At 49.9% G+C, this 230,686-nt stretch carries 197 protein-coding genes and 1 other annotated feature (1 of these 198 cut by a window edge); of the genes, 71 read left to right on the top strand and 126 right to left on the bottom strand.

Annotated features, from left to right (window positions below):
• The 9 genes from M3223_RS16355 to M3223_RS16315 form a co-directional block, all read left to right on the top strand.
• Positions 1–235: the 3' end of an Fpg/Nei family DNA glycosylase gene (locus tag M3223_RS16355; RefSeq protein WP_251563422.1), read on the top strand. It extends 584 nt beyond the left edge of the window; only the last 235 of its 819 coding nucleotides appear in the window; the start codon falls outside the window, past its left edge; it ends in the stop codon at positions 233–235.
• 2 nt (positions 236–237) lie between these two features.
• Positions 238–1,083: a deoxyribonuclease IV gene (locus M3223_RS16350; protein ID WP_251563420.1), complete on the top strand. Its 846-nt coding sequence runs from the start codon at positions 238–240 to the stop codon at positions 1,081–1,083.
• A complete protein-coding gene (locus M3223_RS16345) occupies positions 1,080–1,472 on the top strand; it encodes a cyclic-phosphate processing receiver domain-containing protein (protein ID WP_251563418.1) in 393 nt (130 codons plus the stop codon). The genes M3223_RS16350 and M3223_RS16345 overlap by 4 nt, the downstream gene beginning before the upstream one ends.
• Positions 1,473–1,505: 33 nt before the next feature.
• Entirely contained in the window at positions 1,506–2,288 is a 783-nt protein-coding gene (locus tag M3223_RS16340) for an ABC transporter ATP-binding protein (protein ID WP_251563619.1), read from the top strand.
• Positions 2,285–3,304 (top strand): SAM-dependent methyltransferase, encoded by a 1,020-nt coding sequence (locus M3223_RS16335; RefSeq protein WP_251563416.1) that lies wholly within the window; start codon positions 2,285–2,287, stop codon positions 3,302–3,304. The genes M3223_RS16340 and M3223_RS16335 overlap by 4 nt, the downstream gene beginning before the upstream one ends.
• A gap of 115 nt (positions 3,305–3,419) precedes the next feature.
• Positions 3,420–5,267 carry a serine/threonine-protein kinase gene (locus M3223_RS16330; RefSeq protein ID WP_251563414.1) on the top strand — a complete coding sequence of 616 codons (1,848 nt, stop codon included), beginning with the start codon at positions 3,420–3,422 and terminating at the stop codon, positions 5,265–5,267.
• A 123-nt stretch (positions 5,268–5,390) separates the two neighbouring features.
• On the top strand, positions 5,391–6,947 hold the full coding sequence (locus M3223_RS16325) for an ABC-F family ATP-binding cassette domain-containing protein (RefSeq protein WP_251563412.1): 1,557 nt from the start codon (positions 5,391–5,393) through the stop codon (positions 6,945–6,947).
• Positions 6,948–6,992: 45 nt separating this feature from the next.
• The gene (locus M3223_RS16320) at positions 6,993–7,691 is read left to right on the top strand and encodes a response regulator transcription factor (protein ID WP_251563410.1); all 699 of its coding nucleotides are present in this window, start codon (positions 6,993–6,995) and stop codon (positions 7,689–7,691) included.
• The gene (locus M3223_RS16315; protein ID WP_251563407.1) at positions 7,688–9,061 is read left to right on the top strand and encodes a HAMP domain-containing sensor histidine kinase; all 1,374 of its coding nucleotides are present in this window, start codon (positions 7,688–7,690) and stop codon (positions 9,059–9,061) included. Before M3223_RS16320 ends, M3223_RS16315 begins: the two co-directional genes overlap by 4 nt.
• A gap of 133 nt (positions 9,062–9,194) precedes the next feature.
• On the opposite strand, the gene M3223_RS16310 is transcribed toward M3223_RS16315, so the two are convergent.
• A complete protein-coding gene (locus M3223_RS16310) occupies positions 9,195–9,677 on the bottom strand; it encodes a C40 family peptidase (RefSeq protein WP_251563405.1) in 483 nt (160 codons plus the stop codon).
• 201 nt (positions 9,678–9,878) lie between these two features.
• Between M3223_RS16310 and M3223_RS16305 the strand changes: the two genes are divergently transcribed.
• From M3223_RS16305 to M3223_RS16290, 4 genes are read left to right on the top strand one after another with little or no spacing between them, the layout of a single operon-like run.
• Complete coding sequence (locus tag M3223_RS16305) at positions 9,879–10,739, top strand: carbon-nitrogen hydrolase family protein (protein ID WP_251563402.1); 861 nt, start codon at positions 9,879–9,881, stop codon at positions 10,737–10,739.
• A gap of 19 nt (positions 10,740–10,758) precedes the next feature.
• Complete coding sequence (locus tag M3223_RS16300) at positions 10,759–11,424, top strand: GNAT family N-acetyltransferase (protein ID WP_251563400.1); 666 nt, start codon at positions 10,759–10,761, stop codon at positions 11,422–11,424.
• Between the two features lie 27 nt (positions 11,425–11,451).
• Positions 11,452–12,120 carry a GNAT family N-acetyltransferase gene (locus tag M3223_RS16295; protein ID WP_251563398.1) on the top strand — a complete coding sequence of 223 codons (669 nt, stop codon included), beginning with the start codon at positions 11,452–11,454 and terminating at the stop codon, positions 12,118–12,120.
• 12 nt (positions 12,121–12,132) lie between these two features.
• A complete protein-coding gene (locus tag M3223_RS16290; RefSeq protein WP_251563396.1) occupies positions 12,133–12,987 on the top strand; it encodes an MBL fold metallo-hydrolase in 855 nt (284 codons plus the stop codon).
• Positions 12,988–13,080: 93 nt separating this feature from the next.
• Here the strand turns inward: M3223_RS16290 and M3223_RS16285 are convergent, their stop codons facing one another.
• Positions 13,081–14,880, bottom strand: coding sequence for an ABC transporter ATP-binding protein (locus M3223_RS16285; RefSeq protein ID WP_251563617.1), 1,800 nt, complete (start codon positions 14,878–14,880; stop codon positions 13,081–13,083).
• 64 nt (positions 14,881–14,944) lie between these two features.
• The gene (locus tag M3223_RS16280; protein WP_251563394.1) at positions 14,945–16,696 is read right to left on the bottom strand and encodes an ABC transporter ATP-binding protein; all 1,752 of its coding nucleotides are present in this window, start codon (positions 16,694–16,696) and stop codon (positions 14,945–14,947) included.
• 594 nt (positions 16,697–17,290) lie between these two features.
• Between M3223_RS16280 and M3223_RS16275 the strand changes: the two genes are divergently transcribed.
• Positions 17,291–19,309 (top strand): endonuclease MutS2, encoded by a 2,019-nt coding sequence (locus M3223_RS16275; RefSeq protein WP_251563393.1) that lies wholly within the window; start codon positions 17,291–17,293, stop codon positions 19,307–19,309.
• Positions 19,310–19,312: 3 nt separating this feature from the next.
• Here M3223_RS16275 and M3223_RS16270 read toward each other — a convergent pair whose 3' ends face one another.
• Entirely contained in the window at positions 19,313–19,966 is a 654-nt protein-coding gene (locus tag M3223_RS16270) for a thiamine diphosphokinase (RefSeq protein WP_251563391.1), read from the bottom strand.
• Positions 19,967–20,102: 136 nt separating this feature from the next.
• Here M3223_RS16270 and M3223_RS16265 point away from each other — a divergent pair, with 136 nt between their 5' ends.
• Both M3223_RS16265 and M3223_RS16260 read left to right on the top strand, forming a co-directional pair.
• Positions 20,103–20,753: a trimeric intracellular cation channel family protein gene (locus M3223_RS16265; protein ID WP_435368024.1), complete on the top strand. Its 651-nt coding sequence runs from the start codon at positions 20,103–20,105 to the stop codon at positions 20,751–20,753.
• Positions 20,753–21,238 (top strand): low molecular weight protein-tyrosine-phosphatase, encoded by a 486-nt coding sequence (locus M3223_RS16260; RefSeq protein ID WP_251563387.1) that lies wholly within the window; start codon positions 20,753–20,755, stop codon positions 21,236–21,238. Before M3223_RS16265 ends, M3223_RS16260 begins: the two co-directional genes overlap by 1 nt.
• Positions 21,239–21,307: 69 nt before the next feature.
• Here M3223_RS16260 and M3223_RS16255 read toward each other — a convergent pair whose 3' ends face one another.
• Complete coding sequence (locus tag M3223_RS16255) at positions 21,308–22,039, bottom strand: alpha/beta hydrolase (protein WP_251563384.1); 732 nt, start codon at positions 22,037–22,039, stop codon at positions 21,308–21,310.
• Positions 22,040–22,340: 301 nt separating this feature from the next.
• Here M3223_RS16255 and pdhA point away from each other — a divergent pair, with 301 nt between their 5' ends.
• The 9 genes from pdhA to M3223_RS16210 all read left to right on the top strand — a co-directional run bounded on the left by pdhA (position 22,341) and on the right by M3223_RS16210 (position 34,485).
• Complete coding sequence (pdhA, locus tag M3223_RS16250; protein WP_251563382.1) at positions 22,341–23,417, top strand: pyruvate dehydrogenase (acetyl-transferring) E1 component subunit alpha; 1,077 nt, start codon at positions 22,341–22,343, stop codon at positions 23,415–23,417.
• A gap of 70 nt (positions 23,418–23,487) precedes the next feature.
• Positions 23,488–24,465, top strand: coding sequence for an alpha-ketoacid dehydrogenase subunit beta (locus tag M3223_RS16245; RefSeq protein ID WP_251563379.1), 978 nt, complete (start codon positions 23,488–23,490; stop codon positions 24,463–24,465).
• A gap of 137 nt (positions 24,466–24,602) precedes the next feature.
• Complete coding sequence (locus tag M3223_RS16240) at positions 24,603–25,940, top strand: dihydrolipoamide acetyltransferase family protein (protein ID WP_251563377.1); 1,338 nt, start codon at positions 24,603–24,605, stop codon at positions 25,938–25,940.
• A 4-nt stretch (positions 25,941–25,944) separates the two neighbouring features.
• A complete protein-coding gene (gene lpdA / locus M3223_RS16235; protein ID WP_251563375.1) occupies positions 25,945–27,360 on the top strand; it encodes a dihydrolipoyl dehydrogenase in 1,416 nt (471 codons plus the stop codon).
• Between the two features lie 149 nt (positions 27,361–27,509).
• Positions 27,510–28,304 (top strand): thymidylate synthase, encoded by a 795-nt coding sequence (thyA, locus tag M3223_RS16230; protein ID WP_251563373.1) that lies wholly within the window; start codon positions 27,510–27,512, stop codon positions 28,302–28,304.
• Positions 28,305–28,312: 8 nt separating this feature from the next.
• Positions 28,313–28,798 carry a dihydrofolate reductase gene (locus M3223_RS16225; protein ID WP_251563371.1) on the top strand — a complete coding sequence of 162 codons (486 nt, stop codon included), beginning with the start codon at positions 28,313–28,315 and terminating at the stop codon, positions 28,796–28,798.
• 285 nt (positions 28,799–29,083) lie between these two features.
• The gene (locus M3223_RS16220; protein WP_251563369.1) at positions 29,084–30,571 is read left to right on the top strand and encodes a glutamate synthase subunit beta; all 1,488 of its coding nucleotides are present in this window, start codon (positions 29,084–29,086) and stop codon (positions 30,569–30,571) included.
• Positions 30,572–30,741: 170 nt separating this feature from the next.
• Positions 30,742–31,944 (top strand): hypothetical protein, encoded by a 1,203-nt coding sequence (locus tag M3223_RS16215; protein WP_251563367.1) that lies wholly within the window; start codon positions 30,742–30,744, stop codon positions 31,942–31,944.
• 81 nt (positions 31,945–32,025) lie between these two features.
• Positions 32,026–34,485 carry a type IA DNA topoisomerase gene (locus M3223_RS16210; protein ID WP_251563365.1) on the top strand — a complete coding sequence of 820 codons (2,460 nt, stop codon included), beginning with the start codon at positions 32,026–32,028 and terminating at the stop codon, positions 34,483–34,485.
• On the opposite strand, the gene M3223_RS16205 is transcribed toward M3223_RS16210, so the two are convergent.
• Positions 34,452–36,272, bottom strand: a complete 1,821-nt coding sequence (locus M3223_RS16205; RefSeq protein ID WP_251563363.1) for an ABC transporter substrate-binding protein — start codon at positions 36,270–36,272, stop codon at positions 34,452–34,454. The genes M3223_RS16210 and M3223_RS16205 overlap by 34 nt on opposite strands.
• A gap of 194 nt (positions 36,273–36,466) precedes the next feature.
• On the opposite strand from M3223_RS16205, the gene M3223_RS16200 reads away from it, so the two are divergent.
• Positions 36,467–36,643, top strand: a complete 177-nt coding sequence (locus tag M3223_RS16200; protein WP_251563361.1) for a hypothetical protein — start codon at positions 36,467–36,469, stop codon at positions 36,641–36,643.
• 92 nt (positions 36,644–36,735) lie between these two features.
• Here the strand turns inward: M3223_RS16200 and M3223_RS16195 are convergent, their stop codons facing one another.
• Both M3223_RS16195 and M3223_RS16190 read right to left on the bottom strand, forming a co-directional pair.
• On the bottom strand, positions 36,736–37,488 hold the full coding sequence (locus M3223_RS16195; RefSeq protein WP_251563359.1) for an HAD family hydrolase: 753 nt from the start codon (positions 37,486–37,488) through the stop codon (positions 36,736–36,738).
• Between the two features lie 97 nt (positions 37,489–37,585).
• The gene (locus tag M3223_RS16190; RefSeq protein ID WP_251563357.1) at positions 37,586–37,804 is read right to left on the bottom strand and encodes a hypothetical protein; all 219 of its coding nucleotides are present in this window, start codon (positions 37,802–37,804) and stop codon (positions 37,586–37,588) included.
• 181 nt (positions 37,805–37,985) lie between these two features.
• Here M3223_RS16190 and M3223_RS16185 point away from each other — a divergent pair, with 181 nt between their 5' ends.
• The 6 genes from M3223_RS16185 to M3223_RS16160 all read left to right on the top strand — a co-directional run bounded on the left by M3223_RS16185 (position 37,986) and on the right by M3223_RS16160 (position 43,260).
• Positions 37,986–38,708, top strand: a complete 723-nt coding sequence (locus M3223_RS16185; RefSeq protein ID WP_251563355.1) for a phosphonate ABC transporter ATP-binding protein — start codon at positions 37,986–37,988, stop codon at positions 38,706–38,708.
• A 76-nt stretch (positions 38,709–38,784) separates the two neighbouring features.
• The gene (locus tag M3223_RS16180; RefSeq protein WP_251563352.1) at positions 38,785–39,396 is read left to right on the top strand and encodes a DUF3298 and DUF4163 domain-containing protein; all 612 of its coding nucleotides are present in this window, start codon (positions 38,785–38,787) and stop codon (positions 39,394–39,396) included.
• 57 nt (positions 39,397–39,453) lie between these two features.
• Positions 39,454–41,070, top strand: coding sequence for an amino acid permease (locus M3223_RS16175; RefSeq protein WP_251563350.1), 1,617 nt, complete (start codon positions 39,454–39,456; stop codon positions 41,068–41,070).
• Between the two features lie 189 nt (positions 41,071–41,259).
• A complete protein-coding gene (locus M3223_RS16170; protein ID WP_251563349.1) occupies positions 41,260–41,916 on the top strand; it encodes an MOSC domain-containing protein in 657 nt (218 codons plus the stop codon).
• 413 nt (positions 41,917–42,329) lie between these two features.
• Positions 42,330–42,968, top strand: coding sequence for a GOLPH3/VPS74 family protein (locus tag M3223_RS16165; protein WP_251563347.1), 639 nt, complete (start codon positions 42,330–42,332; stop codon positions 42,966–42,968).
• Between the two features lie 34 nt (positions 42,969–43,002).
• Positions 43,003–43,260: a MerR family transcriptional regulator gene (locus M3223_RS16160; RefSeq protein ID WP_251563345.1), complete on the top strand. Its 258-nt coding sequence runs from the start codon at positions 43,003–43,005 to the stop codon at positions 43,258–43,260.
• A gap of 102 nt (positions 43,261–43,362) precedes the next feature.
• Here M3223_RS16160 and M3223_RS16155 read toward each other — a convergent pair whose 3' ends face one another.
• Positions 43,363–44,358, bottom strand: coding sequence for a YpdA family putative bacillithiol disulfide reductase (locus M3223_RS16155; protein WP_251563343.1), 996 nt, complete (start codon positions 44,356–44,358; stop codon positions 43,363–43,365).
• A 154-nt stretch (positions 44,359–44,512) separates the two neighbouring features.
• Here M3223_RS16155 and M3223_RS16150 point away from each other — a divergent pair, with 154 nt between their 5' ends.
• A complete protein-coding gene (locus tag M3223_RS16150) occupies positions 44,513–45,034 on the top strand; it encodes an ADP-heptose synthase (protein ID WP_251563341.1) in 522 nt (173 codons plus the stop codon).
• A 21-nt stretch (positions 45,035–45,055) separates the two neighbouring features.
• On the opposite strand, the gene xerS is transcribed toward M3223_RS16150, so the two are convergent.
• A complete protein-coding gene (xerS, locus tag M3223_RS16145) occupies positions 45,056–46,141 on the bottom strand; it encodes a tyrosine recombinase XerS (RefSeq protein ID WP_251563339.1) in 1,086 nt (361 codons plus the stop codon).
• A 229-nt stretch (positions 46,142–46,370) separates the two neighbouring features.
• Positions 46,371–47,507 carry a metallophosphoesterase gene (locus M3223_RS16140; protein WP_251563319.1) on the bottom strand — a complete coding sequence of 379 codons (1,137 nt, stop codon included), beginning with the start codon at positions 47,505–47,507 and terminating at the stop codon, positions 46,371–46,373.
• Positions 47,508–47,706: 199 nt separating this feature from the next.
• Between M3223_RS16140 and M3223_RS16135 the strand changes: the two genes are divergently transcribed.
• Positions 47,707–48,219, top strand: a complete 513-nt coding sequence (locus M3223_RS16135; RefSeq protein ID WP_251563317.1) for a hypothetical protein — start codon at positions 47,707–47,709, stop codon at positions 48,217–48,219.
• Between the two features lie 76 nt (positions 48,220–48,295).
• Here the strand turns inward: M3223_RS16135 and M3223_RS16130 are convergent, their stop codons facing one another.
• Positions 48,296–50,596 carry a heavy metal translocating P-type ATPase gene (locus M3223_RS16130; RefSeq protein WP_251563316.1) on the bottom strand — a complete coding sequence of 767 codons (2,301 nt, stop codon included), beginning with the start codon at positions 50,594–50,596 and terminating at the stop codon, positions 48,296–48,298.
• 276 nt (positions 50,597–50,872) lie between these two features.
• On the opposite strand from M3223_RS16130, the gene M3223_RS16125 reads away from it, so the two are divergent.
• From M3223_RS16125 to M3223_RS16085, 9 genes are all read left to right on the top strand, one after another.
• Positions 50,873–51,193, top strand: a complete 321-nt coding sequence (locus M3223_RS16125; RefSeq protein ID WP_251563614.1) for an ArsR/SmtB family transcription factor — start codon at positions 50,873–50,875, stop codon at positions 51,191–51,193.
• 109 nt (positions 51,194–51,302) lie between these two features.
• Positions 51,303–52,238, top strand: a complete 936-nt coding sequence (locus M3223_RS16120; protein ID WP_251563314.1) for a tyrosine-type recombinase/integrase — start codon at positions 51,303–51,305, stop codon at positions 52,236–52,238.
• Between the two features lie 229 nt (positions 52,239–52,467).
• Positions 52,468–52,773, top strand: coding sequence for an ArsR/SmtB family transcription factor (locus tag M3223_RS16115; RefSeq protein ID WP_251563312.1), 306 nt, complete (start codon positions 52,468–52,470; stop codon positions 52,771–52,773).
• Positions 52,774–52,839: 66 nt separating this feature from the next.
• Positions 52,840–53,826, top strand: a complete 987-nt coding sequence (locus M3223_RS16110; RefSeq protein ID WP_251563311.1) for a zinc-dependent alcohol dehydrogenase family protein — start codon at positions 52,840–52,842, stop codon at positions 53,824–53,826.
• Entirely contained in the window at positions 53,823–54,173 is a 351-nt protein-coding gene (locus M3223_RS16105; protein WP_251563309.1) for an antibiotic biosynthesis monooxygenase family protein, read from the top strand. Before M3223_RS16110 ends, M3223_RS16105 begins: the two co-directional genes overlap by 4 nt.
• 332 nt (positions 54,174–54,505) lie before the next feature.
• Complete coding sequence (locus M3223_RS16100; RefSeq protein ID WP_435368023.1) at positions 54,506–56,155, top strand: spore germination protein; 1,650 nt, start codon at positions 54,506–54,508, stop codon at positions 56,153–56,155.
• Positions 56,152–57,357: a Ger(x)C family spore germination protein gene (locus M3223_RS16095; protein ID WP_251563306.1), complete on the top strand. Its 1,206-nt coding sequence runs from the start codon at positions 56,152–56,154 to the stop codon at positions 57,355–57,357. The genes M3223_RS16100 and M3223_RS16095 overlap by 4 nt, the downstream gene beginning before the upstream one ends.
• Before the next feature lie 12 nt (positions 57,358–57,369).
• The gene (locus M3223_RS16090; protein ID WP_251563304.1) at positions 57,370–57,603 is read left to right on the top strand and encodes a hypothetical protein; all 234 of its coding nucleotides are present in this window, start codon (positions 57,370–57,372) and stop codon (positions 57,601–57,603) included.
• Between the two features lie 53 nt (positions 57,604–57,656).
• On the top strand, positions 57,657–58,760 hold the full coding sequence (locus M3223_RS16085) for a GerAB/ArcD/ProY family transporter (protein WP_251563302.1): 1,104 nt from the start codon (positions 57,657–57,659) through the stop codon (positions 58,758–58,760).
• A gap of 118 nt (positions 58,761–58,878) precedes the next feature.
• Here M3223_RS16085 and M3223_RS16080 read toward each other — a convergent pair whose 3' ends face one another.
• Entirely contained in the window at positions 58,879–59,610 is a 732-nt protein-coding gene (locus M3223_RS16080; RefSeq protein WP_251563300.1) for a suppressor of fused domain protein, read from the bottom strand.
• 174 nt (positions 59,611–59,784) lie between these two features.
• On the opposite strand from M3223_RS16080, the gene M3223_RS16075 reads away from it, so the two are divergent.
• The 8 genes from M3223_RS16075 to M3223_RS16040 all read left to right on the top strand — a co-directional run bounded on the left by M3223_RS16075 (position 59,785) and on the right by M3223_RS16040 (position 68,941).
• Complete coding sequence (locus tag M3223_RS16075) at positions 59,785–60,372, top strand: TetR/AcrR family transcriptional regulator (protein ID WP_251563298.1); 588 nt, start codon at positions 59,785–59,787, stop codon at positions 60,370–60,372.
• Positions 60,373–60,453: 81 nt separating this feature from the next.
• On the top strand, positions 60,454–61,623 hold the full coding sequence (locus M3223_RS16070; protein ID WP_251563612.1) for an MFS transporter: 1,170 nt from the start codon (positions 60,454–60,456) through the stop codon (positions 61,621–61,623).
• Positions 61,624–61,812: 189 nt separating this feature from the next.
• Positions 61,813–62,286, top strand: coding sequence for a MarR family winged helix-turn-helix transcriptional regulator (locus M3223_RS16065; RefSeq protein WP_251563297.1), 474 nt, complete (start codon positions 61,813–61,815; stop codon positions 62,284–62,286).
• Entirely contained in the window at positions 62,279–63,157 is an 879-nt protein-coding gene (locus M3223_RS16060) for a haloalkane dehalogenase (protein WP_251563294.1), read from the top strand. Before M3223_RS16065 ends, M3223_RS16060 begins: the two co-directional genes overlap by 8 nt.
• 214 nt (positions 63,158–63,371) lie before the next feature.
• Positions 63,372–63,980 carry a chloramphenicol phosphotransferase CPT family protein gene (locus M3223_RS16055; RefSeq protein WP_251563292.1) on the top strand — a complete coding sequence of 203 codons (609 nt, stop codon included), beginning with the start codon at positions 63,372–63,374 and terminating at the stop codon, positions 63,978–63,980.
• 15 nt (positions 63,981–63,995) lie between these two features.
• Positions 63,996–64,712, top strand: a complete 717-nt coding sequence (locus tag M3223_RS16050) for a class I SAM-dependent methyltransferase (protein ID WP_251563290.1) — start codon at positions 63,996–63,998, stop codon at positions 64,710–64,712.
• 291 nt (positions 64,713–65,003) lie between these two features.
• A complete protein-coding gene (locus M3223_RS16045; protein WP_251563288.1) occupies positions 65,004–67,139 on the top strand; it encodes a family 16 glycosylhydrolase in 2,136 nt (711 codons plus the stop codon).
• A 458-nt stretch (positions 67,140–67,597) separates the two neighbouring features.
• Entirely contained in the window at positions 67,598–68,941 is a 1,344-nt protein-coding gene (locus M3223_RS16040; protein ID WP_251563286.1) for an FAD-binding oxidoreductase, read from the top strand.
• 755 nt (positions 68,942–69,696) lie between these two features.
• Here the strand turns inward: M3223_RS16040 and M3223_RS16035 are convergent.
• The 8 genes from M3223_RS16035 to M3223_RS16000 form a co-directional block, all read right to left on the bottom strand.
• Positions 69,697–70,065 carry a DUF6547 family protein gene (locus M3223_RS16035; protein ID WP_251563284.1) on the bottom strand — a complete coding sequence of 123 codons (369 nt, stop codon included), beginning with the start codon at positions 70,063–70,065 and terminating at the stop codon, positions 69,697–69,699.
• A 181-nt stretch (positions 70,066–70,246) separates the two neighbouring features.
• Complete coding sequence (locus M3223_RS16030; RefSeq protein ID WP_251563281.1) at positions 70,247–71,017, bottom strand: nucleotidyltransferase domain-containing protein; 771 nt, start codon at positions 71,015–71,017, stop codon at positions 70,247–70,249.
• 716 nt (positions 71,018–71,733) lie between these two features.
• Positions 71,734–73,605 (bottom strand): beta/gamma crystallin-related protein, encoded by a 1,872-nt coding sequence (locus M3223_RS16025; protein WP_251563279.1) that lies wholly within the window; start codon positions 73,603–73,605, stop codon positions 71,734–71,736.
• 159 nt (positions 73,606–73,764) lie between these two features.
• Positions 73,765–74,166, bottom strand: a complete 402-nt coding sequence (locus M3223_RS16020) for a hypothetical protein (RefSeq protein ID WP_251563277.1) — start codon at positions 74,164–74,166, stop codon at positions 73,765–73,767.
• Positions 74,167–74,375: 209 nt separating this feature from the next.
• The gene (locus M3223_RS16015; protein WP_251563275.1) at positions 74,376–76,082 is read right to left on the bottom strand and encodes an extracellular solute-binding protein; all 1,707 of its coding nucleotides are present in this window, start codon (positions 76,080–76,082) and stop codon (positions 74,376–74,378) included.
• A gap of 669 nt (positions 76,083–76,751) precedes the next feature.
• Entirely contained in the window at positions 76,752–78,359 is a 1,608-nt protein-coding gene (locus M3223_RS16010) for a hypothetical protein (RefSeq protein ID WP_251563273.1), read from the bottom strand.
• 698 nt (positions 78,360–79,057) lie between these two features.
• On the bottom strand, positions 79,058–79,741 hold the full coding sequence (locus M3223_RS16005) for a suppressor of fused domain protein (RefSeq protein WP_251563271.1): 684 nt from the start codon (positions 79,739–79,741) through the stop codon (positions 79,058–79,060).
• 163 nt (positions 79,742–79,904) lie between these two features.
• A complete protein-coding gene (locus tag M3223_RS16000; protein ID WP_251563268.1) occupies positions 79,905–80,594 on the bottom strand; it encodes a DsbA family protein in 690 nt (229 codons plus the stop codon).
• Between the two features lie 260 nt (positions 80,595–80,854).
• On the opposite strand from M3223_RS16000, the gene M3223_RS15995 reads away from it, so the two are divergent.
• Complete coding sequence (locus M3223_RS15995; protein ID WP_251563266.1) at positions 80,855–81,685, top strand: LysM peptidoglycan-binding domain-containing protein; 831 nt, start codon at positions 80,855–80,857, stop codon at positions 81,683–81,685.
• Between the two features lie 198 nt (positions 81,686–81,883).
• Here M3223_RS15995 and M3223_RS15990 read toward each other — a convergent pair whose 3' ends face one another.
• The 9 genes from M3223_RS15990 to asnB form a co-directional block, all read right to left on the bottom strand.
• The gene (locus M3223_RS15990; RefSeq protein ID WP_251563264.1) at positions 81,884–82,525 is read right to left on the bottom strand and encodes an HAD family hydrolase; all 642 of its coding nucleotides are present in this window, start codon (positions 82,523–82,525) and stop codon (positions 81,884–81,886) included.
• 234 nt (positions 82,526–82,759) lie between these two features.
• A complete protein-coding gene (locus M3223_RS15985) occupies positions 82,760–83,212 on the bottom strand; it encodes a VOC family protein (protein ID WP_251563262.1) in 453 nt (150 codons plus the stop codon).
• 58 nt (positions 83,213–83,270) lie between these two features.
• Positions 83,271–83,984: a DUF998 domain-containing protein gene (locus M3223_RS15980; protein WP_251563260.1), complete on the bottom strand. Its 714-nt coding sequence runs from the start codon at positions 83,982–83,984 to the stop codon at positions 83,271–83,273.
• 4 nt (positions 83,985–83,988) lie between these two features.
• A complete protein-coding gene (locus M3223_RS15975; protein WP_251563258.1) occupies positions 83,989–85,305 on the bottom strand; it encodes an alpha/beta fold hydrolase in 1,317 nt (438 codons plus the stop codon).
• Between the two features lie 43 nt (positions 85,306–85,348).
• Positions 85,349–85,669 carry an ArsR/SmtB family transcription factor gene (locus M3223_RS15970; RefSeq protein WP_435368022.1) on the bottom strand — a complete coding sequence of 107 codons (321 nt, stop codon included), beginning with the start codon at positions 85,667–85,669 and terminating at the stop codon, positions 85,349–85,351.
• 150 nt (positions 85,670–85,819) lie between these two features.
• Entirely contained in the window at positions 85,820–86,146 is a 327-nt protein-coding gene (locus M3223_RS15965; protein WP_251563254.1) for a DUF1048 domain-containing protein, read from the bottom strand.
• 12 nt (positions 86,147–86,158) lie between these two features.
• Positions 86,159–86,506, bottom strand: coding sequence for a DUF1048 domain-containing protein (locus M3223_RS15960; protein WP_251563253.1), 348 nt, complete (start codon positions 86,504–86,506; stop codon positions 86,159–86,161).
• Complete coding sequence (locus M3223_RS15955) at positions 86,506–86,811, bottom strand: PadR family transcriptional regulator (RefSeq protein ID WP_285891322.1); 306 nt, start codon at positions 86,809–86,811, stop codon at positions 86,506–86,508. The genes M3223_RS15960 and M3223_RS15955 overlap by 1 nt, the downstream gene beginning before the upstream one ends.
• A 156-nt stretch (positions 86,812–86,967) precedes the next feature.
• Positions 86,968–88,824, bottom strand: coding sequence for an asparagine synthase (glutamine-hydrolyzing) (asnB, locus tag M3223_RS15950; RefSeq protein WP_251563252.1), 1,857 nt, complete (start codon positions 88,822–88,824; stop codon positions 86,968–86,970).
• Positions 88,825–89,141: 317 nt separating this feature from the next.
• Between asnB and bla the strand changes: the two genes are divergently transcribed.
• Entirely contained in the window at positions 89,142–90,038 is an 897-nt protein-coding gene (bla, locus tag M3223_RS15945) for a class A beta-lactamase (RefSeq protein WP_251563251.1), read from the top strand.
• Between the two features lie 85 nt (positions 90,039–90,123).
• Here bla and M3223_RS15940 read toward each other — a convergent pair whose 3' ends face one another.
• The 17 genes from M3223_RS15940 to M3223_RS15860 all read right to left on the bottom strand — a co-directional run bounded on the left by M3223_RS15940 (position 90,124) and on the right by M3223_RS15860 (position 106,902).
• Positions 90,124–90,744, bottom strand: coding sequence for a hypothetical protein (locus tag M3223_RS15940; RefSeq protein ID WP_251563250.1), 621 nt, complete (start codon positions 90,742–90,744; stop codon positions 90,124–90,126).
• Positions 90,745–90,925: 181 nt separating this feature from the next.
• Positions 90,926–91,615 carry an aspartate/glutamate racemase family protein gene (locus M3223_RS15935; protein WP_251563608.1) on the bottom strand — a complete coding sequence of 230 codons (690 nt, stop codon included), beginning with the start codon at positions 91,613–91,615 and terminating at the stop codon, positions 90,926–90,928.
• A gap of 109 nt (positions 91,616–91,724) precedes the next feature.
• Positions 91,725–91,925 (bottom strand): hypothetical protein, encoded by a 201-nt coding sequence (locus tag M3223_RS15930; protein WP_251563634.1) that lies wholly within the window; start codon positions 91,923–91,925, stop codon positions 91,725–91,727.
• A gap of 23 nt (positions 91,926–91,948) precedes the next feature.
• Positions 91,949–93,199, bottom strand: a complete 1,251-nt coding sequence (locus M3223_RS15925; protein ID WP_251563249.1) for a DUF4132 domain-containing protein — start codon at positions 93,197–93,199, stop codon at positions 91,949–91,951.
• A gap of 226 nt (positions 93,200–93,425) precedes the next feature.
• On the bottom strand, positions 93,426–95,831 hold the full coding sequence (locus M3223_RS15920) for a hypothetical protein (protein WP_251563248.1): 2,406 nt from the start codon (positions 95,829–95,831) through the stop codon (positions 93,426–93,428).
• Positions 95,832–96,192: 361 nt separating this feature from the next.
• Complete coding sequence (locus M3223_RS15915) at positions 96,193–96,834, bottom strand: oxidoreductase (RefSeq protein WP_353057707.1); 642 nt, start codon at positions 96,832–96,834, stop codon at positions 96,193–96,195.
• 20 nt (positions 96,835–96,854) lie between these two features.
• Positions 96,855–97,508, bottom strand: coding sequence for a TetR family transcriptional regulator (locus tag M3223_RS15910; protein WP_251563246.1), 654 nt, complete (start codon positions 97,506–97,508; stop codon positions 96,855–96,857).
• Between the two features lie 76 nt (positions 97,509–97,584).
• On the bottom strand, positions 97,585–98,403 hold the full coding sequence (locus M3223_RS15905; protein WP_251563242.1) for an oxidoreductase: 819 nt from the start codon (positions 98,401–98,403) through the stop codon (positions 97,585–97,587).
• Positions 98,404–98,540: 137 nt separating this feature from the next.
• Positions 98,541–99,308, bottom strand: coding sequence for an ABC transporter permease (locus M3223_RS15900; protein ID WP_251563240.1), 768 nt, complete (start codon positions 99,306–99,308; stop codon positions 98,541–98,543).
• On the bottom strand, positions 99,309–100,070 hold the full coding sequence (locus M3223_RS15895) for an ABC transporter ATP-binding protein (RefSeq protein ID WP_251563238.1): 762 nt from the start codon (positions 100,068–100,070) through the stop codon (positions 99,309–99,311).
• Between the two features lie 12 nt (positions 100,071–100,082).
• On the bottom strand, positions 100,083–100,946 hold the full coding sequence (locus M3223_RS15890) for a pentapeptide repeat-containing protein (protein ID WP_251563235.1): 864 nt from the start codon (positions 100,944–100,946) through the stop codon (positions 100,083–100,085).
• A gap of 14 nt (positions 100,947–100,960) precedes the next feature.
• Positions 100,961–101,290 (bottom strand): PadR family transcriptional regulator, encoded by a 330-nt coding sequence (locus M3223_RS15885; RefSeq protein ID WP_251563233.1) that lies wholly within the window; start codon positions 101,288–101,290, stop codon positions 100,961–100,963.
• Positions 101,291–101,458: 168 nt separating this feature from the next.
• Positions 101,459–102,106, bottom strand: a complete 648-nt coding sequence (locus M3223_RS15880) for a response regulator (RefSeq protein ID WP_251563231.1) — start codon at positions 102,104–102,106, stop codon at positions 101,459–101,461.
• 3 nt (positions 102,107–102,109) lie between these two features.
• A complete protein-coding gene (locus M3223_RS24555) occupies positions 102,110–103,360 on the bottom strand; it encodes a sensor histidine kinase (protein WP_251563229.1) in 1,251 nt (416 codons plus the stop codon).
• A 273-nt stretch (positions 103,361–103,633) separates the two neighbouring features.
• Positions 103,634–105,850: an MMPL family transporter gene (locus tag M3223_RS15870; RefSeq protein ID WP_251563227.1), complete on the bottom strand. Its 2,217-nt coding sequence runs from the start codon at positions 105,848–105,850 to the stop codon at positions 103,634–103,636.
• A 196-nt stretch (positions 105,851–106,046) separates the two neighbouring features.
• Positions 106,047–106,412: a discoidin domain-containing protein gene (locus M3223_RS24550; protein ID WP_353057710.1), complete on the bottom strand. Its 366-nt coding sequence runs from the start codon at positions 106,410–106,412 to the stop codon at positions 106,047–106,049.
• Between the two features lie 58 nt (positions 106,413–106,470).
• A complete protein-coding gene (locus M3223_RS15860) occupies positions 106,471–106,902 on the bottom strand; it encodes an AraC family ligand binding domain-containing protein (protein ID WP_251563222.1) in 432 nt (143 codons plus the stop codon).
• Positions 106,903–107,258: 356 nt separating this feature from the next.
• Here M3223_RS15860 and M3223_RS15855 point away from each other — a divergent pair, with 356 nt between their 5' ends.
• The 5 genes from M3223_RS15855 to M3223_RS15835 all read left to right on the top strand — a co-directional run bounded on the left by M3223_RS15855 (position 107,259) and on the right by M3223_RS15835 (position 110,881).
• On the top strand, positions 107,259–108,665 hold the full coding sequence (locus M3223_RS15855) for a DHA2 family efflux MFS transporter permease subunit (protein ID WP_251563220.1): 1,407 nt from the start codon (positions 107,259–107,261) through the stop codon (positions 108,663–108,665).
• Positions 108,666–108,809: 144 nt separating this feature from the next.
• Positions 108,810–109,259, top strand: coding sequence for a LytTR family DNA-binding domain-containing protein (locus M3223_RS15850; protein ID WP_251563218.1), 450 nt, complete (start codon positions 108,810–108,812; stop codon positions 109,257–109,259).
• Positions 109,260–109,405: 146 nt separating this feature from the next.
• Positions 109,406–109,930 carry a hypothetical protein gene (locus M3223_RS15845; RefSeq protein ID WP_251563216.1) on the top strand — a complete coding sequence of 175 codons (525 nt, stop codon included), beginning with the start codon at positions 109,406–109,408 and terminating at the stop codon, positions 109,928–109,930.
• Between the two features lie 2 nt (positions 109,931–109,932).
• Positions 109,933–110,337, top strand: a complete 405-nt coding sequence (locus M3223_RS15840) for a DUF3021 domain-containing protein (RefSeq protein ID WP_251563214.1) — start codon at positions 109,933–109,935, stop codon at positions 110,335–110,337.
• Between the two features lie 85 nt (positions 110,338–110,422).
• Positions 110,423–110,881, top strand: coding sequence for a hypothetical protein (locus M3223_RS15835; protein WP_251563212.1), 459 nt, complete (start codon positions 110,423–110,425; stop codon positions 110,879–110,881).
• A 35-nt stretch (positions 110,882–110,916) separates the two neighbouring features.
• On the opposite strand, the gene M3223_RS15830 is transcribed toward M3223_RS15835, so the two are convergent.
• The 3 genes from M3223_RS15830 to M3223_RS15820 all read right to left on the bottom strand — a co-directional run bounded on the left by M3223_RS15830 (position 110,917) and on the right by M3223_RS15820 (position 114,550).
• The gene (locus tag M3223_RS15830; protein ID WP_251563210.1) at positions 110,917–111,414 is read right to left on the bottom strand and encodes an NUDIX domain-containing protein; all 498 of its coding nucleotides are present in this window, start codon (positions 111,412–111,414) and stop codon (positions 110,917–110,919) included.
• 156 nt (positions 111,415–111,570) lie between these two features.
• Positions 111,571–113,484, bottom strand: a complete 1,914-nt coding sequence (locus tag M3223_RS15825) for a right-handed parallel beta-helix repeat-containing protein (RefSeq protein ID WP_251563208.1) — start codon at positions 113,482–113,484, stop codon at positions 111,571–111,573.
• Positions 113,485–113,500: 16 nt separating this feature from the next.
• Complete coding sequence (locus M3223_RS15820) at positions 113,501–114,550, bottom strand: peptidylprolyl isomerase (protein ID WP_251563206.1); 1,050 nt, start codon at positions 114,548–114,550, stop codon at positions 113,501–113,503.
• A 218-nt stretch (positions 114,551–114,768) separates the two neighbouring features.
• Here M3223_RS15820 and M3223_RS15815 point away from each other — a divergent pair, with 218 nt between their 5' ends.
• Positions 114,769–115,581, top strand: coding sequence for an AraC family transcriptional regulator (locus tag M3223_RS15815; RefSeq protein WP_251563204.1), 813 nt, complete (start codon positions 114,769–114,771; stop codon positions 115,579–115,581).
• 61 nt (positions 115,582–115,642) lie between these two features.
• Here the strand turns inward: M3223_RS15815 and M3223_RS15810 are convergent, their stop codons facing one another.
• The 4 genes from M3223_RS15810 to M3223_RS15795 form a co-directional block, all read right to left on the bottom strand.
• Positions 115,643–119,125 (bottom strand): immunoglobulin-like domain-containing protein, encoded by a 3,483-nt coding sequence (locus M3223_RS15810; RefSeq protein WP_251563202.1) that lies wholly within the window; start codon positions 119,123–119,125, stop codon positions 115,643–115,645.
• Between the two features lie 313 nt (positions 119,126–119,438).
• Positions 119,439–122,399: a LamG-like jellyroll fold domain-containing protein gene (locus M3223_RS15805; RefSeq protein WP_251563200.1), complete on the bottom strand. Its 2,961-nt coding sequence runs from the start codon at positions 122,397–122,399 to the stop codon at positions 119,439–119,441.
• A 204-nt stretch (positions 122,400–122,603) separates the two neighbouring features.
• On the bottom strand, positions 122,604–125,564 hold the full coding sequence (locus M3223_RS15800) for a LamG-like jellyroll fold domain-containing protein (RefSeq protein WP_251563198.1): 2,961 nt from the start codon (positions 125,562–125,564) through the stop codon (positions 122,604–122,606).
• Positions 125,565–126,042: 478 nt separating this feature from the next.
• Complete coding sequence (locus M3223_RS15795; RefSeq protein ID WP_251563196.1) at positions 126,043–127,050, bottom strand: hypothetical protein; 1,008 nt, start codon at positions 127,048–127,050, stop codon at positions 126,043–126,045.
• Between the two features lie 393 nt (positions 127,051–127,443).
• On the opposite strand from M3223_RS15795, the gene M3223_RS15790 reads away from it, so the two are divergent.
• From M3223_RS15790 to M3223_RS15780, 3 genes are all read left to right on the top strand, one after another.
• A complete protein-coding gene (locus tag M3223_RS15790) occupies positions 127,444–129,114 on the top strand; it encodes an RICIN domain-containing protein (protein WP_251563193.1) in 1,671 nt (556 codons plus the stop codon).
• A gap of 228 nt (positions 129,115–129,342) precedes the next feature.
• Positions 129,343–129,711 (top strand): PadR family transcriptional regulator, encoded by a 369-nt coding sequence (locus M3223_RS15785; protein ID WP_251563191.1) that lies wholly within the window; start codon positions 129,343–129,345, stop codon positions 129,709–129,711.
• Positions 129,677–130,237: a DUF1700 domain-containing protein gene (locus M3223_RS15780; protein ID WP_251563189.1), complete on the top strand. Its 561-nt coding sequence runs from the start codon at positions 129,677–129,679 to the stop codon at positions 130,235–130,237. Before M3223_RS15785 ends, M3223_RS15780 begins: the two co-directional genes overlap by 35 nt.
• 65 nt (positions 130,238–130,302) lie before the next feature.
• Here M3223_RS15780 and helD read toward each other — a convergent pair whose 3' ends face one another.
• The 15 genes from helD to M3223_RS15705 form a co-directional block, all read right to left on the bottom strand.
• Entirely contained in the window at positions 130,303–132,714 is a 2,412-nt protein-coding gene (gene helD, locus M3223_RS15775) for an RNA polymerase recycling motor HelD (protein WP_251563187.1), read from the bottom strand.
• Positions 132,715–132,949: 235 nt separating this feature from the next.
• Complete coding sequence (locus M3223_RS15770) at positions 132,950–134,509, bottom strand: sigma-70 family RNA polymerase sigma factor (RefSeq protein ID WP_251563604.1); 1,560 nt, start codon at positions 134,507–134,509, stop codon at positions 132,950–132,952.
• 69 nt (positions 134,510–134,578) lie between these two features.
• The gene (locus M3223_RS15765) at positions 134,579–135,196 is read right to left on the bottom strand and encodes a histidine phosphatase family protein (protein WP_285891309.1); all 618 of its coding nucleotides are present in this window, start codon (positions 135,194–135,196) and stop codon (positions 134,579–134,581) included.
• A gap of 25 nt (positions 135,197–135,221) precedes the next feature.
• Positions 135,222–135,872 carry a DUF6273 domain-containing protein gene (locus tag M3223_RS15760; RefSeq protein ID WP_251563182.1) on the bottom strand — a complete coding sequence of 217 codons (651 nt, stop codon included), beginning with the start codon at positions 135,870–135,872 and terminating at the stop codon, positions 135,222–135,224.
• Positions 135,873–136,042: 170 nt separating this feature from the next.
• Positions 136,043–137,020 carry a phosphotransferase gene (locus M3223_RS15755; protein ID WP_251563180.1) on the bottom strand — a complete coding sequence of 326 codons (978 nt, stop codon included), beginning with the start codon at positions 137,018–137,020 and terminating at the stop codon, positions 136,043–136,045.
• Positions 137,021–137,106: 86 nt separating this feature from the next.
• Positions 137,107–138,183 carry a Gfo/Idh/MocA family protein gene (locus M3223_RS15750; RefSeq protein ID WP_251563178.1) on the bottom strand — a complete coding sequence of 359 codons (1,077 nt, stop codon included), beginning with the start codon at positions 138,181–138,183 and terminating at the stop codon, positions 137,107–137,109.
• A 42-nt stretch (positions 138,184–138,225) separates the two neighbouring features.
• Positions 138,226–138,597, bottom strand: a complete 372-nt coding sequence (locus M3223_RS15745) for an iron chaperone (RefSeq protein ID WP_251563175.1) — start codon at positions 138,595–138,597, stop codon at positions 138,226–138,228.
• A 147-nt stretch (positions 138,598–138,744) separates the two neighbouring features.
• Positions 138,745–141,000 carry an ATP-binding cassette domain-containing protein gene (locus tag M3223_RS15740; protein ID WP_251563174.1) on the bottom strand — a complete coding sequence of 752 codons (2,256 nt, stop codon included), beginning with the start codon at positions 140,998–141,000 and terminating at the stop codon, positions 138,745–138,747.
• Between the two features lie 140 nt (positions 141,001–141,140).
• Positions 141,141–141,539: an SRPBCC family protein gene (locus tag M3223_RS15735; protein WP_251563172.1), complete on the bottom strand. Its 399-nt coding sequence runs from the start codon at positions 141,537–141,539 to the stop codon at positions 141,141–141,143.
• Positions 141,536–141,865, bottom strand: coding sequence for an ArsR/SmtB family transcription factor (locus M3223_RS15730; protein WP_251563170.1), 330 nt, complete (start codon positions 141,863–141,865; stop codon positions 141,536–141,538). The genes M3223_RS15735 and M3223_RS15730 overlap by 4 nt, the downstream gene beginning before the upstream one ends.
• A gap of 173 nt (positions 141,866–142,038) precedes the next feature.
• A complete protein-coding gene (locus M3223_RS15725; protein WP_251563168.1) occupies positions 142,039–143,172 on the bottom strand; it encodes an acyltransferase in 1,134 nt (377 codons plus the stop codon).
• 147 nt (positions 143,173–143,319) lie between these two features.
• The gene (locus tag M3223_RS15720; RefSeq protein WP_251563166.1) at positions 143,320–143,748 is read right to left on the bottom strand and encodes an NUDIX domain-containing protein; all 429 of its coding nucleotides are present in this window, start codon (positions 143,746–143,748) and stop codon (positions 143,320–143,322) included.
• 145 nt (positions 143,749–143,893) lie between these two features.
• Positions 143,894–149,581, bottom strand: coding sequence for a HAMP domain-containing protein (locus M3223_RS15715; protein ID WP_251563163.1), 5,688 nt, complete (start codon positions 149,579–149,581; stop codon positions 143,894–143,896).
• Between the two features lie 47 nt (positions 149,582–149,628).
• Positions 149,629–150,810: an ATP-binding protein gene (locus tag M3223_RS15710; protein ID WP_251563161.1), complete on the bottom strand. Its 1,182-nt coding sequence runs from the start codon at positions 150,808–150,810 to the stop codon at positions 149,629–149,631.
• A gap of 212 nt (positions 150,811–151,022) precedes the next feature.
• Positions 151,023–151,250, bottom strand: coding sequence for a hypothetical protein (locus tag M3223_RS15705; RefSeq protein WP_251563159.1), 228 nt, complete (start codon positions 151,248–151,250; stop codon positions 151,023–151,025).
• A gap of 206 nt (positions 151,251–151,456) precedes the next feature.
• Here M3223_RS15705 and M3223_RS15700 point away from each other — a divergent pair, with 206 nt between their 5' ends.
• A complete protein-coding gene (locus M3223_RS15700; RefSeq protein WP_251563157.1) occupies positions 151,457–152,290 on the top strand; it encodes a fibronectin type III domain-containing protein in 834 nt (277 codons plus the stop codon).
• An 88-nt stretch (positions 152,291–152,378) separates the two neighbouring features.
• Here M3223_RS15700 and M3223_RS15695 read toward each other — a convergent pair whose 3' ends face one another.
• Together M3223_RS15695 and M3223_RS15690 are read right to left on the bottom strand one after the other, a co-directional pair.
• A complete protein-coding gene (locus tag M3223_RS15695; RefSeq protein WP_251563155.1) occupies positions 152,379–152,750 on the bottom strand; it encodes a VOC family protein in 372 nt (123 codons plus the stop codon).
• Between the two features lie 169 nt (positions 152,751–152,919).
• The gene (locus M3223_RS15690; protein ID WP_251563153.1) at positions 152,920–154,329 is read right to left on the bottom strand and encodes a HEAT repeat domain-containing protein; all 1,410 of its coding nucleotides are present in this window, start codon (positions 154,327–154,329) and stop codon (positions 152,920–152,922) included.
• Positions 154,330–154,442: 113 nt separating this feature from the next.
• Here M3223_RS15690 and M3223_RS15685 point away from each other — a divergent pair, with 113 nt between their 5' ends.
• The gene (locus M3223_RS15685) at positions 154,443–155,273 is read left to right on the top strand and encodes an AraC family transcriptional regulator (RefSeq protein ID WP_251563151.1); all 831 of its coding nucleotides are present in this window, start codon (positions 154,443–154,445) and stop codon (positions 155,271–155,273) included.
• Between the two features lie 90 nt (positions 155,274–155,363).
• Here M3223_RS15685 and M3223_RS15680 read toward each other — a convergent pair whose 3' ends face one another.
• Together M3223_RS15680 and M3223_RS15675 are read right to left on the bottom strand one after the other, a co-directional pair.
• Positions 155,364–156,008 carry a TVP38/TMEM64 family protein gene (locus tag M3223_RS15680; RefSeq protein ID WP_251563149.1) on the bottom strand — a complete coding sequence of 215 codons (645 nt, stop codon included), beginning with the start codon at positions 156,006–156,008 and terminating at the stop codon, positions 155,364–155,366.
• 13 nt (positions 156,009–156,021) lie between these two features.
• Positions 156,022–156,444, bottom strand: a complete 423-nt coding sequence (locus M3223_RS15675) for an Rrf2 family transcriptional regulator (protein WP_251563147.1) — start codon at positions 156,442–156,444, stop codon at positions 156,022–156,024.
• A 279-nt stretch (positions 156,445–156,723) separates the two neighbouring features.
• On the opposite strand from M3223_RS15675, the gene M3223_RS15670 reads away from it, so the two are divergent.
• On the top strand, positions 156,724–157,188 hold the full coding sequence (locus M3223_RS15670; protein ID WP_251563145.1) for a hypothetical protein: 465 nt from the start codon (positions 156,724–156,726) through the stop codon (positions 157,186–157,188).
• Between the two features lie 63 nt (positions 157,189–157,251).
• Here M3223_RS15670 and M3223_RS15665 read toward each other — a convergent pair whose 3' ends face one another.
• The 8 genes from M3223_RS15665 to M3223_RS15630 form a co-directional block, all read right to left on the bottom strand.
• Positions 157,252–160,404 carry a glycosyl hydrolase gene (locus M3223_RS15665; protein WP_251563143.1) on the bottom strand — a complete coding sequence of 1,051 codons (3,153 nt, stop codon included), beginning with the start codon at positions 160,402–160,404 and terminating at the stop codon, positions 157,252–157,254.
• 42 nt (positions 160,405–160,446) lie between these two features.
• A complete protein-coding gene (locus M3223_RS15660; RefSeq protein ID WP_251563141.1) occupies positions 160,447–162,039 on the bottom strand; it encodes a response regulator in 1,593 nt (530 codons plus the stop codon).
• On the bottom strand, positions 162,036–163,799 hold the full coding sequence (locus M3223_RS24545; RefSeq protein WP_251563139.1) for a cache domain-containing sensor histidine kinase: 1,764 nt from the start codon (positions 163,797–163,799) through the stop codon (positions 162,036–162,038). Before M3223_RS24545 ends, M3223_RS15660 begins: the two co-directional genes overlap by 4 nt.
• A gap of 69 nt (positions 163,800–163,868) precedes the next feature.
• Positions 163,869–165,467: a hypothetical protein gene (locus M3223_RS15650; RefSeq protein WP_251563137.1), complete on the bottom strand. Its 1,599-nt coding sequence runs from the start codon at positions 165,465–165,467 to the stop codon at positions 163,869–163,871.
• Between the two features lie 86 nt (positions 165,468–165,553).
• Positions 165,554–166,426 carry a carbohydrate ABC transporter permease gene (locus tag M3223_RS15645; protein ID WP_251563135.1) on the bottom strand — a complete coding sequence of 291 codons (873 nt, stop codon included), beginning with the start codon at positions 166,424–166,426 and terminating at the stop codon, positions 165,554–165,556.
• 18 nt (positions 166,427–166,444) lie between these two features.
• Positions 166,445–167,347, bottom strand: a complete 903-nt coding sequence (locus tag M3223_RS15640; protein WP_251563132.1) for an ABC transporter permease — start codon at positions 167,345–167,347, stop codon at positions 166,445–166,447.
• Between the two features lie 185 nt (positions 167,348–167,532).
• On the bottom strand, positions 167,533–168,174 hold the full coding sequence (locus M3223_RS15635; RefSeq protein ID WP_251563130.1) for a hypothetical protein: 642 nt from the start codon (positions 168,172–168,174) through the stop codon (positions 167,533–167,535).
• A gap of 139 nt (positions 168,175–168,313) precedes the next feature.
• On the bottom strand, positions 168,314–169,798 hold the full coding sequence (locus M3223_RS15630) for an Lsa family ABC-F type ribosomal protection protein (RefSeq protein WP_251563128.1): 1,485 nt from the start codon (positions 169,796–169,798) through the stop codon (positions 168,314–168,316).
• Between the two features lie 397 nt (positions 169,799–170,195).
• Between M3223_RS15630 and M3223_RS15625 the strand changes: the two genes are divergently transcribed.
• The gene (locus M3223_RS15625; RefSeq protein WP_251563125.1) at positions 170,196–170,717 is read left to right on the top strand and encodes a hypothetical protein; all 522 of its coding nucleotides are present in this window, start codon (positions 170,196–170,198) and stop codon (positions 170,715–170,717) included.
• Positions 170,718–170,729: 12 nt separating this feature from the next.
• On the opposite strand, the gene M3223_RS15620 is transcribed toward M3223_RS15625, so the two are convergent.
• Positions 170,730–171,566: a helix-turn-helix transcriptional regulator gene (locus M3223_RS15620; protein WP_251563123.1), complete on the bottom strand. Its 837-nt coding sequence runs from the start codon at positions 171,564–171,566 to the stop codon at positions 170,730–170,732.
• A gap of 121 nt (positions 171,567–171,687) precedes the next feature.
• Between M3223_RS15620 and M3223_RS15615 the strand changes: the two genes are divergently transcribed.
• The 4 genes from M3223_RS15615 to M3223_RS15600 all read left to right on the top strand — a co-directional run bounded on the left by M3223_RS15615 (position 171,688) and on the right by M3223_RS15600 (position 176,075).
• On the top strand, positions 171,688–172,710 hold the full coding sequence (locus M3223_RS15615; protein ID WP_251563121.1) for a Gfo/Idh/MocA family protein: 1,023 nt from the start codon (positions 171,688–171,690) through the stop codon (positions 172,708–172,710).
• A gap of 24 nt (positions 172,711–172,734) precedes the next feature.
• A complete protein-coding gene (locus tag M3223_RS15610) occupies positions 172,735–173,679 on the top strand; it encodes an aldo/keto reductase (protein WP_251563119.1) in 945 nt (314 codons plus the stop codon).
• A 191-nt stretch (positions 173,680–173,870) separates the two neighbouring features.
• Positions 173,871–175,640, top strand: a complete 1,770-nt coding sequence (locus tag M3223_RS15605; RefSeq protein WP_251563117.1) for a glycosyltransferase — start codon at positions 173,871–173,873, stop codon at positions 175,638–175,640.
• A 78-nt stretch (positions 175,641–175,718) separates the two neighbouring features.
• The gene (locus M3223_RS15600; protein WP_251563602.1) at positions 175,719–176,075 is read left to right on the top strand and encodes a nucleotide excision repair endonuclease; all 357 of its coding nucleotides are present in this window, start codon (positions 175,719–175,721) and stop codon (positions 176,073–176,075) included.
• A gap of 65 nt (positions 176,076–176,140) precedes the next feature.
• Here M3223_RS15600 and M3223_RS15595 read toward each other — a convergent pair whose 3' ends face one another.
• The 21 genes from M3223_RS15595 to M3223_RS15495 all read right to left on the bottom strand — a co-directional run bounded on the left by M3223_RS15595 (position 176,141) and on the right by M3223_RS15495 (position 202,776).
• Complete coding sequence (locus M3223_RS15595) at positions 176,141–177,535, bottom strand: sulfatase-like hydrolase/transferase (RefSeq protein ID WP_251563115.1); 1,395 nt, start codon at positions 177,533–177,535, stop codon at positions 176,141–176,143.
• The gene (locus M3223_RS15590; protein WP_251563113.1) at positions 177,532–178,944 is read right to left on the bottom strand and encodes a sulfatase family protein; all 1,413 of its coding nucleotides are present in this window, start codon (positions 178,942–178,944) and stop codon (positions 177,532–177,534) included. Before M3223_RS15590 ends, M3223_RS15595 begins: the two co-directional genes overlap by 4 nt.
• Positions 178,941–179,480: an adenylyl-sulfate kinase gene (gene cysC, locus M3223_RS15585; protein WP_251563111.1), complete on the bottom strand. Its 540-nt coding sequence runs from the start codon at positions 179,478–179,480 to the stop codon at positions 178,941–178,943. The genes M3223_RS15590 and cysC overlap by 4 nt, the downstream gene beginning before the upstream one ends.
• A gap of 19 nt (positions 179,481–179,499) precedes the next feature.
• Positions 179,500–180,510: a Gfo/Idh/MocA family protein gene (locus M3223_RS15580; protein WP_251563109.1), complete on the bottom strand. Its 1,011-nt coding sequence runs from the start codon at positions 180,508–180,510 to the stop codon at positions 179,500–179,502.
• 3 nt (positions 180,511–180,513) lie between these two features.
• Positions 180,514–181,935, bottom strand: a complete 1,422-nt coding sequence (locus M3223_RS15575; RefSeq protein WP_251563106.1) for a sulfatase family protein — start codon at positions 181,933–181,935, stop codon at positions 180,514–180,516.
• A gap of 18 nt (positions 181,936–181,953) precedes the next feature.
• A complete protein-coding gene (locus M3223_RS15570; RefSeq protein WP_251563105.1) occupies positions 181,954–182,790 on the bottom strand; it encodes a sugar phosphate isomerase/epimerase family protein in 837 nt (278 codons plus the stop codon).
• 313 nt (positions 182,791–183,103) lie between these two features.
• Complete coding sequence (locus tag M3223_RS15565) at positions 183,104–184,477, bottom strand: extracellular solute-binding protein (RefSeq protein WP_251563103.1); 1,374 nt, start codon at positions 184,475–184,477, stop codon at positions 183,104–183,106.
• A gap of 226 nt (positions 184,478–184,703) precedes the next feature.
• Positions 184,704–186,110, bottom strand: a complete 1,407-nt coding sequence (locus M3223_RS15560) for an extracellular solute-binding protein (RefSeq protein ID WP_251563100.1) — start codon at positions 186,108–186,110, stop codon at positions 184,704–184,706.
• A 105-nt stretch (positions 186,111–186,215) separates the two neighbouring features.
• A complete protein-coding gene (locus M3223_RS15555) occupies positions 186,216–187,127 on the bottom strand; it encodes a carbohydrate ABC transporter permease (RefSeq protein ID WP_251563098.1) in 912 nt (303 codons plus the stop codon).
• Positions 187,128–187,134: 7 nt separating this feature from the next.
• Complete coding sequence (locus M3223_RS15550) at positions 187,135–188,013, bottom strand: carbohydrate ABC transporter permease (protein WP_251563096.1); 879 nt, start codon at positions 188,011–188,013, stop codon at positions 187,135–187,137.
• Between the two features lie 4 nt (positions 188,014–188,017).
• On the bottom strand, positions 188,018–190,324 hold the full coding sequence (locus M3223_RS15545) for a DUF5696 domain-containing protein (RefSeq protein WP_251563094.1): 2,307 nt from the start codon (positions 190,322–190,324) through the stop codon (positions 188,018–188,020).
• The gene (locus tag M3223_RS15540; RefSeq protein WP_251563092.1) at positions 190,317–190,943 is read right to left on the bottom strand and encodes a YIP1 family protein; all 627 of its coding nucleotides are present in this window, start codon (positions 190,941–190,943) and stop codon (positions 190,317–190,319) included. Before M3223_RS15540 ends, M3223_RS15545 begins: the two co-directional genes overlap by 8 nt.
• On the bottom strand, positions 190,885–192,384 hold the full coding sequence (locus M3223_RS15535) for a hypothetical protein (RefSeq protein WP_251563090.1): 1,500 nt from the start codon (positions 192,382–192,384) through the stop codon (positions 190,885–190,887). The genes M3223_RS15540 and M3223_RS15535 overlap by 59 nt, the downstream gene beginning before the upstream one ends.
• 43 nt (positions 192,385–192,427) lie before the next feature.
• Positions 192,428–193,315: a carbohydrate ABC transporter permease gene (locus M3223_RS15530; RefSeq protein WP_251563088.1), complete on the bottom strand. Its 888-nt coding sequence runs from the start codon at positions 193,313–193,315 to the stop codon at positions 192,428–192,430.
• A 4-nt stretch (positions 193,316–193,319) separates the two neighbouring features.
• Entirely contained in the window at positions 193,320–194,204 is an 885-nt protein-coding gene (locus M3223_RS15525) for a carbohydrate ABC transporter permease (RefSeq protein WP_251563600.1), read from the bottom strand.
• 80 nt (positions 194,205–194,284) lie between these two features.
• Complete coding sequence (locus tag M3223_RS15520; RefSeq protein ID WP_251563086.1) at positions 194,285–197,236, bottom strand: extracellular solute-binding protein; 2,952 nt, start codon at positions 197,234–197,236, stop codon at positions 194,285–194,287.
• Positions 197,237–197,266: 30 nt separating this feature from the next.
• Entirely contained in the window at positions 197,267–198,385 is a 1,119-nt protein-coding gene (locus M3223_RS15515) for an ABC transporter ATP-binding protein (protein WP_251563598.1), read from the bottom strand.
• Between the two features lie 77 nt (positions 198,386–198,462).
• Positions 198,463–199,389 (bottom strand): AraC family transcriptional regulator, encoded by a 927-nt coding sequence (locus tag M3223_RS15510; protein WP_251563084.1) that lies wholly within the window; start codon positions 199,387–199,389, stop codon positions 198,463–198,465.
• Positions 199,390–199,527: 138 nt separating this feature from the next.
• Complete coding sequence (locus M3223_RS15505; RefSeq protein WP_251563082.1) at positions 199,528–200,634, bottom strand: Gfo/Idh/MocA family protein; 1,107 nt, start codon at positions 200,632–200,634, stop codon at positions 199,528–199,530.
• A gap of 631 nt (positions 200,635–201,265) precedes the next feature.
• Positions 201,266–201,733, bottom strand: a complete 468-nt coding sequence (locus M3223_RS15500; protein ID WP_251563080.1) for an SRPBCC family protein — start codon at positions 201,731–201,733, stop codon at positions 201,266–201,268.
• A gap of 98 nt (positions 201,734–201,831) precedes the next feature.
• On the bottom strand, positions 201,832–202,776 hold the full coding sequence (locus M3223_RS15495) for an AraC family transcriptional regulator (RefSeq protein ID WP_251563078.1): 945 nt from the start codon (positions 202,774–202,776) through the stop codon (positions 201,832–201,834).
• A gap of 111 nt (positions 202,777–202,887) precedes the next feature.
• Between M3223_RS15495 and M3223_RS15490 the strand changes: the two genes are divergently transcribed.
• A complete protein-coding gene (locus tag M3223_RS15490; RefSeq protein ID WP_251563076.1) occupies positions 202,888–205,824 on the top strand; it encodes a family 78 glycoside hydrolase catalytic domain in 2,937 nt (978 codons plus the stop codon).
• A gap of 709 nt (positions 205,825–206,533) precedes the next feature.
• Here M3223_RS15490 and M3223_RS15485 read toward each other — a convergent pair.
• From M3223_RS15485 to M3223_RS15375, 23 genes are all read right to left on the bottom strand, one after another.
• Positions 206,534–208,210: a glutamine--tRNA ligase/YqeY domain fusion protein gene (locus tag M3223_RS15485; RefSeq protein WP_251563074.1), complete on the bottom strand. Its 1,677-nt coding sequence runs from the start codon at positions 208,208–208,210 to the stop codon at positions 206,534–206,536.
• Between the two features lie 70 nt (positions 208,211–208,280).
• Positions 208,281–208,548 (bottom strand) — a binding site (T-box leader).
• A 188-nt stretch (positions 208,549–208,736) separates the two neighbouring features.
• A complete protein-coding gene (locus M3223_RS15480; protein WP_251563072.1) occupies positions 208,737–209,252 on the bottom strand; it encodes a GNAT family N-acetyltransferase in 516 nt (171 codons plus the stop codon).
• Positions 209,253–209,966: 714 nt separating this feature from the next.
• Positions 209,967–211,016 (bottom strand): YeiH family protein, encoded by a 1,050-nt coding sequence (locus M3223_RS15475; RefSeq protein WP_435368021.1) that lies wholly within the window; start codon positions 211,014–211,016, stop codon positions 209,967–209,969.
• 99 nt (positions 211,017–211,115) lie between these two features.
• Complete coding sequence (locus M3223_RS15470; protein WP_251563070.1) at positions 211,116–212,075, bottom strand: hydroxyacid dehydrogenase; 960 nt, start codon at positions 212,073–212,075, stop codon at positions 211,116–211,118.
• The gene (locus M3223_RS15465) at positions 212,050–213,141 is read right to left on the bottom strand and encodes an Ldh family oxidoreductase (protein ID WP_251563068.1); all 1,092 of its coding nucleotides are present in this window, start codon (positions 213,139–213,141) and stop codon (positions 212,050–212,052) included. Before M3223_RS15465 ends, M3223_RS15470 begins: the two co-directional genes overlap by 26 nt.
• Before the next feature lie 18 nt (positions 213,142–213,159).
• Complete coding sequence (locus M3223_RS15460) at positions 213,160–214,314, bottom strand: UxaA family hydrolase (protein WP_251563066.1); 1,155 nt, start codon at positions 214,312–214,314, stop codon at positions 213,160–213,162.
• A gap of 4 nt (positions 214,315–214,318) precedes the next feature.
• The gene (locus tag M3223_RS15455) at positions 214,319–214,597 is read right to left on the bottom strand and encodes a UxaA family hydrolase (RefSeq protein ID WP_251563065.1); all 279 of its coding nucleotides are present in this window, start codon (positions 214,595–214,597) and stop codon (positions 214,319–214,321) included.
• 199 nt (positions 214,598–214,796) lie between these two features.
• A complete protein-coding gene (locus tag M3223_RS15450; RefSeq protein ID WP_251563062.1) occupies positions 214,797–215,558 on the bottom strand; it encodes a sulfite exporter TauE/SafE family protein in 762 nt (253 codons plus the stop codon).
• 9 nt (positions 215,559–215,567) lie between these two features.
• Positions 215,568–217,031: an NAD-dependent succinate-semialdehyde dehydrogenase gene (locus M3223_RS15445; RefSeq protein WP_251563060.1), complete on the bottom strand. Its 1,464-nt coding sequence runs from the start codon at positions 217,029–217,031 to the stop codon at positions 215,568–215,570.
• An 18-nt stretch (positions 217,032–217,049) separates the two neighbouring features.
• Complete coding sequence (locus M3223_RS15440; protein WP_251563058.1) at positions 217,050–218,015, bottom strand: MBL fold metallo-hydrolase; 966 nt, start codon at positions 218,013–218,015, stop codon at positions 217,050–217,052.
• On the bottom strand, positions 218,012–218,821 hold the full coding sequence (locus M3223_RS15435) for an SDR family NAD(P)-dependent oxidoreductase (protein WP_251563056.1): 810 nt from the start codon (positions 218,819–218,821) through the stop codon (positions 218,012–218,014). The genes M3223_RS15440 and M3223_RS15435 overlap by 4 nt, the downstream gene beginning before the upstream one ends.
• Complete coding sequence (locus tag M3223_RS15430; RefSeq protein ID WP_251563054.1) at positions 218,799–219,938, bottom strand: aldose 1-epimerase; 1,140 nt, start codon at positions 219,936–219,938, stop codon at positions 218,799–218,801. The genes M3223_RS15435 and M3223_RS15430 overlap by 23 nt, the downstream gene beginning before the upstream one ends.
• 102 nt (positions 219,939–220,040) lie before the next feature.
• Positions 220,041–221,162 carry a mandelate racemase/muconate lactonizing enzyme family protein gene (locus tag M3223_RS15425; RefSeq protein ID WP_251563053.1) on the bottom strand — a complete coding sequence of 374 codons (1,122 nt, stop codon included), beginning with the start codon at positions 221,160–221,162 and terminating at the stop codon, positions 220,041–220,043.
• Between the two features lie 19 nt (positions 221,163–221,181).
• Positions 221,182–222,306 carry a hypothetical protein gene (locus M3223_RS15420; protein ID WP_251563051.1) on the bottom strand — a complete coding sequence of 375 codons (1,125 nt, stop codon included), beginning with the start codon at positions 222,304–222,306 and terminating at the stop codon, positions 221,182–221,184.
• 12 nt (positions 222,307–222,318) lie between these two features.
• Entirely contained in the window at positions 222,319–223,314 is a 996-nt protein-coding gene (locus tag M3223_RS15415; RefSeq protein ID WP_251563049.1) for a Gfo/Idh/MocA family protein, read from the bottom strand.
• Positions 223,315–223,331: 17 nt separating this feature from the next.
• A complete protein-coding gene (locus M3223_RS15410) occupies positions 223,332–224,171 on the bottom strand; it encodes a carbohydrate ABC transporter permease (protein ID WP_251563047.1) in 840 nt (279 codons plus the stop codon).
• Positions 224,172–224,190: 19 nt separating this feature from the next.
• Positions 224,191–225,066 carry a carbohydrate ABC transporter permease gene (locus M3223_RS15405; protein WP_251563045.1) on the bottom strand — a complete coding sequence of 292 codons (876 nt, stop codon included), beginning with the start codon at positions 225,064–225,066 and terminating at the stop codon, positions 224,191–224,193.
• Positions 225,067–225,128: 62 nt separating this feature from the next.
• Complete coding sequence (locus M3223_RS15400) at positions 225,129–226,385, bottom strand: ABC transporter substrate-binding protein (RefSeq protein WP_251563044.1); 1,257 nt, start codon at positions 226,383–226,385, stop codon at positions 225,129–225,131.
• A 35-nt stretch (positions 226,386–226,420) separates the two neighbouring features.
• On the bottom strand, positions 226,421–227,275 hold the full coding sequence (locus tag M3223_RS15395; RefSeq protein ID WP_251563042.1) for a sugar phosphate isomerase/epimerase family protein: 855 nt from the start codon (positions 227,273–227,275) through the stop codon (positions 226,421–226,423).
• 18 nt (positions 227,276–227,293) lie between these two features.
• Entirely contained in the window at positions 227,294–228,226 is a 933-nt protein-coding gene (locus M3223_RS15390; protein WP_251563040.1) for a dihydrodipicolinate synthase family protein, read from the bottom strand.
• A gap of 133 nt (positions 228,227–228,359) precedes the next feature.
• A complete protein-coding gene (locus M3223_RS15385) occupies positions 228,360–229,121 on the bottom strand; it encodes an IclR family transcriptional regulator (protein WP_251563038.1) in 762 nt (253 codons plus the stop codon).
• 177 nt (positions 229,122–229,298) lie between these two features.
• Positions 229,299–229,802: a DUF3600 domain-containing protein gene (locus tag M3223_RS15380; RefSeq protein ID WP_251563036.1), complete on the bottom strand. Its 504-nt coding sequence runs from the start codon at positions 229,800–229,802 to the stop codon at positions 229,299–229,301.
• Positions 229,792–230,355: a sigma-70 family RNA polymerase sigma factor gene (locus M3223_RS15375; protein WP_251563034.1), complete on the bottom strand. Its 564-nt coding sequence runs from the start codon at positions 230,353–230,355 to the stop codon at positions 229,792–229,794. Before M3223_RS15375 ends, M3223_RS15380 begins: the two co-directional genes overlap by 11 nt.
• Positions 230,356–230,686: the final 331 nt, after the last annotated feature.

Here is a 230,686-nt window from a genome sequence, read left to right as displayed (position 1 = left end):
TGTTTCACGTCTCTATGATGCCATGCATAACGTGCTGCTGGAGGCCAAAGCAAGCGGCGGATATATGGAGTACCCGTTCCGGATCGGCGATACGGTGACCGGGGGTTACAACGACGAGTGTAAAGTGTACGACCGCCCTGGAGAGGCATGCAGCCGTTGCGGCGGAACAATCGTGCAGGAGGAGCAGTCGTCGCGCAAGGTATTTTTCTGCCCGGATTGCCAGAAGGATCAATAAAGATGGCGAAAAACAATCGGCGTGGATGCCATATTAGCACTCGCGGCGGATATAGAGCTGCGGCAGAGCGGGCTTACGCGCTCGGCTGCGGCTCGTTTCAATATTTTCCGAAAAATCCGCGCGGACTGGGACTCAAGCATTTTGACCGGATCGATGCCGCTCGTTGTCTTGAGTTTTGCCGTGAACATAATATCGCCTCTATTGCTCATTCCGCCTATCCTAGCAATCTGGCATCGCCTGACGAGGGAGTGCGCATGCGGACGGCAAGCTCGCTGCTGAACGATTTGGACATCGCCGAAAGCTGCGGTTCGCTTGGCGTAGTGGTGCATTTTGGCGCCTACAAGGAACGTGATCCGCTGACGGGCTACAAGCTGATGATCGCTACGCTGGATTACATAACCGAGCGCTGGCAGGGGAGCTGCCGTCTGCTCATTGAAAATATGGCGGGTAATCACGGTTTTATGGGCATGACGCTGGAGGAGCTAGTTCAGATCCGATCTCTGTGCCGGGAACCCGACAAAATCGGGTTTTGTATTGACAGCTGCCATTTATTCGCCAGCGGCGTGTGGGATGGCGGCCTGGAGCCGTCCTGGGCGCAATCTCCGGCTGGACTTGCAGCGCGCGAGCATGTGAAGGCGCTGCATATTAACGGGTCGGTCTATGCGAGCGGATCTCGCCGGGACCGGCACGCGCTGCTTGGCGAAGGAGAGCTGGAGCTGAGCGGCATTGGCTGGCTGCTGCGGCATTTTCCAGACATACCGGCTGTGCTGGAAACGGCGCCAGGCGCGGACGGGACGCATCTTGGGCAGCTGCTGCAGATGAAGGCCGAGGAGGAGGGGCGCGGATGATTCATTTGTATTTGGACGATTACAGAACTTGTCCGGAAGGATTTACGCTGGCGCGTACAGCCGAGGAGTGCATTTTGCTGCTGCAGACCAGCCAGGTTGGCATGCTGTCGCTGGATTACGATTTGGGCTGGAACCAGCCGACGGGTTATGAAGTCGCTGCATGGATTGCGGACAACGGGAAGTTTCCGCAAGAAATTTATTTGCACACTTCCAGTTCAGAAGGGAAACAGCAGATGTATAAACGTTTGTCCGACGCGCTGCCGGAAGGAGTCAAGCTGTCCGGCAGTCCGCTGACTGACGAGGCTTTGCTGGCCGCTGCAGCAGCCGGGAAGCCCGGATTTGGCGGCGGCGGAGCCGATATCGAAGCTGCAGCGGCGGATGAAAGCTAAATGAATGTACAACGGGGGGAAACGGCGATGTCGATCATAGAGCTTGACTCTCTCTGTCTGCAGAGGGATCAGCGCACGATTTTGAGCGGGGTCAGCCTGGGCATCAAGGAAGGCGAGCAGTGGGTTATTCTCGGCCGCAACGGTTCCGGCAAAACGACGCTGCTGGAAATGCTGACCGGTTATATGTTCCCTACATCAGGCACCGTTAATGTGCTGGGGAACCGGTTTGGGGAATGCGACGTACGCGAGGTCAGAAAGCGCATCGGTTATATTAGCCAGTCACTCGTGGAAAAGCTTGCGCTTGCAGACCCTGTCTGGGAAGTCGTAGCGACGGGTGAATATGCGTTTTTACGATTTTATCAGGAAATAGATCCTGCGGTGAAGGCAAAGGCGCTTCAGCTGTTGGAGCAGGTCGGGCTTGGCGTTACGGCGGAGCAGCCGTTTGGCACTCTGTCGCAGGGCGAGCGCAAAAAGGTGCTGCTGGCAAGGGCGCTGATGAGCTCCCCGGAGGTGCTGATTCTGGACGAGCCTTGCTCGGGGCTGGACTTGCATGAACGCGAAAAGCTGCTGACGCAGATTGAAGCGTTGTCCGCCCGGCAGATTACGGTTATATATGTGACGCATCACATGGAAGAAATTATGCCGATGTTCACTCATGTAGCCTTGCTGCATGAAGGACGGCTGCTTCACGCAGGGCCGAAGGAGCAGGTATTGCAGGGCAGCGTGCTGTCGGAGGCGTACGAGCTGCCGCTTGAGGTGGAATGGACCTACGGCAGGCCCTGGATTAAAGTAAGAGCGGAAGGTGCGGTCAAGTGACGGAGTGGATTGGAACCGCGAATAAAAATTACGCCTCCTACGCGATGGAGGAGCTGAGACGTATGTTTGAAGGAATGTCTCTCTCCCTGCTGTCGCCCGGAGAAACGTTCCGGATGAATATACCGCTGGAGCGGGAGGAGGTGCTGCAGGCGATTCGGAATGACAAGCCGATTTTTCTGCGGTATTTACAGCCTGTGGATGCCTCGCGCGAGCTGTCGCTCGACGCAGATGATCTGGACTGGCTCGGCGATTGGCTGAGGCTGAGCAAAAGCAAACTGGACGGGCTCCGGGTAGGCGTCCATATCCGCAAAGCGGATGGCAGCCCGTTTCCTTACTCGGCTGCGGATACCCGAGCCGTATTGGATGCGGTGCTGGCTGAGGCCGGTGCAGAACCTGCGCACAAACAGCCTGACCGGCTCGTCGCGGTGTACGCTTCCAAAGATACCTTGTATGCGGGCATCGGCACGCCGGAGGAAATGCTGAGTGATTGGCCGGGCGGCGCTGTCCGGTTCCAGCGGGAGGACGGCCAGATTTCCCGGGCCAAATTCAAGCTGCTGGAGGCGGAGCGTGAATTCGGACTCGATTATTCAACGTTTAGCCATGCGCTGGACATCGGAGCTGCGCCGGGCGGCTGGACATCGCTGCTGCTTGAGCGCGGCTTGAAGGTGACCGCGGTTGACCCTGCGGAGCTGCATCCGTCGTTGAAGGCTTACCGGACGCTGACTGTGCTGCGCAAAAATGCGTCAGAGGTCAAGTTTGAGCCGGAAAGCTTCGATCTGCTCGTCTGCGATATGAGCTGGAGCCCGATGCAGATGAGCCGGCTTGTGCTGGACGATATAACCCCGGCGTTAAAAAGCGGCGGCACGGCGATTGTGACCGTTAAGCTGATGCACCGTAAACCGCTGCAGACGATCCGTGAAGTGAAGACGCGTTTCAGCGAACATTTTATCGTTGAAGGCGCGAGGCAGCTTTTCCACAACCGGGAGGAAATTACGCTGTACTTGAAGAAGAAATAAGCCTTAATATAAGCCAATAACGTAACGGGAAAGCATCCCGCTGCAGACAGTCTCTTTCATGTGAAGGAGTCTGCCTCTCAGCGGGATTTTTTTCGTTTAGAAGGAGATATCAGTCATGAAGCTGAGGTTTGGCAGACGTGTCGGGGCAAACAAAGGGGTTGGACATGGCGGACAATTAGGACAAAACGATCCGGATAATCCACCATTTAGACAACAAGACCGGTATAACGGACATAATAGGCATGTCGCGGAATTCGGACTAACGGAGAGACTGGGGCAAGGCAATCCTAACGGGCATGCAGGAGGCTACGGAAAAGATGAACATCATCCTTTTCATGAACGTGTGCAAACCGCGTCAGAGACGGGACAAATCTCTCATCAACTAATGAGGCCAAGCAGCCCAGAGCTGCGGCAGGCTCTGGAGCATGGAGAAATTGTCGGCGGCCGTTACCGGATTGTTCGGTTAATCGGCTCCGGAGGTATGGGGGAGGTTTACGCCGCTGAGGATTTGCGCTTGGATGGACGGCTGCGCGCTCTGAAGCTGAAGCCGGCGGGAAGTGCTGGCGAACGTCTTGGTGCGGACGAGGCACGTTTGCAGATGAAGCTAGTTCATCCGCATTTGCCGCAGCTCCATGATTATTTTCCGGCACAGGGAGATGTCGGCGAAATGCTTGTGATGGACTATGTGGAAGGGCAAACGCTGGAGGAGCTGCTCTTTGCCCGGTCTAATCCATTCACAACGGCAGAAACGGCAGCGGTCGCGCTGCAGCTCTGCTCGGCGCTTTCCTATCTTCATGAACAGCAGCCGCCGATTATCCACCGCGATTTAAAGGCATCCAATGTGATGATTGATCGTTACGGCGTTGTAAAGCTGATCGATTTTGGCATTGCGCGCCGTTTCGCTCCAGCACGGCAGGAGGACACAACGAGGCTCGGAACGCCCGGTTACGCCGCCCCGGAGCAGCTTTCAGGCGAGCAAAGCGACGCGCGGACCGACATGTACGGACTTGGCTGTCTGTTATACCTGCTTCTGACGAGGCGGCTTCCTGCCCAGCGCCTGGAGCGCCGCGGCTCCCAGCCCTTCTGGCTGGAGAGGCTGCTGCAGCCGGAGCGGAGCCGCAGATTTTCAACGATGCGGGAAGCTGCTGCAGTTATCAGTGGCTGGGCGGAGGAGAGCGGCTTGAAGCTGCCAGCAGCAAGCGGACTTCTGGGGGCAGCAGGAGCTGCAGGAGAAGGGAATGCCCCTGAGCAGGTTTCTATCCTATCTCTATCGCCGGGCAGCGGGGGGACCTTATTGACGCTTTGGCTGACTCGTTGTTTGGCTGCAAAAGGCATGGCCGTTCAAGCGGTTGAAATGCATTCGGGCCAGCCTCATTGGCATTCGCTGTTAGGGATGGGCGGCAAAACGGCTCTATCCGCAGTACATCCAGGTTACAGCTTGCTGCGAGAGGACCGCATAGATTGGCTGATTCGCGTTCCCGCCGCAGAAGCAGTCCCGGCGGACGGACCGGACCATGAGTCGCGGCTGGAGCTTATGCTGCGCAGAGACGATAACGCGGTACGTCTTCTCGACTGGTCCAGCAGCTGGGAACGGCCGGAAGCCATGAGGCGGATTCGCGGTTCAGGACTAGTCCTTATAGTGGCTGACCCGGATCCTTCGCGCTGGTGCGCCAAACGGCTGGATTTTATTCACGGTCTGGCAAAGGAGCGGGAGTCCGCAAACGGCCTGCTGCTGGCGGCAAATAAGGATATTTCGTTTGGCGGCAGACGGGAATGGCTTGGCATGCTGCCTCGTTATCCCGATGCGTTCATACCTTGTCTTTCCCCGGAGGAATGGTACTCGCTGCTGTGGGCCGGGTTGTCTTTGGAGGGGAAAGGGCGTGCTGCGGCAAAGCTTAGGAGTGGTATGAAACCATTGGCCCATGCCGTTTATCAGCGTTTTCAATCACGTTTGCCCGTCTAATTGACTAAAATGTCCATGCCGGGGGGAGCCAACTGACGGTCGGTTATGGTACAATAACCTATTAGGGGCGGCGAATTGCCTCTTGTCTTTTGCACTCAACAGGAATGGAGATATCAACGACTAATGAGCTTATTAACCGTAGAGAATTTATCGCATACATTTGGAGACCGCATTCTGTTTAAGGATGTTTCTTTCCGGCTGCTTGCCGGAGAACGCGTCGGACTCGTAGGAGCCAACGGCACTGGTAAATCGACGCTGATGAATATTTTGACAGGCAAACAGCTGAAGGATGAGGGCCGCGTTGAATGGACGCCTAAAATCCGCTACGGCTATCTGGATCAGCACACAAAGCTGCAGCCGGGCAAAACGATCCGCGATGTGCTGCGCGACGCCTTTGCGCCTTTGCTTGCTCTTGAAAACGAGCTGAACGAGGTTACGGCGGCGATGGGCGAGCCGGATGCTGATCTGGATGCTTTGCTGGAGCGCATGGGTGAAATCCAGGAGGAGCTGGAGATTGGCGATTATTATCTGCTCGACGTTAAGGTGGAGGAGATGGCCAACGGCCTCGGTCTGAATGCGATCGGCCTGGACCGGGACGTGTCCGCGCTAAGCGGCGGCCAGCGTACGAAGGTGCTTTTGGCGAAGCTGCTGCTGGAGAAGCCTACGGTCCTACTTTTGGATGAGCCTACGAACTATTTAGATGAAGAGCATATTACATGGCTTGCGAGCTACCTGCGCAACTATCCCAATGCTTTTATCCTTATTTCCCATGATACCGGGTTTATGAACTCCGTCGTTGGAGTCATCTACCATCTTGAGTTTGCGCGCATGACGCGTTACACCGGTAACTACGAGAAATTCCTGGAAATGGCGGAGCTGAATAAAGCCCAGCATTTGGGAGCATACGAAAAGCAGCAGGATTTCATCAAAAAGCAGGAGGACTTTATCCAGCGCAACAAAGCGCGGGCTTCGACCTCCGGCCGCGCAAAAAGCCGCGAGAAGCAGCTGGACCGGATCGACCGGATCGACAAGCCGGAAGAGGCCGCCAAACCGACGTTTGGCTTTAAGGAAGGCCGCACGAGCGGGAAGACGATCTTTGAGGCCACGGGCCTTTCGATCGGCTACACGAAGCCGCTCCTGCCCAAGATGGATATGCTTATTGAACGCGGCGACAAAATTGCCATCGTCGGCTGCAACGGCGTCGGCAAATCGACGCTGCTCAAGACGATTCTGGGCCGCATCGAACCTCTAGATGGTGAAGTATACCGCGGCGATTATTTGCTGCCGGCTTACTTCGAGCAGGAGGCAAAAGCGCCAACGATGACTCCGCTTGAGGATGTGTGGAATGAATTTTCCGGCATGAATCAGCATGAGGTTCGCGCTGCGCTGGCGCGCTGCGGTTTAAAAAACGAGCACATTACCCGTGCGCTGAACCAGCTCAGCGGCGGCGAGCAGGCTAAAGTCCGTCTCTGCAAGCTGATGCTGCGCGAGAGCAACTGGATTCTGTTTGACGAGCCGACAAACCACTTGGACGTTGTAGCCAAGGCGGAGCTGAAGCGCGCTCTGCAGGCATACAGAGGCACGGTTGTGCTCGTATCCCATGAACCCGACTTTTACGAAGACTGGGTAACCAAAACCTGGGACGTGGAATCCTGGTCGATGAAACAGGTCAACGCCTGATCGCCGGCCCACACCATTCTACCGGAAAGCAGGTGACATCTTAGAATGAATGAACGCGTGCTGGTGATTGAAGACGAAGAGAGCATTGCCCGCATTCTGCAGCTGGAGCTTGAGCATGAAGGTTATGTGGTTGGACACGCTGCGGATGGACGCAGCGGCTTTATGCAGGCTTCCTCCGGCGAATGGGATCTGGTGCTGCTTGACGTTATGCTGCCGGAGCTGAACGGCATTGAAGTGCTGCGACGGCTGCGGCAGGCAGGCAACCCTATTCCTGTAATTCTCATTACGGCGCGGGATACGGTTCCGGATAAGGTAAGCGGCTTTGAGCACGGAGCTAACGATTATGTGACAAAGCCGTTTGCCATGGAGGAGCTGCTGGCGCGGGTTCGCAATTTACTGCGAATTTTCCAGCAGAATCCGAAGGAGACCGAGGGGTCCGATCTGCTCAAAATCGGCGATTTAACCGTAGAGCTGCGCACACGCAAAGTATTCCGCAAGGAGCTTGCCATCGATCTGACGCCGCGGGAGTTCGAGCTGCTCGTATATCTCGCCCAGAACAAAAACGAGGAGAAATCCCGCGAGGAAATTCTTTCCGAAGTATGGGGCTACGACTTTATGGGCGAAACCAACCTGGTCGACGTCTACATCCGGTATTTGCGCCAAAAGCTTGATAAAGGCTTCCGCCACAAGCTGATTCATACCGTGCGAGGCGTCGGATATATGATGAAGGAGCCTGAGGCATGACTCTCCGCAAGAGATTCACGCTTTTTACGATCTTCTGGCTCATTTTCATTTTGATCCTGTTTAATATTTTTGTTTATTTGTTCATGACCAAAATTACGACCCGCAGCGAGCAGCAGGTACTGACGAACAAGGTCAACCTGATCCTGGAAAACAGCAAGATTATGGACAAGGATCATCTGTCCGACGAGGGCCTGCTGCGGGAGTTTTACAATGTGAACGAGCTGATTCGCATTATTACGCCGAACGGCAAAACCATTAACCTGGAAGGCTCGGATACTGATCTGCTGGCTCTTCCAGTGGAGTTCAGGGCGTATCACGACCAGGGAGAGAGTTTTGTCGGCAGCACAAGAGTGCTGTATATCCGGGTACCGCTTTATGAGGATTCCGAAGTGATCGGCATGCTCGAAATTATGCGCAAGCTCAATTTGCAGGACAGTTATATGAAGGTGCTCGTAGCGGCGTTATCCGTAACGAGTATAGGCGCCATTCTGTTTGCAATCTTTGGCACCTACTGGTTCACCTCGCGGCTTACGGCGCCGATCCAGCATATGGTCCAAACGATGCGCGAAATTGACCGCAGCGGCAAGCTGCGCAGCATTGAGATGGGGGACAAGGAAGAATCCGCCGAGCTGCTGCAGCTTATTCGGGCTTTTAATCAGATGATTGAGCGGCTCGACCGGACTTTCGCCCGGCAAAAGCAGTTTGTCGCCGACGCATCCCATGAGCTGAAAACGCCGCTAACGGTAATCTCAAGTTATGCGGGCATGCTGAAGCGATGGGGCAGAGACGACGAGAACATTCGCAATGAGGCGATCGAGGCGATTGCCAAGGAAGCGGAGCGGCTGCAAAACCTGACCAAGTCGATGCTTATGCTCGCCGAGGCGGAGCAGGAGGACTGGCTCAACCTGCAAACCTTCGACGTCGTGCAAATGGTAGACGAACTCGCCGGCATGCTGCAGACGACGTTCCAGCGCCAGATTCGCGTCCATACTTCCACGACCGGGTTGAAAATGTCGGGAGACAAGGATAAAATTCGCCAGCTGCTCGTTATTTTGCTGGATAATGCGATCAAGTACAGCAAGGAGCCGATTGACGTTACGGTCAGCTCGGTCAAACAAATGGTGCGCATTCATGTGACGGACAAAGGCATCGGCATTCCCGATAATGAAATTCCGCATCTGTTTGAGCGTTTCTACCGCGTAGACGGCGCGAGACGACGCTCAACCGGCGGAGTTGGCCTTGGTCTTTCGATTGCCAAGCGCATCGTGGAGATGCACGAAGGACAGATCGACGTATTCAGCAAGGCGGATAAAGGAACGACGATTACGCTGCAGTTTCCGCAAATGCTCAAAAACACCTCCGGCAAATAAAGGGCGGGGGTGTTTTTCTGCGCGGCAATTCTATTATGCGGCTGGTGCAAAAAAACGCGTCCAACACTTGTAGGACAAGCGTTAGACGCGTTTTTTAATAAGCTTTAACCTAAAGGGATGAGTTCTCGGTCCATTACAGAACGCGGCGTGCCGTGACGTAATGGTTTTTCCAGTACGAGGTGGAAAGGCTGGATACGGTAACGCCAGTTTTGCCGTATGTATGCAGAATTTTATTATTCCCGGCATAGATAGCAACATGTCCGATGCCTTTGCCGCTGCTGCCAGTGAAAAAGACGAGATCGCCTTTGCTCAAGCTGCTGCGTTGGACTTTTTTGCCTTTGTTATACTGTTCCTTCGAAGTACGCGGAAGCGTTACTCCGTTCTTCTTAAAGACATATTGAGTAAAAGATGAGCAGTCAAAGTAGGATGTGCTGCCGCTCGGCGCTCCGAGACGGTATGGTACTCCTAAATATTTTTTGCCGAATGCAAGCAGCTTTTCGGATTTGGGAGTGGCGGCGGAAGCGGATTGTATAGAACCGATGCTGAAGCTGGCCATGCCGATTACAGCGCAAAGGCCGAAACGGGCAATCGTCTTTTTCCAGTTGCTTGTGCGCATATCTTGTGGTGTCCCTCCATCATGGTGTACGTTGTACTAAGGCTCGTTTTGAACTAGAGTAACTATAACACAATAAAATTGACCTAAAATTTACCAGTAAGAAGCAAAACGCTGATTTAACGCGAATCTACAAGGAATATGAGAACAATGTGAAAATCCTCTCATAATGTGAAGAATTTTGGTTCGAGGAGGCTGTACAAGGTGAAATATCGAGTTTCAGCAGTTCAATATGAGTTGGCGGATATTAATTCTTTTGCCGAATTCGCGGCTCAAACGACCCATTATGTGCGGAATGCCGCCGAATATGGCGTGCAGGCGCTCCTGTTCCCTGAGTTTCTGACGACCCAGCTGCTGTCAATCGGCGACGTGCAAGGCAAGCCTCTAACGATTGATCAGCTGCCTGATTTTACGGAGCAATATGAGCAGCATTTCAAGTCGCTTGCAGCCGATTACGGCATTCATATTATCGGGGGCACACATGTTGTCCGCTCGAAAGACGGCAAGCTGCGCAATACGGCTTATTTGTTCGACCCGGACGGACGTGTCCGCACGCAGGCCAAAATTCATCTGACGCCGACTGAGGTGGAGGAATGGAACATGTCGCCGGGTGACGGTTTGGAGGTGTTCGACACTCCATTTGGAACAATTGCGATGCTTACCTGTTACGATATTGAATTTCCGGAAATTGTCCGTATGGCACGCGCCAAAGGAGCAGACGTCATTTACTGCCCTTCCTGCACCGATGACCGGCACGGATTTTACCGAGTCCGTTATTGCGCGCATGCCCGCGCGGTGGAAAATCAGGTTTATATCGTGACAACCGGCACGACGGGATCGCTGCGCAGAGTGGATTTTATGCGAGCCAACTATGGTCAGGCTGCAGTCATTACGCCAAATGATATTCCGTTCCCGCCGCGCGGCATTATGTGCGAAGGCACGGAAAACCATGATATGCTTATCGTGGCCGATCTCGATTTGCAGCTGCTGCATGATGTGCGGCAAAGCGGCTCGGTCACGACCTGGAGAGACCGCCGCACTGATCTGTATCCCGATTGGTCCTGAGCTGGCGGAAGGGGCGGACATGGAAAAGAACTTATACGTACAGCATGCGGGCAAACCGGTACAGGCTCGAATTCGGCGGTATACGCTTGAAGACGCGGAAGCGCTCATTGAGGTGCAGCGGCTCAGCTTTCCGCCGCCTTATCCCGAAGAGCTGTTGTGGAGCCGGGAGCAGCTGGCCCAGCATGTTTCTCGATTCCCAGAAGGCGCTCTATGCGCGGTAATCGGAGGCAAAATCATTGGCTCCATGACGGGAATGCGCGTTCATTCGTCGGGAGAACACGAACATTTAAGCTGGGCCGAGGCGACCGATGACGGATTTATCCGCAACCACGTCTCTGACGGCGATACGCTTTATGTCGTCGACATTTGTATTGTGCCGGAGTACCGTCAAACGGGATTGGGAAAATGGCTTATGCAAACGATGTACGAAACGGTTGTGCATCTAGGTATAAGTCGTCTGTTAGGCGGAGGCAGGCTGCCGGGATATCACCGGCACGCAGCAGCTATGAGCGCCGAGGCTTATGTCGCCGCTGTATTAACGGGAGAGCTGCGCGATCCGGTGTTAACGTTTCTGCTGCGCTGCGGCCGGACGCCGGCCGGAATTGCATCGAATTATTTGGATGATGAAGAATCCTGCGGATATGCTGCGATGATGGAATGGCGCAATCCCTTTATCCGCAGCTGAGTTTTTACATAGAAGGAGAGATGAATGATGAACTACTATCGCATTACTTCGATTGAGGACGAGAATTTCCCGAAGCTGCACCGGCTGCTGCAGGAAGTATTTCCGCCGGAGGAAGTGCTCGCTTACGAGCTTTGGCGCGAGCCGCTGCAGGACCCGACGATTCATGTATGCGTCGCTCTGCAAGGAGATGAGGCGGTCGGCGCTACGGAGTACCGTTATTATCCAAAGCTGCGCGTAGCGATGACGGACTTTACCATTATCGGACGCCACGGGCTCGGCGTGGGCCGTTTTCTGCTGCGGTCCCGCGAAAAGGAGCTAACCCGACTTGCGCAGGAATCCGGAACGGAGCCGATTGGCATGTTCGCGGAAATTTACGATCCGTACCGGACGGAGCATACGTTTGGCGGCGTGAATCCGATGAATCCGATCGTAAGGCGCGAGGTGCTCTCCCATATCGGATACAAAAAGCTGGATTTGAGTTACGTGCATCCGTCGTGGGATTTGGAGGGCGGCGCGGTGAGCGGACTCGATCTTGGTTTCCTGCCGAAACAGGAAGAGATGAGCGAAATCTCCGGCGCGTTGGCTGCGGAATTTCTGGAGACCTATTACTCCGCAATCGAGAAAAAGCCGCAGGAATGGTACAGCATGGTTGAGAAGCTGAAGCAGCGGAAAACCGTTGCCCTGCTGGAGCTGTAGGGTCGGCACGGCATGGACTCCAACGTTAATACCAATGCGAATCTGAATCCGCTGTGGATCCGCTTTCTCGGCACTGGAGATGCAATGGGCGTTCCGCGCGTCTACTGCGACTGCGCCGTTTGCGAGGAGGCGCGCAGCGGAGGCGTGAACCGCCGATTACGCTGTTCGCTGCTGCTTGACGGATTGGACGGGGACGGAAGCGGCGAGGATGTCACGCTGATTGATTGCGGCCCGGACTGGGGACGGCAGATGGAAACAGCGGGACTGCGAGGCGTACAGCGTATCCTGATTACCCACGCTCATTTTGACCATATTGGCGGCTTAATTGAATGGGCGGACGCCTGCCGCTGGACCAAACAAAAGGGCGAGGCTATCGCACCGCGAGAAGTAATAGCGGAAATTTTGGCGCGTTTCCCTTGGCTGGACCGCTGGATCGACTTCCTTCCGGCCGATGAGCCGCTGCAGATCGGCAGCTGGACCGTCAGCAGCTGGCGTGTCCATCATGGACATAACGGCTACGCCTACGCGTACCGGTTCCAGCAAAAGGATTTTGCATGGGCGTACTGCAGCGACTCCATCGGATTGGACGACAACCAGAAGGAACCGCTGCGTAACTGCAGACTTATTGTGCTGGGAACGAGCTTTTTTGAAGAGCCGTATCCGTATCATACTCGCTCCGTCTACGACGTCAAAGAAGCGCTGCAGCTTCGCGAGGAGCTGCAGCCTGGAGAGATGTTGCTAACTCATCTGTCGCATGACATCGACTTGACCCGGGATTACGAGCTGCCTGACGGCATCGGGTTTGCCCTATCCGGCACAGAACGGAGTTTGGGCGGAGCAGCCACAGATGCAGAAAAGAATAATTAAAAAGGAAACACCTCTTCGCACTATTCATCGGGCAACCAAGGAATAGGCAAAGAGGTGTTTTTGCTGAAGCTGACCGATTGGACTGCGTCAGCGTCATCCGGCGGAATGCTCATCCGCCTGCCCTTGGGAGTGGGCGTACAGACGGGCGTAATAACCTCCGCGCCGCATCAGCTCGCCGTGCGTGCCGGATTCAGCAATCCGCCCGCTGCGCAGCACGAGTATGGTATCGGCGTCCATAACCGTCGAGATCCGGTGCGCAATAACAATTGTCGTCCGTCCTTCGGAGACGGCATCCAGCGCATGCTGGACCATTTTCTCCGTGCTGGAATCCAGATTAGCGGTCGCTTCATCGAGGATGAGGATGGAAGGACGGAAAACGACGATTCTGGCAAAGCTGATCAGCTGGCGCTCGCCTGCGGACAGCCCGCTGCCTTTTTCGCTCAGCATCGTTGCATATCCGTACGGAAGCCGCTGAATCATCGTGTCTGCGCCAACAAATGAGCAGGCTTGAAGCACTTGCTCCTCGCTGATAGAAGGATCAAACAGCCGCACATTGTCGATGATGGAGCCGGAAAAGAGATAGGGCTCCTGCTGCACAAGCCCTACGGCTCGGTTCAGCTGTTTCAACGGAATTTCCCGAACATCGACTCCATCAATGCTCACTGTGCCCTGCTGGGCTTCATAGAAGCGGCAGAGCAAGCTGATCAGCGAGCTTTTGCCCGCACCGGTCGTTCCGACGATTCCGATGCGCCTGCCTGGCTCGATATGCAAATTGATGCCGTGCAGAACAGGTTCATCCGGCGAATAACCAAACCTAACATTGTCAAACCGTACGGCTCCGGCTGCAAGCCTCGGATCGCCGCTGCTGCCGATGGATTGGCTGTCTGTTTCGTTGAGCTCAGACTTTGTCTGGAACAGCTTCCAAATGCGCTCCATCGATACGGAGGCAGCCTGAAGCGTGTTCCACTGCTGGGTGATGGAGTTGATCGGCTGGAAAAATTGCCGGATATAAGTGATGAATGCGTATAAAACGCCAAATTCCAGCCCGTCGCCGTACACAGCCCGCCCGCCAAGCCACGTTACAAACGCCACGGACAAGTTGCCGAGCAGGTCAAACGAGCGGTTAAACAGCACGTTGGTGCGGATTTCCCTTAGATTGGCCTCGTAATAGGAGCTGTTGCGGTCCTCGAACAGCTTTTCCTGCTCGCGCTCTTGCCGGAACGCCTGCACGATATTCATGCCGCTCAAATTCTCGGCCGTAAAGGCAATCAGCCGCGAAAGACGAGTGCGCGACAGCTGATAGGTTTGCCGCATATAACTGCGGAACAGAGCAGCGATGAGTGCGATTGCCGGCAGCAGCAGCAGGCTGTAACCCGCCAGCACGGGGTCAAGCTGGAACATGAGGAAGAGAATGAAGGCGAGCGTCATGCCATCCCGTACAAGGCTCAGACAGACTTGGGTGAAAAATTGGCTGACCGTTTCCGTATCGCCGGAAATATGCGTCACCAGTCCGCCGCTGGACATGCGGTCATAAAAGGATGGAGAGAGCCGCGACAGATGGCGGAACAGGTCCTCGCGCAGTTTTTTGACAATGCCTTGTCCGGCCCGCTGAATCAGCTGATTCTGAAAATAGGAGAATAGCAGCGCCAGCAGCGATAAGAGCAAATAAAGCCCGCCGAGCAGCAGCAGCGGCCGGAATTCAGCGCCGCCTTTCATTAAATGGTCGTCGATTGCGATTTTGACGATAAAAGGTTGAAGCAGATCGGCAGAAATGGCAATTACGGTGCAGCCCAGAACGCCGGCAAATTGGCGCTTGTACGGCTTGGCGTAGTGGAGCAATCCGCGCATGGCGGCTGCTTGCTGCGATTTTTGCGTTTCCTCAGCAGTTTGCATCCGGCGGCTAGGCCGCCATCCAACGATACCGCCAAGCTTCCATCGGTGTTTATCTGTGCGTTCCTCAGGCTCCAGTCCGGCCATGACCGATCCCTCCTTGCTGCAGCTTTGCCAGCTCGGCGTAAAGCCCCGTTTCAAGAAGCAGCGACTCATGCGTCCCGCGCTGCACAATTTTTCCTTCATCCAATACGATAATTTCATCGGCATGCTTTAAAGCGCTGATGCGATGGGCAATAATGAGCGTCGTTTTGCCTCTTCTAAGCTGGCGGATGCTGGATACAATCGCCGTTTCCGTCACCGCGTCAACTGCGCTGACGCTATCGTCGAGAATAAGCAGCGGCGCCTGTTTGATCAGACCGCGAGCAAGGCTTGTGCGCTGGCGCTGGCCGCCGGAAAGCGTGACGCCGCGTTCGCCCAGCTTCGTTCCGAAGCCGTCTTTGAAAGCTAAAATATGCTCGTAAATGCCTGCATTCCGCGAGGCTTCGTCAATTTCCTGCTGCTCGGCATCCCTCCGGGCGAAGGCGATATTATCCCGCAGCGTTGTGCTGAACAGAAAACCGTCCTGCGGCACATAAGCGATGGCGTCGCGCAGCGAATGGAGGTCGATCCGGCGGATGTCGGTGTCTCCAAATTTGATGGAGCCTCCCGGAGCTTCCATCATTCGCAGCAGCAGCTTGGCAAGCGTCGTTTTCCCGCTCCCGGTTTTTCCGATGATCGCTGTTGTGCGCCCTTCGCGAAGCGTTAGGTCTATGTCGCAAAGAGCAGGCGCCGTCGCGCCGGGATAGCTGTACGTCAACCGTTGGATGCGGATATCGGCCCCGGCGGGAAAGGGCAGCGGATCGTTGTCGTTCACAATGTCAGGGCGTGTGGCTAAAAGCTCCTGAAGCCTTTCCAGGCTTGCCCGCGAGCGCTGCATCGTATTAATGACGTTGCCAATTTGCTGCAGCGGATTGATCATTAGCCGGATGTAGAGCGTTAGGGATACAAACATGCCCACCGTGATGCTGCCGTTAAGCGCCTGATAGCCTCCGGCAGTTAATGTCAGAACGAGAGATGCGGAGCCGAGAAACGGGAGCAGCGCCTGAAAAAGAGAGCTCATGCGGACAAGCGAAAGCTGGCTGTTATATACGTTGTTCACATGGGCGCCGAAACGGGCTTCCATCATCGGCTCGACGGAAAATTTTTGCGTGACGCGCATGCCTCCGATTTGCTCCTCCGCCGATTCCGTCATTCCGGCAAGATCGTTCTGCACATTTCGGGAACGGCTGCGGATGCGGGGACCGAAGTAAACGACGATAAAAGGGATGAGCAGCAGCGGTGAAATACAGATTCCGATCAGCGCAGCCGGAATTCCAGTTACGAGCATCATCACGAGCGCGCTTCCCAGCAAAATAACGGCGTTTGCTGTCTGGTTAAAACAGACCGCAATCGCCTCGCGCACGGATTTGACATCGCTGAGCACATAGCTGAGCATATGGCCGACTCCATGTTTGGCGTAATACGCCTCGCTCAGCCTTGTGAAGTGACGAAAAAGCTTTTTGCGCGTCAGCCTCTCGAATTCCCTGCCAAGCCTCATGATCAGGTATTGACCTGATCCTGCTAAAGAGGTATACAATACGGCGATACCCGCAAGCAGCAGGGCCGACTGGGTGATGAATCCGGGGCTAAGCGACTGAGACTGCAGCCGGTCCGTAAATTCCCCGAGAACACGCGGATAGAGGGACTGAATCATGTTGCCCACGGCGATAGCAAGCAAAGCGGCGGCGTAAAACCAGGCTTTGGATGCCAGATAAGGCAGCAGCAAGCCTTTTTTCATTCCCGGCATTCCTCCTCGTTTGATTCCTTGTCATTCCATTATATCGCTGATTCCCAAAAGCTTCATCACTAAAAGAAGCAGGGTGCAGGATTGACATTCACCAACGTCCAACGTAGGATAAAAGGAAGCTCGCAGTTTTGCTTTTTGTCTGCTCGTACCTAACCGATAAGGGGAGTTTATTGTATGAGAACCGGGGTTCAGATCTCTTAATTTCATAGGATGACGCTTCATGCGCTTGAACAGTGATGCCGAACGGGATTAATTTAATCCTGTATCGGATTGCTCTGCCTTATAACGCCCCTTTTAAGAGGGTTTGTTTTGGCAGGCCTGTTTTAAGCTGCACCCGCCAAGGGACTCGAAGCGCATCCGTGATTAAGTTCTGAACCCAAGGATCCAACCCCCTGATGAATAGACAGCTACGGAACGCTAACCTCCAGTATGCGGGGGTTCCGAGCTACATTTAAACAGGAATGGAACGCCTATGCGTTCCGTTCCTGTTTTTTTTTCATCTGGAAAAGGTTCGAGAAGAAGCATAACTGACACGGGCTTATTTTGCTTGCCCCTGCGGGCAAAACTCCAGAGGAGGATAAACCAATGAATCAAGCATCGATGATGCGTTTGGAATATACGTTTATACACGAGCAATTATGCGAATTTACGGTTTCAGAGGCGGGGCGAAAGCTGGCTGAGCAGCATTTGCCATCCGTGCATTTGCGCCAGATTGAGACGTGGCAGCTGGAAACGGCCGAGGCGGATGCGCTGCTGCGCGCCGGTTCGAGCGTGCCTTTATCTTCGATGGAAGGGATCGGGGCATTTCTCGCGCTGTTAGGAAAAGGCCGGATTTACGATGAGAGAGAACTGGGCGCATTATCCGCCTGGTTAGCTGCTATCGGTCAGATGAAACGTTATATGGCGGCCAAAAGGGAGTCGGCGCCGCTGCTCGCCGGTTACGCCGCCTCCATGCGAGACTGTCCGGAGCTGAAGGAGGAGATCGACCGCTGCATTCGCGGAGGCTGGCTGCTCGACAACGCCTCGGCAGAGTTATCCCGAATCCGCCGATCCGCCCAAGTGGCGGAGGACCGGGTGCGCCGCAAGCTGGATGCCGCCCTTGTCAAATACCGCAGCTCATTGCAGGAATCAATTGTGAGCCGCAGAGGGGAGCGTTACGTTATTCCGGTACGCCGGGATCAGCGCAAATTAGTGCCGGGGACGGTGTGGGACGAATCATCCAGCGGCCAGACGCTGTTTATTGAACCGGCTGACGTGGCGGATCTGCAGGCGGAGCTGAGCATGTGGAAACAGGAGGAGGAGCGGGAGCGTACCCGCATCTTATCGGTATTGTCGGCGCTGGCGGAGGAACACGGCGCGCAGCTCGCCGTCAACCTGGAGGCGATGGCGCTGTTCGATTTCATCCTTGCCCGAGGCAAGCTCGCCCGCTCTTACGACGGAATCAGGCCTAAGCTGATTGCCGATCCGCTTATCGCGCTGCGAGGCGGAAGGCATCCGCAGCTTGGTGCCAAGGCAGTGCCGATCCATGCCGAGCTTGGCGCCGCTTGGGATCAGCTTTACATTACCGGTCCCAATACGGGCGGCAAAACGTTAGCGCTCAAAACGCTCGGCCTATTTGCGCTTATGACACAGGCGGGTCTGTTTTTGCCGGCGGAGGAAGGGACGGTGTTTGGCATGTTTGAGGATGTGCTGGCGGATGTCGGCGACGGTCAAAGCATTCAGCAGTCGCTCAGCACCTTTTCCTCCCATCTCACCATATTGAAGGAAGTGCTTGCATCGGCAAACCGCAGGACGCTCGTACTGTTGGATGAGCTTGCGGCGGGCACAGATCCCGGCGAGGGCATTGCGCTCTCTATTGCTGTCCTGGAAGAGCTAGGCGCAAGAGGCGCTAAGCTAGCGGTGACGACCCATTTTAACGAAATTAAAGCATATGCTTCCCGCACGCCACGCTGTATGAATGCACGGATGGCGTTTGACGCCGAGACGCTGCAGCCGTTATATCGGCTGGAGCCCGGCGAAGCGGGGGACAGCTATGCGCTGTCGATTGCCAAACGGTACGGTTTGCCGGAATCGGTGCTGCGTCGTGCTGCGGAGCTGAAAGGACTGAGCCCAAACACGATCCCAATAAACATGGCGCTGAAGCCCCGGCAAGACAGCGGAGAAGCACTTGGAACGGGAGGAACGGATGGGCAGGGAGCGGGACGTCCGGCTCTGATTGATGAACATTCGTCAACCCTTCCCGATAGAACCGCTAATTCGAAGGCTAATCAACCGAAAAAGCAGCAATCCGGCGGAGCTGCCAAGTTTGCGGTAGGCGATTGTGTCTGGATTCATCCGTTAAAACGAACTGGCATCGTATACCGGGAGGCAGACAGCAGAGGGGAAGTCATCGTTCAGGTTAAAAAGGAGAAAAAAGCGTTTAACCGCAAAAGGCTGTCCCTCTATATAAGCAGAGACAGCCTGTATCCTGGCGAAGATTACGATATGGACATCGTTTTTGAAAGCAAGCAGGACCGCAAGGCACGGCATCTCATGTCCCGCAAGCATGTAGAGGGGCTGGCGATTCAGAAGCCCGGCGAGGACGGCGGCGCAGAGCGAAGCTGAATTTCAGCCCGCGGTTTCCATGACGAGCAGCCAGCCATCGCGCAGCGTTACTGTTCCGGCATCCGCAGCCAGCGCGTTGCTTATGCCGAGCGACTGTCCGATGCGCAGCGTAGCGTCCTGAAGAGGATATTGAAAACCAGTCAAATCAATCCCGCTCGCCTCTTCGCTCAGCGGCAGCAGCGAGACATGGGGCAGCTCGCTGCGGACAATTTCCAGCGACTGCCCTCCGCGCAGCAGCCGGATGCGGTTGGTGGCGTCCTCTATGGCAGCGGAGCAACCTTGGTCTGCGGCCGTGCGCAGCAGATGAACGTTAGCTAGCGTATGGTCAAAGCGGCTGCCGAGCGCGCCAAGCAGCAGGATAGAGTCCGGCTCCAGCTTCAGCGCTTTTATAAGCGCCAGCTCCGTATCGGTGTAATTTTTATCAATAGGGTCAAAAGAGGCCATTTCATGGCTGTTCGCAGCAATTTCGACCAGCTCTGCCTTGCGGACGGAATCAAAATCGCCAAGTGATAAGTTCGGCTTAATTCCATGGCGGATAAGGAACAGCGCTCCCGCGTCGGCGCCAATCACATAATCATTTACACGAAGTCTGTCCAGCGTCCACGAGCCCAAATTCCCGCCGGTTACAATGACGACCCGCTGTTTGTTTGGAACCATCGGTTTCCTTCCTTCCGCTATTAATCTGCGGCTCATTATATCGCGCTGGGTTAAATGGTTGCAATTGCTGTTGCGGGATAGTCCGCTCGCGGCTATTATAGGTAGGATGATTTGTGTACTTTAGCAGCGGGGGCGTATTCATTTGTACACCGAAATATTTGCGATTTTCAGCATTATCGGCACGGTTGCTTTTGCGGCGAGCGGAGCGATTGTTGCTATGGAGGAAGAGTACGACATTCTCGGAGTGTTTGTGCTGGGGCTCGTCACCGCGTTTGGCGGCGGCGTTATCCGCAACTTGCTGATTGGCATTCCCGTCACGACGTTATGGAACCAGGGCCTGCTGATTAAAATCGCCTTGGCTTCCATGACGATCGTATTTTTGCTTCCGGTGAGCTGGATTCAGCATTGGCGCAGGGCGGAGGCGCTGTTTGACGCAATCGGCTTGTCCGCCTTCGCCATTCAAGGGGCGCTTTATGCGACGGAAATGAACCATCCGCTTAGCGCCGTGCTTGTGGCGGCTACGCTGACCGGTATCGGCGGCGGCATCATCCGCGATTTGTTAGCAGGCCGCAAACCGCTTGTGCTGCGTGACGAAATTTATGCCGTTTGGGCCATTCTCGGCGGACTGGCCATCGGTATTGGCTGGTTCCAAGGTACGGCGGGACTGCTGATCTTGTTTGTGCTCATTATTGTGATGCGGATGCTGTCGGTCATGTTTAAGTGGAGTTTGCCGCGCAGATCGCTCCGCGCCGCTTCCGGCGACAGGCGAGAAGGAGGGATGTTCTGATGCCGCGCAAAACAAAAGTGGTGTTTGTTTGCTTGGGCAACATATGCCGCTCTCCGATGGCCGAAGCCGTTTTGCGGCATATGGCTGCCGAGAGTGGGTTAAGCGAGCTGCTTGAGGTGGACAGCGCCGGCACAGGCGACTGGCATCTTGGAGCGCGGCCGCATGAAGGAACGCGCCGGGAGCTGGACAGCGCAGGCATTTCCCATCAAGGCATCACGTCGCGCCTTGTTACCCGGGATGATTTGGAGCTGGCGGATTACGTCATTGTCATGGACAGCAACAACGAACGCGACGTCCGCCAATTGATTCAGTCCGGCGGCTATAAGCCGCAAGGAACGCTGCTGCGGTTTATGGAGCTGCTGCCGGAACAGCAGCTGGACGGGGTTCCCGATCCTTACTATACGGGCGATTTCAGCCAGACGCGCGAGCTGGTAACGGAAGGCTGCAGCCGGTTGCTGGACCGGATCGTTAATGAAGTGAAGTGATCGCTGTTATATAAAAAAAGCGTTATATGCTCTGAGCATATAACGCTTTTTTCTGTGATCCCGCTTCTTTTACTCAAGAAAATGGTTAAGCCCGTCCGGAATTTCCCGCTGCCAGGAGCCCCACTGGTGCTTGCCGTCTTTTTCAATGTATTGAATGTCGGCGCCGCGGTCGCTGAGAATGGCGTACATATCACGGTTCAGCTTCACGAAGTCGTACACGCCAGTGTCGGTTTCGAATTCTGTTTCCTGCAAGCCAACATACTGATACAGCTGCAGCCAGGACAGATCGGCCTGTTTGCTCGCTATTCCTTGAGAAGCGCCGTAAAACGCGCCTGAGAGGGAAAGGACCCGGTTCCACAGCTCGGGGTATCTCAAAGCAAGATGCAAAGATACAGTTCCGCCAAGCGAATCGCCTATGAGCAGCCGTTCCCGGCGCTCTCTGCGGACAGGGTAGCGTTCCTCGACATAAGGAAGCATTTCCTCTGCAAAAAAGCGCAAATACGCCTCGTGGCGCTCACCGTCCGGAGCGTACTCCGAGGTGCGCTTCTTTTTGTCCACGTCGATGCCGACGAGAACGAACGGCTCCAGCTCGCCATCAATTATGAGGCGGTTGGCCAGCGTAGCGGCTCTGCCGAAGTTAAACAGATCCTCGCCGTCCTGGCCGTACACGACCGGATAGCTTAACACTTCGTTATAGCCGGGGGGCAAATAAATCCGAAGCTCCCTGGAGCCTTCTTCAAGATAACGGCTCGGCACCGTTTCTTTTACGATGGTGCGTTTCAAATACTTGTCGTCCGACATGGATGTATTCCTCCTTGACTGCATGGGAAAGCGCGCCTGAGGGTAAACAATAGAGAGGCGTGCCGTTTACGGAAGGCCGGCTGCTGCGCGGGCCAACTCCATGAAAACGTTATTGTACCATTCTGTATTACTCAATTATTTGAGCTGTTACATATACACTTGCAGCCCAAAAATCGTGAAAGTAATGAAAAAGCAGCGTTTTTTCGTTTTTTGTTTTGACCATGTAAAGACAACAGGTTTATAATAATTCTATAACAGAAGCATGCAAGTTTCAAATAACAAATCGAGGTGAACCTCTCTGATGAGCAAGCTGCTGAACAAGCATTCTTACGAAGTGCATAGCGAGGACGTAACGCCGCTTACGATCCTCTCCCCCGAAGGCGAAGTGGTCAATCCTGACCTGATGCCGAACCTCAGCGACGACCAGCTGAAAGAACTGATGTACCGTATGGTATTCACGCGCACCTGGGACGAGCGTGCCGTGAACCTCGGCCGCCAAGGCCGCCTTGGCTTCTACGCGCCGGTATCCGGTCAGGAAGCTTCCATGATCGGCAGCGAATTCGCGCTGAACAAAGACGACTTCATCTGCCCGGGCTACCGTGATATGCCGCAGCTCGTATGGCATGGACTGCCAATGTACCAGGCGTTCCTGTACTCACGCGGCCATCAGCACGGCGGCCAAATTCCTGAAGATGTGCATGTACTTATGCCGCAGATCATTATCGGCGCGCAAATTTTGCATGCTACCGGCGTAGCAATGGCATTCAAAAAACGCGGCGAAAAGCGCGTTGCCATTACGTACACAGGTGACGGAGGCTCCTCCGAGGGCGATTTCTACGAGGGCATGAACTTTGCCGGCGTTTACAAACTGCCGGTTATTTATACGGTTCAAAACAACGGTTACGCCATCACAACTCCATACTCCAAACAAACGGCTTCCCAATCCGTTGCGCATAAAGCGCTGGCTGCGGGCATCAAAGGCCTGCAAGTTGACGGCATGGACGTTCTTGCCGTTTACAAAGCGGTATCCGAAGCTGCTGAGCGCGGCCGCAACGGCGAAGGCGCAACGCTGCTGGAGCTGCTTACGTACCGTTTCCGTCCGCACTCCATGGCCGACGATACGACGAAGTACCGCACGAAGGACGAAGAGAGCGAATGGACGCAGAAGGATCCGATTATCCGCTTCGGCAAGTTCCTGGACAAAAAAGGCCTGTGGACTGAAGAGGATACGGCTCGCGTGAAAGAAGAAGCAAAAGCGGCTGTTAACGAAGCGATCAAAAAAGCGGAAGCTACGGAAAAAATGACTGTAGGCGGATTGATTGATTCCATGTTCGAAAACACGCCTCAGCATCTGGAAGAGCAAAAAGCCGATTTTTAATATAATTTAGCTAGCGCTGGATGAGTCCGGAACGGCGGGGAGCCGTTCCCTAAGGAGGAACCTGTTAATCATGGCTCAAATGAACATGTTGGAAGCAATCCGCGACGCTCTTCGCACCGAGCTGAAGCGGGATGAGAATGTAATGCTGTTTGGCGAGGACGTAGGCCACACTGGCGGCGTTTTCCGCGTAACGGAAGGTTTGCAAAAGGAATTCGGCGAAGAGCGCGTATTCGATACGCCGCTGGCTGAGTCCGCTATCGCCGGCATGGCTGTAGGCCTGGGCGTTCAAGGCTTCCGTCCGGTAGCCGAAATTCAGTTCGTCGGCTTCATCTATGAAGCGATGGACCAAATGTTTATCCAAGCGGCGCGCATGCGTTACCGTTCCGGCGGCCGTTACAACTCGCCAATTGTATTCCGTACGCCTTTTGGCGGCGGCGTTAAAGCGGCGGAGCTGCACACGGATTCCCTGGAAGGCCTTGCTCTGCAAACGCCAGGCATCAAAGTTGTTATCCCTTCCAACCCTTACGATGCAAAAGGCCTGATGATCGCCGCAATTCGCGACAACGATCCGGTATTCTTCATGGAGCATCTTAACCTGTACCGTGCTTTCCGCGCCGAAGTGCCGGAAGAAGAGTACACGATTCCGCTCGGCAAAGCCAACGTTGTCCGCGAAGGCTCCGACGTAACGATCGTAACGTACGGCATGATGGTCCACACCTCCGTCAAAGCGGCTGAGGAGCTGGAAAAAGAGGGAATTAAAGCAGAGGTTATCGACATCCGTACGCTGATGCCGCTTGATATCGACACCATCGTTGAATCCATCAAAAAAACGAACCGCGCTATCGTCGTTCAGGAAGCTCAAAAAACTTCCGGCGCAGCGGCCGAAATTATTGCCCAAATCAACGAAAAAGCGATTCTGCATCTGGAAGCTCCGGTTCTTCGCGTAGCGGGTCCGGACACCGTGTATCCTTTCGCTCAAGTCGAAGATCAATGGCTGCCTTCGCCGGCTCGCGTAATTGCGAACGTTAAAAAGGTTCTGGAATTTTAATTGTTTGAGCGGAGCGAATGCGGCTCCGCCTTCATTTCATACACCTGAAGCCGTCTTTGGCGGAACGGGTCGGGGCTTAGCGGCCCCGGCTTGTCCCTATGGCGGATCAGCTCTAGACGCAAAAGGAGGTTCACCCTGTGGCAAAGTTTGAATACCGGTTCCCTGAACTGGGTGAAGGCCTGCACGAAGGCGAAATTATTAAGATGCACATCAACGTCGGCGACAAAGTAACCGACGACGATATTATTATGGAAGTTCAGAACGACAAAGCCGTCGTTGAAGTTCCTTGCCCGGTTAACGGTACCGTTCTCGAAGTTCGCGCTAAGGACGGCCAAGTTTGCCATGTAGGCGACGTTGTAGCTATTATCGACGCCGAGGGCGACCTGCCGGAAGGCGCAGCACCAAGCGAAGACAGTGCCAAGGAAGTTGCGAAGGACGAAGCGAACAACGTAGCTCCGGGCGCCGTTAAAGGCGATGCCGAAATTACGGCTAAAGATTCCGCTTCGGCTCCAGCCGCGGCTCAGCCTGCTGCAAGCTCCAAAGGTCTTGTGCTGGCAACGCCTAGCGTTCGTAAGTTCTCCCGCGAAAAAGGCGTCGACATTTCTGAGATTCAAGGTTCCGGCAAAAACGGCCGCATCACCCGCGAGGATGTGGAGAAATTCGCGGCTGGCGGCGCATCCGCTCCGGCTGCTGCAGCTGGCGACAATGCCGCTGTTGCTGCAAAAGGCGCTGGCGAGGCCAAAGCGGCTCCTGTCGCTTCGCAAGGCGGGGACCGTCCGGAAGAGCGTCTGCCATTCAAGGGCATCCGCAAACTCATTGCTAACGCAATGTCCAAATCCGTTTACACGGCTCCTCACGTAACGCTGATGGATGAAGTAGACGTAACGGCGCTTGTTGAGCTGCGCAAAAAAGCGAAGCCGGTCGCCGAGAAAAAAGGCGTCAAGCTGACTTACCTGCCGTTTATCGTCAAAGCTCTTGTAGCTGCTGTACGCGAGTTCCCAATCATGAACAGCACGCTGGATGAGGAAGCGCAAGAAATCGTGCTTCGCAAGTACTACAACATTGGCATTGCTACGGATACCGACAACGGCCTGATCGTTCCGGTTATCGAGCACGCCGACCGCAAAAACGTATGGACGATCGCTGACTCCATCCGCGATCTCGCGCTTCGCGGCCGTGACGGCAAGCTGACCGGCGCTGAGCTCAAAGGCAGCACGATCACAATTACGAACATCGGTTCCGCAGGCGGCATGTTCTTTACGCCGGTTATCAACTTCCCTGAAGTGGCAATCCTTGGCGTAGGACGTATTTCCGACAAGCCGGTTGTTAAAAACGGCGAAATTGTTGCAGCTTCCGTAATGGCCCTGTCCCTTAGCTTCGACCACCGTCTCATTGACGGCGCGACGGCTCAGAATTTCCTGAACTACATTAAGCAGCTTTTGGCAGACCCACAGCTGCTCATCATGGAGGTATAAACTCATGGTAGTAGGAGACGCATCTCTCGATATTGATACACTAGTCATTGGAGCAGGCCCTGGCGGTTACGTGGCGGCGATTCGCGCCGCCCAGCTCGGCCAAAGCGTACTTTGCGTAGAGAAGGAGCATGTAGGCGGCGTTTGTCTTAACGTCGGCTGTATTCCTTCCAAAGCGCTGATCTCGGCTTCCCACCAATACGACAACGTTAGCCATGCCGAAGCAATCGGCATTACGGCTGGCGACGTTAAGGTCGACTGGAACAAAATCCAGGAGTTCAAGGGCGGAGTTGTTAAAAAGCTTACCGGCGGCGTAGCCAGCCTGCTGAAAGCGAACAAAGTTCAATACTTTGCCGGCGAAGTAATGTTCATCAACGAAAATGAAGCACGCGTTTTCAACGATCAAGAAGCTCCGCGCTACCGCTTCAAAAACTGCATCATCGCTACGGGCTCCCGTCCGATCGAGCTGAAAGCATTCCCGTTTGGCGGACGCATCGTCTCCTCCACGGGCGCGCTGTCCTTGCCTGAGATTCCGAAAAGCCTCGCTGTTATCGGCGGCGGCTACATCGGCGTCGAGCTGAGCCAAATGTACAGCAAGTTCGGCACTAAAGTTACGATCATTGAAGGTCTTGATTCCATCCTGGCCGGCTTTGATAAAGATATGTCCTCGCTGGTAGCGAAGAAGCTGAAAGCAAAAGGCGCTGAAATCATTACAGGCGCACAAGCTCAAAGCGCGGAGCAAACCGACAAGGACGTTACGCTCACGTACACGGTTAACGGCAAAGAAGAGAAGGTTACGGCAGATTACCTGCTCGTTACGGTTGGCCGCCGTCCAAACACGGACGGAGAGCTTGGCCTTGACCTGATCAACATCAAGATGACGGACCGTGGCCTGATTGAAGTCAACGACGAAGGCCGCACGAGCATCCCGCATATTTTTGCCATCGGCGATATCGTTGCCGGTCCCGCGCTCGCTCACAAAGCGATGTACGAAGGCCGCGTTGCAGCTGAAGTTATTGCTGGACAACCGAGCAAAGTGGATTACAAATGTATGCCTGCCGTTTGTTTCTCCGATCCGGAGTGCGCAAGCGTCGGCCTGACCGAAAAAGAAGCGAAGGACAAAGGCTACAACGTTAAAGTCGGCAAATTCCCGTTTGCCGCTAACGGCCGCGCCTTGTCCCTCAACGCTGCGGAAGGCTTCGTTAAGCTTGTTGCGGACAAAGATACGGGTCTCGTACTTGGCGCGCATATCGCCGGTATCGAAGCTTCCAACATGATCTCCGAGCTTGGTCTTGCGATCGAGATGGGAGCTACGCTGGAAGATATCGCTCTGACGATTCATGCGCATCCGACGCTTGGCGAAATTACGCTGGACGCTGCGGAAGTAGCGCTCGGCCATCCGATTCATACGTTCGTGAAATAAGCTGTTTCATGAGAAGCCGGCACATCACTGTGCCGGCTTTTTTGTGGTTGCTGGAAGTGATTTATAACATCTTTCGACATCCAGATAGGAGACAAACAGGCGGTCGGGATGGTAAAATACTTTTTATAGTCAGGTGCAGGGGGTTCGGAATGAAGAATTATTTAGAGCTTTTACAGGATATTCTTGACAACGGGACGGAGCGTTCCGATCGTACCGGCACAGGAACCATGGCGGTGTTCGGTCGGCAGCTTCGCTTTGATCTTGCCAAAGGCTTTCCGCTTGTCACAACAAAGCGAGTTCATCTCAAATCAATCATTCATGAACTGCTCTGGTTTATTAGCGGAAACACGAACATTAAATACCTGCAAGATAATAACGTGCGGATTTGGAATGAATGGGCTGATGAAAACGGAGACCTGGGACCGGTGTACGGATCGCAGTGGAGGGCATGGGAGGACAAAAACGGCAACGTGCACGATCAGATTGCCGCTGTCATCAACTCCATCCGCAACAATCCGGATTCGCGGCGCCATATGGTAAGCGCATGGAATGTCGGAGAAGTCGACAACATGAAGCTGCCGCCCTGCCATTTTGTTTTTCAATTCCAAGTAGCCAAGGGACGTTTAAACTGCATGTTTACGATGCGTTCCTCGGATACGTTTTTGGGATTGCCGTTTAATATTGCCCAGTATGCGATGCTCACGCATATGATTGCTCAGCAATGCGATTTGGAGCCCGGGGAGCTGATCTACTCCGGCGGAGATGTGCATATTTATTCAAACCATCTGGAACAAGTAAAGCTTCAGCTTACTCGCGAGCCGCTTCCTCTGCCAAGACTGGTGCTTAATCGCAAACCTGAATCGATTTTTGATTACAAGTATGAGGACTTTGAGCTTGTCGGCTACGAGCATCATGCGACGATTAAAGCCGAGGTTTCCGTATGAGGGTGACGATGATTGCTTGTATGGATCGCGACCGTTTGATTGGGAGAGGCAATGATTTGCCTTGGAAGCTGCCGGAGGATATGCGCTTTTTTAGGCAGCAAACGATGGGCACTGCAGTTTTAATGGGACGCAAAACGTTTGACTCCTTCGGAAGCCGTCCGCTTAAAGGACGCCGCAATCTGATGTTATCCCGGGGCGGCAATCGGCCGGATGGGGTAGAGCTGTTTCACCGTGTTGAGGATGCGCTTCAGGCAGCGTCAGGCGAGCCTGAGCTGATGGTAATCGGGGGAGAGCAGATTTACCGATTGCTGCTACCGTACGCCGATCGGCTGCTCCTGACCGAAATCGACCGCTCCTATGGGGGCGGAGACGCTTATTTTCCGGAATTTCCGGCTGAGGAATGGGAGCAGGTGCAATCCGTGCCAGGTCAAGAGCCAGGGCCGCTGGGAGAGTCTTTTTCGTTTGTCACGTACGAGCGTGTGAGCGAATCGTAATTCCAATGCCTCAGTTATGCGACAAAGTGCAAATGATTGTACGTTAACTCCATTAAGGCCTTTCGGAAAGAATGCTACGATGTTGTACAAAGTATTCGCCGGCATGCAAGTTTATGTAACCGCATGGTTCCGAAATAGGCGGAACAGCGTTCAGCAAGCGTCATGAAAAAAGCAGCGGAGGCGGAGGCCGAATCGTCGGCGCAGCGCCTGCTTTTTCACCGGCCTGTTGACCGCTTATACGAAGACAGATAATACGGGACCTTATGGATGGAGGAATGGGGAAAGATGTCGACACCAACTGGTTTTATGGATTATAAACGCGAGCTCCCAGCAGACCGCAGTCCGCTGGAAAGAATTAAAGATTGGGATGAATTCCACAAACATCTTCCCGATGATCAGCTCCGTACACAAGGCTCGCGCTGCATGGATTGCGGTACGCCTTACTGCCACACGGGAATGGAATTGGCGGGTTCGGCCTCCGGCTGTCCGGTCAATAACCTGATTCCGGAATGGAACAATCTGATCTATCGCGGACTTTGGCGTGAAGCTCTGGAGCGTTTGCATAAAACGAACAATTTCCCAGAATTCACAGGGCGCGTTTGTCCGGCCCCTTGCGAGGGCTCCTGTACGGTCGGCTTGATCGGTGACTCCGTCACAATCAAAACGATTGAACAAGCGATTATTGACCGTGGTTTTGACGAGGGCTGGGTTGTGCCTCAACCTCCCAAAGTCCGCACGGGCAAAAAGGTTGCAGTAGTCGGCTCAGGCCCTGCCGGCATGGCTTGTGCCGCTCAGCTGAACAAAGCCGGCCACACCGTAACGGTATATGAGCGTGCGGACCGTATCGGCGGCCTGCTCACTTATGGCATTCCAACCATGAAGCTGGACAAAGGCGTTGTACAGCGCCGTGTTGACCTGATGGAAGCGGAAGGCGTCGACTTCGTGCCAAATACCGAAATCGGCAAAGATATCTCGGCTGAAGAGTTATTGGAAGGGTTTGACGCCATCGTGCTTTGCGGCGGCGCTACCAAAGCTCGCGGCGTTGATATTGAAGGCTCCGATCTGAACGGTGTGCATATGGCGATGGATTACCTCAACGGCACCATCAAGAGCTACCTGGACTCCAACCTGGAGGACGGCAACTATATTTCCGCCAAAGACAAGGATGTTATCGTAATCGGCGGCGGCGACACCGGAACGGACTGCGTCGCAACGGCCCTGCGCCACGGCTGCAAATCCGTTACTCAGTTCGGTACGCATGCTAAAGCGCCGCTGCAGCGCGATTCCATTAACAACCCATGGCCGCAGTTCCCGAACGTTTACACGCTCGACTACGCTCATGAAGAGGCTAAAGCGGTTTACGGCGAAGATCCTCGCGCTTTCTCCGTCCTGACGAAAAAATTCGTTGGCGACGAGAACGGCAAGCTTAAAGAGCTTCATACCGTTCAAATTGAGCGTACGGTTGACGAAACCGGCCGCAAAATCTACAAAGAGCTGCCAGGCACCGAAAAAGTATGGCCGGCAGATCTCGTCTTCATCGCTGTAGGCTTTGAAGGTCCGGAAAATACGCTTGTTGACGCGTTCAAAGTGGACCAAGACCGCCGTACGAACGTCAAAGCCCGTTATGGCGAATACCGTACAAGCGTAGATAAGGTGTTTGCAGCCGGCGATATGCGCCGCGGCCAAAGCCTTGTTGTTTGGGCCATCAATGAGGGTCGCGAAGCGGCTCGTGAAGTGGATAAATTTTTGACTGGGAGCAGCATGCTTCCTTAACTTCTTAAGAGGCGCCTGCCATCCAGGCGCCTTTTCTGTTTGATGAGATTTCATTCATAAATGGATTGAATTAGCAGTGGTTCCAGCAACTGTGCGCTCTGAACCTATCTTAGTTATGGTACAATAGGCCTATTGCCAAAACCAACTAAGATCATAAGGAGCGGATGCCCGTGAACACTGCCGAAGGCGCCTCAATTCTCACGCCTGCGGATATTCACCATATCAGAACCTTTATTGACGATAAATACCCTGATAAACCGCAAAGTGAGAAAAGAGAAATAGTTGCCGATGCCATTCGGCGTATTATAGACCAACAGCTGCCCGACTTTGCCGAAGCGGTAAAAAAGGAGCTGACCAGCCGACTCGTTCGCAGAAAGCTTCGCGGCCAAAGCGGCGGGGTTGTTCGCAGCGGAGATATTTTTGAACTGTGCATGGAGCTGGATGTTCGGGACCAGCGTATCGCTAGACCGCTTCGCAGCTGGGTGGAGCGCAGGCTTGACATTTCGGTTGGCATGAGCGAGTTCGAACGTGTACTCAGACTCGTTAAACCGGTTCGGAAGGAGAAGCCGCTCCTAGATGCAGTTGCGCGTGAGCTGAACGCTCCTGCAGCGGTTGAAGCGGAACCGATTGTTACGTCCGGAGATTCCGGCACATTGCCTGTACTGCGTAATTTGCCGAGCGTACAAGTGCTTATGGCAGCTGTAGTGATTATTATGCTGCTTGGCGGATTGCTCGTATCCACATGGTCGTTGTTCCATTTTAACAACGGTTTCGGCGCTATGCCGGTCGTATCAGCTTCTTCCTTAAAGTCTCAACCTTCCTCGGGTACACATGTAGAGAAGAAGGTAGCGGTGCAATCGGAGGCGTCCTATGCAAAGACGAAACCTGCAGCCGCGCCAAAAGCTCAATCTGCGCCAACTTCAAAATCGACCTACAAAAATGAACTTCCCCAATCGCTGCAGTATACCGATATACAATACGGTAAGCTGCAATCATTTCTGGAAAGCCGTTCTTCCATGCTGGCCGAGCCAAAATATATGGATGCAATTATTAAGGCGGCTAAACAATACAATATCGATCCGCTGCTGCTTTTTGCGATAACGGGCCAAGAGCAAAGCTTCGTGAAGAAGGATCATTCGCGGGCAGAAGAGATAGCCAATAATCCGTTTAACGTGTATCATAGCTGGCAGGACTTCAACACAACAATAGAGGAATCCTCCATGATCGCCGCCAAAACAGTGGTCAACCTCAGCAAAAACCGTCCCGATAACGCAGATCCGATTGATTGGATCAACCGCAAATACGCCGAAGACCCGAATTGGTCGAATGGAGTCACGGATATTCTGGACATGCTGGAGGACATTGCTGCCTGAGCTATAGCCAGGCAGTTTTCCTCATTTTGGCAGAGGGATTGGAGCAGCTTCCTCCAAGCATAAGAGAGGAGCCGGTTTGAGTTGAAGACGCTTATTATTGCCGAAAAACCGGATATGGGACGGACAATTGCAGCCGTCATGGAGCCGAAGGCTTCCAACCGTCGCACTCATTTAGAAGGCGAGCGGTTTATTATTACGTGGGCAATCGGTCATCTGGTTGGACTTGCTGAGCCGGATGATTATGACCCAAAGTACAAAAAATGGCAGGATGCCGATCTGCCGATTATTCCCGATTCCTTTAAGCTGTCTCCTAATCCCCGGACTAAGGACCAGCTCAAAGTTATATCCGAGTTGGCCCGCCATTGCGGCCGGATCGTTAACGCATGTGACGCGGGGCGAGAGGGGCAGCTTATTTTTCATCTCATTCGCCGGCATTTAAAGCTGAAGCAGCCGGTTGACCGACTGTGGATATCGGATTTGACGCCCGAAACGATTCGCAGAGGGTTTCAGCAGCTGGCGAGCGATGAGAAGTATGCGCCGTTGACGCGGGCTGCACAGGCCAGAAGCGAGGCAGACTGGCTCATCGGGATGAATGCCTCCCGGGCATTCACGATCCGTCATCGCACGTTATTGTCCGTCGGACGTGTTCAGACACCGGTTTTGGCGCTGCTTTATGACCGATTCAAGGAAATCGAAGCGTTCAAATCCGAAACCTATTATCGGATTGAAGCTCAGTTCGAGCAGAAACCGGTGAAGTACAAAGGAGTTTGGCAGGGAGACCGTCTGACGGATGGAGCAAAGGCCCAAGCCATTGCCGAAAAGGTTAAAGGCAAACCAGGGCGCATCTCCAGTTACGAAACGGCTGAGGCCAAGGAATATCCGTTCCGGCTTCACGATTTGACGCTGTTGCAGCGCGAGGCAAACGGTCGTTACGGCTTTCCCGCCAAAAAAACGCTCGATCTGGCCCAAGCTTTATATGAGAAACACAAGGTCATTACATATCCGCGTACAAATTCAAATTACGTGACGGAGGAAACGATTCCGGTTATGACAAAAACGCTCGATATGCTGCGCGGAACGGAATATGCGGAGCTTGCCGCCGGAGCAGACCGGTTTAAAGTGCATAAAGGAAATAAAGCGGTTTGCAATCCGTCCAAGGTGGAAGACCACCACGCCATTTTGCCGACACCTAAAAAGCCTGGAACGTTAAACACAGATGAGAAGAAGGTATATGACCTTATTGTGCGCCGGTTTTTGTCCCATTACTACGGCCCGGCCGTTTATCGCAATCATACTGTATTAACCATCGTAGAAGAGGAGACGTTCCGCACCCGGATTAAACAGCTTCTTGATCCAGGCTGGAAGGTGACTCAAGGGCAGTCCGATGCGGAGGAAGGCAAAAAAAGCCGCAGCAAAACAAAAAAAGACGAGGATGAAGAGGAAGAGCAGCTGCTCACCGATGTTGATTTCAGCGTCGATTCCAACACTCCAGTCGTTTGCAAATCGGCTAAAGCGGAGGAGAAAGCAACACAGCCGCCAAAGCCGTACACGGAAGGCACGCTGCTGAAAGCGATGGAGAGCGCCGGAAAGTCGATGGAGGACGAAGAGCTGCGGGAAACGATGAAGGACAGCGGACTCGGCACACCGGCCACTCGTGCGGCTACAATCGAAAGGCTGAAGCAGGTTGGTTACATTCATACGGCTGGCAAAAAGCTGGAGATAGAACCTAAAGGCATTGCGGCGATTGAGCTCATTCGCGGAGCGGGAGTTGAGCTGCTTGCTTCGCCAATGATGACCGGCCAGTGGGAACGCAGGCTTGTTCAGATCGCACGTGATGAGGCTTCGGATGAGGCGTTTATGGATAAGGTGAAGCAGTTTGCCAGGCATATTGTCGAAAAGGTCCGCCTGCAGCCTCCCGCGCCGGCCGGGACGTTCCAGGAGCCGGAACGTTCCGGAGGACGGGGCGGGACGCGCAAAGGCAAGCAGCGGCAGGCGGGCGCAACGGCAAATAAAAGCGCAGGGAAAACGTATGCAGCAAGCCGAAACGGAAGCGGAGGCAGCCGAACGGTCAAAACCTCAGCTTCAGCAAAACCAGTTCGAACCGAGCAGGGCTACAGTTCAGCAGCAGATCACGCCGGTTACGGCGAATCGGTCCGCACCAGCTCAGCGGCAGCTAATCAGGCTTTCCCAGCAGCCCGCGGAGCTGCCCTGGACACAAGAGCATCAGTTCAAGCTACTTCCCGCCCAGCTGCCTCATCCGGAGGCTTGAAGCCGCTCGGAGCATGTCCATCGCCGGGCTGCAGCGGAGCGGTAATTGAGGGCAAACGTGGCTTCGGCTGCTCCCGTTTCAAGGAAGGCTGTCGATTTGTCATCTGGAAAGAGCAGCATGGCAAAAAGCTCAGCCTGCCGATGCTGCAATCGCTGCTTGGGAAAGGGCAAACCAGCTTGCTGACCTTCACGGCGGCTAACGGCCAGTCTGTCAAGGGAAGGCTTCTGCTGCAGCAGCCTTATAATGGAGTGCTCAAATTAGTGACGGATTGAGCCTCCGACACGAGCCAAATATCTTTGAAATCCATCCATCCGAGCTTATTGATGTCAATGCCGCGCACGGAAGGGTGCACATATGTGCTCATCGTCCGGTGCATAAGCGGCGTAATCTGATGTTCGTCCAGCAGGCGCTGCTCGATTTGCCGAAGCAGTGAACGCCGCTCTTCTGCGGTTTCGGCAGAAAAAAGCAGATCAATGATTTTTTTGACCCATGAGCCGAGCGAGGGATCAATATGCTGCCTGACATAACTGGAGTCCTGCAGGTAGTTTTCAAGCTCGCATACTTCATCCTCGGCAAATACAAGATGGAGTAAGATGCAATCGGCTTGCATGACAAGCTCCGACGGTAAAATAGCGTTCTGGTTCTCGATATGAATGTTTACCGGTACGCCGATTTCCGCGCAGCGCTTTTGGATCCACTTGGCTTCCCGCAATTGAACCATATTGGTCAGCAGCTCGAGCGGAGTTCCGTCGTACCGGCATTCCTCCAGCAGCCGCTTCGCCGTTTCAGGCTCATAACGGTCAAGCGCCGGATGAAAATGCGGCTTCGGAAAATAGCTGTAAGCCGGATAACAGTGTTCCCCGCTTTCATGGCAAAGGCCAGCACGGTCAAGCGAAAGGTGAATCGCTTGCCGGAACGCCACGGAGGATTGCGGTCCAGATTTACGGCGATTCCAGGACAGGAGGCTGCAGCCGTGATTGACGGACTGAATCTGCTCCCAGCTATACTCGGGACGGGCGGTTCTGCGAGCGTCGCTGGCTGTAATTTGGCCCCATTTATGGCGCGTTTCTGCGGGGATGTCCTCCGGCATAATCGCAATCTGCACCTCATCCAAATAAGCCCGTCCCTGGTAATAGGATTCATGCACAGCAAGCTCTAAACGGTCCGCGGTCCACCGGTTAAGCCGAAACGGACCGGTTCCGCAAGGCAGCTTCCAAAATCGCTCCTCGTCCTCCTGCAGCAAATCAGCGGGCAGGATGGAGGCGACGGCGGAGCATAACAGTCTCGGAAGCAGCCGGTTCGGCTGACGGAGCGAGATGCGCACCGTTCTGCTGTCTAGCGGCGCTACTGCAACCATTGTATCCAGCAGAAACCGGTTCGGCTTGCCGTCCGCCAGTCTCTGAAATGTAAAACAGACATCGTCCGATGTCAGCTCTCTTCCATGATGGAATTTGACGCCTTTACGGAGATGGAAGGTCCAGATTCGCGCATCCTCGCTGCTCTCCCAATGATGTGCTAACGCAGGCACAACCTTGCCGGTAGCAGCGTCAAAGCCAAGCAGCCGATCGAACAGCTGATGAATCAGATGGGAATCAAAGGAAAAAAACAGTTTTGCCGGGTCCAGCGAAACTGGCGGCCGGTAAACGGGCAGCCGAAATATATCCCGCTGCTCTCGCATTCCGTTATCGAGCCGGTCGGAACCAAAATGGCCGTTTAAAAAATCGACAAACCGGTCGCGCGCCGACGTGCGGTCTCCGTGATGTTTCATCAGCTCAAATGCTTGCTGATAATCGCCTTCTGAAGCCATCAGCTTGGCAGTGTCCAGCAGGAACTGTTCACGGCTTGTGCAAAACTCGATGCGGGAACGAATGCCTCGACCACGGCCTGCATGCCATTTGAGCCAGCCTTCGTCCTCCAGCTTGTGTATAATCAGTTTAACGTTCCGTTCGGTGCAATGGAAAAGAGCAGCAAGTTCTTCAAGAGTCGCCGCTACTTCCGTATCCGGATCGAGAATTCCATAATGATTCAAGAGGAGCAGATATCGTTCTGCACTCAGCATATCGCTTCTTTTCTCCTTTTTGGCCGGCTTAATCACAAGGACAACCTTTAACTAGTAAAAGGAAGCGTTTTCCAGCTAGTAAAAGAGGAAACTGTCTTGAGATATTGTACACTTTTTGTTCCAGTTATGTCATGAGATACTTCTTGCAGGGGCAGGAACACGATACCAGCCTGATCCTGTGAGGAGAGAGTGAAATGTACGACTCGCTGTTTAGACATGAAATGGAGATCAGAGATTTTCATCAGTATCATAAGTGCTCCGTGAACAAGGTCAGTGTAAAAGCAAATGCTGCCGATTATTTGGGCCGCGCCAGCCGCCGAATTTGGATTCCGCTGCACACCGTCATAATGTTCGCGGGACGTCACAAATGATCCGCCGGCCGCAAGAGAAACCACAAGTTAACAAAAGGGCATGAGAGAACCGGAAGTCCGGAGCTCTCATGCCCTTTTGTTCGTTGATGCCATTAAAGATGTGGGGAAAGGAAGCGGTCAATTCCATCGGGAACGTCTCGTAAATGCTGCAGCTGAAGAAATGCTCCACGCGGTTCGACATCAATATGAACAATATTGTACTGCCACTCCGTTACCGCTTGCACATGGATGGCATGAATTCCAGCCGTCAAAGCGGGAACAACGTCGGTACGGATTGAATTGCCAATCATCCATGTACGTGAACGGTCAAACCCGCCATCTGTTAAAATTTGCTCCAATGCCTCGACGTTTTTATGTTGACGGATATAGATCCGGTCGCCGAAAAAGCGCTGCAGCTGCAAACGATCCACCTTGCGCTTCTGAATTCCGGGTTCGCCTCCGGTGTACAGATGGAGCTCGTGTCCCGCATCCCGAAGCTTAAGTAATGTGGACTCCATATCTGGATACGGCTCGGCTTCCTGCTCATAGACGCTTTGTCCAAGGCTCCAAAGCAGGTCAATTTCGTTGGAATCCTCGCTGCGTCCGGTAAGACGGCTGAAGTCGACATACGTATCAAGAAAGGATTGCGGAAAGTGATCGCTTTTGAATCCGCTGGCCATTACGCCGGCAATATCAATCTCCGCTTGTTTCTGGCGGATTGCTGCCTCGGTCAGATCGGGATAAGAGTTAAACCAAACCAGCATAGCGTCAACAAACTGATCAATGACCAGGTTAAAGTATTTATTGCAGTGTATAAGAGTATCATCCAGATCAAACAGGATGGTTTGCGGCATCGATGTGGTCATTAAGTGTAGATCCTTCCTTCTGGTTAAACGGGATGAGAAGCTTCCCTTCAATCTACCCCAAAGAAGGAGGCCCAGTCAATTCGGCCAAAAGGGCCGATCAGGCATAACGCTGGGTCTTGGCAACCAGATCCCGCTTAATAAAGGCGATGCGCTGGCGCACGTAGAAATCGCGGCTTTCGCCTTTGAGGTCGGAGGGCGTTAGCGCGGATTGGGATTCGTTGTCGATAATCGTCAGCCGGCCGTCATCGTAAAATTTAAACGTTAAATCGCGATAGGGGCGGTGGCGCTCAATAAATCGAAAGTTATCACAGTTCATTCCAATCACACTCCTGACATTAAGTAATTATCGGAACGTTTGTTCTGTTTTTATTATAGCAAACATTTGTTCGTGTGGAAAGAGCTTTTTGTTTCCCTTACACTGATAAAATAGGAATGACAACGATTGCCGAAGCGGGGATCCTAACGCCGTTCGGCCAGAAGGAGCGCAGCTGCCAGCCATGATACATATCGCACATCTGAAGAAACAGATTCCGGGGGGACCGGTAGTCCTTGACGATATCAGCTTTCGCGCTGACGACGGAGAATTCATTGCTATTAAAGGCTCCAGCGGCAGCGGCAAATCGATGCTGCTCAAATGTCTCGCTCTCCAAGAGAGCTGGACGTCGGGAACGTATAAAGTGGACGGTAAAGAAGTGCAGACCAACTGGATGGGACGAATGCGCGTCCGTAAGGAAATCACTTTGCTGGAGGAAAAACCTTCGCTGTATCCGCGGCGAACCGCACTTAAAAATGTGCTGATCGGCAGCACGTCACAGGCATCTCCGCTTCGGCGCGCCACGGGTATGGTTCGCAATGACGATTATATGGGAGCGATGGATTCGCTCGAGAAGCTCGGACTGCTGGATAAGGCACACAGCAAGGCGGAGCAGTTAAGCGGGGGAGAAAGGCAGCGTGTGGCGTTTGCCCGGGCGCTTGTGCACGGAGCCCGCGTTTTGCTGGCGGACGAGCCGGTGTCGGGTCTTGATCCACATGCTGCGGATAAAGTGCTTGGCGATCTCAAACAGCTGTGCAAGCAGCAAGGTCTCATCGTTATCGCCGTGCTTCATCAAGGGGACTGGGCGGAGCGATATGCTGACCGGATTATTGGTCTGAACGGCGGTAAGCTAGTGCTGCAAGTGAACGGGCGCCGGCTAACTGAACGCGAAAAGATGATGCTTTAACGGATAACGGCATGATTTTTCATTCCGTCCGCATACAATCGGGTAGACCGATTTTATGATGGGCAGGTGAAAAGTCATGCCGTTTGTTCAACCGGCCGGAATTCATACGAGCCGAGTCACGCGTCCCAAAACCGAGCTGTTTTACCCTGTCGTTACTCTTCCGGGCGAAGAGGAGGCGGCGGCATCGATGAATGCGTCAATTCGATCGTCGGTGCGGATGCTGGTGGAAGATCAGGGCTCATTGGACGACCCGCGCTCTGAAATGGATGGCTTTTATGAGATTAAAAACAACCAGAAAGGCGTACTCAGCCTCTCGCTGTTCAACTACGCGTACACCGGCGGCGCCCATGGTCTGACCCTGCAGCGCTCCCTGACCTTTCTTAATACGGAAGGCAAGCCGGTTCCGTTATCGGGATTGTTTAAGCGCAATGCGGATTACAAAACGCGTTTGTCGGAGCTTGTCGCTCAGCAGATCAAGCAGCGCGGCATCGAGACGCTTCAGCCATTTACCGGGATCCGCCCCGATCAGGATTATTACATCGCGGATTTGACGCTTGTCATATGGTTCAGCATTTATGAAATTACGCCCTATGTTTACGGCTTCCCGTATTTCCCGATTTCCGTCTACGATCTTGGCGATATGATTAAGCAGGACGGCCCCCTAGGAGTGATGGAAGTGAATCAATAAGCTCGCTTCCTTATGGATCGTTTCTCGGTTCCATCATCGCAAAAGGGGGCGGAGCAGATGTGGATATGGGTCGGATTTGCGTGGTTCTGTTTGACGGCTCTGCTTTGGCTCGGGGCATTCGCTGCGACGGAAAACAGGCGAATTCGCAGCGGTTATCAGTCGCTGATCCGTTATGCGCCGTATATCCAGTTCATGCAGGATAAAACGGAGCTGAACCGCTTTGGCATTGCCCAGCAGCTGAAGCGGCGATTTGGACCGGTAATCTCTTTTGGAATTCCTTTTAACGCAATGGCGCTGCTTGGCGGCGGAGCGCTGTTTTTTTCTGCAGCAGGCTTTTCGATCAGCGGTCCGTTAATCGTATGGGTATGGCCTTTGCTAGGGCTTTGCGCGCTTGCCGTGCATGCTTGCCAGGCGGAGCTGATGTCGGCAGTGCCGACTGCCAAAGGCGCCGCCGCAGCGGCAGCTCATCTGACAGGCAAAGGGGACGGGAGGCTTGCGGCGCTGTTACAGCTTGGAGGCCAATGGGCGTTTGTCGCTTTTCTGAATATAGAAGCGGCGAGATGGCTGGGCCATCTATGGGCATATTGGCAAGGCGGCTCTGCAGCGGCTGCATCCGCCGTAGCATTCATGGTCTTTTTGTCGATTCAGACGATACTCAGCTGGATGAGCAACAGCTTGTACGGGAATTATCAAGCGTCTGCCGCAGTCATTCAGCTCTTAGCTGGCGGGATTCTGCTGCTGCTGCTTACGTTATCCATGTGGCCGGACCTGACGTATTCAGCTTTAACCAGACAGACGTCAGCGCTTTCGACACCAGTCCCAGACGGCGGCGGATGGCTGCTTGGGGTACTGCTTTTATGGCGGATGTTTGTGGCTGGCGGTTCTGCAGAAGCGGCCGCGGAGGAAACGGTCGAGCCTCGCATAAGGCTTCCATGGGGACAGTTCCAAGCGGCAGCCTACATCTATACGGCTGGCTACGTGCTGTTATCGCTCGTCGCGATGTTCGGTATTTCCCGGTTATTTAGCGGAGCTGCCGGGCCTCTGCCGGGGGCTATAAGCACGTTATGGAGCCATCAGCCATTGCTGGCGGGATTGTTGAACCTGCTTGTTGTGTTCAGCCTGTTTTTTGCGGCGCTGTCTATCCTATTCGCTTCCACACGGCTGAGCGGAGCATTGGCTCGGGAAAGCAGCAGCCGGGTGCTGGCAACACTTGGCGTGGTGAACAGCAGATGGCGCAGCTTCACGGGTACGGCCGTTTTAGCGGGGAGCATGAGCGCGCTGTTCGCAGTCATCGCCCTTCTTTTGCCGGACAATTGGGGTGGAGCCGCTTTATTTCTGCTAGTGCTAGGCATTATTCTGCACCACGGAGCCATTATGTTTCCGCTGGCGTCGCTGCTCAAACGGCGGAAGGACGCAGAGCAAGAGCTGATTTTGCCATTATGGTCGCTTGGTCGCGTTACAAAAGCGACACGCTGGCTGGCGGTCGTGGCTTTATTAGCAATGACTTGCATCGCTGCTGTGGGCAGTCCTGCTGCAGCTGTCGCTGCTGTTTGTATAGGAGCGGTTACTTGCATATTTGTTAAACGAAGCAGCATTTCGGCTGCAGAAAAGCCGTCCAAACCGCCTGCAAGCCGTCATGAGCTGCTTCAGCTGGAGCGCTCACATCCCCAATAAACAAGAGGAATAACGGGAAATGTTGATTGGTATTTCCCGGGGAAGCGCACAAAGCAACAAGATGGAAAATTTTTCGACATTTTGTGGCGAAACGACGCATTCTTTGTCGAGATTCGCTCAAAAGATAAAGCGGGTTGCCGATGGCAATCCGCTTCTTTTATAATGGTTCCGTTGAAGGGGGTATGACGGATGACGCACGTAAGGTGGAGCATTTCTTCGGTTAACATCGGCTTGCCGGCGCCGGTCGCATATGGCGATAAGACGGTACAAACCGGCATTTTCAAAACTCCCCGTGCAGGGAAGGTACATATTAGCCGGACAGGACCGGCTGGAGACGGACAAGCCGATCTTGTCCATCATGGCGGCGAGGATAAAGCGGTCTGTGTCTATTTGCAGGATCATTACGGCTATTGGGAAAACAGACTTGGAGCTCCGTTGCCGCCAGGAGCCTTTGGAGAAAATCTGACATTAGAAGGACTGACGGAGGAGGATATCGTCATTGGCGATACATTTGCCTGCGGGAGCGCGATATTTCAGCTGAGCCAGCCGAGGCAGCCTTGTTTTAAATTGGGCATTCGTCACGGGGAGCCAAAGCTACCAGCATGGGTTCAGGAAAGCGGCCGAACCGGGTTTTATTTGAGAGTCATCCAGCCGGGGGAGGTAGAGGCTGGCTTAAACTTTGAGCTAATGGACAGGCCGGCTCACGGCTTGACGGTGGGAGAAGCGAACCGAATCTACTATACGCGTAAAAAAGACCCGGTTGAGATCAGCAGGCTGTTAGCCGTTCCGGAGCTGGCTTCCAGCTGGAGAAACACGCTGGAAACACGGTTAAGCTCACTAACATAATGGTTTGTTCCAAAATACCGCAAGATTACTTGTGGTATTTTTAATGACCCAAAAACTTTGTAAGCATAATTATGTAAACCATTAATGATATCAATTATATTTCGGTAAAAGGTCAATAGAAAAAGAGAAGTCAGATCGAAAAACAACAGGAGCGGGCTTCGGCTTTTACTATGTCCAGCCAGATACATGGATACTAGACGTAGTTTTATAGGTTTATTAGCCAATTCAGCAGGATAGCTCAATCCGTTTAAGGAGGGCTTACAGCCAGCGTCAACGATCCGAGGTGCCCGTTGACTTATTAAGATTGATAAATTATTATAAGTAGTAAGTAGTAAGTAGTAAGTAGTAAGTAGTAAGTAGTAAGTAGTAAGTAGTAAGTAGTAAGTAAAATCCCCCGGAAGGATGTTTATCCTATGCTGAAAAATTTATCTATTCCTCAAGAGTTTGTCTTACTCGCATTAGATCGCGAAACGAATAAAATTAAGTCAAGTTTTCGGACGAACGTTGCCTTGTATACGGTAATGGCTTGTTTTTTTGACCTTTCTATAAGTGGCAACGTTTCATTTGAAGATAATGATACGGTAAAAGTTTCAAATACAGCATCCACAGGTGAAAAATATCTGGACCGATTACTCGAAATTATCGCTGCAGAAAAACCAAAAAAGCTAAAAGAATGGGTATCTTACTTTTATTACAAACAAAAGGAAATTTATAAAATGGTTGTAGAAAGCCTTGTAGATAAAGGGGTTTTAGAGATTGAAAATACGGAAGTGTTATTTGTAGTCCCTGTAAAAAAATATTCTGATGTTGCAAATGCAAGGAGCCGCATCGTGGAAAAGATTCGGGCTGAGTTACTTGAGCAGGGGAAAGTTGAAGAACATACAGTAGCTTTAGTGTTATTTTTAAACATCAAAAACATGTTAAATGATTATTTTTCCGATTACGAACAAAAAACATTAAAACAGAGGCTGGAAATACTGCGTAAAGAGGATATAAACAAGAAAATCAAGACGGTTCATACAGCTATTCAAAATATTGAAGCTGGAATGTAGCTTTCATGATTGCAGCACCATAAGGAGAAAATAAATGGGAAGAAAAAGAAGCTTGGATAAAATTTTACTGTCAGAGCATGTGAGTATCAGCGAATTGGTTGAACTTTCGGGAATCCGATACAGCACCATTAAATATTACACGGAAGAGGATATGATTCCTTTTGAGCAAGATGATATAAGACTGACAAGAAGATACCCGCGCGAATTAGCGCTAAAGCGTCTTGAGGAAATTCGTGTCATGAAAGAAGAACGCGGATTGTCTATAAAAGAAATAAAAGAAAAGTTAAGCTAGCAGCTCCGGGCAAGCAATGGCTCGAGCGTGGTTTTGACTGACACAATCAAACAGCGGCAGTTTCGGACTTTGTAGTTCAGTCCAAAGCTGCCGCTGTATATGTTACTGCTGCTGCAGCCAATGTTCCGCTATGCGGACGCCGTGAAAACGCCCCGTCTCGATAAAAATTTCATTGGCTTCATGGCGCGAAGCAACGACGCCGGCCAAATAAATGCCCGGGATATTGGTTTCCATCGTTTCGCTGTTGAAAAAGGGATACCCTTCCTGCTCGATCGCAACACCTAATGACATCAAAAACTCGCGGTCGGGGTGAAAGCCCGTCAAAGCGAGAACAAAATCATTTTCCAGTTCATGTTGTTCGCCTTCAGGGCCTTGAATGGTGATGCTGGCCTGATCAATGGCGACCGTCCTGGAGTTGAACAGCATGCGGATCCGCTCTTTGCGGACAAGGCTTTCAAACACGGGTCTGACCCAAGGTTTAATATGCGGAGAGTAGTCCGGTTTGCGGTAAATGACGGTCACCTCGGCGCCAACCCGTTCCAGCTCAAGCGCAGCATCGATGGCGGAATTGCTGCCGCCGATTATGGCGACCTTCATGCCAGTATACGGATGGGCTTCGCGAAAGAAGTGGCTCACTTTTGGCAAATCCTCGCCAGGAATTCCGATGCGGTTCGGATGATCGAAATACCCGGTTGCCACAACGAGGGCCCGGCAGCTATACTGGCGCTGTTCGCCGTGGCTCGTGCAGGATTCAATTTGAAATCCGTTCTCAGCCTTAACAACGGCGTTTACCTTCTCATAAGCGTTAATCCGGACGCCGCTGCGCAGCGCCACGGTCCGATAATAGTTGAGCGCCTCCAGGCGGCTAGGTTTTTCCTGCGCGGTCGTGAACGGTACGCCGCCAATTTCCAGCAGCTCGGGAGAACTGAAAAAGCTCAAATAGGTTGGATATTGCGAAATAGAATGAACGAGATTTTCTTTTTCTATAATTAATGCGTCTACGCCTTGGCTGCGTAGTTCAATAGCTGCGGCAAGGCCGCAAGGTCCGGCTCCGATAATGATGATTTGCTCCTGCTGCAACGTTCGGTCAACCTCCATAAATAGGACAAAACTCGCCCTCTAGTACTGTTATTGTACCTTTGCCTTAATTTGCAAGCAACTGAAGCTAAGCCCTATGGCACAGAAGCTAATTCATGTATAATGGATTCACGATTAAGGTTAAGGTTATGCTGCTTGAAGAGGGGGATCTGGAATGCAGCGGAGATTTGTTATTGAAGCGGTAATGGTGGCGACTTACGGACAGCTGCTCGTTCCGAGCCTGCCGGTTGATTTCGTCCTGCCGTACTCCACGGTTCTGGAGCTATACGAGATGAAGGACAGTCCGGAACCAGTGATGGACGATCCGACGGAAGACGCTTTTGTGCGCGGCAAGATCGGCGAGCTGATCCAGTTTTTCGAGGACCCGTTGAATCGTAAAAAAATCGAAAGAGCGCTCCAGGTGCCGTGGCGGGAAAGCTCACCGCTCATCCTGAACGACCGCATCCAGTTCACGGTTGTGAATGCGATGGACAATGCGCAATACGGGGAATTTTTTGATCCCGTCGAAACAGAGCTGCTGCTGACCGCATCCAAGCTTGAAATCCCGATACTTTCGGACCAATATGAGTTCCAAGACCGGCTCATCGAAGCCGAGGTGCCGGTCCAGGTTTTTGATATTGAGGATTATGAATTCGCGGTTGAGGAAGGCGCAATGCCGCAGCTTTGGGATCATTAAGAGACAAGTCGGGAAGCGATTTCAGTCGTCCTGCCGGATGCGGTCGATTGCTTCCTGCATCGTTTTATCTGTCAGATGCGCGTAGATCTGCGTTGTATCGGGCGAGGCATGGCCCAGCTGCTCCTGGGTTTTGTACAGATCGTTGCGCAGATAGTAGTCGGTAGCAAAAGAATGCCGCAGCTTGTGCACAGATAAATACGGCTTGCCGAATCGTTTGGCATACTTGAGGACCATCTGCTGGATGGCCCTTTTTGTCATGCGCGAGCCTTCCGATTTGCCGTTGGCGACGGCCAAAAACAGCGCCTTTTCCTTACGCGGCGCAGCATATCGGCTATCCCGCAAATTAATGTATTCCTGCAGATCCGCAGCGGCCTCCTGGCGAAAATAAACCGGGGTTTTGAACGTATCCTCGTTGCTTCCTTTGCGATAGGCGTATACCATCTTTTTTTTCATATCAAGATCATCCAGGTTCAAATTGACCACTTCTGAAACGCGCAGGCCGGAATGCAAAATCAGACTGACAATGCAGGAGTCGCGGACCGCGTTTTTCTCAAACGAAGAGAGTGCCTGTTTGTTTAGCGATGCGTCGAGACCGTAATCATGCTTTACATATCTCAAAAACTCGCCGATTTCTTCCTCCTGAAGCAGTTTTCCTTCTAGTTTAGCCGCTGTATCCTTAGGTTTATGGGTCCGTTTAATGGCTACTTTAGCCATCACATTGCGTTTAAGCAGAGGATAGAACTCATCATCCTCAGCAATTTGGCTGAGGTAGTGGAACAGGGAGCGCAGCGAGCTCAGCTTGCGCGATACCGTCGTCCGGCTATTGGCCTGAACCGGCTTAGAAGCGAGAAACATGCGATAAGCGTCGATGCTGTCCATATGAAGCTTTTCGAGCTCCTCCAGCGTAACCTTGGAAATTCCAGGTCCGGCAGCAAGACCCTCAGCAAGCATCCAGTTAAAAAAGGTTTCGTAATCCCGCACATATTCCAGCAGGGAAGAGGGGGAGAGGTCGGGCAGCTTATAGTTGATGAATTTTTCTACATACCAGGGCATGGAAGGAACGCGGCGGTCCAGCTCCATGCGGTCTTTTACCTTCAAAAGGTTCATGAGCATCGCTCCTCCAAGGTTTTCCTATAATTGTAGCAACGTATCCGGCTGCCTACAACGGGAACACAAAACTTACACTTATGGCCGAGCATTCTTCTTTGTAAGCATAATTATGTAAACCATACTTGAAATTTATTTAAACCGGGTTATAACAGGAAGGAAAGTCCCCCTACAAAAACGAAAGACGGTAGAGAACTAAAACCGTTCCCTATCGTCTCTGAAAAGCAGGTTATTTGGCAAAAGAAATGGTGATATGCAGCACCTCACTGCGGCTGAACAGCCGGATAGGAGGGCCCCAGCTGCCAAATCCAGAAGATACGAGCACATGCAGGGCGGATTTCCTCATGTAGCCCCAATCGAGCTCAAATAGCCGGCGCGTAACGAGGTGGTTAGGAGCGAACTGGCCGCGGTGCGTATGGCCGCAGAGGAGCACATCGGCCCCCGCTTCTGCTGCCTGAGCAAATCCGTAAGGCTGATGATCCATCAAAATAATAGGTGCAGACGGATCGGCTTGACGCAGCAGCTCGGCGGTAGGGAGGCGTCCGCCGTACGACATCGCTTCCGCAGTGCGGTCTTTACGCCCGGCAATATAAATGCCGCCAGTCTCCACGACCTCATCCTGCAGAACGGGAATGCCCGCTTCCGCCATTTTTGCCGTGTACTCGGAGATGTGGCCGCCGTAATATTCATGATTTCCGAGAATGGCATAGGTGCCAAGCGGCGCTTTCAGCTGCGATATGACCTGGGACATATTTAACCGGATAAAAGGTTTGATGCTATCGTCAATCACATCGCCTGGAAGCAGAATAAGATCAGGCTTCAGCTCTTGGCTGAGGCGCACCAGCTTCGACAGATGACGTTTGCCGACAATATCGCCCAAATGAATATCCGACGCTACGAGCAGCGTCACCTGATCGCGGCCGGGAACCTTTTTATCCACATCAATATTAAATGTTCTTACAACCGGGCTCCAAGCATTGCGGCTTCCCCAAATCATCAGCAGCACCAGCAGCACAATTACAGACCAGCCCGCTGCCTGGGTATATGCTTCGCGGGAAGTTCCTGCTGCCGAAGCCACCAGCCAGCCGAGATTGGCCAAAGGAAGCAGGAGAATCAAATATTCCAGAACCGCTAAATAATAAGAAGCAATCTGCTTAAACAACCGGACCGGCAGACCGCCCCATAGGCGGATAAGCGCCATCGCAATCATGTAGGAGAGGGACAGGAAGCTTACAACGAGCCACATCCACAGATTGCCGCCAGTGCCGATACTGCTTAAGAATAGCGAGAGATTCCAGCCAATATAATACGTAAGGGCTGCGAATACGATAAGAAAGATCGAAAATCCGATAGTTCTGCGAAGCATGGCTGCATTCTCCTTTTCTGTTGTCACACTTACCTTAATAGAGTACAACTTGTTGTAACTTTGTTGCAACTTCTTGCCGGGTTGCTCCGTTTATAATGGTATAAGAAGCTGATTCATCCCCGGCTTCCCCGGTTAATAGGCTTCATGGCTGGATAACTGGGCAGTATTTCCTAGGATTAGAAAGGGAGACGAGCTAATTATGAAAAAAAGCCTACTCAGTGTCATTGCTACCGCATCGATTTTGTTTTACTTCATCTCAACTGCAAATGCCGTTGGCGAGGACTATCAGCCCTTCGAAAAAACAGTAAACTCCCAGACGGATTATATTAGCGGGTTAACTCATAAAGACGGCAAGTGGTACATAAGCGCCGATCAGATTGAATGGTACGAGGGCGATGAAGCAAATGCCCAATTTGTGAAGCATGAGCCCGATGCCGGCCTGGATGAAGCGCCGGACGGCTACTATATCGTGAACAACGATCCGACCGTGAAGCAGTATGAGGTTTCTCCGGATGCGCTGGTTCTGATGCAGATTTACGATAAAACCGGCGACCTGTCCAAGCTTGATACCGAATGGAACGAGCCGATGTCGGTGGATCAATTCGCCAAGCTTTTCCCGCAAAATGAAGTTCTCGATCTGAGCGACTACCCTTACCATCTGACGGTGAAGGATGGAGTCGTCACCAAGATTGTACAGCAGTTCATTCCTTAATAGATAATAGGAAAAAGGCCTCAACTACCGCATTACAGCGGCTGTTGAGGCCTTTTTATGATTTATGTGAAATTCGCTATTTTAGAGCTTTTTGCCTGGATGGGATTAACAGGATTAAACTGACCAATGACACAAGAATGGTTGCGCCCATATCCGAAAGGATGGCGATCCAAAGCGTCAGCCAGCCCGGAATCGTCAGCAGCAGAGCGATGATTTTAAGCCCCAGCGAAACCGAAATGTTAAACGTAATAATACGGTTCGTCAGCTTGGCAGTACGAATCGCAGACGGCAGCTTGCCAAGATGATCCTGCATAAGCACAAGATCGGCTGTTTCTATTGCGCTGTCCGTACCTTTGCCCATAGCGATTCCGAGATCGGCTGTAGCAAGCGCAGGCGCATCGTTGATGCCGTCGCCAATCATAGCTACTTTTCCTTGCTGCTTCAGCTTGTTGACACGTCCGACTTTATCTTCAGGCATGAGGCTCGCTTCAAATTCTCTTACTCCGCTTGCATCAGCCATCCGTTTGGCAGCTGTGGCGTGGTCGCCGGTCAGCATGACCGTACGATCGATGCCGCTGCGGTACAGCTCACGGACAACGCTTGGCGTCTCCGGTCTGAGCTCATCGGATAGTCCGAATATGCCGAGTACACGGCTTTCATCTGCCAGCAGCACGAGAGTAAGTCCCTGTTCCCGGAATTCGTTAATTTTGGCTTTAGCCTCGTCGCCATTGCTCAGTTCGAGCTGATCAAGCAGCTGCGGGCTGCCCAGCACGTAGGAAATTCCGTCAATTGTCGTAGACAGCCCGCGTCCTGGCGCAGTTTTTGTTTCGGCAGGCTCATAGGTTACGCCCTGTTCCTTCATATAATTCATTACCGCTGCGGCCAGCGGGTGGGAGGAACTGCTTTCCATAGCTGCAGCCAGCGGCAGGAAACGATCGTCCCAGCTGTGCACAGCGGCTACATGCGGTTTTCCTTTGGTTAACGTTCCCGTTTTGTCAAAAGCAATAATGCGGATTTTGCCAAGCTGCTCCAGGAATGCTCCGCCCTTTACCAAAATGCCCTCACGGGCAAGTCGTGTAATGCCCGCCAGAATCGCAACAGGGGAAGAGAGGATGAGCGCGCAAGGACAACCGACGATTAGCACAGCCAGACCTTCATACAGCCAGTGGCGCCATTCTCCGCCGAAGAAAAGCGGAGGGACAAGCATGACCAGTGCAGCAATAATCATAATCGCAGGCGTGTAATAACGCGAAAAACGGTTAATGAACAGCTCCGTAGGCGTTTTTGAATCCTGAGCCTCCTGGACGAGCTGCAGAATTTTAGCCAGGGACGATTGCTGGAACGCCTTTTCAATGCGAATCGTCAGGTTGCCTTCCTGGTTCAAGCTGCCGCCGAATACCGCATCGCCAGGTTTTTTGTCCACGGGAATGGATTCGCCGGTTATAGCGGCTTCATTCACGGAGCTGCTGCCGGTCAAAATGATGCCGTCGGAAGGAATCTGAGCGCCGGCGCTGACAAGAACGGTATGGCCTTCCTTCAGCTGGTCAACCGGGATGGATCGCGTCCCGCCGTTTTCCATTAAAACGGCTTCTTTAGGTGCTGCGTTGAGCAGGCGCTCCATGGACTGCCTGGCCCGGTTCATGCCGAGTCCCTCCAGCAGCTCATTCACGCCGAACAGAATGGCGACAAGCGCCGCTTCTTTCCACTCCTCAATGGCTACGGCTCCAATCAGAGCAACGGTCATCAGCGTATCGATGGTGAATCGAAGCTGAAGCAGGTTGCGCAGCCCTTTCCAGAACGTTCTCCAGCCGCTAAGTCCGATTGCTGCAACATAGAGAATGACGATTGCCGTGTAGGATACGCTGTTTTCTAACACCAATGCCGCGGCGAAAAGAGCGACACTGACGCCGAGCTCAATGTAGATTCCTTTGCCTGAAGCATGGGAATGGTCATGTCCGTGATGATCGTCGTCGCTGTGAGCGTGGTCCCCGTGGTCATGAGCATGCGAATGCCCATGTGTATGGTCATGTGAATGACTATGTCCGTGGGCATGATCGTGATGATGACCATGGGAATGCTCATGACTATGGTCGTGGCCGTCCGCAGAGCAGCAGCCTTCGGATGCGCAGGAGTCAGCTTGCGGCGTAACGGCAAGAGCAGCGGCTGAACCACCTCCGTTCAAATTCGCTTGGATAACAGCGCCGTCGGATTTCAGTATTTTACGGACACGATCCATCTCAATTCGCTCGTCTACCACAAGCCTCGCCGAGGAATAGTGGAGGGTTGCGGTGTCGCCGTGAGGCAGCTTGCGAATCTGGCGCTCCAGATCCATGGCGCAGTTGCCGCAGCTCAGTCCTTTAACCCGATACTCCTTCATCTTCAATCATCCTTTCCAATCAGGCTTTACGCATGAATACTTGTTCATATAATATGATTTAGAGCATGACCAGTCAACTCCAAAGGCCCATTCTGGCGAAAATGTCATGATGACCGTAAAACTTCCGTTTAATGCACTGACTTGTTATAATGAATACAACCTTGTGGAACCGGAGGAATGACCATGAAACCGGATGCTTCAACAGCTCCTGAGCCGTATTCTTCCGATAATCGTGAAACAGACCTGGAAGAGCACGCCGAACACGCTGCACCGGAAATGCAGCAGGATTTATCGGCAATAAAAGCGGCCATGCTCGACGACGAGTCGGCGCTGCAGCTTGCCGATTGGCTCAAGGCGTTCAGCGATCCTACTCGCGTCAAGCTGGTTGGGGCGCTGCTGCACAGCGAATTATGCGTTCATGACTTGACCGTGTTATTAGAAATGAACCAATCCGCCGTATCGCATCAGCTGCGGTATTTGCGTAATATGCGCATCGTCAAACGCCGCAAGCAGGGCAAGACGGTCTATTATTCCCTAGATGACGATCATGTTGAACAGATTTTTCGGCAAACCTTGCAGCATATCCGGCATTCTTGATTCGATAAAGAATGCCGTTTTTTCCGCCTCAAAAGTTGCGTGAAATACATATTTTACGCAACTTCATTTTATAGCGATTAATTTTCATAAGGAAAAGGAGTTGGAAGGCTTGTCTGCGACCTATCACGAGCTTCAGGAGACGTATGGAGAAGAGCTGGAGCTGTTTGGCATATGGATGAAAAACCAAGGCATGACAGGTTCGACCGAAAAAGCCTATTTGGCGGATGCTCGGCAATTTCTAGCTATGCTGTATCCTGCCGACTTAGACAAAACGGGGAAGCTGGATATTATGCGTTACTTGTCGCGAAGCCGTGAGGCTGGTGCGGGGGACGAAGCGCGTAACCGCAAATTGTCGTCGCTGAGAGCCTTTTATAAATCGCTCAATGAGATGGACAGGCTGAACGGAAATCCGGCCGCTCTTACGCCCAAATCCAGACAGCAAAAAAACAGGATACCGGTTTACCTGGAGGAGGATCAGCTGCTTCAGCTTTTTCAGCATGTGGACGGCAAACACCGCGAGCGCAATCTCTCCATTCTACTGCTAATGGCATATGCGGGGCTGCGGGTCGGAGAAATTCACCGCTTGAATATTCATGACCTTAAGCAAGATGGAACGCTGTCAGTGCTCGGCAAAGGCCGCAAATGGCGTTATCTCCCGCTTCCAAGCAGCTTGGCGGGCTTGCTCCGCTGCATGATGGAGGAAAGTCCGCTAGCCATGCGACAGGGTAAAGAACAGCCGATGTTTATTAGCCAGTTGGGCCGTAGGCTTTCGATCCGAATGATACAAACGATCGCAGATGCAACGCTGAGACGACTGCAAGGCGAGCTGCCGGAGCTGTCGATGAAAAAGCTGTCCAGTCATAAGCTGCGCCACAGCTTTGCGACGATGCAGATCCGCAGCGGAACGGATATCCGCACGCTGCAGGAGCTGCTGGGGCATACCAGCATTGAAACAACGCAGATTTATACGCATATCGACAATCATCAGATGAAAACAGCGATGGAACAGATGACAGGAAAGCTGCCCAAGTATCTCGTTCCTTGATCAAGCGGATCATGCCGACGGGCAAAAGGTTGTTGCTCAGTCGATGCTTACCGCTAGATTAATGAAATAAGCGGAAATATAGAAGCAGCTCCCTCGATTAAACAGGGTTTGCTTCTATTTTTTTAAATGGAACATATACGTAATCGGCAATTAGCTCTCGCATTGACATATTGGTAATTTTCGATATTGACATATCGGATAATTCCGATATAATCAGGTTGTGGAGGTTATGGAATTGATTGAACTATTCAAAGCCCTCTCCAACCGTAAAGGCCTTGAAATCCTGCATGGTTTGAAGCATCCCGAGAAACACTTTCCTCCGCAGGATGAAGGTGATGTTCATACGGTGGGAGTTTGCTTCAGCAGTATTCAAGAAGGCGTCGGACTGTCGCAGTCAACGGTGTCGGATTATCTTGCAACTCTGCAGCGAGCGAGCTTGGTCGAAGTCAGACGCATTGGTCAGTGGACCTACTACAAGCGGAATGAAGCGACCATTCGTGCTCTTGCCGAGATTTTAGGAAAGGGAGGATCGTAATTTTTTTTACCCTAAAGTATCGAAAATTCCCGATATTTATTTTTAACGAAAAGAGGAGGATTTACAATGAAAGCAATCATACTTAAATCATTTGGCGGCCCGGAATCGTTCGAACTTAGCGAAGTGCCAAAGCCTGTGCCGCAAGCGGGACAAGTCCTGGTCCGGGTACATGCAACTTCCATTAATCCGCTGGATTACCAGGTTCGACGTGGCGATTATCCCGATTTGGTGCCGCTGCCGGCCATTACCGGACACGACGTTTCCGGTGTTGTTGAAGCAGTCGGTCCCGGTGTGACGAACTTCGCTCCCGGAGACGAAGTCTGGTACACCCCGCAAATCTTTGACGGGCCAGGAAGTTATGCCGAATACCATGTTGCTTCTGAAAACATTATCGGGAAGAAACCTTCCTCGCTGAGCCATCTTGAGGCGGCAAGCCTGAGCCTGGTTGGCGGGACGGCGTGGGAAGCGCTGATCGTGCGTGCGGGGTTAAGAGTGGGGGAAAGCATTCTCGTGCATGGCGGCGCGGGAGGAGTTGGTCATGTGGCGATTCAGCTCGCAAAAGCCATGGGAGCTAAGGTGTTTACGACCGTGCGCGAAGCAAACTTTGAGTTCGCTCGTAGTTTGGGTGCCGATGTGGTCATCGACTACAGAAAAGAGGATTATGTCGACGCCATCATGCGGGAAACGGGCGGCCTCGGAGTTGATGTCGTGTTCGATACGATCGGCGGCAATACATTGTCACGCAGCCCCGATGTGCTCGCACAACTTGGCCGCGTGGTCACGATCGTGGATATTGCACAGCCACAAAACCTCATTGAGGCTTGGGGTAAAAACGCGAGTTATTACTACGTTTTCACTAGACAAAACCGCGGCAAGCTGGATGAGTTGAGCGCATTGGTAGAGCGCGGTCAGCTGCGGCCGCATGTTGGCGCCGTTTATTCGCTTTCCGACATTTCGCTCGCCCATACCCGCCTGGAGACTCCGGGCAACGGTGTTCGAGGGAAAATCGCGATTGAAGTCGTGCCGTCGGCTCATATTAAAGGTACGCCATGATTTATGAGATCGCTCTACTCCCTGTTCACAATGAACACATTGAAGCCTTCAGACGTGCATTTGCCAAGGTTGCTCCTTTGCTCATGCGCGCCAAGGGTTACGGCGGTCACTTCCTCGCGCAAGGGATTGAAACACCTCAGCAATTCAATCTAATCGTACGATGGGAATCACTGGAGGATCACACGCCAGGCTTCGAAGAGAGCGAAGACCATCAAATGTTCATGATGGGTTTGCAGGAATATTTTTCAGAAGAACCGAGCGTTTATCATATTAAAGGGTCAGCTTTTGCTACTGGCGAACACGATGATCTAAACAGCGCCGTTGGCATGGGAATGGTAACACCTTAAGAAATTTAATTGACAGAAAAAATGCCGGTATCCTGTAGCTAAGGATTACCGGCATTTCTCATTTGATTAAAGCTGACTCCAAACTGTTGTATAACAGTTTTCAAAAAAAACCAAACAGTATTGAATACGTTTTATTGGTATATATAATCAAAAATGATTAGAACACGGTATAACAGGGTGAGCGCGAGAGGTCGGAAGAAGGGTATGAATAGTGATGAGCGCTCGCTCTCTTAGTTGGATCTTTTAGTCCCTAGCGGTGTAAACATACAGGAATGCATACTTGTTTCCATAACAATAAATACTAAACCTGATATCCTTCCAGTCATCACGAAATGAAATGCGGTGATAAGGTGAACCTTAAAAACAGGATCCGTAAGCGGTCTGTCAATACCCGAACGAACGGGAATGGCCGGGACGAGGCCGAATTGCTTCCGGAAAAGGACCACGAGTCATTAAGCGATAGTCTGGAGGAAAATCTGGATCGCATCCGGGCATCGCTAGGAAACAGCTGGGATTTAGCCATCCGCAGCATTTTCTTGGGCTCTTCCGGCGATATTCGCGTTGCCGTCCTGCATATGAACGGACTGTCCGATAACAAGCTGATCAGCCGTTTTATGGAATCGTTTATGCTCAATGGAAAGGAAGTCAGCCTCGCAGGTCCCGGGAACGAAGATGGACCCGCGCATACACTCAGATCGCTAAAAGATCATTTGATCACACTCGGCACCGTAGAGGAAAAGCATGACTACAAAGCTATCCTTAACTGTCTGTTATCAGGGGATTCAATCATTCTCGCGGACCGATGCGATTCGGTGCTAGTCGCAGCAACGAAGGGCTGGGACGAACGAGGCGTACAAGAGGCTTCCGTCCAAACCGTCGTACGAGGGCCGAGGGAGTCGTTTTCCGAAAACCTAGGGACGAACATCGCCTTGCTTCGCCGTAAAATCAAATCACCTTCTCTCTGGGTGGAAACGACTACGATCGGTCGCATTACTGAAACAAACGTTTCCATTGCATACGTGAAGTGGACGGTCAACGAGGAAGTTGTGGATGAAGTGCGCCGCAGACTGGCAGACATCGACATAGACGGCATTCTGGAGAGCGGCAATATTGAAGAATGGATTCAAGACAAAACGTTTACCCCGTTTCCGACCATGCTTAATACCGAGCGGCCGGATGTCGTTGCAGCAAATTTGCTGGAAGGCCGAGTCGCCATTTTTGTCGACGGTACTCCAGTCGTGCTGCTGGTACCGGTCGTTTTCATGCAATTTTTTCAATCGCCCGAGGACTATTACAACAGATCCGATTTCGGTTTACTTCGGATGCTTCGTTTCGTCGCGTTATTCACTACGTTGCTGGCCCCAGCTGTGTTTATTTCCATCACGACCTTCCACCAGGAAATGCTGCCGCCAACGTTAATGATATCTATCGCGTCACAGCGCGAACGGGTTCCGTTCCCAGCGGCCGTTGAAGCGTTTTTGATGGAATTTACGTTCGAGCTTCTTCGCGAAGCGGGCATTCGGATGCCTAGAGCGGTCGGTCCCGCCATTTCGATTGTCGGAGCGCTCGTTTTGGGGGAAGCGGCCGTTCAGGCAGGCATCGTCTCCTCTGCGATGGTCATTATCGTATCGATAACGGCGATTACAAGCTTTGTATTTCCTTCATTTTCCATGACCATTCCAATTCGGTTCTTGCGATTCGTGCTTATGGGGCTTGCGGCTTTTTGCGGCTTGTTCGGCGTTTTTATCGGATTAATCGCCATTAATCTTCATCTGTGCGGCTTGTATTCGTTCGGCGTCCCCTATATGTCGCCGATTGCACCTACTATTCTCGGCGATCAAAAGGATTTGTTCATACGCTTGCCGCAGTGGATGATGAGAAAACGGCCGTCCTTCATCGGGAGTCCGAACAAAACCCGGATAAGCCAAGGAGAAGCGAGTTCGAAATTTCCGAGTTGGCAAGGAGATGACGGAAATCGATGAAAAAGCGCCGAATGCTTGGATTCGTTTTACTCGTTATCGTCGTTGCCGTATTGACGACAGGCTGCTGGAGCCGGGGCGAGCTGAACAATTTGGCGATCGTGACGGGGATTGGCATCGATAAAATGGGTGACGAGTATTTGATTTCCACGCAAATGCTCAACCCGGGACAAGCCGGCGAACCGGGGGGAGTCAGCGGTGGGTCGGGCTTGAGTGTGACGACCGAGTATATGCAAGCGCCGACGGTACTCGAAGGTATCCGCCGTTTGACGACGGTGACGCCGCGTAGGCTTTATTTCGCTCACATCAACGTGCTTGTATTCGGCGAATCCGTTGCCAGGGAAGGCTTGCGCGACGTGCTCGATCTGTTTATGAGAGATCAAGAGATTCGTCCCGATTTACATCTCGTCTTGACGAAAGGTGTTACGGCAAAGGATGTTATGAGCGTGATGACGCCCATCGAGCAAATCCCGGCGGCTAAGCTGCTAAAAAGCCTGAATATCTCGGAGAAAAGCTGGGCATCCACGATCGGCATCAAGCTGGACGAGTATATCATTGATTTGATGAATGAAGGTAAAGAGCCGATTCTGACGGGATTGAAGTTTCAGGGCAACATCCGGCAGATGAAAAAGGATTTAAAAAGCGTCATGCCTCCGGGCAAATTAAAATATGCCGGCATCGGCGTATTCAAAGAGGACAAGCTGTTAGGCTGGCTGAACGAAGAGGAAAGTCGAGGCTTCAGCTACATAACGGATCACGTCGACAATACCGTGGCGCATATCCCTTGTGGAAGAGGCGGAAATGCGGTCATCGAAATATTGAGAAGCAAAACGAAGCTGAGTGGGAAATTGGTTGACGGCGAGCCGGTTATCAAAATCGAAATCAAATCGGAAGCCAACGTCGGGGAGATGGCATGCAAAGCGGATTTGTCGAAGCCAAAAACAATCTACGATTTTGAAAAAAGTATGGAACGCGTGAATGAGGACATGATGCGGAAGGTCATCCAAAAAGCACAGAAGGTATACGAATCCGATATATTCGGTTTCGGCGAAGTCTTGTTCAGGAAAGATCCGAAAAACTGGAAAGCGATCAAAGAACACTGGGATGAATATTTTCCGCGAGCGAAAGTCGAAATCCATATTGACGTCAAGCTTCGCCGTACGGGCAAGATCGGGAATTCCTTTATCGGTACTCTCAAAAAATAAGAGGTGAGCTCCATGTGGAGCATTTGGCTGATCGTCCTTTCGGCAGGGGGCATCGTGGCAGTGGAGTTTCCTCTGCTTAAGCGGAGAAAGTATAAACGGGAAATTTTGGCCTTCGCAGCGTTGCTCCTTTTCGGTGTCGGCCTCGGTATCGCCAAAGCGCTCGAGCTGGACATTCCCAACCCTATTGATTGGATATCCGTGATTTACAAGCCGCTCAGCGAGCTGTTATATGGCAAATCGGCTTGAGTTTCCGGCAATTCCGTTCGAAGTAAAGCGAGAATACGGGAAGGTGGGAAGGTATGTTGAATAACGGAAAAATCGGCGCCTACCCGTTCATGGTGCTGGTGACAATGTTCATCGTGGGAGACGCGCTATTATATGTGCCTGCCTGGCTCGCATCGGCCGCCAAGCAGGACGCTTGGATTGCCGCGTTGCTCTGCATGGCGGAGGGGGCGCTGCTCGCAATCCTGTACAATGCGGTAGCGAAAAGGTTTTATCCGGCGACAATCGTGGAAATGAGCGGAATCGCTTTCGGCAAATGGGCAGGGGCAGCGGTTGCCCTGTTCTTCATTATTTTTATCGTCATTGACATATCATTCTTGCTCATGGAGACCGGGGATTTCGTTACGACGCAAATGATGCCCGATATGCCGGTAGAGGTCATACTTATCCTATTTAGCGGCATCGCCGTGAGCGCGGCGCGCCGCGGCGTGCAAACGATGAGCCGCTCCGCCGAATCGCTCTTTCCCTGGTTCGTGGCACTGTATGTGATCTTCGTTCTTTTCATTTCGCCGCAAATCAAGCTGTCTCGCATAGAGCCGGTTTTCCATGCCGGATTCATACCGGTGCTGCATGGGAGCTTTAAGTATTTGGGCAACATGGAGGAGGTCGTCATCCTGCTCATGCTTTTTCCATTTGTCAAATTGCCCGAACGGGGAACAAAAGCCCTTTTTCTCGGCGTGTTGCTGGGAAACTTCATCTTGAGCGCTTTTACCGCTATAACCATTCTGGTCATGGGCAGCACCTTGACAACGATGTTCTCATATCCCAGCTACGCGCTTGCCCAAAAAATTTCGATCGGGGATTTTTTCCAACGGATCGAAGCGATCATGGCTTTCATGTGGTTTATTACGGTGTTTATTAAAATCGCCGTATGCTATTTTGCCGCTTCCTTTGGCATCGCGCAGCTGCTGAAGCTCCCCGACTATCGGATTGTAACGCTGCCGCTCGGGATGATCACAATTGTGCTCGGCCTTCAATTGGTGCCGAACCGGCCCTATTTCAACCAGTTTGCTTCATTGTTTTGGACGCCTTATACGCTTACGTTTGGGCAGCTTCTTCCTTTGCTGCTCTTGGGAGTGGCGCTGCTGCGGAAATCGGTTGGCAAAGAAGAACGGGTCTAGCCGAATCTAATCTTGGTTTTCTCCGTTTAGAAATGTAATACATAAAAGTGAAGTGCCATTCAAAACAAAAAGGCATCACCAGGGCTTGTATTAACCCCCCGGGATGCCTTATCTATAGTTAGAATAAGCCGAACCACTTTTTGCAAATGTTTTTCCGGTTCGGCTGAACGAGCTCGGTCACACCTGCATGTTTAATTTTGCCATAGAGTTCCTCGGCGCCATGCTTCAGGCTGTAGTCCATCTCTTCCTTGTAAAGCGGAATCAAGCCGAAGAAGTGAACGGTTTGTTCTTCCGAAATAGACAAGCTGAAGAATTCCTGAAGCTGCTCCACAGTTGACGGAATCGAAACCATCATGCCGTTTTGCTTGGTTGTCGCGGCGTAAGGTTGAGCGGGATTGCCGCTTGGAATCGTATGGGAGGCATAGAGCCAAGTGTTATATTCATGCGGAAGGCGAGCGAGTGTCTTCAGGGCGCGAATAGGCCAGTAATGCTCTTCTTGAAGAAAACTCTCTTGCGAAAGGGGCCACTCCGGAGGAAGGCATAACATCAGCTCCGCATAGCGGAACTCTTCAGCCCCGCTTGGAACCGTCATCGGCAAAAGCCCCATTCCGCAGGTTATCAGCGTATGGTAATTCCGCTCCGGCGTAGGTGCAATAAAAAGAATATCGAGATGGACATGTTCGGACACGATCTCGTGAAACACGTTTGCAACAGAACCAAGCGTGGACTCGACGTGACGTGTTACCAGATCAAGATAAGCAGCGTTCTCAGTTACCGGAACGAAATCCTGCTCGTTAGCTTCATGGTGCAAAATGGAAACACCGGATGGAGATAAAGTTGTTTTACTCATGGATAGACCCCTCAATCAGTAGTAGATTATTGTATGTATCGGAAGTTATAGGGAAAAAATAAAGGCTGAATTAATAGGTTGGGCAATGAACAACGGCAAAAGTGTTTCTTGACCATTCGTTCCAAAATGAATATACTGTTGAAATCAGAGAATATCGAAAGGAGGCAAGGGAGCGTGGCAAGACCAAAGGAGTTCGACCCTTCCAAGGCGTTGGACCAAGCATTGGAGCTATTTTTGGTAAAAGGGTATGAGGCGGCTTCTGTTCAGGAATTATGTTCAACGATGGGCATTAACCGCGGAAGCTTGTACGAAACATTCGGGGACAAGGAAGCCTTGTTTGTCGCTTGTTTGGAGCGTTACCGTGAGAAGCAGGAACGAGAGCTGTTTATCACACTGGAGCGGAATGACGCAGATCCGCAACAGCAGCTGGAAGCTTTTTTGGAAGCATCAGCCGAATCGACCCAGCAAAATCAACAGCGTGGACGGGGCTGCTTCATGGCCAATTCAACGCTCGGTTCCGCTGCGACGCTCAAGCCTGTGCTGGAGCGCGTGGAGGCTTACCAAGCTTTTCAGGAGGATGCCTTATACCGCTTTCTGGAGAATGCCGCAAATCGTGGGCTGCTTCGAGAGGGCGTTCAGCCACGGGAGGCGGCACGGTTCTTGGTAGCGATAAAACAGGGAATTCATGTTGCCGCCCGTACCGCAGTCGGAAGAGAGGCGCTGCCGGATGTGCGCCGGATGGCGATTAAAGCCGTGTTTTAACGGCTTTTTCATGCTCATTTTGGAACGATCATTCCATTATGTACAGATTCTAAATTTTAGGAGGAGACTTCCTTGAAAAAAATGCTTTCCATCATCCTTATTATGTCTCTCGTAGCAACAGCGGTATCACCACTTTTCCCGCTCTACGGTAATCAATACGGGTTGAACAGTTTGGAACTCAGCCTCCTGTTTACCTCCTACGCCGTCGTTTTGCTTCCCGTGCTGCTCGTCACTAGTGCACGCGGCGCTTTCTGGGGCTTGAAAAAAGTTACTCGTATCGCCATCTGGCTGGCAATCGTCGCATCGGTTTTATTTTTGGCCAATGCTTCAGTATGGATGCTGTATGGGGCCCGTATGCTGGAGGGTGCGGCATATGGCCTCTTCACGGGCGTGGCTGTGCCATATCTGCTGCGAATAACGCCGGAAAGCCGCTCTGCCAAGGCCATCCTTCTATCTGGAATTACGGTATCATTCGGTTTTGGCCTGGGGCCGGCTATATCCGGAATGCTTGCGGAGTATATATCCGTTATCCCCGCGCGGCTGCCCTATCTCATCTTTATCGTGATGCTGTTGATCTGTGCAGCCTTAATTGAGATGCTGCCGCATGAGAAGCGGAATGGAGATGAAGTCCCGGGCAAGATCTCTATCGGCGTTCCGCCCGGCATTAGCCGGCATTTCTGGATGATGGCTGCACTGCCGATTTTTACGTTGTTCACTATAAACGGCATTGTGTTTGCGTTAATCCCGACCTTTGTCGTGAGCGTGCTGGAGAACACCAATCTTTCCATCAGCGGATTGCTTTCCTTGTTATTGCTTGGCGGGGGCGCACTGCTGCAGCTGCTGCCGGTCCCGTCTCATCCTGTAGTCAGGTTAAGGGCCGGACTTGCTTTCCTGGCTGTAGGGGCGTGGACCGTTGTGCTCTCCGGGCAGGAAAGCAGTTTGCTTCTACTGTGGATCGGTGTGGCTCTGCAGGCGCTGGGCACCGGATGGGGGCTGCAGGTCAGCCTCCGGTTTGCCGGCGAGCTGCCTGAAGCCAAGGATCGTCCTCGAGTCATTACAACCTATTATTTTGTCGCATATTTGGGCTTTATTGTGCCAATCGGCGGCCTTGGGGTGCTTAGCAACATGTTTGGCATGAACAAGGCTATGTTCGTCATGGATACAGCGGGTATGCTGCTAATTCTGTGCACCATCGCATACTCGCTCCGGTTCAAGCGCGAGTATTATGCTTTGAAGGACATTGCTGTTTAAATAAGCTTTAAAAACAAGCCGCCTTTCCAAAGGGCGGCTTGTTTATTTCAACAAACGTATTCCGCATAACAGCAGAAGCAACGTTTAGATTGCTGGAACAATTCCCCGAAAAAAATAGTTGCAATAGCATCCTATAGGGTTTAAGATGAAATTAGTTGCAATAACATCCTAATTAGGGGGCGGGTTACATTGAACGGGCAAAAGACACAGCAAAGCAATGGACCAGCGGAATCGCACGGTCAATACATCTCAGCGATTTACCGGCATATGCAGATGTTAATCTCGGCCGAGCTGGCGCCGTTTCGAATCGGTAGCGGGCAGTATATTTTTCTGATGGCAATTTCGTTTCAGCAGCCCATTACGCAGAAAATGTTAAGCGAGAAGCTGCTCATTGACAAAACGACTACCGCCAAAGCCATTACCAAGCTGGAAACAGAAGGTTATGTGCGGAGAGAACCCGATCCCGCCGACAACCGATTTCATCTGCTTTATTTGACCGACGATGGGCGAGAGGTTGTGCCTAAGGTTCAGGAAGCGCTGGCCCGCGTGAAGAATAAAACCCGGAGAGGTATGAGCGATGAGCAGTACGATTCGTTTATAAGTATGCTGAAAATCGTGCTTCACAATTTGACAACAATCGAAGGGGAGATGAACCATGATTAACGAGGCGTTTCCTTTTGAGAAAAAACGGGCAAATATATTCGGCTTAGAGATGGCGTACGTAGACGAAGGCAGCGGAGACCCGATTGTCTTTTTGCACGGAAATCCGGCATCCTCCTATCTCTGGCGCAACATTATTCCCTACGCTCAACAGTTTGGCCGCATCATCGTGCCCGACCTTATTGGAATGGGCGACTCGGCTAAGCTTCCAGAACAAGGTCCGGATGCCTATAGCTTCTTCCAGCACCGCCATTACCTTGATGAGCTGCTCAACCAGCTTGGTGTTGCGGAGCGTGTGACCTTTGTTCTTCACGATTGGGGCACGGTACTTGGCTTTGACTGGAGTAAACGCCATCCCGATGCGGTTAAAGGCATTGCTTATATGGAGGGAATTGTTAAACCGGCCGCTTGGGAGCAAATGCCGGAGAAAGGACGTGAAATCTTCCAGAAATTACGTTCGTCTGAGGGCGAGCGAATGGTGCTGGAGGAAAACTCATTCATCGAGTATAACCTGCCGGTTAATATTTTGCGCAAGCTGACGGATGAAGAAATGGCGCAGTACCGCAAACCGTTTCTGGAGCCCGGTGAAGACCGTCGTGTCATGCTCAGCTGGGCACGCCAGCTTCCTTACGGCGGAGAGCCTGCAGATGTAGCGAAGATCGTTAACGGAAACGGAGCATGGCTGGCTCAAAACGACGTTCCTAAGCTTTTTGTTCGCTGCGAACCCGGCTTAATGATTCCATCGCACATTGATTTTTGCCGCACATGGCCGTCGCAGACCGAGGTGTCGGTGCCAGGCCGCCACTATCCGCAGGAGGATTCGCCAGTTGAAGTAGGCACTGCGCTTGCCGAATGGCTTTCGCAATTAAAATAACCTACCAAATGAATCTATAAAAACGCAGGCAGCCGGCCAGAAAACCGGTTGCCTTTTCCATATTCAGGAGCAGAGTAATTCCAGTATGTGGTATAATAGTTAGTAGGATTCAGAGGTCTCAACAATTAGTTCAACAGTATATAACTAATGTTATGTTTACATAAAATGTTCTCTAAAAACGATACATTATTTGATTTTTGAAAGGGATGATTAAATGAAGAAAGGGTTAGTCATTTTTCTAAACGGAACTTCAAGTTCCGGAAAGACTTCCATATCGACTGAACTTTTAAATCAGAACGAATTTTCATTTCATCATTTATCCATTGATGATTTCTTTTTAAGATTGTTTAATCACTACATCGATTTTATTAATACTACATGTTCAAATGCTGCATCAGCGAGTGGAGAAGATGTACAAGTTCCGAACGATATCATTATTAATCCATTGGCTGCTTTATTTTATTCAACCATTAAATTTATGTCGGCAAAAGGAATGAATATAGTTGTAGACACTGTAAATGACACTGACGAGCGGCTTAATTCATTTCTAAGTTTATTAATGGATCATCCTGTACTAGTTGTAGGAGTAACTTGCTCAAAAGAGGAGCTTATCAAGAGAGAACGGGCAAGGGGAGATAGAGAGATTGGATTAGCAATCTCACAGTATGATAAGGTTTATAGTCTAAATGAGTATGACATTGAACTTAATACTGAAACCTTGAGGCCAGCTGAATGCGCCAATTTGATATTAAATTTTGTTAGATCAAATCAAGAATACTCTGCCTTTAAGAAGCTACATAAAAGAAGTGTTGGTGTTTCCTAACAAGGAGGTAATGATTTGGCAGAAACTATCTATAGCCATGAGGAACTGCTTCTAATGTTGGATTCCTTGTTAAAGGAACAGTCTACATTCAACTGGGACTCTTTCTATTCCGACAGAGAGAAAGAGGTACCGTTTTTCATAGACGCTCCGGACGAAAGCCTTGTTCAATACTTCAATGACGGGCTGCTCCCGCATGGCGGAACCGTTTTGGATCTCGGCTGCGGTCCGGGTAGAAACGCCATTTATTTTGCCAAGCAGGGATATGCAGTGGACGCAGTTGATCTATCTAAAGAAGCTTTACAATGGGCAGAAGAACGAGCGAAGGAACAGAGCGTAACGGTTCAGTTCATTCTTGAAAATATATTTAAATTGGAGATTCAGCAGTCCAAATACGATATTGTTTATGATTCTGGATGTTTTCATTATATCGCCCCTCACCGCAGGATGGATTATATCGAGCTGCTGAAACGGGCGTTAAAACCGGGCGGGTATTTTGGAATCACCTGTTTTGCCGAAAATGGACATTTAGGCGGCTCCGATATGACGGATTGGGAAGTATATCGTCAACGGAGCTTGCGTGGCGGACTTGGTTATACTCACGAAAAGTTAACTGCAATATTTAAGGATTTTCAAGTCGTTGAAAGCCGCAGAATGCTGGATGTGGAGCAGTCAAGCAGTCGATTTGGCACATCGGGGTTATGGACGGCGCTGTTTCAAAAGAAGGAACGTTAAGGTTGTAAACGGTATGCCGCGTGACTTAACAGTCATGGCGGCATTTTTAAATTTCAAAGCGATAAGCCTGAACATACATATCAACGGTTATTTTTCCAAATAAATTCAAAATACTTCCCGAAAAAATTGAACTTTATAATCGCTGTGCAGCTGTATACTTAAAACAACCTCGTTGAAAGCGTTTTCTTTTAAGGGTGAAAAACGAGGAGCCTAAAAGCTTAAGCAAATTAGGAGGGGATAAAGTACATAGCTATTGGTATCCGTAAAATAAAAATATTAGGAGGAGTTAAAATGAAATTTTCTACAAAATGGACTAGTTCAATTCGTATGGCTTTGCCGATCTGTCTGTTGGGAGCCGCAATCGCTCCAGTTCTTACACCTGCGCCAGCTTTTGCCGATGCTCCGGCTGGTCAAGGCTACACCTTATACTACTCGGATGAATTTGACGATAGCGCTGTTAATGAGAATGACTGGATGTATCGTGATGCTGGTCCGTATAGTAAGGGCTATAACAAGAAAGAAAATGTGCGGGAAGCGGACGGGGCGCTGAACATTGATTTTAAGAAGGAACTAATTAATGACAAGTGGTACTACACGTCCGGCGGCGTCGTTACAAAAAAGGTGTTTGGCTACGGCTATTATGAGACACGAGCGAAAATTTTCAATGGTACGACAGGTTTGCATGGAGCCTTTTGGAGTATGGGACTGAGCAATCATTTATCCCAAAATAACATTACCGGATTAGCGGCAGAAATAGCTGCAGGTAATTTGCCTTATTACAACCAAATAACGGAAATCGACGGCTTTGAAAATCCGAATTCAGGAAATCACATATCCACGGGAACCGTTACGCATGTGCCAGGTTATGCAGGACCGCGCAAAGGTGTGGATGTGCCGAATATTAATCAATGGCATGTGTACGGTTATGAATGGACGCCAGCTGCTATCAAATTTTATGTAGACGGTGTTCTGCAACACGTGATTGATCTGACCGTGACACCGCAGCCGTTTTCTCCAGCTAATTTCTGGCTGACGTCCTTGGTTGGTTATGATGTTGCGGATGACAGCAAACTCCCAGGGACTACGCAATTCGACTATTTCCGTTACTATAATAAGAACTATTCTGGAGCTAACCATATTGGAAATGCAGAAATGGAGTATACTGCTAATGAATCGTGGCGGGGCTATGACGATCAAGTTACGCCTAGTTGGATCGAGACAGGAAATAAAACAGCTAGCTTTATGACGACAACGGATGCTCGTAATGGCTTGCGCGCCTTGAAACATGCGAGCTCGAGCAATTATCAAGTGACGACTAAACAGCATTTGAATGGGCTCGCCGATGCAGATTATCATCTAAGCGCATGGGTAAAGAGCTCCGGTGGGCAGACGCAGGCCAGAATGAGCGTGTCCAACTACGGCGGGACGGAGATGGCTGTAGATATTCCCGCATCGCCGACTTGGACTAAGGTTACGTTGAGCAGCATCCCAGTTACCAGTGGTCAGGCAACGATCGCTTTCACTTCAGATGCAGACTCTACGGAATGGATGCTTGTTGACGATGTGAACTTCATCGATACTACGCCTCCGCCAATTGAAAACGGAAACGATTACGAATACCAAGCGGAAGCGCTGCCAGCTTCTGTATCTGCAGGAGATCAATATTCGAGCTATACGGATTCAGCTACGGGGAAAGTTTTTAGCGGCTTCCTTGGTAACAGTGTCGGTGATTACATTCAGTATAATGTGAATGTGCCTCAAGCTGGAACATATAACGTGTATGTACGTGATCGCGTTGCGGCCAATAAAGGAACCTATCAACTAGCCGTCAATGGCGCAAATGTGGGCCTAGCCGTCGATCAGTACGCGGCAGCAACTGGTTATGCTGAAAGCAGTATTGGTTCAGTAACGATAGGCGCTGCAGGCAATCAAACGTTCCGTTTTACGATTACGGGGAAAGCTGCCGCATCCAGCGGTTATACGCTAGGGTTTGATTCAATCAAACTGGTCAGAGCCGATAAAAAATATGAAGCTGAAACATTGCCAGCTAGCGTTTCCGCTGGGGACTGGGAATCGGATTTTACAGACTCAGCTGGAATAACAAGCAACAGCTTGTTAGCAAATGCAATTGGCGATTACATTCAATATTCGGTGGATGTAGCTCAACCCGGAACATACACCGTTTATGCCAGCAACCGCTTGGCTTCCAATAAAGGCATTTATCAGCTGTCTGTGAACGGGACGAATGTGGGTTCCGCGGTAGACCAGTATGCATCGACATCCGGTTATTCCAATAGTAACCTGGGCACCGTGACAATAGGGGCAGCAGGCAGTCAGACATTCCGTTTTACCATTACAGGGAAAAATGCTGCAGCGAGCAGTTATGGTCTCGGGTTCGATTCTTTTACTCTAGTCAAAATGAATTGAATTGACGGGGAAATTTAGTCGAGGAGCTTGCTTATGCAGCTCCTCTTTTTATCTATAGTAAAAGGCCTTTCCAGGACTAGCATCAAAGCGTTGGACAGGATGTCTTAATCTTTTCACGAATCTCCATGTAAATGATTATTTTGAAGGGATGATTAGATTGAAGAAAGGGTTAATCATTTTTCTAAACGGAACTTCAAGTTCCGGAAAGACTTCCATAATCAAATGAACTATTAAATCAAAATGTGCTGAATCAGCGAATGCAGAAGAAGTGGAAGTTCCGAACCATATCATTGTATGCCGCGCGACGTAACAGTCATAGCGGTTTTTTTAATTCCCGGAACTGGATGAAAAGCCATCAGCCCATGCCCATACAATTGGATGATCTTTTTCATACGTTATGGTGCATGCCTTGCTACCATGGATTTAAGGCTTGTCATCCGTTCAAGGGAGTTGGATTTGTGAAATCAAAAACCAGGCTTACGGGTCGAGTGATTTTTAAGGGTGACCCCGGTTATGATACAGCACGCAAAAATTGGGACCCGCATACCGACAGATTCCCCAAAGTATTTGTATTTGCCCAACGAACGCAGGATGTTGCAAACGCAATAAAATGGGCTCGAGAGAATAATGTCCCTATTCGGCCGAGAAGCGGAAGGCATGCCTTGGAGACTAATCTTTCGCAGGTGAACGGCGGCATCGTCATTGATGTGAGCGATATGAAAAAGATCAGGCTGAATAAAAAATGCGGAACTGTCGTTGTGGAAACGGGCAATAGGGTAGGGAGAATCGTACATTCACTTGCTCGGCAAGGATATATCGCACCCTTTGGAGACAGTCCCTCGGTTGGAATTGGCGGAATTACGCCTGGAGGAGGAATTGGGCCGCTGCAGCGGACGGTCGGCCTCATTTGCGACAATCTGATCGCGCTTGAAATGGTTGACGCAAAGGGAAGGGTAATTCGTGCCAACAAAAAGAAAAACGCCGATCTTCTATGGGCTACTCAAGGCGGAGGCGGCGGTAACTTTGGCGTCTACACCAAATACAAACTAAACGTATTACGGGCTCCAGACCAAGCAACCGTATTTCGAGTTACTTGGCCGTGGGAGCAGTTTGAAAGAATCGTGAAAGTCTGGCAAAGATGGGCTCCGTCCATCGATACCAGACTTGGCAGTGAATTATCCGTCGGCCCAAAAAAAGGCGGCAATGTTGTCATGTTAGGCATGTTCCTTGGTTCCAAAACAGAAGCGCTCCGCCTGCTTCAGCCGATAATCAGCGTTGGAACTACGACGAGCAAGGTCATCAAGCAGCTTCCTTACACGGAAGCCGTAACCTTTATGTTAGCTCCGGATCCGATTCTTCCTCAAAAATTCAGTAACCAGTTCTCCAGCGGCTTTGGCAGAAAACCGTTCCCGGATCAGGCATTTAAAACGATGCGAGAGTTTTTAGAAAAAGCGGAAGCTAACTCGCCGGCGGGATTCTTTTTCCTTAACTGGGGCGGGGCCATAAGCCGAGTCCGACCTAAGGATACGGCATTTTACTGGCGTAAAGCAAAGTTTTATGTGGAGTGGAACAGCTCTTGGGTGAATCCGTCCGATGCTGCGACTAATATTGCTTTAACCCGTGAAACACGGCAGAAGCTGCTGCCTTATATCGTAGGTTCGTATATCAACGTACCTGATCAAGGGATTAAAAATTCCGGACCGGTGTATTACGGAAAAAACTACGCCAGGCTGCGGAAAATAAAAACCAAATACGACCCGAAAAATGTGTTTAACAACCCGCAAAGCATTCCGCCGTTGTAAGTCAACGAATGACACCGCGAGGTGTCATTTGTTTTTTAACCTTTCAACCGGTTAAAAGATAGCATCCAAATCGAAGTTTACTTTCCAAATAAATTTGAAATTAATGGAAGCAACCAAGGAGGCACGGTAGATCAATACCAAAGCACAGTCGGTTTCACGGAGACGAATTTAGGCAATGTCACGCATACAGAAGAAGATCAGAATTCAAGAGCTCTCCTTTGTTTCCCATATACATGTTCACAAAACTCGTATTTTATACACATGTTATTCAATACTTCTGGTATCATACAAGCAATCAAATTTATATGTAGTGTCATTGTTCGTCGCAATAACATAGTCGGCAGAACATCTTCTGCCGACCTCAACCAATTGAGTTACTCTTTCCTTTACTATCACATTGTTTTTGCTATTCAATATCTCATCGCTCTTTTAAATGCTTAACGCAGCGCTATCTAACAGATTTAATTTTAATTGTAAAATTTCATTAAAATGCTTTTCTTTATTATTCTCAACAAATGATATTAGTTTTTGAAATCCATATCATTGTTTATTTCATACATTTTGTTGTTTTGTTCGAATAAATTCGGCAGCTTTAATTTGTAATACACTATTAACCGGTTGGCATCCCTCAGCATATATTTCATATCCCACATCAAATACAATTGAATTTGGATCACCAAGTTCTATTTCGCTAAAGACTTTTAGTAATTAGCTGAGTTCAACTATGTTTCCCGTTAGCTCAACAAGAGACCGGTTTATTGACTATTCTGATCCGGCCATGAATCTCCTTCTCTTCGGCATACCCAATCATAATGCATACCGGAGTCATAGGGTTCGGCTGCCATCTTGATGCCATTCTTAGCGATTTCCAACCCTTCAAGATTGATCTGATCCGTGAGATAGACAAGGACATCATGAATCCCGCTATCTCGAGCTGATTGGGCAATTAGTGCTACTACTTCTTTTTGTTCTTTCGTCAATTCACTCAGTACTTTATTAATTTTCTCATTCTCTACCGTTTTAGGCCACCCATTTCCCGTTATCCAACGAGGATACACACTTGGGCGAAGTTCTACTAGATCATCAATAAATTCCTTGTACAGTTCTAATTTTTCTTTACCCACCTGTTGACCCCCAATTTTTCCTCAGCCTAAGAACCGAAGCGCGACGTTGTTAAAGCGGCTGCCTCTGCATGCATTGCAAGAACTGCTAAGCACCCCAAATTCATTTTTCGGCCAATGCTCATTCTGAATGCAATATACTGTTTCGTCCTAATCAATAGATCAACCAATTCGGCTTTGTTAGCTAGTTAGCCGAAGAATTTCTGGAAGCAGCCATTGCATTCAAGGCATTCTCAAAATAGCTATATACTTCATCTGCGATTCCCAGAAACTCTTCAACAACTACATTACTATCCAAGTAACAAGCGTACAGATAATCAACTAAAGCGGAGTCAATCTCACAATAATTTAATATGGCATTCTTCATCTTAAGAAAGTCATCTTCCCATACACCTGTATCTTCTAAAACCAAAGAGTATAATGCACGAATTAATCGCTTAGAGTAACCTTTAATATATCTAGTTTTTAATGTGTTATCACTAGCATTAGAAAGTAAACGATGTATACGATCTACTTCCTCCTTGGTCTCTGTATTTAAGTCTAAAATGAACTCTGGGGAAATAATTATCGGTGGTACTTTTTCACCAACGTCATGACCATATATGCAAACACAAATGATCTTGACCCAAAAACCCCACTCATTTGGTTTACTTAATACATCGTCAATCGAGCAGATTATCGTATCAATCTTAGTTATTACTGGATATTCTTTCAAAAGCCTGTCTTTAATATTTGACAATCTTTCGTAAACAATATCTTTGGGATTTACACATACAATAGTAAAGTCTGCATCTGACTTAAAAGGTTTAGCAGTTCCTTTTGGAATCGAGCCGCACATATAAATGCTATGAATCTTACCTTTAAATTCGGTAAGTATATTATCTATATACTTATCAACAAAATCCTTATATTCACTTTGTATTACAATTCTATTTATAACTTTTTCTAATATCATATAGACTCCCCTAAACTAACTTTTCGACTAGCGTCATTTTTGCGAACTTCGTAAATTCCGTCATGACTTAAGCTATTCGTGAAAGCATTCAACTATCCTGCCCGTTCAACGCCTGCTGCTATTTAGCTTACTTTTGGATCGACTTAACATAATCATTGAAATTTCTCGAACTCATTTCTGAAGAAATTCTGATTTTGCTGAGCAACATATTGTTTCTAGCTGTATCAGATGTTCCACCAGTTCGGTTTTTGTGAACTGCATATAACTCTGTCTAACGAGCTCTAGGTCACGGTTAATCCTGATCAGCTTGATTCCCTTGGGAGTAAGACGAATACCTTTCCTTTCGGGTCAATTTCTTTCGTTCTGTCAAAGACTGTTTGATATGAAACAGAAGCCCCTTCTTTGACTAGTAGATCAATGGCCTTAATCCCCAGTTCAAGTGAATGTTGCTTCTTTTCTTCATACAATGAATTCAGCAACTCGTTCATTTGTTTTTTGAGAAAGGATCATTTCTCATAGACAAATTGATTACAGATGATAAAGAATTCTACATTCGTGATGAATTGTGTCTCAATACGGCAATGTATGTATAGTTGTGCTTTTTATAAAGTTTAACAAGTTAAAAAAGACCTGGCGGCACTCAGCCTCCAGGTCTCTACTGCTTATTATTCGCCTCCAACTTATCTTTATCTGTCAATAAACATGGTTAATCTTCTTTAAGCCGGTAAAACTTTTACCGAGCTGATCTTATCATCCCATCCTCCCAAACTACTTGAATTGGCCGTATAGGTCGTAGTGTTTCCTTGATAGTTGTTATGCTCATATACAGCAGCTTTGTATGGTCCGACAACCCTTAAGGAAGAAATTTGATCTTGACCAAGGATCGTTGTTCCCATATCGGATAAGTCAGAGTTCAATTGAATAAACAGTCCTTCGTAATTAGGGTGCTGGTAGAGAAATACTCCGTTGGGGTTTGAGATTGGCGTAACCTTAATGGAGCTGATTTTATCGCCCCAGCCGCCGATATCCGCAGAGCCGTTGACGTTGTATTGATACGAATTCCCTTGATAGTTGGGATGCTCGAATACTTGAACCGAATAGTTGCCGACGATCTGAATCGATGAAATTCTGTCATCTCCAACATATGTCAGTGCCATGTTGGGCTCATCCGCGGTCAAGCGAGTCCTTTTGCCGACATAGTTGGTATGTTCATACAAGAATACGCCGTTATCTGTGCCGGTTTTATCCACGCGGAGCGAGGTTACCACGTTGTCTACCCCAAGAGTGCTCAGATCGGCGACGCTTGAAGTTAACACCGTTTTTGTGCCGGAATAATTCGGATCGTTGAACAACTCGACTTTGTAAGGGCCGACGATTTTAACGGAGCTGGCCGTGTCGTCGCCGACGCGGAATCCTGTAATAATTTCGGCATCTCCGAAGAAACGGTTGTAGTTGCCCTGGAAGTTCGGGTGTTCGTACACATACACGCCGTAGTCCGTATTGCTGGAATCTTTCTCTTTCATATTAAGCCTTTTGATAACGTTTACAATATCATTATAATTGAAAAAGTCGAGCATGACGACGTTGACGCCTTTGCTCTGCCAGTCGCTTTGCAGGCCGTTCAGCGCGAGTAAGTTGGCGGCTCCGGCAACGCTTGACACGGAGGTTCCCACGGATGGTGTAACGACATTTTGCAGCACATGCAGTTGATTCGGATAAGAAGCAGCCGCATTCATTTCTGTATCAAGCTTCGGTTTTAAGCTGCCGGCACTGCTCTCGTTCATCCAGGCCGAACGCATCGCCGTGCTGCGGTCCCATACCCAAGACTCGTTCATGAACTGGCTTGGAACCGGGCCGGAAGACTTTGAAGTTGCGCCGGACCAGTAGTTATGTGTGCCGTAATAAACAATGACTCGTTTGTTCTCATTCCAAAGCGTGCTGAGCGTCGTATTGACGCCATAGGACTTTGGAACAAGCTTGTCGCCGAGATAATACTCGATGCGGTTCTTCAGATGCGTGTAGCTTGTGTTGGACATAGCATGGAAATGCTGAAAATCCAGCACGACGATTTCTTTTGGATTCGCGTCCAGGAAGTTTTTAGTGGACTGCAGCACGCTTTCCATGTACTCGCCATACAGCCCGTGCATCGTTCTCAGCGTCGTTTCTTGATTTTGGAAGCTGGTCCCGGAAAAATACTGATTCGGACCAACCCTTAGGTCTAAATAACGGATACCCGCATTGAGCTGCTCGGCTACGTTGTAATCCTGGGTTCTGGACTGGCTTTTAACCGGACCTGTAGGAATGACGTATTGGTAGATTTGAGACGTGTTAATCAGATCGGGGGCCAGCGACTCGTCGAAACCAGCATCATCAAAGACGCCGGTTCCGGAGTCGTGGGTTCCTGGAAGAATAACATTGCGGAGCGTCGTGCTTGCAAAATTAGGATTTACGGCATTTACTTGTTCCATCCAGTTTCTGTTCGTGGAACCGATAAAATCCGCACTTGCCGGAGAAGGAGGGACAATCGCTAGGCTTGATACTGTCATCAACATCGTTAAACCTAACATCCAACCTTTTTTCTTACGCATTCATACACGGCTCCTTTGGGTGATTCCGTTTTTTTATGGATGAGTCCGGATGAAACGTCTGGCCGGCAGAACGCATTAACATCGCTTGGTCATCTTACGGAAAACAGGGCTTGAGCGTATGGTACAGCTTGCGTGAAATTGATTATCCCTCGTTATGTGTTAGGCCTCGATAAATAAAGGCTGTGAAAACGCCGCATATCCTCCTTCCAAATAAGCTGCAACCCGCACATACCCTTCATCGCCCTTGCACTCGTACTTGACCTGCGTCAGCCTGCCAGACGTCTCATACAAGACGTGGCCATCTTTGCCAAAAAAGCTTATATATTTATACATGTTATCCAGCAGCGTGTTGGAACGCAGGTTGACCGTAATGGTGCCTTCGTTCGTCTCGATGGAGTCAAACCCGTATCCGCTGGATACATAGAAGCTTCCGTTTTTAATGGCATCCAAAATGGATTCGCATGTATTCTCTGTTGCCAGAATCATGTTCCAAGCGCTGTATAGACCCGGAAGCACGTAAATCCAGATATTATCCAGTTGATGCAGCGATTTGTACAACATGTCCGTCGGAATACTACCGCGGCTAAACAACGTGCTTTAAAAGATAAAACATTATAAAGAATTTGCCCGCCCGGAATCGTTTTGCTTTTCAGGGTGTATGCAGCCATTGCTGTCTAGCTTATAAAATTCATTCTCCATACTTACTCCTCCTTAATAATAAAACAGGCGGCGGAGCGTTTGCCGCCGCCTGTTAGTCTCTAGAAGCTGTCTTAACGAGATGGCTTAAACTTGATTTTGGTCAATTCGTTGCTGTTCTTTTCTTCAAGCAGCTTGAGATAGCCGTCCAGGTTGGCCGCTTGCAATTGTTTCAGCGCGCCGTCCAGAATTTGTTGCGCTTCCTCTTTGCTGTCGCTGTAATAAGCTTTAACGAGGCTGTCCTTGTAGTTACCGAATGCCGCATTAAGATCTGTACCCGTTGCAAATTCGCCCAGGAAAGATTTTGGCGTATAAGCGTCAACGACATTTGCATTTGCGATTTTTTCATCCAATTTGTAGAACTCCGCTGCTTTAAGGCCAAGCTCAGATGCCCCGCTCACTGTATCGCCGTAGCTCTCTTCGCCAAAGTCTGCCATGTAGTCAGTGTCGGTTTGACCAAGAATCTCGCCCCAGTAATTTCCTGCTCCTGCAAAGCCAAGCTTTTTCGCCTCTGCAGCGTTAGATTCCTTCAAATCGAGCACTTCTTGTTTCGGAACCGGATTTCCTTTGTCATCTAGCGTGTAGTCGCGGCCTTCCAGACCGTATCTCCACAGCAGCTTGCCCTCACGGCTTGCCATAAAGTCGGCAAACTTGACGATATCCTCCGGATTTTTCGTCGTGGAAGGAATCGCCCACGCATTGTATCCGCCCTTGAAGTCGATTTGCATTTGGTACGGATCGCCGTCTACGTTGTTGAAAGGACCGAGCGGCAGGTAATGCAGGTCCTGATTAAATGGCAGATAGCTGTGCATATCGCCGACGATGCCCCATGAACCGTTCAGGGCGCCTTCTTCGGCACGGCTTTGATCGATCGTGAAGAACTCTGGATGCATAAGCTTTTCTTTCAGCAGCTTCTGCATGTATTCAACCTTTTGCATAGCTACAGGCGTTTGGCTTTCGTGCAGGATTTTACCGTCTTTTCCTTGGTAAATCCATTGATCCGTGTCGCCCCATTGCAGATCGTTGAAAATTTGGCCGAGCTCTTTACCGCCCCAGTAGCCAGGTCCAATCGGCGTAATCGGGTTGCCGTTGTTGTCTTTGAAATTGCCGGCTTGAATTTTCTTTGCTAGGTCGTACAGCTGCTCATGCGTTTTAATTGAGGACGGATCGATTTTGAGAGCTTCCGCGATATCCTTGCGGATATACGGACCGCTGATCAGCTTGCCAGGTTTTCCGCCTTCACGGTTAACGTTCATATGAATAAAGTAGGTGGAGCCGTTAAATTCCGGACGGAACATAACGCCGTAGTTTGTATCATTAGGCAGGTAACCTTTCTCAAGGTATTTGCTGTACACTTTTGTCTCTTTAATGAGCGGCGTCAGATCGGTGAACATTCCCTCACGAGCCGCTTTCAACACGACCGGCATTTCCTGGCGGCCGCTGTTGTTCAGGTAAAAGGAGATAAAGTCCGGCAGGTCTCCCGAGGCTAATCCGGCAGTCAAACCTTCGATAGCCTTGTTCGCTTTCATAATTTCTACTTCGTACTCGATACCCGTACGTTTTTTAATTTCGGCCAGAATCTCAGGGTTGATGTCTGAGGTTTGATCGTCGGTTCCCATAAAGATCAGGCCTTTAATTTTGCGGTCCGCAATCCATGTAGCCGGTTTGTCGGAAGGCGAATCTGACGCCGCCGGCTCATTGTTGCCTGCATTGGAGCAGCCAGCTAACAGTGTGGCCACCATTAACGGTACAGCCACTAGTCTTCCCCACTTTTTACTCATGCTGTAAACCCCTTTTCCCAAAATTGATCTATGAATAACGCAGAGTGCGTTTTCATCAAGATTCAAAACTTGCAATTTTCTGGAATCGCTTTCACATCATAGGCATTATCCTGCTGAATAACCCCTAACAGCATGTAGATCTGATCAGATGATGATTAACGTATTTCGGATAAGCTTTTTGGCTTCGCAGGAATTGAATAACGCTTCAAAATACTTCAGACCGACCCAAGGGCTTCCAAGAATACCGGCGTTGAATTTGTAATCTACACTGAAGCGGCCCTTAAACCATGTTTCTGATACCGATACCATATAGCAGTAAATTTTGCGCTTTCCCATTGAAATAGCCATGGAGAACGCTTGCTGGTAGCATAACATAGTCTAAGTCAGAAAGAACAAATTAACATACTTTTAACAACTGAATTAACTTTTCCGGTCTGCGCATTGGTAAATCAAGCCCTTTTCGTGCGGTCAGTCCGGAAGGCTATCCACGCTGATTAGTAATCAAAAATTCGTAACAGTTAGGTATAGAGATGAAAGATTTGTTTAAAATAGCGACTGAAACGGAGTGCTGAATTGTAAAATAAATCGACTATAGAAAAAAAGCTTACTAACAGCAGAGCCTCTGCTGTTAGTAAGCTTTTATATGCATTCCAGTTTCGTTGTAACGTTCTATTGGACTCCCACGACTTGAACATTGTCGAACGTAGCTGCTTGGCTGTACGCACGGAAACCGATTTTTCCTGTTGTTAACGATGAATCGCTAACCGTAAGTTCTTCGACCCCATTCACTGAACCTACAAGCGAACCGCCTTTCATAGAAAGCTTTAGGTTATATACAGTATTTAAATTAACCGTATACGGCTTTGAGGCTACCGTTGAAAATGTGCCATTCACCTTTTTGAGCAATTGAACTTGATTTGTGCTTAGGCGCAACAAATAATAGTTGTTATTATCTTTATATCTGCCAATAATGCCTGTCGCGGCCCCGCTTGCGGTTGACTTTAAATTCACATCCGCACGGACGTCATAATCCGTCCAGTTAGCATTGCCAGTCGTTGTAACTGCTTCAGTCGCGGTGTTCGTGGACTGTTTATATGCAAAAGTTGCATCTGTAACGATTGACCAGGCGCCGGTTATACCTGTCCATCCCTGTGCATTTCCATCTTCGAAATTATCCGAAAATAATGACTGTGTAGTTACGACAGGACTCCAAGTACCAGCCGCAGCGTCAATCGTCCAGCTTGAATAGCCGTTGAGCGTTGGTGTTCCATTGCTATCGAACGTTACCGGGAACCACATATTCTTTCCTACACCCTGACTGCCATTGGCCATATTACTCCAACGGTCACCTAAGTAAACATAAATCGTACCGTTTGTACCGTGAATCGGGAAAATTTGATCATGTTGGCTATCAAAAGAATTCGTTGTAGTTGGGCTTGTAGGCATTTTAATCATATCACCGCCTGATTTAGACCAGCCTGAGGACAAGCTCGTCGACAGTGAGTAACGTGTTGGAGTGGATTGATAATAGTAGGCTTCAGAGGCAGACAATAAGTAATTACTTCCCACTTTAATCAATGAAGAAGCTTCTCTCACATTGCCAAATCCCCACGTCATCATAGTGGATTCAATGCTGAGATAGTTTGCAGCTAATTTACCGATTTTTAACGAGTCGTTTTGTCCGGTGACGTCACTGGTGAAGGTAATGTACGTACTTCCGTCATCATCTTTAAAAATGCCGCCTAAGTCACCCATTTTGTACCCGCCGGGTTTTTCGTCATATTTATTATAAGTGAACGGGCCATCAATCGATGAGCTCGTCAAGTAAACCAGCCTGTTTCTAGTCCCTGTTTCCAAGGTATTCCATTCCATCAACATCACATATTTAGAAGTTGAACTATTATAAGCGACTACGAGTCTTCCAATCCAATCTGAAAAAGCAAAGTCCGCCGGAAATCCGCTAAAATCAACTACGTTGCCCTGATTTGTCCATGACTTAAAATCGGTGGAGGTGTACAATTTAATTTCTTTGATTCCCTCTGCTTTTCGGGATATATCAAAGCCATACCAGTAGAAGGTATTACCCTCCTGCATCATCCATCCGCCTTGCGCATTGATTTTATTGCCGTCCGTATCAAACCAGTCGGTATTGTTCACGATCGTTGCCGGAGCCGCTTTCGCTGAATTCGCAAAACAAAATAGTAATAAGATAAATAATACAGTTGCCATTGCAGTAAAAAGTTTACTTGAAACGAAGTTCCCTGGTACTTTTAACATAACATTCACCCTTTCTGCTTATAAAAAATTCGACGACTGACCAGATGTAAGAAGCCATACTTTTCGCTGCCCACATTCCTCCCTTCAAAAAAGCGCTTACATTTTAAGTTAAGAAATTTTTAGTCGGTTCCCATTCCTCTGTTCACCCTTGCATTTCCATTAGTATAACAAGTCCTATAATTCTACATAATTCAGCAAAACAACAAAAATTAATACAAAATCTACGATAATCTGCACCAGTCGCCAATACCGATGCAAGCGTTGCTGGAATGATTGCTAGCCAGATAGGACTCTCTTGACGACAAGGAACAAAAAATATACGACTCCTATTATTGCTGAGATAAAAAAATGAGATAATAATTAACTTAATAAAAAGGAGCAGCTGCCGTTATGACAAACTGCTCCTGGATCGTTTAACTAAATATTGGGTTTTATTCGCTGCCGGGCGGGGTTACTGCAACTTTTCCGTATTAAATATGCGCACTACTGCTACTCTCCTCACATCACAAGACCGCCGTTTCAAAGCCCACGATTTCCGCGGACTTCATTCGGCCTATGTTTCAATGATGGCTTTACCACTTACACTTAAAACCCGACTTAATACAAATTCACTCTCATAAAATTTGCAGCAGCCGAATTGATTGTCGGCTGTGCTCGCATTGTGCTAGCGTTCTCAGTTAGTGTAATAAAGAACTCCGTTATGAAACAATGCTCTTACGATTGAAATCAATTAAATCAGGGTTTGTAGTCTCAAGCAAATCTTCAAAGCGCTCCCACCCATTTTGGTTCACGAAATGGATCTCTGAAGGTGTAACGGGTATTAACCAGGCCAGTACAATCTGCTTTCCGTTCTCCTCCGTATACGTTGCAAAATCGTCTGGAAAATATACTGGTGGAGCAACATACAAACCCTCCATTTCCGAATCGACAAGCATCGTTCCGTAGGGTCCAATTACATCACCACGTAACCATGCATGACGACTTGATATTGCCATAGATGCGACTCTTTGGAGTATTCCAGGGATGTTTCTATCGCTATAATTAGATGGGGCTACAAACACCAACTCTTGTCGGATGTTTTTACCACTTTGCCGAGAGTGTAATACTTCATTGCTTAAGCCTAACGTCGTATACGTTACTGCCCCTTCAAAAGGAAGACCTTCGCCGTATTTGACAATCTGAAAAGTGAGTCTATCCCCATTCTCGTCATGTGTAAAACCATACTGAATTTCTCCAAGATGTTGCTCCAAGAACTCGCCAAACCCCATACAATCATCTCCTGTTATATGGTCGTATTTGCGTTTTACTGCCCGTTTGTTCAGCAATGAGTTTCTTGTCTTCCCCAATATCTTTAGTTGCGTCAGTTTCTGATAAAATTTCAAAGCCTAGTCATCGTCTTAAAGACATTTTCGGAGTAAAACACGTTTTGTTGATATAAGAGGTATGTATATAAAAAGCTATCATAAAAATCCCTACTGTTTTATTTCAAATTGCCGCTCTTTTTAAACGAAGCGGCAATTTGGATAAACTTCATATCATTAGGTTTTATTCGTTCGCTTGTTCTTCTATAATTTTCACAATCGTGTCGTAATCAAAGGGATTATTAACTACAACATTATTTATCATAATCGTCGGAGTTTGCTGTACGTTAAAATCCAGAACAAGCTGCTCATCAATATTAACTTCATTAATATTGGACTGATTCGCTAAATCTTGCTTCAGTTGTATGATATTAATGGCTGGTGTGATGGTACCTGCAATCTCTTCAATCTTGTCAGGCGTAATCCAAAGCCCATCATGGTTGTCCGTCGGTTGCTCAGCGAATAACGCTTTGTGAAACGGCCAGAAGGCTTCTGGATTTTGTTTCCACACCGCTTCCCCCGCAAGTGCACCCAGCTTGGATTCATCGCCGTGAAATAATACATTGATGTATGCAAACTTCACTTTTCCAGAGTCGATATATGCTTCCTTAAGCTTGGGATAAATTTGCTCTCCCCACGCTTTGCATGAAGGGCACTTGTAATCGCCAAATTCTACGATAGAAACCTTGGCATCCTGCATCCCTTCAACCGGTTGATTTGCAAGATCCGGTCCTTGTTTAAAGGCGCCTGATTCTCCGCCACTCTTGGAGGCTTGAATAAAGAAATACAGTAATATAAATAAAACAATAATAATGGACGTAAAGATAACTAGTTTTTTGTTGTTCTTTGCTTTACTGCGGTACCTAGATGACACAATCTAATCCTCCCTTTTAGCTGATTTTTGGTTTCCACTTTTTATCCAAAAAGATGTCATTATTTATCATACCAGTAGTTACTCATATGAAAAAGATTTTACATGGATGATTTGTGACTATTTTTCTTCTTATCATGTTGTCAAAAATCATCAATTCTTCTAGTCCAAAGGACCTGATTTAACCCAATCTTCTTCTACGCCGCCTTCAATCTGGGGTAAACTGATTCTATCTAATCGCAATTGTTCCTGAGGAGGTCTCTATGTCTGACATGCCTGAAACCGGCTTCCGTTCCCGATCGGAGCGGAAAAAGAAGAAAAATACGACCTTAATAAACGGAGTACTGGCCGCTGCAGGGCTGGCCGTTATGTTATTCGCTCTCTTTTTTGTCATGTATCCCTTTGATAAGTACAAACAGGAGCTCGCCTCCGGGCTGCCTTCAGCATCTCCCTCGCCTACCCCGACGGAGTCGCAGGAAGCATCGGCCTCGCCGCTTCCATCCTCGTCTCCAAGCCCGGAGCCGACGCCTTCCTCTGAGCCGGACGAAGGTTACGAAGAGCCTACTCCGTCTCCGGCAGCCACGCCAAGCGAGAAGCCGACACCGCAACCGACGGAGAAGCCGGAGCCGACAAAGACTCCAGGGAAGCCATCTGCAAAACCTACGGCGAAACCGAATGCTTCTGGATCCGCAAGTACGTATATCGTTAAGGAAGGCGATACGCTGACGTCCATCTCAATCAATAAATACGGCTCCAAAGACTATGTCTCGCTGATCGCAGAGGAAAACGGCATCGTTTTTGTAAACGACATGAAACCAGGGGACAAGCTGAAGCTGCCTCCAAGCTCCTCAAAGCCGCCCTCCAAAGGCGATACAAGCTCCTCGACGAATGGAACGAAGGAGATTGACTATTCCAAGGTTAAGCTTCCGGCGACCTATTTCGTCCTTCCCGGGGACACGTTCTACCGTATCTCGGTCCGCTTCTATGGCACGGGAAAACATGCGGACCGCATCGCTGAGATAAATAGTCTTGATGCAGATGCCGGTTTAAAAGCCGGAGAATCAATTACCATCCCGGCAAAGCCTGCCAAATAGGTAAGCTTCTCATCATATCCATGTCAAAAAGGAACCCGTCGCCCCAAGCGACCCGGTTCCTTTTTTGCGGTCATGCCAACAATACCTATGCAGTTCTAGAAATGATTAGCTAAAAATGAACCCATATACCCGCCTGGATCGTTCCTCCCCAAAGGGGAAAGCGGCGCCACGTCCCAGCATCCAAGCTCCACGGGTATCTCAGGTTAAATTCAGGATAATGTTCTTTAGTTCAATCAGATTTTGGATTCGATAGCGGGCCAGTGAAAAGTCATGTGTTTTTGTGAACTCGTTATGGATAATAGCGCAGTCAATGCCAGCCGCCACGGCTGAGCTCAGCCCTCTGTTTGAATCCTCTACAATAAGGACTTCTTCTTTCGCAGCTCCGAAGCGCTGTAGGCCGGTCAAATATGATTCCGGGTGCGGCTTGGAGCGCTCGTAGTCTTCACGAACAAGGACAAATTCCATGAATGGTCTGATCTGCCGTTTTTCATGAATAAGTTCAAAATCCGCACGTTTTGCAGTCGTCACGATCGCCATTCGGACGTACCTTGACAGCTCAGCTAGAGTTTCAACAACGCCTTCAATCTCTATAGCTTGTGTTTTTAAATATTCCTGGTAATACATGTTGCGGACCTCACGCTGCTTGCTGATGGTCTGTTCATCAATACCTGCCGCTCTGGCTTGGGACCAAGTGCCGAATGATTGGGTCATATCCCGCAGGTATTGATTTTTATCTAAAGTAAATCCAATGTCAGCCAGAGCGCGTTCCCCCGCTTTGAAGTACCAGAATTCAGTATCAACCAGAACACCGTCATGATCAAAGAGTATGTATTTTTTCATTGTTCCGCTCTCCTTTGCCAGATTAGGCAATTATGCGTGCCATCATAAGTAGACGGATAAACAGGTAAACAATAATTATTTGGTCTATTGCAACAAGACAGTCAACTCGCTTCGTCTTCGGGGACCTGCCTGATATGCAGTATGACCTAACGTCAAAGTCGAGCGATGGGGAATTCGGAAAATGAAAAAGTATCCGAACTTAAAGTCCGAATACTTTTCCCTGATGCACCGTTCTTACTTATGGCCCAGTTGTTCCGCCAAACCGATTAGAAGTCCGTCCTTTGCACGAATGTAGCAGAGCCGATAAGAGTTCTCGTATTGGACCACTTCGCCAACGAGCTGAGCACCATGCTTAGTGAGCCTGGATACCAATTCGTCAATGTTTTCAACGGTGAACATGACGCGCAGGTAACCGAGAGCATTTACAGGAGCAGTCCGGTGATCGGAAACGATTGGCGGAGTGAGAAACCTCGAAAGCTCAAGCCGGCTGTGGCCATCCGGAGTAATCATCATTGCAATCTCTACACGCTGCGAACCCAGCCCGGTGACGCGACCCGCCCATTCACCTTCGACAGTAGCCCGCCCTTCGAGCTTCAAGCCAATCTCCTCGAAAAAAGAAATGGAGTCTTCAAGGGATTCGACAACGATGCCAACATTGTCCATTCTTAATAAGTTGCTTTTTTCCATCGCATTATCTCCTTAGCGGTTCAATTAACCAGCTGATGCAGCATGTTTATTAAATTCATCAAGATTGGGAACTATCCTGCAAGCTAGATCCCAATTTTGCCGCATGAATCCCGACAATGATTAACCACGCAATGTCGGTCAGGATTAACAATCGTCCGAACAATCCAGCCATAACTCCAGGCCCGAATTGTCCATCCTGAGGAATTTGAAGCACGAACATAACCATGGCAACAATTGCAATAACCGAGCTTGTGAGCAGTACTCTCTTCACAGGTCTCCAAGCATCAAGTCTACGCAGCGAAAGACTAATCAATAGTGCGGCTACAGGGGTGTAATCCAGCATTGCTCCAATAGAGTGCATTCTGCCGCTAAACGTTGCTTCCTCCAGACCAACGGTAATGGGATCGGTCACAAAAACAGCTGCGATGATAACGCCGATTGCACTGATCCCAAGAATGACAAGTCCAATGTATCCCGTAATCGTACGAATATGCGGTAAAATCGTAATTGCCACGCTGATTTGAGTCACTGCCAACAATCCAAAAGCAGCGTGCATCATCCAACCAAAGCTTCCTAGAGCATATTCGCTGATAAAACGCCAGGTTGGATCAAATTCAGGCTGCAGCAGATGAAGGATACATAGAAGGAGCACGAACAATGCTCCTGAAAAAATCGACGCAATAGCAAATCTGGCGGCATTCACCGTCATTGGTTTCGCCATAACCGCATGTTCAGCCAATGTCGATCCCTCCTGCGTATGAAGAATGGTCACGCTCTTATTCTCCTCGTCTTTCGAAATCCACAACGGCTTTGGCCACGACATCAGGAGACATTATAATGGCGGAATGGTCTTGACCGGCCAGTGAATGCGTGGCGGCGTTTGGCAAAAGAGAGGCAAGAGCGTTTGCCGCATCATGGAAAAATGGTGCGCTGTTTTCTCCTGTCATAATCAAGGTTGGATGGGGGATGTTCCATCTTCCGGCCGGCAGCGGGTTCCCCGATTGCGTCGTTCCCATAATCGTTCCATCGTAGGCGAGCGTATGCGCCAGGGCTTCCATTTTGCTCCAGGAAGGATCGGCCTTCATGTAACCGATGTATTCTCCAGGTATACCCAGAGCCTCGGATGCGAAATATTCAACTGCTTCCGAGCTCTTTCCAGCTTCGATTAGAGAATTCAGCTGTTCAACATAGTCACTTGGCACCGGTTTACGGCTATCATTAATAATGAACGGCGGTTCGTACAAATAGAGCTTTACGACCAAGTCCCCTAATAGGGTTGCCGCCTCAAGCGCCAATACGGCTCCGGACGAGCTTCCAAACAGAACCGCTTTTCCACCAGCGGCTGCGATCAAAGCCTCTATATCTTCCGCTTCTCGCGCGGCTTTATAAGGCGCGGTATCCGTGCTTTGGCCTCGTCCGCGACGATCATAATTGTATACCGTAAAACTTGCTGACAAATGTTCCGCTAATGCTGAAGCATCCCCATGATCAGCCGCTGCCGATGAAACCAAAACGAGAGCTGGCCCGGACCCTTGTGTAGTATAAGCAATCTGTGTACCGTCTTTTGAGATTACGTTTTTCATCGTGTCATTGCCTCCCATTAATGTTTGTAAGTATTTTTCCAGCCGGTCAAAAGCATCGGTAAAACCTTCAATCATGCCCATTGCTTCCGCGTTGTCCAATTGCTCATTGGTGGTGAAGCGCGTCACGATGCTGATCCGAGTTCCTCCGCTGGTTTCCTCGAACAGCACGGTCGTGTACATTTCGCTGTCTGAAACGATATTCCATTCGCTGTCAGCAAAAGTGTCCGTGTACACCAGTTTGCTCGGTGCCGCAACTTCTTCATATATGGCTCTGCAATAGGCCTCTTCGCCGCTGTTGTCATCTGCTTTAAGACTATACCGCCACACTCCGCCTGACCGTACATCCATTTCATAAACGGTTGTCGTCCAGTTGTTTGGACCCCACCATTTTGCAATATGTCCGGGCTCCGTCCAGCCTTCCCATGCAAGCCGGGCAGGCAGTCCAACAATACGTTCAACAGTAAGTTCTCTTCGCTCGCGGTTTTTACGAATGGTTGTGTTTTGTTTCATCTTCTGTCATCCTTTCAGGTGGTTTTCAGGAGAGTCCTGCCTTTCATGAGTCCTCCTTCTTCTTGTAATCCAGCATATACTCCTCAAAATTGTCGAGCCGTTCTTCCCATAAAATGCTGAAGGAATCAAACCACTCATCCAGCTCCTGGAACGGTCCTGCTTCGAGGCTGTAGATCCGCAGCTGTGCCTTACTGCGTGAGCGCACCATGCCTGCCTCGCTTAAGATGCGCAAGTGACGGGATACATGCGGCTGGCTAATGCCTAGCGCTTGGACAATTTCTCCTACCGATTTGGGCCCCATTTTAAGCAACTCAACAATACTGAATCGATTGGGTTCGGCAAGAGTTAGTAGCGTTACCTGCATAGTAGATGATCTCATGGATTAAATATATACCTAAACGTATATACATGTCAATGTATATACAATATGAGTCAACTTCATTTTCAGATCACATAAAACGCTGTTAAACAAAAAATCAGACCCCGTAAGGTCTGATTTTTCCGTGAGCACCTGTCACGTGGTCTTTTTCCCTTTTTGCTCCATAGATTCTTGAATGATGTCCGCGAAAGTTTTTGAATCTTTAATTAGATCGTCGCAGAAAGCCGCTACGTCATTACCCGTCACTTCAAGCACGCCTTTCCCCATGCCCGCCCCTTCTGCAAAAAGATCTACAATTCCCGAGAGTAAACCTGTGCCGTCGTTTAGCTCAACAGGTCCGACCTTAAACAGATATTTTTGAATCTCTCTATAAACGATCTGATAATCATGCGGGAGTGCTTTGACACGCGCCACATGCGCTCGCCATTCTTTTTTGCCTTCAATCATATCGCGTATACTCATGGTATCCTCCCCTTATTTACCTAATTTTTTTGCTACATTACGATTAAGCTGCGCGCGCCACTTATCGCGGAAAGACTTTGCTCCTTCTTCGCCGGCCAGCGCTGAACAAAAGCCTTTTAGATCGTCACCTAAAACCTCGTTGACCGTCTGACCGTCCTCCGCCGTTTCCTCGAGCAGGCCAAGCACACCGTCAAGAATGGGAATGAGGTTGCGTCCGCTGAAATCGGAGTATGCCCAAAGATACTCATTGATTTTCCCCCACGCCGCCTGATAATCAGCGGGCAGCATTTTGGTGCGCGCTTCAAAAGCTTTCATTTCTTTTGTCATGTCGCTGCCGGTAATTTTTTCCCAAAAGTTCATCATGCTCTCCCCTTTAACTCATTGATTTTTGACGATACGAACTCCCACTTTTCCCAGAACCTCCGCAGCTCCTCACGCCCCGCATCGTTGATGGCAAAAAACTTCCGCGGCGGTCCCATGTCGGAAGGTTTCTTGGTAATCTCCACCAGCTTGTTTTTTTCAAGGCGAATTAGAATGGTATATACCGTTCCTTCTACAACATCCGTAAACCCGAGAGCATTCAGCTGCCGTGTAATCTCGTACCCATAGGTTTCGTTACGGCTTATAATTTCAAGGACACAGCCCTCAAGCGCTCCTTTGAGCATTTCCGTTAAATTTTCCAGCTTACTCACTCCTTACTATTCTGTATCACTGGTATCAAGTCTTACTTACTACTGCTATAAAGTATCACGGAGTAGCGTGGCTGTCAATCTAATCTCAAAACAAAAACCCACCATTCGTTGAATGATGGGTTTTTGCTGCTACATTGATTTGGATTTTGCAATATACATTTGATACCACAGGATAAAAACAAGCAGCGTCCATAATTTGCGGCTGGCGTCATACTTGCCCTCCCGATGATCTTCCAGCATGCGCAGCGCATGATCACGGTCAATCCATGGCACATTGGTTGAAGAGCTAATCAGCTCCTTCGCCCACGGGTACCATTCTTTTCGCAGCCATACCCGGATCGGAACCGGGAAACCAAGCTTTCTGCGGGTTTGCACATCTGGAGAGACAAAGTCCTTCATCGCTTCACGAAGAACCAGCTTTGTTGAATGTTTCGATATCTTGTACTTTGTCGGTATTTTTGAGGCGAACTCAAACACCTTTGTATCCAGAAAAGGAACCCGCAGCTCCAACGAATGAGCCATGGACATTTTGTCCGCTTTCATTAAAATATTGCCTCGAAGCCATGTGTGGATATCGATGTACTGCATTTTGGTTACATCGTCGTAACCGACTGCTTGTTCATAGAGCGGAAGAGTGATGTCTTGGGCAGGGAGATACTCGTGATACACATCTTTGGGCAGCACAAACGTCTTTTCTTGATCCAAGAATATCTTCGCGTTTCCAAAATAACGCTCCTGCAGCGTCTTGCTGCCGCGTGCAAGAAATCCCTTGCCCTTCATCCCTTCAGGCATCAGCTCGGATAATTGACCGGCCAGTTTCCGCAATCCATTCGGCATCGATGTCATACACTGCAGCGACATGGGCTCACGGTAAATATTATAGCCTCCGAAAAACTCATCGGCTCCTTCTCCGGAAAATACAACTTTAACCGATTGACTCGCCAATCGGGATACAAAGTAAACGCCGGCCGCCGAGGGATCCGCAACGGGTTCATCCATATGCCAGATCATATTAGGAAGCTCATCCAGATAAGCTTTAGCATTAATTGAAATCTCTTCATGGTTAGTTCCAAGATAAGCGGCGGTATGTGCTGACAGCTCCAATTCACTGTAGCCAGGTTCTTCAAAGCCAACCGAAAAGGTTCGGGTTGGCTCTAAACGCTGCAGCATCCCAACTAGACTGCCAGAATCAATGCCTCCGGACAAAAAGGCGCCTCTAGACACGTCGCTATTCCGGTGCATGCTTACAGAATCCAGAAGCACAGAACGTGCTTCTTCCACCAAATCCGAGAAGGACCGGGATTCGTCGGTGTTGAATGTCGGCTTGTAATATTCCTCTATCTTCATGGCGCCATTTTTAATCGTCATGGTGTGTCCGGCCATAAGTTTATGAATGCCCTTGAACATCGTTGCTGGCTCAGGCACGTACTGGAACGTCAGGTAGTGATAAAAGGATTGCCCGTCCACTTCCCGCTCCACCATAGGTGAGGCTAAAAGCGATTTTACCTCGGAAGATATCATATAACCGGCGGACGTTTCACAGTAATAAACAGGTTTAATGCCAAAGTGATCCCGGGCAGCAAACAATAGATCCTGATGTTTATCCCAAATAACGAAGCCAAACATACCTCGCAAATAGGCTACACATTGTTCGCCGGTCTCTTCGTAAAGGCGAAGGATAACCTCGGAATCAGATTCGGTATGGAATTGATGGCCCTTTCCCTGCAGCCATTCACGCAATTCTTTATAATTATAGATTTCCCCGTTAAAAATAAGCCAAACTCCGCTCTCGTTGCTGCCTAGCGGCTGAGCTCCATGTTCCAGATCAACAATACTCAATCGACGAAAACCCAAGCCAATATGACCATCGATATGATGTCCGGAATCATCCGGTCCGCGATGCGCAATAATATCTGTCATGCCTTCAAGCTGCTCGGAGTTAACCGGAATTCCGTTATGATTATAAATGGCCACAATTCCACACATGTTTTCAAATCCTCCATTACGACATTCATCAAAATTTTTAAAGAGGTCAACCATGGTTAATATTTGTTTGAATATTCAAATTATATTTACCGAAAAAGCAATGTTTCAAGATTCGGAAGTGAGTTATCAATTCGCATGTTATAACGGAAACACTTTTCGAAATGTTGCAAAAATGATTCAGATTCGTTTAAGGTTATTGATGACCGCTGTTTCCAAGCTGCAAGTTTCGACCTTTATTGTTTGCAATAAAGGAATGGTTATACTAAATATGTACAAGTAGAAAATTCAATTTTATTGATAGAAATGAGGATTTAAAATTGAAACGCCATTTTATTGTTTATTTAGCTGCTTTTGTTTCGTTAACCGGTTGCTCTGTAAACGAAACTTCAACCCCCGCTCCTTCGTCAGCTCTGGAAATTGAAGAAAAACAATCCGCCAGCGAGAATTCGTTCGAGCTATTAGAGGCGGATTTTGGAGCCCGCCTTGGAGTTTACGCCATTGATACCGCAACGGGACGCGCGATCGAATATCGGTCTGATGAGCGTTTTGCTTATGCTTCAACGTTTAAAGCTATAGCTGCAGGCTTTGTTCTTAAGCAGAGTACCGGCAATGAACTCGATCAAATAATTCCTTTTACGAAAGACGATCTGGTTTCTTATTCACCTATAACAGAAAAACACCTCAGTACGGGATTGTCACTTCGTGAACTATGCGAAGCAGCAGTACGATATAGCGATAACACGGCCGGCAATCTTTTGTTTAAACAATTGGGAGGCCCGGAAGGTTATGAAGCTGCATTAAGGCAAAATGGGAATACGGTAACCCAGGCTGATCGGTTTGAGCCAGACCTGAATAAAGCAGATCCTGGCGATCCAAGGGACACTAGCACCCCTCGGGCAATAGCGACAATGCTTTCTAAGTTCGCTGTTGGGGATTTGCTTTCGGAGAACAAACGATCTATTTGGTTAGGCTGGATGTCTGGAAATGCCACAGGCGATGAATTAATCCGTGCAGGAGCGCCTGCGGACTGGAAAGTTGCCGACAAGTCCGGTGCGGCCAGCTATGGCACCCGCAACGATATTGCCGTAGTATTTCCGCCTAATGGCGGTCCCATCGTAATCGCAATTATGTCCAGCCGAGATAAGCTAGACGCTGACTACGACAACGATCTGATCGCACAAGCTGCCAAAGCTGCGCTCGACTTGTTAATCTGAAAAAAAATCACACCGCGAAATCGGGCGTGATTTTTCTTTGACCGGAATTGCATAAGGGGGATCTGTAGAGTTAAACGTCACACCATTACTTATCGCTTAGTATGGTTGAAAGGGAGACAAGCACCGGTCCGGCGAATTCGGAAGCCTCTTCCCCCTTTGGGTTATGAAGACGGAACAGAAAAGCGTCGCCGGCTTCAGATGTCCACACCATAAAATCGGTGATTCCGTTTTCCCCGGAAGCTTGAAGGTACAGTTTTGCAAACCGAAGAGGATGTTCGACCAGCTCGCCGCTATAATCAGACACTTTACCGGCTTTACTCAGCTCTTTTTTGCCTGTAGCTTCAAGCTGGGCCAAATCATAACCGGCAGGCAGCGGCTCGATGTCCACTTTATATTCCGGATGGCTAGTTAGAGATAAACGTCCTGAAGCGGCATCAAACGAAAATTTCTCAAAGACATATAAGGAGAATCCGTTCCCTTGCAGCAGGACCGCTTCCATCTTCTGAGATACCTCATTCGTCATCAGCTCAAAGCTTCTTGTCTTCGGACGCTCTGCTTCCCCGGATGGTTCCGGTTCGGATGTTGGAGCAGGAGAAACGGATACAGATGGCGGCGCTTCCGTTTTTGGCGGAGCAGCAGGTGAACAAGCGGAAAGCAGAACAGCCATGACAAGAATAGGAATGCTAACACTTTTCAAGGCAATCACACCTTTGTCATTCGACCCCAAGGTCTGGATTTTTACATGCAGCCCATTCACTTGTATGCTTTATGCAACCGGGACGCTGCTTTGAACCATAGGCATAATTACACCCTAATATACAGTTTGTAACAAAATGGAGATGTTCATGGATTGCTTTGTTCATTGACAGGCATTCACAGTGTTTCCCTTAACCTAGCGCCAGTTTGGCTGCTTTCTCCGCATGGATCCGTGCCGTATCAAATACGGGTAAGGAGATATCCTTTTGCTGGATAAGCAGCCCAATTTCCGTGCAGCCCAAAATGACTCCTTGCGCTCCTTGAGCTGAGAGCTGGTCAATAACATCGAGAAATTTTTGCTTGGATTGTTCAGAGATGATCCCCAAACACAGCTCATTGTAAATAATCGTATTGACCGCTTCAATTTCCTGTTCACTCGGAATGAGGACATCAATACCCCGCTCAATCAATTTTTGTTTATAGAAGTCTTGCGTCATTGTGTATTTAGTTCCTAGTAGCGCAACCTTTTTAACGCTATGCTGCAGCAATTCGTCCGCAGTCGCTTCAGCGATATGAATAACCGGAATGTCGAGTGCCGTTTGAATTTGCGGGGCAACTTTATGCATCGTATTGGTACAAATAATGATAAAATCGGCTCCGCTGCTCTGCAGCCTCAGCGCTGCTTCCGACAAAATGGCTGTGCTCCTGTCCCAGTCGCCGTTTGCCTGGCACTCTTCAATCTCTGCAAAATCAACGCTGTACATCAGGATTTTTGCTGAGTGCAATCCGCCCAGCTCTCTCTTCACCGCTTCATTCACATCTTTATAATACAGGACGGTGCTTTCCCAGCTCATACCACCAAGCATACCAATTGTTTTCAATTTCATTCATTCCTTTCCATGCCAGAACTTCCATTATGGAAAAGTATACTTCTGATTGTCCAGCATGGAAATGGGCTTCTTCTCAACCTGTAACAATTGAAGGATGTTCTTACTCTCCTAATTGACTGCCGCTCAGGGAACCGTCAGGAGAGCTGATTGTAACTGTCCGGTCGTCCAATTGAAAGCTCAGCATCGGCATCGGCGTTTCATCAGGCGTATACCACTTTGCATTAACCCCGTTGGACAGTTTAACTGCTTTGGATTCGTAACCGCCGGAATAATCCCGTGCCTTTGCAGCTTCATCGTGCATTCTGAAGAACTCTGATTATTTCGCTATGAACGATTCAAGCGCCAATCCTCGTCGAAGCCAATTCGCTTGGCAAGAACGGAGTCCACTTCAAATAACAACTCGCTGAATAGAAACTTGGGAACATCAAACGGCCAAATTCGATCCTCATCGATGATTTCACTGTAGATGTAACTTCCGCGCACAACTTTGCCGGCACGGTAAAATTCCATTTCGTACACAGTTACTGATTCGTCTTCCATACCGACGGAAATTCCGCTGAAGGCTAGTTGTACGCCGATATTCAATGATTTGAACTCTTTGTAAAATTCGTAGTAAACTCCGCTGTCGACGATGGAACCCTTTACCCAGCCATATAATGAAGTTATGAGAGTTTCGTCCACATACACACCCCAAACAAGCCCCGATGCAAAGCCAAACAGTACCGGATTACCCACGAACAGCTTTTGCCAAGCTGTGTAATTCCAACGTCTTCTCGTTGTAAACGAATGCTCTAACCTGATTCGAATGGACTCGATGGTCGTTTTAAGCTGTTTCTTTACATGTTTTACTTCTAGCAAGGATGCCTTGGCTAATTTTGAATCATCTGTCGCATTTGGTGCGGGCAATGTTTTATAAAGCTTTCCATTTTCATCTATTATGCGAATGTTATGATTTGGCATCAATTGCAGGATGAACTGCCTTGAACCGTAATTAACAGCGCGGCACCCTTTTGCATCAAAGCCGAGATGCGACACAACTCGGTCCGCGAGCTCTTCGGTGGATATCCCCGCTATCTCCGCCGCTTGAGCGAGAGCATCCACTGCCGCTTGCTTCACCTGCTTAAATTTGAATTTGTGCGAGATCTTATCAATAAACAACAAGGCTGAATCAAGAGGAGATAATAGAAGAGCCTTTACGGCTTCGCATGCAATCGCGCTTCGTGACTCAAGCGGCCACGCCGTTATTTTCGCTTGGATTGCATGTACAACACGCTCATCTCCATATACCGCAGCGAAAGCCAGCACCCACTTTTTCTTCGCATCAGCCCCTTCTTTGAGCCAACGCTGCAATACCTCGTCAGCCAATGAAGCAAGGTCTTCTGTTCTGAGCGATGTAGCAAGCTCTTGCGCCTTCCAATTGCGCGTAATGTCCTCCTGTGCGGCATATGCATCTAAAATAAAATGCATCATCATTTTGTCGGTATAGGTATCGGATGATTTCAAACGCAATTGCGGCAGGGTAGCAAGTTCAAGCCAGCTCAATTGAGCCGTACTGGTTGCTGCAGAATCCGCCATATCGTTTGAATCAGGACTTTCCAGCTTATCTTGCAGTGCATTGGCTATTAGTTCTTTAATTTTGGCGGTCTTCTCACGGTTATAGTATTAGCTCTCCCGTTTTTGATTTTGATGAGAAAATAGCAATAAAAAACCCAAGGAACGGAGCGGAATAAACCGCTCTCATCCTTGGGTTTTCACAATTCAGATATCTGAACCTTATCTTAGTCCGCAGGCTCCCTTTCTATTAAGGCGTTACCCGCACAAAACGAACCGCATCTGCTCGAACCACTTCTTCGGTATTTCCTGGCTTCGTGACTTCCAATTTGACATTTGCGGACGAGCCCGTTGCAAAGTTGAACCCGCTGCCATTCCCCAGTTCAACCCAAGCAGAACCGTTTTGTTCCTGGTTAATGTTGAATGCCTGATTCCCGCCTTGGTAAGTCACCGTATATTTTGCTGTTTTGTCACTATAAATATGAGCTGGATACATAACAAACACTCTGTAATTGCCGGCTTCTGTAATGGTAGGAGTCCACGTTGCATAAGCGCCGCTGCTTGATGAATATCGGGTAGTCGATCCGTTATAACCTGCGAGTCCGCTGCCCAGCCACGAGCCGCTTTCGCTATATCCCGGCTCTCCGTTATCGATTGTAATCGTTGTTTGCGGAGCGCTGTTTACTGCGCTGACTGCGAAGTTATCAAATTGTGCAACAACCCAATTGCCGTTCCCCCAATCTGTCGTTCCAAGGGTTGTATTCCCGCTTGAATAAGTGGTATCGGTTACATCAGCAACCATAATACCGCCGATATAGGCTTTGATATTGGTGCCGTTAAACTCTAGCGCTAGCGTGTTCCATGTGTTTACGCCGAAACCGGCAATCGCGCCGCTGGACAAGGAAGTTCTGCTGCCCGCATCTTTTCTAAACAGCTCCCAGTTGCCGGATGTATCCAGGCTTATCCAGTAGCCTTTACGATCATAGACAGCAGTGTATTCCGCCGTATTATCAATTCTTCCGCCTACATACACTTTTCCCGTTTCTTCTGCCAGAACATCAACCTGCACTTTGTAATTCGTCCATGCCATGTTTCCGGTTTCGGTTATTGGATCTCTGACTTCGGAATAGGCCCAATGAATCGGTTTATCCGTAACGACTTGGCGAATAACTTTCCCGCTTCTTCCCCCGCCTGCGTTAGCAATTTCAAACCCGCCGCCCGCATCGACAAAATACTTTGGCATGCTTCCAACACTAGAGCTGTCAAAATTGTCGTTATACGGGAACGGGAAGCTAGCGCTCGAAGGAATCGTTTTTTGACCTTTTGCTTGCCCCGTAGTTGTTGAAAGCGTATACACTTTATTCGGGTCAAGATGAACGGTAAAGCTTCCACCCGATGGCGTGATACTGCTTACTTGCGTAAAAAAGTCAGTACTGTCCGATGGAGTCGTTCTCCATACGTTGACTGCATTCGTTGATAATCCTCCCGCGAGCGTAAACGTTACATCGACGCCGCCTGCCGGAATGCCGGTAGTTTCGGCAATGATGCTGTAGTCATTCGTTTGCGGATTTTTAAGCGTCACGAATCTTCCTGCACTGCCGGAGAGGAACTTAACGGAATTGTTCACGTACACCCAGCCCGGTTTCGTGAATTGAGTATAGTGAGCCGTCGTCCACAGATTGGCCCCAATGCCATAATTGCCGGACCAGGGCTGATTGGCAAGCAAGATTCCATTGCCTGGCCACGCCATATTATCGTAAACGGATGCGCTGGAATTCCATCTCAAGCTTGCCGATACGCCATTCTGTGCTGCCTCCAAAATAAACTTCATCCAATTGAAAGCTTTAGTCGGATCATTCCATGTTCCGCCGCCTTCTTCCGAAACCCAAACCGGTTTGCCGGAATTGATGGCCGATTGAGGCGGTGTACGGTTATAGTGAGAGCCGATGATGTCCACGGACGAAGCATAAGCCGCATCGTTCTGAATTTTTGTTGCTACGTTCCAAGAATTCAGCTCGTCGGCTGACACTACTTTTACCGAGGATAGGCTGTTATTGATTAATTCTGTTTTTACGGACTTTGCAAGATCGGAAACACCGGATTCATTCTGGTTGCCTCCCAGATAGTCGATAGTCAATGAATGCTGGTCCCGGGCCCCTTTCACAAAATCTACGAGCCATTGCGCTTTTTTGGCATCCGTATCGGCCCAGGCTGGATATCCCCAATGCAGCGCGGCGAGCTTAATGTTTGGATTGCGAAGCTTAGCTTCCTTCATGAGCCAAAACATCCAGCCTCGATTGTAGTTGGACACTTCGGTTGCTGTACGTTTATGATTGGGTACGGCAATGGTCGTATTGTTGCTGTCGCTGCCGATCTCAACCTTCAGAATGTGCAGCGAAGCGCCGAAGTTAGGCTTAAATAAATAGTCCAAAATATCGCTTCGCTGCGGTTCAGGATAATCATACAGGAGCCTGCCGGTTGATTCTACAACACCGATTCCGTCAAACACTTTACCAAGGTTAGCGCCGTCCAAAGTTACAGCTGCAGCTGCGGCATGGGCAACGTCCTTGGACGTGTACGTTCCGCCAATTAAAGAGGTAACGCATAAAGATAAAGCTACAGTCCATTTCAGCAAATGCGATCTTCTTTTTTTCATAAAAACTCACACCCTTTACATTGTTGTTTTATGTAAACCTGGATACCAAGATCCAGGATACACACCTGTACCACGTAACTCAGGGAGTTGTACATAAACTTGTGCCGCAGCCGGTTTTACAATTCAGGTCCTTCACCTCTCTTTATACAATCATTTATGTAAGGGGTTTCATAAACTATGTTACCAGTATAATTTGGATCTCTCAACATCGAGTTTTAAATTTTCGAAAAAAAGTTCTGAATATTGGGAGATGCGCAATCTAAGCAAAAAAAAGCTAATCCCGTAGTGAAGGATCAGCTTAGAGAAAGGATTTTTAACGAGCGCTAGTCGCAAGTGAAGAAATCGCGTTTGATTCGAAAATTTAGTGAGCAGGACCTGTATTACGAGCCGCGGCAATCATCGCATAAGCAACCTTCCCGCTATCAATTGCTTTATACTTAGCAAGGGGACCAATCATTAATGCGCCAAGAGGACGGGACAGAGCAATCGTTATTTTCTCAGCGGGCCGGCTTTCGGTACGGTCTCCGAGCAGCAACGACGGCCTTAATATAACAAGACGTTTCAATCCGAGGGCAGCCAAGTCGCGCTCCGCCTCCCCTTTTACCCGACTATAAAAAAACTTGGATTGCTCTGAGGAGCCCATCGCCGTCACGATGACGAAGCTTGCCGCACCATGCCGGCGGGCTGCGCGTCCCAGTGCCAGCGGATACTCATAGTCAACTCGCCGAAACGCTGCTTGGCTGCCTGCATTTTTGATCGTTGTGCCAAGTGCGCAGAACACATCAGAGTCCCGCAACAGCTGCTCGTTCAACGCCTCCTCGATCCGATCGAAGGATACTTGTCTTTCCTCAAACTTCGGATGCGATATGCCAATTTCCCTACGCACAAGTGCGATTACGCGGCTGTATGACGGATGCTCCAACAGCTTATGGACGAGTTCCCGTCCAACCAGTCCTGTTGCTCCAGCTACAATGGCTGTAACTCCTTGGGTTTCCACCATCATTTCCAGCCTCTTTCACTAATTCATTTATGAGCTGCGTAACCATTTAAATAATGATTCATTGTAGTGAGAACATCTTTCTTAAAGTCACGTTTCATTCCCTCAAGTCCGCTCTGCTCAATTATATCCGCGACATCCGCAGGTAAGGTGGCAGATAGCTTACAGCCGGTTATAATCGAGGCTTCTGCTTGAAGGATATCTAATACTTCCTCTTGCGTTAAAGAAAGATGTTCGCAAATGATGGCAACTAAATCCGTAATCATTTTATATAAATTGATTTTTTTGTTTAACATGGTTTCAGCATCTATATTTTTTTCCAAAACAGCTGAACGCATGGATTCCAATCGGATATAAAGCGGATTGTGGTCAACCAGTTCTGTGAGCTCATTCATGATAAGCAGTTTGAAGTCAGAAAAATTCCAGATTGGCGATTGTTTGGCCAGCTCTGCCAGACGTGTAAATCTTTTCTCATACTCCCGGCAAAGCAGACTAAAAAATAACGCCTCTTTCGTTTTAAAATACACAAATAGAATTCCGTTAGACATGCCCATTTGTTTGGCTAAATCGGATATTTTTATTTTTTCATACTCGGAAGACAGAAACATTTCTGCCGCTTTATCTAGAATGGCCTGAGCCTTTAAAGCCTTTGCCTCAGGTGTCATTGCGCGTTTTGCCATACACCATCACTCCATTTCGATTCATTTTAATCCCTTATCGATTTGGAGTCAAAACGCGATTCATGGAGCAGAACTATTAGCTGAAATTTTTAATCAATCTATCGAAGGCGCGATCTCCAAATACATTTTTGATGAATACCATCGGTTTTGCCATGAAACCTACAAGGTAACGTGTTTTAGGTTTTTTTACGGTTACTGCTTTTGCAATGGTCTGACCGATTAACGCAGGCTTCGATAATTGGTTGCCTGTATATTGTTTCACCATACTGTCAGCTGCCTTGCCGGCTGCTTGCGCATACGGGCCTTTGGCCGATACTTTTCTAAGATTCTCGGCGGCAATAATGCCCCAATCTGTCTTAATCCCGCCTGGCTCCACTACGATGACATCGATCCCGAAGGGCTCAAGCTCCAGACGAAGGCAATCCGAAAGTCCTTCAACCGCGAATTTAGTGGCATGATACCAGCCGCCAAATTTGGTCCAAATTTTACCACCCATTGAGGAAACATTTATAATTTTCCCGGATCGATTTTTTCTCATACTCGGCGTTACCAGCTGAATCATTCTTGCCAGTCCGAACACATTTACATCCATTTGGCGGCGTGCTTCATCCAGCGGCACATCTTCAATCGCACCGTAGGAGCCATACCCTGCGTTATTGATCAGAACGTCAATTCTGCGGTCGTTTTGAAGAATTAGATTGACGGCATGAATCATAGATTCGTCATCGGTTACGTCTAAAGCAATGGGAAGAATCCCTTTGGCGGCAAGATCCTGCATTTTATCGATCCGGCGTGCAGCAGCGTAAACTTTAAACCCCTTTTTCTTTAACTCAATGGCAGCTTCTTTCCCAATACCTGAAGATGCGCCTGTAACTAATGCCACTTTTTGACTCATGATTGACCCTCCAAATTATTTAATTGATCCTGAGTCAAATATAATTGATCCTGAGTCACTTGTCAATGACGAATAAAGTCGGCCGGAATGAAAAATAAACCCAGTACAAATTTCGTACTGGGTCATTTCATGTCTCTTTAAAACCGTTTTTTATATACCTTCATTGCAAAGAAGTAGGCTACAAACAAAATTCCGATGCACCAGGCTAGAGCGGACCATATACTGCCCCCCACCGGCTGGCCTGCCAACAAGGCGCGAATCGCCTCAACAATTGAGGTTACCGGCTGGTTTTCGGCAAAGGCGCGCACAACTGCTGGCATCGACTCGGTTGGAACAAAAGCGGAGCTTATAAACGGAAGGAAGATAATCGGGTAAGAAAAGGCGCTTGCTCCATCTACTGATTTGGCGGATAATCCGGCAATAACTGCGAGCCAGGTTAAGGCAAGAGTAAACAATACGAGGATACCGGCTACCGCAAGCCAGTCTAAGATGCTGGCCGAGGAGCGAAAGCCCATTAATAACGCAACGAGGAGAATAACAACAACGGAGATGGCGTTGGATACGAGCGAGGTCAGCACATGTCCCCATAATAAAGTGGAGCGTGAAATCGGCATGGAATGAAACCGTTCAAAAATACCCTTTTGAACATCGATAAAAAGACGGTAAGCGGTGTACGAAATTCCGCTGGCGATCGCAATCAGCAGTATGCCAGGCAGCAGGTAATTCACATAGCTGTCCGTTCCGGTTTCAATGGCTCCGCCAAATACGTACACGAACAGCAGCAATAACGCAATTGGCATAATGGTAACCGTAATAATGGTATCCATACTGCGGGAAATATGGCGCATGGAGCGTCCGAGCATCACGCCTAGATCGTTAAAAAAGTGTTTTTTTACCGTTTCCATTTAAGCGCCCTCCTTATTGCCGATAATGGACAGGAAGATCTCTTCCAGGCTCGGCTGCTTTTCTACATACTCTACCTTAGTCGTTGGAAATAGCTTTTTCAGCTCCAAAAGAGTGCCGTTGGCAATGATTTTGCCTTGGTGTAAAATGGCGATTCGGTCGGCGAGCTGCTCGGCCTCCTCTAAATACTGGGTGGTGAGAAATACGGTCGTTCCGCTGTCTGAAAGTTCCTTAACGATCTTCCAAACTTCGATGCGCGATTCGGGGTCAAGGCCAGTAGTGGGTTCATCGAGGAAGATGATTTGCGGTGTTCCTACAAGGCTTAAGGCGATATCAAGCCTCCTGCGCATGCCGCCTGAATAAGTGGACACTCTGCGGTCCGCCGCTTCCGTTAATCTGAACCGGTTCAATAAATCTTCTGCAACCTGACGCGGCTGCTTGAGGTATCGGAGCTTTGCGATCATAATCAGGTTTTCCCGTCCGGTCATTAATTCATCCACCGCGGCGAATTGTCCGGTCAAACTAATGGCCTGCCGCACATGATCGGGTTTAGTTGCAACATCAAATCCGTTTATAACGGCGCTCCCGCTGTCATGTTTAAGCAGCGTAGTGAGGATTTTGACCACCGTTGTTTTGCCTGCCCCGTTTGAGCCGAGCAAGGCGAAGATACTGCCCTGCTCGACCTCAAAGTCAACGCCCTTAAGAACTTGAAGATTCTTATACGATTTTTGCAGCCCTGTTACCTGGATTGATTTATTTTTCATATTATCTCCCCCTTAACGAACGATAACGTTGGACAGATTGGCTTCCATGCCTTTGAGCCCTGCGTAAGTCAATTTATCCATTACTGCGCCGTCAAAGCAGATTGTCTTGATGGCCCGGAAATATTTTTTAGTTAATGTGAAGCCTGGTTGGAAAGATACATTTTTAAGCGTCGCGCCTTTAAATGAAACATTGGTAAGGGCTGATTTCTCAAACTTGACGCCGATGAAGGTTTGCTCCTCAAAGTTGAGGCCTGTAAGATCAGTGTATTTAAACTCCACGCCGTCAAACGTACAGTTCTCAAAAATGGTTTTTCTAAGATCCGTCTTATCCAGCCTGACGTCTGTCAACTTGGCGCCTACAAATTTTGCGCCTTCAAGGCCCGATGAGCTGAAGTTTGTGCGCTCTAAAATGGATTTTTTAAAGCTTGCTTTTGTGAGATCCAGCGATGAAAAGTTGCAGTCCGTAAGGTTGGCGCCATTAAAAATGGTTTCACGCACATCGCTTCCCGAAAACGTGCTTCCGGTCAAGTCAGCGTTCGAAAAGTCGGAGCCGCGCAGCGCGCTTCCGGAAAACTTCCCTTTTTGCGCGACACCGGCAAAGTCGCTTTTCGGCAGATTGCTTGAGCTAAAGTTGGTTACGACCTGCCGCTCCAGCGAGCGGGATAGGTTTGCGACCTCCTGTACCGTCTGCTCAATGTCGCCAATGCTATCGATGGTCATTTCAAATGCCGTTTCGTCGTCCTTGCCCTCTTTTTTAAGCTCTTGGAACCGTTCCTGCAGATCGGAGTGAAGATCGCTTTTCAATTCCTCCACGCTTTTCACGCCGTCGTAAGGTGCAAACACACTGTTCAGATAATTGGTTAATTTTTTATTCATATTCATCCACTCTCCTATAGTAAGTTTTCAAGCACGCGTTTTGCGTATCCCCAGTTGTTCTTATTGCGTCTGTAAGTTTCTCTTCCCGTCTCGGTTACTCTAAAATATTTGCGCCGGCCGCCTTGAGATTCGTCACCCCAATACCACTCGACATCTCCCTCCGCCTCAAGCCGTCTAAGGCTGGAGTACATGGTTGCTTCCTTTAGTTCATACTCGCCGTCCGAGCGCTCTGCGATTAACTTGACGATTTCGTAGCCATAACGGTCCGCTTCGGATAAGAGCCGCAGAATGATTGTATCGGTATGCCCTCGAAGCAGGTCGGATGTAATTTTGTTCTCACTCATTGAATCACCTCATGACTGTATAATACGGCAAACTACTGTGTCAGTCAAGGTACTTTTTTGAAAATGGTACTATGCCTAAATGATTTGCTCTTCATAACAAAAAAAACCGCGCTGGGCGCGGCTTTTTGGAGATTGCTTATGGGACGAGACATGCAGGCTTTCACAGCTTCATGGTTTAACCCAACCTCGCTCAACGGCTACTGCAACCGCTTGAGATCGGGAGTCGACCCCAAGCTTGTTGTAGACGCTGGTCAGATGTGCTTTTACGGTTCGTTCCGAAACGGATAGCTGAACGGCAATTTCTTTGCTTCGTAAACCTTCAGCTGCCGCTTGAAGCACTTGCAATTCTTTATCGGTTAACTCCTGCGATTTACGGTTAGCGGCGGGCTTCAGACGCTCCCGCTGAACAGCCATGACTCTGGACAAAATATCCTGCTGCAGCAGCGTTTCCCCGCGCAGCGCCGCATCAATCGTGCGGAATAAATGCTCCCTGCCCGTGTCCTTAAGCAAATATCCTTTAGCGCCCAGCGATAACCCGCGCATCATCCATTCATCTTCGTTATACGTGGTCAGGATAACAACCGGGATATCGATGCCGCGCTCGATCATTGTCTCCATCGTTTCCAGCCCGTTCATCTGCGGCATGTACAAATCCATTAGAACGAGATCTGGAATACTTGATTCCATAAAACGAAGCGCCTCGTTTCCATTCGCCGCCTCGCCAATGACTTCATACTTTTCCTCAGTTTCCAAAATCAATTTTAGACCTTCCCGCACGACAAAATGATCGTCGACGATCAGAATTTTACAGTACATGATTCAACCTTCTCCCTTAATTGAACGATCATACTGAAACGGCACATCCAGCTTCACCTGCGTGCCGGAGGACCGGTTACTTGAAATGTTAAGCTGTCCTTGTAAAAGACGGGCTCGCTCCTGCATCACGATCAACCCGTAGTGGCCCGGCTCATGAGCGATTTTATCGATGTTAAAACCGGTACCGTTATCGCGAATCTCAAGCAAAAAACGGTCTTCGTGATGCCGGATGTCAATTTTTACTTCCGAGGCATGGGCATGACGAACAATGTTTGTCAGTGCTTCGCGAACAATATACTGTGCATGCTCGAACAATATATTGGATAGTTTCGGCAAAGGATCAATCGTCAGCTCCGCCCGAATGCCTGTCGCCGAGGTGAAACGGTCTGTCTCGAACTGCACGGCATCAGTGAAAGGCTGCGCCGGTTCCGCAAGTGACCTCAAATTGTCGATCGCTAGGCGCGCCTCTGCAAGGGTCCTTCTTGCGCCATCCCGGGACTGCCGTATAATTTGTCCGGCACGATCCGTGTTGCCTTTTCCGATATGCGCGTCGGCAGCGTCGAGCTGCATCACGATGCCGGCTAATCCTTGCGCAAGCGTATCATGCAGATCGCGCGACATCCGCTGGCGCTCGTTTGCAAGCGTCAGTTTTTCAACTTCCTGATGCGCTTGCTCCAGCTCTTTTAAGAAACTCTCCGTGCGATGCCTAGAGATCACTTCATTGCGAAATATACGTGTGTATGCAATGATAATCGCGTTTAACATAAAAAAAACCGGCAGAATAAAAGGCAGTGGAGCCGGACTATTTTCATTTGTCAGAGTGATGAATACAACAAGAGCATAAAGAAACAATGAGACAGCAACGATCTTCCATTTGCGCTTATAAATGACTACGCTTTGCCCTATAAGCAAAGGGGGTAACCCAAAAATAATCGGGTAGTATCCCTGCGGCATCAGGAGAGCGCAGACTGCAATCAACACTCCCTGCAAACTTAAATAAAACCATGGATGACGGCGTACAAACGTCTCGGAATGCCAATAAAAAGCGCAGTGCAGCAATAGAATGAGGTGAAAAAATAGGCTTGGTGTCAAATGAAACTCGGTTATCCATTGCACGGACACCGTTATAACATAACTAAAAGCAACCCAGAATAAAATATGTTTTCGCATATCTAGAAGCATAGTCGGGACATCGACGACTACGTTATTGTTCAACTGTTCATTGGTATTCGTTTGATTCCTTTCACCATTCACGGCAAGCGTTCCTCCATTTCTTATGATGCAGTCACGCGTGTTAACGGATAAAAGAGCGACCGCAGTCAACGGTCGCTCACTTAATTAATCTCTTAATCGGATGATACTCTATTTTGTTATATGCGTATAGGTCCGCTTCAAATACAGGATGACGCGTAATGGAACGATAACAGCTACCGACAGGTTGACTATCCCGCTCCAAAACATTAGCTTACCCCATCTACCCAAAACCGTTCTCACGTAGCATTCTCCCTTGGACAGACGAAAGGTAAACTAATGATGCTTGATTTCATGCATTTCAACTCCAAACAGGTCACGATCGCTCAATTTGGAATTAATTTTCTCTTTTTCAATGGCAGCACCTTCTATATCGATATTTGGCAGAATTCGGTCCAACCATTTCGGCAAGTACCAGGATGAGCGGCCAAGCAATGCCATAATTGCCGGAAGGATGGCAAGTCTTACGACGAAGGCATCGATTAAAATGCCAAAGGCCAACGCCATGCCCAAGGATTTAATCATCGTATCTTCCATAAAGATAAATCCAGCAAAAACACACACCATGATTAGAGCTGCTGCTGTGACGACGCCGCTGCTGCTTTTCATACCGAACAAAATTGCGCCTTTGGCGTCTTTTGTATGGAGGAATTTTTCCCGCATGCGGCTAAACAGAAATACTTCATAATCCATGGCGAGACCAAAAAGAATGCCCGCAGTCAACAGCGGCAAAAAGTTCAGTACCGGTCCCGTCTGGGCAATGCCAAACAAATTAGCAAAGTTTCCATCTTGAACTACGAATACAATAAAACCGAGTGTTGCCGTCATGGTCAGCAAGTAGCCGAGCACGGCCTTTAACGGGACGATAATGGAACGAAATACAAGAAGCAGGATGATAAAGGCCAGGCCGACTACGATTAGAGCGAATAAGGGCAAGGCTTCGTTAAGTTTTTTAGTGATATCGGAATCCATTGCTGTCGATCCCGTTACCATAAGCTTGACTCCGTATTGACTTTCCGCATTTTCCGACTTCGAGCGAATCGATTCCACAAGTTTACCCGTTTCTTTATCCAGAGGGCCGCTTGTTGGAGTAATGAACAGGAGTGACGCGCTTCCATCCTGATTAGGAATAGGAGGATCAACACTCGCTACCCCTTTCATGCCGCTGATTGCTTCTGTTGCCTTGGTGATTGCCGACTGAGGATTCTCCGAACCGTCAGCGGTAGCGAGTAAAATAAGCTGACCATTGAAACCGGGGCCGAACCCTTCCGATAACAAGTCATAGGCTTTTCGCTCTGTTGTGTCTTTTGGCTCCATTCCGCTATTCGGCAACCCTGTCTGCAAATGTAAAGCCGGGAGACTGATGAAAGCAAGCAGAAGAATGCCAACAAGCGCCACAGGAAGCGGGAATCTTGTAACAAAACGTCCCCAGGCATTGGAGTTCCGCACCGGAGCAGAGGAGCTAATGCTCTTGGTTTTTGGCCTCAGACGATTACCAAGCAATGACAGTACGGCAGGTACAATTATAATCGCAACCAGGACGGCGACGAGAATGGTTAATGCAGCAGCAATCCCCATTATGGAAATGAAAGGAATACCGGTGACCGATAGGCTTACTAAAGCGATAATAACGGTCATTCCCGCAAAAACGACGGCACTTCCGGCCGTACTGATTGAAATCGCGATTGATTCGCGAATGCCTTGACCTGCGAGTAAATTCTGGCGGTGCCGGGACAGAATAAACAAACCGTAATCAATACCTACTGCTAGTCCAAGCATAATTGCCATCGTAAGCGTAATAGCTGACATATCGATAAATTCCGTGCTGATCAGAATAATCATTACGCCGATGCCAAGCCCTAAAATTGCCGTTATAATCGGCATTCCTGCGGCAATTACAGACTTGAGGAAAACGAGTAAAATGAGGAAGGCTAGAGCGATGCCGATAATTTCTGAGATGAGCTTAAGGGGAGGCATCCCTGGCGAACCGACTTCCCCGGCGCTTTTCTCCACTTGGATTCCCGCGTCTCTCAAGCTTTTGATTTGTTGGTCCACCGTTGTCAACGATGCCTGAGTTACGTTTGTGCCAGGTACTTTATACGTAATTGTTGTGTATCCGATTTCCTTATTAGGACTAATTGCTCCGAAATCATAAGGGTCGGCGATCGATTCTACCGCATTATCCTTTGAAATTGTCTTTAGACTAGTCTGTATGGCTTGCTTCGTATCGGACGATTCCAACGACTTTCCTTCGACTTTGAAGACAAGTTGAATCGTGCCAGGAGTAAATTCTGTTTCAGAAGGAAACTTTTTATCCATAACCTCTAGTGCTTTTTCGGATTCCGTGCCCGGTATGGACATTTCCCCGTTAAATTCCGGTCCAAGGCGCAATGCGACAATTGCAGCCAGCACCAACACCATTATCCCGCCGATTAACACCGACTTTCGCCATTTAGCGGCCCATCCGCCGATAATGTATAAAACCTTTGCCAATTGAAATCTCTCCCTCTGTATCTATGTGATAAGGCGATTATAGGGGAGATTCCGAAACCTGATAACGTACGAATGGGCAAGCAATGCATGTACCTTTGGGCAGGCAATGTTGCTAAGCCTGTCAACTCAATGACAGGCTGGCAACAATTAATGCGCGGCGACCCGGCTGCGCTTGCACATCCATCGCTTCCTCCGCTTATGGAGCTCCGTAAAATTCAATCTCCTTTACATTCCCAAAGCCGCCGTTAGGAGATACATAACGAAGATAACGGTATGCTGCAGGGTCTGCAATCGTAACCTCGTTCCAGCCATTCGCCGAATTTCCGGAAATCGTATACAGATCCACAAAACCGCTCGATGACGAGGTGTTCGAGCCTTGAAACTTCCCTCCGTTCATTCTGAACGCGAACGTTTCTCTTGGATAGAAGCGAATCACTTTGACCGTTTTGGCATTGCCTTCTCCCAGATCGATTCCTGCGTACTGATCATTGCCGTTGGCCGCGTCAAAATGAGTGGATGGATCCCCATCAAACGCTTTATTGAATGTGCATTTTAATCGCAGTCAGTCAAGCAGGATGTGATGAAGATTTAACACAATAGCATGCCGGTACCCGTCGCTTTTAAGCTTGAGTTCGGACTCCATCTGATTCAAATAAGTTTCGAGCGATTGATGGAGCGCCGGTGTGCAGGTATTTGAAATTTTTGCTTTTTTGAGCGCGTTCAAAACATTGCAAGTATGAAAATGTCTCGCCAAGTGAAGTCAGATCGATGCAAAGCGGGTCAAAAAAAATTGCGGTTGTGGTCAGCGGTTCTATCGTGTCAGGCATAGCGCGATGGATGGTATTGCCGGGAATGATAAATAAATCGCCCTCTCGAATGTCATAAATGGTCTGATCGATAAAAAACGAGCCTTTGCCGCAGTATATGTAGACAAGCTCGAACCAATCATGCACATGATCCGGCAATTCCCGCTGTAACGTTTTTGTTTCTCTAAATGTACACGCAAAGGGAAAGACAGGCTGAGCGTCAAAGCTTTTTCGAATCGGGTTCACTAGGTTCACCCCGCATTAGATTAAGGTACAGGTTCATAGTAACAGAAAGCGCTTTCTTAAAAAGAGCTGATAGCACCAATCTCAGTTGCAAGGCAAGATTATACTACAATCCCCATATCTGTAAACTTTTTGTTGTGTCATGTAGAAATTGCTTTTTAACACCTCTGGACTTAAAGGAAGTCCCTTATTATACTTGTCAAGAAAGGAAGTGACCCGGTCCATGCACCAGCTCATCATCTTCTCGCCAGAGAGTACCCATATCATTCATTAATGGGCCTCAGGCGAATAGCATAATTCAACTTTAACGATATGTGGATTCGCTTTTTTCCTTGAGGTACCGCCTGGAGGAGAAAAACATGAAACAAAATACGCGGACATGGCCGGTTATTCTGGCTGTACTGCTTGGAACATTTACGGTAATTCTAAATACAAGCTTGCTTAATCCGGCCTTGCCTGCTTTTGCAGAGCAATTCAAGACGGATGAATTAAGCGTCAGTTGGATTATAAATAGTTATGTATTGGTCATGGGCCTTACACTTCCGCTTACCGGATTTTTCAGCAGACGATTTGGCTCCAAAAAAGTATACTTGGCGGGCCTGATTCTGTTTCTGATCGGTTCTGCTGCTGCGGCAGCAAGCGGGAATCTTCCGGTGTTGATCACTTGCCGAGCCTTGCAGGGATTTGGTGCGGGTCTTCTGACCCCATTATCAATTACGCTTATTTTTGCGGCTGTTCCTGTTGAGCAAAGAGGTATGGCAACGGGAATTTGGGGCGTAGTCAGTATGCTTGCCCCTACGTTAGGGCCTACTCTTGGCGGCTTGGTCATCGATCATGGGGATCCTGTGCTGTTATTTCTGATTAACCTACCGACAGGTCTGCTTGGTTTAATCGCAGGAATCGTTTTTCTTAAACCTGATTCTGAGAGCAATCAAACATCCCCTTTTGATGCAAAAGGTTATTTGTTTCTAGCAGCCGGTATCGGCTTATCCTTGTACGCACTCGGCGAAATGAACACGGTTGAACGGACTTCCAGCCTGCTGCATTGGGGAGTTTTGTTCGCAGGATTAGCCTTTATGCTGCTGTTTATCGTTGGACGGCGCAAACATTCATTATTGAATTTTTCACTGCTGAAAATACGGGAGTTTCGAATTGGCACAGTTGTTACAACTTTGACTGCGGTTGGATATTATTTATCGTTTTTTCTGATTCCGATCGTAATTCAGAATGTGTATCATCTCAGTGCGACGTACACGGGCCTTTTATTTATTCCTGATGCCATCATGACAGGGATTTTTATGCTGGTTGGAGGTAAAATTCTGGACCGGAACGGTGCCCGGAAAGTAGTCGCATGGGGCCTTTTTATAACCGGGGTAACAACGCTGCTGCTTGGCTGTTTAACTCCCGACTCCCCGTTCTGGTATATTACGCTGTTAATGGCTCTGCGCGGAGCCGGATTTGGTCTTTCCAGCATCCCCGCCACTACCTCTGGAATGGGTGCTTTACCCGAGGAAAGACTTGTAGAAGGCTCTGTGTTAAATGATCTGATTGAACAGCTCGCCTCCTCCATTGCCATTGTCATTTGTATGCTGGCATTTGTCACTTGGCGAGATGGTGCGGTTGCGAACAGACAGCTGTCATTGGAAACGGCCAATCTGAATGTATCCAACGGCTTGTTCCTTGCCCTGGGCGTTCTCATATTCGTCGTACTTTTCGCCTGGCTGCGCTCTTCCGGTAAACCAGCTGAAAAACAGGAAATACGTTAATCATTCAATGCCTTGTGAACGATGCGAAGCCCGCAGACTTCATAAGGCATTTTTTTCGTGCTCTGCCTTAGCGTAGAACCGGTCATTCCGATATGATACATTAGTGCTGAACGATTTTAAGTCAGGCGGTGCGATGAGAAGAAAATGAAGGTCAAAATTAAAATCATTCCGGAAAAGATTGAAGAAAGCGTCCTTTTTCTTGCCCATCGAATGACGCCATTTATTCAGAACCTAGTTCAACTCATTGAAAATAATCCGTCTTCCCATCTCTTTATCCGCAAAGCTGGAGAACAAAGGGAGCGAAAATTGGATTATTCAAGCATTTTGTATCTGGAGTACGTGGAAAGAAAAATTTTTATCTACACGCAAAATGACGTTTATGAAATTCCAGGCCCGTTGTATAAACTGGAACACTCTATGCCAAAATATTTTGTACGCATATCCAAATCGGCCATTGTGAACGTCTACATGATCACCGAATTTGAGTCAGGCCTGAACGGAAATATAACAGCTCAATTAACGAATAAAGAGAAATTAATCGTATCCAGAAGATATGTGAGAGCGTTAAAAGAACATCTTCAACAGCTCGATTAACCTCTTGTGATGAAAAATCCGCCGCTTATGTCGGATCTGCTAGGCTTCGTTTAACGGGCACCCTACAATGAACATGTAACAGACAGGACGGTCAATTGCAGATCGGATTCCTGAACTAAACAAGATCGTTAAGGAGTGGCTGTTAAATGGTTGATGTATTTAAAGTTTTGGTGAAAATTATTGAGCTTACGCCAATTTATGTGTGGCTGTTGCTGGCGTTTTTAGTCCAGAGAGGAATTTCCACATCGCAGGAACGGGAAGTAAATATTTTAAAATCGTTCCTTGTTCCCGGAGTCTTCATTGTTTGGGGACTGTATAACATTGTAGCTAAATTTGCCCATCCTTTTTCTTCAATCCTGACGTATCTCGTGTTTCTTGCCATTGGCGTTTTTCTGGGAACAATGCTGTATCAGAAAACATACCGCTTTTTTGTAAGAAATGGCGCAGTAATTCGAGCCAAAAATTATTTCCCGCTGTTTATTATTCTTTTTAACTTTTTAATTAAATATTCCTTGAACATCTACATGTATATGGATACGGATGCCGTCAACAGACTAAGCTTTAATATGTTGTATACTGCGATCAGCGGAACGACGGTTGGACTATTCTTTGGCGGAATTGTGATTACGTATCGATATGTAACGACGCAGAGAGGAAGAATTCGGGGGTAACCATGAAGTGGATGACGCGCGTGATCAACGGATTAGGCTTAGGCTCGTTCGTCTTTTTGTTCGTCTCTCTTTTTAATCAGACAGCGCCGACTTTAACAAAAGAATCGATATTGAGCATTTTCCTGGTTTCGATTTGCGCCGGAATTTTAAGCGTGTTATTCGACATTGAACGTCTCAATTTTTTAGCAGCGCTAGTTATCCATTTTGCTGGAATGAACCTAGTCGTCTGGGCGGCCTCATTTTTCAACGGCTGGCTGCAGGGAACTACATGGATGAGCTACTTGGGCAGCATGGTCATTTTTTATACCTGCTCTTGGGTGTTCCTGGTGATTCGGAGTAAGCTGATTACAAGGGAACTGAATCAATGGATTAAGCAAAATTCCGGCAGAAGCCAAATTAAAGTATAAACGGAGACAAGTCAGCATGTTAATCCTTGTGTTGTTGATTGCATATGTTACAAAAAAACAAATGAAGTATGAAAAGATTTCTTGGTTGCGCCTAGCCATTATTCCAGCCTATAGCTTAATTATGCTTGTTGTATCGTTTGACTGGGAGCTTCGGAGCCTGCTAAATCTGGCGATTTTGATTGTTTGCGCTTATTGCATTGCGGCGCTGCAGGTCAGCGGAGTTAAAGTAAAAACCGCTCATTCCAAGGGGCAGCAGATTGTCGAAATGCGCACCGGGATGAAGTACATGTACGGGTGGTTTGCGGTTGTAATAATCATTATTATTAGTGAATATGCAAGCGGCGAGCTTGAAAGCTCCCGGGCTCTTCGAGAAGAGCTGATGAAGGAAATGGTGCCCTATATTGTATTCTCGAAGGGGACGGACAACTGGATGTTGTGGGCCATAACCGGCTTGACCAGCTTATTCTTCGTCATTATGCTGATGCGGAAACACCCTGCTGTACATGCTGTACTGTTTAATAAGATGAACCGGTATCGAAAATAATGGTTTTAAGGAAAAGCCGCGAAAATCGCGGCTTTTTAATGTTTTTTGTTAACGCGGTAATTTGCTTCTTGAAGTTGGCTTTCTTCCACATAGTTGCGGTAATTAACGCCGTTGTAATAATCTATAATGTCTTGGTTTATCTCCGGATATAATTGAATGGAATGGAGCTCGGAGATCGGTATCCATTTTACGTCAGTTTGATTAGGATCCGGTTTTTCAGGAAGCTCGGGATATGAGCCGGGTTTTAATTTGCATTCGAATGTTACCCCAACGGAGTGAGTATCACCATAAATGCAATTGTTTTTTGTTGGCTGGTACTCGTATACAAATGCAACCTTACCAATTTCTACTTCAACGTTTGCCTCTTCTTTTGCTTCCCGTGTGGCAGCTTCTATTAATGTCTCGCCTGGTTCTAGGCCGCCTGCGGGCAAATTATAATGAACCCCGTCATCATGATCATTTTTAAACTCGATAAGTAAAATAGCGTCATTCTCAATAATTAACGCGCAGGCGCGAAGCCTTATTTTTTCCACCTTATCACATCCTGCTGTGTATTTTTCAATCGCAAAATATCGTGCTAATGCTAGAAAATAAGTATTTAGTAAAATGATCCCATTTGTCAATGTTCTTATTAAAAAACGCATCCCCAAGCTTGAGCTTGGGAACGCGCTTTATTAGGCTTCCGTTTATTAGCTGATTTTTTCAAACCGCACCGCGTCGGCTCTCAAGTTTTTACCGCTGTTGCCGCTAAAGGTATTTGTCACATACCCTCCTGTTCCGGCATTAAAGGTATAGGTGCCGAGCTCATGCCAACCGCTTGTACCGCTCGTGAAGTTAACTGAAATTGGACTGGACAAACCTGCGGCGGAATTGACGAGAACTTGCGCATTGTTGTCGCTGGACGAATTAACGACCCGGTAAATCGAGACTTTATAGGTACCGGCATCTAATGTTGGCGTCCACTTGACGCTGGCTCCGATAGCGTTCGAATAACGAGTGGAGGAATTGTTGTAGCCTGGCAGCGAACTGTTGCTGAACGTGCCGGAGGTCTCTTGATAACCGGCCGTTCCGTTGTCAACGATAACTGCCGCTGGAGGCGTGTTATAACGGTTATCGGCTCCAATATTCGGTACATCATCGGCAACGACGGTTCCGCCAAAGTAATCTTTGCCTCCGTTGGATGCAATGAGAGCTCCGGCGTTAATGGCCGGTGATGTCGGCTTAATCCGGAAAGCTCCGACATTGTTGATGCCGATTGGCATCGTAGTCGGAAGCGGACCGACAAATTGCGGATCAACGTTCAGATTCGTGCTGTTATAGCTTGTCGGTAAGGAAATGCCATAAATCAAGTTATTGCTTTTCATAGCGCCGTCGGTCGGCAACTTCCCTACCGTGCCTGCACGGTAAACGATATTGTTTTTGGATGAACCTGTTGCAATCATATTTTCGGTACCGGTGTCTGAGGTAATATCAGGATTTACTGCGTCTGCGGGAACATAAATCGTATTGTTATACGCGGTCAAATGGCCGCCAGCACTGCCATTAAAGCCAGCTTCCATAATCATATTGTAGCGAACGGTAACCTGAAACGCACTTCCCATGACAAGCAGGAAACCGCCGGCATTATCGTGGCTGTAATTATATTGGAATGTCGTTGCCGTCGTTTCGTAATCCGCGTCAAAGCCTTGACGATCGCAGAGTCCGTTTGTATTTTTCACATTAAACGCTTCGTTATGTTGGAATACGGCGCCGCTTGTGGAGAAAGCCCAGATGCCCGCGATGCAATCGTAGTACCCCGCCGTCGTCCCCGCCCCGTTCACTACGTTGTACTCAATTAGAGGATTGGTGGAATCCGTTACGACAATTCCATCGTACTTGCTATCTGTGACAACGTTATTGCGGACAAGTAAATTTGTGCTGCGCGCCGGGGTCGTACTAGCTCCGATTCGATTAGCCTCGGTTCGAATGGCTGCCTGTGTGCCGGCATTGGTAATCGTATTATTTTCAATGATGACATCGTTCCACTTGCTTATAGTCTCTCCGTCCGATGATAGGAGTATGCCGTTTTTGGCGGTATCGTGGACATTCAAATTATTCAGACGAATGTAATTCAACGAGCCACCGTTAAAGTTCAAAATGGAAACGCCGTTACCTAGATTGTTCGTTACGTCTAAGTTGCTTAATTCCCAGTACTCCTGGTTTTTAAGAAATACGGCTCCGTTGCTGTTGAATTCGCCGCCGTTTGCAAAAAGCGATGCAATGTTGAAGTTAATGATCGGCTTAGCGCCTGTTCCGTAGCGATTAATCTTAATTGGATTCCCTGCTGTACCGCTGCCTTTCGGATACAGCTGTTCCGTCCAGGAGCTTCCGGATTTTAACAGAATCGTGTCGCCGGGAGCGAACGTCGTTCCGTTCACTTTGGACAAATGCTGCCAAGCTGAACCAGGGCTGAGGCCGTCATTTGCATCATTTCCGCCGGAGGAATCGACATAATAGGTCGTTCCTGCCGCCGCCGCTGTCTGAATGGGCCAGAACGGCAGCAGTGCCGCAAACAGAACGGCTACGCATGTCCAGACTAGAGTTTTGTGCTTATTTTTGCTCATCACAACATTCTTCCTCTCACTTTATGGATTGATAGTGCTTGGTGTTGACGACTACATGTGCTTCGGAACGCAAGATCTGAATTCTACGCTGATAGCGATCCTCCGCGTATCGGATTTTCAGTTCTTCTTTCACGTGTTCAAACGTTTGAAAATCACCTCCCTTAGTAGTCAATAGCCGGAGCACATACATGCCGTCAGCTGCCTCAATCGGCTCGCTTACCTGCCCTTTTTTCGCTTGCATGGCCCAATCGCGCAATGCCTTGGACAGCTCGGCATCCTGCTTTGACGAACGCTGGTCGAATCGCTGCTCTTTCAATTGAAACTCAAACGTTCCTCCGTCGTGAGCTGCGGCCTCAGCAAATGAAGCGCCTTTCCTCACGGATGCAGCCGCCTCTTGGAGCTTGTCGAAAGCGGATTGTTTGGCTTCGGCCGAATCCCAGCCTTGACCGTCGTTGTTCGAAATGTACAATTGTTCGACGGTGATTTCCTTTTTCTCACGATATAAAGGGTCCTTGATCCGGTTATAAAATTCCCGAAGCGTCTCGTCTGACGCCGCCTCGTCTTGCGCCTTCAATTTGGATTTCAAATCATTCACAAGATTGCTGAACAAATAGTTGTAATAGCTCCAAGCGTCATATTGAACAGGGCCGTAGATGACTTTTTTTTGCTGCACAGCGGTCTCTCTCCGTTTATTTTCCTTGGCGAGCTGCTGCAGAAAAGCAGGATAATCCAGCTCCTGCACAAGACCCTCCTGCTTTGCCAATAGCTGCTGAATTTTTACCGATGTAAGCGCATCCAAAGCAAGCTGTTTTGCTTTCTCAATTGGGACCTCGTCTCCGAAAGCAGTTGTCCAGAAATCCGGCGAATCAACAGCTCCGTATTTCTCTTTAAAATAGCCGACTGTGTCTGAGCGCTGCTGGTCCAGAAACAGCTGGAATTCTTCCGTGCCAATCGGCGTGTTATTTATTGTGACAACTGTCGCCTTTGAATTAGATTCCTTAAATAAGGTAGAGTTATAAAGCGTTATCATAATTGTAAGACATAGTAAAATGCCAGCTGCAACCATCAGTTTCAAACGCCTCTTCAAGCTTCCGCACCTCAATTCTTGATTCATGAAACCGGATTCATAAAGATTGTAGCGTCCTCCCGCCCCTTGTGAAAATACACAAATCTAACAAGAATCATACACAAAATTTCAAACGATAAATCCCGCATGAGCACCATTTACATGGCGGATAAATTTATCTATAGTTGGATTACATTGCGCAATAAGGTGGGATTCGATTGAAAATTGAAGCAGGATCGTATCAAGCCTTTACCCCCACAATCAACGACTATACGTATTGGAAAAAAAAGACACAATTCCTGCTGGAAACGGATCAATATGAGCATTGGACGATGTTCGCCGTTGAAGAAGGCTCGTTTTGGTTTGAAATTGAAACGGAATCCGCGACCGCTCGTTTTGGCGATCTTGTGTTAATCCCTCCGAACACACCGATGACTCGGCGATTAATAGAGCCTTTGACGTTTCATTTTGTCTCTTTTGCCTGGGAAGACTCTGCAAGCCCAAGGCCGCTCCCAAGCCGGTCCTTGGTGCTGCCGACCAGCAAAGTGTCCATTTTTGACGAAGCGCAATTAAGGAGCTGCTATGCCAGCCTCCGGAAGCTGAAGGATCGAATTGATCCCGTTTCCTGCCAATGGCGCAACATCGTATTGGCGGATCTGTTTTACTCTTATTTCAATGAAAATCAGCTTGAGCTAAAATTATTCGGATCGTCGGATCCGCTTATCGAAAAGGCGGCCGTACTGATTCACGAGGCGCTCTTTACCCCGTTCAATATTATGGAAATCGCGGCCAAGGTCGGTTTGAGCCCCGTCCAGTTTTCCAGGCGTTTTTTCCGTATGTATGGAATGACTCCCAATAACTATATAACATCGCTTCGAGTGGAAAGAGGGAAGATTCTTTTGCAGGAGACACAGTTTACGCTGGATCGGATTGCGGAAAATTGCGGGTATATGAGCGGGTATTATTTCAGCCGGGTATTCACCAAACATATGGGCATGAGTCCATCGCAGTACCGCAAGCTGCACCGTTAATGCCAAAGAGGCTGCCCCTAAAGTCACATATGTGACTGGGACAGCCTCTTTGAACCGTGCTTTACTGCATAGGAATGACCGTCAGCTGGTCCATATTAGGACCGCTTTTATCCCTAGTTTGAAGCGTCATTTGATGGGAGCCGGCGGTCAGGTAGACCAGCTGCTCAACCGTATTCCACGTCGTGTTCCAGTTTCCTGTGGAAACGAAAGGCAGCGAGTTAACAACTTCTGCTCCATCCATCCACATTTGCATATTACGGGCAGCGGAATCGCCGTTGGCGTATCTGAAGCTTAATTTGTAATATCCATCGGAAGGGGCATCGAACGTCCAGCGGATGTAGCCATAGCCGCTATCAAAATTCCAAAAGCCTGTCCCGTACCAGCCGCTGCCAGCGCTGCCCTTCTTTCCGATTGTGTGAATCGCATCTTCAGCCTGATAGCTGACCGAGTTGCCCGGCTGGTACACTTTGCACTTTTTAACTGTACCGGGAAGCGGATCGCCGCCAAACTGGGTGCTGTCACAGTTGACAGAAGAAGTAAATTGCCCGCTGTAGTATTTGTCATTCGCTCCGAATTTCACGACCTGAGTGCCACTAAACGTGCACACGCCGTTCTCATCCGCGCAATCGACCCAGTTCGGGGAGTTGTCCGGAGTGTAGCAGTTTTTGCTGTAGCCCATATACGGGTCAGCGTTGAAGGCCGAGACTCCGCAATTGATTGGAGCCGAAAAATTCTTTGTTGTATAAAAAATCGACGTGCCGTATTTGACGGCCTGTTGACCGTTGAAGTTGCATGTTTCGCCTTCCGAAGCGCATTTCACAAAGCCTGCCGGCGCGTCGGACAGGCCCGTCACGGTGAGCATGAAATTCTTTGTAAACATCGTTCCACCAGATGGCATCCGAACCGTCGCTAACAGATTAACGACTGCATTCCCATTCAAAGGCCGATTGACTTTTCCATCGTTAGAGATGATGGATTGAGAACCGGAGTACCACTCAATGATTGCGCCGCTTGCTCCCGTAGTTGGCAGGAACAGGTTCTTCGTCACACTAGCAGCCGAATCGTTGCCAGCGAAGCCGATCATTAGATTACCAAGATCCGTAATTAAGGAAGGATCGTACAGAACGGTTACGAGGAACGATTTTGTATCCGAGACGTCTCCGACGGTAATCGTTGCCGTCAATGCTACGGCTTTGTTCCCGCCATTTTGCGGACGCGTTACCGCACCGTTCAGATAAACGGCGCCTTGATCACTGGACTGCCACTGAATCGTAGCGCCGTTGGCGCCGTTTGTAGGTAAAAATAGGTTGTTTGTTACACTGTCTACCGTATCGCTTCCTGAATAGCCAATCGTTAATGCAGCCTTGGCTGCGCTTACCGCACCAGCTTTATTTTGAATGACCGTAACAGGGAACGTTTTTGTCGTCGTTTGACCGCCAAGGCTCAAGGTAGCCGTCAAAATAACCGGTGTATTTCCTGAGATGGAACGGGTAACAACTCCGCTTGCAGAAACCGCAGAATGGTTGGAGGTCCAAGTAATAAAGGAGCCGTTTGTGCCTCTCGCCGGCAGTGTGATGTTTTGCGTAATGCTCGCCGATTGATCGCCCGGTGCATATCCGATTGCGAGAGACGCTACATCCAAGCCGAGTGCGTTATTCACAACGGTGAGCTTGAATCTTTTGGTGTCAGACTTCCCGTTTTTGCTGATGGTTGCGGTCAGCGTAACCTCCGTGTTTTGCGCCGGACGTGTTACGGTGCCATTGGCAGCGATGATAGAAGCGTTGGACGATTGCCAGCTAATCGTTGTCCCGTTTAGGCTGCTCGGAAGCGTGATATTTTGCGTGACGCCTTCGGCGCTGTCTGTTCCGGTGTAAGTAATTTGCAAAGATTTTTTGGCAGAATTCACTTCTGGAGCCAAGTCGTTGACTTTCACAGAGCTGATCTTGTCATCAAAAGTAGACAGAGAAGCTTGGCTGGACGTATAGGTTTGGGATGTGCCTCCGTAATTTGCATCGAAATAAGCCGTTACGGAATAATTGCCGACAACCTCCAGAGAAGAAGCCTGGTCGTTGCCAAGCGAGGTGAGGCTGAAGTTACTCTCGTCTGTAGTCAGCCGGATGCGCGCCCCCTGGTAGTTGGGATCCTTATAAAGGAAAATACCGCTTTCATCGCCATACCGGACAACACGTACAGAGGAGATTTGGTCGTGAAACGCCGGGAAAGTAGTGTTCAAGTTCGGCTGACTGCCGTCGATAACTGTTTTTTGGCCTTTGAAATCTTTTTCCGTAAACAATTCTACCTGATATGGACCTACGATTTTAATCGAGGACACCGCATTGTCGCCAACGTTAAGCTGGGACAAATCCGAACTCTCTCCGATGACCCGGTTCAGGCGACCTGCATAATTGGCGTTTTGCCAGAGATAAACCCCTTCTTCTTGAAGGACCGGGGCGGCTGGCGCCATATTCAGTTTTTTGATTATGTTCACCGCATCTGAATTGTTAAAAAAGTCCAGCATGATGACATTCGCTCTTTGGCTCTGCCAGTTGAGCTGCAGTCCGTTTGTAGCAATGCGGTTTGCTTCCGCAGCTGCAGCCTCTATGGATGTGCTGCCCATTGGATCTACCGTTATGATATTTTGCATAACATGCAGCTTATCCAAGTATTGGTAAGCATCGCCAATCTCAGTATCCATTTTCGTTTGCAGTTCGCTTACGCTGCTTGTATTCGGCCAATAGGAACGAACCATTGAATCCCGGTCCCATAACTTTCCGCCAGCATCCGGAACGTATTTAGCAATGGATTCACTTGTCTGTTCCGTGGCTGTTTGGCTTGGCCAATATTTATTTTTAGAACCAAAGTAAACGATGACTCTTTTATTGGACTGCCACATTTCTTCTAGCGTTGTATCCATCCCCCACGATTCAGGAACCATCATGTCGTACAGGGGATTGAGTTCTGCCATCAGCTGCCCGAAAGCGCCGGCATCCATTTGGTAGAAGGCCTGGAAGTCGAGGACGATAACTTCCTTCGGATTTTGATCCAGGAACGATTTGACTGAGCCAAGAATATCCGATACTTTCTCCGAGTATAAAAAGTGCATCGTCCGCAGATCGTTTGGATCCGTAACCAGGTACATGCCATCCCGGTACATGTATGGACCGACTCGCAGATCGAGGTAGCGTATGCCCGCATTCAGCTGGCCTTGTACGTTCATGTTTTGCGTTTTGGACTTGTCCAGGGAAAATTTATTAAGGAGATCTGCTGGAATACTGCCCAGCCAAGGCAGGAGATTAGCCGCATCAGGCGCTAACGTCGAACCGGAGTTCATTGTACCCGTACCCGTGTCGTGCGTACCTGGCAAAAGGATATCGCGAATCGTTTTGTGTTTGAACTCAGGATTTGCCTGGTCAACCTGCTCCATCCAATTTCGGTTGTTGCTTTGGCTTACATCGGCGAACGCCGCTGTAGGGGTTAAAATTGAAGCACTAGAGAACAGTGAAGCCAGTATGCATACATTGGCGACAATCCTCTTCAATCTCATCAAGTAAGCTCCTTTGTTGTTGGAATTAGGTTCATACAGAGCCTGCCATAAGACATCTGGAAACGATTCCATAAATAGTCATGGCTTCATTTCAAACATCTTCCCCCTGCCTCCTTCGTTTAAATTGACAGTTATTCTCTGGATGTCCAAGCTTTATTCTACTTATTTTTGTTAACTCTGTATATCATTCGATTGTAAATTTTTAATGGAGTAAGATATCTGCTTGACGAAAGCACCCCATTAACAGCAAAAAGCTACCGTTTAACCGGCAGCTTTTTCATCCCTAGCTTTCGCCTCAATACTCTGTATTACACTAAATGCCTGCCACGAACAAACTGTTCAACTCTATCCCGCTTAAAGCCCGGTTATAAATTCTTAAATTATCCACTGCTCCGTCCCACTCTTCATTGTTAGAATCAGGCGTTTTGTGGCGTCCAATTCGCATGACATCGGTTGAAGACACCGCTGTGCGAGAAGCAGCAGCCTCTAATTGACCGTCAAGATACAGCTTTAACGTTCCCACATCATACGTAAGGGCTGCGTGATGCCAGCTGCCGTCTGCCGGAATCGTTCCCGTGGAAACAGTTGCAACTCCGCCAATAAAACTGGCAAGCTTGCCGTCCGCTTTTCGATACAGCCATCCTCTTCCGTTTGCGCCTTCCTGCTGCAGAATGGTTTGAGTTTGACCTACTGCTGCGTCCAGCTTCACCCATGCTGCGGCCGTGAACGAGGTTGTACCCGGGTTGACGATGTTCGGCAATTGAACGAAGTCGTCCGCACCGTCCAGCAGCACAGCGCCTTGTGTTTTTCCTGCAGTTGTCCAGGCAGAACCGTTCACTAAAGTTCCTGTGAAATTGTTGCCGGATATGTCCGCAGCCGCTGTCCCGCTCGTTTCGTCAAACTTCCAATGCCCTTTCAGACTCGGATCGGCAGGCACAACAGGCGCCGGCGTCAGTTGGATCGCCGTAATCGAATGCGCCGGGAACGTGTGCGTAAAAGAGTTCGCTCCAACGCTTACACCTGTTTGTTTATTTATGGCTACCCGGTTAATTGGCTGACCGGCAACGTGGTCATACTCGTTGTAGTCCAGAAAAGCCAGCGGATTATTGGGATTGGTCGAGTTCAACGTCCAGACTTCAGCGGAGCCGTTTCCGGTAAATCCCGCTAAGTTGATCGTTGTTTGAACACTATTTTCCCGGCTGTCATTCACGACCGTCACATACAGATTTCCGGCTTCATCTTTTGTTGCTCCGGCTGTAAAATAACTTTGCGACAGATTTGAACGGACTGTTTCGACTTTCCTAGAGCCGGTCATGTTTGAAAATAATTGCATCGTCAGCGCCGTGGCTGTCGGGATAAATTGGTCCTCTTTTGGATTAAACATGGCATTATCCGCCGCGCTAATGGAAGTAGAGCCTGGCGGAGCTGTAGCCGGGTCAAAATCAAGAAGCGTATGTTTGCTCGCTAAGGTAACGTTTACTTTCATAAAGCTGAGCAGCTGCTTGCCGACATACAGACCCTGATCAAGCGTCCGCAAATAATGAGCTGCGCCATCCGTAGCATTGGGGATCGGGACCCATCCGGCTATCCCGTATTCGGACACCATAATTTGTTTCCCGTGGTTAGGGCCAAGCAGACTGTTAAACGTATTGTAAGGTCCGGTAAACCAGGATTCCATGGATGCAGGTTTGCCCATGATCGCATCATGAAAGTTTTTTGCGAACTCTTCCCCTCGCGGTACATTAGGCAGTGATACCCCTTGCCCATAGGGATGGATAATAATACCGTCGAAATAATTCTGGGAATTTTCAGCCACCAGATCAGGCGTAATGCCTCCAAAAACACTAAACACTTTAATGGATGGATCAACGGCTTTCATTGCCTTGTAAAAATCTACGAACCCGTCGTGATTTGCGGTTCTATAGGTAACGTAGACGTTGCTTTCCGGACGTTTGCCCTTTATATTGTTTCCGAAGGTAATTTTTCCTGTATTAAAATTAATCGTATAATGCTTGTCAGCAGGAAGCGAATTTGCTAAAGTTGCGACTTGCGTCCACGTCTCAGACCCCACTTCCACTTTGTATGTACCTGCAGCCGTGCTTATAGGCGCGTATCTTGCATAATAGGCATTTTCTAAAGCGTTGAAAACATCCGGCTGAAACTGCGGATTGGTATAGGTGACTGAAATCTCATCTCCAGGTAAAGGAGTTAATCCTTTACTATTATTTCCGAACGTAATTCTATAAGTACCCGCTGCGGCATCGACCACGCTATACACATAATGCAGGGAGGCTGGTCCCGAACTGTTGAAGTTAGCGACCTGCGCCCACGTCTGTCCGTTCACTTTAACTTCCGCAAGCGAACCTTTGACTTGATATTCCAGATTCGCGGAAGCTGTCGACGCTCTTGACCGGAAGTCGCTAAATCCGACCACGGGTTGTCGGTTAAAGACAGAGTTATGAATCGTCCCGGAAACCGGAGCCGGATCGTCCCCCCAAAGATACTTGTGCTCAAGATCTGCATAAGCTAACCACTCTTCCTGGCCGCCTCCTTGATCCATCTCATTTCCGACTTCCCAATATTTGATCTTGTAAGGCTCCGCATGTCCGTTATTAACTCGGAGTTCGGCCCAGTTTATTCCTCCAATCACAACATTGCTGTCCCCGGGTTGTCCGTTCATGTAAGCGACGAATGCAGCGGCTTCCTGCGCGCCGGATAAGCAATTGCTGGACGACCACTCCAAATTGCTCCATTCCGAAGGGCCATTCGGGTTCACTTTCGCCAGGCATTCTCCCCCTGACCAGCCGGAGGCGTCCACGACGATATCTCCCTCCGCTCCGATCTGCTCCAGCATTTGCCCATATTCGTCAGGCCCGTAATCATTTGAGGTTGGTTCGCCTGTTTTGCCATGGACATTCCGCGGGCGGTCCTCATGCGGTCCGATGCCGCGCTGCCACTTATACTTATTGGCCACCGTACCGCCCGGGAACCGGAGCATGTTGATGCCGCTGTTTTTTACTTCATCGATAAGCTTGCTGTCGAGCGAGTTCGTTGATGAATTCCAGGAACCGAACCCTCCGTAGATGTAACGATGATTGGATCCAAAAATTGTGCCGACCTCTCCCTTATCTACGTTTGCATTTACCGTAAGCGTGGGATCTCCTGCGGCGCCTGCTTTAGGCGCATGAACCCAAGAAGCCGATCCAAAAGCCAAAACTCCAGCCATTATGAATAAAAGCTTCTTCCTTTGTCTGCCCGCTGCACGTTCTCTCATCTTCTACCTCCCAAGGTTGCAAAGAATTAAAACAAACTAAACCTATAATTTATGTCGGTATTAACCTCCTGCCGACTACTATACAACAAATATCCAATCTTTTTTTGTCAAATCTTCAGATGGAATGTTCTTTTTTATGGGTTCCTAAAAATAAAAAAAGCCGCGATGTACGCGACTTTTAATTGGGAGCAGGTATGAAGGTCGTTAATTGCCCGCCACAAACAAATCGTTTATCTCCGTACCGCTCAAAGCGCGGTTGTAGATTCGAACATTATCCATGGCGCCATCCCACTCTTCATTGTTTAGGTCAGGTGTTTTATGGCGGCCTACCCGCAAGGCGTCGGTAGAAGAAACCGCTGTACGGGCAGCTGTTGCTACCAATTGGCCGTCCAGATACAGCTTGACTGTCCCTGCATCATAAGTCAGGGCTGTATGATGCCAGCTGCCGTCTGCCGGAATCGTTCCCGTCGAGACAGTTGCGGTGCCGCCAAGGAAGCTGGCTAACTTACCATCTGCTCTGCGGAATAACCAGCCTCTTCCATTTGTTCCTTCCTGCTGCAAAATCGTTTGCGTCTGTCCTAAAGACGTCTCCAGCTTCACCCATGCTGCGGCGGTAAAAGAGGTTGTTCCAGGGTTAACAACGTTTGGCAGTTGAACATAATCGTCTACCCCGTCCAGTTGGAGGGCGCCTTGCGTTTTACCTGCGGTTGTCCATGCGGAACCGTTCAGCAATGTTCCCGTGGCGCTATTGTTGGAAGCGTCCGCTGCTGCCGTTCCGCTTGTTTCATCAAACTTCCAATGCCCTTTTAAGCTCGGATCAGCAGGTACAACAGGGGCCGGGGTCAGCTTGATTGCAGTAATCGAATGCGCCGGGAACGTGTGCGTAAAAGAGTTCGCTCCAACGCTTACGCCCGTTTGTTTATTTATGGCTACCCGGTTAATTGGTTGATTGGTGTTGGCGTCATACTCATTGTAATCTAGGAACGCCATTGGATCGCTTGGATCGGTCGAGTTCAACGTCCAGACTTCAGCGGAGCCGTTTCCGGTAAATCCAGTAAGATTAATGGCCGTTTGAACGCTGTTTTCCCGGCTATCGTTTACTACGGTCACGTACACATTACCTTCATCATCCTTCGTTGCTCCAGCTGTAAAATAGTTTTGAGCCAGATTTGCACGGACTGTTTCCACTTTTCTTGTGCCCGTCATATTCGAGAACAGTTGCAGCGCCAGCGCTGTGGCTGTCGGGATAAACTGATCCTCTTTCGGATTAAGCATGGCGTTATCCGCTGCGCTTACCGAAGTAGAACCTGGCGGCGCTACAGACGGATCAAAGTCAACGAGCGTATGTTTGTTCGCCAATGTGACATTAACTTTCATAAAGCTGAGCAGCTGCTTGCCGACATAAAGACCTTGATCAAGAGACCTCAAGTAATGAGAGACACCATCCGTTGCATTCGGAAGCGGGACCCACCCGGCAATCCCATACTCGGATACCATAATTTGTTTGCCGTGATTCGGGCCAAGCAGATTGTTGAAGGTATTATTCGGACCGGTAAAATAATGCTCCATTGAAGCGGGTTTTCCCATCACTGCATCATGGAATGCCTTTGCGTATTCTTCCCCTCTTGGCACGTTTGTCAGCGAAATTCCTTGTCCGTACGGATGGATAACGATACCGTCAAAATAATTCTGGGAATTTTCGGCTACCAGTTCAGCCGTGACGCCTCCGAACACACTGAATACTTTAATCGACGGGTCAACAGCTTTCATCGCCGTATAAAAGTCTACAAATCCATCATGATTAACGGTTGAATAAGTAATAAAGACGTTATTGTCCGGGCGTTTACCTTTGACGTTATTCCCGAAGGTGATTTTGCCAGTATTAAAATCGATCGTGTAGTGCTTATCTGTAGGGAGGGAGCTAGCCAGGCTCGCCACTTGCGTCCAGGTTTCTGTCCCTACTTCAACCTTATACGCACCGGCAGCGGAGCTCATAGGCGCATATCTCGCATAATATTCGTTCGTTTTTGCTGTATAAACATCAGGCTGAAGCTGCGAATTGCTGTAAGTAATCGAAATCTCAGCCCCTGGGGCAGGAGTCAAACCGTTTATATTGTTTCCGAACGTAATTTTGTACGTGCCTGCAGTAGCATCCAATACGCTGTATACATAATGCTGAGCGGTTGATCCTGAGCTGTTAAAGTCGGTTACCTGCGTCCACGTCTGTCCATTAACTTTAACCGTGGCTAGCGACCCTTTTGCTTGATATTCCAAATTTGCAGTGGCTGTCGCCGCTCTCGCCCTAAAATCGTTGAATCCAACCGCAGGCTGCCTGTTGTAATTGGAGTGATAGACCTCCCCGGATACAGGGGCCGGATCGTCTCCCCAGAGATATTTATGTTCGGCGTTGGAAGAGCCTAACCATTCTTCCTGGCCGCCTCCAAGATCCATCTCGTTGCCGACTTCCCAATATTTGATATTGTACGGCTCCGCACGTCCGTTGCTGACCCGAAGCGCTGCCCAGTTAACCCCGCCGATGACCACATTGCTGTCCTGCGGTTGTCCGTTCATATACGCAACGAAGGCTGCAGCTTCTTGAGCGCCGGACAAACAGCTGCTGGACGACCACTGCATATTGCTCCATTCCGAAGGACCGCTTGGATTGATTTTTCCCAAGCATTGGCCGCCCGACCAGCCGGATGCGTCAACGACAATATTCCCCTCTGCCCCGATCTGCTCCGCCATTTGCGCGTATTCGTCGGGACCGTAATCATTTGAGGTAGGTTCGCCTGTTTTGCCATGAACGTTCTGCGGACGATCCTCTTGCGGTCCGATGCCCCGCTGCCATTTATACTTATTGGCTACCGTGCCGCCCGGAAACCGGAGCATATTGATGCCGGCGTTTTTGGCCTCATTAATAAGCTGGCTGTCCAGCGAGCTGGTTGCCGTGTTCCAGGAACCGAAGCCTCCATAGATATAACGGTGATTGGATCCAAAAAGGGTACCGACCTCTCCTTTGTCTACATTTGCATTCACCGTAAGGGTCGGATCTCCTGATGCCTGTGCTTGAGGCAGGCTAATCAAAGGTATCGATCCAAAAGCTAAAACCCCAGCCATCAAGAGTAAAAGCTTATTGTTTTTTTTGCCGGCAATGCGTTGTCTCATTGTCTACCTCCTAAGTAATCTTAAATGGTAAATGGAAGCCAAGGCCATTTTGTAAAACGCTTACATTTTTCGCTATTCACCTCCCTTGAAACTAATATACAGCGATTATTGGATCGTTTTTTGTCTAATATTCGGACGGAATGTTCCTTTTCAGGGTTCCTTCTGTTTACAACAGTAAAAAAAGCCGCGATTAACGCGGCTTCGGAAATAATTCATTTAAAGGGCAAATACCGGTTGAAGCTTAATCAAAAATTAAATTTATTCCTGCTGATATAGCTATCATTACGATCCCATACAGAAAACACCGCCAAGCCCATTTCTTCTTTTGTTTTCTCTCATGTTCGTTAGATATAATCCCCACTATGGCAAGCATGTTCATCTCATTACTTCCTCATTTCTTTAGAGTAAGCATTAAATCAACTGGCATGATGCAAAAGGCTGTTCCCGGCAAGTTGCCGCTGAACAGCTTTTGGTATGACTAACTTCCGCCGCCTCCACAACCGCCACCGCCGCAGCTGCTGCCGCTGGAGCAACTGCTGCTTGAGCAGCTGCTGTTATTGCTCGAATTGCTGCCGCCTGAGCATCCGCTGTTGGATCCGTCATGGGAGCCGCCATCATTGCCGCTTTTTGAATCCCCTGCGCAGCCAGACGCGGCACAAACGCTTGCCGAGGAGCTTTCGCGTTCCGGATCTCGGGGCAGTTGCTGTTCCATTTGCGTGGCATATGTATCCTGATGATAAATGGAATACATGACCATGAGCCCTGCAAAATAAACGCCATATGCAGGATTGTTCAGATCGAAGTTAGTTTTTTTTCGTACAGAACCACGCTGTAATTCTTCCCTCAAATTACGTGCATGATCTCCCTGATGAATCAGTTTATCAAGCAGATAGCGAACCAGCTGTGGATCAGCGCCCTCACGGAAATATCTGCGGCGCAGTTCTTCCTCCGGCAGCGTCTGCAGCTCTAGCAATCGGCTCTTATCGAGAGGATGCCGGAAAAAAGGACCCCAAGCAATTTGCGTAAAATCATGAAGGCGGAATAAATAGGAGTAAATCAGATCAAACCAGGCTCGGCCGCCCGGATCTGGAACCGATTGAACCGCTGGCGCATGATGCAGCGTTCCGCCTAACAATTCCTGTCCGAAACGTTCATATTCTCTTGTATACATAATCATCTCATGCCAAACGCTATCTACCTCGTCACTGAACATCGGAACACTTTTAAGCACAGAGCAAACAACAAAGTAACGTTTTAATTCAAATAACAGCAACTCGAAACGATCCTCCGCTACATGGGGGTGCTCCTTCAGATATCGTTGTTTGATCTGTTGAATATAATCGTCGGGCAAGGCACGATGAAGAGAAGCAAGCGTCCCCTCAATAGGCACTTCAGGCAATGCGCCGAGATTACCCCAGCTTTCGATCTCTTCTCTCGATTTGGCCAAATATTTTGCGCGGTGGGTTTTGTTTCGATGCTTCTCCATTCTCAGCTTGGCTTCTTGAGCCCTATAAAGAGTGCCGCTTGTTCTTTTTATGTTGCCAATGACAAGGAACATAATGAGAAAGCTGAACAGTAAGACGCAAGGAATCACGATTGCGAATACGAAAGGTTGAATGGGGTCGCCCTCCTTGACATAGGTTGATCTGATTTTACCATTATAGCGGCAAAGATAAATCAAAATCTTCATGGTTCAAATGAAATGGTTTCCTTTCCAGGAATGGCTAGACCAAAATTGGTCGAATCCTGTCACAAAGGCAGCAAAAATCTTATAAAAACGTTTACATTTCGTTGATTAAGTATATATTTTTCGAGTGAGACTATGGACTACAATGTTTATGGAAGCGCTTCAATTTCACCGAGAGAGGTGCAAAATTTTATGGTCAATTCGCAGAACCTTTCAATACCGAAAAGATTAACAGCAGCATGGTTAGCTGCTCTGTTGATCTTCTCAACGATGCTGTTTGCACAATCAGCGCATGCCGCATCCACGCTCCTTGTTAACAACGTGGAAAAGACTGCAACGGACGGAGCTCCTGTCTGGGCGCAAGGCGGCTGGATGATGAAGGAAGGAAATACGTATTATTGGTACGGCTTGGACACGTCCGAACCATCGAAGCTGCCTGACGGAACGGATAATCCAAACTGGGAAAAGAAAGTTAGCGCTTATTCGTCAACGGATCTCGTTACCTGGACGGCTCACAGAGAAGCTGTTGACTTCCCGTCAATCGATACTTATCGTGCCGCAAACCCGGATACGACAATACCGGCATTCGATAAAAACCAATGGTTTGGCAGACCTTTGGTGCAGTATAACAGCGTAATCGGCAAATACGTGATGTACATGGAATGGGGTTACAAAAACGAAATCAAGCAGCGCAATACGATTTCAATTTGGTATAGCGATTCTCCAACAGGCACCTTCACATACCAAAAGAACATAATCAAACCGGGCGGTTACGCAATGGGCGACCTCGGCTCCATTTTCACCGACAGTGACGGCAGCGTCTATATTTCCTACACGATTGACTTGAAAGTAAAATCAAACGGAGAGCCCGACTATAACTCCGGCATTCAAATCAGCAAGCTGGAAACGGCATTAAATGCAGAGAATGAGTATGAAATCAAAGTGACATCCTCCAAAACGTTGAGTTCAACCGCTCCTTATAAAGAAGCAACGACAATATTTAAAGTTGGCGCCAAATACTATATGCTAGCCTCCCAGACAAACGGATGGGAATCCAGCCCGACCTATTACTACACGGCAACGAGCATGTTGGGCGACTGGAGCTCCGCCGCCTATGCCGGAACAACTGCTTGGAACGGAGCCTCTTACTCCGGCACCAGCCCTACCGGCTCGAATTCTTTCGATACGCAGATTGATCAGATCCTGCCAATTCAAGGCTCAACCGGCACCGTATACATGTTCATCGGCGACCGTTGGAACAACATGAAAAACAAAGCCGGCACCGGACCTGCGAGTACCGGACCTGGCCGAAATGCGTTCTACCCGCTCACGTTTGATTCCGCCGGCAAGCCAATTATTAATGGCTACCAGCAATGGAATATTGATTTGGCCGCTGGAACTTGGAGCCCTGTCGCTTCTTCCCTTATTGATACGCAGAAAACTTACTCCATTGTGAACGGCAATTCCAGCAAGGCGCTTGGAATTACCAGCCAATCTACGTCAGACGAAGCGACTCTCGAACAGCGGCCTTATACCGGAGCAGCCAGCCAATCGTGGAAGTTTGAAGCGGCGGATCCGGGATATTACAAGATCAAAAACATTAACAGCGGAAAGTATATGGATATTAAAGACGCCTCAGTGGCTGACGGCGGACAGAGTGTTCAATGGAGCAGCAGCAGCTCAAACAGCCAGCAATGGCAGCTCGTTGACGTAGGCAACGGTTATTTCAAAATTAAAAACCGTAAAAGCAACAAAGTGTTAGGCATTAGCGGCGGTTCAACAGGAGACGGCGCCCCTGTCATCCAGTGGGCAGAAACAGGCTCAGCGAATCAGACATGGCGCTTCACCGTTTTAAATCCTTAGACTGAGATTTTTATAAAAACGGAGCAAAACAATGTCTCCGCTTTGGTCAAGTCTACAGGCAATAAGCTGGTTCCGGTCGATCACTGGAGCCAGCTTATTTCATTTTGGACATGCTGATTATTGGCGTTAACCAAGTTCAGTCATGATGGGATTCATTTTTTCACCTAGTACCTTGCAACGCACAGTACTGTGTGATAAGATGTTGCCAGTAAGGGAGATATGATCACTATGCCCGAATGGACTTCTCAAGTTAGACGAGGAATACTGGAGTATTGCGTGTTATCCTTGATCGGCAGCAAGCCGACGTATGGATACGAACTGGTCACGACATTGAATCGCTGGGAAGCACTTGCTGTTACGGAAGGGACGCTTTATCCCATTTTACGCAGGTTAGTTAATGAAAAGCTTCTCGAATCATTTTGGCAGGAGTCCGATTCAGGTCCACCAAGAAAGTATTACCGGCTGACCTCGCAAGGACAACAATTAGCTGAAAAAATGGCCCAGGACTGGAGTATGATCGTCCAGGCTGTGCATCAAATTGAGAAATTAAAGGCGGAGAACAATGATGAGCCCAATGGTAAAATCTTATTTGAGTAAATTCCAAACGAGTTTAAAAGCATTGCCGGAAGAAGAAATGCAGGATGCGATTCGAGAAATCGAAAGTCACATTATGCACGGAATTCAGGATGGACAACCGGAACAGATCATTTTAGCTAGACTAGGCGATCCCAAAAAATTAGCCAAAGCATACAGCAGCGAATATATTTCTCAGACCAACCCTCGCTCCTTCAAAGAAGTGATGAGTAAAATCGGCTTTTACTGCACTGCGGGATTACTTAGTATTGCCGTAGTTCCGATTTTAGGAACGATTGCTTACGGCTTTGGATTTTGCGCCGTTATCATTGTGCTTGCCGGCATTATTCGTACTTTTGGCGCCACCTGGATTAATATGAGCATTGCCCCAGGCTATGAAGTTCCAGCTGTTTGGAGCTTTCCTTTTGCACTTGTTGTAGCCTCAATCATTGGCGCCATTGCTTTTGTCAGCTGGAAGAACCTGAAGAACTATCTTGCCGCTCTGTCCGACCGGTACCACAGCATGCTGGAAACTCGAATTCGCGGATAACGCGCACATATTCCGTAAAAAACAGCCTTGGCCGACAATCGGCCAAGGCTGTGCGCGTATAACCATCAACTCATCGCATTCTCATATCTGCTCTCCGGCAATGCCTGAACAAAAGGCGACCAATCGCTCGTTGAATAAAGATTTAGCCGGTGCATAGCCCGCGTACACGCCGTATAAAGAAGCTTGAGCTCGTTACTTTGGCTGTAAGCTTCCGGTGAAGCATCATGAATCAATACAGCATCAAACTCGACACCTTTGGCTAGATAAACAGGGATCACCATTACGCCTTTTTCAAACAGAACGGTCTCCTTTGTGATGAGCTGCAATTCCTCACCTAAATGAGCCTGTAACGCCTCATGGGCTTCCCTGCTTTCAGCTGCCGTCTTCGTAATGACAGCGATGGAATCGAAGCCTTCGGCTTGGAGCTCGGCGATATCTGCTGCAATTTGAGCGGTACGGTTATCACTATTGCCCATTTTTTTCAGAAGCGGCTTGTGGCCTCTCCGTTCAAACGGCGTAATTTCTCCCCCGCCAGGGAGCATCAGCTTAGTAAACTCAACAATCTCCTTAGTTGAGCGATAACTGCGAACAAGCCGGATCAAGCTTGTATCTTCTTCACCATAAAGCTGGACCAGCGGCGAATCCGGCGAGTCCAAATTCGTCGCCTGCATGAAGATAGCTTGACCAAAATCGCCGAGCACGGTCATTCGGGCACGGGGAAACAGCTTTTTGAGATATTCATACTGAAACGGTGAATAATCCTGGCCTTCATCCACAAAAACATGCCGGATTTCCGTGTTCGTCCGGACGCCTTCAATCAGCTCTTTTACATACAAATAAGGAGTTGCATCTTCATGGAATAACTCGTTCCGGACAAGTGAGTCCTTCGTTTGACGGCATACTTCTGTCCACAGTTCCGGGATGTCGGCTGCATTCGTTTTCTCCTGGTACCTATCGTCAAACAATTGATCATAGATGCCTTTGCTATTTACAAACAAAAATTTTCTCACGCTTCTCCTCAGCGGTTTGAAAACTTCCTTAACGATTTGCCGACGGAGCAAGTTCTCCTCTTTCTCGGCGAAGTCTATGTCGCTCTCGTCTTCCCGGCGTTTTTTGGTTAGTCTTTCAAATACGGAGGCGTAATGCTCCGCAAGATCGTAAACCTCCCGGTCTTTATGCAGCTTTCCAAATACTTCAGCATATTGATCGTTATCGAGATAATTGATCTCCTCCTCCACCCAGGATGCTTCCCATTCCTTGCGCTCCAGCGAAGCCAGTTCAGTTAGCAGCCATTCCTGCAAAAGAACGACTCGATTGAACAGAGGCAGAGAATGATCGTACTCATAAAATTTTGCTTTCATTCGCTTAGCGGAGATCAATTCGCGGTCCCGAAGCTTAATACCGTTGAATTGCATGCCTTTTTGCCCCAGCCATTTTCCGTAGTTCTGCAGGTCTTCCAGAAAAGCCTCCGAAGCTTTGTATTTAATACCTTGAAGACGAGCCTCATACCCCGGCGTATCTTGTGCAGTCAGTACATATTCAATCTGGTCAAAAGGATCCTCCGGCTTTAAGGAAGAGTCCAGCCAGTAATCAAGATACTCCTGAAACGTCGTCTGCTGCATATTCTCTTCGCCCAGCTCCGGAAGAACGGTGGAGATATAACTGTTGAACATCGGATTGGGAGAAAATAAAACGATCTGATCGGCCCTGATTGACTGGCGGTGTTTGTAAAGCAAGTATGCGACCCGCTGCAATGCTGCGGATGTTTTGCCGCTCCCAGCAGCCCCTTGAACGATCAGCAACCGGCTTTTTTCATTGCGGATGATGGCGTTTTGTTCCTTCTGAATGGTGGCCACAATACTTTTCATCTGTGAGTCCGCGCCTTTGCCGAGCACCTGCTGCAGCAATTCGTCCCCGATCGTTTCGCTTGCGTCAAACATGTTGCGCATTTGCCCGTTGTGAATCTGAAACTGCCGTTTGAGGTCCATCGTTCCTTCAATCCGGCCGGTTGGCGTAACATAAGATGCCGCACCTGGGGAATAATCGTAGTACATGCTCGCGATTGGCGTGCGCCAGTCATAAATCAAAAAACTCAATCCGTCTTTTTCCATGAAGGAGGAAACGCCGATATAAATCTGCTCGCTGAGCCCAATGCCATCCTCCTGGAAATCAATGCGTCCAAAATAAGGCGAAGGAAGCAGACGGTTCATATTTTTCCATTGCTGCTTCAGCAGCTTATGGCCGCGCTCTCGTTCGGCCAGTACTGCAGACTGCTGATTAATATTGTGGAAGGTCTCTTCAAAGTCTTCATCCGTAGCTGTGTTAATCGTAACTTCTTCCCAAAACCGTCTGCGGAGTTCTGCAGCTTGATCGCGGAGCCCCGTTACCTCCGGTTCAAGCTCGGCGATTCTCGCTTGCAGTTTGATTCTAACCTGCTCTAGCCGTTCTTGTTCCTGCTGCCAATTTTTTGGTTCCATCTCCCCGAATACACTCCTTTTTCCATTTTTCTAGGTCAAAAAAGAGCATTGACAAATCAATGGTCCAGATGTACAATTAAAGTAGGAAAAGAACCGACTAACCAAATAACTGGATTTATCAATGGCGCTATTGATTGTATCATAGCGTTATTTTGTATTCAATTTATTTTTTTCTCTGACAGCAAAGATGACCTTTGAATTTCAAAGGTCATCTTTTTTTATTGCAGATCAACCATCAGATTTGAACCAGCTTATTGCAAGCTGTATCCCAGCGCCATGAAATCTTCCCGTCTTGCAAATGGATGCCTCCAAACCAGTCGTCGATTTCCTTTAACGCAATCCAATCCTTATCTCCGCCCAGTACCTCCCGACCAAGTTCAGTTAACGTAATGATGCAATTTTGAAAAGACGGTGCTTCATGTTTAAAATCAGGAAAGGCTTCTAAGCCTTGTATGTGCAACAACGAGCAAGGCTCCGTCGCCATTTTTTTCAGACGGTACCAGAACTCCAGATCACCTAAGCCAAACACATTTAATTGGTTCCCCACCTGCTGAAACAGCTCGTACGGGGATTGAATCCCGCTCGCCGCGATCTCGAGAGTCGTCTGTTCAATTCGCCCAAGCCCATTAAATGCTGATGGCATCCGGGATAAATGAGCCTCAAACGCGTCTCTCATAAAAGGCAGAGCAGACAAATCCTCCTCGAGGAATTGAATATGCTTGTCAGGAATGGATGAAGTATAGGCCTCCCACATGTTCCGGCCTGTCTCGAGTTCTCGTTGTCCAACGGTATGCCATGTACCGGACAAAGATTTTAACTGCGTGGCCGTCAGCTGCCCTAACCCGCGAAATAAGTCGATCCCGGGAAATTCTCCAATGCACAGCAAGCTTAATTGGGTATCCTGAAGATTCTGTTTGGAAAAGAAATGCAGCAAGTATGCTAACATCGTCTGGTCAAATAGATCATGTTCAAACCAGAGGATGACTTCCTTATGCTTGTTAAAATTGTTCAGGATTTGCTCCTGTTTTTCGCTATTTAAATATTCTGCCTGCGGAATCCCCAACGCGTCTTCTAGGTATCGAGCCCGCGCCGCCCGGTTAGCTTTTTCGTCCATATCCACAAATACTGGACCTACCGGATAGATTTCTCTCCACGCCAAAATCTCTCCTTCAACTACTCCTTGCCGCAGCGTGTCTGCAAGATGATCTCCATTCACAATGTGAAGCATTCCTTCTTCCCCTCCATAAAGCTGGTTCACCGCAAACATTAGATCAGCCACCGGCAGTGTTTTTTTCAATTTCAAGCGGGCATCAAACAGCCGTTTTTTCAGCACAGACACCGGCGTATCCAAGAAGCTGGATATTTCCCGAAGCGAATAGCCCTGAAAGTAAAATAACTGTACGGAGATACGCATTGCCGGTGACAGATCAGCAACAAAAGCATGCAGCGTTTGTTCGATCTCTCTTTTTTCTACAATAGCCTCCGGTCTGTATTTTTCCTCGGCGACTTGTTCGATTTCTTGAATTGGAATTAGCTTGTGCTGCTTCCGGCGCAGGAGACGATGGCACTGCCGCTCAACAATAACTTTGAACCAGCCTGGGAAAGCTTCTGCAGTCTGCAGCTTAGGCAGATTTTTAAATGCTTCGGCAAACGCTTCTTGGACGGCATCCTCGGCCAAATGCGCATCACCTAGCTTACTGTAAGCTACAGTCTGTGCCATGCCGGAAAAATGCTGAACGAGCTGTTTGGAAGCCGCTTGATCCCCTTTTTTAACTCCTTCTATCCACTGGTTCAACATTTTGAGACTCCTTCAGCTTCAGTCGTTTCTTATAAGTGCCCTCGAGTGATCAAAAGGTTACGTGGATTAGATAAGATGGCTGGTATCGTTTAATTTTGAAATATTTTTGCTGCCGGACCATTCCACGAGATTTAGCAGCGTTATGCTGCAAGGGTCAATATCAAAGGATACCTTTGATATCAGTTCTTTATCAAACTCCATCCACCAATGCAGAATTGAATTAATCGTATTGGCATGTGTGACGAAGACAGCCGTTTCGGGCACATCATGTTTCATGCGGTCCATAAATCTAGCTACCCTGTCATGCATCATGATCCAGCTTTCTGCCTCCGGGTAAGGAATCCAATCCAGTATCGGGTAGGTTATGGGCCTTTTTAATGCTTCAGCTTGTTCTTTGGTTTTGTTTGCCGCGAGTCCGTTGTTTAATTCTCTAAGTTCTTCTACTGCAATTGGGCTTTTTGAAATGGCTCGGCCGATTATTTCCGCTGTATCACTTGCTCTTGTCAGATCGCTGGAATAATAACCAATCGGTTTGCCGCTCAGCAGCGAAGCCAATCGTTCGCCTGTCAGCTCCGCTTGAGCTCGTCCACGATCGGTAAGCGGAGTATCCGTCCATCCGCCGATCATGCCTTTTAATAAATGCTCCGCTTCCCCATGCCGAATTAAATACAGTTCCTTTAACATAAAAATCCCTTCTACGTGTAAACGATCATTTTAGAGTAATTTTCAAAGCGGGACGCACGCCGTCACGAGCTAAATTCACTCGCGCATAGCTGCGGATGCTGCTGCGGGGGCCAATAAAATACGCACGCGAGGAACGATTGTCTTGGGTTCTGAGCCACCACCAGGAACAGCCGTATGCTGCTCCATCCTCAACGATATAGTCAGCTTCTACTTTTTTATCATATACATACAAATAACAGCCGTCGTTCTTTTTTACTTTGGAAAAATCAGTCCCAATTGTCCGGCGCCGTACGCTTAAACCAGCTTGCTCCGCCTTAACGGTCCATTCTTGAGCCTCTTCTACGCTTAACAAAAAAACATTATCCTCCGTGTCAGGACTGCCCTCTCCGTTACCGGTACATAGTGTGGTTTTAATCAAGCTTTTCTCATCTTCATTAAATGCTGTATTGTAAAACCCATCGTTTAGCCACTTCCGCAAATCACATTCCTGCCAGCTCGTATCCGTAAACTCACTGTGATACCTTTTGCAGTCCAGAATACGTTCGCTTAAGAGAAACAGCTCTGTGCCCCTGTTTTGCAGTACGATCCACCTAATAGGTGTTTTGTCCATTCCGCGCTCGGACTGCGGGTAGGTACCAAAGGTTATGATTTCGCCGGGCTTTGCATGTTGATGCAATAGGATCCCCACCTGTTCTTTGTTGTTTTCATCCACTCCTCATTGATCATATAACATTCATGCAATATTTCGTTTTACTCCTAATGGAGCCATGTGCAAAAGGGAGTATTAAGGTTTATATTGCTGCCGTAGTTTAGGGTTAAACTTTAAGCATTCGTTCCTCCGCCAATCTAAAAACGATCAAAAATTCGTTCATGATTAAGAAACGGCACACATCGGGCAGCACAAAGCTGGGGCATCCTTTCTCGAATCCATGGATGGACCGCTTCATTTTCCATCACGAAGGCGTAGTATCCGAATACGGCAGAAAGCATGAAGCCTTCAATGACGGAATAGATTTCCTCTGACGATTGCTGCTGGCCGTAATACCCTATTATGACCTGCTCCCGGATTTCCCGCGGGACATTTAATGCCATCATGGCGACATCAAACAGGCGATAACCAAAGCCGAACAAGCCGTAATCAATAAATACGGTCTTTCCCATTGGTGTCATAAGCAGGTTGCTCATATTCAAATCCGCATGAATGATTCCCTGCTTTAACGTTTCAGGTGGTACCGTTTTCAACCGACTTACGATTAAAGTAAGAGTTTTCTCCACTGTGGCAAAATTTTCTTCGGAAAACAGCTTCAAATCGACTCCTCGGCGAATTTGTGTGAGCATCTTTTCCGTTCTGCGTATACCGTAATCGGGCCGCTCTGCAGGCAGGAATTTGTCATATGTATCAAAAAACGCATGCAGCTTCGCTACCTGAGCGCCTAAGCGGTATGCAATCTCAGAACTTGAGAAGTCCTCTTTAGTCATATTGCGGCCCTCGATCCAGTGAAGCACCGAGCAGTATACAGTACGCCCATCAAGCTTGAACTCGGCCAAATGGTTTCCGTTCAGGTTGGCTACGGGCTTCTGGACCGCAAAATCTGTTCCTTGGGCAATCGCGTCCAGCATCCGCAGCTCGGACTCAAGTCCTTCTTTTGTATGCTGAACACCGGCTAGATTAATGGTCACTGGATCATGCACACGAAGAAGATAAACGCTGCCGTTTGACGAATCATTTATTTGATAGGTCCGATTTTCATTGTGCCGGATAAGTACGACTTCAGGATTGACAATCCCGTACTGAAGCAGAAGCTCCTGAATTTGATCGACCATAACGGCCTCCCCTGCTCAATAATGGTTTCACAAGGATTACAAAAAAAGCGGTTCACTCTAAAAAAGAGTTGAGCCGCTTTTAATCTTTATAGCGCCCAAGGCTGGGTCTGCGTCTCCAGCTCTTCGCCGGACTCGATTGCCGACAGCATCATAATCGACAAATAATGATCCTGCAGCGCCTCTTCCAGCGGATAACAGGGCGGTCCGCCCTGCACATAATCCGCCATTTTCGCCAAACTCGTGGCAATGGCGATTTCATCGTCCGATAAACGACCGGGAACAAACGGATTCTCATACACCCAATCCTCGTTTGCTGTAATTCCTCGGTGATAATACCCTTCCAGATTTCCGTTATGACCGGTATCCACTCTCCGAAAATGGCCGTAAATTGGCGTCTTGAAATCCCTCAAATACCGGAATGTTTCGTCCGTTACTTCTCCGCGGCTTCCACGAACGAGAATTCGATTTTGGCGAATCCAAGAAAGATACTGATCTCCCGTAAAATCAAACACAGCCAGCTTTTCCCCAAAACGAAGTGTCGCGAGATCCTGAACGGAGTCCCCAATCGCTTCACTTTCGGGAGGCCCGTATCGCCCTGGGCCTTTCACGATTTTGGATGTAAACCTCTGGCCCTTAATAACGGCGTTGTCAAACTTAATGCCGAGCAGCTTACGAATCAAACTGATGCCATGGTATCCGTGAGCGGCCGATACTTGCACCTGAGAAACATCGCCAAGTTTACCCGATTGTACAAACGCAATGCGTGCGGCATGCATCGGCTGATACAAATATTGCTCGGCTACCTGTACGTGTCCCTTTAGCTTGCGTAAGGACTCATATAGAGACAGCATGCCCGGAATGTCTGTTGCAGGAGGCGTCTCGGACAAAACCGGAATATTTCGTTCTGCCAGTTCAATCGTGCAGGCTGGAACAGCATCCTTGGAAACGGATACAACCGCAAACAGCATCGGCCCGCTTGACGCAAAAGACTCCATATCCCGGCAGGTCTTCACGCCCCATTTTTCCTCGATCTCTCTCCCGCGCTCCTCGTCCCGGACCAGCATAGCACGGACTGCAAAATGCTGAGGCAGCATTTTGGCGATCCGCAAATAAAACTCAGCTCTCCACCCTCTGCCTACGATGCCGAACTCAATCAAAGACATAATCGCTCTCCCTTGTTTCAGCTGTTCAGATCAAATTTAATTCTATTTCCGCCAAAATGTAGAACAATCTGCTTTATCCGAAATATTGAACTCAATCATTTTTTCAAGTAAAGAATAGTCCACCGGCTGATTCCACTTGATCCGCACCAATAGGTTGGTATGACTGTAGCCCGCCTTCACCATTTCATCTTCGAATTGAATCATCCCGGCTCTTTCAGGAGCAACAGCCATATGCTGTTTAGCTACGCTGAATCCAATAATATAAGTGTCATGGTCGGTAAACATAGGCTGATTCCACGCTATAATTGGCGTTAAAATCGGAAATTTCGCAGCGACCCAGCTCAGTACCTCTTCGGTTCGCTCCCGATGATCAGGATGGTCGATGCCGTCTAAAAACTCTTTGAATACTTCCATCTTATCCCTCCTGAATATCCGAGATTCTTCACAATTAAACTTCCTTTAATATACCATAAATCAAGTCATTTCCGATCTTCACATTAGTCCGCTCAGTTGCTTTAAAAAAACAGGGGGCGGCTGCCGCAGCAGCTTGCCCCCTGGATGTTAACTCAAATACTTCCCCGTAATCGACTGCTTCGCTGAGAGAATATCTTCCGGTTTACCCTCGAACACGACCTGGCCGCCTTTGCTGCCGCCATCCGGTCCCATATCGATAATCCAATCCGCTTGGCTGATTACATCGAGGTTGTGCTCGATCACAATAACCGTATTGCCAGCATCTACGAGGCGGTTCATAATCCCCATCAGCTGTCCGATATCCGACATATGCAGTCCGGTCGTTGGCTCGTCCATCACGTAAATGCTGCCCTTTTTATGAAGCTCGCTAGCGAGCTTAATGCGCTGGCATTCCCCGCCGGAGAGCGTGCTGAGCGGTTGGCCAAGCGTAATATAGTTTAGGCCTACTTCACTCATCGCCTGGAGCTTGCGGACAACTTCTTTGAGCTCAAAGAATTCCCGTGCCTGCTCCACCGTCATCTCCAGCACATCTGCAATAGATTTGCCATTCAGCTTGTACTCAAGAACTTCTTCCTTAAAACGTTTACCGCCGCAAACATCGCAAGGCAGCTTTACGCTGTCGAGGAAGGAGATATCCATATACACTACGCCAAGCCCCTGGCAGTTCTCGCAGGCTCCCTTGGAGTTGAAGCTGAATAAACCTTGGTTCACTTTGTTCGCGGAAGCAAAAGCCTTGCGCACATCGTCCATAATTCCTGTGTAGGTTGCAGGATTAGAGCGTGTGGACACGCCAACCGCCGATTGGTCGATAACGATTGCGTCCGAATGCTGGCTCAGAAATACATCATTAATGAGCGTGCTCTTGCCCGATCCGGCAACGCCTGTCACGACGGTCAGCACGCTGGTGGGAATATCGACGCTAACGTTTTGCAGGTTATGCAGACTGGCGTTTTTCACCGAAAGCTTGCCGGTCGGCTGCCTGCAATCCTGCTTTAGCTGAAGCGGCCGTTTCATGTGGTTGCCCGTCAGCGTGTCTGCCTCCAAAAGTCCTTGGAAGCTTCCTTCGTACACGATATTGCCGCCCCGGCTGCCAGCGTGAGGCCCGACATCGACGATATGATCCGCAACCTTAATGACATCGGGATCATGCTCAACAACAATAACCGTGTTCCCCTTGTCGCGCAGCTTCTGAAGCAGCTCGTTCAACCGGTGCACGTCACGAGGATGCAAGCCTACGCTTGGTTCATCAAAAATATACGTGACATCCACAAGGCTGCCGCTCAGATGTTTGACCATTTTGACTCTTTGCGATTCGCCGCCGGATAAAGTATCCGTCTCCCGGTCCAGGGTCAAATAGTCAAGCCCGATATCGACCAGATGCTGCAGCCGATCCGTCAGCGATTTCACGATTGGCGCGGCAACAGGATCGTTGATTTCACGAATTACGCGGATAAGCTGCCCAACTTCCATGGAGGACAAATCCGCAATATTATGGTGATTAATTTTGCAGCTTAGTGCTGCTTGACTGAGTCTCGCGCCGCGGCAGCTGGAGCAAGGACCTTCGGAAATGAAAGGTGCTACGGTTTTTTGTGTGCGCTCGGACTTTGCTTTGACATCCTGCTTGATGTATTTGTTCGTGAACTTCTCAATAACGCCCTCAACGGTAATGTTGGTTGCTTTACCGGCAAAGTCCATTTTAATTTTTCTTGCTTTGGAGTATAGCAGCAGCTCAATTTCGTCTTCCGAATAGTCGCTGAGCTTTTTGTCGAGATCGTAGTCTCCCGACTGCACCACCATATTCCACTCCCAGCCGCCTATCGAGTAATCCGGCAGCATAAGCGCGCCTTCATTCAGCGACTTGGACATATCAACTGCTTTGCTCATATCAACGCCAAGTTTACGGCCGAGCCCGTTACACTCCGGACACATGCCTTGAGGATCGTTAAACGAAAACATCTGAGAAGGCCCGACATGCGGCTGTCCGGCTCGGGAGAAAAGAAGGCGGAGAATAGGCGAAATATCGGTAATTGTGCCCATTGTAGAATGAGAGCCGCCGCCAAGCCGTTTCTGGTCTACAATGACTGCCATACTCAGGTTTTCAATGGCGTCCGTATCCGGCTGCGGAACTTTTGGAAGGAATGTGCGCACAAAAATGCTGAAATTTTCATTCAGCAATCGTGTAGATTCTGCGGCGATGGTATCAAAAACAATGGAAGACTTGCCTGACCCGGATACACCGGTGAAAATCGTGATTTTCCGTTTGGGAATTTGCAAAGATACGTTTTTGAGGTTGTTTTCCCTTGCGCCAGAAATAACAATAAACTCCTGGTTAGAATGGCTCAACAAGTAACATCCTTTCTTTGGGAGGCCGTAATATTCTTTGAGTTATGATCGAGCACATAGATAATCCTATCCTATCATAAGCAGACATAAACCGGCTGCATCTTCATGCAGCCGGTTTATTTATTTCTGAGTAAATATGATTATTGTGCCAGCAATTTCTCCAATTCGGAGATCCAATTGCCCCAGCCATATCGAGCGCCTTCCAGCCCTTGAACGTTGGAGAATCCGGTTTGCTCCAGATGAAGGCTCACCTTGCCGTTACCCAAGTCCTGCAGCGTCCAGGTAACCGTGTGCTTTTCGTCACCAACGGCCCATGTATACGACAATTTGTTTGGCTCATCAACAAGCAGAACTTCACCGTTGATAACACCGTCCCACCATTGGTTCGGCTCAGCGCGGAATTGAAACTTGTGTCCCTCAACCGCTTTAAAATCATTTTCCAAAATCCATTTGGAAAGCTTGCTCGGATCGGTTAAATAGGTCCAGGCCTTCTCAATGGATACGTTGTATTCATGATCTAAAGATAAAACTAAGCTCATTTTTCTTCCTCCTCTATTAACTGCTCTAAGCGGAACATATTTGTACGCCAAAACCTGCTGTAGAACGTTACCCAATCTTGAACTTCTCTAAGTGGAAAGGCATTCAGCCTGAATCTCGTTTCTCGTCCAACTTTACGGTCAAGCACTAGTCCCGACTCCTTTAGAATCGTCAAATGCTTGGAGACTGCTGTACGTCCCATTTCAAAATGAGGCGTTAACTCGTGGAGCGGCAGCTCATCCGCTTCTGATAACAGTTGAATCAGCCGGCGCCTCGTTGGATCTGCAATCGCGTCGAATACATCCCGCAACTGGTTCTGTTCGCTCACAACACCCTCTCCTAAGGATTTGTGGTCCGTTCGATTGGACACCATTTGGTGACGAATTGATTATATAACACCATTTGGTGTCGGATCAACTACTATTTTGCACAATGTGAACGAAGGCGTCTGCTTCTATATTAATTCCCACTAAGTTCCTTGAGTATGTACCTATCCGTTGTTCAAAATCTCCGCTTCGGTATAGGTCCAAATAAAATCCAGTGCCCTTTCCATTTTCCGGCCAAAAGGACAATGATCCATGAGCCAAGTAATGCGAAGAGGAAACCTCCCGTAATCCAAGCTCCATAGGTTAAAGAGTTTCCGCCCACATTCGTCATGCGGTATAGTTTTAATAACAAAGGATGGATTAAATAAATCCCAAATGATGCATAGCTAAGTTGAACTAAAATGTTCTTTAAACGCTCCCAATGCAGCCTTTTAATCCAGAGAGCCAAGCTGAGCATCATGAAACAAGCGGATGTAATGTACAGCTCATTTTTTAATTCCACCCAAAATAATTGAGAGAATAACTCTTTTCCTTGAGCCTCGAACACAAAATACACGATGTTCACAGCTCCAGAAAGCACAAAAGCTGTCCAGAAAAGCATGTTCCCTAAAAGCTTTCGATGTTTCAGATTCCAAAATTGCTGCACATGGTTATAGTTAATTCCTAAGTAAGCACCAATAAAAAAGTAAAAGATATACGCAAAAAATCCGCTTTTTACATACGGAATCCCGATTTCCTTGGCATAAAGCAAATAAATCCACTGGATGATAAGTCCTCCGGCAACGATCCATTTTATGAGGCGCGGATTTTTTTGCAGAAGGTACAAAACAAACGGAAATACAAGATAAAATTGAATAATGACGAAGACAAAATATAGATGGGTATAGGTTTTTCCGATGATCAATTTAATCAAAAAATCCCATGTGAAAAAATGAGAAATAAACTGCCCGAAGCTAGACCATTCATATCTGGATAAAATAACAACCGTATAATAAACAAACGAAAAAATAATGAATGGAGACAGAATTTTAAGGAATCTTTTTTTGTAAAATGTACGTATTGATTTTTTGTTCAACGGATAGTCGTAGTAATTGTAAAACAGTGAAATTCCGCTAATCAAAATAAATAGCGGAACGGCAAATTTAGATAACGTGTTAATAAAAACAAAAACTAAAAACAAGGAAGAGTTGGGATCAGTGCTGGCTACCGCAGATGATGTACCATGAATGAATAGAACAGCCAGGATACCCAATGCTCTAAGGAAATCCAGTTCTATTAGAACAGCCTTTTTTGACTGTGATTTTAGCATGGAGTAACCTCATTTCCATTTATTTAAAGCGATTCAAGTTACCGATTAACCAGTATGGAGCTTTTCTAAACTTGTTATACGATGAGCTAAAATAACAAACGCCCACCATGGTCCGGTGAGCGTTCTGGTGATCGACTCATGCTCAAGCTATTCCATCCATATTCTCGGCCCCACTGTATGAAATAATTGCTTTTTGTTAGAAGTCAGCGCGTCTTCAATTCGTTTGCACGTAAAATCGCTGATTGGTGTGGGCAGCTCATTAATTGCGAAAAATTTGCATTCTAAAATTTCAGGAGAGCTCGGTTGAGGCGATTGATTATTCCCGCTGTCTGTTAGGAAAACAAAATGATGCATATCATAAGCCGGGTCATAATAAACGCCGGTTAATTGCTCGAACTCGATGTTTAACCCTACTTCCTCCAGTACCTCTCTTCGTGCCGTTGCTTCCGCAGATTCATTGTCCTCGCCTTTTCCGCCCGGCAGCTCCCAATTTTTTTTGCCATAGCTATGTTTGACCAAAAGCACTTTTCCGTCGGAATCCAGAATAACTGCAGCCCCACCAATTAACTTTGGCAAAAAAATTCCTCCTAATTAGATTGCGAGTCATCTGAATGACGATATAAGCATAGAATTGGTTTTCGTTTTATTCCAGAATCAGATAACCAATCTAAATTAAGACAAAAAAGACTGCCGGGATATCTCGGCAGTCTTGATTACTAGCTTATTTATCCAACCAAGTACGCATCATCGCCAACAGCTGGGCGCTGTTGACCGGCTTCGTAATATAATCCGAGCAGCCTGCTTCCAGGCAAAGCTCCCGGTCTCCCTTCATCGCTTTAGCGGTGAGCGCAATGATGGGAAGCTCCATAAACTTCGCTTTTTCCCGAATCGCCCGGGTTGTTTCGTACCCGTCCATTCCCGGCATCATAATATCCATCAGCACGATTTCGATGTCCGGTGTCTGCTCCAGCAACGTGATGGCATCATATCCATTCTCAGCCGGAATGACCTTCATTTGATGGCGCTCCAAAATCGTTGTAAGCGCGAAAATGTTCCGGATGTCGTCATCCACGACGAGCACTTTTTTGTACTCAATCATTTCATCCGAGCTGTGCAGCTTCACCAGCTTATCTCTGGAGCTATCAGGCAGGTTTTCCGCCTTCCGGTGCAGGAAAAGCGTTGTAGCGTCGATCAGCTGCGGATTCGACTTCACTTCTTTCATAATGGCCATCTTAAGTAGATCATCCCACTCGTCCTCTTCCGCCGGTGTCAGCTTTTTGCTCAGGCGAGCCACAACAGGAAGCCGTTTGTTCTTAGCGTTTTTGTGCATGTCCCGCACAAAACGAATGACGTTCATATCCGGCAGGCTATTGTCCAGAACTACACAATCGATGTCCTTGGTATTGATCTGGTTCAATGCTTTTCGTCCCGTGTCGACTGCCGTGATTTTGATATCCTGGTTTTTCAGCAGTTCTACAATTGCCTTACGCTCTTGGTCATCATGGACGACAACAAGCAGATGCTGAACTGTCTTATCGGCGAATTGGTTCAACCTGTCCAGCGCGTTTTCCAGTTCCTCATTCGTCACCGGCTTACGGAAATAATTGTGAACTCCTTTTTGCAGCAGGAGCACCTCATCCTCGTCGACGGTCATGACGCAGATCGGAATATGCCGCAGGTTAATATCGTTCTTGAGCTGCTCAAGCACCAGCCAGCCGTCGATTTCTCCAAGATGCAAGTCCAGCGTAATTGCAATCGGATTATACTTGTGAACGAGCTCAAGAGCATCCGATCCGCTGGCGGAAACGACCGCTTTAATCCCTTTTTTGTGAAGGAGATCCATGATGATGGCATTAAACTTCTGATCGTCCTCCACGATCAGGAATACACGGTCCTCCGGCTTGATGTGATTCCGATCGTCGACGATTGCATCCTCCGCTTGCTTGGCAAGATTGCTTCTGCGTTTAGGCGGGGTAATATCAATGACTTCGGGAACATGAAGCTTTTTAGGCTCCGGCTCCACCGCCTCGGCTTCAGTCGGAAGGTACAGATTAAATACGCTGCCCTTGCCCACCTCGCTGTACAAAGTAATCTCTCCGCCCAGCATCTCGGCAATTTCCCGGGATATTGCAAGACCAAGGCCGGTGCCGCCATACTCCCGGTTCGTGCTGCCGTCCGCTTGCTGGAAGGCTTCAAAAATAATCTGCTGTTTCTCCTGAGGAATTCCGATTCCTGTATCGCTTACTGAGAAACAAAGAACTGTCTTCGCATGTCTAAGCGATTCATTTTCCGGGTTCCAGCCGCCGGTAGCTTGTTTGATCTGAAGCATGATTTGGCCTTGCTCCGTGAACTTAAACGCGTTTGAGAGCAGGTTTTTCAATATCTGCTGCAGCCGTTTGAAATCCGTGACGACGGTTTCCGGCACGCCTGGATCGATTTGAATCCGGTAATCCAGTTTTTTCGTGTCCACCATATGGCGGAAGGTGCGGTCAAGTCCGCCCGTCAGCTCAACCAATGGCACTTCGCTGTAATCAGGCGTAATCGTGCCCGATTCAACTTTGGACAGATCGAGAATATCGTTAATGAGGTTAAGCAGCTCGATTCCGGATTCCTGAATGGTTTTGGCAAACTTCACCTGCACCTCATGCAGGTTTTCGTCCGGATTCTCGGCGAGCTGTTCCGCCAACAGCAGTAAGGAATTCAGCGGAGTGCGAAGCTCATGCGACATATTGGCCAGAAACTCGGATTTGTACTTGGATGTAAGCGCAAGCTGCTCCGCTTTTTCCTCTAAATAATGCTTGGCCACCTCGACCTCTTGGTTTTTGCTCTCCACTTCCGCCTTCTGCAGCACCAGCAGTTTTGCTTTATCCTCAAGCTCTTCGTTTGTATTTTGCAGCTCCATCTGCTGCTTTTGGAGCTCCTCAGTGAGTGACTGCGACTGAATAAGCAGCTCCTCTGTTCTTTGGTTCGCCTGCATCGTGTTAATGACGATACCGATCGATTCTGTCAGCTGATCGAGGAATGCGAGATCGATATCGCTGAACGAGCGGAAGGAAGCGAGCTCCAGTATCGCCAGCACCTGATCTTCAAAAATAATCGGCAGCAGTACGATATTAAGCGGCGTAGCTTCTCCCAATGCAGACGAAATAACAACGTAATCTCCCGGCACGTTCGTAAGCAGAATTCGCTGCTTCTCGATCAGGCATTGGCCGACCAAGCCTTGTCCGGCCCGGAATTCGTTTGCCAGATGTTTGCGGCTTTGGTACGCATAACTGGCAAACAGCTTCAGCACCGGTTCGCCGTTAAACGGCTCGTTGATGTAAAAGACGCCGTGCTGCATGGATACAAGCGGAGCAAGCTCCGACAAAATCATACGGCTGACCGCATACAGATCCCGCTGGCCCTGCAGCAGCCTTGTGAATTTCGCTAGATTTGTTTTGAGCCAGTCCTGCTCCGTATTAATCCGGGTCGTTTCCTTCAAATTGCGAATCATTTCGTTGATGTTGTCCTTCAGCGTGGCGACTTCACCCGACGCGGATACATCAATGGCGCGCGACAAATCGCCGTTGGTTACCGCTGTTGCAACGTTGGTGATGGCGCGTACCTGAGTCGTGAGCGTGCTCGCCATGTAGTTAACGTTGTCGGTAAGATCGCGCCATGTGCCGGCAGCGCCAGGCACGCTTGCTTGGCCTCCAAGCTTGCCCTCCGCTCCTACCTCCCGAGCCACAGTTGTGACCTGGTCAGCAAACGTAGCCAGCGTCTCGATCATATTGTTGATTGTGTCCGTCAGCTCGGCGATTTCGCCTTTTGCTTCCACGTTCAGCTTCTGCTTCAGGTTGCCGTTCGCAACCGCAGTGACGACCTTGGCGATGCCGCGCACCTGATCCGTCAGGTTGGTCGCCATTATGTTAACGTTGTCGGTGAGATCCTTCCAGATTCCGCCGACGCCGCGAACTTGGGCTTGTCCGCCCAGCTTGCCGTCCGTTCCTACCTCCCGCGCTACGCGCGTAACCTCGGACGCAAAGGAGTTAAGCTGATCCACCATCGTGTTAATGGTGTTTTTCAGCTCCAAAAGCTCGCCTTTAACATCAACGGTAATCTTTTTGGAAAGGTCGCCGTTTGCAACCGCCGTCGTTACGCCGGCAATATTGCGCATCTGAATGGTCAGGTTGCTGGCCATATAGTTAACCGTATCCGTAAGATCTTTCCATGTGCCGGAAACGTCTTTTACTTCCGCTTGTGCGCCGAGTTTGCCGTCCGTGCCGACCTCGCGTGCGACGCGGGTTACCTCGGAGGCAAACGTAGAGAGCTGGTCTACCATCGTATTAATCGTGATTTTCAGCTCAAGAATTTCGCCCTTAACGTCAACGGTAATCTTTTTGGAAAGGTCGCCCTTCGCAACTGCTGTCGTCACGTCCGCGATGTTCCGCACCTGATCCGTCAGATTCCGTGCCATGTTATTAACGCTTTCGGTTAAGTCCTTCCATGTGCCGCCGACGCCGCGCACCTGGGCCTGACCGCCCAGCTTGCCGTCCGTGCCGACTTCGCGCGCCACACGCGTAACCTCGGAAGAGAACATGGAGAGCTGGTCCACCATCGTGTTGATCGTATTTTTCAGTTCGAGAATCTCGCCTTGCACATCCGCGGTAATCTTTTTGGACAAATCGCCGTTTGCGACCGCAGTTGTAACGACCGCGATATTCCGCACCTGGTTGGTCAAGTTCGAAGCCATGTAGTTAACGCTTTCGGTCAAATCACGCCATGTGCCCGCAACGCCTTTTACTTGAGCCTGTCCGCCCAGCATGCCCTCGGTGCCTACCTCGCGCGCCACGCGGGTAACTTCGGAGGCAAACGTGGAGAGCTGGTCCACCATCGTATTGATCGTATTTTTTAGCTCCAGAATTTCTCCCTTGGCATTTACCGTAATCTGTTTGGACAGATCGCCTTTAGCGACCGCAGTCGTCACCTCAGCAATATTCCGCACCTGGTCGGTTAACGTGCCGGCCATAAAGTTAACGCTGTCGGTCAAATCCTTCCATGTGCCGGATACGCCTTTAACGTCTGCTTGTCCGCCGAGAATGCCTTCCGTTGAAACCTCGCGGGCTACACGCGTAACCTCGGAGGCAAAGTTGCTGAGCTGATCGACCATAATATTGATCGTGCTTTTCAATTGGAGAATCTCGCCCTTGGCGTCAACGGTAATCGTCTTCGACAGATCGCCCTTGGCGACAGCCGTGGTCACTTCCGCGATGTTCCGCACCTGGTTGGTCAGGTTGGACGCCATATAGTTCACGCTCTCGGTCAAATCGCGCCAAGTTCCGGATACGCCCTTAACATCCGCTTGTCCGCCGAGAATACCTTCCGTACCGACCTCTCGGGCCATCCGGGTTACCTCGGAAGCAAAAGTAGACAGCTGATCCACCATCGTATTGATCGTATTTTTCAGTTCGAGAATCTCGCCCTGCACATCTGCGGTAATTTTTTTCGATAGGTCGCCATTTGCGACGGCTGTTGTTACAACGGCAATGTTCCGCACCTGGTTGGTCAGGTTGGACGCCATATAGTTCACGCTTTCGGTCAAATCACGCCAAGTTCCGGACACGCCTTTAACATCCGCTTGCCCGCCCAGCTTGCCTTCCGTTCCTACCTCCCGAGCCACACGCGTAACCTCGGAGGAGAACATGGAGAGCTGGTCCACCATCGTGTTAATGGTGTTTTTGAGCTCCATAATCTCGCCGCGCGCATTAACGGTAATCTGTTTGGACAGATCGCCGTTTGCAACGGCTGTTGTTACCGCTGCAATATTCCGCACCTGATCCGTCAGGTTGGACGCCATGTAATTTACGCTGTCGGTCAAGTCCTTCCACGTACCGGACACACCTTTTACGTCTGCTTGTCCGCCCAGAATCCCCTCTGTGCCGACCTCGCGAGCGACACGCGTAACCTCGGAGGCAAACGTGCTGAGCTGATTCACCATCATGTTGATGTTGCTGGCCGTTCTTTGGAATTCACCGGTGAGCGGCCGCCCCTCGATTTCCAGCTCCACCTTTTGGGAAAGATCGCCCTTGGCTACAGCATTGATAACCCGGACCATCTCGCTTGTCGGCTGGATCAGGTCGATGACAAGGCCGTTCAGCGAATCGGTGACCGTTTCCCAGGAGCCGCCAAGATTTTTCTGGACAAATCTCCGTGACAGATTGCCCTCTTTGCCGACCACTTTGGCTACAGTCTGGACCTCATTGACCAGACCTTCCTGAATATCCATAATTTCATTAAACGTATCCGCTACCTTGCCGGCAACTCCTGTGCGGTCATAGGGCATTCTGTAGGAAAAGTTTCCTTTTTTCAACGCCATCAAGGCGTTGAGCAGCTCACCGCTGTCAATAGGAATGTCATTGTGTTCCTTCATATAATTTGCCTTACCCCTTTTCGATCGCTAAGTGTGGGATGCCCTGTTTATAACGGCTTGACTTCAATCGTAAACATAAACGTTGCGCCGGGTCCATCCGTCGGTTCAACTTGAATGGTGCCTCCCATTAATTCAATTAATGACTTGCTAATCGATAAGCCCAGTCCGGTGCCTCCGAACTTCCGTGTAGTAGAAGCGTCGAGCTGTGAGAACGGCTGGAAAAGCTCGTTAATTTTATGAGGAGGAATTCCGATCCCGGTATCTTTAATGACAAATTCAAGTATAAGGGGATCTTCCTTCAGCTTGTTAACGATGATGGACACGCTGCCCTCTTGCGTAAACTTCACGGCATTACCCACGATGTTATTCAATACTTGCCGCAGGCTGTTCATATCCCCTTTAATAACAGGCGGTACAGACGGGTCAATCGCTACGGTCATGTCCAGGTTTCGTTCCCTTGTTTTGGCGGAGAACAGATCAACCGTTTCATTCAAGCAATGAGGCAGCGAAAATGGTTCCTCCTCCAACTCCATTTTGCCGGACTCGATTTTGGAGAAATCAAGAATTTGATTAATGACTGAGAGCAGCGCATTGCCGCTTTTGTGAATGATGCCTGCCATCTCGGTGTATTCCTCCGGCAGCTCAGAGGCATTGAGCAGGTCTGACATGCCAATGATTCCGTTTAATGGCGTTCGTATCTCATGGCTGATCATAGCAAGGAATTCCGACTTGATTCGTGAGGCAATTTCAGCCGTTTCTTTTGCCTGAATAAGCTCCCGGTTAGCAATCTCAAGCTGTCTTGTTTGATGTTTTAACGTCTCGCTTTGGATTTGCAGTGTTTTGTTCGCCTCATACATGCTGACATAACCTTCGATTTTAGCTTTAAGAATTTGCGGAACAAAAGGTTTGGTCATGTAATCCATAGCGCCAACTGCATAACCGGCAAAGATATACTCCATCTTGTTGCTGTTTGCTGTCATAAAGATAATGGGCACGTATTTGGTTTTCTCCCGGGTGCGGATGATGCTGGCCGTCTCAATCCCGTCCATACCCGGCATTTGTACATCCATGACAATGACGGCAAACTCCTCTTCCAATAACCACCGCAAAGCTTCCATGCCTGACAAAGCCCGCACCAGACGGTATCGTTCTCCGCGAAGAACCGCCTCGATGGCAATCAAGTTTTCCGGGTGATCGTCAACGAGTAGAATGTTCACTGGAAAATCCACGGCGCCCTCACCTTCCAACCTGCTGCTAATTGCACTTATAATTCGACAATAAAGGTTATGTTCCCTTAATTATATAGGATGAGTCGGTCCATTTCACTTGTATCCATTTCTATCCAGATATTTTCTGATTCGTTATTATTTTGGTCAGGCTAAAATAAAAAGCTCTCACGAGGAGAGCGATAACGCGGTTCCAATATGTCTGCTGAAGCTTGTTACATAAAGCTAACCGCAACGGCTGTTAGGCCCATCAATACAATTATAGCAATAATCACGTAACCGAACATCCTGACCATAAGAGGCATTGCTTTGAGATCAGCTATTTTAGGCGGCCCTCCTCCCGCGATCGTTTGAATAGAGCGAAGGTTTTCATCGACATAATGCTCTTCTTGATGAAGGTTCGTGTTGTCCGATTGGCTTGTATGAATCCCTTGTTTTTCCATCGGCATCCCTCACTTTATTAAAGTGTAAAATCGGAATAAATTTTCATATTTTTGAATTAAATTGAAGTAGAATTTCAGTTGCACTAAAACTCTCATAGTGGTAATCTCATGAAGAAAAGACAAATAAAAGTAATTTTAAGGAGGGAAATAGCTTCATTGCTAGATTCAAAGTTTTAACCAATCTAACCTAAGGATGGTGTTATGAAGTGAAAAAACGGATGTTAAAAATAGCGATGAGTGTAGGTCTTATTATGTCTGTTGTACCGTCTTTTACTGCAAGCGCTGCCATGTACGCTACCACATCTAACGTAACCACGAACTCACTTACACTGAGCTGGACGCTGCAGCCTGGCGAGAATGCCGTGCAAATTTACAAAAACGGCAGCTTGTTGACGTCAACAGCCAATACCAGCTCTTATCCAATTACGGGACTCAGCCCATGCACCTCTTACTCTTTCGAGGTCAGAGGCACGGGTTCCTTCGGAAGCACATCTGCTCCTCTGGTGACAACGCTTGGCTGTCCGTCCGCTCCTGTGATTAACGCCACTGCGACGTACAACAACATCAGCTTAAGCTGGAGCGCTTCAAATGCAGTTGAGTACGACCTCTATGTTGACGGAAATTTCTACACGACTACTTCTTCTACAAGCTATTCTCTGAGCGCAACGCCTAGCAGGTCGTACTCGATCAAGGTCGTCGCGCGCAACGCCACCGGTCAAACGGCTCAATCGACCAAAGGAGTTGCAACGCCAGCCTTCTTCCAAACCTATACCCAGTCGGGAATGTCGAATAATCTTGTGCTCAGCACCAGCTTTAACAACACAAGCTCTACGACCGGAAGCTATATTTATTTCACACTTTATCGGATTTCCGGTTCCAGCAGCACATATGTAGGAAGTACCTCCGCTTATGTTGCCGCAGGATCGAGCGGTTCAATCATGAACTACACCTTGGCTTACGGGCAGCCGTCCGGCACGTACCGGATTGAAGCTTCTTCCTCCACCGTTGTAGTTGGCGGACTGTCTTTCTACTCCAACTAATCTCTCTGGCAAAAAGGCCTGCGCAGCATCTGCACAGGCCTTTTCTTCTGCCGGATTATGCAGTCTGGCATCCGACTCAGTGTTCCTTTTATTTCTCCATGATGGCAAAATAATTGTTCTCGTAGTCCGCAAAGTTGAACACTCTGCCAAAAGGCATCTCGACGATGTCGCCAACCGTAATCTCTTTCTCCGAAAGCCTGTTGTGGAGTTCGTCCAGCTTGTCCGTAAAAAACATCAGGGACGGCGTGCCCAGATTCAGCTCAGGCGACATTTTGGCGATAACCTCTTTATTATGAAGAATGAGGCTTGTTTCGGCATTGGCGGAGGGAGCGATTTCAATCCAGCGCATTCCGTTGTTTTCTTCCGATACAACGTGAAATCCCATAACTTCCGTCCAAAACTCAAGGGCTTTGTCCTGGTTATTGACGTACAGCATAATTTGGCCGACTTGTTGAACCATAAAAATTCACTCCCTGAAAGTGATTGACCCGCAAACACGGATTCACTTTATTTTACCATAAAATTCCGGTTAGTTCGAAGCTAGCTCTTATGAAATTAAAAAGAACGTAACCCATGCTTAAACACGGGATACGTTCTTCTTTCATTTTTTCAAACTTAACGATTGCGATTTAAAACGTGCTTGCTTTTGTCGTGTCGGAGCACCAGCGAAGATTGAACAGCTCGCGGAACAAAATTTGACGCGCTTCGTCGCTGTCGATATAACGCAGCGCTTCAGCAGCATGCCCGCGTACATATCGGTTAGGATCGTTCAGCGCTTCCGCCAGCTCCGGCACCGCGTCAGCCGCTTCGCCTTTGAGACGAATCAGAGAAAGCGCCGCCATGAAGCGAACTTGATCGTCTTCATCCCGCAGTCCCCGGATGAGAGCCGGAACAATCTCTTCCGCTGGACGGGCAATCAATCCAAGCGAATCGACGGCTTGACGTCGAAGCTGAACGGAGCTGCTGTTAAGCAGCGCCGAGAGCTTAGGCACGGAGGTTGAAGCCAGCTCTCTCAGCTCACCAAGGGCAAATGCAGCATGGAGCGTCACCATTTCATTAAAATCGTCCAGTGACTTGGTAAGACCGGACACGGCCCCTTCGCCTGCTGCCGATAAGCCGTATGCCGCGCGGCGGGACAGCACGTTGTCTTCATTGCGCAGCGCCTTGAGCAGAGCTGCAATGCCGTTGGCTCCTCTAGCAGCCAACCGATACGCGGCGTTGAGCGCAGCTGGTTCGTCCGTTCCGCTTAGTTGGCTGACTTCTGCATCAATCCCGGCTGAATCATGCGGAAGCGAGTCCGCCAAACTTCCGATCCGGCCGGACAGCCAAGCCCAGTTTTCTTTCCAAATTGACTCCTGGCTGGAAATGACAGAGTCGTCATCGGCGCCCTCCGTCCACTCCGGATTAACATTGTTCCATGTCGGAGCTGCTGGAGCTGATGTCCGCATGAACTCAAACTTTAACATATAACGGGGCTGTCCGAGCAGGTTCGCCGTGGAACGATGCCATACGTCATAGTGAATCAGGGCAAATGTGCCCGCCTCTCCCTTTGCGGTAACTTCAGCTGCCGGATCTTCCTCCTGGAAACATCTTGAATCAAGATATTGGGTGCCGGGGAAAATGCCCGTCGGGCCAAGCTCAAGCGGCGTGTCCTGCGGGAAATACATAATCATCGCCCACCACGGGTGATGATTTCTCATCCGTCCGTATCCCCAGTAGCTGTCCTTATGCCAGCCGCCAGGCTGTGCAGAAGCGTTAAAATGTCCATGTCTGTGCGTATGCAGCAAATAATCCGGCCCTAACACGCTTGTCAAAGCGCCCGTAACGATTGGATGGTCGAACACTTTTTGCAGATCGCGGATTCGAGGAAGGATATTGTTGCCGGGATTACCCTCTTCGCCGTATACTTCGTTCAGTTGAGCAACTAGACTTTCGTGAAAGGAACGCGGAAAATCAGTTTTGAGCAGCAGAACTCCGTCGCGGATAAACGCTTTCATTTGATCGTCAGTGAGCAGAACTGGCTTGTGGGATTGGGTCATGATGTAAGTCCCTCCTAGAATTTGATACACTGATTATAGGTTCCGTACCCAAGGGAGAAAATGGAGGTTCCTAAGGGGAATAGGTAAAAAACTAAGGCAATGGAGAGCGATGGATGAAACTTCAAGAGGAAGAATCCACACTTCTTGAGCTGATCGACAATGTGCAAATTCGCGTTGAGGTCGCTCACCGGACCCAGTGCGCCCAGGATTGGCGGGATATGGACTTTGTGCCGGAGTTCAATCGGTTCTATTTTATTTTGGAAGGTGAAGGCCGGCTGGAGGTGGATGGCCGAGAAAGCTTTCCTCGTCCGGGGCAGCTGTGCCTGATGCCTGCATTTGTCCGGCAGTCCTACTCAGCGCTGCAAGACCGCCAGCCCTTTCACAAGTATTGGTGTCATTTTACGGCGAGTGTTGGCGCCTTTGATCTTTTCCAATGGATTAATGCGCCGCTTTGTATCGATATTCCTGACCCTGATCGCATGAAGCAGCTATTCGCAGAGCTCACTGAGCTGCATATCAGACGAACTCTCGTATCCGTGCTGCGGGAAAAGGCGATTATGCTGGAAATTATCTCGACGTTCCTGGAGCAAATGCCGGTGCAAGTGCTTAAACACCGGAGCGAGGACATGCAGCGGATTCGCTTCATTCAAGATTATGTCGAGGCGCATCTGCAGGAGAGTCTAAGCGTAAATGATATGGCCGCGGCTCTCCATCTGCACCCGAACTATTTTATCTCATATTTTAAAAAGCAATTTGGCATGCCTCCAGCCAAGTACGTCAACCGCAAACGCATGGATAAAGCGCGGCTGCTATTAGCTTCGACCTCCCTCAGTATTAAGGAAATCGCCGAAAGGGCCGGGTTCCCGGATACCCAGCACTTTGCCAAGTCATTTCGCAAGGAGACCGGCTTAAGTCCGACGGAATACCGGGCTGCGTATGCCTGAATCGTCCCAAAACAAAAGCGGAGCCAAAACGGCTCCGCTTTTAACTTAACTTAACTTATAAGGAGGCCCGTTAGTAAAACCGACTTTGTGTTACCGATTTTCCTGTCTGCGTCTTTTTTGAAAATAGAGCCTGTAAATCCCATAAACAAGGCACACAAATAACAGATATCCGGCAGCAATGATGGTTATCTGCTTCATATCCGCATTGTTCATTATTTGATCTCCGACCAGAGTGACCGTTGCCAAGTACGGGATTTTCCCAATGATCGTACCCCATATAAATGGCTGCAGCGGCATCCGGGTGACTGCGGCAAACACGTTTACCACCTGTGCGGGGACAATTGGCAGCGTCCGGGCAAAAAACACGGTAAAAAAGGCGTTGTGCTCCGCAAATTGCGTCAGCATACGGAGGCCCTTTCGGTTGGCGGTTTTTACCCTCCCCTCCTCCGAAAAGAAGAGCCGCACAAGGAGAAACATCACGATTGAAGCCGTAACCGAGATGATTAAATTCAATGACGCCCCTGCGGCAAATCCGTATTTTGCTCCGAGGATTGCGGCTATAACCCCATATGGAATTGCAGGAACGACAGCTATAATCAGACATGCAAAAGCGACAAGTACATCATGATACCAAATCGAATCCAAGGCCATCCACTTCATTAAAGACTCTCGATAAATAACTAATGCCAGCGCAATACAGCCAAGTGAAAGGAAAAGCAAACTCTTTTTCGGCAACGTAAATTCTCCCTCAATCGCCTTTGTCGGCGATTTCCGCAACCAATTGTTTAATGGTCGCTTGAGCGAGCACTTGCTCCATCTGAGATTGAGCATCATGAAGCACCGGCTCCATAGCTGATTGGATATGCTGCCCAATCGGACAGCGAATATTGGTATTCTGATGAACGGAGAACAAATCCTTCGTCTCCGGCAGCTCAACTGCGCGATAAACATCAAGAAATGTAATTTCTTCCGTTGGCTTGAGCAGCTTAATCCCCACCACACCTGGTCTGGACGAGATCAAGCCTCCTCTGCTCAGCATGCCCATAATCCGACGAATGACCGCCGAGTTCGTGTTCACACTTCCTGCCATAAATTCAGAAGTGACATTGCCTTCATTCACTTCGATAAGGGCCAAAATATGAACGGCTACTGAAAACCGGCTGCTGATCATCGTCTCACCTCCGAGCTAATCTATATGTGACTATAGCAGTTACATTAAAGGCAGTCAAGGCGGACAGCCTGTACGATCTGTAGCTAGTATCGTGCTGCCATTGGAGCGACACAATTTAGCCTGACTAAGTATTAATGTCATTAATGTTTAACGGGCCTATTCATCCCAAGGCAAACCTATAGTCTTGCGCTCCTCAAAAAGACAAACAGCCTGTACGACATCAACCCAGTACCGTTTCTATTACTCTAGCATATTCTGTTCTATAAGGAGGTGGTAATGATGTCAATTGTATTTTTAGACCAGCGTATTTCCACATATCGTATAGACAGCACAGGTGAAACTGTTCTGACGGACACGCCGCTGCTGATCGGGGATATCGGGCTGCAGGTAGTCGCCGCGCAAGCAGTTCCAGAACATGTCACGAGTGTACGCGTAGCGCTGAGCGGCATGGTCGGAATTGTGCCTGGTGTCGAAGAAGCTCCTGAAATCACCGTCTGTATTGAACGAAACGGCGGAGATACATTAGGATCCGGTATTATGATTTTCCGTGAAGACTTCAACACGCAAGGTCTATCTGCCTTCAGTCCTCTGGTTGTGGCCGCCGGTGATTCTCCGCCGGTTGAAGCCGTTTTGGCAGGCCAAATTCGTTACACGCTGTTTGTCAGCGCTACAGATTCAGTGAACACCATTCTCTCGGGACCCGTAACGTTTAATGGATCCGCAGTGACTGGCACAACTATTTAACAATATTAATATTAGATCAGCTTAACTAAAGCCCGCCCCAACATGGGCGGGCTTTAGTTAAGCTTAAACGATCAACAATTGCAGATTGGTTAATCCGAAGCTGACCATACAATAACGATCCGTCCAGATTTGGTCCATTCCTGCGTCGACCCAGCCGATTTTATCGGTAAAGCTGGTCGGTCCAACGAAGAAAACTTCGCCCTTCAGATGATGATGAGGACCGAATGTATTGCGGCCGCTTGTGAATAATTCGATTTCAAGCTCTATCGTTTCCTGTATGGAAGCCGTATTCAGCTCCAGCCTATTGTCTCCCCATAAAACAGTTCCCGATTCAATCCCGTTCGTTTTCACCCGGAAAGCCGGACAGAGCATCTCATCCCATTTCAAAATAAGACGTTTGCCCTCAACTTGCAGCTTCTTCTGCTCGTTCTCCGTTAACTCAACGGTTTGGTTAAAGACGATTTGTCCGGAATAAAAGGCCAAACCTTGCCGAGTCGTATCCGCAGCCTGAAGACGCTCCGGCAGTCCGGTCAGCAGAAACGGTCCCGATGCCCATAAAGCGGAACGCTCCGTCTCTTCCCATGCGCCAGCCGGCTGCGCCGCGAACGGCCCCAATACATAAATGCTCTCAATTTCAACGTCAAAAATAAGCTTGTTGCGGATCGGAGCGAGATTGGCGCCTGCAATGCCAAAATAGCGGTACGTTTCTTCATTGCAGTAAAATTGACCCTTTAACCGAATCTCGTTGCTGCCAGGCTGAACGAAACTGCCGATTGGCAAAGTGGGAAAGCTTCGATCTCCGCCCATCCATCCGTCAGCAGCTGCAGCTTCAACGGTTTGACCGTTTAGTTCAATTTGCCAATGCTCAGGACGTTCTATAGCAAGCCTCCATAATGATGAATCGCTGGTTTTCAGCAGCTCTGCGTCCGTTTCAAACGAATAGATCAATTCCACCGGAACCGAACGTTTCAGTCCAATGCACTGCTCTTGAATGTTCAGCACATAAGTCGGAGGCACCCAGTCTCCCTCTTCGATCCGGTAAGAAGCATAGTCTAGTGTCAACACGTTAGAGGCGCTCAACCGGTAATCCCAATTTTCATCCAACGGGACCGTTTCGCCATTATCGGAATCCGGCTCCTGGGCAGCTTCTAGCGCTGCTGCCACAGCCTTCTCATCGTTGTCCCGAACAACGAACAGCTTTGATTCGCCTGGAGCAAACACGATATTCTGGTTAAGCTCGCGCAGATCAGCTTCGGATTCAGTGCCATTCTCCAGGCTAAGCTCCGTCCAACGGCGCGCGTCCTCCTGGCTCAGCTGAATAGAGATGCTGCCTGTTGTTCCCGTATGAACGGCGTACAGCAGCTTCATTCCGGGCAGCTGCCGCTGTTGCACATAGAAACGGCTTAGTGCCTCCGATGAAGTATCGTGAGATATCGTCCAATTCGCTCGTGCCGTCACATGTCCTTCTGAAACGAGCGATTCGATGTCCGCAACGCGGATAACGGCATCGCTTGCGAACCATTCGGCAGCCTCGGAATTGGATACTCCGTCCAGCCGGGCTGGCGGTTCGCCGATAACGATAATGGATACACTGGCCTTTGCCGCTTCCTGCAAGAGCGCATACGTTGATGACTCCACCGTTTGTGATCCGTCGATAATAATCATGTCGTAACGCTGCTGGCCTACATACACAGCGCCATCTTCCACCCGCCCATGACGGGCAATAATGGCTTCATCACCATAATCAAAATCACGCTGCAGCGCGAGCAGCGATGAGGCAGTCGCCTCCATCCCCTTCTGAAGTTTTTCCGTCCAATTGTTGCGCTCGCCCGAATTCAGCCAAGCGGTACGGATGGGATGTATCACGAGAATGCCGGGATCTGCTTGTCCCAAGGTGAGCAAATAAGTCAATCTCGCAAAATAATCGTTAAATGGAGCGTACACATCCCACCAAGGCTGCTGAACATAGAGAGAAGGCGGATAATCCCGTTTGCGAACGCCGCGGATGGAGTAGGATTGCAGATGCTGACAAAGGCGGTTAACGCCAAGCACAAACTGCCATTCTGCAATTTTTTTCATATCGCGGAAATTCAGGTTCCATCCGGCGCAGCCGAACGTTTCCGTGATGACAAAATCTCTTCCCATCTGCCTTGCCACCGAAGAAGCCTGCTTTGGCAGCATAACATTCCGCGTATCTCTGCCGAGCAAATCAATGCCGGGCATCGCCATAGTTTCATAGAGCGGCATGACACCAGCCGTATGATTCATTTGATCCCACAGTGAATCCTCACCCATGAAATGTCCGGTTAACTGCCAGCCGTGAGCGCTGCACCAGTCCGTAATTTGGGTTACCGATTGCTGAAATTTGCCGGTGACAAGCTTCCAGAAGTTATAGCGGCTGCGGAAGGCAGCATCCAATTCGGCAGGCGATTCGCCTGCCGCCTCTGTCAAAAGCCAGCCTACCGCGGAATAGATCGTGTCGCCATATATCCCCTCGAATTCCGCTTCCATGCCCTCAGACCAAGGGATGCCCGAGAACTTGAATTCATCGGTAAAAATGCCTGGAATTCCGTTGCTTCGGAATCTTTCACCTAAACGTTCAAAATAAACCTCATGGCATGCGTCTAAAAATGCGCCGATCGCTTTACTCGAAAGCACGTCGATATAATAGGGGTTAATCCGGCACATAACCGCGATTCCTTCGTCCCATGCCGATTGCTCCGCTGAGGACGGGTCTTGCAGCTGCCAGGCGGCTGCTCCCTTTTCTCGAACGAGGAGAAAGAGAAATTCTTCGTCACGGCTTAATGTATGGAGCTGATCCGACTCTTCCGCCGTCAGTCTGATTCCTTGCAGCGATTTCTGCTGATACTCGGCTCCAAGCCGGGGAACTACTCCGTCCGCCGTTCCGCTTGGCCAGCCGTTTTCATCGTAACACCATGCCTCCATACCTAGCGCTTCGGCTTCTTCAGCGGCAACTTCCACCGCATCCAGAAAAGCCGGGCCCATGTACGGTGTCTCCAGCCCTTGCCTCGTATGCATGAAAAACCCGCCGATTCCGACACGTTTCATTTCGCGAATTTGCCGGCGCAGCTCCTCCGGGTCCAATTTATCGTTCCAGGACCAGAAAGGAAGGCTTCGGTACGCTGCGGGAGGCTGCTGGAACACGGCGGAATCAAATGTGTTATGGTTGTCGGTAATATGTTGAGTCGATTTCATGTACGATGGTCTCCTTATCCTCATGCAATCTGTATGATTTTCTCAGTTGTCGGCAAAAAACTTTTGCGGTGAGGTTCCGGTAATTTTTTTGAATAAGGTGCAAAAGTACTTTTCATTATACACGCCTACCGCTTCGGCAAGCTCCAGGTTGGAGTAATTTCGTTTACGCAGCAGCTCAATGGCTCGTTCAATTCTTCGTTTGGAAACATAATCCGTGAAATTAATGCCCAACTCCTTTTTGAACAGCTCGCTGACATAGGACGGGTTCAAATGAATATGTTCCGCTACGACGCGGAGCGAGATCGATTCCTTCAGATGATCTTCGACATATCGCATTGCTTTAACCATTTCGGGCCGCAGGCCGCTTCCTTCCGCAGCCGTTTCTACCTGTTGCCAGAACAGGCGCAGCCGCTCAATGAACTGATGCAGCCGCATGCAGCCGGCAAATGTGACCTTGGCTTCCTCAAGCGTTTCTCTGTCCGCCGGCAGCAGCCGCTGCCGCAGTCTGGAGCACCAGCTCTCCATATAGCCAATAAGCCGCGCGGGATTCGCCCGATAGTCGTTCAGCAGCGGCAAAAGCGGGGCGAGCGCTTCCCGAGCCGTTTTGGCGCTTATGCGCTCCAGCGTCCGCTCAAACCGTTCCGTCAAGTCCTTCCAATCGCTTTCGGTATACATCAGCCTGCGGCTTGGCGTAATAACCGTGCCAAATCCGGTGTAAAAAGTGTCCGTCAATGCGTTTTCCGCCTCTTTAAATGCGGCAGGAGCCTGATTCCAGCCGCTGCTGGCACGGCTGATTCCGACGGATACCGATATTCGCAAATACATCTTAATCGCTTCAACCAATTTTGTCCCAAGCTCGTGGCAGCTCCGGTCAAACGCCTGTTCGCTGAGGGCCGGCAGACAGGCATAGGCCGCAATTACATTCGGCTGCAGCTCACAAGAGAAGCAGCCACCGTGCTCATGCAGCACTTCCTCCACAATATTGCACATGGCATATTTGAGCTTGTTGCGGTCCGAAGGCGAAAATTCCGCACTAAAAGCCTCATAATCATCAAAACGTATGGTGAACCCCGCAAAGAGACGGGGGTCGAAGCCGGGAGCAAGCTCCGCGCTGCGCCGAGCCATCGCTGCGGTCGAGATCTCCCCGTTCAGCAGCTCCTCCAGCAGATGTTTGCGCAGACGATATTTATTTTCCTTAACCGACCCGCTTAAGCTCAGCAGCTTGGATTCCTTTTCCTCGCGGGCGGTAATGTTGTCCCTCGCTTTGGACAGGGCAGAGAGCACATCCTCCTCACGGAGCGGTACTTTGACCAAATATTCAAACACGCCCATCGTAATTGCTTGCCGGGCTGTTGCGAAGTCGGAATACGCGCTTAGTATCAATATTTCAATACGCGGCATGCGTTCGCGAAGCTCACGAATCAGCTCAATCCCGTCCATGCCCGGCATGACGATATCGGTTAATATAAGATCCGGCTTCAGCTGAGCGGCTTTTTCCAGCGCCTCATCCCCGGAGAAGGCATGACCGACAAGCCGGAATGGCAGCTGTTTATTCGCCCAACGCTCAAAATACCGCTGCAGCCGATAAACCATCGGCGGCTCGTCATCAACAATCAGGCAAGTCATTTCTCTCATCGGCTGCCGCCCTCCTGTGCTGGCTCGTCCGGAAACGCAAGTGTTACCGTTGTTCCCCGTCCCGGCTCGCTGCGGATGCTTAGTCCGTAAGCTTCGCCGTAGTTGAGCCGAATACGCTGATGAATATTATACAGGCCGATTCGTTTACGTCTATCCCAATTGTTCTCGGCCGGTCCCGGCTCGAGCAGCTTGGAGGCTTGCTCCTCTGACATGCCCGCTCCGGAATCCGCAACCGCAATTTCCAGCTTGCCGCCGCGGCGCTGAGCCGTAATGCGGATTGAGCCTGATTTTCTGCCGCCTGCATATCCGTGAAAAATACTGTTCTCCACGATGGGCTGCAGCGCCATGCGCAGCACCGGGAGCTCACGCATCACAGGGTCGATGTCTTCCATCAGATCAAACTGGCAGTCGTAACGAATGGTCTGGATATATACATAGTCACGCACGTTGCGCAGCTCCTGCTCCAAGCTGACCCGGTCGGAAAAATCCGTAATGCCGTACTCCAAAATGGAAATTAACGCCTCAATAATATTGTCTACCTCGTGATATCTTCCGAAAGCGACGACATTGCTAATTGAACCGAGCGTATTGTACAGAAAATGCGGATTAATTTGCGATTGAAGCACTTGAATCTCCATCTCTTTCTTTTTTCGCTCGCCTACATTCACATGCTCAATCAGCGTGCGAATCTGCCCCAGCATTTCGTCAAACGTCAGCGCCAGCTTACCGAACTCGTCTTTACGGGAGCCTGATATGATAACGTTTAAATCCCCCTGCTGAACGAGACTGATTTTGCGGATCAGATAATTAACTGGAGTGCGGATCATCCGGGCGACGAGCGCAGCCGTAATGATACTGAGCACAAATCCGAGCAGCAGCAGTCCGGCAAAAAACGTTTCCAGCCGGTTTAGCGAGGTTTGCAGCCCGGTACCGTCATATAGCGCAAAAATAATCCATTTTGTACGCGGATTGATGTTCTTCATAATCGTCACGGTTGTACCTTCAATCCGCTCCTCAAAAACATCGTCCTTCGCTTCGACCAGCTCGCGCCCGTCCCGGCCGTCAAAGCTCAGCCGGTGATCGTTCACTTTGAACAGACGGCTTCCGGACGGCTCCAGAATAACCCGCCCCTCGCGATCCATAATGCCCAGCTGAAGATCGGATTTACTGCCGCCGATGCGCTTGAGCCTCTCTTGCAGCGCGGTCAAGTTCAGATCGACTGCAATTGCCATAGGCTCGCCAAGCACCGAAATAGCTCTGACGAACGTCACCGTCCAGCCCGAGAAAAAGCTGGTATAGGGCTCACTGACACTAACTGAACCGTAAGAGTTGCTGTAGGCGAGTTCATAGAGCGGCCTGCGGTCTTCTCTGGCATCGTTCATGATTTTTGTGACGGTATTGCCGCCAAGTATAGATAAGTCATCGCGGATCAGATACACGTCCGAAAGCATAACGGAGTTCTCCCCGTAGGCGCTCTCCAGCGCAGCCTGCGCGGCATCGAGATCATTGCGCCAAGAAGCTGACGATGACGAAAGCTGGGCAATCGTATTTTGCACCAGCAAAAAATAAAGGTCGATGTACTCCTCTTCTTTTTTTAACATCTGACGCGCCTGATCCAGCTGGCTTGTCGTAATCTCTTTTTCTATATAACGGTATGACAATACGCTGATTATCGCTTCGGAGCTTAATACAAACACAAAACAAACGAGAAACAGCCGGAACGAGATGCCATGAAACCAATGCCGGATGCGCTCTTTCACGGGACTACTTCTCCTTTCATAGAAACAGGGAAAAGAAGAGGCTAAAGCTCCCCTTCTCCCATTTTTTGCTTATTTTAAAACTCCGTCATCCTTCAGCTGCTGCTCATAAACGGCAATGGCGTCAGCCTGCTTGAACTTGTCCTGCAGCGTTTTTACGTAAGCATCCCAGTTGCTGAGCGGCTCTTTGCCCGTTACAAACTTCAGCATCATTTCGTTGACGTACTTGAGGCGGTCTTGAGCCATTGGGTCCGTATCCACGATGCGCGGGTTGATGTTATTTTCTTTCAAATAGCTCATGTTAAGCTCATGGTTGGCATTCGTAACGGTCGGGTTTTTGAAGTCAAAATATACGCTGTCATTGGCTTTGCGGACAAACGCATAATTATAACGCCATTCCACTTCCTTCTCATTGTAAGAAGATTTGTCAATCAGCTTTGGTTTTCCGTCTGCCTCGGTAAAGGTTTTATCCTTGATGCCGTAAGCAAGGTAAGGATAAGCCTCTTTGCTTGTGTACAGATACTCGATGAATTCCATCGCCCGTTTCGTTTTGTCAGCATCCTTCAGAACTTCCTTGGAAAGACCAAGCAGCGATTGCTGGAATACCTGCGTGTCTAATAATTGGTCGCCGTGCGGTCCTTTTGGAGGCGCGATTTGTTTCCAGTCCGGCGTGCTTCCGCCCGTATCTTTCATCTTCTGCTGATCGGCAGGCTCCATCCGGCGCCAGTCTGCGACCATGATGCCGACTTTGCCTTGGTACATTTTGTTGTCAAGCTTCAGTCCGTCGTCAATGGTAACCCAGTCCGGGTCAACAACTTTGGCGTCAATCATGTCCTTAATGAACTGCAGTGCCTCTTTGGTTTTGGGATCCGTGTTGTAAACGACGACTTTGCCGTCCTTCATGTCGACAAAGTTAGGCTGCACCCCGAACATCCAGAATATTTGCTGGAACCCTTTAGGGCCGGCCGTGCTGTAGCCAAGGCTTCCGTCTTTCGGCAGCATTGCCACAAATCCGTACGTATCATTTTTGCCGTTGCCGTCGGGATCGTTAAACGTAAAGGCTTTCATAACTTCCAGCAGCTCTTGCGGATTCGTTGGCTCAGACAGCTTCAGCGCTTGCAGCCAACTGTTGTTGATCCACCAGCCGTTTACGCCGCCGACACCTTCCGATGCCGGAATACCAATTGTTTTTCCTTTGTATATCATCGGTTCCAGACGGCTCGGCTCGAAGGAAGCGGTCAGCTCCGGATATTGCGCCAGCACCTCGTCCAAATCGGCCAGCAGCCCTTGATCGTAATACTTGACCGCGGACGCCCGGTCCGGGAACGTAATAATATCGGGAATTTGGCTGGACGTAATCAGCAGATTGAGCTTGTCCTTCCAGTTCTCTCCGCCAAGCGTCATCTCCAAATCAATATTATTGTCTTTTTCGATCATCTGGCGAATCGGGTCCTGCTCCAGCGCCGGCATTGGCGTCGTTTGGCGGTAACCGATCGTGTTATAAAAGCTGAGCTTGATTTTTTTGTCTGTTTGCTCGCCCGTCTGAGGTTGTCCGGATGCCGCCGGCTCCGAATTGTTGGCGCCGCTGTTGCCATTGCCGCTGCAGCCAGCAACGATGCCGGACAGAACCGCCAGACTGAGCAGCAAGCTGGCATAGGATGTCTTTCTCATGTAGTAACCTCTCCCTTTTGTTATATTGTAGCATGCAATATATATCAAGAGTTGAACTCCAGATACCGGATATAATTAGTAGCAGACTAGCCCTTAACCGAGCCAACAAGTACGCCTTTTGTAAAATGTTTCTGAATGAACGGATAAACGGCAACGATCGGAAGTGTCGTCACAACAACCGAAGCCATCTGCACCGACACAGGATTCACGGCGTTGGCCGCTTCGGCGGCATCCCCGCTAATAGCAACGGATGCGAGCAGAATTTGCCGCAGGAACAGCTGAACCGGCTGATTTTCCGGACTGTTAATGTACAGCAAAGCGTCGAAGTAGCTGTTCCAGTGCCAGACTGCATAGAAAAGTCCAATTGTAGCGATGACCGGCATGGACAGCGGCAAAATAATACGGAAAAGAATGGAGATTTCACCGGCTCCATCGATACGCGCCGCCTCGTCAATAGCTTCAGGCAGCTGCTCGAAAAAGCTTTTGACAATCATCAGATAAAAGGCGTTAACTAGACCGGGAATGATAAGCGCCCATTCGGAGTTAAGCAGGCCGACCTCTTTAACGATCAAATAGCTTGGAATCATTCCTCCGTTGAACAGCATCGTGAATACGATGAACATCAGAATTCCGCTTCGGCCTGGCAGCGCTTTGCGGGAAAGCGGCAGCGCCATCATGACGGTGAACAGCATGTTGAGTAGCGTGCCTACGACAACCCGGAAAATGGTGACCTGGTAAGCGTCGAACAGCCGTCCTCCTTGCATGATTTCCTCATAAGCCGTCCAAGTAATCGTTGATGGAATGAGGACAAGCCCATCCTTCTTGATGACTTCCGCAATTGGCGTAAGCGACACGCTGATGACATAGAGGAACGGAATAACGCAGGACGCGGCGAGCAGGGACAGAAGGGTATAATTAAGTCCTTTTCCTAGCCGGCTCCAAATTGTAACTTGCTCCATATGGTTGGACTCTCCTTTCTACCAGATTTGTCCGTCGAATTTTTTGGCGATTTTGTTGGCGCCGAGGACAAGCACAAATCCGATAATTGATTTGAACAGCCCAACCGCCGTTGCGAGCCCGATTCGCCCTTCCTGCATGCCGACCCGATATACCCAGGTTTCAATGACGTCGGCATTTTCCTGATTGAGCGGATTTAACATGATGAAGATTTGGTCAAAGCCGACGTCCAAAATGGCGCTAAGGCGAAGCACCAGCATAAGGATGATGACGTTGCGGATGCCTGGCAGCGTAATATGCCACAGCTGTCTCCAGCGGGGGGCTCCGTCAACTCTCGCCGCTTCGTACAGACTCGGATCAATTCCCGCCAGCGAGGCCAAGTAGATGATGGCTCCCCAGCCGACCGACTGCCAAATGTCCGTCGTGACGATCAGCGAGCGAATCATATCCGACTCGGTCAAAAATGAAATCCGTTCCAGTCCGAACGTGTTAAGCAGTTGGTTGACCAGACCTGATCCCGGCGCCAGGAAAGCGACCAGCAGGCCGTAAATGACGACCCAGGACAAAAAGTGCGGCAGGTAAGTAAGCGTCTGAATCGTTCGTTTGAAGCCGTTGGATGTTACCGAGTTGAGCATTAACGCTAGAATGATCGGCGCCGGGAACGAGAAGATCAGCTTGTAGGCCGAGATCAGCAGCGTATTGCCAAGAATTTGTCCGGCGTATACACCGTCAAAAAAGGTTCTGAAGTTTTGCCAGCCGATCCATGGACTTTCCCATAATCCTTTAAGCACGTTGTAGTCTTTAAAGGCAGCGGCGATGTAAATCATCGGCACGTATTTGAAAATGACGAAGTATAACAACCCTGGCAGCAGCAGAGCGTACATCACTCCGTATCTTCGCAGGAGGTTTTTAGTTGCAAGCATCCGTTAAAGCTCCTCTCTCTTCTATGTCTTGGGTGATAAGTTAATTGTAGCTTTACGGGAAGCGCGATTTTTCACATATCTTCGGCTGATGGTCTAAAATCTTAGGAAAGCGGAGCAAGCTTACGTTATCTGACTGCTTACAAAAGAAGAACAGCCGTCCTGAGCGGGACGGCTGCTGAAGAAAACTATTGTTGTATTAGAGTGAGGTTATCCAATCCGAGGCTGTAGCTGCTGGAAGCCGCATTTTTGCCGGTGACGGTGAAACGGAAGGTCTGAATGCCAGCCGCACTGATTGTTACGTTGCCAAGGCTGCTATCGGTGTAACCAGAAGCAGCGGCGTACTGGTCCACCGCCGTGCCTACATTAATTCCATTTACAGACAACTGATAAATTCCCTTGTTGGAAGCCACCCGATTTTTCACATAAACCGCATACGTGCCCGGCTGCGGAACGTTAATTGTATACTGGGCGTAATCACCCGCAGCATTGGCGTTGAGCGCATTAAAAGTCGCTCCTGTTACGGAATCCGTATAGTTCGTTTGAGAATCTCCTGCGGAAACGGAAACCGGCTGAGCCTCAAGCTCACGCTGGTATTCAGCGGGAGGCAGCGGCGCCGTATCGCTAAAGCTTACGTCATCCACCAGCAGCCATTGATTCGCTCCTGCAATGGATGAGAAGGCAACTGTCGCCTTTCCATTGGTTACGTGCACATTGTTAATTGTAACCTGCGTCCATCCTGAAGCGGCCGGGATATCGGCATATTGTTCCGCTCCGCCGTAATTCAGCACGCGCATTCTGGCCTGCGACTGGCCGCCCGAGCTTTTCACCCACGCGCTCAGATTATAAGTTCCGTTGGCAAGCCCGTGCTATCAAGTCACAACAAAGCAGAATCTATCTATGATATCAACCCGGCTATTGTCAAAATAAAGAAGCATCCTTGTTGGATGCTTCAATAACTAACCTTTGTCAGTGCTGCAGCTCGACCGTTTTGGTGGCAATGTTACGGCAAAACTCCCGATCATGCTCTACAAACAGCAAGGTTGGCGCATGCTCCAGCAGCAGCTCCTCGATTTGCATACGTGAGATGACGTCAATATAATTGAGCGGTTCGTCCCAAATATACAGATGCGCCTGCTCGCATAGGCTGTGGGCAAGGAGCACTTTTTTCTTCTGGCCGCCGCTGAAAGCGGACATGTCTTTTTCGAATTGAACGCGGGCAAAATCAAGCTTGCGCAAAATCGCTTTAAACAGGCTTTCGTCAATGCCGTGTTGCCGGGCATAATCGGTCAGATTGCCCTTAAGATGCGCCGTATCTTGCGATACATAAGATATTTTCAGCTGGCTGCCTATGCGGATCGTGCCGGTATGGGCAATATCCTCGCCTAAAATCAGCTTCAGCAGACTGGACTTACCGGATCCGTTTTTGCCTGAAAGAGCGATGCGCTCCCCCTGCCCGATTGTAAAGCTGATAGTAGAACAAACGGCGTTGCCGCCATAATAAACCGCAATCTGGTCAAGCTCCGCCAGAACATTTTTATGATAGGTTAATGGGGATAGCTTCAGGCTCTCTGAGCTTTCAATGTTTTTAAGCAGCTTGGACTTTTCATCTACTGCGTTATGCTGCCGCTGCTCGATGGATTTAGACCGCTTCATCATCTTAGCCGCTTTATGTCCGACATAACCTTTGTCAATCTTGGAGCCCGAATTGCGCGTGCCGTTTTTGCTCTTCTCCACCTCGTGTGACCAGCCGCTCGTTCTTCTTGCTGCCTCGGACAGATGTTTAATCTCTTTTTTCAGCTTGTCGTTCTCGGCCAGCTCGAATTGATCCTGCCGCTGCTTGTTCTCCATCCATTCCGAAAAATTCCCCTTCTGAACGTCGATGCTCGTCCGGTTAATGGACAGAATATGATCAACGCAGTGGTCCAGAAACGCGCGGTCATGCGACACAAGTATGAATCCGCGTTTGGAATTCAGATAACTGCCAACAAGCTTTCGGGCTTCCATATCCAGGTGATTTGTCGGCTCGTCAATGAGCAGAAAGCTGTTTTCCTTTAAAAACAAAGCCGCGAGCAGCACCTTCGTCTGCTCTCCGTTCGACAACGAGCTGAAAGCCCGGTACAGCACTTCCTCTTCCACCTGCAGCAGCGTCAGCTCTCGCACAAGCTCCCAGTGAACATAATCCGGGTGAATTTCGCGGATGACTTCCAGCACTTCGGCAGCTCTGTTCTTTACCGGAAACGGAAAATAATCAAAATCAACCGGCGAGGAAATCGTACCGCCGTATTCGTATTTCCCTTGCAGCAAATGAAGAAAGGTCGTTTTGCCGCGTCCGTTTCTTCCTGTAAATCCAAGCTTCCAGTCCGTGTCGAGCTGAAAGCTTACATGGTCAAATATCGTATCGTAACTGCCCTCATGGGCAAACGTCAGATTGGTTACTTGAATCAACGCCATTCGTTATATCCTCCTGTACAAAAAATAAGAGCTGCAAGAAAGTTACCTTCTCGCAGCTCAAATAAATACAGCAAATCTATCCCCCGCTCTGGGAGTAGATAAGGATATCTCGTATTTGTCCGAGTTAAGAAGAAATGTAACTTTCCTGCACAATAATAAAAGCAAAATAAGCGTACTCCGCTTTATTTTGTTCCGTATTATTAGCAAGAAATATACATCTTCCCAACTCCAATCCTAATGGTTACCGCTATTTTAACATGATGAAGGATAGGTCTTCCACTACAATCACAAACTTTATCGCTAATCTACCGGACAGATGCCAGATTCAACCAAGCTGCTTTTCACATACGATAGTGATATAAAGCTTAACCAGCATTCAAAGAAAGGAAGAATCCCTTTGAATAACATATCTGAACTAGCAGCGATCAGTAACTATGCGGGCGGCCTTGGAACGGGCATAAACGTCATTTTAGTTTTGTTTATTCTGCTTGTTATTGTTTTGCGCACCTTTAATGCCAAGCGAACCGGTTCCAGTCAAATTGATTCAAATGAGTTTAATAGTAACGCATACACAAAAAGATTCTATTTTGAAAATAATACGGATCATAATCTTCTGCTTGTCTTTGCCAGAGGAGAAGTAATCATTCCCCAATCATCCTATCTTCTTGCTCCAGGTGAGCTGGATTATGTCGATGTTGTAAACGGAAATGATGCTGAATCAAGAGGCCATATCCGCTACGACGCCTTCCCTCCTCCGCCAGGCGGCCAATCTATAGGCCATGCATCAGCCGATCTGATCAATAGAAGCGGGATAGGCCAACTTAGCTTCTTCCGAATATTCACTACAGGCGGGGTGCTCCGCGCATCAGAAAGAGTTTACTATGGAAGGCCGATTTTAACGATTGACGATGCTCTCTAGTTCGCTGATCAACTAGGACTGAAACAAATTCCGGTATTCCGTAGGCGTCATTCCTTCATGCTCCTGAAATCGTTTGTTAAAATAACTCACGCTTGGATAACCGGCCTGCTCGGCAATATCGCCGATTTTGGCGTCGCGGTGCTCCAGGAGCTTTTGCTTCGCCCGCTGCAGTCTCGCACGGGTAACGTAGTCGGATGGCGTCATGCCAAGTACGCTGCGGAACAGCTTGCAAAAATAATGAGGGCTCACTTCCGCCCGATCCGCCCACTCCTGCAGCACAAACGGCTGGTCCGCTTGTTCCTGCAAATAAGGAAGAAGTGCTATAATCCGGTTTTCCGCTTGGGCGGACCGGACTTGGGCAAGCGGAACGGCTTGCTGCACAAATTCGGCAAGCACCGCGTATGCAAGCGAGGACAGCGCTGCCGGGCGGTTCATGCTGTTTGTTTCCGCTTCCTGAAGCAGAGCCATATGGGCTTCTTCCCAGGCGGAATGCTGACGAAGCTTCCAGATCCGGTTTTTGTGATAACCTCTCTCGATCATATAATCATGCAGCTTATCGCCGTAAAAATGAACCCAGCGCACATCCCATGGATCATCCTTGCTGCTGAAGTAACGCTGCTGCTGAAGCGGAAAATATAACAGCAGCTGTCCTTGATGCAGCTCGTGTACTTCGCCGTCGATTTCTGCGTAACCTCTGCCTGATGCTACATAGTGAATGTTAAAATTATTGAGAGCTCCCTCTTCGCGAAATACAGAGTGCTCAAGGCAATCCGTATAGATGCCGACGGATTCCGGAAAAACGAAATAGGGAATATCGCGCAGCGTAATGAGATGCGCCTGTCGTTTCATGGTTGTCCTCCTTCTGACAATTTTGTGTTAACAGTCTCAAAATATTAATATTTTAAAAGGATTTTTATTCGCTTATAATCTCAATATCATCTTAATTTATTAAGGAGGATTAGACCAGACCATGGACAGAAAACTTACTTGGGGAATTATGGGCGCAGCATCAATCGCCCGCCGCGCCGTTATTCCAGGTTTGCAGGAATCGCGCTTGAATGTTGTGAAAGCCCTTGCAAGTCGGGACGTCAATAAGGCGGCACAGATGGCGGAGGAGTTCGGTATCGGACAGACATACGGCAGCTATGAGGAGCTGCTGGAGGATGAGTCGATCGAAGCCGTTTACATACCGCTGCCGAACCATTTGCACCGCGAATGGGCGATTCGGGCGCTGCATGCAGGCAAACATGTGCTGTGCGAAAAACCGATTGCTTTGACCGCACAGGAAGCAGAAGAAATGGCCGCAGCAGCCAAGTCGTCCGGCCAGCTGCTCGCTGAAGCGTTCATGTACCGTCATCATCCCCGTTACGCAATGATTCGGGACATCATCGCATCCGGAGAAATCGGCGAGCTGAGAGGCATCCATTCTACCTTCACGTTTAATAGCTCCGGCGGCCGTGAAGGATTCCGTTTCCGTCAGGAGTCTGGCGGCGGCGGTCTGTATGACATCGGGGTTTATCCGATTACTGCGGCGAGGCTGCTGCTTGGCTGCGAGCCCGAGGCGGCCACTGTCCATGCGTTCTTTTCCCCCGATCATGGAAATGTCGATATGATGGCGTCCGGCTTGCTGGAATTTCCCGGCGGCGTTGGCTTGACGTTTGATTGCGGAATGTGGGGCGCCAGCCGCAACACGCTGGAGGTGCTCGGTACGGACGGCATTATTGAGGTGCCAAACGCGTTTGTGGCTTGGGCGGATCGCGGGGCCAATTTCTTCGTAACGTCAAAAGGCAGCCGCCGCGAGGTCGAGGTGCCGCAGGTGAATCATTTTACGATGGAATGTGATGATTTTGCAGAGGCGGCGCTGTTCGGTAAACCGCAGAAATTCACCCCGGACGATGCCGTAAGCAATATGCGCGTGCTTGAAGCCTGCTTGCGTTCAGCCCGCGAGCGCTCCCGGGTTGCACTGAGTCCATCGCCGGTTGTCCGAGCTTAAACCCAATTTAAGGAGGCGAAGCAATTGAGAACCATTTCAATTCGCGGTACCGATAAAGCTGTCTCCGTGCTAATAAAAGGCACTGACTATTTTTATCATGACTCCTATGACAAAGCCAGCTCCAACATGGATGCCTTTCTCGCCATCGGCGGCAACACGGTCGATACGGCTTTTGGCTACTGCAAAGGCCAAAGTGAAGAGGTGCTCGGACGATACATGGAGGAGCGCGGCAACCGGGATCAAATTGTCATTATGACCAAAGGAGCCCATCCCGACCATACCGGACCACGGGTTAATCCGGAAGCGATCCGAAGCGATCTTCTGACAAGCCTGGAGCGGCTTAGAACGGATTTTGTAGACCTTTACGCTCTCCACCGCGACGATCCTTCCGTACCGGTCGGGATAATTATGGATGCGCTTAACGAGCATGTCGAGTCCGGCCGGATCGGTGCAATTGGCGGTTCCAACTGGAGCTGGCAGCGGCTGCAGGAGGCCAACGATTATGCGGCGGCAAACGGCCTGACCGGCTTTTCATTCAGCAGTCCGAACCTCAGCCTGGCCAAAGCGAAGGAAGCGTACTGGCCGGGATGTATTTCCGCCGATGATGAGACGGTCCGCTGGCATGAGCGCCAGCAGATCCCTCTCCTATCCTGGTCGTCGCAAGCGCGAGGCTTCTTTACGGGCCGGTTTACTCCGGAAATTCGGGATAACCATGACCTGGTCCGCGTCTTTTACAGCGATGAGAACTGGGAACGGCTCAAACGCGCCGGGCAGCTTGCCGAACAAAAAGGCGCCTCGACGATTCAGATTGCGCTTGCTTATGTATTAAACCAGCCCTTCCCGGCTTGCGCTCTGATTGGTGCTCAGAATGAAGCCGAGCTTAAATCGTGCCAACTCGGCGCAGAAATTAGACTGACAAAAACAGAGCTGGATTGGCTGGATCTTAAAGCGGAAAGTTTGGCTGTTTAACCATAGCTTCAGACTAAGGATCGCCAAGCGCGATCCTTTTTGCCGTTCCCGCTGCAACATTTAGCCGCCGATTAGGCTGCCTCATTAAGCGGACTGACCCTGTTGCACATATACTAAAGAAGCCATGCCTGGTGATCGAGAGGTTTGGAAGTACCGCCATATTTGTGCCTTTTAGGAAGGAGGCGGCGAGGATGCTGGACAGTAAGCAGCTTCAGTTTGATGGAGCGGAATGGATTGTTTTTCAAAAATCATGTGAGATTCAAAACACGTTTACGTACGAATTTTGGGTTAAGGCAGAAGAGGAACAAGTTCTGGATTTGGAAAAAAGCGCAGGGAATGACGGATTAACAGGGAAAAAATATTTGGTTGGACCAGACTTATATCCTTATGGCGCCGCTGGATGCGGGATCTCTGTTGGAACAAACGGAATTGCAATCTATGAACATTCCGATAACCATATTCCGGCCAGACTTGTTTATCCCTATCATTTTTCTGACTGGACTCATGTAGCTGTCGTTTCCGATCATAAAAAGCTTCGCCTTTATATTAACGGCCGATTGGTGAAGGAGGAAGGCGCTGCCTGCGTTATCCAGCATCTCCATCCTTCCCTGTGTCTTGGAGGGCATCAATATGGAACCTTTAAGGGACAAGTGAGCGATTTCCGCTTATGGTCGACTGTTAGAACGGAATATGAATTAAAGACAAGTATGCTAGCCAAGCTGAACGGTGATGAAACAGGCCTTTATTTCTATCGTGATTTGCATCGGGGGATTTCGGTTCATCAAGGGAAACTTAAACCTATTGCTGTTAGTATAATTATGCCCTCCTATAACCGCTGTCCTTTAAACCATTACGCCTTGTTGAGTTTGAATAAACAGCGCTTTCCGTTGCAGCAAATGGAAGTCATTTTTTTAAATGACCATTCCACCGACTCCACAGAATCTCTCTATCGGCTGTTAGAACCAAAATACACATTCATCTATGTTCACTCGCTCAAGAACAGGGGCAGAGCCAAAATCCGTAATCGCGGTGCAAAAATCGCAGCAGGCTCAACCTTTATCTTCATCGATGCCGATATGATTTGCGGACCTGCCTTTGTAAAGCGGCATCTTGCCCACCATGTGCAGGAAGATCAAAAAATCGTTTCGGGATCACTGCGGATGAGGCGGATTTATACGATTGCAGATCGGGAATTTTCCGCGGAACAGATTGTCCAGATGAAGAGCAGTTATTCGGGCCATCCTATTGCTCCCATTCATATAAACCGTTTTATCAAGGAAGATCACGCGCAAGTTCAGCTTTTGCCACTTGAGATGATGTTTGATCCGGCTCATCTGAACCGATGGAGCAGCGGTATTATGAATTACGAGAGCATTCTGTCCAAGTACGGCAGCCGGTTCCAGCAGTATCAATATCCATGGATGAATCTGATTACAAATAATGTTTCGATGCGGCGAAGCTTTTTTGAAAAGCTTGACGGTTTTGATGAACACTTTCAAGGGTTCGGCTGGGAAGATTGGGAGCTCGGTTATCGAGCCGCCGGGCAAGGCGCAGCATTTATTCACGATGATTCCGTTATTAATTATCATCAAGAGCATCCGATTGCGGCAGACACTTCTCTTCAAGCCAAGCGGAATTATTTAAAGTTTCACGAAAAAAATCCTCATGATCCTGCCGTTAAATTGTTAACATTGATCATGCTGCCTGATCCGGTAGGATTCACTGAGCTTAGTCAATATATGACGGACTATAATAATCTTAAAGCCGCTTTCCCCAGCCGGTTTAAAGCTTTTTATTCATATATGGATTCAGCCATTGATGCGCTGCCTGAACGTTTAAAGCGGGAGAATTCGAACATTCCAATTCAACAATCGATACAGGTTAGCAATGAGCTTTCCATCATCCAAAAAAAGTTCGCGTTCCCGTCGGTCATGGAGTTTTACCGGCGAATAACCAGATAAAGATTTCAGCGGTTTAGGATAATTGTCCCGATCCGTGATATAATCCTTCAGACGAAAAGGATAAAGGACGTGGCAACGTTGATCTCAATTACGATTCCAAAACCGGAAGTGACCATTTTTAAACAGTCAGCCCCGCAGCAAAGCCATATTTCAGGATTTACGGATTTCCACCTGATTACGAGAGAAAAAGGCGGAATCTTCATGTTTTACAACGCGAAGGATGAGCTTTTATTTGTCGGCAAGGCTCGGAAGCTGCGCCCAAGAATTAAAAAGCACTTTGAGGATTCGGTATCGCCGATGAAAAAACACCGCGACGAAATCGCAAAAATTGAGGTTTGCGTCGTGGATGATCCGGTGGAGCGCGATATCTATGAAACCTATATCATCAACCGCAAAAAATCGAAATACAATGTCGATAAACAGTTCTATAACTAATTTCGCAAAAACAAAGAGGCTTACCTTCTCATCAAACGATGATGACGGGATAGCCTCTTTTTCATTCATAGCTTGCGGTTCTCCAGCAGTTGAGCGTCCAGCCAGCTGCCGCGAACGATGCCGTCTTTGACGACTTTCAGCTCCGCATGCAGCAATTGCCGCAGCGTCGCCAGCGTTGCCTGGCATTCGGGATCGTCAATCCGGTTAATCAGCTCATGCGGGTCATTCCCCATGTGATAAAGCTCATCCCGATCGGTCGGGTTCCACACATATTTCCATTCAGCCGTGCGGAGCATTCGCTGCACGTACAATCCAAACTGCTGGCCGTTGTAAGTGGAGACAGCGTAAACGCGCCAATCTTCGGGCTGCCCCCCTTCCAGCAGAGGCTGAAGCGGCCGCCCATGGAGCTCTTCCGGTATGGGAAGATCAAGCCACTGCAGCAGTGTCGGCGGCAAATCGAGCGTATTGTAAACAAATGCCTCGCAAATTTGACCCGGCTGTACGACGCCTGGATATCGGATGGCCAGCGGAACTTTGACGACATCGTCATACATGACATAATGTTTATCCATCATGCGGTGGCCGCCGCACAGATCGCCGTGGTCGGAGGTGTAAATAACAATCGTCTCTTCATCCTGGCCGAGCCGGGCAAGCTCCTTCATGATAAGTCCGACCGCATCGTCCATTTGGCTGATGGCTCCATAATAACGAGCGACGGTAGGCGCCCAGTCTTCCCAGTTCATATCTTCAATCCCCCAATTCAACAGCTGTTGGCGTTGAATATAGGGTTTATTCACAAACGATTCCGTAAAGCTGCCCCACATCGGCACTTGCTGCGGAACATACATGGAGGCAAAAGGCTCCGATGGCCGGCACGGAGGATGCGGCTCGTTAAAGTTGATGCGGACATGCCAAGGGCCGCCCGATTCGGACAGCTCTCTCAACATGTCAATGGATTGCCCGGCGAGCCAATGCGTGGTCGAATCCTCCAGCGGGACGGGGTCCGCCTCGCCTAAATACCCGCTCTTATAGTGAAGCTCCGGGTATTTATCGGCCCGGAACTTCCCGTATTCCCGGTCGGCATTAATGTAGCTGCCGTACCCAAAAGCGGTCGGATCGGCAGTAGAGCTGCCGCCCCATTTGCCGATATATCCGGTTGCATACCCCGCTGCCTGCAGATCGCGCGCCCACGAATAATCGGTTACGGATAAGCTTGGCACAGGGAGGCTGATGCCGTCGTTCCAGTATCCGCCGAAGCTCTCCGGGCGCCGTCCGCATACAAACGATTGCCGCGACGGTCCGCACACAGGCAGAGGCGTATAAGCATGGTTGAACCAAATCCCTGCTTTGGCAATCTCGTCGATATGTGGCGTTTGCACCGGGTAATGCTCGCTTATTCCCGTACAATCCCAGCGGTGCTGATCGGACATTATGATCAAAATATTAGGACGGCGGCTCATTGCGCCTGCCCCTCTGGAATGCGCTTTTTCCTCGTCTGCTCCACAGCCTCGTCAAATTTGGCGCGAACCGGATCGTTCCACCAGTCATCCCACGAAAGCCCGAACTCGCCCAAAATCGCCTCGATTCGCCTGCGGAAAGGCAGGCCGATCTCCAGCTGCTTTTGCATCGGATCTTCTCTGCCCGCCAGCTTTTCACGAACTTTTTCGTCCATTAACCGCTGGAGCTCATCCGCCAGCTCAGGCATTTGCTCCGCCAAATTATTCGTTTCCGCGGGATCGGTTAACAAGTCGTACAGCTCGCGCGGCGGACGTTTGAACGGGCCCGAATCGTACGTCACGATCAGCTTATACCGGCCGTCAGTCACTCCGCGCGCGGCCTGCCAGGCGCACTCGCTCAGAAATACATGCTCATGCGTTCCTTCCGCTAGGCCCAGCATGGATGGCCAGAGACTTTTGCCGTCCAAATCATCCGGTACGGGAATTTCCGCCGCCTCCAGCAGCGTCGGCATGAGATCAACCTGCTGAACAAGGCCAGGAACCCGATGTCCGCCGTCGATCCGGCTCGGCCAGCGGATAATGAGCGGCACGTTGACCGTCGTATCGTAAAGACCGCAATGATCCCAGTAAATATCATGCTCAGTCAGGCTTTCTCCGTGATCTCCGAATAGAACGAGCATGGTGTCCTCCACCAGCCCGAGCCGCTCCAGCTCTTCATCCAGCTCACGGATTCGGTCATCCAGATAACGCACCTCGGCGTCATAAAGAGCGTTCATATAGTCCGCATCGGTTACGCTGCCGAGCAAATCGTAATGATGGTACTTAAAAAAAGGATAAGCCGCACTGTTGTACGCGGCATCCATGCTTGTGTTAGACGGATCAAACGGGTTCTTGCTCCGATCGTAAAATTCGCCCAAATACTCTTCCCGTGGCATATATGGCGTATGCGGGTCCCAATAATGGAGGAACAGGAAGAAAGGATCCCTTCCGTTCGCCTCCAGCCAGTTCGAAGCCAGCTCGTTAACCGTGCGGCCGTCGATCCAGCGTGTGCTGCCGGAGGAATTAATATAATGCCGATAGCCGCGCGCGAACCATTCTTTGAGATTGTATAAATTATCGACCGCCGCCGTATTGTATCCCGCGTTTTTCAGCAGAGAAGGCAGCCATTTCACGGACTTCGAAAGTGAGGTCAGCTCGGAGCCATGCGAGACGACTCCGGTCGTCAAGCCAATTTTCCCAGTAAAGATGCCGGTATGGGCGACCTCGGTCGGGATGTCTGCGGCATATGCTTTTTCAAAGAGAACTCCTTGCGAAGCGATTTTGTCGATATAAGGGCTTGTCGGCTTGTTATATCCATAAGACCCGAGCCGGCTGGCACGCATCGTGTCGAGAGAAATAAAGATGAAGTTCATGCCATGCCCTCCCTGCAGAGATGAATATAACCGGCTTGCTCCAGCCAGTCGTACACTTTCCGGGCATTGTTCCCAATGCTGTCTTCTTTGGAATGAAGCGTGACTTCGGGATGAAGGGGCTCGTCGTACGGATCGGAAATGCCGGTAAATCGCTCGATCTCATTGTTCCGGGCTTTGGCGTACAGCCCCTTCACATCCCGGCGCTCGCATTCCTCAAGCGGGCATTCAACGAATACCTCCACGTAATTGTCAATCGCGGACCGGGCGTAATCCCGCATCTCCCGGTAAGGCGCGATTGCCGAGACCAGAGTTACGACTCCGTTCCGTGACAGCAGCTCGCTCACATAAACGATGCGCCGGATGTTCTCCATTCGCTCCTCGCGGCTAAAGCCCAATCCTTTGCATATTCCCGCCCGCAGCTCATCCCCGTCAAGGAGCTCGGTTTTAATCCCTGCCTCCCGCAGCTGCGACAGCAGCTCGCGGGCCGTTGTCGTCTTTCCTGCTCCCGAAAGTCCCGTAAACCAAACGACAGTCATGCCCGTACACCCCTTCAAGCTATTGATCTTGGATATCGCTGATGCGCACCGGCGCGCCGTTCTCCGTTTGAGAAAGAATTGCGGCCTCGATAATTCGCTGCACCGCAAGCGCATCGGCTCCAGAAGCCGAAATTTCATTCGGCGGCACATTGTTTTTTACTTCCTGAATGAACGCCCCGATCCGATTGTAAAACGTAGAATCAAAGCCGGAAGGGCTGGCAAAAATCGAATTTTTGACAACACGCTGCTCGTCGCTGGAGCTAGGGTACAGCGTCAAGCTCTCATAGACGTTGTCGAGAACAAATTTCCCGCCTGTTCCGCCCGCCTCGCAGCGCTCAATGGGATGGCCTCCGTGCATATCGTAGCTCCCGGTTAAATGCCCTACCGCGCCGGAAGCAAATTCAATATTAATGGAAGCCGTCGACCAGACGGTTCTTCCGGGCGCTTTGGTCATAAAGGACTGCACACGGGCGACATCGCCGCCAAAGTAACGCAGCACATCAAAGGAATGAGGATGCAGCGCGCGCAGATGAATCCATGGCGTAGATTCGTTCGGATTGCCGATGGTCAGCTTCATGTTAATGTACAGCAGATGGCCGATTTCGCCATTTTGAATCCATTCCTTGGCGCGTTTGGCTGCGGGAACGAAGCGGTGGTTCAGGTTGCTGGCAAGCCGCACTCCCCGTGCGGCGGCAGCATCCACCATCATCCGCGCCTCCTGAAGCCGGTTAGAAATCGGCTTTTCAACGAGCACGCTTTTACCCGCCTCAATGGCCTGCATCGCTGGCTCCATATGATGAGAGCCGTTCTCCAATCCTCCGGTAGCTACGCTGATGATATCGATTTCTTCCTCCGCAAGCATGGATAAAACATTATCGTATGCTCTTGCTCCGAACCGCACCGCTGCGGAGCGCGCCAGTTCGGCGCGCAAATCGCATACGGCAACAAGCTCTACGTCAGGATGATCCGTGTAAACGCGGCAGTGCAGCAGCCCGATATGATTCAGGCCGATTACAGCGACTTTTAGCATAGGTCAGCCCTCCACAAGCTCTTCCCCGGGCTCGGCTTCTTTCTCCTGCAGCTTGCGGGCCGAGCTGGCGGAGCCGATTCGCATAATATCGTAGGCTTCCTGAGAGGTGCGGAATGGACCGCCGCCATGGCCGTGCCAGTTCGGATTGGTGTACATCGGGTTCACCCGGCCTGTTGCATCTTCACGTTTGGCAACATGGGCTTCCAAACGTCCCATCAGCAGCTTGACGACCTCAGGCTCCTGCTCAGCGACATTGTTCAGCTCCTGAGGGTCCATAATGAGATTGTACAGCTCCACCTCCGGTTTGAAGTGGAAGTCCGGCTCAAGCGCGGCAATCAGCTTCCATTCCGGCGTACGCCAGCCATGCTTGCGCATCCAGGTGCACTCGGAAATATAAAATTCGGGCTCGCGTACTCGATCTCCGCCGTTGATGTAATCGACAAGGCTTCTGCCGTCAAATTTGATATTTGTTTCAACGCCAAGCAGCTCCAGCACGGTCGGCATAATATCTTTAATCTGCGTATAATCGCTCATCCGTTTGCCGGCCGGAACTTTGCCCGGGTAGCGAAGAATAAACGGCGTAACCAGATTCGTTTCATATAAACCGTGATGGTCGTAATAGCAATCATGCTCGTTCAGCGTTTCGCCGTGATCGGCTGTAATGACAACAAGCGTCTCGTTCTCTATGCCCAAATCCTCCAGTGCGGTGAACAAACGCTGGATGCACGCATCCATATAGGCAACGGCGCCGTCGTATTGGGCGTCGACATAAGCGGAGTCCGTGACGTCCTTCGGAATCCAGGACCGCAAGTAATGGACAAACGGCTCGAACTGGTCCATGCCCTCCAAAGATGAATTGTCCGGATTCGTTTCATTCCCTTCGTAAAAGAGACGGTCGAACGGTTTTGGCGGCAAATAAGGAGAATGCGGATCCATATGGCGCAGGAACAGCAGGAAAGGCTTATCTTCAGCAGCCAAACGTTTCAGCTCCGGAATGGCTACATCATTCATCCGTTCCGCCTTCGGGCTGCGCCCCGTTTCATCCGGCCCCCATCCGTCATAGTCCAGATAAAGATCAAATCCTCTGGCGGAGGGATTGCCGGAAAAGCCGATACAGGTTGTGTTATAGCCGTTTTCCCCAAGCACCTCGGCAAGCGTTTTCACATGATCGCCAAGCTCGCCTTCGTGGCGCAGCGCCACGACATCGGTGCCGAAGCAGTCCATTCCAGTCAGCATGGAAGCATATCCAGGCGTCGTAGGCACGCTGGGGCTAAAGTGATTTTCGAATAGCGTGCCGCCATTGGCGTAACGATCAATATGAGGAGTGGTCAGCCGTTTATAGCCATAAGAGCTCATATGGTCGCGGCGCAGGCTGTCGATGCCGAGAAACAGCACGTTCGGTTGTTTAGCGGAAGTTGCGCTCATTCGGTTTAGTCTCCTTTATTATCCGTTTTGACTTTGCAGAGCGTCGTCTTTAGAAGCTCTGGCGCCAAGGGCGCGCAAGCAGCCGTTCAAGTACCCGTAGCTCTCTGCGGCAACGATTGCAACCTCGGCAAGCGAGTGGCCGTTTGCTCCGATTACCTCAAGGCAGACAGGTCCGTCGTACCTGCCGTCAACGAGCACCTTGCAGTAAGCGGCGAGGTCGATATCTCCGCGGCCGCATGCCTGCTGGCCAATCGGACCTGGCCCGGAGCTGCGGCCTTTGCAATCCCGGATATGGACATGCCGTACGCGAGACAGCACCTGAGGCAGCGCCTCCTCCGGATTTTCGCCTGCGCGGTAAACGTGGCTTGGGTCCATGTCAATGCCAAAACCTTCGCTGTCGATTGCGTCCATCGCCCGCAGCGTCGTCGGCGTATTGTAAATGGCATTGCCCACATGCGCTTTCACGCAAAGCGTTACGCCATATGAGGCAGCCAATTCGGACAAATGCGACAGAGTGGCAATCGATTGCGACAGATCCGCTTCGTCGTTACTTTTGCCTCCTGGACCAACGTTGACAACCGGGATGCCAATTGCCTTTGCCGCTTCAAACGCTTTGGTCAGCCTAGCTTCGTCAAGTGAAGCCACTTCCATCGATAAATAGGAAATGCCGTTGTCAGCGGCGATCCGTTTCAGTTCCTCCGCCTGCTCCTGCCATGAATCCAGCACCAGATGCTCGCACATGCCCTGAATCGCGGAAAGCTCTACGCCGTCGTAACCGCACTGAGCGATATGGCGGACGGCAGTTTCAACATCAAAGTCTTTAAACAGTACGGAATTCACGCCTAATTTAATCATGTAAGATCCTCCTAATCGGCTCAATGCGCCATCTCCTGGAAGCTTGGTGAAAGCGTATGCTTCACCGGACTTTAAAGGATGGTTGCCTAGTTTATGAGTTCATTCTAGACGTTGGGTCCCCTATGGCTCAAAGTGTTTTCAGACAATGACATGGTGGATCGGGACGAATTGCAAGCGGTTACAGAGAAAAAGGAGCCCAGCGGAGCAAAGCTGACGTTTTAGCATAGAAAAAGAAGCATCCTACGCGCCAACATCGATTCAATGGCGGGTAGATGCTTCTTTTGTTAACTCCTAATATGATTGATGCCTTGGGTTATTTCGCTTTTTCATCCAGCTTTGCTTGTGTGTACTGCGTCATATGCTCCAGAAAAGCCTTGGGCTCAAGCTTCCCGCTAATGACATCCCCATATTTCGCATTTAGCTCACTCTCGAATTCCACAGGAATGTATGGCGGAGTCTTTTGAGCTCGTTGGACGATGTCATAAACGACTTTCATGGCAGGGTCTGTTTGGGCCTGCTCAACTAAATAAGGATTGTCCTTGATGGCAGAAACACTTCCGGCATTTTTAAGCTTAAATGCGGCCGCGTCTTTGTCCATGCTGATCCATTTCATCAGAGCCCAGGCAGCAGCTTCATTTTCTTTTTTGCCAAGCGTCGTCATCGTCATGGAGTGGCCGCCAAACCAGAGTGAAGGAGTAGGCATCGGCACCAGCTCCAAATCCGGATTGAGCTTCAGGTTCTCCTGCACATGTACAACAACAGCCGCTTCAAAAAGCGATTTTCCGGCAATTAAGCGGGAAGTATTTTTAGGCAGAGATTCCTGCAGCTTTTGAATCCGTTCATCATCGATATTTTCCCGCTTGAAGCGGACCAGCCACTCCAGAGCTTCGACGATTTTAGGATCGTGGAAATTAACTTTATTTGTCGCCGGATCATAAAAAGTAGTCGAGTCAGCGCCGTTCATATAAGCAAATGTCAACAAGCTGTTAAAGTTTCCATACAGCTCCAACGGGGAGAACGTCGTCATGACTTGTTCACCGTTCTCTGCTATCCAAAATTGCTTCGCAAAGTCCTCAAACTCCTGCAGGGAATTCATTTCCGGGAATTCTGTGTGTCCATACTGTTCCAATACATCGCGATTGTAGACAATCGAGAAGTTAGGATCAATGGCATAAGGAAGCTGCCATACTTTCCCGTCCGCAGTGAAGCCTCTTTTGTAAGCGGGTTCATAAAATTCATCGGGATTAAACGTTGGATCCGCCTTAATAAACGGCGTCAAATCTTGAATCAGATTGTCTTTGATCCACTCGCTTGGAAACCTCCCGTCCAAAAGAATGTCGGGGTTATCTCCAGCAGAAATCAGAGCCGGCAGATCATCCGTTAATTGCTGCATATAAGTGACTTTGATATTAGGATAAACTTTATTAAATTCCACCATCAATGAATTGAAGTAATCGGACCAGCCGCTTCCAAATATGGAAAGCACCTTTACCTCTCCGCTTATATCCGTATTGTTTGTAGGCGCAGGAGCTTCTGTATTCGCAGCTGTGTTGACACTCGTATTCGCGCTGTTTGATTGATTCGTCTCATTGACCCCCCCTCCGCCGCCGCTGCACGCTGCAAGCAAGGTTGTAACCAATCCGAGAGCACCAATCATTTTAAATTTTTCTGTTGTCTTTTTACGCATGTAGACCTTCCTCCCTTTTAGTTGAAGTTACGGGCCTGCTGTTTGGTACTGATTGGTTTGTTAGGCTAGATTTGTTGATAGATTTAGCGTATATGTGTATATCATTAAAATCAAAGCGCTTTCAGACATTCGCATGGCTGATTATGACAACTGAATGAATTGGATGGTGGTAAACAAAAGAGAAGCCGCTGTCCGTCCGAACGACGGCAGCTGCTCCTCTTGCGCCTTACTTCTTCAGCTCATCCAACAAAGCTTGCGTATACTTGGTCATATGATCCAGGAATGCTTTCGGTTCAAGCTTGCCGGAAAGCACCTCGCCATATTTTGCATCGAATTCGCCTTCATATGGCACCGGCAGGAATGGAGGAATCTTGGTTGCCTGCTGGAGAATTTCGTGGGCTACAGCCATGACAGGATCGACCTCCGCCTGCTCAACCAGATAAGGATTATCTTTGATTGCCGACAGGCTGGCAATTGTTTTCAGCTTAATTTCCGCTGCAGCTTTGCTGGAGCTAATCCATTTAACGAGCGACCAAGCGGCTTCCTCGTTTTCCTTTTTGCCAAGGGTGGTCATATGGATACCATGTCCGCCTAACCACAACGACTCCGACGGCATCGGCTTCATCTGCACATCCGGATTAACCTTGAGCGCATCGCGGACAGCTCCGACCACACCAGGCTCCAGCAGCGATTTGCCGGCTGCGAAGCGGGTCGTATTAGCCGGCAGGGATTCATTCAGCTTGGCGATTCGTCCGTCGTCTATATTTTCGCGTTTAAAGCGCAGCATCCACTCCAGCGCTTCCACGATTTTGGGATCGTTGAAGGTCGCTGTTTTGGTCTCGGCATTATAAAAGCTGCTCTGATCCGCGCCGTTCAGGTACGCCATCGTAATCAGGCTGTTCAGATTGCCGTACACTTCAAAGGGGGAGAACGTAGTCATGACCTGTTCGCCGTTCTCGACAATCCAGTACTTTTTCAGGAACTCATCAAATTCCGGCAGCGTATTCAATTCCGGAATTTCCGATTCGCCCTGCTGCTCCAGCGCCTCTTGGTTGTAGAGCATCGTGAAGTTAGGGTCAACCGTATAAGGCAGCTGCCATAACTGGCCCTCTACACCGACTCCCCGATTATAGGCAGGCTCATAAAACATATCTGCCGTTATTTCCGAATCCTTCTCCATTAAAGGCTTCATGTCTTGGATAAGTCCATCTGAAATCCAGTCAATCGGGAACCTTCCGCCATCGGAAATAATGACATCCGGATTTTCACCGGCGGAAATGAGCGCAGGAAGATCGTTGATCCCCTGCTCCATATGTGTAACTTTGACATTGGGATATTCCTTGTTGAATTCAACCATCATCTTGTTGAAGTTCTCGATAGCTCCGCCGCCGAAAATGGATAACACCTTAATGTCGCCTTTAATGGCAGACTTATCGATTGCCGGCGGTTCTGTCGCCGGACTATTCTTATCTGCCCCTGTCCCTTGGTTAACTGCCCCGCCGCTATTATTCGCTGTGACTGCTCCCCCGTTGTTTCCGCCGCCGCCAGTGCATGCCGTAAGAACGGACATGACCAGTAAAGTCAAACCAAAGGCACTGAGCTTTTTGAACCGATTGCGATTTTCCTTTTTCATCGCTTCATTCCTCCATATGAATGGTATGGTCTGAAATTCAGTTTATTGAACAGTGCCAGGCTTCCGCCTTGTTTCACCTCCTTTAGAACGGAAATTGGAGGAACGCTACTCGATCAGTCCCGTCCGCTCTACTCCTTCAACAAACCAGCGCTGGGCAATGGCATAGAGGATGAGCGGAGGCATGATGATAAGGAAGCTTGCCGACATGCGGATGGTCTCATTAAACATGTTGTCAACTTCGCTCTCATAGAAACCTTTCAGCACGGCCTGCAAGTTGTTGAGGCTAAGCGTGAGCGGCGTGTTCTCCGGCCCGACAACGAGTGCGGTCATATAGGTTTCATTCCAGTGCCAGATAAAGGAGAAAAGGAACACAACGAGAATCGCCGGTTTGGCGAGCGGAATGACGATGTTCAGCAGTATCCGCAGCGACCCGGCCCCTTCAATGCGCGCCGATTCGTCCAATTCCTTCGGCAGCGTACGGAAAAACTGCGTGAAAATGATGACAAACAGCGAGCCTCGAATGCCGTGGCCAAACATCGCCGGACCGATGATGGCGAACTTGGTTCCCATCCAGCCGAGCTCCTTAATGAGCAGGAACATCGGAATGACAATCGTTTGAGGCGGAATGAGAAAGCTTAGAATAAGCAGGCCGAACAAGATCGATTTGCCCGGAAAGTTGAACTTGGCAAAGGCATATCCGGCTAAAGCGCAGGCCATAACGTGGAAGATGGCTCCCAGACCGCTGATCGTCAAGCTGTTGACCAGCCCTTGCACATAGTTGAGGCCCTCCCATGCCAGCTTGAGATTATTCCACTCCAGACTGCGCGGAATCCAGCGGACGGACGGATCAAGCAGATCAACCTGATTTTTGAACATCGTCGAAACCATATAAAACAACGGATTTAAATAGAGATAAGCGATGTTGAGCAGCAGCGCGTACAGCACCAAATTCATAATCCAGCCGTTCTTCTCCTGGCTTCCGAACAGCATTCTCCGCGTCCAGGCTACTTTATCCATGGGGGCTTCACCTCCGCTTGTCAGATTGACCGTCTATTCGTTTGAAAAACCATACGACGAGCAGGATGAGCACAAACGCAATCGAGAAGTAAACCCAGCCAAGCGCGCTTGCATAGCCGTAGCCCGTGTATTTCATGTGGTTTGTAATCAGGCCGAGAATTGGACTGAATGGAAATGTAAACATCTCGACAATGGTATAAATCGTGTTGAGCAGAATGAACGGCGTAAGCGCGGGCAGCGTTATTTTCCAAAACGTTTCCCAGCGCGAAGCGCCGTCTATTCCAGCCGCTTCGTATACCGGACGGCCGATCGTCTGCAGACCGGCCACAATAATGATAATCTGCACGCCGGAATACCAGAGCACGATGACAAATTTGTTTAATACAGCAAGCAGCGGATCGGAGAACATTTTAGGGAAATTGCTCTCGATATAGGGCTGAATGTTGTACTGCTCCAGCAATGACAGGCCCGCAGCGCCCTGATTAAAAATCTCGTTCAGCACCTGGCCTGTGGCAAAAATAACGGGCAGGAAAAAGATGGCGCGAAATATGCCCTTGCCCGGCAGCCTCATGTTCAGCATAATCCCGACAAGCAGCGAGAACAGCACGATGACCGGAATGGTCAGTATTGTCTCCTGCATGTACTGTACGAGCAGCAGCGGGAAATCGCCGTCCTGCAGAAACGCGTTTTTGTAGTTGAGGAAGCCAATCGGCTTCATAACAAGCCCGTCACCGGTAACCCGAACGTTCTGAAAGCTCATATAAAAGGAATAGATGAGCGGATAAAGGACAAACAGTCCAAGTCCGACCAGCCACGGCGCCAGGAGGGCGTAAGCGGATAGAGCTTCGCGGGCTTCGATCGTTATTCTGCGTTTGGAAGGCTGCATGCGCTTATCCTCCTTTGCCGGTCAAGGCGAAATCATTCGGTTTAACCTCCACGCCGCCTTCGCGGTAAGGGGTATCCCCGTAATTGACGATGACGCGCTGGCCATTTTCATAGGTTGTTTCAAAGACGTCTTTGCTCAAGCTGCGGTGATTTACGATCATTTGGTCCTGCAGGCCGCCAAGAACAGAGCTGATCCGGTTGTACTCCTTCACAATCGTTTCTGTCCATTCCGAATATTGGCTGCTGAAAATGTACCTGGTGAACGTATCCTTCAATATGCCCGGGTCTTCAAAGGTGAGCAGATAGGACGGGAGCGCGCCGTATTCCACGGACCGCAGCAGCTCGTTGTTGAATTCATCCCTCAGATTGCCAGGTTTGGCGGAATAGCTAACCAGCCCGTGAATCGCAATGGGATAAAACGGAACGCTCTTATTCGCTAGCAGATCATAGCTCGGACTGAGCGGCAAATCGCTGATATGGTCCGCTTTATCGAGCACAAACGAATTGCCGTGCGAAACGCGAACTTTGCCCAGCTCCGACTTTGTTTTGTTCAATATTTCTTCGAATAACGCAGAGGTATCGCCGCGTGTATGCGGATCCTTCGGTGTATGGTCGGAGAAAAGCACCTCGCCGATGGAATTATGATGGATGCCGTCCACGCCGAACTCTTTGTAGGTTGGCAAGCTTTTTTCCAATTCTTTCAAGGAAAGATCCGGCTGCAGCCAGTATTTCTGGGTTGCTTTGCGGAAGGAGAAGCCGCCGGAAGGTCCCATTTCATCCTCTACAACCCTGGAGTTGGAATCGCGCACAGCCTCTTCCCTGGCTACAAACCCTTTGCCGGAATAAGCGATGACAAAGTTATCGTCCAGATAAAAACGGCTCCCGTTGCCCTTCACCGTTTCAATAAGGCGTTTCAGCGCATTCTCGCCGCCAAGCGCCTCCTCGGGAGGCAGCCGATCCGGCAGATACCGCATGTAGCCGCCGTTGGACCAGCCTTCAAACACAACATCCATATCGGTAATTCCCGAGGCTTTAAGCTCTTCCACGATTTTGGCGGCTTGATCAAACGTTGTGGTGGTGACCAGCTTCGAACCGAACATGCTTGGCTCGCGGTCCCCGCCGAAAAAGGCGATTTCCAGCGGAAGGCGGTCCGGCTTCGTCTCCAGCCGTTTTAGCCCTTTGCTTTCCATCAGATAGCTCCGATACGCCTGCGCCATTCCGACGTAATTAATCTGCTCCGGTTTATCGCCCTGCAAAAAGTAATACCGCACCTGCCGGTCCTGCTCCAGCCGCTTCTCATCGTAGACGTTGAAGCCTTCCCCGAAGCTGCTCGTTTGCCGGTAATACTCATTCCGGTATTGAAATTGAGGAGCAATCCAGTTGTAGGAGGTATACAGCCCGCCTGGAGTTGCATTAATGTTGGCGTTTGTCTCTCCTTCGGTAATGATGCCGAAAAGCGCATTTTGTCCATAGGAGATGCCGAACACCGGTAGCAGCACATCCGATGGAGCATCCGGCGAGCCGCGGAACGACTGGGTTGAAACCGCCAAATCCATACCGTATATTTCGCCCGTATAGCGGAAGGGATATTTGCCGTTAGGATCGAAGTTGATCGTCGCCCCCATGCCGCTCGGCACGAACATATGCCCATTCGGCATGTCGCTGCGCGCTGCGCCAAGGAATGGAAATGCCCATAAATAGACGAACCGGGCATTTGGCCCTTCCTTGATGCGTTCGGACGGAATATCCACCTGGAGGAAGCCGTCCTTCAACGACACGATGAATACAAAGCTGCTCTCAATCGATTTCAGATCAAACGTAATTTCCGCGCCTTCTTCCGTTTCCTTAACGGAGACGGCTGTTTTCAGATCGGTGAAATTGCCGTATTTCAGCTTGGAGCCGGCCTGCCGCGTGTCCACGTATTCCAGGTAAAAGGCGGAATCGAGATTTTTGCGCCAAACGCCTTTCACCGTTTCGGTTGCCAGCGATTGCTCGTCTGGGTTGCTGCGCCAAACATGGTTGTTGCGTTTATCCATAATCGTGATGCGTCCGTCCTTGCCAATCTCCAGCTTGAGCCTGCTCGTTTCTTTCACGACCTCAGCCGTAAAAGGGCCGGTTTTGACCGCAGGCGCTTTGGACGTTTGCACCGTTTTGGCGGTGCCGGCAGCGGCTGTCTGCCCGTCCTTGCCTGCCGTGATCGGGGAAGACTCCAGCTCTCCCTTCACATAACGGAATCCGGCTACGCCAAGTGCGCCAACCGTAATCAATGCAGCCGACAGGGCGATCAAACGCAGCCATTTGGCTTTAACCACGGAACGACACCTCCTCGTAGAGCTGCCGGATGAAATCGATCAGCTGCACGCACAAACCAGCGAAAATCAGGATCAGCACCCACATCGCCAGCATGAACAGCAGAGACAAAATCGTAATCCAGATCGTTTCCCCGATGTCATAGTTGTGAACTTCCTGTACAAACACGATGAAGAGAAACACGGTCCAGCCGATAATGACATAATTGAAAAATTGATAGATGGAGCCTTCGCCAATCGTCAGTAAATTGGAAAGCAGCGCGAGCGGCACCGAAAATAGAATGTAAGGCACGAGCGCATACGAGCTGCCGATAATGACATCAACCAGCCTGCCCTGGCCCCTGTTAATCGAGCTGACCATATAATTGGCCAGCACCCAGGTCACCCATGGAATGGCCACTTGCGCAAACATAAGCCACGGATTGACAAATTTGACATCGATCGGATTAAAAATAAAGCTGGTCGTAATCTCGGAGATGAGAGTAGCCAAATAAGCAAGCGCAAGCAGGATCGCTGCCGAGCCGAGGCTTCCCCGCCGCTCGTACCTCAGCTCCCAGAAGCCGTCAACCGGATGCCGAAGTATTCGAACGGCTTGTTTGAGATGTAGCATCAGGTCTGCCATTGCCTTTCCTCCACTTCATCTTTTTCCAGAGCTTGACCGCGGCCGCATAAAGGATCAGAAGCACAAGACCAGAGGTTACCACTGTGCTGAAGTTGTTTTGCAGCCAGATGACGCGGAGCTGCCAGAAGGAATCCGAATAACCTTGCACGTCTCTGGCCAGCCGGAATTCCCGCATTGCATTTTGCCATTCGCCCTTGCGGTAAAAGGACTTAGCCAGGCCCAGATGAGCCTTATAATATTTGCTGTTCAGATGCAGCACTTCTTGCCAGTAGCGCTCGCTATCCTCGTAACGTCCCAGCATGAACAGCTCGTTGGCTTTGTGCACCAGCTGGGAAAATTCAGTTTGCCGGAAAACATGGATCAGACTAGCCATCCGGTCGGAAATGTACAGGTTTCCTTTTGAATCCACAGCGATGCTGGACGGGTAATTGAACAAGCCCAGCTTGTTGAAGCCTTCGTTTTTTCCGCCGAACGAAAACAGCATGCCGCCTTGCGGATCGTATTGATAGACCCTGCCGCTGCCCGCATCAATAGCGGACATATTTCCATTGACATCGACTGCAATATCCTGGAACAGCCGCTCTTCATTGGCGAACACAGCCTGGGCGCCGAACAAGCGGTTGCCTAGCAGATCCTTTCCGGCAAAGTTGAACTTTTTGAGTTGGCCGGTGTCGACGGATATGCTTGTTGTATAGATCAGGCCGTCTTTATCGATCATGACGTTGCTGACCGAGCCAGGCGTTTTTGTGATCTCTTTTTTGAGCTGCTCTTCGGTATAAACCTGGCGTTTCAAATAATCGAGAAAGTTAAACGGCACCTTGTTTGCCCCGAAAAACCCCTGGAATCCGCCCTCTTCCGGGTCGATGACCGTTAAGCCGTGGTAGCCGTTTTTTGTTGTGATATACAAAAAGCCGCGTTTGTCTACGGCCACCTTGGTCGGCTCAAACTGGTAGCCGGCGGGAAGCAGGGTTGTTTCCGGTTGTTTATACTCCTTGACGAATGCGGCGGACCGGTCGTAAACGGCGATCCGTTTGTTGCCTGTATCCGCAACATAGACATGCTTTTCGTCAACGTATACCCCGTTCGGGTCCTTCAATTGGCCGGGGCCTTTTTGAATTCCAAATGCGGTGACGTAGCTTCCGTTTGAATCCAGCTGCACAACCCGGTTGTTTTTGGAATCCGCAATGAACAAATGGTCCTTTCCGTCGATAAACAAATCATTTGGATTGTTCAAATTGGGGGGACCTCCGTTAACATCCGGCGGCACCATGTTCAGTCCGAGATAACCGGTAGGCACGTAGGCAGGCTGGACAAAAAACTGCCCGTTGCCGCTGTCGTAGGAGAACGTTCGGTAAGGAAGCTCCGCCTGTGCGGACGGCGGTTGAAGCCAGGGTCCGGTTACAAGCACCGCCGCGATTACAAAGCGCAACCATTTGGGCATGCCTGCTCATCCTCTCCATAAAGGCAAGTTGTCGATATGTCGGTCATTTGATGCCGGAATGCATCATCGTTGTGATAACCTTCCTCTGCATCGCCAGGAAAATAATAAAGTTCGGGATAAACAACAGCAGCGCTACCGCCGCCGCCGCGCCTTGATTGGCAACGTTGTTGGAGAGATTGTTCGTAAGCGTATTGACGAAAAACGGTAGCGTCTTCATCGTTTCATCCTCCATGAACAGCGTTGAAGTCTCATCGGAGGACCAGGCTGTCTGAAAGGACAGAATGGCTGTTGTTGCCACGGCGGGCATGCACAGCGGAACGACGATTCGGGCAAAGATCCTGAATTCCTTTGCCCCTTCTACCTTGGCGGCTTCCAGCAGCTCATCCGGAATTTGATCGATGAACTGTTTCATCAGAAACACGCCGACCGGCATAGCCACAAGCGGAAGCACATGGCCCCAGTACGTATTGATAATGCCGAGATTGCTGATGACAAAATAGCGGGGTATGCCGACCATCTCCGGCGCAAACATCAGCGAGATAATAATGCCGGAGAAGATCACGCCTCTGCCCGGAAACTTATGCTTGGAAAGCGGATAAGCGCAGAGAACGCTGATCAGGCAGGAGGTGACAAATACGAGTACGCTCATCACGATGCTGTTGAACAAATATCTGGTCACCGGAACGGCGGACGATTGCGTCACGACGATCAAATCGGTGAAGTTTTGCAGAGTCGGCTGTTTGGCAATAAAGGTCGGCGGATACAGAAACAGCTCGTTGAAAGGCTTCAAAGCATGATTGACTAAATAAACAATCGGCAGCAGCATGAAGATGGCGAGCAGCGTCATCGCGACGAACTGAATCCATTGGAACGTCGTCATCCGGCGCAGCGAGCGAAATCCTTTTTTTAAGCTGTACGCCCAATCCCGCATGAAGTCATTCCTCCTTTGAACCGAACAGCTTCCAGCAAATCCGGCTCACGATGTAAGTCATGACCAGCAGCAGTACGGAGATCGTTGAGGCATAACCCATCTCGTACCGGATAAAGCCGTAGTCGTCGATATGGTTGATGAGCAGGTGCCCGGAATATTGCGGTGACGGGTTAGAGCCTGACAGCTGAGTACTAATCGAGCCCGCCTTCAACGTCCCGACGACGGCCATAACTGCGCCGAACAGCATTTGAGGTTTCATAGCCGGAATCGTAATGTACCAGATTTCCTGCAGACGATTGCGGATTCCGTCAATCCGTCCCGCCTCGTACAGCTGCGTATCGACGTTTTGCAGTCCGGCCAGCAGCGCCAGGAATCCGACTCCCATGCTGCTCCACAGCGTGACCAAAATCATGACGGTCATTAAATATTTTGGATCTTGCGTCCAGAGCACCGGCTCGCTGATGATCCCGAGCTCCAGCAGGAAGCTGTTCAGGTAGCCGAGCCGGTCGCCGCTGAAAAAGATCAGCCACACGACTGCCATCGCGACCCCGGCGGTCATCGACGGCGAGTACAGAGCCAGCGTGTAAATGACCCGGATTCGCGCCGGAAGCTGCGAGATGAACCAGGCGAGCATAAATGCCGCTATATAACCGAGCGGTCCGACGATTATGGCAAACTTGAACGTATTCGGTATCGCATGCTTCCAGAAAACCATGTCCTGGGTAAGCAAATTTTGATAGTTGAGCCAGCCGATAAACTTAGGCGGCTCGATGGCGTTGAAATAGGTTAGAGAAAGTGCAATTGCCGCGATTGTTGGAATTACGATAAATAATAGAAACGTAATTAAAAATGGAGCGATGAACACATAAGATAGCCAATGCTTCCGCATCGATGTCAGGGTTGAGGCGATTTGAATCTTTTTCCGGCGGGCTGCCGGCTGGCTTCCCGCAGGTCGGACCAGCTCATGGCTCATTTTTCGCTCTCACCTCCGGGCTGCGGCTTGTATGGCGGAACGTCCAGCTTGCGGACAACGTTGCCGTCTTTGTCCACAAATCCGAATTCCTGCTGTTTGCGCAGCAGCTCCCGATTGATTTCAAAGATGGCTCCCTCCAGCGATTCGCGGAAATTCATATTATCGAGAACCGTTCGATTCCAGGCGAATCCGAGCTCGCGAGCGGTAAAGTATCCGCCGGGCACGTTCGGCGCTTCTTGGAACCAATCCAATTGTTTGTTAATCTCGGCGGCATGCTCCTTCGGCCAGGCAATCTGCTGGAAGGCTGCTTTGTTAGCGGTGTTCCAGCGGAATTCAACGCCATTAAACATCTCCATATCGTTGCCAAAGCGAGTCTGCGTTTCCGTCGACGTCCACCATTTCAGAAACTCCCATGATTCTTCGGGATTATCCGTCGACTTAAATATGGAACCGGCCTGAATCGTTCCGCCGCCCCATCTTTCGATGTCGCCGCTTTTATTAGGAGTGCCGGGAATAGGCGCAACTCCCCACTGCCCGGAAATTTCCGGCGCGGCTACTAGCAGCTGCAAATACATATTAAAATCGGAGATGCCAATCGGGATGTTACCGTTGCGAAAGTGCATGTAAAAATTCGGAACCTCACGCGGCAGACCGTAAATATTGAAAAAATCGGTCCACTTTTTGAAGGCTTCGAACGACTGAGGAGTATCCAGGCCTGATTTGAGGCCGTCGGCGGTATATAAGGAAGCGTTATTCTGATAGAAAAACGGCAAATAGTTTGTTGCAGGGAAATAAAAATCATAGCCGCGCTGCTGCAATGTCGGGAGCATGACATAGATGTCATCCCACGTTTGCGGCACTTTGAGCTTCAGCTCTTCCAAAATATCTTTCCGGTAAAACATCACATTGAACATGATCGTTTCCGGGAGCGCATAATCGCCCTTATCGTAGTGGAAAGGAGTCAGGGAGCCTGGCAGGAACTGCTTGGCTGCGCTGTCATAATCTTCAAACTTGCTCAAATCCATAAGAGAGTTCCGAATGGCCAGATCGGCCGGCATCCCCTGATCCAGCCCCAGCGCAACATCCGGCTCACGCCCGGCAGAATTGCTCAGAATTAAGAGCTGAGGGTTCGGCATAATGTTTACGTTGACCTTAATTCCAGTTGAAGGGGTAAACTGCTCGTCGGCCATTTGCTGCATGAGCGATACGTAGTCCCGGCCGCGATTGACCCAGACCGTAATCGCCGCATCCCCATCCTGCCGTCCGTAATCAAAATAGTCGGAGGAGAACGTCATAAAAAACGTTTTGACCGTGTTGGTCATGACTTTCCAGGTCGACGGCGTTACATCAGGAATGCTGGCGGTCGATTTGGAAATAAAAATCTGATCCAGCATTAGCGGCTGTTTCGTCAGCTCAAGAGAATAAGTTGATAGCGTTTCCTGTACCGAGGTCAAATTGCCAAGCTTCGTCGGCAGATCGTTCGGACGGTCTGCGAGGCGCTGCAGCTTGGCGACGGCATCACGGATTGTCGCCGAACCGCTTGATTCCGTACCATAAATCTCTTGCATATAAGCAAGAACATCATTCAGCGTGTCCCTCATCTTTTCGAGCCGCTGTTTGGCGTCGGGCAGCTGCGTGGCGATGTTCCAGTCCCGGTTGGCATCCGCGTTGTCTTTGCCGGTGATGAGCCGGACGAGCCGATTTATATCTTGGATTTCCGAGGATACATATTGAATGGATTCAGTAATTGGCGAAACAGGAGCATTGGTAACGGTCAAGGACAGCTCGTGCTTGCCCTTGGTCAAATAAAACTGGAACGGCTCTTCTTTTTCCTGCCCCAGCGAGGCCATCGACCAATTGCGACGATAAGGGAATGAAAACGCTTTTAATTCCTCATAGGGAACTTTGCCGTCAATCCGAATTTGCCGGTAAGCGTTGGAGCCTTTATTAAAATTTTGCAGGTATTTAAGATCAATCTTGTACAGACCGTCCTCAGGAACCTCGAAGGTCCATGACGCGGACTGGCCGCCGCGTACCCAGTTGGCGCCGCCCATCGTATTAAACACGATTTTCCCGTCGGACTCCGGCGAGGCCAGATCATCCCGGCTGGCCTGCATTTGCACCGAGGGCTCGGATTTGACGCTAATCTGTTCTGCCTCAATAGCTGTAAACCAGTTTGGATCTCCGCCGTTATCCGTCTGTTTAAATTCTTTTTTGGCTTCCTCGTAGGTCGGAATTTTTTCCGGCGCCTGAAGCGTTATTTGATCGATCGCAATGGGCTCGTATACCGATTGAATGCGAATGACCTGTTTGCCCTGGCTCAAATTCCAGCGCAGCGGCTCGCTGTTGGCGTAGGACGACTCCATAATTTCGCGATTTTGCCAGCCCTTCACCGCCTGCTGGCCTGGCCGGATCTGATTTCCTTTTGCATCCGCCTGCGGCGGATAATGCGCATCCTTCCATTGCCGGTCGAGCTTGATGTTTTGAGCTTCCGTATAAGGAGATTGCCCGTTCACCATGATGGCGATCTGGTTCGGTATGCTGGAATCATTGACGGAATAGTAGTTTAGCTTTAGCTCATAGAGCCCGCTTTGCGGAACGTCGAATTCGTATTCTACCCACTGTTTCTCCTCCAGCAGCACCGAATCGGCGCTGCCTTCCAGCGCCGCTGGCTTCACGGCTTCAGAAGCGTTGGCATAGTCGGCGGCGCGCAGGCTAATATCCGACGTGTCCGCATCTTTTGCGCCTGTTGCTGTCCACTCCTTGAGCACCTGGGAGTAAATCGGCGCCTCCGATGCCGAAGCTGGAACCGAAAGATTGCCTGATTTTGGCGATTGATCTTCGGTAACGGTTCCATTCGCATGGGAGGGCATGATTATGCCGGCAGCAAGCGCAACGACGACCGGAAGCGCCCAGATTCGCCTTTTTCTTCGTGGCGGATTGTTCATCGTTTGGCCTCCTTTGCTGTTATTGGCTCACTACCGGATTGCGTCGCCGGTTTCCCGGTGAAAAAAGTTGATGAATTCGGTCTTCAACGTCACTTCCAGCCTTGTTCCATCCGGGTATTTCGTGAACGCCGCCGCCCTGACAACGAGCTTTTGCTCATGGCCTAGATCAAGATGAATGTACCGGTCCGCTCCCATCAGCTCCGAGAAGGTGACGATGCCCGTAATTTGCTTCCCATCCGTAGGCGGTTCATCGAGCTCGCGTACAATGAGAACGTTCTCGGGCCGAATTCCGAGCGTTACTGTCCGGTCAACGTTACCTCCTGCTCTCAGCGCCTCATGCATGGAATACGGAATTTCCATATAGAAACGTTTGGTGCTGAAATAGAGGCTTTTTTCCTTTTCGATAACCGTTCCTTGCAAAAAGTTCATCTCAGGCGAACCGATAAAGCTGGCAACAAACCGGTTAACCGGGCGGTTGTATACCACCTCTGGCGTATCCACCTGCATAATTAAACCGTCCTTCATGACGCAGATCCGCGTTCCCATTGTCATCGCTTCCGTCTGATCATGCGTGACGTAAATCATCGTCGTGGCCAGCTCGCGATGAAGCTCGATAATCATTTCCCGCATCTGCACCCGCAGCTTTGCGTCCAGATTGGACAGCGGCTCATCCATCAGAAACACCTGCGGCGTTCTTAAAATCGCGCGTCCGAGCGCTACCCTCTGCCGTTGGCCGCCTGACAGCTGTTTAGGCTTGCGCTCCAGCAGATGCTCGATTTCCAGCGTTCTGGATTGAGATTTGACGGAGGATTCAATTACATGTTTTTCCGTCTTGCGAAGCCTCAGTCCAAACGCCATGTTTTCGAAAATGCTCATATTTGGATACAGCGCGTAGTTTTGAAACACCATGGCGATGTCTCTCTTTTTTGGAGGAACATCGTTCACGAGCCTATCTCCGATAAAAATCTCACCGCCGCTAACTTGCTCCAGCCCCGCTACCATGCGGAGCGTTGTGGATTTGCCGCAACCGGAAGGGCCGACAAGAACCATAAACTCCTTGTCCTCAATCTCCAGATTGAAGTGGTCCACGGATAGCTGGCCCGACTTGTTGTACCTCTTGATCACATTGTTAAACAGAACCCTTGCCATTGCCGTTCCCTCCGCTTCCGTATTGGCTCGCTTGCCGCGCCGCGCAATCACGTATGATTGCGCTTTCAACACATCTCCTACTCAGCCAATCGCTTCTCGTTGTCATTCGACTTTAGAAGTTCATATTCCAGGCAGGTTCGGTACTGGCTAGGCGAGCAGCCGACATGCCGGAAGAACAGGCGGCTGAAAAATGACGGATCCTCATAACCGACCATGGTCGCGATAGAGATGACCTTTTCGTCCGACTCCAGCAGCAGATGTTTGGCGCGGGCAATACGAATCTCATGCATAACGTCGATGACGCTTTTGCCAAACTCCTGGCCCATGTACCGGTTCAATTGGCGAACGCTGACGTTGAACAATTCGGAAAGTGATTGCAGCGTAATTTTTTTGTCAAAGTTCCGTTCCAAGTATCCGTAGATGCGTCTTGCAGTTATTTCACGATCCAAACGGCGCGGCGAAGCGGTCGTTCTATGTTTTTGCATAATGGTGTAAAAACGTGAGAGCAGCATCAGCAGCTCGACAAGCTGCAGCCTTGTTATGATTGAAAACCCGGGGCTGCGGTTGTTGTTCTCGCGCATCATGCTTTCGAGAATCGCCAGTACGGTCGCTGCGTCCTGCCCGGTCAGATTGAGGCGGTGATTGAATCGGACTTCGCTGTTTAAGAAGGGATGCACATAAAAATAGTCCATGGAGCCGGAAATGCCGAGCTCCCGCTGCAGCGTGTCGGATATAAACGAAGGCATGAACAGGCAGTTGATAATTTCGATCTGCTCGTCATCCGCTACCCTGTAGGAATGTGTTTCGCCCGGATTGATAATAAAAACGTCTCCGGCTTGAATCTCGTATTCGGCTCCGTCGAAACGATGAACGGCTTTTCCGCGAACGACATAAACGAGCTCGATAAAATCATGGCCATGCTCCTCAACCGACCCATGGATCGCCTTTAAAATGTAGAAGGGAAACTGCTCATTCATGAACAAGCTGCTGTGCATGGTATTCATTACTGATAGCTCCACCTTTCCCCTAGGAATTGACCCCACGCCGTTCAAGCATGACATCGATCGAATGCAGACGAAGAGCAATTAAGCCAGCTCTTCATCTGCATTCGGCGGATGGTTCATTAATATCAGTGATCTGATTTATTTCAAGGAATGCGGATCGCCGAAGAGCGGCGGCAGCGGATGCGGACGAACGACCTCTCCTCCACGTTCGTACGACTCGATAACAGCAAAAGTGTATTCAAGAACAGCCAGTGCGTCCCGTCCGTTCGCGCGCAGCTCTTCACGAGGCACGCCGTTTGAGATGTCCTCCAGAAAGGCGTGCAGCCTGTTGTTGAACGTTCGTCCGAAATCCTTTGTGCCGTAATCCGTCACTTCCGCCTGGATCGGTTCGCTTATGGCCGGAACGCCGCGCTCCGCTCTCCAAAGCGATAGCTTTTCGACGCAGTTCTCAATCGTGAAGGTGCCTTTAGTGCCGGCTACCTCTGCGCTCCACCAGCCGCCAAGCCCGTATACGGCATCACCGCGTTGGCTGAGGAGATATCCGACGCCGCCATTGGCAAATTTGACGTGAATACTGTTGATAGACACCATAACGTCGCCAGCGTTGCGCCGGAAGCCCGGCGTGTCCGAGAAGGTTTGAATATGTGTAATATCACCGCAGAAATGGCGCATAACACTAAACGGATGAGTCAGGAAAGCCTTCATGTGGAAGTACGGATGGCCTTTCATTTTAGGCGAGCCGGGTGCCCCGTAGTTGGCTTCTCCGCCGTTAAAGCCCATCTTGAGCAGGCAGTATACGAGCTCTCCCACTTCACCGTTGTCCATGTACTGCTTTGCTTTTTCAGCTGGCGGCGTAAAATAATGGTTGAGATTGCAGCCCAGGTACACTTTTTTCTCTTCCGCCAAAGCGACTAGTTGTCTGCCTTGGTTGATATCCGTACAAAGAGGCTTTTCTACCAGCACATGTTTGCCGTAACCGACCGCTTCCATCGCAGGCTCAAAATGCCAGCTGCCGTTTTCGATGCCGCCCGTTGCAATGTCAACAATTTGCAAATCCGGCTCGCCCTCGATCATATCCTTCAGGCTGTAGTAAGCTTTGGCTCCGTAACGTTCTGCGGCAGCGTCAGCCCGTTCCTTCACGACGTCGCAAACCGCTACGAGATCGGCCAATTCGTCTTCTTTGTAACATGCGGCATGGTTGTTGCCGATTCCGTTCATTCCAACAATCCCGATCTTAAGTGCCATTCAGTCGTTTCCGATTGTCAGCCGTAAGCTGAACCCGGAAACTCCACCTCCTTGTACTTGTTCGCTAGAGACTGCATTAGGCTCAGCAGGATCGGTCGCTTTTTGACGTAATAGAAAGCGTTTGCAAACCGGGCTAAATAATTAAATGAAATTGCAGCGCTTCCTGATCGCATGCTGTATTCTCATTTTATTCCGCTTATCCGGTTGCAGCATTGTCAATCGGGACAATAGTGTTTTCGATCTGGACCGAAAGCGAAACCTAACTTACCTAACAAATTCTAGCTCAAGTTGGGAGATATAATACTAAATTACGCATAGATTGGCAATAGCAGGGAATTATCCAAAGTAATTTAATGTGAATATAATGAGTTGTAAAATAAAATCAAGGGGTGTTTGCTTAAGCTGTATTTTTCTTAATTTGCTGCGGCGAATGGTCGCAAATAGCGACTGTTTAACAGTGAAAAAGTGCAAAAAACAGAAGAAACCTGCGCTGCAAGCTCCTTCTGTACATAACGATTCAGTCTCACGCCATTCAAAACCGTGAGATCTACGCGGTACCGATTCGTTGAAGCTTATCTTAGAGCAAGAAAAAAGCTAAGCCTGTGTAAAAACCAGAGGCTTAGCTTAAAGACTAACGTAGCGATTCAAACACTTTTGAATATTCCGCAAATCGCGGTTCCCACTCATTTTCTACTTGTCGTCCATCCAAGAGCGCCTCAATGGCGTCCAGGCATACATGCCACCCGGCAATATCTTTAGGCGTATGAGCGGTCACGGCGGATAAAGTCTCGGTCAGCATCAGTCGGCAGCCGTCCTCAATCGAGGTCAGCTCAAAGCGCACCTGGTCTTCCCCCCAGGCAAACTCCAGCACGCGGCCCCGCTCATAATCGAATATTTCCATTTCTTCAAAGGTTCCGTCCTGCATGTCGAACTTAATTAGACCTCCCTTGCGCAAATCCTCGACCGACAGCTCGGCGAACCATTGCTGCAGCTTGTCGTTTTCGGTCAAATATGACCACACCTGCTCGCAGGAATGCCTATGGTATCGCTCAAACGTTACTTTTAATCCGTCATCTGTTTGTTCTACTTTGGCCAGCATTAGTTCTCCTCCTATTTATCACGGAATAGATTACAGCAGCATCGATTCTTATCCAATTTTAGCCCTTTGCAGCAGCTCCGTATACGTGTTTCTGCCGTTCAATCCAGATCAGACAGTTGGGTCATAATTGGAAATGCAGAAATCTCCCGTTTTCGGTAATCCCGCGGAGACATCCCCATACGGCGGGTAAAAATACGAGTGAAAAATCCTCTGTCCATGTACCCGCATTTTTCGGCGGCCAGCTGCACGCTAACGCCGCTGCGCAGAAGTCTGCAGGAAAGCTCAATACGGCTGTCCTGCACATAATCTCCCAGCGTTTTTCCTGTTGCTTCTTTGAACTTACGATGAAAATGGCGCACGCTCCAGCCAATATCAGCTGCAAGCTGTTCAGCATGCACGGCTTCGGCAGGATTTTGCTTCAGCCGCTCCAATAGCTGCTCCAGCTTCTGCTCCCCGCGCTGTGCAGGCGAATACAACGCAGGTTCACTTGCACCTCGCCCTGTACCTGCCAATCCCCGGTCAATCTCGGCCAGCAGCTGTACAAACAGCGCGTGAAGCATGGGCTCGGTGTATTCGTCCTGCCTGCGCTGCAGCTCGTAAGCCGCCTCGAACAGCCGTCTGTAAACTCCCTTAGAATCGTTAAGTTTCATCCAGCTGGGCTCACGGTCAGATGCAAGCATATTCAGCCCTCGCCGTGAGCGCTCGAGGCGCTGCACACCGGGAAAGCCGGCAATTGCCGCTTCGGCCTGCTCCGGCAAAAAAATAAAATTGCTTATAACAAGCGGCTCGACGCCTTTCATCGATCTTGGGCGAAAAACATGCTCTGTACCAATCGGCAGCAAAAATAAATCTCCCGGCATTACATCCATCGAGCAATCCCCGATATAATGCGTCCCTCTTCCCTCCATAACGAGGCTGATTTCCGCAAATTCATGCCGGTGCAGATGCAGATGAAACGACTCCGACACCCGGTTGATATGATAGGGAAGCCCAGGATGGAAAAAAAGAGATGCCGGCGTAACATCCACTACGGTACGAACCATGTGTCTTCCCCCTTTATGTCAGAATAACCATCCTTTCTGGCAGAATCAACTCCTTTATATTGGATTTATGAGCGTACAATGAGGTGGAATATGGCGGAGAGGATGATGGACATGCAAGCTGAACGAACTTGGTCGGCCAAATGGATTTGGGGCGGAGAGGAAGATCGTCCCCGGAATGAATGGCGCTGCTTCCGAAAAAGCTTTGACGGCCCGGAATCCGGTTATGATGAAGCTAAGCTGCATATCAGTGCGGATTCGCGGTTCGTTTTATATGTGAACGGGACGCTGGCAGGACGCGGCCCGGTTCGCTCTTGGCCCGAAGAACAGTCCTATGATACCTATGACATCGGCCATCTATTGCTTCCCGGGCGCCAAAATACGATAGCCGTGCTCGTGCTGCATTTTGGCATGACCAACTTTTATTACTTATTGGGACAAGGCGGCTTGATTATGGAGCTGGAAGGCTCTTCCGGCGTATCGCTTGTTACGGATAATTCCTGGCTGACAAGCCGGCTGCCGGGCCAACAAGCCTCCTCTCCCCGCATGGCCTGTCAGCAAGCATTCGGCGAAGTCATTGACGCGCGCGAGCTGCCGGAGAAATGGATGGTGGAAGAATCAACGGAAGGCTCCCTGACGCCTTCCGTGAATTGGGAAGCTGCCAGGGAAGTTGCCGCTGTAGGCGACGGCCCGTGGAAAAAGCTCGTCCCGCGCGATATTCCTTTTTTGACGGAGGAAAAAGTATATCCTGCTGCTGTTGTATCGCTGAACGAGGTTCGCCCGCCTGCTTATATGGCTGCATTTGATTTGAAAACGATCATGCTGCCGGATAGTATTTGGAGCGCAAATCCGGTCGCTTATAAAGGTTTTCTGGCCGTTCAAATAAACATGGAAAAGGACTGCTCCATCACGGTCGGTTTTCCAACCGGAACGGACGGCGTCGTGCTGCTTGACGGCAAAAAGGCCGCTCGCAGCTACGGCGTTCAGCCGGAACGATACGATGTGTTCGAAGCCGCCGCAGGTTCACATCTGCTGCTCATTGAAAACGAATCCGGATACGATCATGGAGCCAGCTGGCATCTTGGGCTTGATGCCGATGCTCCGTTTACGCTGACTCGCCCCCGTTTGACGGAGCAGACCGCTGCTCAGCCTGATGACCGTCAGGACGCATCAAAAGAGCAAAAAGAAGTTCCATTCGCCCTGATCGGTCCCTTTGCCACCGCCGAGCGGACGGAGCATTGGCTGGAAAGTCCGCAGCTGGCCGATCATCCGCTCTACATTCAGCTGCGTGACGGCGAATTGCCGGACAACCTGCCTGAGCTAAGTTCATGGATTCGTGAGCTTGATGAGAGACTTTATACTGATCAGGACGTTTTTGGCAGCAGCGTGTGGCAAACTGCGGTGAGGCCGCTGGCCGTCCCGGCGCAGCTGCAGCGGATGGTTGTTCCCGCTCCCGAACCGGCGGTACTGCCTGGCTTAGCCGAAGATTGCGAATTTGTCGTTGATCTTGGCGAGCAGCGCTCCGGTTATATCGGCTTTGAGCTGGAAGCAGCAGCCGGCACTATTTTAGACGTATACGGGATTGAGCATATTGAAGGAAACTATCGGCAGCATACGTATGGGCTTGATAACACGGTCCGATATATTTGCCGGGACGGCAGACAGAGCTACCTCTCCCCTGTCCGCAGAGGCTGCCGTTTTCTGATCGTAACCGTCCGGCAGGCTGCCGCGCCTGTAAAGCTGTACGAAATCTATATGAATCAAAGCTCATATCCTCTGCCGGAAAGAGGCTCGTTCCGCTCTTCCGATTCGCTATTGAACGAAATTTGGCAAATTAGCCGGCGTACGACCAAGCTTTGCATGGAAGACACCTTTGTGGATTGTCCGGCATATGAGCAGACTTTCTGGGTCGGCGATGCCAGGAACGAGGCTTTGGTCAACTATTATGTATTCGGCGCGACCGATATCGTCAAACGCTGCCTGGATCTCGTTCCCGGCTCTGGAAGCCGCAATCCGCTTTATTTGGATCAGGTACCAAGCGGCTGGAACAGCGTCATCCCGAACTGGACCTTTTTCTGGATGATCGCCTGCCAGGAGTATGTGGAACATACCGATGACAGCGAATATGCAAAGTCGATCTGGCCAGCGGTGCAGCGCGCTTTGGATGCATATTACGAGCATATTGATGGTAACGGCTTGTTTAATATCCGCAGCTGGAATCTGCTGGACTGGGCGCCAATCGATCAGCCGAACCGCGGCATCGTAACGCATCAGAACCTGTTTTTCATGAAAGCGATGCGGCTTTCTGCGGCTCTTGCCGAAAGAGCCGGTCAGCCGGAGCAGGCCTCTGTGTGGCAGGAGCGGAGCAAGGCGCTGCGCGTTGCGGTCAATGAGCATTTGTGGGATGAAGAGCGGCAGGCTTTTCTGGATTGCATTCATAAGAACGGCAGGCGTTCGGAGCGTTTCAGCGTGCAGACTCAGGTAATCGCCTGCCTTTGCGCCGCTTCCGACGGCGAGCGAAAATCCGCGCTGGAGCGCCATGTGCTTCAGCCGCCTGACGACTGGACACAAATCGGCAGTCCGTTTATGAGCTTTTTCTATTATGAGGTGCTGGCCGAGCTTGGCCGATCCGATGTGCTTGTAAACGATATCCGGCTGCAGTACGGTCGCATGCTCGATCACGGAGCGACCACTTGCTGGGAGATGTATCCAAGTTATGACGAGAACCGCGCCAACTCCGATATGCTGACGCGCAGCCACTGCCACGCCTGGTCGGCAGCTCCGGGATATTTTCTGGGACGGGAAATTCTCGGCGTTCGTCCGCTGGATGCGGGCTGGCGCAAGGTGCAGATTGCACCTGAACCAGCTGGGCTGAGATGGGCGAGCGGCGCTGTTCCTCTTCCGGGTCAAGGAGAAATTAATGTCTCATGGAGCCTAAATGAAGACAAAATGCAGTTGAGCGTTACAGCGCCCGAAGGCATCGAGCTGGATATCGTATGGCCGGAAGGCGTTAAGGGGAACGCGGAGGTTAAGCGGGTATTCCATATTTAAATATTGTTAAAGAAAAAGCAGGCTCAGCGGGTCTGCTTTTTTCATTTTAAACACTAGAATCCCTTCAGCGGTACGATCCGGTTGGAAACCGACTGGCCGATGCGGTCATTTGCGAAACCTAGCTCACCTATGAAGCGGGAAACAAATCTAAACGAACTTGAAATGATTCTAATGCAACTCAGAAGCGTTATTTTGTTGTTTTTCGCTGTATTTCAAATGTAACGCAACTCAGAAGCGTTATTTCCGTATTTTAGCTCAAATTAGCGTGATAATGTCCTAATAAGCCTTCTCAGTTGCGTTACGTTGGCGGGGAAGCTGATTTGGGCCTAATAAGCTCTCTGTGTTGCGTTAGAGCTATTTTTATTGTCCTAGCAATCATTTTCACTGTAGCCATGACGTCAAACTCACCAGGACAGCTTGTTGCCTCGGCTCCTGCTCATTTTCATAAAATAGCATCAATAACTTCCAACGTATTACTCGACGTTTCTCTACAAGTAATTAAGCCAGAACTACTGACATCTGTAATAAAAGCCTTAGGTTTGAAAAGTCTTGCGCTAAAGTTCAGAGTAAACAAAAACGGTCACCTCTTATCGAATTATAACCAATTTTACTTCAACTCTAATTGATCTAACTAGGTCAAGATCAATGAAACAGCGACAGTTCAGGGTTGTATGTTCGCGCCCTTGGTGTCGCTGTTTCTTTTCATAGCTCAATATTCTTTTAAACCCTTCAGAGGTACGACCCGGTTGAACACCAGCCGGTCGGCACGGTGATCTTTAATATCCGCGCAAAAGTACCCATGGCGTAGAAACTGGACCTTTTGCTCAGGCGCCGTATGCTGCAGGCTTGGCTCCAGCAGCGCTCCTAGAATCGTTGTCAGCGAATGCGGATTCAGGAGCTCTATCCAGCTTTCGTCTGTTTCAGGCATTTCCTCTTTATGCAGCAATTTCTCGTATAAACGGATCTCTGCAGGAACGGCATGCGCAGCCGACACCCAATGGATGGTGCCTTTTACTTTCCGCGCGTTGAATCCGCTGCCGCTTTTGGTCGCAGAATCATACGTGCATCTCAGCTCTATCGGCTCCCCCGTTAACGGATCTTTTACCACCTCATGACAGCTGATAAAATAAGCCCCCTTTAGTCTAACTTCACCATTCAGCGTCAGCCGGTGGAAGCCTTTAACGGGAACCTCCATAAAGTCATCCTGCTCGATAAAAATCGTTTTGGAAAAGGGAAATTTCCTTGCTCCCCGCTCCTCATTTTCCCGGTTGTTTTCCACAGCCAGCAACTCTGTTGCTTCGTCAGGATAGTTCGTAATCACAACCTTAAGCGGCCTCAGCACAGCCATAAAACAATCGGTCTGCTCTTTGAGATCCTGCCTTAAACAGTGATCCAGCAGGGAGATATCTACCGTGCTCTGCGTGCGGATGCTGCCGACCGCTTCGATGAAAGCACGGATGCTCGCCGGTGTAAATCCGCGTCTTCTTAAGCCTTGCAGCGTTGGCAGTCTGGGATCGTCCCAGCCGTCCACATGCCCTCCTTCAATCATTGGCCGCAAAAACCGCTTGCTCGTCAGCACGCCGGTAAGATTTAAACGGCCAAATTCCCGTTGCCGGGGAGGTTCGGGAATATCCAGTTCATCCAGTACCCATTCATAAAGAGGTCGATGATCTTTGAATTCAATAGAGCAAAGCGAATAGGTGATGCCTTCGATGGCATCCTGAATCGGATGGGCAAAATCGTACATCGGATAGATGCGCCAAGCCGTTCCCGTTCGATAATGCTCGGCATCAATAATTCGATACAGAATAGGATCCCGCAGGTTCATATTTGGAGAGGCCATGTCAATTTGGGCGCGAAGCACCTTAGAGGCTGCCGGAAAGCGGCCATCCTTCATGCCCTCAAAAAGCTCCAGATTGTCTTGGACGGAGCGGTTCCGGTAAGGACTGTCCTTTCCCGGTTCCGTTAACGTGCCGCGAAAGTTCGTTACTTTTTTTGGCGTCAGATCACATACATATGCTTTGCCCTTACGAATGAGCTTCAGCGCAGCTTGATAAATTTCCTCCGAGTAGTCTGATCCGTAGTAAATATGCGGCCCCGGATCATAACCAAGCCATTTGAGATCTTCGATTATTGCTTCAACGTACTCGATATCCTCTTTTAGAGGATTTGTATCGTCAAATCTCAAATGAAACGTGCCTCCAAACCTTTCCGCTACGTTAAAGCTGGTATGGATAGCGTAGGCGCTGCCGATATGCAGGTAGCCGTTCGGCTCCGGCGGGAACCGGGTGCACATGCTGCGGCTGAAAGGCATCGCCCGGAGTTCCTCTTGAATCAGACGGATCATGTAAGCTTCGTCTTCCGCGTGTTTATTTTCATCTGCCATCGTTGGTTCCTCCTTTTGTTAACCAAATCAATGTGTAGAAAACAAAAAACCTCACCTCCAAGACAGTTGTCTTGGGGACGAAGTTACTCGCGGTGCCACCCCGGCTTTGTTCCTATGTCGCCATATAGAACCTCTTCAAGTACGGCATAGGCCATGATGATCAGGCCCCATGTTTATACTCTAGCTCTGTAACGGGAGCGCCCGTCATGCCATCCCCGTTATGGTTCCGGCCTGCTGCTCAGAGGCTTGGTTCGGGGAAGCGCGCCTGGCTCCTTTTCAGCGGCCGGAGCTCTCTGTACAAGCGCTTTTTCCCTTACTCTTCTCTTCATCGCGTTTTGGTTTTGATTATGGTACCAAAGATTCCCCATATTTGTAAATCCTTATTCGCTTTTTTTCTCGGGTTTCGCGTACCAAGCAAGCGCCCGCTGCTCCAAACCTGTGACAAATACTTTTTTGACTGTCTCATTTGGATTACTTCTGTACAAAAAAGCCGAGGGCAACAGCCCTTGGCTTCAGATCTTCAATCTTATAGTTCCTTCTCATACAAATTGGCGCTCCAGAACTGGTCGTCATGCCTGCCGCAATAGACGAGCCCTTGGCTCAGATAGTAGCGGTTAAGCGACTCGTTGTCCGCCATGCAGTCAAGGCGCATCCATGACTTGCCTTTGCTCTTAATGTAATTCTCGGCCCACTGAAGCAGCTGGCTGCCCACGGCCTGTCCCTTGAACTTGCGCGAAGTGGCAAGGCGGTGCACATAACCGGCCTGTTCATGGAACTGCTCGCCCCAAATCGTTTCATAGTCCCATTGGACCGAAAAACAGCCCGCCAGCTCCCCGTTTTGCACGGCCACGAACACTTCCTTTTCGCGGATGAACTGCTCGATGTAGCTCTTAGGAAAGTCGGCCTCGCCCCATTGGCGAATTCCTTTGGCGCTGATCCACTTGGCTGCATCGACGTACAGCTCATGCATCGCATCCGCATCTTCCGCGTTTGCTCTACGAACCTCAAGTTGTCCCTTTTCCGCCAGGTTAGGTTCTCCCACCTAACATCACCCCTTAAACGTAGAAAAGTATTTGATCCGATGATCAAATACTTTGCCCATATGTGAAAATTGACTCCATTATAGAAGCTTGATCACATCCGTTGCAAGCTTTTTGTATGGCCCCAAACCAGCCTAATTTGCCCGCCGATGTTGACAAATAAAGCTCCTGCTCCTATATTATAAATACAAGTAAACCAATGCGAATTAAAGGCGGGTGATTTTATGGCATCTTGGATCCAGGAAGCGGCCGTTGGGCTGCTGTTTGCTGCCGCTGCGCTGTTTATGGTTATGGAAGTTCGGCAGGATAAACATCTCAAAGATGAGGTTCGCGGATATTAACACCATTTTAAAATACAAAGAAGCACGGCTCGCCTTCGCAAAGGCAGGCCGTGCTTTTACTTTTGTCATAGATAAGGCCCAAAACGGACTAATTGCTATTGGAAAATTCGATTATCCACTTATTAAGGCAAATTAAGGACTTATTCTGCGGCAAAACGAGCCATTGGTCCAAAATAGGACCAAAAATGGTCTTACATCTTATCTTTCCCCGAAAATACCCTTGAATAAGACCTAAAATGGTCTTAAATGCCGGAGACAAATGAAATCAAACGTTAAAACTTTCCGAACTCACCACTTGGCATTCACGAAGGCCAAATTCCAATATTCCAATGCGACCCCACGATTCGCACACTCCGACTGCATTACCGCAGCTCCCTAATAAAAAAGCATAATCAGCAGCTGGCCAACAATGGCGAGCGCAACAAATCCGGCTACCGCGACGATAATGGCATTTTTGCCGACCTTTTTGAAGTCGGCCAGCTTAATGCTCAGCCCAAGTCCCGCCATTGCCGCCGACAACAGGAATACGCTGGCCGCAACAAGAAACGTCAGCAGCTGCGCCGGCAGTACCCCTGTCGTATTCACGATGCTCATCGCCAAAAAACCGAAGATGAACCAAGGAATCGGCAGGCTTTTCCAGCCTTTTCCCTTCTCCTGCAACGGCTGTTGCTTGCTGCGGTACAGATAGCCAAGCACAAGCGCAACCGGAATCAGCAAGGCCACTCTGCCCAGCTTCACGACAATCGCCGCGTTGCTTCCCTCCGCACCTGCGGGAGCGCCAGCCGCTATGACATGAGCAAGCTCATGCAGCGTAGAGCCTGCCAGCACCCCGTACAGGTACGGCTCCAATCCCATATAGGGATAGAGAAAAATGTACGCAAGCGAGCCGATTGTACCGAGTATCGCGATACAGGCTACGGATATAGCGGTCAGTTCCTTGCGCGCGCCGATGAGCGGAGCGACAGCAACGATGGCAGCTGCGCCGCAAATAGCCGTGCCTACAGCAATGAGCGCCGACAAATGCGTATCAACAGCCAGCTTGCGCCCCAAGTAAATCATAAAAGCCAGCGTAAAGGTGATGACGATGATATCGATCATCAGCACCGGAAGACCTGCATCGAGAATTTGACTCAGATTCAACCGCAGTCCCATTAAAATGATGCCGGCACGCAGCAAATATTTGCTGCTGAACGTAATGCCAGCGCCAGCCGTCTGGGGGATGTCCATCGTGGATTTCCAAAAGACGCCGAGCACGATTGAGATGATCATCACGCCCATAATGGAGAAAAACGGAAGCTTCGCTATATTCCCGGCTACGGCGGCAAGCACCACCGTAAGCACAATTCCTTGAGTCATTCCGCGCCAGCGGGGAGCCGGATTCGGCCTAGCCTCGCCAGGCTCGGAACGCAGCAGAACGGATGACATGAGCGCAACAACTCCCAGATGCATTTTAATAGACGGGATTACCTTTAAAAACTTAAACAACTTTTGCTTGATTATCACTCTGCTGTCATGCGTTGAAAACTACCTTCTAAACGCAACTCTGCACAGGGACCGTCTTCCGGCGATTTCGCCGATAATCTCACGGGATACCATTTCGGCAGTTCGAACCTGAGATTCCTCGGTCAGCCCTGCAATATGCGGAGTAATCAGACAGTTATCCCGCTGCAGCAGCGGATGATCCGGCGGAGGCGGCTCCTGCTCCAGCACATCCAGAATTGCTCCGGCTATGGTCCCGTTCTGCAAAGCGTCATTCAGATCATGCTCATGGACGATTCCGCCACGGGCGCTGTTGATCAGAACGGCGCCCGGTTTCATTTGATGAAAAGCGTCGCGATTCAACAAGTAACGAGTGTCCGCTGTAAGCGGCACATGGAGACTGATGTAATCCGATTCGGCCAGGACGCGCTTCAGATCAGCAAGCTGAATACCGCTCTCTGCTGCGGGAAAATCGTACGGGGCAACAAACGGGTCATAGCCGACCACATGCAAGCCAAGCGCCCTCGCTCTAACCGCAACCCGATGCCCGATTTCTCCAACGCCGATCAGTCCAAGCGTCTTGCCGAACAGCTCGGTTCCGGTATACTTGCGGCGGTTCCAGCCGCCGTTTTTGACATCTGTATCAGCCTCGCGCAGCAGTCTGGAGGCGGCGAAAATACCGGAGATGACGTACTCGGCAACCGAAGTGGCGTTAGCATTTTTACCGTAAATGACTGGGATCTCACGCTCAGATGCCGCTTGAAGATCGATATTATCCAACCCGACCCCAAGTCTGCCAATTGCTCTAAGCCTGCTTCCCCAGCCGAGCAGCTCTTGATCCACCTTCGTCTGATTGCGGACAATCAGCACGTCGGCGTTGTGAAGCTCCGCTTTCAGCCGTTCGCGATTCTGCCAGATCACGGGGTCGTAGAGAACATTCCACCCCGCCTCCTCCAGCAGTTCAATGCCGACGGGCCAATTAAGCTCCGTTATGACTGCTTTCATGCGATGCTCCTTCCGGGAAAACAACCCCGATTTCATCTCCAAGGCGTTTTAATTCGCCGGCGACCTCCGCGGGCACCGCCAGTCCGGCGGCAGATCGCTTCATAAATTGTTGGTGTCGGCGTTCGCCGGGATAATAAATCGCTTCGCTGCCCGCCGCTTTAGGCGTATCCTTTACTTCCTGTATGAATTGCTCCGCGAGGTTGTAATATGAATCAAGCGGCATCCAACGGCTCATATCCAGCAAAATAAAGCTGTGACCGACATTGGCGGCGGGATCGCCGTCACGGTAAAGATTATTCACATGCGGGCCGTATGCGGCGCCACTAAGGACGCCGCACATCATCTCGATGGCCAGTGCGAGCGCGTACCCTTTTGCTCCTCCCAGCGGAAGAACGGCGCCGCGCAGCGCGGCGGCCGGATCGGTCGTTTCCGCTCCATGCTCATCCATCGCCCAGCCTGCTGGAATGGATGAGCCGGTTTTATCGGCGAGAATGATTTTGCCGCGGGCGACGACGCTGGAGGACATATCGACGATTACCGGCGGGCCGCTGCGGACCGGAAAACCGAAGGCAATCGGATTTGTGCCGAAAAAGGCTTGTTTCCCTCCCCACGGGGCAATTCCCGGAGGCGAGTTGGTCATGGCAATGAGCGCCATATTCGCTCTGCATGCTTGCTGGCAGAAATAAGCAGCGGTGCCGAAATGATTGCTGTTCCGGATAAAAATGCCCGTCATTCCGGCTTCCCTTGCCAAAGGAATCGCTTTTTCAACCGCCCGGTAAGCGACGACCTGCCCTAATCCGTTGCCGCCGTCCACGCGCAGCACGGAACCTGCCGTCTCATACCTGATCTCCGCTTGCGCAGCGATGCGCCCTTCCCGGATCCGCTTGGCATAGATCGGCAGACGGCTAATGCCGTGGCTGCCGCTGCCTTCGAGGTCCGCCGTTACGAGTGAATCGGCGGTTATAGCAGCGTCCGCCTCCGGCATGCCGAGCCCGACAAGCACATCGCTGGCAAACCGTATTAGCGCGGAGCCTGGAATTAAAGTTGACCGTTCCTCATTGCTCACGCTATCACCTCATGAAATTTACGCGCTGCGGTACAGCTTTGTCATAACAAATTCCTTATGTCCGAGCGCCTCGGCAGCCGTCAGACGGCCGTTAACGACGCGGCATAAATAATCCATCAGCAGATCGCCTGCTTCCGTCAAATTGATTTCGCGAGACAGCAAGCCGCTGCAGTCTACATCGACATGTTCGCTCATCGATGCGGCCGTTTTGGGATTGGCGGTCACTTTTACAACCGGCTCAATGGGATTGCCGATAATATTGCCTTGACCGGTCGGGAAGAAATGCAGCACCGCTCCGCCTGCAGCCATAAGCGTGATGCATTCCGCTGCCGCCGAGGAGGTGTCCATAAAGTAAAGGCCTGCTCCGTTTTCCGGCATTTCGGCTGGCTCCAGTACACCAATGACCGGTTTGCTGCCTGTTTTTTCAATGTTGCCGAGCGCCTTTTCCTCAATGGTGGACAGCCCTCCGGCAATATTGCCCTGCGTCGGCTGCGAGCCGAGCAGATCAACGCCGGAGCTTTTAATTTCCGCGATGTAGTCCTCGTAAATCGCCATAAACTTATCGCGCAGCTCCGGCGTCGCGCAGCGGTCGGCGATCAAATGCTCGCCGCCGGTCAGCTCCGACGTTTCGCCGAAAAACACTGTAGCTCCGGCGTCGACCAGCCGGTCGACCGCTTGCGCGACCGTCGGACAAGAACCAAGACCGGTCGTTGTGTCGGACTCCCCGCATTTGATGCTGACCGTCAGGTCGCTCAGCTCAATCGGCTCGCGCTGCTGCTCGGACGCCCATTGCACAAACTCCTTCGCTTTCCAGGAAGCCTGGCGGATGACCTCCAGATCGCCCGTTCCCTCGATGGAAAAGGAGGCGACAGGCTTGCCGGTTTTTGCGATGCCGTCGGCAATAATCTTCGTCCAATTCGGCTCAATGCCGATAACGACGACGGCTGCGACGTTCGGGTTGGAGCCCGTGCCGATCATCGTGCGGAAATGCAGCTCCAGATCCTTGCCATACTGCAATCGGCCGAAGGCGTGAGGCAATGCCATCGTGCCTTGGATGTTGTTGGCGACCGCCTCGCAGGCGGCGTTCGAAATATCGTCTACCGGAAGAATAATGACATGATTGCGGATGCCGACTTTACCGTTTTCGCGTCTGTAACCGAATAATTGTTTCATCTCTCTACCACCTCAGCGTTTTAATATTGTGGGTATGAACATAATCGCCAAACTTGAAGCCTTCCGGCGCATAACCGATCGGCAGGCCGTACTCGATGACATGGCCGTCCTTCGCAAGATCGGCAACGGCAATTTTATGACCGAGCGGAATCGCCCCGGCCGCAACGGCCTCAATCGTGGAGTCGTCATCCATATAGACGCCGATTACTTTTTCTCCCGCCTCGATATCCGAGGTAGCGACTCCGACATGGTCGCCTTGTTTGTGAATCAGAAATTTGTGCATGAATTAACCTCCATGATTTGATGAAAAATCGTCCGCTGCGCTAAAGGCCGGCCCTCCGATCGCTGTTAACCTCGGATTTCTTCGAATTGTATCTCCCAGAATGGGGGAAATCCGACGTTAAAGGCGAACGCTGGCGCTTCTTCAGGCTCGCCCTTTAGCTCCGCTCCTCTTTTCATCAACAATTTTAATTTCCTTACTCCTAACTCCAAATCAGCCGAACGGCTGATAGAGCAACGATGATATAAGCCCAGTTCAAAATAGCGGTACGCGACATGCGGCGGAACAGCAGGCTGCCGAGCATAACCCCCGCAAGCACCGGTATGATGCCGGTCAGCGTGTACAGCCAGAACGTGCCGCCCAGGTCGCCGCTCGATCCGTGCAAAGCAAGCGTGAACAGATTGGATAAAATGAATACGGCTTGCAAGGTGGCATTGTATTCTTTTTTATCCTGGAAAAGATGAATGAAATAGAGAGCGTAGACCGGGCCTCCGACGGCAAAAGCGCCGCCAATAAAGCCGCCAAGCGCGCCAATTCCGGCGGCTGTTCCGTTCCAGCGCATCAGCGACTGGAAACGGGATTCAATGCGAGGACGCAGACAGAGGTAGATGACGATGGCGATCAGCATAAAACCAAGCCACTGCTTGGCTGCAGCCGTTTCGCCGAAGCGGTGAATAAAGCCGTAAGCAGCCAGCCTCCCCGCTGCGGTACCGGCGAGCACCCAGGCCATCATCGTCCAGCGGACATGACGCCACAGCCGGATTAGCACATAGGAGGACATAACGATGGTCAGTGCCAAAATAATTAACGTGGCATCCTTTACGGAAACAAACGCCGTCATGATTCCGGCAGCGAACAGACCGACGCCGAAGCCCGCCGAGCCCTGCAAAAACCCGCCTACGAGCAGCGCGCCCCAGATGATCCAGGCCGTCCCTGAGCCTGCGGCTGTCATGAACGTGTCCATAACGGCCTGCTACGCCATTTTGATCGAGATGTATTTGGTTTCGAGAAAACCGTCCAGTCCCTGCCGGCCGCCTTCGCTGCCCAAGCCGCTTTCCTTCCAGCCGCCAAAGGGAGCCTGCACAACAGTAGGAAGCGCATCGTTAATGCCCACAATTCCGTATTCAAGCCCCTCCGAAACCCGTATGGAACGGCCCAAATCCCGCGTAAAAGCGTATGCCGCCAAGCCGAAGCCGAGCGCGTTCGCTTTTTCCAAAACCTCCTCCTCGCTGCGGAAGGAAACAAGTGGAGCAATTGGGCCAAACGTTTCTTCGCGGCAAACATCCATTGAATCGTTGACATTAGCCAGCAAGGTCGGCTCCATAAAAGCTCCATATTTCAGGGCGGGATCGCTTGGCTCCCATTTGCGCCCGCCATGCAGCAGCACAGCTCCTTTGTCGAGCGCATCCTGCACTTGCGATAATACTTTTTCTCGGGCATCCCCATTGATCAGCGGCCCGATCTCGACGCCCGGCTCTACGCCGTTGCCGATCTTCAGCGCTTTAACCTTAGCAAGCAGCTTGGCGGTAAACGCCTCGGCGATGCCTTCCTGCACATAAACCCGATTGGCGCAGATGCACGTTTGGCCCGCATTGCGGAACTTGCTGATTAAGCAAGCTTCCGCCGCCTCCTCCGGGTCGGCATCGTCGAACACGATGAACGGCGCATGGCCGCCCAGCTCCATCGTCATTCGTTTCACCTGATCGGCCGCATCGCGCAGCAGCCCTTTACCGACCTCGGTTGAACCGGTAAAAGCAATTTTGCTTACATGGCGGTTCGACAGCCACTCCGGCCCAACGACGCTTCCTTTGCCTGTGACCAAATTGACTACGCCGGGAGGAAAGCCGCATTCGTGGAATACCTCGAACAGCTTTACTGCCGTAAGCGGCGTTGCATCCGCAGGCTTTAGGACAACGGTACAGCCTGCGGCGAGCGCCGGGCCGATTTTGCGCGCAATCATGGAGGCCGGGAAGTTCCACGGCGTGATTGCGGCGACGACTCCGACCGGCTGGCGAATGACGAGAATCCGTTTGTCTTCCGCGGAAGACGGCACTGTCTCGCCGTAGATTCTGCGGGCCTCTTCCCCGTACCACGCCAAGTAGTCCGCCGCAATCGCGACTTCGCCAAGCGATTCCGAAAGAGGCTTACCTTGCTCCAGCGTCAGCGTCTCGGCAATCTCTTGCTTCCGCTCTCTGATTCGCACGGCTGCCTGCTGCAGCAGCGCTGCCCTGGCAGGAGCGGGCATTTTGGCCCAATGACGGAATGCCGATCGAGCATGCTCCGCCGCTTTTGCCGCATCCTCGCAGGTAGCGGTTGGAATCGTGCCGACAACTTCGCCTGTAGCGGGATTGAGCACCTCCCGGCTGCCGTTGCCGGAAGACTGCACCCACTCGCCGTTCATGTACATGCGTCCCTCAATTGCAATTGCTCGGTTCATTGCTCTGCCCTCCTCGTTTCAGTGAAATGAGTACAGCCGCTGCCCCGCATCAAGCGAGACCGCTGCTTTCCCCGCACGGATAAATGCCTTCAGATGCGCGGACACCGGATCGCATAATCCGCTCCATGCCTGCTCCGGCCAGCAGCCGATGCGGCTGCCGGCTTCCCGGCAAAGCTCGCTCAACGTGTACTTGCGCTCTTTGGGAAGCAGAAGCAGCGCATGATCCAGCTGTCGCATCATATCCAGGCTCTCATCGAGAAAGCATTGGAATTCGCCCCTGTCCATGACCGGAAAATGAGAGGAATACACGATATCGAGCTCAAGCCCGCGCAGCAGCTCAATGGTGCCCTCGTAATCGCCGCAGTCATAATAGGGAGGCGGGGCTACAAGCCGGCCTGCCGTATTGTACAGCCCTCTTCCGAGAACGGCATCGCCGATAATCGCGGTTTTTGACCGCTCCTCCCACAATGCCAGATGCCCTGGCGTATGGCCGGGGGTAGACAAGAGCTGCCAGTCTCCGGCTGAGCCAAGCCGAATCGTTTCCCCGCCGGACAAAGCGATATCGATTGGGGCGCCGCCTCCGGAGCGCTCCTGCAGCTGGGCAATCCGCTCCGCAGACAAAGCAGCTCCGTCCTCGGCATGCATGGCATACCTTTCGGCCACAATCCTCTCCATATTGGAAATCCAGGCGATATCCGCTTGATGCGCCATCGTTGTAAGCCTCGGCAGCCATTTCTGAAGCGCCCCGCAGCCGCCGAAATGATCCACATCCGCATGAGTAACGAGCAGCAGCTGTTTTTTCTCCATGGCTGAACTTCCGGCATGATTATGCCAGTAAGGCATCATTTCCTGTCTTGGCGTCGAAGCGATTCCCGCGTCGATCCAGAGCACGGTGTCGTCTCCCTCCAGCACATGCTGGTAGAGCGGTTTATCCTCGCCGATCAGGCAAGAAATTCGATGCAGCTGCTTCAGAGCCTGGGTCATGTGGCAGACCTCCGGTTAAGCAGCCGTCCTCCATCAGCGCGGTATATGCCGCCGGTCATGAAGCCTGCAGCGGATGATGCCAGAAAAACGGCCAATTTGCCAGCATCCGAAGGTCTGCCGAGCCGTCCGACAAGCGTGCCGGATGCCGCATCAAGCTCCGGCGGCACATTTTCAAAATCATCGCGTTCCGGCGGATACTGGTCCTGCGGCAAATTGCGGCGAACGGAATCGGCGTACACCGCGCCAAGCGAAATGCCGTTGACGCGAATGCCGTATTCGGCAAGCTCTACCGCCATTGACCGCGTCAGCACCTCCAGCCCGCCCTTGCTGGCGCAATAAGCGGCGTAACCCGGAAGCGGGCTTTCCGTCTGAATCGCCAGCAGATTAATCATTGCGCCGCCTCCCCCGTGAATCATTAGCCGCGCCGCTGCCTGGCTGAGCAGGAATGTGCCGGTCACATTGCCGAGCAGGACATCGTTCCACTCCCCCTCGCCAAGCTCAAGAAAAGGCTTGATCGGCTCCACGACCGCCGCATTGTTAATCAGAACATCGATGCGGCCGAATTCCGCCTTGGCCCGCGCAACTGCGGAACGGACGCTGTGCGGAGAGGTCAGATCCATCGGAATGAATGCCGCCGAGCCGCCACTCTCCCGAATAGCTGCGGCCGTTGCCTCGCCTGTTTTCTCATCGCGGTCGGCGATGATAAGCCTGCAGCCTGCAGCCGCAAATTCCAGCGCGATGCCTTTGCCGATGCTTTTGGCCGAGCCAGTTACCATGACAACCTTATTCTTCAAATCTTCCGCCAACCGACCCTCCTCCTTCCCATGCTTCGGCGTATAGCCTTGATTCCGCTTCCCATACGTCCCCAGCCTCCAGCATTAGCAGGCCGGTTTCTTCCGGCGGCAGCGGCAGATTTGCCGCATTAACCGCGCAGGTTTGCGGCTCGACGCAAATGAAATCGCCCGCTGCCGAATCGTTCCAGAGCACCCAGTGCCGATAAGCTTCGCCGGCCTCATACACAAGCTTGATGCCCAGTCCCCGGTCAATTAGCTCCATCGCGTTCACCGGGCCTACCCGTCCCGCCGTTCTCGGGCAGGCCGTATAATAATCGGCCCACTCTTTCGCAAAAGGAGACGCCCCGCCTGAGGCAACTAGCCGGTCCGCGTCGTCAAGCTCCTGCATTCGGCCCGTCGGCAGCATTCGTTCATCTGTAACCCAATGCTCTCCAAGAGGAACCTTTACGGTATAATCCGCCGGATTGCCTTGCGGGCTGAATGGAACGTTGAAGGCAGTGTGAAAGCCAAGCATGCAGGGCAGCGGCTTTTCGCCATGATTGACGATACGCACACGCTGCTTTAATCCGTGCGCCGCAAGCGTGTACCGAATGCGCAGCTCGAAATGATGCGGGAACAGTCCATAAACAGGATGAGTCTCATCAACGAGCTGGCCGACTTCAGCGTAAGCTTCGTTTCTGCCCGCGCCTTGATCCAGCACGGTCCAGGGCAACCGGACGAACAGACCGTGAATATGGTTGTTGAAGACCGCTTCATTCACCGGAAATTGATACCTTCTGCCTGCCGCCGTAAAACGGCCGTCTCCAATTCGGTTAGGCGGAAACAGAACAGGGATGCCATAACGGGACGGCTTCTCGGCGAATTCCGCCTCCTGATCGGGCCGCGGACTGCGGAGGAAGCTGAGGCTCCCGTAACTCAGCGAAATCATATTCCCGCCCCGCTCCGGAAGAAGCAGCGCTTCGTACCCGCCAGCCTGCAGACGCAGCGCCGAACCGCCGTAGGCGGCAACCTCCTCGCAGCTCGTTGTCCTATTCCCGGCCTTTTCTGCATCCGGGCTCGATACATCGAACAAACGCATCAGCTCTCGATTAGGCGGACCGGCTCCGCCTGTTAGCGATAACTCTGCCATAACAGCCTCCTTGATCATAGAGTTGCGGGCAGCGGCGTGGCTTTATTTGACTTGCTGATATGCTGCCAAGCCGTTCCGAGCTTCGCCGCCGCTGATTCGCCGTTACACGAGGCGAGCCGGCTGCTCCGAGTAAAACGCCACCTTCTCCTCATCGACCTCGATGCCGAGTCCGATTCCATCCGGCACATGCAGGCTGCCAGCCGAGCGCGCCAGAGACTCTGTGAGCAGATCGTCTTCATTCAAATCGTAGGAGATCGCGCATGGATAACGAAGCTTCGGCAGCACCGCCGCAAAATGCGCGTCCGCCGCTTCGCAGATGCCGAGCGGCAGCCGTTCGCCGAGCGTAACGTCTACGTCGAACGCCCGCGCCGCTTGGACAATCTGCATCGACGGATAGAGTCCGCCGCATTTGGATAAGTACAGATGCAGAATATTGACCGCGCGGTTGTGCATGAGCGCCATCGCCTCATCAAGCGTCCAAAAGCCTTCGTCCGCCATGATTGGCGCGTCGATCAGCTTCATCAGCTCGCGTGCTCCGTCAATATCCCAGCGCTTGAGCGGCTGCTCGATGCTCTCCAGTCCGTTCGCTTCCATTCGTTTAATAATGGAAACGGCTTGTTTCAGATTCCACGCCTGATTGGCGTCCGCGCGGATCGGAATGTCCGGGCCGAGATGCTGATGCAGCGCCGTTATTCGCTCCACATCGAGCTTTTCGTCGGCTCCGACACGAATTTTCACCGTCCGGTACCCTTCTCCGACCAGCCGCTCTGCAACCTGTACGGACTGATTCACATCGCCGATGCCGACATTTTTGATCATCGGAATGCGGTCCCGGTACACGCTGCCGAGCAGGCTGGACACCGGCAAGCCCAAATATTTGCCTTTCATATCGTGAAGCGCAATATCAATTGCGGCCCGGGCCGGGTTCCAGAAGCCGATCCGCTCCATGACCATCATCTCGATCCGGTCCAGCTCATCATGGATATGAGCAATATCCAGCGCATTCCGACCAATGAGCAGATCGGACCAATAATACTCAATCAACGGCTTAAGCGTTGGAAAAGGAATCGTCGCTTCTCCCCAGCCAACAACTCCATCCTCCGAGACGACTTTCACCAGAGTAAAGGTGGAGTGGGTCGGAATCGTTCCCCGGTGCAGCGACCAGGTCCCTTTGCGGGGCACCTTGACGCCATACACCTTCACCTCGCGGATAATCGCTTTCACAGCATGCCCACAGCCTTTCTCAATTGGAGTAATGGAAAAACGTCCGATTGGCATGGACGACATGTTTTAAATCGCGGATAGCCGTCGTTGTTCCTGTGCGTTTATCCGTCCACTCGCCGCTTGATTCCGCCAGCCACCAGTACAGCACATTAACGCCTCTGCGCAGATTGTTCCACAAGTAATAAGAGCGTGCGAAACCGGTCACGGCCAGCGTCAGCTTAGCTTTGTCGTTCTCCAGCTCAATCGTCCAGGCGCAAGGAATTTCAAATTTGCTCCTTGGATCTACCCAATGGTTATCAAAGCTCATCCGAATTTCACTTTCACCAAAAAAGTCAATCAGGCCGTCGGGACTCGATACTTTAGCGCGATAGACGCCCAGATCCGGGCGGGCCAGGAAAAACACCTGGAAGTCCCGAGAGAACGCGTTATGAATGACCAATCCCCTGCCCTTCAGCAGAGAAGCCGGATCGTAGGTCGTCGACAGATGCACATGCCGCTCATGCCACGCCATGCCGCTGACGGGAATGGTCCGGTTCGGCGTGACGAGCTTGCCTTGCGCATCGACATAGATCATATGCCACCGGTCTCCGGTTTCCACGGCCGATCGTGCCGGATCGGTCATCCAGATAGCGGGATCGTCGGCCTTGAACGTAAAGTCGTATCCGAGCTCGCGGTCCTGGCCATGCACCTTCCAGACAGGAGGCGCGGCTTCGTAGGTCATGTCGCCAATTTCCCATACCGTCCGGTCCTTCTCGCTGCGGATAGAAAGATCATCCGGTGGGCGCAGATCCTCGCGGCCGTTCCAGCCCGTAATGTAAAAGTCATTATCGTTCATGCCCTTTTTCTGTTCCGCCGTGTACTTTACATCAACGACCATCGACTGCAAAATACTCGCTTCCTGGAATGCAAACGGCCCCTTCTCCGGCCGGGAGCGGAAATGATAGGGCGATGTCCAGATGAGCGTGTCATGCTCCCCTTCAATCGAACGAATGCCCCATCCGTTGTTTTCCCACAAGTCCCTGTCATGCTCGCGCGCGGCTTGAAGATATCCTTCGTAATCGCTTGGCGACACATTGTACGGCTGGGCCGCGGAATTTCCGTCCATCTTTTCATGCGGCTGTTTGCCGGACTGTTTCTGTGCCATTTCATCCCCTCCTTACAATTGGATCCGCTGGCCTTTTTCCGACGAATCCATGCAGCCGAAAGCCATTCTTAAGCTCTTCAAATTGTCAGCCCCGCTCAGCACAGGCGACTCATTGCCTGCAAAATAAGCGATTGCATCCTTCAGAACCTCTGCATTGAGCGCCGGTAAATCCAGCTCAGCCTCGCTTATTTCCTCCGCAGGCCAGATTCTCTCGCCGCCCAAGTAGATATTGCCTTTAATTAGGCTGAGCACGCCTTTATCTCCTTCAATTTCCCAATGGCCCGGGTAGCTTTCTCCCGGCTGCTCGGTCGACAACCCTCTAAACAGCGCCCGGCTTCCGTTATTCATTTGGAATAAAGCGATTGCGGTTTTTTTGCCCCATACCTCATCGTTCCACGGCATATTCCAGGCATCCGCCATGACCGATTCCGGCTCAAGCCCGGTCATCCAGCGAATCAGATCGAACTGATGAATAGCGCATTCCAGCAGCAGCGGGTGCGGCTGATACCATTTATCCCGGACGGGACCCTGCCTTGTAAAATAACTGTCCGCCTGAATATAGGCGACATCACCGACAATACCTTCCGCGATCAGCTTTTTCAGCTGCAGCACCGGCTGCATAAACCGGATTTGCTGAGCGACAACGAGCTTTCTTCCCAGCCGCTCCGCTTCCTTGACCATCGTAGCCGCCGTAGCAACCGTATCGCTCATCGGTTTGACGACGATAACATTCAGCCCGCAGCGCATCGCTTCAATGGCATTTTTGTAATGGAACGAATGCGGCGTGGAATCGATAATAAAGTCCGCCTGCACCTGCTCGTAAAATTCCTTGCTCGCCCAGCTGGCGCAGCTTTCTGCCGGAAGGCCGTAAAATCCGCGAGCTTCCTCCAAAAAAGCCGGATTGGGATCGATCAGGCCAACGGTTTCAACGCCTTCAATTTCCATGAGCCCCTTCCGCCACGTTCGGCCAAAGGTCATGCTTCCGACACCGATCTGTACCGCTCTCATTCCCATCACTCCTTGACTTATCCTTTAATCGAGCCAGCCGTAACGCCTTCAATGAAATAACGCTGCAGAAACACATAGAGCACGACCATCGGAACCGAGATGACAACGACAGCCGAGAAAAGCAGCGGATAGTTTGTTAAATACTCGCCTTTGAATTCAAGCAGCTTAAGCGGCAGCGTTTTGATTGAGGATTGCTTGAGCAGAAGCAGCGGCAGCAGCAAGTTGTTCCAGACAATCATCAGCGCAAAAATAGCCAGCGTAGCGACAGAGGGAAGCGAGATCGGCAGCGCAATGCGCCGGTACACATGCCATTCGTTTGCTCCGTCCATCTGCGCCGCTTCAATCATCTCCTGCGGAATCGTCCTCATAAATCCCGTCAGGATAAACACGCCAATCGGAATGATAAAGGCCGTTTCAACAAGCACCAGGCCCAGCTGAGAATTGCTCAGACCCAGCTTCGACATCAGAATGAACAGCGGTATGATGCTCGTTTGAGATGGGATCATCATGCCTAGCGTGAAAAATGCGAACAGCATCGCGCCCGTGCGGCCTTTCATCCGGGAGATGCCAAAGGCAACCAGACTGGATAAAAACAAGATGGAACCGACGGAGAAAAACGTGACGACGGTGCTGTTTTTGAAATAGATGAACATATCCTGCTTGCGGAACAGCTCGATGTAGTTGGTCAGTTTAAACGAATCCGGCAGTCCCAGCGGATCCTGAAACAGCCCCGACATCGATTTGAAGGTTGCAAAAAACATGACCGTGAACGGTAGAATGACGGCCAATACATAAGCGATCAGCAGAGCTTGCTTGAACGTTTTTCCGGCAAACGTTTTCAGGTCCAATCGTATCACCCCGCTTTCCTCGTGGAATTCAATAGACGACGCGATCCGCTTTAAGCAGGCGGAATTGGAAGTATGTGACCACCATAATGATCAGCATGAGCACAACGGCGGCGGCGGTAGCGTAACCGAAGCTGAAGTAGGTAAATGCCTGATGATACATAAATGTGGACAATATCTCGCTTGCGTAGTTGGGCCCGCCGTCCGTCATCGCAATGATGAGGTCGAACGACTTGAACGACTGAATCGTTGTATATGCCAGCACGATGGTCGCGGAAGGAGCAAGCAGCGGCCAAGTCACATACCGGAACGCGTTCCATCTGCTTGCCCCTTCTATATTCGCCACCTCGTACAGATCCTTCGGAATCGACTGCAGTCCTGCGATGAAAATAATCATCACCTGGCCCGTATGACCCCAGAACTGCACAAAAGCGATGCTGTAAATCGCAAGACTCGGCTCGCCGAGCCACGAGCGGGCTAAAGATTCTAGTCCGAGAGAATTCAGCAGCAGATTTAAGGAGCCGATATTGGGATCGTAGACGAACATCCAGATGAATCCGATGGACACGGAAGACACCACAGTCGGAAAAAAGAAGATCGTCCGGTAAACCACGTTCAGCTTCGTATTTTTCATGACCAGTATGGCAAAGAACAGTGACAGGCCGAACTGAAAAATGATGACCGTCAGGCTGAATTTGACGTTATTGCCAAGCGCTTTGCCGAACACCGGATCCCTGGCAAGATCGCCGTAATGCTTCAGGCCGACCCAGTCGAATTGATACGTCATGCCGTCCCAATTGGTCAGGCTGAGCAGCAGAGAGGATACCGCCGGAATGATGAAAAAGAACGAATACAAGATCAGACCCGGGATGATGAACAGCCATAACGTTCCGTTTCTCGTTTTCAAATGATCCGCCTCTCCCTTCCCTGGGAGGAGAGGGCAGAGCAGCGCCCCCTTTTAACTCCCGTTTACTTCGTCAGATTGCGGTCAATTTCAGCTTGCGTCGTCGAAATCGTTTTTTCTACGCTTGCGCCTCCCACGATCATGTTCAGCGATTCGTTCAGCGCCGTTTCAATCTTTTTGTTCGTGTTGATCAGCCGAGGCTGGAACACCGTTTTTTTGGACATCCATTCGCTCTGAATAATTAATTCCTTCGAATCGTATTTCACATCTTTTACGGTGAGCAGCTGTCCGGTCGCATTGGCATATTCGGCGGCGATATCCGGTTTGGCAAGAAATTCGGCGAATTGGACAGCCGCTTCTTTATGCTTGGACTTCGCGTTGACGGCCAGCATAAACGTTGTCGTATGCACGCCTTCGTATTTCGCATCGGAGCCCGAAGTTGTAATTGGAGCCAGCAGGCCAAGCTCAATGGCTGGATTCTGCTTGGCAATGGTCGCCATGGAATAAGAGCCTGAGGCCAGAATCGCGCCTTTTTGCTGTGCGAACAGCGATAAAGCTCCTTCGTACTTGGTGCCGGAGGCATTTTTCAAGATGTAGCCTTTATCCACCAGCTCCTTGAAGCGTGTCAGCGCTTCCGCAAACCACGGGTCGGTCGCTTTTACCTCGCCGGTCTGGAATTTGTTAAAGCTGTCATCTTCAGGCATGAGATTCATGACGAGTGTGTTGATCAGCTGCCCAGGCGAGACGTCATAACCGTACAGAATCGGGGTGATTCCTTCGTCTTTGAGCTTCTGGCACATCGCGAGAAACCCGTCCCAGTCTTTGGGCGGCTGAATGCCGAGTTTATCCAGCATGGTTTTGTTGTAGACAGGAACGTTATACACAAGTTGATAGGGAATGGCGTACTGCTTGCCGTCGGATTGCCCGGATTTGATTAAATCAGGAGAAAAGCTGTTGAGCAGAGGAGTGCCGCTTAGATCCTCGAAAGCATTGGATTTAAGAAGAGTGCTGAATAGCGATCCGGGAGTGGATACGAATACATCGGCTCCTTCGCCGGACAGGAGCATGGCCTGCAGGCCGTTATTGTATGGATCGCCGGAGCTGAACACGGTCATATCCACATTAATAGAAGGGTTTTCTTGCTCAAACTTGCTGATGATGCTGTTGAACGTTTCCGTATCCTCGCCGCGCCAATGGACAAAATTAATCGTCTGTTTTTTGCCGCCGCCGTCTGCTGCGCCTTCTCCGTTACTGCAAGCGGAAAGCGTCAAAGCGGACAGAAGCATGATAGATAAAGCAAAACCCGATCCCCTTTTCATCATCGGTAAGCCTCCGTTTCAGATCGTTGTGGTGACCTTTATTCGTTGGTGGCGCTTACATTTTTGATGTGATTGGTGACAATTCCTAACGCTTGATACATCTGGTCTTCGGGCACATGCTCCAAATACAAGTGGACATGCGGCTTGCTTTGCAGCAGACGCTGCAAATAATGCGGGTAATTCAGTAGTCCGGTTCCGGCAGCTGGCTGAATCATTGTGCCCTCGTCGATCCGGTAATCCTTGGCATGCGCCAGTAAAATAAATTCGCCTAGCCGCTCAAACGCATCGTCAATGACCGCTTCCTGCCGATCCATATTCGTCTCGTCGATATAATTGCAGGGGTCCATTACGATGCCCAGATGGGACGACGGGTATTTTTCCAGCATGCGCTGCATTCTTTCCGGCGTATCAATGACGTTTTTGGTAAATCCCTCCAGCGCCAAATGAACGTTCCATTTCTCCGCTTCCTCCAGCAGCTCGCCTACAATATCCGTGAGCAAATTCCAATTGTCCTCGCTCTGGTTGCCGGCATGCCCCTCGAACTGGTTCTCCAGATTAAGCGTGCCGGTTTCGGTTGCGACCGAGCTGGAGCCAAAATCGCGCGCAAAGCGGATCTGTTCCTTGACCCTGCGTATGCCCCTCCTTCTTTCCTCAGCGTCCGGATGAATCAGATTCGTGTAGCAGCCTAGCGATGGAATGCGAATCCCTTGCTGCTGGAATGTTTCCGCCACATAGTTGGCGAGTCCGCTGCTCAGCTTGCCGGGAGAAGAATCGATGTCGCTGATCCATTTCAAGTTGACCTGGGTTGTGCGGAAGCCTTTCTGCCCCATTGCCAGCGCCAGCTCGCGCAGCGGCCTGATTCCGAAAGAGCTGGAAAGAATCCCAATATTCATGCTCATTCTCCTTTGCCGTCACGATTGATAGTGTAAATATCCAAGGTCCTCCAAGGAATGCTGCAGCTCAGCAAGCTCCTTGTCGTTAAGCTGGCGCAGCGGGGGACTTACTTTGTCCTCCATGACGTTGCGCAGCTGCAGCACTTTTTTATGCGGGGCAACCGGGGTAGAGCGAACCAGCATTTGTTTTACTTTTGAGCAGATCGTCTGCCAGTAAAACGCCTTTGGAAAGTCTCCTTCAACAAATGCATTGTAAAGCTCAATATAAGGTTCCGGCACAGCGGTTGAGCCCGCTGAAATCGCCCCGTTACCGCCAATGCACATCGCGGCAAAAATCTGGTCGTCGTTGCCCATCAGCTTGATTTGATCGGGCTTGGCCGTCCTCACTAAATCGTAAAAGTTGGAGAAATTCATGCTGCTCTCTTTCATGCCGCGGATGTTCGTGTGTTGCTGGGATAGTGTTGCAAACAAGGGAACGGAAATTGAATTTTTGGCGTTAGCCGGAATGTTGTATAAGTAGACTGGAAACGGATGGACTGCTTCGGCAATTGTCGAGAAGTACTGCAGGAGGGCTTGGTCGTCTAAGGTGTAGTAGGTTGGCGGTATGACGGATACGCCGTCCGCTCCGATTTCCATCGCGTGCTGAGATAAGCGAATAACCTCTCCCGCGCTAAAAGCTCCCGAATGGACAATGACAGGCACTTGCCCCTCTACTTCCAGTACAACCTTCTCGGCAAGCTTCATTCTGGCCTTTTCGGTCAACAGCACGCCTTCACCTGTTGAGCCTAACGGGAATAGGCCATGAATTCCTTTCTCCAGCAAAAAATGAACGAGGCTCTTGACACCTTCCAGGTCGACGTCGTCGCCCGAAGCGCTTAAAGGCGTCACCATAGCCGAAATAATTCCGTGCATCCTTTCCGGCGATTGAGCGCTGCTGGACTGTGTCGTCACTATGCTCCCTCCCTTTTGTTTCAAATATGGGATTGCATCTCTTATTTGGTACACATTTAGTGTAGCACACGAGAAATGCAGAAGTAAATCCCTTTTTGAAAACCCTTTCAAGTTTTTCGGGAAGGAAGCTCGTTTACTCCCGGTAACCGAGCTGCTCGGAAATGAGTCGAGACGTCTCCCTGATGGCAGGAATGTGCTGCTCCAGCTGCTCTAAGGAAAAACGGTACGAAGGCCCCGATACGCTGAACGCAGCGACAACCTCATGGCGGTGATTGTAGATTGGACCGGAAATGCAATAAATCCCTTCCCGATTTTCCATGCGGTCGTAACCGTAGCCTTGAGCCTTTATCGTTTCCAGCTCTTGATGCAGCTGGTTCAAATCCGTAATCGTGTGAGGCGTTTGCGCAGGAAGACCGACTTCGCTTGCAATCTGCTCTCTCTGCTCTGGACTTAAATGGGCCAGCAGCACCTTGCCTGCGCCTGTACAATGCAGAAACAGTCTCGTTCCGACTTTGGACAAAAGGCCTACGGGCTGCGGGCTGTCGATCTTGTCCACGTACACGGCGTAATTGCCGTCCTGCTGAATCAAATGCACCGCTTCCTGCGTCCGCTGCGACAGCTGATGCAAATACGGCGATGCAATGTCCTTGATTTTCAAATCATTGGATAAGGAGTCGGTCAGGCTTAACAAGCGGTAGCCTAGTTTGAACTTTTTGCTCGTACCCACTCTCCGCAGATAGTGAGACTCGGTCATTGACGTTACTAAACGGTGCACCGTGCTGCGGCTTAACCCCGTCTCGTTAACGATTTCGGTTACTCCCAAGCCTTCCGTTCCGGATTTTGCGCAGGCTTCGATGATTTCTAGTGCTTTTAAGGATGGATCCAGCTTTTCCACTATTACTCCTCCTTGAAGCGATAATGTGTTAAATATGGACGTGTAGTCCATATTAGCATACTTTAAAGTGCTGATATAGCTTTTTTGCAGCGGCTCAATGGGAGCATTGATTGGCAATTGCAACCGATGAACGAAAAAAGGACCCTATCCTCATCGGATGGGTCCCTGCTACATTTTTTAAGGCTTGGCAGTTCCATTGATTTTCTCAAAGTACGGGGCAAGCTTAGTGGCGAGTTCCCTCCACTGCTTTTGTTCTTCCTTGGTCAGCTTCTCCTCATTTGTGACTCCATTTTCATCGGTGATCTTCAGCTTTAATTGCATCAACTGCTTAGTGAGCTCCATATATTCCTTGAATTCAGCATCTGCAAGCTTTCCTTTAGCAGCTTGAAGAAATCCTTCAATTTCCTGGGAATCTTCCTGTGTACCGCCGCGCTGTTCAATTTTCTTAGAAGATCCGAAAATTTCATCGGTAAGATTGGAGGCAGCAAATGCGGCAGACGGAATCAGGATTGCTGCTGCGGCAATACTTGCAAGCAGGCGTTTTTTCATAGGAGATTTACCTCTCTTTTCGTTCAAATAACGTTGATAGGATTGTTGGACACGCTCCTGCAGCTCGGGTGGACAGTACATCGAATCTGCCGCCTGGCGAAGCTCTTCACGCAATTCCTTCTCAAAGGACATACGCGTCTCCTCCCGTCATTGCAATCCGTTTGCGGAGTTCTTTCAGTGCCAGATGTTGCCTGGATTTCACTGTGCCAACGGGAATCTGCAGCATGTCTGCAATTTCTTCCAACGCGTAGTCGTGAAAATAGCGCAGGATGACAACCACTCGCTGTTTGTACGACAACTGGCGGACTAGGCTGAACAGCTCATGCTGCGTCTCGGACTGCAGAACAGCCTTGTCCGTCCAGTCGAACTGTTCGTCAGTCATCTGGCGGTTTCGTTCAAACAGACGAATCCGCCGCCACGCCTTTCTTTTCCAATCCTGAACTTGACGGACAGTAATCCCGTGCAGCCAAAACCGGAACGGCCGGTTCGGGTCATACATGTGAAACGACCGCCACATCCGCATGTAAACTTCATTTACGATATCCTCAATGTCCTGGCTGTTGTAGACGAGAAAAGCAACCGTCCGATAGACGTCTTGATGAGTCGCCTGATAGACAAGCTGAAAGGCCGACTCGTCGCCCATCGTCGCTTTTTCAAGCCACGGAAGTAAATCTTTATCATTCATGGGGGCCCCTCCTGAACGTGTTACAACTCTTAATTCGCTCCCTCGGGGAAAAAGGTTCAGTATATAGGAGAATAACACGCCAAACCTGCTCCCGTAAGGTCGTCAAACGACCTTACGCAACCTCCAAAACACCCAACCTACTCCCGTAAGGTCGTCAAACGACCTTACGCAACCTCCAAAACACCAAACCTACTCCCGTAAGGTCGTCAATGCAGTTAGAATAAAAAGTGGACACCCCTTAACGTGGATCAGATAAAATAAGCTACGAAAGGTGAGGTGTTCACAGTGGGGAAAATACGGCAACATTACAACGATGAATTCAAATTAAAAA

The organism is Paenibacillus pasadenensis, assembly GCF_023715725.1.
GTDB classification, from domain to species: Bacteria; Bacillota; Bacilli; order Paenibacillales; family Paenibacillaceae; genus Paenibacillus_O; species Paenibacillus_O pasadenensis_A.
Note: the sequence above shows the minus strand (reverse complement) of the source record. Positions and strands in the feature narration are given on the sequence as shown.

What these genes read in the sequence shown, in the direction of transcription:
- M3223_RS16350 (WP_251563420.1), top strand. Translation starts at nt 238, where the DNA reads ATGGCGAAAAACAATCGGCGTGGATGCCATATTAGCACTCGCGGCGGA.
- M3223_RS16345 (WP_251563418.1), top strand. Translation starts at nt 1,080, where the DNA reads ATGATTCATTTGTATTTGGACGATTACAGAACTTGTCCGGAAGGATTT.
- M3223_RS16330 (WP_251563414.1), top strand. Translation starts at nt 3,420, where the DNA reads ATGAAGCTGAGGTTTGGCAGACGTGTCGGGGCAAACAAAGGGGTTGGA.
- M3223_RS16325 (WP_251563412.1), top strand. Translation starts at nt 5,391, where the DNA reads ATGAGCTTATTAACCGTAGAGAATTTATCGCATACATTTGGAGACCGC.
- M3223_RS16320 (WP_251563410.1), top strand. Translation starts at nt 6,993, where the DNA reads ATGAATGAACGCGTGCTGGTGATTGAAGACGAAGAGAGCATTGCCCGC.
- M3223_RS16315 (WP_251563407.1), top strand. Translation starts at nt 7,688, where the DNA reads ATGACTCTCCGCAAGAGATTCACGCTTTTTACGATCTTCTGGCTCATT.
- M3223_RS16310 (WP_251563405.1), bottom strand. Translation starts at nt 9,677, where the DNA reads ATGCGCACAAGCAACTGGAAAAAGACGATTGCCCGTTTCGGCCTTTGC.
- M3223_RS16300 (WP_251563400.1), top strand. Translation starts at nt 10,759, where the DNA reads ATGGAAAAGAACTTATACGTACAGCATGCGGGCAAACCGGTACAGGCT.
- M3223_RS16295 (WP_251563398.1), top strand. Translation starts at nt 11,452, where the DNA reads ATGAACTACTATCGCATTACTTCGATTGAGGACGAGAATTTCCCGAAG.
- M3223_RS16290 (WP_251563396.1), top strand. Translation starts at nt 12,133, where the DNA reads ATGGACTCCAACGTTAATACCAATGCGAATCTGAATCCGCTGTGGATC.
- M3223_RS16285 (WP_251563617.1), bottom strand. Translation starts at nt 14,880, where the DNA reads ATGCAAACTGCTGAGGAAACGCAAAAATCGCAGCAAGCAGCCGCCATG.
- M3223_RS16280 (WP_251563394.1), bottom strand. Translation starts at nt 16,696, where the DNA reads ATGAAAAAAGGCTTGCTGCTGCCTTATCTGGCATCCAAAGCCTGGTTT.
- M3223_RS16275 (WP_251563393.1), top strand. Translation starts at nt 17,291, where the DNA reads ATGAATCAAGCATCGATGATGCGTTTGGAATATACGTTTATACACGAG.
- M3223_RS16270 (WP_251563391.1), bottom strand. Translation starts at nt 19,966, where the DNA reads ATGGTTCCAAACAAACAGCGGGTCGTCATTGTAACCGGCGGGAATTTG.
- M3223_RS16260 (WP_251563387.1), top strand. Translation starts at nt 20,753, where the DNA reads ATGCCGCGCAAAACAAAAGTGGTGTTTGTTTGCTTGGGCAACATATGC.
- M3223_RS16255 (WP_251563384.1), bottom strand. Translation starts at nt 22,039, where the DNA reads ATGTCGGACGACAAGTATTTGAAACGCACCATCGTAAAAGAAACGGTG.
- pdhA (WP_251563382.1), top strand. Translation starts at nt 22,341, where the DNA reads ATGAGCAAGCTGCTGAACAAGCATTCTTACGAAGTGCATAGCGAGGAC.
- M3223_RS16245 (WP_251563379.1), top strand. Translation starts at nt 23,488, where the DNA reads ATGGCTCAAATGAACATGTTGGAAGCAATCCGCGACGCTCTTCGCACC.
- lpdA (WP_251563375.1), top strand. Translation starts at nt 25,945, where the DNA reads ATGGTAGTAGGAGACGCATCTCTCGATATTGATACACTAGTCATTGGA.
- thyA (WP_251563373.1), top strand. Translation starts at nt 27,510, where the DNA reads ATGAAGAATTATTTAGAGCTTTTACAGGATATTCTTGACAACGGGACG.
- M3223_RS16225 (WP_251563371.1), top strand. Translation starts at nt 28,313, where the DNA reads ATGATTGCTTGTATGGATCGCGACCGTTTGATTGGGAGAGGCAATGAT.
- M3223_RS16220 (WP_251563369.1), top strand. Translation starts at nt 29,084, where the DNA reads ATGTCGACACCAACTGGTTTTATGGATTATAAACGCGAGCTCCCAGCA.
- M3223_RS16205 (WP_251563363.1), bottom strand. Translation starts at nt 36,272, where the DNA reads ATGCTGAGTGCAGAACGATATCTGCTCCTCTTGAATCATTATGGAATT.
- M3223_RS16200 (WP_251563361.1), top strand. Translation starts at nt 36,467, where the DNA reads ATGTACGACTCGCTGTTTAGACATGAAATGGAGATCAGAGATTTTCAT.
- M3223_RS16195 (WP_251563359.1), bottom strand. Translation starts at nt 37,488, where the DNA reads ATGACCACATCGATGCCGCAAACCATCCTGTTTGATCTGGATGATACT.
- M3223_RS16190 (WP_251563357.1), bottom strand. Translation starts at nt 37,804, where the DNA reads ATGAACTGTGATAACTTTCGATTTATTGAGCGCCACCGCCCCTATCGC.
- M3223_RS16185 (WP_251563355.1), top strand. Translation starts at nt 37,986, where the DNA reads ATGATACATATCGCACATCTGAAGAAACAGATTCCGGGGGGACCGGTA.
- M3223_RS16180 (WP_251563352.1), top strand. Translation starts at nt 38,785, where the DNA reads ATGCCGTTTGTTCAACCGGCCGGAATTCATACGAGCCGAGTCACGCGT.
- M3223_RS16175 (WP_251563350.1), top strand. Translation starts at nt 39,454, where the DNA reads ATGTGGATATGGGTCGGATTTGCGTGGTTCTGTTTGACGGCTCTGCTT.
- M3223_RS16170 (WP_251563349.1), top strand. Translation starts at nt 41,260, where the DNA reads ATGACGCACGTAAGGTGGAGCATTTCTTCGGTTAACATCGGCTTGCCG.
- M3223_RS16165 (WP_251563347.1), top strand. Translation starts at nt 42,330, where the DNA reads ATGCTGAAAAATTTATCTATTCCTCAAGAGTTTGTCTTACTCGCATTA.
- M3223_RS16160 (WP_251563345.1), top strand. Translation starts at nt 43,003, where the DNA reads ATGGGAAGAAAAAGAAGCTTGGATAAAATTTTACTGTCAGAGCATGTG.
- M3223_RS16155 (WP_251563343.1), bottom strand. Translation starts at nt 44,358, where the DNA reads ATGGAGGTTGACCGAACGTTGCAGCAGGAGCAAATCATCATTATCGGA.
- M3223_RS16150 (WP_251563341.1), top strand. Translation starts at nt 44,513, where the DNA reads ATGCAGCGGAGATTTGTTATTGAAGCGGTAATGGTGGCGACTTACGGA.
- xerS (WP_251563339.1), bottom strand. Translation starts at nt 46,141, where the DNA reads ATGAACCTTTTGAAGGTAAAAGACCGCATGGAGCTGGACCGCCGCGTT.
- M3223_RS16140 (WP_251563319.1), bottom strand. Translation starts at nt 47,507, where the DNA reads ATGCTTCGCAGAACTATCGGATTTTCGATCTTTCTTATCGTATTCGCA.
- M3223_RS16135 (WP_251563317.1), top strand. Translation starts at nt 47,707, where the DNA reads ATGAAAAAAAGCCTACTCAGTGTCATTGCTACCGCATCGATTTTGTTT.
- M3223_RS16130 (WP_251563316.1), bottom strand. Translation starts at nt 50,596, where the DNA reads ATGAAGGAGTATCGGGTTAAAGGACTGAGCTGCGGCAACTGCGCCATG.
- M3223_RS16125 (WP_251563614.1), top strand. Translation starts at nt 50,873, where the DNA reads ATGCAGCAGGATTTATCGGCAATAAAAGCGGCCATGCTCGACGACGAG.
- M3223_RS16115 (WP_251563312.1), top strand. Translation starts at nt 52,468, where the DNA reads ATGGAATTGATTGAACTATTCAAAGCCCTCTCCAACCGTAAAGGCCTT.
- M3223_RS16110 (WP_251563311.1), top strand. Translation starts at nt 52,840, where the DNA reads ATGAAAGCAATCATACTTAAATCATTTGGCGGCCCGGAATCGTTCGAA.
- M3223_RS16105 (WP_251563309.1), top strand. Translation starts at nt 53,823, where the DNA reads ATGATTTATGAGATCGCTCTACTCCCTGTTCACAATGAACACATTGAA.
- M3223_RS16100 (WP_435368023.1), top strand. Translation starts at nt 54,506, where the DNA reads ATGAAATGCGGTGATAAGGTGAACCTTAAAAACAGGATCCGTAAGCGG.
- M3223_RS16095 (WP_251563306.1), top strand. Translation starts at nt 56,152, where the DNA reads ATGAAAAAGCGCCGAATGCTTGGATTCGTTTTACTCGTTATCGTCGTT.
- M3223_RS16090 (WP_251563304.1), top strand. Translation starts at nt 57,370, where the DNA reads ATGTGGAGCATTTGGCTGATCGTCCTTTCGGCAGGGGGCATCGTGGCA.
- M3223_RS16085 (WP_251563302.1), top strand. Translation starts at nt 57,657, where the DNA reads ATGTTGAATAACGGAAAAATCGGCGCCTACCCGTTCATGGTGCTGGTG.
- M3223_RS16080 (WP_251563300.1), bottom strand. Translation starts at nt 59,610, where the DNA reads ATGAGTAAAACAACTTTATCTCCATCCGGTGTTTCCATTTTGCACCAT.
- M3223_RS16070 (WP_251563612.1), top strand. Translation starts at nt 60,454, where the DNA reads ATGCTTTCCATCATCCTTATTATGTCTCTCGTAGCAACAGCGGTATCA.
- M3223_RS16060 (WP_251563294.1), top strand. Translation starts at nt 62,279, where the DNA reads ATGATTAACGAGGCGTTTCCTTTTGAGAAAAAACGGGCAAATATATTC.
- M3223_RS16055 (WP_251563292.1), top strand. Translation starts at nt 63,372, where the DNA reads ATGAAGAAAGGGTTAGTCATTTTTCTAAACGGAACTTCAAGTTCCGGA.
- M3223_RS16045 (WP_251563288.1), top strand. Translation starts at nt 65,004, where the DNA reads ATGAAATTTTCTACAAAATGGACTAGTTCAATTCGTATGGCTTTGCCG.
- M3223_RS16030 (WP_251563281.1), bottom strand. Translation starts at nt 71,017, where the DNA reads ATGATATTAGAAAAAGTTATAAATAGAATTGTAATACAAAGTGAATAT.
- M3223_RS16025 (WP_251563279.1), bottom strand. Translation starts at nt 73,605, where the DNA reads ATGCGTAAGAAAAAAGGTTGGATGTTAGGTTTAACGATGTTGATGACA.
- M3223_RS16020 (WP_251563277.1), bottom strand. Translation starts at nt 74,166, where the DNA reads ATGTTGTACAAATCGCTGCATCAACTGGATAATATCTGGATTTACGTG.
- M3223_RS16015 (WP_251563275.1), bottom strand. Translation starts at nt 76,082, where the DNA reads ATGAGTAAAAAGTGGGGAAGACTAGTGGCTGTACCGTTAATGGTGGCC.
- M3223_RS16010 (WP_251563273.1), bottom strand. Translation starts at nt 78,359, where the DNA reads ATGTTAAAAGTACCAGGGAACTTCGTTTCAAGTAAACTTTTTACTGCA.
- M3223_RS15995 (WP_251563266.1), top strand. Translation starts at nt 80,855, where the DNA reads ATGTCTGACATGCCTGAAACCGGCTTCCGTTCCCGATCGGAGCGGAAA.
- M3223_RS15990 (WP_251563264.1), bottom strand. Translation starts at nt 82,525, where the DNA reads ATGAAAAAATACATACTCTTTGATCATGACGGTGTTCTGGTTGATACT.
- M3223_RS15985 (WP_251563262.1), bottom strand. Translation starts at nt 83,212, where the DNA reads ATGGAAAAAAGCAACTTATTAAGAATGGACAATGTTGGCATCGTTGTC.
- M3223_RS15975 (WP_251563258.1), bottom strand. Translation starts at nt 85,305, where the DNA reads ATGAAACAAAACACAACCATTCGTAAAAACCGCGAGCGAAGAGAACTT.
- M3223_RS15970 (WP_435368022.1), bottom strand. Translation starts at nt 85,669, where the DNA reads ATGCAGGTAACGCTACTAACTCTTGCCGAACCCAATCGATTCAGTATT.
- M3223_RS15965 (WP_251563254.1), bottom strand. Translation starts at nt 86,146, where the DNA reads ATGAGTATACGCGATATGATTGAAGGCAAAAAAGAATGGCGAGCGCAT.
- M3223_RS15960 (WP_251563253.1), bottom strand. Translation starts at nt 86,506, where the DNA reads ATGAACTTTTGGGAAAAAATTACCGGCAGCGACATGACAAAAGAAATG.
- M3223_RS15955 (WP_285891322.1), bottom strand. Translation starts at nt 86,811, where the DNA reads ATGCTCAAAGGAGCGCTTGAGGGCTGTGTCCTTGAAATTATAAGCCGT.
- asnB (WP_251563252.1), bottom strand. Translation starts at nt 88,824, where the DNA reads ATGTGTGGAATTGTGGCCATTTATAATCATAACGGAATTCCGGTTAAC.
- M3223_RS15930 (WP_251563634.1), bottom strand. Translation starts at nt 91,925, where the DNA reads ATGCACGATGAAGCTGCAAAGGCACGGGATTATTCCGGCGGTTACGAA.
- M3223_RS15925 (WP_251563249.1), bottom strand. Translation starts at nt 93,199, where the DNA reads ATGGCGGATTCTGCAGCAACCAGTACGGCTCAATTGAGCTGGCTTGAA.
- M3223_RS15920 (WP_251563248.1), bottom strand. Translation starts at nt 95,831, where the DNA reads ATGAAAAAAAGAAGATCGCATTTGCTGAAATGGACTGTAGCTTTATCT.
- M3223_RS15915 (WP_353057707.1), bottom strand. Translation starts at nt 96,834, where the DNA reads ATGATGGTGGAAACCCAAGGAGTTACAGCCATTGTAGCTGGAGCAACA.
- M3223_RS15910 (WP_251563246.1), bottom strand. Translation starts at nt 97,508, where the DNA reads ATGGCAAAACGCGCAATGACACCTGAGGCAAAGGCTTTAAAGGCTCAG.
- M3223_RS15905 (WP_251563242.1), bottom strand. Translation starts at nt 98,403, where the DNA reads ATGAGTCAAAAAGTGGCATTAGTTACAGGCGCATCTTCAGGTATTGGG.
- M3223_RS15900 (WP_251563240.1), bottom strand. Translation starts at nt 99,308, where the DNA reads ATGGAAACGGTAAAAAAACACTTTTTTAACGATCTAGGCGTGATGCTC.
- M3223_RS15895 (WP_251563238.1), bottom strand. Translation starts at nt 100,070, where the DNA reads ATGAAAAATAAATCAATCCAGGTAACAGGGCTGCAAAAATCGTATAAG.
- M3223_RS15890 (WP_251563235.1), bottom strand. Translation starts at nt 100,946, where the DNA reads ATGAATAAAAAATTAACCAATTATCTGAACAGTGTGTTTGCACCTTAC.
- M3223_RS15885 (WP_251563233.1), bottom strand. Translation starts at nt 101,290, where the DNA reads ATGAGTGAGAACAAAATTACATCCGACCTGCTTCGAGGGCATACCGAT.
- M3223_RS15880 (WP_251563231.1), bottom strand. Translation starts at nt 102,106, where the DNA reads ATGTACTGTAAAATTCTGATCGTCGACGATCATTTTGTCGTGCGGGAA.
- M3223_RS15855 (WP_251563220.1), top strand. Translation starts at nt 107,259, where the DNA reads ATGAAACAAAATACGCGGACATGGCCGGTTATTCTGGCTGTACTGCTT.
- M3223_RS15850 (WP_251563218.1), top strand. Translation starts at nt 108,810, where the DNA reads ATGAAGGTCAAAATTAAAATCATTCCGGAAAAGATTGAAGAAAGCGTC.
- M3223_RS15845 (WP_251563216.1), top strand. Translation starts at nt 109,406, where the DNA reads ATGGTTGATGTATTTAAAGTTTTGGTGAAAATTATTGAGCTTACGCCA.
- M3223_RS15840 (WP_251563214.1), top strand. Translation starts at nt 109,933, where the DNA reads ATGAAGTGGATGACGCGCGTGATCAACGGATTAGGCTTAGGCTCGTTC.
- M3223_RS15825 (WP_251563208.1), bottom strand. Translation starts at nt 113,484, where the DNA reads ATGAGCAAAAATAAGCACAAAACTCTAGTCTGGACATGCGTAGCCGTT.
- M3223_RS15820 (WP_251563206.1), bottom strand. Translation starts at nt 114,550, where the DNA reads ATGGTTGCAGCTGGCATTTTACTATGTCTTACAATTATGATAACGCTT.
- M3223_RS15810 (WP_251563202.1), bottom strand. Translation starts at nt 119,125, where the DNA reads ATGAGATTGAAGAGGATTGTCGCCAATGTATGCATACTGGCTTCACTG.
- M3223_RS15805 (WP_251563200.1), bottom strand. Translation starts at nt 122,399, where the DNA reads ATGAGAGAACGTGCAGCGGGCAGACAAAGGAAGAAGCTTTTATTCATA.
- M3223_RS15800 (WP_251563198.1), bottom strand. Translation starts at nt 125,564, where the DNA reads ATGAGACAACGCATTGCCGGCAAAAAAAACAATAAGCTTTTACTCTTG.
- M3223_RS15795 (WP_251563196.1), bottom strand. Translation starts at nt 127,050, where the DNA reads ATGGAGAAGCATCGAAACAAAACCCACCGCGCAAAATATTTGGCCAAA.
- M3223_RS15790 (WP_251563193.1), top strand. Translation starts at nt 127,444, where the DNA reads ATGGTCAATTCGCAGAACCTTTCAATACCGAAAAGATTAACAGCAGCA.
- M3223_RS15785 (WP_251563191.1), top strand. Translation starts at nt 129,343, where the DNA reads ATGCCCGAATGGACTTCTCAAGTTAGACGAGGAATACTGGAGTATTGC.
- M3223_RS15780 (WP_251563189.1), top strand. Translation starts at nt 129,677, where the DNA reads ATGATGAGCCCAATGGTAAAATCTTATTTGAGTAAATTCCAAACGAGT.
- helD (WP_251563187.1), bottom strand. Translation starts at nt 132,714, where the DNA reads ATGGAACCAAAAAATTGGCAGCAGGAACAAGAACGGCTAGAGCAGGTT.
- M3223_RS15765 (WP_285891309.1), bottom strand. Translation starts at nt 135,196, where the DNA reads ATGTTAAAGGAACTGTATTTAATTCGGCATGGGGAAGCGGAGCATTTA.
- M3223_RS15755 (WP_251563180.1), bottom strand. Translation starts at nt 137,020, where the DNA reads ATGGTCGATCAAATTCAGGAGCTTCTGCTTCAGTACGGGATTGTCAAT.
- M3223_RS15750 (WP_251563178.1), bottom strand. Translation starts at nt 138,183, where the DNA reads ATGTCTTTGATTGAGTTCGGCATCGTAGGCAGAGGGTGGAGAGCTGAG.
- M3223_RS15745 (WP_251563175.1), bottom strand. Translation starts at nt 138,597, where the DNA reads ATGGAAGTATTCAAAGAGTTTTTAGACGGCATCGACCATCCTGATCAT.
- M3223_RS15735 (WP_251563172.1), bottom strand. Translation starts at nt 141,539, where the DNA reads ATGAGCTTAGTTTTATCTTTAGATCATGAATACAACGTATCCATTGAG.
- M3223_RS15725 (WP_251563168.1), bottom strand. Translation starts at nt 143,172, where the DNA reads ATGCTAAAATCACAGTCAAAAAAGGCTGTTCTAATAGAACTGGATTTC.
- M3223_RS15715 (WP_251563163.1), bottom strand. Translation starts at nt 149,581, where the DNA reads ATGAAGGAACACAATGACATTCCTATTGACAGCGGTGAGCTGCTCAAC.
- M3223_RS15705 (WP_251563159.1), bottom strand. Translation starts at nt 151,250, where the DNA reads ATGGAAAAACAAGGGATTCATACAAGCCAATCGGACAACACGAACCTT.
- M3223_RS15695 (WP_251563155.1), bottom strand. Translation starts at nt 152,750, where the DNA reads ATGGTTCAACAAGTCGGCCAAATTATGCTGTACGTCAATAACCAGGAC.
- M3223_RS15690 (WP_251563153.1), bottom strand. Translation starts at nt 154,329, where the DNA reads ATGACCCAATCCCACAAGCCAGTTCTGCTCACTGACGATCAAATGAAA.
- M3223_RS15685 (WP_251563151.1), top strand. Translation starts at nt 154,443, where the DNA reads ATGAAACTTCAAGAGGAAGAATCCACACTTCTTGAGCTGATCGACAAT.
- M3223_RS15675 (WP_251563147.1), bottom strand. Translation starts at nt 156,444, where the DNA reads ATGATCAGCAGCCGGTTTTCAGTAGCCGTTCATATTTTGGCCCTTATC.
- M3223_RS15670 (WP_251563145.1), top strand. Translation starts at nt 156,724, where the DNA reads ATGTCAATTGTATTTTTAGACCAGCGTATTTCCACATATCGTATAGAC.
- M3223_RS15665 (WP_251563143.1), bottom strand. Translation starts at nt 160,404, where the DNA reads ATGAAATCGACTCAACATATTACCGACAACCATAACACATTTGATTCC.
- M3223_RS15660 (WP_251563141.1), bottom strand. Translation starts at nt 162,039, where the DNA reads ATGAGAGAAATGACTTGCCTGATTGTTGATGACGAGCCGCCGATGGTT.
- M3223_RS15650 (WP_251563137.1), bottom strand. Translation starts at nt 165,467, where the DNA reads ATGAGAAAGACATCCTATGCCAGCTTGCTGCTCAGTCTGGCGGTTCTG.
- M3223_RS15645 (WP_251563135.1), bottom strand. Translation starts at nt 166,426, where the DNA reads ATGGAGCAAGTTACAATTTGGAGCCGGCTAGGAAAAGGACTTAATTAT.
- M3223_RS15640 (WP_251563132.1), bottom strand. Translation starts at nt 167,347, where the DNA reads ATGCTTGCAACTAAAAACCTCCTGCGAAGATACGGAGTGATGTACGCT.
- M3223_RS15630 (WP_251563128.1), bottom strand. Translation starts at nt 169,798, where the DNA reads ATGGCGTTGATTCAAGTAACCAATCTGACGTTTGCCCATGAGGGCAGT.
- M3223_RS15620 (WP_251563123.1), bottom strand. Translation starts at nt 171,566, where the DNA reads ATGAAACGACAGGCGCATCTCATTACGCTGCGCGATATTCCCTATTTC.
- M3223_RS15615 (WP_251563121.1), top strand. Translation starts at nt 171,688, where the DNA reads ATGGACAGAAAACTTACTTGGGGAATTATGGGCGCAGCATCAATCGCC.
- M3223_RS15605 (WP_251563117.1), top strand. Translation starts at nt 173,871, where the DNA reads ATGCTGGACAGTAAGCAGCTTCAGTTTGATGGAGCGGAATGGATTGTT.
- M3223_RS15595 (WP_251563115.1), bottom strand. Translation starts at nt 177,535, where the DNA reads ATGAGCCGCCGTCCTAATATTTTGATCATAATGTCCGATCAGCACCGC.
- M3223_RS15590 (WP_251563113.1), bottom strand. Translation starts at nt 178,944, where the DNA reads ATGAACTTCATCTTTATTTCTCTCGACACGATGCGTGCCAGCCGGCTC.
- cysC (WP_251563111.1), bottom strand. Translation starts at nt 179,480, where the DNA reads ATGACTGTCGTTTGGTTTACGGGACTTTCGGGAGCAGGAAAGACGACA.
- M3223_RS15580 (WP_251563109.1), bottom strand. Translation starts at nt 180,510, where the DNA reads ATGCTAAAAGTCGCTGTAATCGGCCTGAATCATATCGGGCTGCTGCAC.
- M3223_RS15575 (WP_251563106.1), bottom strand. Translation starts at nt 181,935, where the DNA reads ATGAGCGCAACTTCCGCTAAACAACCGAACGTGCTGTTTCTCGGCATC.
- M3223_RS15570 (WP_251563105.1), bottom strand. Translation starts at nt 182,790, where the DNA reads ATGATTAAATTAGGCGTGAATTCCGTACTGTTTAAAGACTTTGATGTT.
- M3223_RS15565 (WP_251563103.1), bottom strand. Translation starts at nt 184,477, where the DNA reads ATGCGTAAAAAGACAACAGAAAAATTTAAAATGATTGGTGCTCTCGGA.
- M3223_RS15560 (WP_251563100.1), bottom strand. Translation starts at nt 186,110, where the DNA reads ATGAAAAAGGAAAATCGCAATCGGTTCAAAAAGCTCAGTGCCTTTGGT.
- M3223_RS15555 (WP_251563098.1), bottom strand. Translation starts at nt 187,127, where the DNA reads ATGGATAAAGTAGCCTGGACGCGGAGAATGCTGTTCGGAAGCCAGGAG.
- M3223_RS15550 (WP_251563096.1), bottom strand. Translation starts at nt 188,013, where the DNA reads ATGCAGCCTTCCAAACGCAGAATAACGATCGAAGCCCGCGAAGCTCTA.
- M3223_RS15540 (WP_251563092.1), bottom strand. Translation starts at nt 190,943, where the DNA reads ATGGCAGACCTGATGCTACATCTCAAACAAGCCGTTCGAATACTTCGG.
- M3223_RS15535 (WP_251563090.1), bottom strand. Translation starts at nt 192,384, where the DNA reads ATGCCCAAATGGTTGCGCTTTGTAATCGCGGCGGTGCTTGTAACCGGA.
- M3223_RS15530 (WP_251563088.1), bottom strand. Translation starts at nt 193,315, where the DNA reads ATGCGGGATTGGGCGTACAGCTTAAAAAAAGGATTTCGCTCGCTGCGC.
- M3223_RS15525 (WP_251563600.1), bottom strand. Translation starts at nt 194,204, where the DNA reads ATGCGGAAGCATTGGCTATCTTATGTGTTCATCGCTCCATTTTTAATT.
- M3223_RS15520 (WP_251563086.1), bottom strand. Translation starts at nt 197,236, where the DNA reads ATGAACAATCCGCCACGAAGAAAAAGGCGAATCTGGGCGCTTCCGGTC.
- M3223_RS15515 (WP_251563598.1), bottom strand. Translation starts at nt 198,385, where the DNA reads ATGGCAAGGGTTCTGTTTAACAATGTGATCAAGAGGTACAACAAGTCG.
- M3223_RS15510 (WP_251563084.1), bottom strand. Translation starts at nt 199,389, where the DNA reads ATGAATACCATGCACAGCAGCTTGTTCATGAATGAGCAGTTTCCCTTC.
- M3223_RS15505 (WP_251563082.1), bottom strand. Translation starts at nt 200,634, where the DNA reads ATGGCACTTAAGATCGGGATTGTTGGAATGAACGGAATCGGCAACAAC.
- M3223_RS15500 (WP_251563080.1), bottom strand. Translation starts at nt 201,733, where the DNA reads ATGCTGGCCAAAGTAGAACAAACAGATGACGGATTAAAAGTAACGTTT.
- M3223_RS15495 (WP_251563078.1), bottom strand. Translation starts at nt 202,776, where the DNA reads ATGGTTCGTACCGTAGTGGATGTTACGCCGGCATCTCTTTTTTTCCAT.
- M3223_RS15490 (WP_251563076.1), top strand. Translation starts at nt 202,888, where the DNA reads ATGCAAGCTGAACGAACTTGGTCGGCCAAATGGATTTGGGGCGGAGAG.
- M3223_RS15485 (WP_251563074.1), bottom strand. Translation starts at nt 208,210, where the DNA reads ATGGCAGATGAAAATAAACACGCGGAAGACGAAGCTTACATGATCCGT.
- M3223_RS15475 (WP_435368021.1), bottom strand. Translation starts at nt 211,016, where the DNA reads ATGTCATCCGTTCTGCTGCGTTCCGAGCCTGGCGAGGCTAGGCCGAAT.
- M3223_RS15470 (WP_251563070.1), bottom strand. Translation starts at nt 212,075, where the DNA reads ATGAAAGCAGTCATAACGGAGCTTAATTGGCCCGTCGGCATTGAACTG.
- M3223_RS15460 (WP_251563066.1), bottom strand. Translation starts at nt 214,314, where the DNA reads ATGAAACAATTATTCGGTTACAGACGCGAAAACGGTAAAGTCGGCATC.
- M3223_RS15455 (WP_251563065.1), bottom strand. Translation starts at nt 214,597, where the DNA reads ATGCACAAATTTCTGATTCACAAACAAGGCGACCATGTCGGAGTCGCT.
- M3223_RS15450 (WP_251563062.1), bottom strand. Translation starts at nt 215,558, where the DNA reads ATGGACACGTTCATGACAGCCGCAGGCTCAGGGACGGCCTGGATCATC.
- M3223_RS15445 (WP_251563060.1), bottom strand. Translation starts at nt 217,031, where the DNA reads ATGAACCGAGCAATTGCAATTGAGGGACGCATGTACATGAACGGCGAG.
- M3223_RS15440 (WP_251563058.1), bottom strand. Translation starts at nt 218,015, where the DNA reads ATGACCCAGGCTCTGAAGCAGCTGCATCGAATTTCTTGCCTGATCGGC.
- M3223_RS15430 (WP_251563054.1), bottom strand. Translation starts at nt 219,938, where the DNA reads ATGGCAGAGTTATCGCTAACAGGCGGAGCCGGTCCGCCTAATCGAGAG.
- M3223_RS15420 (WP_251563051.1), bottom strand. Translation starts at nt 222,306, where the DNA reads ATGGCACAGAAACAGTCCGGCAAACAGCCGCATGAAAAGATGGACGGA.
- M3223_RS15415 (WP_251563049.1), bottom strand. Translation starts at nt 223,314, where the DNA reads ATGAGAGCGGTACAGATCGGTGTCGGAAGCATGACCTTTGGCCGAACG.
- M3223_RS15400 (WP_251563044.1), bottom strand. Translation starts at nt 226,385, where the DNA reads ATGATGAAAAGGGGATCGGGTTTTGCTTTATCTATCATGCTTCTGTCC.
- M3223_RS15395 (WP_251563042.1), bottom strand. Translation starts at nt 227,275, where the DNA reads ATGAATATTGGGATTCTTTCCAGCTCTTTCGGAATCAGGCCGCTGCGC.
- M3223_RS15380 (WP_251563036.1), bottom strand. Translation starts at nt 229,802, where the DNA reads ATGTCCTTTGAGAAGGAATTGCGTGAAGAGCTTCGCCAGGCGGCAGAT.
- M3223_RS15375 (WP_251563034.1), bottom strand. Translation starts at nt 230,355, where the DNA reads ATGAATGATAAAGATTTACTTCCGTGGCTTGAAAAAGCGACGATGGGC.